Raw genomic sequence first — 230,686 nt, forward strand, 5'->3', positions numbered from 1 at the left:
TTTTTTTTGGCAATCCGAATCATATCACTCATGGCTTCCGTATACAAAGAGCCATAATAGGAATCTCCAAATGCAACGGTCTGTCCGTTAGGAAACAGGTATTGTGGGAGCATTTTAACCGCCTTGGGCATTACCGGTGTGTAGGGCAAAAGATTATGATCGAACGTGTTGTCAAAATCCCTAATGAAATTGGTCAGGTCTTTGGTAACCCCTTGTGAGTATCCTGGACATTCTGCCCAAACCCCATTATTTTCATCATAACCGTACTCTATAAATTTAGTAAGTGACCATTGTCTTGCCGAAGTAACGTTCAAAATATAATCGATATAGTACTCCCGACCTTTTCCATCCGCATAATCATCATTGTCACGTAGTACCATGGCCGCTTTTAGTATGACCTTGGCTTGATGCAGGTTCCAATTGTTTTGGGGCACACCGTTTTTAATAATTTGGTCCGTCCACCTTTTAATGGTGTTGTCGTACATTTCGATTTCATCATTATGTTTCGCTTCAATGTACGAATGCAGAAAATCATAAAGCTCTGCATTGTCCCGAAGAACACCTTCATGGATCACTTGAAAATTTGTAAACCCAACCAGAGTTTGGATATGTCCGTTCAATAAATCGATAGGTTCGCTACGATACGACATGCCTTCCATATAGGTATGGAATATATCATATGAAAATTTAGCAAAACGTTCGTCATTCTCTAACCAATAGACAAAGGCTGCATCTCTAGCCAAACCTATGATTTCCTCATTTATAGAATAGATAATACGCCCTGTTTTGGAAATTTCGACCCACTCAAAGGGATGCCCTTCCTTACTTTTGTTCGGCAAATACAATCCACGAGGGTCATCCATATAGGGCAAGACATCCTCTAGTTTGGGTTTACCATAGGGCGTTGTATAATCCCTTGAACCCACAAAGCGAACGGTAGGTACGGGTGCTTCCCCATCGGCATGGGAATAATTTATACCATTCACATAAATATTGGTCGACTTGGTCTTCCAATACATCTGTAAACGGGATACGATCCATTCCGGGTCGTCGACATGTCGCTCCACATACGCATCAATGCGCTTATGTATTCCGACTAAGACTTCTTGGGCCCAAGCTTCCTTTTTTATCGTTTTTTGCAGGGCTTTTTCACCATCTTGGGTAATATACAATCGAGGATACCCTTCCTCCTGATTTTCAGGAAGCGGAATATGGCTTTCAGATTGTGCTATGGTGAAAAAACCTGTTAGACAAAACAGTAGTAGTACTAGTCCATTTATGTTTTTTATATTCCCTTGCATTCTACCACTATTTTTGTTTTAACGCCTCTTTTATCGCCTCCTTCACCAAAGGTTCCATAACCGCATAACCATCTAGATTTGGATGCACCGTATCTCTACCATATTCCTTTTTCAATCCTTTTTCTTCATTGACCATGGGTGAATAATAATCTAAATACACTATTTGGTTCTTTTTGGCGTATGCTTTAATCAGTGCATTCAGCTCATTGATTTTTTCTATGGGTTCTATGGAAGGGCTCCATGAATAACTACTCGCGGGAAGCACGGAAGCCAAAACCACTTTTATATTATTCGCTTTGGCCAATTCCGCCATTGAAAAAATATTATCTGCAATCTCGGGAACGGTAATAGGGCCTCTATTTCCTGCAATATCATTGGTACCTGCGTGAATAACGACAGCTTCCGGGTTCAAATTGACCACATCGGGTTTAAACCTCACTAACATTTGTGACGAAGTTTGCCCACTGATTCCTCGACCGATATAATTGTTTTCAGTAAAAAATTCGCCATGGAACATCACCCATTTTTCGGTGATGGAGTTTCCCATAAAAACCACCCTATTTTCTTTCTTTCCAGGTGCTTTTAGTTCTTTATTCGCTTTTTTGTACCGTTTAAGATTGGCCCAATCTTCATTGGGCATCAATTGGATTTTAACAACTGAAACCTGAGCATCAGGGGCTTTCTCAGGTAATAAAACCGTTAATTCACCATCGATTAATCTTATTTTTATTTTCTTATCCGGCTCTGTAAGCAACCTTGCCTCCCTTGGTCTAATCGCCCTGTCTATAACCAATTTGCCATCTTCTGGCCACTTAACGACATGTGCCAATAAAAATCCTTCTTCTCCCTCCGTATACGCTCCCCATTCAGGTTTTTCATAAGGTATTGTTTGGGAAAACCCAATACCAATATTTAAAATGCAAACAATTGTAAAAATGACCAGTTTCCTAAAAACATTCATCTTTTTCCGTGGTTATAAATTATTTTGATATAAACGGACAAACAATTCAAAGACCGTCTGTCCGTTCATTCCTTTTATTAATTTGCCAATTCGATTTTTACAACGGAAACTGTAGCGTCCGGGGCCAACACGGGCACGTCAACCAATACTTCCCTTGATGTTGCCAAGGTCCCCAATTCGTTATTGGGATCCGTCAATAAAGTCGCCTTTTTGACCTTTATATCTTTGTGTAGTTTTAAAGTCCCTGTTTCAGGCCAATCGAAAACATGGGCATAAATAACATTTCCTTTTTTGGTATAACGGCCCCACTTTGGTTTTTCATACGGACTGGCAGAGGCCCCGTAAATAGCTTCCCCATTTTTTTTCGTCCACTCTCCCATAGCCTTTAAACGACGAATACTTTCTGAAGGGAACCTTCCAAAACCATCAGGACCGATGTTCAAAAGGAAATTGCCTCCTTTAGATACGATATCAACCAACTTTTCAATTAAATCCTCACTACTTTTCCATTTGTTATCGGATGGTTTGTACCCCCAAGAACCGTTCATGGTCATACATGCCTCCCAGTCAGAATCGATGCCCGTATCGGGTATTTCCTGTTCCGGGGTGCCAAAATCGCCTGCAAACTCCCCTTCCTTATCCATACCTTCCATTCCATTCCTACCCTTATCAACCCTATTGTTCACAATAGTGTTCGGTTGGATTTTACGAATAAATTTATAAAGGTCTTTCCCCATTTCCGTAGTATAATCCGAAATCCAATCGCCATCAAACCAAACGACACCAACATCCCCATAATTCGTCAACAACTCTTCTATTTGGGGTTTCATATAGTTTTTATAATATTTAGGGAATTCCGGGTTTACGACCGATGGATCATCATGCTGTGAAATATTGTAGTTAGGATACAAATTCCCCTGTGCCTGTGGATGGTGCCAATCAACGATAGAATAGTAAAAACAAAACTTAATGCCTTGTTTTTTACATGCTTCCGATAATTCTTTAATTATATCGCGCTTAAAAGGGGATTTATCCATTACATCATAATCGGACACTTTGGAATCCCACAAACCAAAACCTTCGTGGTGTTTTGAGGTAATTACGATATACTTCATTCCCGCATCCTTGGCCATGGTTACCCATGCATCCGCATCGAACATTACAGGATTGAACATTTCAGGAAACTTCTCGTATTCCTCAATGGTATAATCCAGTTTATCCATGGCCCACTCGGCACCTCCACCGGCGATTTTCGTACCACGTTCCCCCCCGATTATGGAGTATGCCCCCCAATGGATGAACATACCGAATTTGGAGTCTCGCCACCATTCCATACGCTGATCGTCATTTAATTTTAAATCCTTTTTCCCTTGGGAATAAACGTTACCAAATGTCAGCAGGGCAACAATTGCATACAATACCGGTTTAATTATTATTTTCATAGTTTCTTGTTTTGGTTATTTTGTATTTACAGATAATTTATGTTCCACTTGATTTCTCATTACAACAAGATCCAACTTGTCTTTTTCTTTGTTCTTTACGGCAATCGCAAAAAAGTCCTTGATATCCCGGACCTTTTCACCATCGGCCATTAGGATTACATCCCCTTTTTTCAATCCATTGTTCTTCACAGCCGGACTATGGTTCCAAACCGTAAGGACAATAACCCCTTGAGGACTGGTCAACCCATAGGCAGACTGTTCTTCCTGTGAGGAAACACTCTTGAGTTTATTGCGTAGCCAAGCTACAACCGGTTCCAGTGACTTACTATTCTTTTTGGGCTCATTGATTTTGGGTACTTCGGGAATTTTTGCAATGGCCTTTAGTTCGTGTTTTTGAACCCCGAATTTGTCCATTGGAAAATTCTCAAAACCGATTTTTAACGCAGGGGAATCCTCGGCAACCTTAAAATCAAAAATCGAGGGGTCTATAAATTTCGGATTACCATAGAGGCTATTAAGGTCCATATCATAAATCTGCGATTTCATCATTGTTTCCTCATTGGGGAATAAATTATAATCCAGTTGTTTTCCCCAACCTTTTAGACCTACATCTTGATACCCTAAAGCCACGATATTATATCTAAAAACATCTTCACTGTTCTGAAACCAAACATGGGGATGTAAAGAGTTGTTGACCATGATATTATTTTCCGCAACCCTATTGAACCCTTCTCGCAATTTAAGTCCATTGTTCAACAACAGATTATTGTAGATATAATAGTTGGAAGACCCATCATCCAGGTCAATATCCCACCCATGGTCACAACGAAAACGATTATTTCGGATAATGGTCGTATGCACAGCATCCCACTGCCACATTTTCGGATTCGCCGTGGTAAGGCTATCCATAATTTTGCGGTTCGGATGCCAAAAACGATCCCTACCCCATGAATTGAACGATCCATGGTCACTGGTTTCCAATACGGTATTGAATACGTCATTGTATTCAAGAACGTGACCTCCCCAGGTACCGTCCCCGATGTTTATGCCTGCCCTGGGTACATCATAAATACTGTTATGGCGTACCGTAATATCCATGGCCATGGAGATTTGCACTCCGGCCGTTTGTTTTTCCAATCGACCTATTCTGTGGATCAAATTATTTTCGACCAAACATTCCCTGGGGTACAATTCATTTTTGGGTCCGGTTACCGTATCCATTTCCGTCATTGGCACGAACTCCCTATAATTAAAAGAAGGTGACCGTACCGCTGAAGGATCTCCGATAAATGAAATGGCACTGGCCCCACAGTCGTGAATATGGTTTCCCTTGATTTGAAGGCCTTTATTGTATTTACTGACCATAATTACATTACCCCCTAAATTCGTGAATTCACTATCCGATACACTACAGTTTTCGGTACCTTCAAAGAAAAGGGCCCCACCGCGGTAAATGGTCCAGTCACTTCTTAAAAGAGGCTCGTATTTGTCCATAAACGTACGTTTTGAGCTTTCGAACCGTATTCCACTAATGGAAATGTTCTTAACCGGATTTTCCAAAGTACCGACTACCTGCACTAAATTTTTCAGGGCCGCCACCTCAACTTTAGAGGTATTGGGGGTTCCTTCTTGGGTTGGCCAATAATATAGTTTGTTTCCTTTCTTATCGAGATACCACTCTCCAGGGTTATCGAGCTCTTCAAAGACATTCTCTACCATTCGGAATTCATCGTGGGGTTCAGAAGGCCTATTGTTTTGATGCCCTCCTTTTAGAATTGGGGTTCCGTCATCTTCCACACCTGTGACTTCAAAGTGAAAACCTCCCCATCTACCCTTATGCAAGGCATGAAAATAGGTCCCCTCGGGTTGTTTCCAGGAAGCTATGCGCTCTTTTGACAAAGCATCCGCGGCATATCCCTGCCAATAATGGGCATTTTCATCATAGTTTGGATAACGTGCCAAAACTTGGGGTACTCCATCGACCATCAACTGATCGAAATCGGAATTTTCAGGAACGTGTGCTACATAGATATCCTGATTGTATTTTTCCCATTGCAACGATAAGGGTTTCGAACCTTTTATAATGACGTCCGATGCCTTGCTCCCTTTTATTACCAGGCCACTTAAATGTGGGGAAAGCAGGATCGGTTCCGATAAATAATATTCCCCGGGAAGTAGTTGGATCACCACCTCGGTATTAAAATCCTTTTGTTTTAATCGACTTGCTTTTTGTATGGCCTCCGATATCGTCGCCAATGGCTCTTCTTTGGTTCCTACCCCCCCTGTCTGCACACTTTGGGAGACAAAAAGTGTTACCCTTTCTTCTTTTGGGGAACAGGATAACATAAGTACCATACTGAATATTAAAACAACTCTTATCTTCATTTTAAATCATATTACAAGGTGGGTTTCCCTTTTAAATAACCTATAGACCGTAAAAAGGCGTCAGCTTCCAACGTTGTTTCCACATAATATTTATCACCTTTTTGTTTCCCTCTATTAAAAAATCCGTGTTCCTGGTTTTCATAAATAAAAACATCACACCTACTCCCTACGGCTTCCATCTTTGCTTTGTAATCATAAGCCGTTGAAACCGGTATATATTTGTCTTTGTCCCCCAGGAAAAAAATAGTGGGTGGAGCTCCTTTTTTTATGTTGTGTAAGGGCGAAAACCCTAAATAACGGTCTCCGATCCTTTCGTAACCATAACCTTTTTCACTGTTGTCTATTACCGGATTATATAACACCAGGGCACTGGCCTTTGGGCTTATCGACAAATCATCGGTTTCTTCATTGATTCCGGGAAGCAAGGATGTTGCGGCAGCCAAATGCCCCCCTGCCGAACCGCCAGAAGCAACGATTTTATCGGTATCGATACCATATTCATCAGCTTTGGTCTTTAAGAAGCGCATCGCGGATTTGGCATCTTTTACAGCTTCAAAAGGGGTAGTGCCATGTTCATTCTTTACCCTATAATCCACCAAAACGGAAATCATGCCCCTTGACGCAAAATATAAGGCTTGGTCCTTAAATTGGTAAATGGAACCTCCATTCCAACCGCCCCCAAAAAAGAACACTATGGTCGGATATTTTTTGTTGGCCCTAAAATCAGTTGGATTGTAAATTTGAAGCTTCAAAGTATCCTCGTTGACTACTTTATAAACAAGTTCATGCGCATATTCATCAATAACCTCCTTTTTCTTTTGGCCATTGACCATACCCACGACAAGCAATAAAAGTATTATATGGATTTTCGTTTTCATTATACTATTGTGCTATTATTACTTTATCATAGTTTTTTTCCAGCTTAAAATATTGCAGATTCGAATTGTTCCTATTCAATACCGCATTCTTCGTAGCGACTGTCCTTCCGTCTTCGTATATCGAAATCGTAGCACGCTTATCCCCTTGCTTATAAGGTAAATTAATGGTAACGGGTTTATTGTTCTGAACCTCATATCCTTCCCCCACCTTTTCAATGGATAAGGTAAAGGGGTCCCCGGAAGCTATGATGGTCCAGTCTTTGTAATCCATTTTGCTTACTCCGGACAAAAACATGAATTCCAATGTTCCATCGTTTTTTGATGTCCTAATGATCGATAATAATCCTTTTTGATACATCCCGTCAGTTTTGGCTATATCTAGTTCCGATGCATTTACAACAATTCTATCTGAAGTTATTTTATCCGATAATGAAACATCTATGATCTGTGTATGTGGATAATCCTTTAAAGCCGAAAATGATACGTTTTCAACCGTATTTGCTTCCCCTTCGACATAGGGGTTAAAAACCACGGAAAATGGGTTGGTCCAAGCGGCTTCATCCCTTTTTACGATTAAGGTTTGCAACGAATCCTGTAAGATGGACTTTGGTGCAGTCCCTTCGCTTAATGCGTTGGAGTTAGGTGATTTTACCTTGTAAATGGTTTGGTTTTCACTTCCCTTAATCCATAACTTCATCACATTATTCGGTTTATCGTCCTCTTTTAACGTAAATACCGCGTTCACATCTTTTGAAGTACTTGCTTTCCTTTTATCCGAAAAGAAATCATAACCCTTTAAATCGCCATGTTCTGAGCTTAAGTCATTTGTTTTTTGAAATTCCAAACCATTGGAACCAATATCTTGAACATCCAATGTTTGCCCTATATTTCGATAAATATATTCATGCTTTTGCTTTCCGCCATTTTGTTTCCGAGACCTGAAAACATCCACCACATAAGCTTTATCGGCATTCGTTTTTATTATGGCGGAAAAACGCTGCTGATCGGATACCGTTTCGGGTTCCACAAACGATACTTTTGAAAAGGTCACCTTATCAAAAACAGTGGACTCACCCGATTTTGGAAAACTATCATCCAACGAAAATGGATGATAGGTACGCATGTTGTTATAATCGGATTTGCCATCCACGATTACCGTATTATGGGCCGGCATCCTCGCATAGTAATTTTTGAACGTCGGGTGCCAGTAACTTGGGCCTTTACCTGAATCTGGACCCAACACATAATTGTTGGCGAACAGTTCTATCGAAATACCATTGGCGTGTGCATGATTCCCATATGAACCTATAGTGGATAGCATGACCGCATTATCGCCTTGGCCCATTCTTTGGTTGAACATACTGATGTTCGGTGCATAAAATGTTGGCGTCGTTAGGGCCTCCAAATCGGCCTTACTATCGACGATAGTATCTACATAAAAGAATAAATTGAAAAAATCCTTAGCTTTTCTTTCATATAATCCAGCAGACATAAACTCGGATAAGAACCCGGAGATCAACGTTTCTTTTTCTTTTTGGTGGTACTTTCTATAATTGGCTATTAAAAGTTCGAAATTTTCCGGAGGCAAAATCTTATGTCCACCATCACCTGCCCCTATCATATAACCCGAAGGGAACAAGTATTGGAATGATGATAATACCGCTTTTTCCAAAATAGGGTATTTCGATATTTCATTCCGGTTGGTACCATGATCCAACAAGGTGAATATTTTCAATAGCGTTGTGATAACATGCACAGAATACGTGGGGCATTCGGGCCAAATGCCGGTTTCCTGATCGTAGACGTTCAAAGATTCACTTACGGCTATTTGCCTATCGGTTGAAATCGTAAAAGTATAATCTAAATAATACTCACGTCCTTTTCCGTTTTCGTAAGTCGCATTACTTTCCAAAACCAATGCGATATAAGTTAAAAATCGGGCTTGAAACAAATTCCAGTTATTATCGGGAATACCATTTTTAATGATTTGATCGCCCCACTTTTGGAAAACCGCCGCTGCAGTTGATAAGTCCCTGTTTTCAGCTTTAAAATACGCATACAGAAAATCGTAAGTGGTTACCAGCGGAATAACGACCCCTTCATGGATGACCTCAAAAGTGGCCAACCCTGAAATTTTTTGTTGGGTGGAATTTTCTAAATCGATGGGCGCATCCCTGTGATACATACCATCGATGTACTTAAAAAATACGGGGGCCGCGAATTCCGCATATTTACGCTCCCCTGTAAACCAATATAAGAAAGCAGCATCGGCAACCAAGCCCATAATCTCGTCATTGATTTTTTCAATGGCGAACCCTGCTTTGGATGGATGGATCCACTCCTTTTTCCCCGTATCCTTATGTTCTAAGTAAAGGCCTCGGGGGTCATCAAAATAAGGTTCAACATCTTCCAGTTTTGGCCTTTTATAATCGGTTGCCCAATCCCTAGTCCCGGAATATCTAACGGTAGGCACAGGTGCCGAACCTTCGGAATGTGAAAAATCACCCCCCTTTAAATACACCTTATCATGCTTGGTCTTCCAGTTCATTTGCAGTCTGGATACCATCCATTCCGGATCTTTTTCCCAATATTGGACATATTTTTCCAACCGTTTTTTCTTATTATCAATCAGCTCTTTTTTCCATTCAACGGTCTTTACGGCCTTTACAAAAGCTTCTTTTTCCTCATTGGTAACATAGACCCTAGGATGCCCCAGCTCCTGCCCAAATAATGATTTTGAGCCCATTAAAAGACAAACCGTCAGTAGTAGTATTTTTGTTATCCCTCTCATTTTGTCTATTTGATTTCCAAGTTATATCCTGCCGGATATTCTTTAGCCCCTTTTTTGTTGATTTGAATGAAAAGCGGCTTGTCCGATGAATAATAGTACTTACCGTCTTCGATTCGCAATGCTGCTGAAACCGCTTCATTGACCGCCTCTATCTTATACTTGCCGTTTTGAAGCAATTTTCCCTTGCCTAAGTATAAATAGTCAAACTTTCCGTTTTTTTCCGAAGCCACCCCTAAAGTCCCTTTGAACTTTAAATTTTTTGCTGGTTTATATACCGTGTTGCCATCAATCGAATTACAGATGACCTGAGTGCTGTGTGTCGACGTGACCTTTAAACTTACCATATCCCCAAAATCTCCGACTTTCGTAATCTTTTCAATTGATTTTTCACCTGTCGCATACGGCTCAAATACCGAAACAAACGGATGTGCTTGTGCATTTAATCCATTCTGACGTACGATTAAGGTTGGCGTTGTTTCCGGACTTTTATTGATTTGCTTTGGTGTAATATCTTCCCGTAAGGTTGTTGGTGGAGCATCTACCACATACAATTCCCGGTTATCCTGGCCCATCATCCACATATTTACGTGTAAGGCTTGAGATACCGAATTGATATCCCAAGTGGCATTGAAATCGCCGTCATACTCCACTTTGCGTTGGTTTTCAAAGAAGCTGTAATGCTTATTGTGGGCCGTTCCCAAGTCATTTACCGCCATTAAAGACAACACTTGGTCGGAGGCATCTTTAAGGGTAACCGCATTCCCCAGATTATGATGTAAATAATCGTTGTCATCTTGATCGGACCTGAAGATATCGACATAATAACCAGAGGTTTCCGAAGTGCGTACCATCGCTACCACGCGACGTTTTTCTTCAGCGGACACATCGGCAAAAGACACCAGTTCCGAGGTTACTTCGGTATTGTAAAAGCCGTTATCCTCCGTTTTTGGATCCATGGCATTTACCGTGATTTCCCCTGATTTATATCCTGGAATTATGGTATTGGACCCCGTAATCCCCCTGTGATATCCAGCATCCGGAGACCAGTACGATTCGTAAGCCGATGCATCCGGAGCCAAAGCCCACCCTTTACCGTAGAATTGAAACGCCAATCCGTTTTCCGCTAAATGCGACTTTTGGCGTCCGCCATAAAGTGTGAACATCAGGCCGTTTTCTTCATCGTTTCCATTCCTTAAGATCATATGTCTATGGAATTTTGAATAGGCCGATCTGTGATACGGTAACTCACTGCCCGATTCCGGTAAGGTTTGATTCAAGATAATATCCCGCCATTGGGATCCATTCCAATCGTATTGACCGTTCTCTATATTCTTCTTGATGACCGTTGCCATGGTCTTGGCGGTTTTTGTATCACCTGTCCATGTCGAATAGGTCAATAGCGCTTCAAAAGCCGACATGTTGAATGCCCCACCGCGCATATCGCCAAAAACGACTAAATTTCCACGGGCATCCAACCAACCCAAATTTGCCAAAGCCGCTTTTTCGATAATGGGATTTCCTGCCAGCGTGTTCATGCCGGACTTATATAATAGTATGCCCATGTCCAAAACCGTCGGGATCATGCCCGAAGCGTACCCAGGGGATTCTGGCCATAAGCCTGTTTCGGTATTGTAATTGGCCATGATCTCGGGTAAACCAGCATAATGATCTCCCGATTTTTCTGTATAAAACGGAATGTAGTACTCCCGCCCTTTACCATCTTCATAAAAATCATTGGACTCCAATACCAGCATACTGCCTATGATATTCTTATACCGGTTTACATTCCAGTTTCCTTTCTTACCCCCGCGGACCAAACCGATTTCTATAAAACGTTTAAATACCTCACTGGCCACATCGACCGTTTTTTTGTTGATTTCCTTAAGATGTTCGTGCGGATGGGCATTTAAGTAATCATATAGAAAGTCATAGGTGGCCGCCATGGGAATCTGACGATCGTCGTGGATCACTTCATAATCATAGTAACCCATAATCCCCCCAGGTTCATAGCCTCCCTGTCCGCCAGTTGATTCTTCGGGATCTAAGGGCGGATTCATATAATAGGTTCCCAATATCCAAGACCAAAAAATATCGGCCGAAAACTTGGCGTATTCTTCTTTTTGGGTGATAAAATATGCAAATGCGGATTTTTCCGCCAGTTTTAAAATTTCCATATTGTTCGCCCGAATCATATGACCAGTTTCCTTATACGGGATTTTTACCGGAGTCTTATCGGCACTTGACCGACTGATCCCTAACATGTCGCCAGTTTCGTTGTACGGGATCCTATCTTCCAAGGGCACATTCACATAATCGTTCCATTTACGCATACCCGGCAGACGCACCGTGGGTACAGGGGCATTACCTTCACCATAATTCCAATCCTGGCCTTTGATATAACATTGGGTATAGCGCTCGCCGTCTTTCCAATACATGGCCAATCGTGAGACAATCCATTCCGAGTCGGTAACATGTAGGTCTACATAGGGGTTTATTTCCTCTAAAAGCATGTGCCATGAGGCTTTGGCCCATGGTTCCGTTTCGATTTTGGCCAAAACCTCCTCCCGATCGCCATCTGCCACCAACAATCGTGGATGGTCTGATGCTTTTTGTGCTTGTATAGCGATGGCGACGATCAAACTAAAGAACAAGGTTATGGGTCTTATGGCTGTCATATTGTTTCTATGGTTAAGGATTATGCGTACTTATAAGGTGTTTTTTAATGCAGGGGAACGGTTTCTATATCGGGGTTTTCCATAGCTTCAAGATATTTTCGCAATATTTCTTGATCCAACTGCGAACTATCCCCATATTGCTTACGCATTTCAACTAGCTGTTCCTTCAACTGTTTTACCACATCGGCATAAGCAGGGTCATCGACCACATTCTTCATTTCATTGGGATCCTTTTTACGATCGTAAAGTTCCCACTCATCCACATCGTAATAAAAATGGGCCAATTTGTATTCTTGGGTAATGATCGCATAATGTCTTTTAACCATATGGATTCCCGGGTATTCATAATAATGGTAATACACGGCATCCCGGGTCCACTCCCCATCATTACCAAGCAATAAAGGAATCAAGCTTTCGCCTTGCATATCCGAAGGAGCTTCAATATGGGCCGCTTCCAAAATGGTTTGGGCAAAATCAAGATTTTGGACCATTTCGGTATTGGTCGTACCCGGTGTAATAACGTTCGGCCATTTGATCAACAGCGGTGTTTTGAATGACTCGTCATAAACAAAACGCTTGTCGAACCAACCATGCTCCCCTAAATAAAAGCCTTGGTCCGAAGTATACACGATGATCGTATTTTCGTCCAAACCGGTTTCCTCCAAATAATCCAATAATCGACCCACATTTTCGTCGACGGAGGCAATACAACCTAAATAATCCTGCATATAACGTTGATACCGCCATTTCATTAAAGCCGTGTCATCCATGGTTGGATATTTTGTCTTAAAATCTTCCATCATGGGTTTATAGACCGAGTCCCAAACGGCGCGTTGCTCGGGGTTCATACGCCCCACTTCACGTTCAAAAGCTTCAAGATCCCAGCCCGATTTATCCTTTATGCCCAATTCGGCCATCATTTCAGGATACAATTTGGAATCGCCTGCCCAGTTCATGTGCTCCAAAAGGTTCATTTCGGCTGTTTTTGCGGCCGTACCACGACCTTCGTAATCATCGAACAATGTTTCTGGTTCCACAAACGTCTTCTTGGTATATTCCTTAAAATGGCGCGGTGCCGGCAACCATTCCCTATGGGGTGCTTTTTGTAAGGAGAACAACATGAAAGGCTTTTCCGCATCCCTTCTGTTTTCCAACCAATCCAACGTCATATCCATGATGATGTCGGTGACATAACCTTCCACCGTAATTTGACCTTCATTGGTATTAAATTCGGGATTGTAATACTGCCCTTGTCCCGGCAGGATTTTGAACTCATCGATTCCTTTTGGGTTATTCCCAAAATGTAATTTTCCGAACATCGCGGTTTGATAACCGGCCTCTTGCATGAGCTGCGGAAAGGTGGTTTGCGATTCATCGAACGGAAAAACATTATCCACTTTTCCGTGAATATGACAATGCTTACCGGTTAATATCGTGGCCCTTGAAGGCGCACAGATCGAGTTGGTTACCGTGGCATTGGTAAATAAAATCCCTTCATCCGCAATACGATCGATATTAGGCGTTTCGATTAAATGATCGCTATAGGCACTAATGGCCTGATAGGCATGATCATCGGACATCATAAAGATGATATTGGGCCGTTTGGCAGGCAATTCTTTTTTCTCCGCTTTTTCTGCGGTTTTCTGCTCGCCTTTTGATTTACAAGAAACCATTCCCAGTACAAGGAAAACGGACAACATTCTTAATAGATTTGATTTATTCATCTGTTCAATTTGAATTATAGTTTAGTGATCTGCATGGCAAAACCATTATTGCTTTTCACATCGAAATTTAATTTTGACTCGTTTGTTACTTCCATCTCCTCGATTCTGACCTGAGTTCTGGTTTTAACAGTCTCATCATCGGTATATACCTTGGCCATATATTTAGCGCCAGGCTCCAGAAATGAAAAATCAACCAATACTTTACGCTCCATGGGACCGTTGATGCCTCCAATAAACCAATCGTTGCCTTTTCTGCGGGCAATAACCCCCAGTGCTCCAATTTCTGCTTGCAACACTTTGGTCTCATCCCATGTGGTTGGAACATTATTGAAAAATTCCAACTCAGGCTCATTTCCAATGGTATTGGTGTTGCCCCAAAGTGCATCGTCTTTTATGGGGGCTGCCGGAGCTTTGTCGTACCAGTATAAAAACTGTAATGGACTGAAAATGCAAACCGTTTTCGCCAATTGAGAGGCATGGGAACCCATTTTATCCACTCTTTTGTTGTAATAACACACCGTATTATCGGCGGCGCCTGCCAACATCCTCGTGAACATGGTGATCAAAGTATGTTCGTTCGGCACGGTTTCCTCATCGCCACGAATACCTTCTTGTGTCAATAAATTAGGGTAAGTTCTAGAAAAGCCCGTAGGCCGGTATTCATCGTGCACATCTACAACCATTTTGTATTCAGCGGCTTTTTTTATGGCTTCATGCATCCAGGTAGTGGCATCTTGGTCCCCAACCCGTACAAAACCATATTTAATTCCGGAAACGCCCCATTCTTTAAATAATGGCAATATCTCGTCCAACTGTTTTTCCAAAGCCCTACGGTTAACGTACAGCATGACCTTAATGCCTTTTTCTTTGGCATACGCGCAAATGGCCTCAATATCAAAAGGACCTTTAGAGCGTTTGGGATCTAAGGTAACCGTAGTAGCATCGGAGGCATCGTCCATTTCGTTGCCATACCAACCGGCATCAAAATGCACATATTGCATATTATGGCTCGCTACAAAATCGATGGCCGCGAATCCACCTTGAGTTGTTAAGGTGCCTTCACGAAGCACCTTTCCAGGGGTTATCCAAGATTCATCTTCAATTTCCGAAGGAGGATTTAAATTTTGAACAATGTAATTGTTCTCTAGTAATTCGCCATAACTACTTCCCATCATGACCACACGCCATGGGGATTGGAAAGGTAGCTTTTTGTGCACCTTGGTCCCTTCAATTTTACTATCGGCTATTACAGCTCCGGTAATGGTGTCTTGTTTTTGCCGGCTTGTTTTACCATCAAGGGAGGACACTATACTGTATTTCGATGAATTACCTTTGTTGAAACCCAATCGGGCATAATCGACCAATCGTGCTTCCGCCAAGGCAATTTTAACACTATCACCCATCTCAATCAGCAGTGGACGTTCTGCTCCTTCCTGTAACTCGGTCATAGGGATTTTCCGGTATTCCCCTTGTGCGGTAAGTACTCCTTTTTCACGTTTCGGGGTAGACCAAACGGGATAATCCTCCGAAAAATTATAATGGATATTTTCACTTATACCTATTTCCTTTATCGTATTTTGCTCAGGGATTTCATAGGCAAAAGCAACCCCTTCATTATAAGCCCTTGCAATGATATTCAGTTTCGCCTCGCCCTGCTTTAAAAATATTTTTGTTTGATTGTAATGGTCTGGTATGGTACTCAACTCATTGAACCTGGAATTCCAAGTCGTATTTTCCGAGGTATTTTCCATACCTATGACGGAAATTTTCCCGGAAAAATCAAGGTCTTCCGAAAGCAATTCCAAAACTGAGGTTTGAATGACCTTCTTATTATCATAATACACCGAAAAAGTAACGCTGTTCGTATTTTCATCATCCAAAAACACGATTTTTTTGGATGCGTCCGGTGATTTTATTTCCACTACTTCATGACCAGTGCACCCCAATATTATCGCAAAAAGCGTGCACAGTACTATGGTTTTATTAACAACATTTATATTCACCAATGTTTTCATTTTAATGATTTTTTCAAGTATTTCCATATCCTATCTACTTCAAATCTTACTGATTACGAACCCAAATATGGCTATCCTCCAATAATTCCTTATATCGTATTTCAAACTCTTTCTTCATACTTTCAAAAACCGTAGCCTCCTTTACCGACAAATTTTCTGATTCGTTGATATCTTCCTTCAGATTGAATAAGACAAAGTCGGTAAGCTTGGCACTTTTCACAAGGGCCTCATTCCCATCGTATAAATTATGGATATGGGGTAAGGTGTTATTGTCGACTTCCAAGCGCCCCATGATTTTCCAATCCCCTTTTCGCATGGCTACCCTACGTTCATTGATCGCATCGTAAAAAGCCCAGATCAAAGGTGTACTGCGTGCAAACTCCCCGGTATCCAAAAGGGATTTAAAGGATTCGCCATCCAATTCCCTATTGGGCAAATTGGCCCCTGATAATTCTGCAAATGTTGGTAAAAAATCTAAGGCCGATACTACGGCATCCTTTGTTCCGGAAACCTTGTTTTCCCCTACCCAACTTATAATTCCCGGCACCCTGAATCCGGCTTCATTCGTCCATAATTTCATTCCCTTCAACTCACCGGGAGATCCGTAAGAATGTTTGGCTTTTTCACCATATCGTAATAGGGTTTCCGGACCATTGTCCGAACTAAAGACAATCAGCGTATTACCACTATGGTTTTTTTCCAAATAAGCTATCAATCGGCCTACGGCCCTATCTACATTTTCAACGTTCGCAAAATATTCCGCCTGTTCCCGGGTTTCGGCATAGGGCATATATTTTTCCACCAATTCCTCGGGTGATGCAATGGGTTCATGGGGCTCATGAAAGGCAACTTCCAGAAAAAACGGGTTGTCCCCATCTTTCTTATCTAACCATTGAATAGCTTCATTGACCACAATTTGACTACTGAACCCTTCAATCTCACCCACCTCTTGCCCATTACGAACAAAATTTTTAGGGTTTTTATGACTGGGAGCTGCATTGTTATGTGTAGCCATCCAATGGTCAAAGCCAAAATCGTTGGGTTGTGGCTGTTGGTCGGAATTGAACCTAGAAGAACAATGCCATTTACCCACTAAACACGTCGAGTATCCCACAGTTTTCAACATGGCCGGAATCGTTTCCTCATAAGCTTGAAGATGTACCAAATCCCTATTATCCTCACTTTTCTTAAGTCCGGGAATAAAATCATAGACTCCAGCTTTATTTGGACTCCTTCCCGTAAGCATTCCGACACGTGAGGGGGAACAAACCGGTGCGGTGGAATAAAAATTCGTAAGCCTGATCCCCGATGCGGCCAATTTATCCAAATTCTCGGTTTTAATAATTGGGTGGCCAAAAGACGACAGATCGCCATACCCCAAATCGTCGCATAACAATACTACGATGTTCGGTTGCTTTGCAATCGTTTCCTTTTTGGATTGTTCCTCTTTTTTTGAAGATGCACCATTTGGTTTACAAGATACACTCGCAATAACCGTCAGTAGTAAAAAAAAACTAATCAATCTGGGTTTCATATGTATTCGCTTTAAAAAAATCATTGAAAAATAACATTTGATACTTGATGGAATTTCTCCAATATGCCTTGGTATGCCCTCCTGGGCGTTCTATATAATCGTGTGGAATATTCCGTTCCACCAATTTTTCATGTAATCCTTTGTTGGCATCGTAGAAAAAATCATCGACACCACAATCGAATAGGAATTTCAAATTTTTACCGTCCAATAAATGCACCAGATTCATTACGGTATTGCTTTCCCAATTACCAGGGTTTTCGGCATATGTACCCAATCTTTTAGAAATCTCCCATCGTAAGGGAAATGGTCGGATGTCGACCCCTCCGCTCATACTGCCCGCAACACCCCAAATATCGTGATGTTTAAAAGCTAAATAGAGTGCCCCATGGCCACCCATACTCAATCCTGTTATAGCCCTATTTTCCTTATTGGACTTGGTATTGTACGAAGTATCCATTGCTGAAATGAGCTCTTTTGAAATATAGGTCTCATATTGCATTGTAGGATCGACCGGACTATCAAAATACCAGCTTGTTTTATATCCATCGGGACAAACGATGATCACATCGTAGAAATCAGCATAGGTTTTTATTTCCGGGGCTTTCTTCAGCCAATCCTTATGGTCCCCACCTGCACCATGTAAGAGGTAGATTACCGAAAAGGCTTTCCCTTTTTCCGAATAGGAATCGGGGGTAATCACCACATTCTTTATGTCCTTGTCCATCACCGAACTATGGACCACAAGGGTGTCGATTCGTGAGGCATAAGAAAATGTCGATATACTTAAAAAAAAGATTAAGCCAATTGTTATCCTGATTTTCATTTTAAACCGTTCCGATTATTTTTTCGTTAAGATTATCTTTTCCAATTCCTCTAAGGTCTTCCCTTTGGTTTCCGGCATCATAAAGGCTACAAACAATAATTGCAACACCATCATAATGGCAAAACACAGGAATACGACTCCGGCCCCTATCATAGGGTGGTTGAATAAAAATGGAATCAAAGAGGGAATGAGAGCAGCTAAAATCCAATGGGTAGAACTACCGAAAGACTGTCCTGAAGCCCTTAAATGATTGGGGAATATTTCTGAAATAAATACCCAGATTACCGCACCTTGACCAACGGCATGTGCCGCTATGAACAAAAACAAAAAGATGGGAACGGCCATTCCTGACCAACCTAAAAAGAATGCCGCCGATACTAAACTTAGTGATATGATATAACCTACCGAACCTATATACATCAAAGTTTTCCTCCCTAGTTTATCAATAAGAAAAACCCCTAACAAGGTAAAAACAAGATTGGTTACCCCAATACCCACACTACTTAACAAGGCCGTACTTTCCCCTAGGCCAGCTTCTTCAAAGATTCTTGGGGCGTAATATAAAAATGCATTGATCCCTGAAAATTGATTGAAAAATGCGATTAAAAAAGCTAATGTTAGGGGGAACCTATACTTTTTCATGAAAATGGTCTCCGTAGTATCCGTTTCATCACTATCACTATGAAAAGCCTTTAATTGCTCCTCTACAGGAATATCCGGATTGATTACCGCCAATACTTTTTTTGCTTCTTCAATTTTGTGCTTAGCGTACAACCATCGTGGACTTTTAGGTACTCTCAAAGCAAAAAGAATATAGAGTACTGCTGGTATGGCTTCGACACCTACCATCCAACGCCAGTCATTTTCCCCAATACCACTTAAAAGGTAATTGGACAAAAATGCGATCAAAATTCCAAAAACGATATTGAATTGGTACATCGCTACCAATCGGCCCCTATTTTTCGCCGGGGCTATTTCAGAGATATACGCCGGTGCCGCTATGGTCGATGCACCTACACCGATACCACCTATAAAACGGAATATTGCAAATACCCAAGGACCACTTGCCAGTCCAGAGCCCAAGGCCGAAATAGCAAATAAAATACCAATGACGATCAACGTGTTCTTTCGCCCGAACTTATTTGTTGGTATACCACCGAAAATGGCACCTATTACCGTACCCCAAAGTGCCATACCCATGACCACCCAACCGTGAAATGCGTCCGATGACTCCCATAAGGCCTGCAATTTTTTATCCGCTCCGGAAATAACAACTACATCAAATCCGAATAAAAATCCTGCCAGTGCTGCGGTAATGGACCATAAAATTATTTTCTTGTTCATTTTTATTTTGATCTTTATTGGTTTATAAGTGATTAAAGTTATTCTATTGTAATGGAACTACCATATTCCAAGTTTTTGTACCGTTACCAAAACCTCCAGGGCCATCCATGGTAGCAAAAAATATGTGGGTTGGCTTCCCTTTTTCAACCAAGACAAATGGGCGTTCCAATTGTCCTTGACGTATGGTATCACCATTATCCCACTGAATTGTTTTCGTATATGCTTTCGGGTTTTTGTCTATAACCCAATCGATACCGTTTTTGGAATGTGCCAAAAGTCCATCGCCCTGCCCCCCGGTTATTTTACCCCGTTGGTCTTTTGCGATCATATGATACCCCGAATCATCGCTCCAAAGATGTGGATCCTCGATTTCCCCAAAACGTTCCATTGAGAACAAGGGTTCGTTTTTTACAACCGAATACATTCCATCATATCTGGGGGCCGTTGCCACACCAATGGCCATATCACTGTGTTTTATACCATCTTCCTGATAGCTTCTTCCCTTAAAGAGTAAAACCACCGAGCCATCTTCCTTGATCAAGGGAGACGGATTTGAAGTTAAAAAACTATAAAACGTATTCGGACCAACATCCAATATAGGGGCATCCAAACGTTTCCATGGGCCGTACGGGCTATCGGAAGTAGCCATTCCAACACGCTTTCCCCATCGGCCTGCAATACACCATTTACTGTTTAAATCGAATTCATCGATATTATCTTTTGTAAGATCTTCAAAAGGATGCGTAGACCCCATATAATAAAGAATATAGACCCCTTTATATTTTACGATTTTAGGGTTATGGCAAGACCTGCCGTCCCAATATTGTGCTCCTCTCGCCCCTAGGGCCATATCTTGGAATTTATAAGGTCCTTCAGGAACATCCGAGGTGGCATGAACAATCTCTGAAGCGACCATCCAACCCGGATGAAAAGGCAACCATTTTGGCCAACGGGAGGCGTACATATGGTAGATACCGTCGTCCCCTTTAATCACAGAACTCCCCCAAACCCAATAATCTTCCATTTGGAAGCCACCATTTATGGGGGCTTCTTTCAGATTAGCTTTAATAGGGTTTTGAGCCAAACATGATGATGTAAATGCTATGAGCACGGCAAAAATCATATGTTTAAAATATTCCCCCATTTTTATCTTATTAACTCTTTTTAAATTCTCTGACCGTTTTTAATATAAAACCACCCTATTCTTTTTTAGAAATACTTATTTCGAGCTTGGATCGTCTATAACCCCTTCTACCACTACTTTAACTACAGTTGCTAATTGATCTGGTGCTGAATTGGGTAACTTTATTACCAGTCCGTTATCTAAAGAATGGGTTTTTATTTGTTTTCCAGAAGCCAACAAGCTGGATTTCATTACTTTATTATGTACCTCGGGAACAATCAACTCACCATTTTCAGGCCAGTTGAATACTGAAAAATACAATATAGTATTTCCATTTTCTTTCTTTTGGGTACAACGACCCCAAACGAATTTTTCGAATGGACTAAAGGTCGTTCCGTAAATGGCCTCGCCATTCACTTTGATCCAATCCCCAACCACTTTCAATCTCTCTACAGATTCAGTGGGAATAACACCTTCTCCCGTAGGACCTACATTCAGTAAAAAATTACCTCCTTTACTGGCAATGTCGATTAAATGGTGTACTAACTCTTCCCCTGTCCGCCAATTGTCATCGGCCTTGTTATACCCCCAATGGTTATTCATAGTCATACAACTTTCCCAAGGTTTTATAGATATTCCTTCGGGTACTTCCTGCTCATTGACCGTATAATCCCCCAAACAAGGACCGACCCTACTATTGATGATACATTTGGGTTGCAATTCCCTAATTATATCCACTATTTTCTGCCCTTGCTGTTTACTTACCAACTCATAGGTATCGAACCACATGACCCCGATATCGCCATAATTGGTCAACAGTTCCTTAATTTGGGGAATGGCTTTCCTATCTAGGTATCGCTGTAATTTCTTGTCTTTTTCAATCGGATAATCAATAAGGTTGCTTCGCCAGGCAATGTTGCCCGCATACCCCGTAGGACAATCCGGATCCTCCCAATCCCGACCTAATGAATAGTACACACAAAAACGCAAACCTTGCTTTTTGCACTCCTCCGCCAGTTCTTTAAGTGGATCCCGATGAAAGGAGGAACCCTTTATGATGTTATGATCGTTTACTTGGGAATTATACATGGCAAAACCATCATGGTGTTTTGAAGTGACCACAATGTATTTCATTCCAGCATTTTTTGCGATAGACACCCATTCTTTGGCATCAAATTTTACGGGATCAAAGGTTTTTGCATATTCCTTATACTCTTGAAGGGGGATTTTAGCCGTAAACTGCAACCACTCCGCATGATTCGTTTCCCCCTTCCACTCACCGCCAGCTTTGGAATACACGCCCCAATGTATGAACATCCCGAAACGCGCATCTTGCCACCATTCCATTCGCTGTTCTTGAGTAATATCAGTGCTATCGGAAGTGTTTTGTGCTTTTACGGGCCCAAATACTAAAACAAAAAGCAATATAAAGTTCTTCAATTTCTCCATTTGATTAATTTCAATACTCTAATTAGTAATGGCCCATTCCTTTAAGTATCCATCAAAAAACCTTAAAAGCGATAGATTTAGACGAACCCATAGAACAAAAAGACATCTGGGCTTCTGTAGGTTATCCTCGAACCCGATGCTCAATAATCTCTTTGGCATCATTGGGACTTGTTTTTTGTTTCCCGGTCAATAAGTAAATCACCATTCCTGCATCCGAAGGATCAAATTCCCCTTTTTTAATACAGGTCAATTGACGTTGGTATAACCAATCCAATTGTTTTTCCTTTTGGGAGGAATCTTTTCGCACTGGCGATGTCTTGATCCAATCGAACATCTCGCGTGGTGCTTTCATGCCCTCGTAGTCCTTACCACCATTCTGATCCACTATACGATCTAAAACCAAACCCATGGGTTCGAATTTGTCTTTGATACCATCCCATGTCCACCCTGTATGTTGCTCCCAATCATAAGGTTTGTTGGCATGGTCATTATTCCAATTGGAATGTGATATAAGCCGCACAAATTTCAACTTGGAAGGATCTGCCTTTTCAATGGCACTGCCAACCACATGCATTGGTCCGGCCGCAATAATATATAAAGGGCTATTTTGGTTCGATTTATTGATTTCATCGGTAATCGCGCGAATTGCCTTTTTAGGATGCTCCACTGCTTCGATAAAACTTGAATTCTCAAAGTTGAATACTTTTTTTCCTTCAAGGGCACTGATCAACATCTCTTCCTTTCCATTTGTCTTTTCATGGTTGCTGCCCCATATATGATCACTGAAAGTGTAAACGGTAAGACTATCCTGTAGTCCTTTAGCTGCAATGAGTGCCAAGGAGAAAGGTGTTGCTGCCCAATCATCATGATCGTGCTCATTACCGTCCGAACTGATAACGATCCTACCTTGTGTATACGGTATCGTCTGTGCTTTGCCAATAAAACAGAACATCCCTAGCAGTATAAGAATAAGATTATTATATGTTAGGTTCATATTCATATATAGTTATGATTTAGCTACAGCCTTACTTTCTTGAGTTTCGTTCAACTTTTTTAAACGCAATAAGGCTTCCATATAGTAATAATCTGCATAAACTATAGGAATGTCAATCTCCGAGTTTTTAGGATAATGCCCAGTGGAATGCAATAAAAGAGCTTGATTGGCATCTCCACTATAATACTTATCAGAAGATAATATAGTAACTAATTTCGTCGCTGCATCTATATATTTATTCTTTAACCCTTTATCTTCGACAAGGCCAGATAATTCGAGTAACCCACAAGCGGCGACTGCAGCGGCAGAAGCATCTTTCGGCGCATTTGGTATTTTTGGATCATCAAAATCCCAATAAGGTATTCCATCTTCGGGTAAACGGTTTAGGAAATGGTCGGCGACCTTTATCGAAGTATCGAGAAAATCTTTTCTACCTGTTTCCCTATATGCAACGGCAAAACCATAAATTCCCCACGTTTGCCCCCTAGCCCACATAGATTCATCTGCATAACCTTGATGTGTTTTACCTTCAATGAATTCACCTGTGACCTCATCAAAAGACCCGACATGGTAAATGGCACTGTCTGGTCTAACCAAATTTTTCATGGTTACATTGGCATGACTTTCCGCAATATCATATAAATCTTGACTACCACCGTTTTTGGCCGCCCAAAAAAGCAACTCCAAGTTCATCATATTATCTATAATCGTGTTATGCCTAAATTTCTTTACTTGGGAAGGCCATGAAAGTATACTCCCTACATTAGGATTGTAAAGCGTGGCCAAAGTATCGGCGGCTGACAATAGTACCTCTTTATATTCAGGGTTACCGGTTAACCTATAACCATTGCCATAACTAAGATATACCATAAATCCTATATCATGGTTTTTTGCAGGGCTGTAGGCTATGGTCTTTAACGGGGCCGTAAATTTCTCAGCCTCTTCCTTTACATACTCATCACCGGAAGCTTCGAAGGCATACCACAAAACACCGGGCCAAAACCCACTGCACCAATCCTGTACATCAACAGTTGCCCAAGTCGTTTGTCCGTTCGGGATATTTCTCGGAAATTGATCAACATCCCCAAGGGCTTTCTCCGTTGTTTTAATCTTTAACACATTTTCCTGTAAAACTTTATTAGGAGAAAAACCTAAGTCCTCCTTTTTTTCAGAGGCACATGAAAAAATCAATAACGAAACAAATAAAATTAGTGGTAGCCTTATTCTCATCTGAAATATTTTTCGAACCCTTGTGGATTCATTAAAATCTATTAGTAATTAAAAAAGAAAATCATTAAAACCTCGAGAGCAATTTGAAGCACCCTTAACAAAAAAATTTATGCTGAAATTCTTGAATACAAGTTTACCGAGATTAGCCTACAGGTGAGATAAAATATCATTCATATCCTATAAAATATCATCCCACTTTATAAGATTTGTGATTTAAAAGAACTTTGGAACAATGCAAAAGAATTATTGATGGATTCTAGTCAAAAAAATGGAATTGAACCAAAGAACCTTGATAAAATATCATTTTACAACTACATAAACCAGACAAAGGAACAACACCCTTTCAACAAGAAAAAATACCGGATGAAATGAATTAAAACAAAGCATAACACGAGAACTAAAAACCATTTAATATACTGTTTATCTGGTTATTAGATTCATTTTTACGTAATAAGCAATAAGAACTATAGATATATGCCCAGGATGATAAAAAGCCATCGGATTCAATATTGAAAATAAAAAAAGTCGGTGTATTTTAATGTTTTTTGACAAAGTAATCCCAAAAGTCCCAAAAGTCTCTTTAACTATAATTTATTACCCGTTTTTATAAAAGAGATTATAATTTATACCCATTGAATGATAATTTATAGACCTTTCCCTTATTTCTAATTAACATTGCCTTAACAATTGTCAAATCAACAGTTCTAGAGCTGTTTTTTTTACAGTAAACTAACTTTATGAACCTTTAAATGAATAATTCTATGATTAAACTAATCTATCAAACAAAACTGAAGCTTTTCACAAAGTTATGCTTCATTGTAGGTTTTTTGGTTTTCGGGACGCACCAAATGCAAGCGGAAACTTTATTTTCCAATTTGGAGAATTCGGTCTTAACAAATGACGAACTACAAGAAACAAATGTAACAGGTACAATTATAAGTAGTGATGACGGAACGCCCTTACCAGGTGTCGCCGTAGTTGTAAAAGGTACCACCACGGGTACCGTAACGGATTTTGACGGTAATTATGCCTTAACCGTGCCCTCTTCCAATGCTATTTTGGTTTTCTCTTATTTGGGATATGTTACCCAAGAAATACAAGTGGGAACAAAAAGCCTGATTAATGTGAACCTAGCCCCTGATACTACTGCTTTGGACGAAGTTGTCGTTGTAGGTTACGGTACTGCAAAAAAAGAGACCTTAACCGGTTCAGTTGAACAGGTCAAGGCTGAAGCTTTTGAAGATATAGCAACAGGTAGTCCTGCCCTTGCACTGCAAGGCAGAACACCGGGTTTAGTCGTAACTAGGGGGTCATCTAGACCTGGTAATGAGGATATTAATTTCCTAATCAGGGGAGCTTCTTCTGTAAATGGTATAGACCCACTAATTGTAATTGATGGAGTACCAACTATAAATTCATCTTCATTCAATGAAATGAATCCGAATGACATAGAAAGTATTAGTGTACTAAAAGGAGGATCAGCATCTGTATACGGATCCCGTGCAGCAGGAGGTGTTATTTTAGTAACCACAAAAAAAGGTAAAGGAGACGTTAAGGTTGAATTAAGTACCATTACACGTATGGGTACTATCGGCATTCGCCCACCAACACCAACAATGACAGAATATGGAGATATTTATCTTGCGGCAGTGGATTCTGATTTAGCCGCCGGTAAAAGTCCTAACTATTTCTTTTGGAATAACCATGAAACCTTAGAAAGAATTGCTGCTGGAGAAGAAGGATATTATGATTTACCTATTAATGGAAGGGTTTGGTTGGCTGAAGGAAATAGGTTTGATGACCTTTTCGGTAATTCGTATTCGACCCAACATAATGTCAGTGTTTCTGGAGGTACAGAAAAAAGTAATTTCCGTATTTCCGCTGGATATGATGAAAACGTAGGTGGACTAAAAGTTGCAGATGATTCTTCGAAAAGGTATAATTTTAGTTTAAACTATAATGTTGATATTTCCGACAGATTAAGTTTAAATACGAATGTCTCTTATTTTCATAGACATATTTCAGGACCGACAGGAGGTTTAGAGAGAGATGCTGCCGCATATGATGCACCATTATTTCCAGCATATAATGAACAAGGGCAATATTATTCTGTTTTTGGCGGTGTAGATATAGCAGGAGCTAGAAATGCCGTGGCACAAGTCATAGATGGGGGTCGTCAAAATTATATAGATGAACAAATGAAAATTTTTGCTCAAGCGACTTATAAAATAACAGACGATTTAAATATAACCGGTTCTTATTCTATAAGTAGGCAACAGAGTGAAGATCAAGAATACGCATTGTCAGTTCCTCTATATAGTTGGCAAGGAGATTTCGCTACGTATATCAACGCTCCTAGTAAGACATATATTGAAGAAGAAACTAGTAACATCACCTATAAAAATTATAAATCCACATTAAATTACAGCAAAGGTTTTGGGGATCACAATATAACTGGTTTACTAGCTATAGAAGCTGAGAGAAATGAAAATAATGGACTTAGAGCTAAAAGATTTGGTTTTGTAGATTATGGAGTATATGATTTAAACCTCGGTGCCACAGATCAGAACATAGAAACAGAAGGTGGAGGAAACACCTGGGGTTCTTTTGGTTATATAGCACGTTTTAATTATGATTTTAAACAAAAATATCTATTAGAAGTTCAAGGTAGACGCGATGGCTCCTCCAGGTTTGCTGAAGGAAAAAAATGGTCTAACTACTTTAGTGCATCTGGTGGTTGGGTGATTAGTGCCGAAGATTTTCTAAAAGATAGTAATACCATCTCTTTCTTAAAATTACGTGGCGGTTATGGTGAGTTAGGAAGTACATCCGGTTTCGGAAACTTTGGCTACTTATCAACTGTTGGCTTTGGAACCACTGTATTTGGACAAACTAATGCCGGGCAACAAGTTACAACAAGAGCCAGCAGTTTGTTTAGTGATACAACAACTTGGGAACGTATCGTAACCAAGGAAATTGGTCTGGATTTTAGATTATTCAACAATAAAGTATTCGGTTCAATAGATTTATATCAGAAAGACAATAATGATATGCTAGTAAGCCTTGTTTATCCAGATGTTCTTGGAACAGGTGCTCCACTTACCAATTCAGGAACTTTGGAGACAAAAGGATGGGAAGTTCAATTAGGATGGAATGGTAATATAGGTGATTTGGATATAAGCGTGGGTGCCAATATGAGCGACTCAAGAAATAAAATTACGGAATATGATGGTGCCGAGTCTATCCAAGCTGGTTTAAATGATGTGGACGATGATGAAAATATTCTAGGAAAACCCATTAACTCCTTTTATTTGTATGATACTGATGGTTATTTTGCCAATCAGGCAGAAGTTGATGAATACTATGCAAATTACTCTGGAGGTCTTCTTAAGGATCAAGGAACTGCCGCCGGTTTGGTTCCAGGTGACACAAGAATCGTAGATTCCAATGGTGATGGAACCATTGACACTGAAGACCTTACCTACCATGGAGATTCTTCTCCACATTATGTATATGGTTTTAATTTGGATTTAAAATATAAAAACTGGGATTTAAGTACATTCTTTCAAGGTGCATTGCAACAATATATTGTAAGAACAGGTTATTTTTCGGCACCTTTTCAAGCTGTATGGCAAAACCAGTCCGCAACATGGTTAGGAAGAACTTGGACCGAAGAAGACCCTAATTCGGAATTTCCTAGATTATCTACACAAGGTGGTGCAGCAAGTTGGAATTATGTAAATAAAGATTTCATGAGACAGAACAACCAATATTTAAGGTTAAAATCTTTAATAATAGGATATAATTTTAAAGGATTACAAATTGGCAATACACCAATTGATAACTTGCGCTTATACTTCTCTGGGAATGATTTATTTGAATTTACGAAAGTAAAAGATGGATATGACCCAGAGTCTATAGCGGGTGCAAATAGCGCTACCTACCCATTTATGCGTACATGGGCATTAGGTGTAAAAGTATCTCTATAAGTATTAAGATATTTAATATAAAATTTAAAAACATTCAAATGAAAAAAATAATTTATATAATAGTACCATGTATCATGGTATTCTTTACCTCATGTGAAGATGAATTTATAGACTTAACACCACCAGCGTCTATCACTGACGATGTGTATTACACAGAAGCCGAACACTTTTTAACGGGATCTAATAGGTTTTATCCGTACTTGATGGGATGGAAAGATGATCAAGGAATATTTTCCGATCACGGTTCCGATTTAGTTGGTTATTACGAAGGGGGTGACATGCAAGAATATGGTAGAGGTGAGACCCTAGCTCCCGTAGATGATGATTATTATACCGACACCTATGAATATATCCGGGACATGAACCTTTTATTGGAGCGGGCAGAGACTTATGAGGGGGAAGAAAGTATCGCGGAATATATAGCTGCTACAAAAATGCATAGAGCCTGGCAGTATTTCTTTTTAGTACAACGTTTTGGAGGTGTGCCATTAATAACTACATCTATAGATGTAGATTCTGAAGAATTATATGCTCCGCGCAATAGTAGATATGAAGTTGTTGCCCAAATTATAGCTGATTTGGACGATGCCATTGCAGGGTTGCCCAATGAAGCAAATATAGGTTCTGAGGACAAAGGTAAATTTAGTAAGGAAGCTGCTATGGGCTTTAAGGCAGACGTTTTATTACATGAAGCTACATGGATGAAGTATGTGGGAACTACCACTGATGGTGACGGTACTAGTACCGGAGCCGGTAGTGCAGGATATGATGCTTCGAACATAATACCTTATTTACAGGAAGTGGTTTCCCTTACGCAATCTGTGATGAATTCAGGCACCTTTGAATTATGGAATTACAACGATGTTCTTGATAATTTGAGCTCCAATTTCTTGTTTAATTTAGAAGATAGTGGATCCAACCCAGCTGGTTTAGACAAGGCCACGAATAAAGAATTCATTCTTTATGGCAAATACGATTTCATTTATAGACAAGCTGGTGATTTGGTAAGCCATGTATACGAAGGAAGGTTAAAGCCAAGCAGAAAAATGATGGATCTGTTTTTATGTGACGATGGTTTGCCCATAGACCAATCTGAAAAATTCCAAGGCTATGCGAATACACCCGATGAGTACCAAAACAGGGATTATAGAATGAGGGCATATTTTACGTATCATAAAAATCTAGGTGAAATTCCACAGAATGAAGATGTAGAATTAGACGGGTCAAATAATAACGGTTATTTCAATTCAAAGTTCATGAGTTGGAAATGGAATACAGAAGATGCTTATAGAGCAACAAAGACCGAATCTTACGACATTCCTCTATTACGTTTAGCTGAAGTTTATTTAATGTACGCTGAAGCACTATATGAATTAAATGGTGGTTTAACTGATGCCGAAATGGATGCGTCGATAAACCTGATTAAGGCCAGGGCCGGATTACCTCCTATCTCCAACGCCTTTTTAACCGAACATAATATGGACATCAAAACGGAAATCAGAAGGGAACGCGCTATCGAACTTTATGCTGAGAGCGCATCAAGATATTCCGACTTAAGACGTTGGGGAATCGCCGAGGAAGAATTAGGTGAAGGCGTATATGGAGCCGTTATAGAAGGTACTATATATGAAGATAACAGTGAACTATACACCCCTGAATCCTATAATTACCTCGCTGAATCGACTACAACAGGAGTAGGTGAAAGGGTTTGTCTTACGATACAACCTGCATCCATACGTAATTTCTCTAGGGATAATTATTTATTCCCATTACCTACCTCTCAGCTAGGTTTAAATGATAATCTATTACAAAACCCAGGGTATTAAATATGAAAAAATAATAGTAGTGTTAGTTTGAGTTAGTCTAGTTAATGAGGTGGCTGTAGTACATACAGCCACCTTTTTTATTGGCCATATGTACTCTTTTTACAATTACACCTTAAATTACCTTCATTTTACCTTTATATTTTTTTCCTATTCATCACTCCTAACTTAGATTAAGAAACAAATAGCTTATTCATGATAAAATATACCCGTGAATCTTACCAAATGAAGCTTCATTGGCCTAGTTATACATTACTTTACCAAAGGAATAGGTATTACCTGTAGCTATTTGAATTCCGCATCGGAAAACCCTTCTAAATCAAGGGATTTGTACTTCGCTTAGTCCGCTTTGATGGTACCTTTCTTTTCCTCGATGAATTCTGTTGGTGTAACCCCGAACAGTTCTCGAAATGTCTTACTGAAATATGCGGTAGAATTAAAACCTGACATATGGGTAACCTCTTTGATTGAATACGAGTTTTTGAGAAGTAATTCGGAAGCATAACGCAAACGTATGGTACGAATAAAATGACTTGGATTTTTACCGGTCAAGGAGTTTATTTTTCTATAGAACTGTGATCTTCCTACCCCTATTTCCTTGATAATATCTTCTTGCCTAAAATCTGCATTATCGATATTATCCATTACGACTTTTGTAGCCTTGTCCAAAAATGCCTCATCTATATTATTCGATGTTACCTCACTTGAAGGGAATATTCCACCGATTTCAGAAAACCTTTTTCTAAGTCTTTTTTTAGCTTCGATCAAATTTTTAATTCTCGACCTTAAAACCCGTGTTACAAAAGGTTTGGATAAATAACCATCTGCTCCATTGTCGTAACCCTCAATACGGTCAACTTCAAGACTTCTTGCGGTCAACATGATTATGGGTATATGGCAGGTTTCAAAATCCGTTTTGATCATTTTGCACATTTCAAATCCATCCATAACGGGCATCATGACATCACTTATCACCAAATCGGGAAAATGTTTTTTAACCATTGCCAGGCCTTCTTCCCCATTTTTAGCCTGTAATACCTTGTATTTATCCTCCAAATCATTCTTGAGGTGCAATCTAAGCTCCTTGTTATCCTCAACAAGTAAAATTGTTGGTTTATCTACCTCACTAACTTCTTGTTCAACGGACTGGGCAATAACTTCATCGTCGGCGATATACATATCATATTCAACCGACTTCATTGAATTGATCAAAAATTCATTTTTTATATTCTCCACTTCAACCGGCGCAGCGTCACTGTTCATCGGTAGCCTTACGATGAATTTACTACCTAGATCGGGCTGGCTCTCAACAAAAATTTCGCCCCCATGCAACTCGACCAAAGCTTTGGTGAAGTTAAGCCCGATCCCCGTTCCAGATTTTGTAACATCAATATGGTAAAATCTGGAAAAGATATTTTTCAATTGTTCTTTGTTCAAACCTACCCCGGAATCTTTTACAACGATTTCTACAAAATCACCTAATTTGTTCTTTTTCATTAGACTACGTGGTGAAGTGTCACCACCTTCCATGAGCTTTTCTATTGAGACCGAAATCTCCCCTCCGGAGTTGGTAAACTTAAGCGCATTCGATATTAGATTGGTAATTATTTTCTCCACCTTATCAAAATCGAAAAGCATGGGAATTTTATCGGATGGTGCTATAAACCTATAATCGATATCCTTTTTTGTGGCCAGACCAACGAACAAGGAATAGATATCCTCACTAAATTGCACTATGTCACCCTTCTCTAGCTGCAATGGAGCCATACCGACATCCATTTTCCTATAATCCAACAATTGGTTTACCAAGTGCAGTAACCTACGGGCACTTCTTTGAATGGATATCGCCGATTTTTTAACGATTTCAGGATTAGTATCAAGGTTTGATAATATTTTATCGACCGGGTTCAATATAAGTGTTAAAGGTGTTCGGAATTCATGGGATACGTTTATGAAAAACTGGAGTTTCATTTGATCCAGTTCGTGTTGTTGTGTTTCTTGTACCTTTAATGCATAATACCTCATAATACCCCAAATGACAAAAAGACCAAAAGCCAAATAAAGCGCATAGGCCCACCAAGTTTTCCAAGGTGGTGAAAGAATCCGGAACTGAACACTGGCAACCTCAGCTTGCTCCCAATTACCATCTACAGAGGCTTTGACCTCAAGGGTATAATCCCCTGGTTGTAAATTTGAATGGTTAACGACCCTGTTATTGCCCATATCCACGAATTCATTATCCAGTCCTTGCATTTTATAGGCATAATGCACTTGTTCCGGATTATCATAATAAAGGGCCACGAATTCAAAAGAAATATAATTCTCGTTATACTTTAACCTTAGTTTCTCTCCAGAATCCAACGGCTCTTTTATCAATACCCTGCCATTAACAGAGTCGCCTTGCACCACCCTTTTGTTATTGAGTTTAAAGCTGGTTATCTGCGGATGTAGCTTTACCTCTGTTGGAAATTTTATATCGTCTGGATCAAAAATATTGAATCCATTGATCCCACCGACTATTATACGGCCATCACTTGTTTTTTCAATAGATTTACTTTGATATTCAGGACCTTGAAGACCATCATGGATATTAAAATTATTCAATTGCCCGGTTTTGGGGTTCAAAAGAGTAAGTCCACTTTTCGTTGTTATCCAAAAATTATAATTATCATCTTCTATTAATCCCACGACAAGATTGTTCGGAAGTCCATCCTTGGAAGAATACGATTTTACCAAATTCAATTCAGGATCCAATTTATAGACTCCGGTATCGGTACCCAGCCAAATATTTCCCAAATGATCTTCTATGATATCGTTTATCAGGTTGTCCTCAATACCTTTTTCCTTTATCTCGGAAAAGACAATGTCTTCAGGTATTTTATCTTCATATAGGTTTAGGTCAATATAATTCAGACCTAATGAAGTACCTACCAATAATCGATTTTTAGAATCTATAAACAGGAAAAACACGAAATTACTGGCCAGACCATCCGCTTCTCCCGTTATGTTCTTATAATTATGGAATTTCCTACTAACGGGATCATATAGACTTAATCCCTCCGTTCGTAATCCCAACCAAAGTCTGTTGTTCTTGTCTTCTACCCCGGACCAAACCGAATTTTGCCCAAGGGAATAGGGATCTGAAGGGCGATGAAGAAAGCGTTTTACTTGGTGTGTAATGGGATCGAACTTATTTAAACCACCATCCAAGGTACAGACCCAGATGTTCCCATCTTCGGACTCGAAAGTATATAAAATCTTATTTGAACTTATGCTGTTCGCTTTAAAAGGATCGTGGCTGAAATGCTCAAACGAATTTTTTTCCTCATCCAAAAGGTTCAACCCTCCGTTATAGGCACTGATCCATATTTGCCCATGGGAATCTTGCAAAACCGATTGAACCGTCTTCTCATTAAGACCATCCGGAGTATCGGGTTGATAATAATAATGTCCGAACGCATTCTGCGATAAGTCTAATTTACTCACCCCTTTATCGTAACTCCCTATCCAAAAAATACCGTCGCTACCTTTATATATTTCAGAAGGTTTATTGTTGGGTAAAGAAAATGGATCTGAAAAATTATTCACAAAATTCTGTTCCACTTTCACCAAATCCTTATTCAATAAAAATAGCCCATAACCATCGGTTGATGCCCAAATGACCCCATTCCCATCTAGATAAAAATCCCTCACCGGTACATGGTCCTCAGTAAACGATTTGTGTATGAAACTATTATCCTTTCTGTTCCAAAGAATCATGTTAGAGAGGTCGTTCCCGATCCAAAAATCATTATCGGCATCTATAAATATGTTTTTGGGAATGTGGTTCAGCTCATAGGTTCCATCATTCTTTATAAGAATTCTTTCAAAATTATCATGAATGGGATCGTAGCGGTTTAAATGTGCTCCATTGGTACCTACCCATATCACGTTCCCTTTGTCTTTTAGGATAACGTTGACCACATTATTATCCAAGGAATTTATGTTGGATGCATCATTGATGTAATAGGAAAATTTAAGGGTATCAACATCACCTTCGAAGTCTTTCAGCAGGATCTTAATGACCCCGTTGTTCGTGGCTACCCATAAGGCATCACTTTTCGTATCGTACATGAGGCCATTAATGAATTTCCTTGGGTTGTTGGCCAAAGACAACTGTTTGTAAAGATCTATACGTATAAAACTATTCTTCTCTTTATTAAAAAGATTGAGCCCATTATTGGTTCCCACCCATAAATTGCCCTTGACATCCTCGGCTATGGCATTGATCCTGTTGTTACTTATTGAGGTGGAATCATTAAGAATGGCTTTATATACCTCGAATTCGTACCCATTGTATTTATTAAGTCCGTCTATGGTCCCAAACCATAGGAAGCCTTCAGAATCCTGGAAAATGGTTAAACAAGTACTGCTCGAAAGACCATCGACCGTATCTAAATTTTCAAATTTGAAGTTGTTGAATTGCCCATGACATAGAAAGTTCGCCAAAAAAAAGAAGACAACTATATAAAATCTCACGCCCATTTATCGTTTGGTTATTGATTTATCAGAATAATCAGTTTTATACTATTATGATCAAAACCCTTAAAACCTTAAAATAGCAAAAATTGACTTAAGAAATTGTAGGAAGCATAATAAAATTCAATTCTCCCCCTTAATTTCGAAATGAAACGACTATTCTTTGGTTTATTGCCATGATATATGTGGTTTCAACTATCTATAAATATTGTTTCATTAATAAGGCGGCACCAAGTGCACTGGCATTTCTTACGTTAGGAAATTTAATCTTTTGTTCAGGTAACATTTGGGAAAGACACTCAACGAAAATATCGTTTTTGTTAAAACCACCAGTAATATAAATACTTCTAAGATTACTGTCCGAATCCAAAATGAGCTGTATACCTTCAAATACTAAATAGCTTATTTCATAAACCAGTTGATGGTATGCCTTTTCAAAACTATCATAGCGCTTCAGTTGACCTAAATCGGCCATATAATCTTCTGGGACCTTATTTGGAAAAAATACCTGCCTACCCTCCCTTATGATGTCTTCACATAGTTTTTTGTTCAACCCGACATTCAGAAAGTAATTTTCAGGAAGATCATAATAATCGCAAAATGCCTTGGTATTTAGTTCATGTACATGTCCTAAAAATTGCATTGATGATTTTACTTGTTTCTTCAATGGGGTCATAAAACACAAGCAATTGTTCTTTAACTGATGTGCGGTCAAGGTTTCTTTACTGAACGGGTTCATCGCAATGATCCACGTTCCTGTCGAAAGTAAAACAAAATCATCATCCCCATTGCTTTCCAATATCGGAATCAAAGACGATGAACTATCATGTAAACCAGAGCCTATCGCAATAGGTTCTCCATTGACCTCTGCTTTTATGGCCACTTTACCATTACAAGGTTCAGGTAACGAAATACCTTCATCTTTCAACCATTTGTGGTATTGCATATGGTCAAAATCCCATATGGCCGTATGGGCCCCTATAGAGGTATAATCCGCTGTAATTTCTTTGGTGAACAGGTAGCTTAAATACTGGGGGTAATGCAAAATGTATTTCACATTCTTCCAAACATCGGGCTTTTTATTCTTTAGCCATATCATCTGCATACCAGCGTTCAACATACCATAAGCAGGTGAGGCCGTTTGTCTGGAAAATTCCCCAACACCTCCATTTGTATCATAAATAAAGGAATAATCGGCCAACTCCAAAGGTTTTAAATAATTATATAAGGGCGTTAACCTTTCACCCTTTTCATTTAAATAAACCAACGAAGCCCCATGTGTAGAGAAGTTAATGGCCTTGATCTTATAGTTCCCTTCTGATTGAATCCTTCTTATTTCGCTTAAAATCCATTCTTCAATAGCATCCAGGTCATCGCAAGGAAAACCGTCATCGTCCTTAACCTCATTAAATTGCCTGTAGTTTTGGGAAACCACATTAAAGGAATCATCGAATAAAAATATTTTTTTATTCGTTTTACCTATATCTACGACCGCTATTACCTTTTTCACGTTTTTAATACTTATTGATGAAAAGCCCCCCTTTAACCACTTTTGTGACCAAAGGGGAAAGCTTTGTCATCGCTTATAGAATAATCCCGGTACTTAAAAACTAATTCAAACTAACAACTCAACAACGTACCTAGATTATCCCAAAACTTTTCATTCTTTAAAACCATATAATGGCCCGTAATTCTCGCAAGCCCTATAATCTGCCCCTTCAAGGTTTTCACCGAAAGCAGACCATGCACTAGGCCTAAAAACATCATTTTCATCTACATTGTGCATATTTACGGGTATTCTCAACATAGCTGCCAATGAAATTAAATCGGCCCCTATATGCCCATGGGAAATGGCACCATGGTTTGCACCCCATTTGGCCATTACAGTATATACATCTTTGAAGAAGCCTTTTCCCGTAGTTCTTGGAACGAACCAAGTCGTAGGCCATGTAGGGTCAGTTCTTTCATTTAAAACGGTATGGATATCCTCAGGTAATTCCACACTCCATCCTTCAACCAATTGTAAAACCGGTCCGATTCCTTTTATTAGGTTAACGCGACACATGGTCAACGGCATGGTGCCCTTGGTCAAAAACTGGGATGAAAACCCACCTCCCCTAAAATATTCGGTAGTAGCGGGTGGCCATTCGGTATTATCCAAACATCTTTGAACATCATCTTCCGTAATATCCCAAAAAGCTTTCATGGTCGGGTTGCCTTCAGCATCCAATTGTTGGGCCGTAGCATCCAAGGTTGTGGAGCCAGAGTTAATCAAATGAATAATACCATTTTCAGCAAGACCCGTTAATTTTTTCCCTGTTACACGTTCAACAGATTCCGGACTCCAATAAGTACGTACATCGGAGAACAACTGTGCTTTATTCGTCAATAAATGACCGAACAACATGGATATTGCGTTTAGACAATCGTTTTCCGTTGCGAATACATAGGCCTGACGAATACCGTTCCAGTCAAAAGATGAGTTTAAAATAGACTCGGTAAAATCGGCATTGGGCTGGTAATCCGTCCATTGTCGTTGTCCTTGAAAACCGCCCATAATGGCGTTTCGTCCTTTGGATTCTTCACCGAACCCCATCTCTTTCAACTTGGGGTTGCCGTTCATTAAATCTTTACAGATCAAAGTCATTTTCACGACTTTCTCCCACTCTTCATCTTTTTGTTCACGCGATTTCTGACTTTCAGGACTATTTCTATCTTCGCCTTCTTTACAATTTTCTTTGGTCCAAGCAAGTGCTTTTGCATACTCTTCCTGATCGAAAATATTATTTTCCATACGTCGCAAAAGCTCAACAGATTCAACGAACTCTGCTCGAACCCCGAGGTAATCCTGTAAAAAATTCACATCGACCATAGAACCCGCAATTCCCATAGAACTATAACCAATGGACAAATACGATTTCCCTTTCATTTGGGCAACCGCTAAAGCTCCCTTCACGAAACGAATGATTTTTTCCGAAACATCTTGGGGAATGGTTTTATCGCCACCGTCTTGAACTTCTTTTCCATATATTCCGAAGGCCGGCAAGCCTTTTTGGGAATATCCTGCCAATGCAGCTGCCAAATAAACAGCCCCCGGTCTTTCGGTACCATTGAAGCCCCAAACCGCTTTCGGTATTAAGGGGTCGGTATCCATAACTTCGGTACCATAGCACCAACATGGTGTTACGGTCAATGATACCTCTACTCCTTCCCTTTTGAATTTGTCCGCACAAGCTGCTGCATCTGCAACACCACCGATAGTAGTATCCGCAATAACACATTCTATTTTTTCCCCACTGGGAAAACGCAATGTATCCTGTATTAATTTTGCGGCCGCTTTGGCCATATCCATACATTGAACCTCTAAAGATTCCCTAACTCCTAATTCACGTCCGTCAATTACAGGACGAATCCCTACTTTTGGCAATCTGCCTATTAGTCTACTCATATTCGGATAAGTTTTATGTTTTTTAGGTGAATTGTTCCAATTCAACCAATTGTTCGTTCGATAGTCCTGCTGGTTTAAAACCGGCCGCCCAACACATCATCAACAATTTTGCCCCTTTGTTGGCCACATCCAATAAATCCCAAGCTTTCATGACATCGGGAGCAGTAGCCGTAGCGCCATGCTTTTCCCAAAGTGATATATTCCTTGTTTTAAAAGCTTCTATGGTCACTTTTGCCAATGCCGCTGTGCTAGACAATGCATAAGGGGTACAGTGAATGCCTTTGGGAACGAATACTTTTACCTCAGGACACATCATCCAGATTTGCCTATTCAACTCTTCCTCATCATTGAACAACTCGTGGTGGCTCATACAAATCAATTCCAAAGGATGCGTATGCACTACCGCTAAGTTTTCCGGATGGTGCTGTGAATTGAACAGATGAATACTAGCATGTGAAATCAATTCGCAAGTAGGTCCAAAATTATCCTGTTTTCCACCCCATATTATCGAATAAGCCGTTGCATCTTCATTGATATAAAGAATACAGGACACTTCATCAAGTTTATCGACCAAATCGCGTAGATAACATCCGGTACCCGTTATGTAAATAACAAACTCCGCTGCTTCTTTCGGAAAATCGAATGCCACTTCGGTACCGATACCCTGAACTTCTTCTTTCGTAAAAAAAGAGGTCAGATTCATAGATATATTACCGGCATTACGTTCTGCCCATTCGCGCTGCCATAAATAGCCGGCTACTTCTGACACTTTACTTAATTCTGCTTTTACCTGTTTTGGGAGATTCAAGGTTTTCATAATATATATTTAAACTATACACGAACAAAAATACCTTGACACTATCCTTCTTGAAATATGTAAAACACGTATTTTTGTATCTAATTTAAACATTGGCCAAATGAAACTCGTTAGGGACATTAAATTAGGGGATCCATCGCCCAACAAGCAAAATTTCATCGGTCTTAAGTTGAATCTGTTATGCTGCAGATATTGGTTGTTGGATTTATGGGACTGCCATGATATGGTGTTTCCTTTTTGGAGACTCTATTGGAACAAAAATGAGGGTGGTGAATTAATTCACCAAAATAAGGTGTACACCATGACACCCAACTATATCTATATTATTCCCCCATTTACATCATTCTCATCCCGGTTTACCAAAAACCATATGTACAATGAAGGAATACATGTTTCCGGAAAACACCTTACGACCAATTACAATGAGAAGGATTATGTGGACAAACATTTGTTTCACTTCTTTGTCCATTTTAACCTAGGGGTGCCTTTCGACAACGTATACCCAGGTGTTTTTAAGATAGAATTAACCGATTATCTTAGAGATAGACTATTGTATTTGACTGAAAGGTTGAAAGTTGAAAATTCTGATTTCAAACTGACCTTTAATATGAAATTGCAGGCTTTTATCAAGGAATCCTTAACCAATATCGGGCCTGAATTATGGAAAGCCATTAACATAGATGAACGGGTTTTAAAGGTTATTCGGTACATCGAAATCAATATTGATAAAAAATTGAGCAACCCCAAAATAGCTGAAATAGCAAATATGGCCCCAAACTCCTTCGCCCGATTATTTAAGGAAGAAATGAACATAACCATCCAAAATTTCATCCAGAACAGAAAAATCGCCAAAGCCTGCGATTTATTTGAGCAAACAAACGACTCTATCGAAGAAGTTTCTTTTAAACTAGGCTTTTCAGACAGATATCATTTCTCAAGGGTATTCAAGACGGTAATAGGCCTAACACCGGCCACTTATAGATCGGGAAGGTATACCTAACCCTGGTCTTTTTTACCTTTTCTTTGATTTTAAATTTGTCCGGAACATCCCATCCTAAAGTCAAATAAAAAGATTTTTTGAGACGAAAGACCATGAAATGAAATCGGCTTAAATCAAGCTCTTTTCAATATCAATGTTTAAATTATTCATATTATTGATTAATATAGATAAACACTCCCTTTATGTGATAAATTAAATTTGTTAAGACTTTTATTATCAAATATTTCAATATCCTCTATTTTATTGAAAATAACTATATCCAGAGATATTTGACAGATCTTTCCTAGAACCTGGTCATTAATTTTAAAACTTAACAAATGAAAGAATTCAAACAATTTATAAACGGAAAATTCGTAAAATCAACTTCAACAGAAACCATAGAGATATTAAATCCGTGTACTGAAGAGGTATTGTCCCTTATGCCCGTGGGTTCGGTAGCAGATGCTAACGAAGCTCTTGATGCAGCTCAGGGCGCACAACACAATTGGAAGTCCCTTACGGCCGTAGAAAGGGCCGGTTATTTACATAAAATGGCAGATGTCATTAGAGAAAACAGAGTGTCCTTGGCCAAAACATTGGCGTCGGAGCAAGCCAAGGTAATTGGCTTGGCACAAGTAGAAATTGACGTTACCGCAGATTACTTTGATTATAATGCGGGTTGGGCCAGAAGAATTGAAGGCGAGATCATTCAAAGCGACCGTAAAAAAGAACACATATTTCTTCATAAAGCACCCATTGGTGTCGCGGTTGGCATATTACCATGGAACTTCCCGTTTTTTGTTATGGCCCGTAAAATTGCCCCTTCATTGGTAACGGGCAATACATGTATAATAAACCCTAGCTCGGTAGCACCGAATACGGTTATGGAATTTGCCGAATTAATAAAAAATATCGGAGTTCCTGCCGGAGTATTGAACTTTGTCTGCGGTAAAGGCAGTATTGTCGGTAATGCCCTTTCAAAAAGCCCGATAACGGGTATTATCAGTTTAACCGGTAGTGTTGGTGCAGGTCAAAAGGTTATGGAAGCCGCGTCAGAAAACATTACTAAGGTTTCTTTGGAATTAGGGGGTAAAGCTCCCGCAATTGTTTGTGCAGATGCTGATTTGGATTTAGCCGTAAACGCTGTTGTTTCCTCCAGGGTCATATTCAGCGGACAAGTATGTAACTGTGCCGAACGGGCTTACGTTGAGGATAGTATCTATGATGAATTCATGGAAAAAGTAACTAAAAAAATGGCCGAACTTAAGGTCGAGGACGCTTTTGCCACGAATGATCCCGATATGAGCAGTATGGTTTCCAAGGATCAAATTGAAAAGGTCGCAGAAATGGTGGAATTTGCTAAAAAAGAAGGCGCGGAAGTTGTGGTCGGAGGCACTCGGTCAGATAAATTCGACAAAGGTTATTTCTATCAACCAACGTTACTTGCCAATGTTAAGCAAGACATGCAAATTATTCAAGAAGAAGTTTTCGGACCGGTATTACCTGTAATGAAATTCACTACCTTAGATGAGGCAATAGCTTTATCAAATGATTGTGAATACGGCCTAACGTCTTCGATATTTTCTGAGAATTTCAATAAGGTTATGCATGCCTGCGAACAATTGGAATTCGGGGAAACCTACGTAAACCGTGAACATTTTGAAGCAATTCAAGGTTTTCATGCTGGATGGAAAAAATCGGGTCTAGGCGGTGCTGATGGCAAACATGGAATGGAAGAATACCTACAGACCAAAGTCATATACGCACAATATAGATAAAAAGCATACCACCAAGCTAAGAAACAAAAAGCACTTGTTAAATTAGAGACCCCCCAATCTACTTTAAAGACAGTGCTTTTTGTCTTTTTGTTTTAGACCTAAATTTAAACCAATTTTAGAATGACCGATACCAATAAAATCCCTGTAGTATCCAAAGAGGTACTTTTGCCTTTTATCATCATTACCTCATTATTTGCTTTATGGGGATTTGCCAATGATATTACCAACCCTATGGTCGCTGCTTTTGGGACCGTGATGGAAATTTCGACCGCAAAAGCCGCATTGGTGCAGTTCGCCTTCTACGGAGGTTACGCTACAATGGCAATACCAGCTGCCCTATTTGTTCGGAAATACAGCTATAAAAAAGGAATAATATTGGGACTAATACTCTATGCAACAGGAGCTTTGTTATTTTATCCTGCCGCCAAATTCGAGGTTTTCGGATACTTTTTGGTTTCCTTATATATCTTAACCTTCGGATTGGCCTTTTTAGAGACTACCGCAAACCCTTTTATCCTTTCAATGGGAGATGAGCGGACAGCAACAAGAAGATTGAACCTTGCACAGGCCTTTAATCCAATTGGATCTCTTTTCGGCATGTTCGTAGCTTCGAAATTTATTTTGACCGCATTGGATTCCGACAAAAGAAACGCAGCAGGTGAATTGATTTTCAATACCTTGGATTCTGTTGAAAAAGCTGCCATACGAACCCATGATTTGGCGATCATTAGAGACCCATACGTTATCCTAGGTTTTGTGGTTATTGGCATGTTGGTCATTATTTCTATTACCAAAATGCCAAAAAGAGCCCATAAAGAAAACCAAACAAGTGCCATTTCCTCTTTTAAAAGGTTATTTAAAAACGGTAAATACAAAGAAGGGGTCATAGCCCAATTGTTCTATGTGGCCGCTCAAATCATGTGTTGGACGTTCATCATCCAATATGCAGGAAATCTGGGTATTCCAAAAGCTGAAGCCCAAAACTACAATATCGTTGCCATGAGTATATTTCTAATGAGCCGTTTCATAAGCACGTTTCTTATGAAATATGTGAACTCAAGAAAATTACTCATGATATTTGCCCTATGCGCCATGTGTACCATTACCGGTGTTATATTGATAGAAGGCATCCTGGGCTTGTATCTTTTAGTCGCCACTTCGGCTTTTATGTCTTTGATGTTCCCTACGATTTATGGTATTGCACTCAATGGCCTAAAGGAAGAAGATACGGCCTTAGGTGCCGCAGGGCTGGTAATGGCAATCGTAGGTGGTGCATTAATGCCCATTCTACAGGGAACTCTTATAGACATGGGAACCATAGGACCGTTTTCGGGTGTTAATTTTTCGTTCATACTACCCTTTTTGTGTTTTGCCTTTATTGCAATTTATGGGTATAGAACTTTCAAGGTGCATGATTAATCGCTAATTATCCAATATGAAAAAATATTGTTTGGCTTTAGATTTAAAAGATGACCCTGTATTGATCGATCAATACAAGGCACATCATAAAAAAGTTTGGCCAGAGATCACACAGAGTATTATTGATTCAGGAATCGAAAATGCTGAAATCTATTGTGTCGGTAATCGACTGTTCATGATTTTGGAAGTAAACGATTCATTCTCATTTGAACAAAAGGAACAAATGGACAATGCCAATAGAAAGGTTCAGGAGTGGGAAGAGCTCATGTGGAAATATCAGCAAAAAATGCCTTGGGCCAAAGAAAATGAAAAATGGGTATTAATGGATAAGATTTACGAATTAAAAGATTGAAAATCAAATGAGAGTAGGCCTGTTCATACCATGTTATATTAACCAATTGTACCCTCAGGTGGGTATAGCCACGCTGGAAGTACTGGAAAAATTAGGAGTGGATGTTTATTATCCTTCCGGTCAAACCTGCTGTGGACAACCATTGGGCAATTCGGGTTACGAGGAAGATGCAAAAGGGGCCTGTCAGGTGTTCGTTGAAAATTTCAAGGAATACGATTATATCGTTGGCCCGTCCGGAAGTTGTATCTATCACGTTAAAAAACATTTCGATATCATAGAACAAACCCCAGATGTCATCAATGTAAGAAATAATGCTTTTGAACTATGTGAGTTTATCGTTAAGATATTGGGGATAACCGATTTAGGTGCCTCATTCCCATACAAAGTGGGTTTACATAAGAGCTGTCACGGTTTAAGGGGGCTTCACTTGGGATCTTGTTCCGAAAGAATGGACGCCCATTATTCAACAGAAGAAGATTTATTGGCCCATGTTCAGGGGCTCGAGTTAATGTCACTGACCCGAAAAGATGAATGTTGTGGTTTCGGAGGAACCTTTGCGGTTTTCGAAGAGGCTATATCAGTAAAAATGGGAAAAGACCGCATTCAAGATCATTTGAACAATGATGTAGAAGTTATCACCGGTGCCGATCATTCCTGTTTAATGCATTTAGAAGGATTGATCAATAGAAACAAGCAACCAATAAGGGTAATGCATATTGCTGAAATTTTAAATAGCAGTATTTAATTATGAACCACGCACAAAAGGCCGAAATATTCAATAAGAACGAAGCTAAAGTAAATTGGCACGACAAAGCTTTGTGGTATGTTAGGGAAAAAAGGGACAATGCCGCACATGGTGTCAAAGGCTGGGAACAGTTAAGGGATTTGGCATCCGGAGTCAAAGCCCATGTCCTATCTAACCTAGACGAACTTTTAATTGAATTTGAAACGAACGCACAAAAAAACGGTATTACCGTACATTGGGCGTCAAATGCCGAAGAACATAATAAGATCATCAATAAGATTCTGACCGAAAAGAATGCAAAAAAGGTGGTTAAGAGCAAGTCAATGCTTACTGAGGAATGCCATTTAAATCCGTATTTGGAATCGAAAGGCTTTGAAGTTGTTGATACTGATTTGGGGGAATATATTGTGCAAATAGCAAAAGAAACACCAAGTCACATCGTTCTACCGGCCATTCACAAAACCAAAGAGGAAGTCGACACCTTGTTCCAAGAACATCTGGGCACAAAACCTAGTGATGGAAATCCGGAATACTTGACCAATGAAGCCCGAAAACACCTACGTACAAAATTCTTAACGGCCGATGTCGCCATTACAGGTGTCAATTTTGCCATAGCCGAAACAGGAGGTTTTGTGGTATGTACCAATGAAGGCAATGCTGATATGGGAGCCCATTTGGCAAAAACCCATATAGCATGTATGGGTATTGAAAAGCTTATACCAAAAGAAGCACATCTAGGTATATTTTTGCGTTTATTGGCCAGAAGTGCCACAGGACAGCCCATTACGACCTATTCTTCCCATTTCAACAAACCTACCGAAGGTTCCGAAATGCACATCGTAATTGTGGATAATGGCAGAACGGAACAATTGAGCCGTGAAGATTTCCGATCTTCATTACATTGTATACGTTGTGGGGCCTGTATGAACACCTGCCCTATTTACAGGCGTAGTGGCGGCCATAGTTATGATGCTACCATCCCCGGTCCCATTGGGTCTATATTATCCCCAGGGAAAGATTTGACCAAACATAGCTCTTTGCCTTTTGCATCAACTTTATGTGGATCATGTTCCAATGTTTGTCCCGTAAAAATCAATATACATGAACAACTGTACAAATGGAGACAGATAATCACTAAAGACGTAGAACAACCTGTTGTCAAGAAAACGATTTTAAAGATGACCGGCAAGGTTTTTTCAAAACCCAAGTTTTATGGTCTCGCTGGTCGGTCTGTTCGGTTTATGCTCAAATATGCCCCTAGGTTTTTGGTTTATTCCAAATTGAATGCTTGGGGTAAGGCACGTGAACTCCCCCAAATAAAAAATGGGAATTTTGATCAATGGTATAAAGAAAAAAGAAGTAAATAATGGGCAGGGAAGAAATATTAAATTCGGTACGAAAAAACAAACCGGAATTGTTGCCATTACCAGAGATCAATGCTGATCTCTTTAATGAGGATATAGACCTTCTTAGCGGTTTTAAGGAAAAAGTGCCCCTTGTAGGGGGCACGATCAAGCAATTGACCTCTCCAAAGGATATTGATAATGAGATAACGATGATGTACCCTAATGCCACGAACATTGTAAATCGTACACAAGTGTCGTCTTTAGGAACGGTTTCCATTTCAGATAAAACACAACCCAAGGATTTGGAGGATGTTGATTTGGCAATACTTCGCGGTACGTTCGGTGTAGCGGAAAACGGAGCCATTTGGATATCGGAAGAACAGTTTTACATTCGGGCCTTACCTTTTATAACCAATGATCTGTTGATTATTTTGGATAAAAAAGACATTTGCCAAAATTTACATGAGGCCTATGAGCTTATTTCCAAAAGAAAACGCACTTTCGGTTTATTCATTTCCGGACCGTCAAAGACAGCCGACATAGAACAATGTTTGGTTATTGGTGCCCAAGGAGCGTTAAGTTTAACCGTCTTGTTAATTTAGGAGATAAATTATCATTTCACAGAAAGAAACCCCCAACGTTTTATTATAAAATTAGAACCCAATTACTTTATGTAGTGTTTAGGAACAAATAGGTTGTTTTTATAATATCGGCACATTAATTTCCTCTTAATTTATCTACTATAGCGTTCGCGTTTTTGGCAATATGTCTATCATAATCCTGGGTATATAGCGTGGCTATGGTACTATATTCCTCGGCAAGCTTATTATAGTTTTTCCAAGCCTTATCATACGCTTTGATCCACTTTTTAACTTCTTTACCATTGGCTTCGGCATGTTGCATATAAACAAGGGTTCTATAAATGGTGTACAATCTTAATCCGTACTCAGCCGATCCAATGGCATGGTTTTTCGTAGCCTCATTTTCCCAATCAATCGATTTGGCCAGCTTAACTATTTCTTTCCATTTGGCTACAGATTCGTCTTTTTGCGCCAAGTTCCTTTTTTGTTGTAATTCCCCTTTTATTACCATTGGCCAGGCAATGCCTTGATCTCTTGTCCACCAAGGGTTCATGTCCCTGAACGTACTGTTCCTCCCCCTTACTACTGCTTCGGCAGAAAGCAAGGCCAATTTCCTGAATTTAGAGATATCATCACCCTTAAGGTGTAACCGTTCCGTCGCATATCTATTAAAAATAAATTCCTCACTTTTATCGGTATGTAAGGCCCATTGTGCCATTACCCAAGAATTCAAATCGCACCACATTTCATCTTTGATGTAAGGACCATTCCATCCGCCACCCCTAGACCATGTCCAGATACCGGCATATAATCCAGGTTTTGTTTCAACAAACTCCTTAATACTATTGATTTGCCCTTCGGGCATTCTTGCATGCTCTTCAAAACCTTCAATAACCCCATTGGCGATATAGTTGGGGTAGGCCCCTTTTCCTTCGTATTCGCGAGCGGATTGTACTTCTATGATTTGGGGATGGCGCCCTTGACCGATTACCTTACTGAACGCATTGGATCTATGAAAATCACCTTCACAGTGCTTAACACTGATAATCAAATTTTTATGGGGGGCTATGGCATCACTTACTTTTAGGTAATCTTCCAAATTCACATCGAACGCACCCCAAGTCCTAAAGATCAACTGCTTGTTCCTTTTTTCACAAATTTCTTCCTTAAGGATCTGCATTAAGGGAATGATCGTTTTTTCTGGGCTTTTTTTATTATCTATAGCGCCTAAATGATAGGGGGCATCATGCAAATACGTTTCACCGATACGCACTACCAAGCCGTCCAGATCCGGAAATTGATCGAACATTTCATTAATTTGCGCTCGTATCAACTTTTCGGTCAAAGGATCATTCGGGTTCCCAAAGGTTTCCTCGATACCGTATTTTGCTATTAATCGCTTCGGAAACAAAACCAAATCGGACATTGCAAAAATCTTCATATCCTGCGCTTTACAGGCCTTATGCATTTGCTTTATCTGTTTCGCCTTTGCATCTACCCATTTCCTATCTTCCGAACCTTTGGGTAAAATATCTAGATCTACCGATTCCCAATCAATGGCCAAGGCAGGGGATTCGAAAAGGAAATATACTTTCCCATTATAACTCATTTCCTTGATTACTTTTGGGTCGTTATAAATGGACTGATATGGGGCCTCTCCCGGGTTATGGTGTACCATATCCAAGACTAAAGGGGCTGAAATGGTATTCGTATCCTGACCCATTACTTTAGTACCAAAAACAGCTAAGAACACTAAAACCGATATTCCTATTTTTTTAATTTTCATATTTAATAATTTTAACAACTTATTTTCATTTCAGGTATAAAAGCATCATATCCCAACTTACGCATTTTCAACATCATTCTATTTCCAAGGTGTATTCAATTGGGACTATAGTCCCATCTTCTCGAAATGACATTTTTTCAAAACATGCAGATCTACGATGAAATGAACCTTCATTTACATCCCCACGATGGTAAAACAAATACCAGTCGCCTTTAAATTCTATCGCTGAAGTATGATTCGGTGCTTTCGGGGCATCTGGAGCTAATTCACCTTTTAATGTAGCATATTTTGGTAATGGCGTTTCTGCCATCCAATACTTCGTAACAGGGCCAACCCTAGCGCTAAAATAATATATCCCGTTTCTTTTAAAAACATGCACTGCTTCACTCACTGTTTCTTCAGAAAGTCGAATCCAATCACCATCTAATTCAATCATATTATCTTTAAGCTTAGCTCCCATTATATGAGCCCCTGGATCTCCTATATTGACTTTATGATCATTGCCATAAATGTAAGCTTGCCCATCATCATCAACAAAAACGGTAGGGTCAAATATGGTTGTTATTTCCTTTGTAACAGCTTCTTCCCAAGGGCCAACCGGCGTTCGACTCTTTGCCACACCAATATGTGTTTTATCATATGGAAAGTAAAAATAATACCAACCCTCCCAGTAGGCCACATCCGGTGCATTCATTTGTCCATGAGCCCAGACATATTCCCGTGGTTTTAGTACCACACCGTGATTTTTCCAAGTTTTCATATCAGAAGACTCCAATATCGCATAATCTTGCATCGTACTAAATGAAACAGCACCCTCTACATCCCTGGAACAATACACATAAACTTTACCATTATAGACTTCGGCGGCTGGATCTGCTGCATAGATAAACCCAGCATCTTCCTTGTTTAAAATCGGATTTTGGGCGTTTAAAGCACATATTACTACTAAAAACAATGGGAGAATCATCGATTTCATTGACTAACTATTATATATTTTGTTCATTTCGATAATTTCTAATGTCCTGTAACTTCTGAATTAATGGACTGTAGTTCTTCCCCCTGTAAACCATACCATGCATTTATTACCCTTGGGTTATCACTAGGCCTGTATTTAATAACTATGGGGTACCAACCCGATTTCAAGGCAACCTTTCCATACCGTTTTCTTGGACCGTGCCATCCACTATTGTCCACGACCAAAGTATCCCCGATATATAAATGATCACCACCATCCGATCGGGTTTCAAACTCATAAATACCATTCTCCTCGGCATGGAAATACCCGGAAAATACCATATTGAACCTTTTCCCTTCCTTATAGTCGGCCAAATCGATACTATCTACCTTTTGCCAAGCCTGACCCTTATTTAATTCTAAATCAGCAACTTTCTTGTATTTCCCTTTAAGGATGAATCTTTTCAATCCCTTTTCTGTTGGCGTTACCCCGACAGGATCCAAATACGATTTTTGGATCACTTTCGTTTTCTTGATGTCGTTATAAATATCCCCTTTATAGGCCCTTGCTTTGATTTCCACGGTATCGGTTACCACGAATGGCCCAGAATATCGCAATGACCCTTTTGAGGGTACAGACCCGTCAGTGGTATAATAAATCTCTACGCCTTCCAACGGATAGGCAAGATCCAACTTAACCTTTGTACTGTCTACCATGGCCAATTCCTTATCCAATCCCTTTACGATAGGGATGTAATAATAAACCCCCATTTCTTCCAATCTAGGGTATTGTTTTTCCACTCTAGTGTTAAATGCCATAAAGTCCTTGCTCTTCTTCGGAGCCCAAGCATTTTCCGCCACTGCGATCATTCTGGGAAAAGCTTGGTATTGCAACCTCTTAAAACTAGGTATCCATTCGGACCAAAGGTTGGCCTGTATACCTAGGACATTAGCTTCCTCCTTTTCTGTAAAACTTTTTGGGACGGGTTCATAGTTATAGATCTTTTCCAATGGATTCCCTTCGTTCAAATAATCGAAATAATAGGCATCGGTTGTAGTGATTATAACATCATTACCTTGCTCTGCTGCTTTCTTAGGCGCTTCCGGGCGCCACCCTCTCCACCACATCACTGTAGCGTCTTTTGTTAAACCACCTTCCACGATTTCGTCCCAACCCAATAATTTCTTCCCTTTGGAATGCAGAAATCGTTCTATATCCCTATTAAAAAAAGATTGTAGTTCATGCTCGTCTTTCAATCCATTATCTGCAATAACTTTTTGACAGTGTGGGCATACTTCCCATGATTTGATGTTGACCTCATCCCCTCCTATATGAATGTATTCCGTAGGAAATAATTCTACAACCTCACTCAAAACGTTCTTCATGAATTCGTAAGTAGTTTCTTTTCCCAAACAAGTTGGATAAGTAAATACGGTATCCCATCCGGATTCTTCATTACATGATAAAAACGGATAATTATCTATGGCCGATTTAAAGTGTCCAGGCATATCAACCTCTGGAATTACGGTAATACACCTATCATCTGCGTAAGAAATAATTTCCTTTATTTGTTCTTGGGTGAAAAATCCGCCATACTTGCGTTCACCATCCACTTCCTTGAATTTTGCCGGATCAATGGTGTACAGATCGTTTTCCACTGCCCTGGTATTGCAAATCGTATCCTGATTATTGGGAATTCTCCACGCCCCTTTTTCGGTCAATAGTGGATACTTTTTTATCTCCATACGCCAACCTTGATCATCGGTAAGGTGCATATGGTAGGTGTTCATTTTATAAAGCGCCAAATAATCCAAGAATTGCTTCACTTCATCCACATCAAAGAAATGGCGGCTTAAATCGTTATGCATACCGCGCCATTCAAACCTAGGTTCGTCCTGTATGTCGACACTGGGAACATACCAATCCGTATCAACTACCCTATTTTGCTCAATTTCCTTTGGCAAGAGTTGCCTTATGGTTTGTACCGCATTGAAAAAACCCGATGCTTCTGTCGCTTCAATGGTGATTTTGTCCGGATTCACATGTAAACCATATCCGCCTTTTTTAAAACCTTCCTTGGTAAAGAAAACGATTCCTTTTTCCAGGTTTCCCGAACTTTTTTCCAGTGTAAAACCAGCTGCTTTCCCCAAAAGTCCGTTGAGAAAACCTACGGCCTTATCCGAAATACCGTCCGATTGTGCCAATGGTGTTTTCACACTTATTTCAAAGGAACCCTCACCTAAGGTAAAATTCAATGGCTTGGGAATAATGGCAATGTCATCTTCCGTATAACCCGGGTTTGGGGTGTTACAGGAAATTATAAGGATCGTTACCCATAGGGGAAGTAACCTTTGCGCCATTCTTACTGTTGAAGTGATTGATTTTTTCATTTGCTCTAGTTATCGCTGTATATTAAGTTTTAAGTTCTTTTCCACGGAAGCATCAAAAGCCTCCTTTATGGCTTGAGGTATATTTTCCTTGTAAACGCTTGCCTAACAGCTTATTATCTGGTTTCTATTTTATAAATGGTATCTATACGGTCGGCATCCAATGCACCAGTATATAGAAAAAGTCCTTCTGTTACCTGCTTGAACCTGATTTTGATCCCCCCATCGAAACTGGTCACCGATTTAACCTTCTCCTTGAGCTCGGGAATAAAAACATAGGGTTCGGTAGGGGCATCCAGCACGTGTACATACAAGGTCTTGTCCTTTTTGGTAATGGTACCCCATTCCTGTGAGTTGATGACCCCTCCTCTGGTGCCATAGATACTTTCACCATAAGTACCGGTCCATTCCCCGATTTCACTTAAGGTATCAACAAATTCCGGTTGTATTTTACCGTTTGGCATGGGACCTACGTTCAACAGTAAGTTGCCGTTTTTACCCGCCGCATTGACCAGAAAGTGGATCAATTTTTTCGTACTCTTGAACTTTTTGTCATAAATGCTATACCCCCATTTCCCGGCCATGGTAGCACAAGATTCCAAGGGCAATCGGCTAACCTGTACCCCATCACTGTAACCGCCGTGGTTTTCCCCTGGAAGATCACGTTCAAAGGTCTGTACATCTTCCCCGGCAATGGGTTGTATATGGTGGTTGTTGGCGATAAGGGTATTCGGACTCAGCTCGTGGATCAAACTATAGATTTCGTTATACTTCCAATCTGCTTGCTTTTGGTCCCAATGTCCATCAAACCAAATCATTCCTATTTCTCCATAATTTGTAAGTAACTCCGTTAGTTGCTTTTTCATAAAGCTAACATACTTTTCCCAAGCTTCTTTATCTCCTTTTTTACCTACTTTGTAATCTTCCCTTTTCCAATCGAGTAGCGAATAATAGAAATTCAGCTTGATACCTTCCTTTTTACAGGCCTCTGCCAATGCTTTTAACGGGTCTTTTCCGTAAGGCGTAGCATCTACAATGTTAAAATCGCTCGCATCGGTATCGAACATACTAAAGCTATCATGGTGTCTAGTGGTAATCGTAATATATTTCATCCCGGCGGCCTTGGCCAACTTTACCCATTCTTCGGGATCATAATCCTGCGGATTGAAAAAATCAGCCAAACGCTCATAGTTATCCGCTTGGATCTTTTTTATGAACATAACCCATTCACCATCTGCCAAAACGCTGTACACGCCCCAGTGGATGAACATCCCGAACTTCATGTCCTGAAATTCCTTTCGGGCCTGTAAATTACCTTCGGTGGGGGTATATTCCGGCATTGGGAAATCATAGTGTTTTTGGGCATTACTGGTAAATGTAAGTAAACCTAATAGGCAAATAATGGCTATCTTATTCATATTGATTTGTTTTTTTTCTTAATTAATAACTGGGCTTGGACCCATTTCAAATTCCAAAACACCACCTTTGGTGATTTCTTCGTGAGAAATCCAAAAGCGATCCAATGGTTTTCCATTCAATTTGATTGTTTGTATATAAATATTTTCCTTTGAATTGTTATGGGCGATAATCCTGAATGTTTTTCCTGAATAATAGTTGCTGTCCAATTTAATTTCGACATCATTGAAAACCGGACTCGTGATTTGGTATTTATTATCCCCCGGATTTATGGGATGAATACCAATGGAAGCCAACACATACCACGCAGACATTTGACCTACATCCTCATTACCGCATAATCCGTAAGCATCGATACCGTAAGCCTTATCACAAATTTTACGGGTATATTTTTGGGTCAAGTGCGGTACACCGGCTTCATTGAACATAAACGGTACATGATGCACAGGTTCATTGGCATGATTGTAATAATTATTCCAAAGAAAGTCTTCGGGGGTGTTTTCAAAAAAAGTGATCAATTCATTTTTAAAAGCTTCTTCACCACCCATCAAGGTCTTTAACCCATCGATATCGTGGGGTACAAACCAACCTTGTTGAAACGGATTGCTTTCAATACACCCTTGGCCATGAACGGTTTTCCCTTTCCATTCCAACCAAGTTCCGGTGCTATCCTTAGCCCTAAACCAGTTGACTTCATCGTTCCAAATATTCTTATAATTTTTACTTTTTTCGAAATAAGTTTCGGCAATCCCATTTTTGCCCAACGCTTGTGCAAAGGTTGCCAACGCCCAATCGGAATAGGCATATTCCAAGGTTTTGGAAATGTGCTTGTGTGAATACCCTAGCTCACCATTTCCTGTGTTGTTAACCGTGTTCAATGAGTACTCAAAGGCTTTTTCCACATCGTAGTTACGAATTCCTTTTTGGTAAGCATCGTTAATTACCGAAACTGCCGGATTCCCTAACATTACGCCCGAATAGGAATTCAGCATTTCCCAGCGCGGTAAATATTCGCGACCACTTAACGCTGCCATTTGTAATAGGGAATTGATTTCATCATCGACCAATGTAGGATTGATAATGGTTTGCAACGGAAATTGTGAACGAAACACGTCCCAACCACTGAAAATAGTACGGTAAGTAAAATTATCGGTTTGGTGTACTTGTTTATCGGCCCCTATATAGTTTCCGTTAACGTCTGAAAAAGCCCGAGGATCGATTAAGGTATGATAAAGTGCGGTGTAAAAAATGGTTTTTTCCCTATCGGATGCACCGGATACCGCTATGTTTGAAATGGCCGTACTCCATAAGTCACGTGCTTCTTGCCTGGTTTTATCGAAATCCCAATGATCGATATCGTGCTCGAGATTTTCCTTGGCACCTGCGATACTCACGAAAGAAATGCCGCTTTTCACCAACACCTGTTCTCCTTCTTTTGTGCTGAAATCGGTATAAAACCCTAAATGCTTGCCTTGCATTTCATTTCTACCTTTAAAAATTTCTGCATTTTTAACTGCATCCTGATAATTATCCCTTCTAATAAAACGCATCTTTCTAGGCACGTCAGGAATATCGGCACTCCAAATTCCGTAGTCTTTTAACGGCTTGCTAAATTGGCAATGGAAATACACCACGTAATCGGCGTTACCGGCCCCAGCGCCCCAGCCACCACCTTCCGGAGGACATTTCATCCAGCCTTCAATCGTGTTTTCATCAACTACCCTGATGTATTGTTCCGTTGATGTACCTCCAACGCGACGTGATAAATCGATTTGAATTCGTGAACTGTCATTTTCCGGATAAGTGAATCTGATTATTCCTGCCCTTGGTGCCGCCGTCAATTCTGCCTTTACTCTATAATCGGTTAAAGTCACTGCGTAATAGCCTGCTTGGGTTACTTCGGTATCATGTGAAAACCGAGATCGGTAACCATCTTCCGGGTTTTCAGGAACACCTCTATTCGTATGTAATTTGCCGGTTGTGGGCGTCACTAAAAAGTTGCCCAAATCGCCAAACCAACCTACACCGCTCATATGTGTAAAACTGAAACCTTCGAGTGTTGGATGCTCGTACGAATAGCCCGAACCATTATCACCACCCGTAAAAGTATCCGGACTTAATTGTACCAAGCCAAAAGGGGTTGCGGCACCCGGAAATGTTTTTCCAAAACCATGGGCATCTTTGGATTTTTTCCCATAGGTAATGGCCCCAATAATAGGGTCTATATAATCTACCGGTTGCTTTTCCCCTTCTACGACTATTGCCGCCACTGTATCATCTTTATCCGTTTTTGAGGATGAGCAGGATACAGCAACTATCATACTTAGTATAAAGCAGAAATAAAGCAGCGATTTTCTTTTTTGGATTCCCATATATGCGTTGTGTTCTTTTAGGAACTTAATGTGCTCCCGATTTTTCGGCAACTCCCGACTTATAAATATCGACAGGAACGTCATTCTGTTGTAACTCCCCAGAGGTAGTTCTTCCGTTTTCAACAATTCGTTCTAATTCTTCCGTTAGCCTTTTAACTATTTTAGGATGCTTTTTATATACATTGGTGGTTTCCTCCCAATCCTTTTTCATGTTATACAGCTGTATCTGGGGCAAACCTTCCATTATGGCTTTTTTATCTGTTGGGGCACTCCATCCTCCGGAACCTGGAGTCAATTCCAATTTCCATTTTTTATTTCTAATGGAGAATTTCCCATTAATGGAATGGTGCACCACCAATTTATAATCCGTTTTGGCCTTATTGTTTTTCAATAGCGGAAGAATACTATACGAATCTACGCCATCATCGGCATCCAATTCCACACCGGTGATCCCTGCACAGGTTGCCATTAAACTCGTCTGACAGATAAGTTGGCTATTGGTTGTATTGGGTTTGATCTTCCCGGGCCATTTGACCATAAACGGGATCCGATGGGCACCTTCCCAAATATCGGATTTGTATCCCCTAAAATCCGCACTGGGGTAATGACCGAATTCTTTTTCCAATTTCCCTGCTTTGGCAACAGGGGCCGAACAGCCATTATCACTGGTAAAGAAAACCAGTGTGTTTTTTTCCAACCCGTTTTCTTTTAGTGACTTTAATACTTTGCCTACCACGAAATCTGTTTCCATTACAAAATCCGCATAACTTCCCATGCCACTTTTTCCTTGCCATTCCTCTGAAGGTACAACGGGGCTATGAGGGGAATTCAGAGCCAAATACAAGAAAAACGGTTCTTTTTTCTTTGTACTTTCCTTGATATAATCTTTGGCATGTTCACCCAAAAACTGGAGCATTTTTATTGGGGCCATATGATCTATAACCTTGTCATCTTTTATAACCGTATTCATTGAGGCGGAGTGATGAAAACCTATATAACCATCAAAACCCCTACTCACCGGCCCATTGGGCACATTAGCTCCGATTGGCGCATTAACCAACTTTTTACCACTATACATGTCATAAGGTTTACCATCATTATCCAAAAAACTAAATCCCAAATGCCATTTACCCATGGCCATGGTAGTATAGCCCGCTTTTTTTAATAAACCGGGCACTGTTGTCAATTCTTTGTCTATCAAAGGTTCAAACTCATTACCGCCTCGTAATACGCCATTTTGTAGTTTTGATCTCCAAGAATATCTACCCGTTAATAAGGAATATCTAGATGGGGTACAAACCGCAGAAGCAGAATGCGCATCTGTAAAAGTCATACCCTCTTTGGCAAAAGCATCAATTGCCGGTGTTAGAATTTTTCCCTTTTCAGGGTTTAAGGCCTGTACATCCCCATACCCTAAATCATCACAAATGATATATACGATATTTGGTTTTTCTTGTGCCTTTAACAGTTGCACGCTTAATAACAACATTAAAATCAACCTACATGTATTCATAACTACAATTTTATTTCAATCTTAATTCTAAAATTTTTCCTTTTTGTTCCCCTTTGTCATTGAACAAGGCGGCTTTAAGTAGGCTTTTGGGTTCTGCCCTAAACGCCTTGGTATATACCGCACTATTAATATCAGGTTCCGAGCCATCCAAAGTGTATCTTATCCTATACCCCACGCTCTCCGTTTGCAGGTATACAATTGCTTCTCCATGCAATTGGTCTATAGCATAGGAAGGATATACACTGTACAAACTTTTAGAAACGTTAATACCTTTACGCTCCAATTTGTCAAAATGGTAATCTTCCAAAGCGGTTTGAAAACGTTCCCAATTCTTGGTTTCGGGCAAACTCCATGAAACCTCAGCACTGGCTATTGCCCTAGGGTATAGCATATACTCGCAATGTTCTTGGGTAGGTGTAAACTCCCCCCATAAACTAGCTTGGTTACCCAGTACCAATTCTTTTTGGGCTTCAGTAAGTTCGGCTGCTACCGGCTCATGACCATAAACCTTTGAAAGCGGTAAAACCACCTTTGGCCCTTCCGGTTCTGTAATGGTAGGTCCCTGCACCTGACTTATATATGAATATTTATAGGATGTCATTATCGTGGGATAGCCTTCTTGGGGGGCGGTTATTTGCGGGTTATACTTCCCCCTTCTCCAAGCCATGATCGTAGCTCCCGGGGCTCCATTTCCACTTAAAATCTCATCCCAACCGATCATGGTCTTCTTTTGCTTTTTTACCAATTTGTGAATACGCTGGATAAAATAACTTTGTAATTCTTCCTCATCCTCCAATCCGTTATCCGATTTTGCTTTTTGGCAATACGGACACTTTTTCCAGTTCTTTTTATTGCACTCATCACCTCCGATATGCAAATATTCGGAAGGGAACAATGCAGCGACTTCCTTAATGACGTCGTTTAGGAATCCATAGGAATAATCTTTACCTGGACAAACCGTATTATCAGGGGCTTTACCGCCAACGGCCACTTCAAAATCTACTTCTGGATCATCATAGCAAAACAGTTCAGGATACGATGCCACAAGCGCTTTACTATGGCCGGGAACATCTATTTCAGGAATGACTTCCACATTCCTTACCTTGGCATAGGCGATAACTTCCTTGATTTCCTCTTGGGTATAAAACCCTCCAACGGTTTTGGGCTCTTCCGCTGTGGCTTTTTCCCTTTCCCACCATGCAACGCCACTTCTATCCGCTCTCCAAGCTCCTTTTTCCGTTAGCTTGGGATACTTTTTGATTTCGAGACGCCACCCTTGGTCATCTGTTAAATGCCAGTGGAATTTGTTCACCTTATACGAAGAAAGAACGTCTATTTGTTTTAGGATAAATTCCTTGGGTTGAAAATGTCTGGAAACATCCAACATGATTCCGCGCCATTGAAACCTGGGGTTGTCCTTAACCTCCATAGCGGGTATACGGACTTCCCCGGTATTTTCCAATGGGAACGTTTGCCGTAAGGTCTGAAAGCCATTGAATAGTCCGGCATAGTCTTTTGCCATGACCACAATCGATTCAGGTGTTATTTCAAGTAGATAGCCTTCTTCTTTTAACGAAGCCCTTTTTTCCAGTTTAAATAGAATGTGTTTTTCCCCTTTATCGGGCCCATTATAGGAATACACAAGGTTGAGACCTAGATCGGAATGTATCTTTTCAGCGACATAAGGTATGAGTTGTCCCCTGAATTTTTTGGGAACAAATACCTTAGTGGTTTGGTCGAGAACAAACACACCATCGGAAAACTGAACGGATTCGGGCTGTGGTATGAAATTCGGGGAATTCTTTTGTGCTTCACCGGTTATGGAAATAAGAAATAATGATATAATGAGTACTATTCTGTTCATGATTACAAGTTTTCAGCAATAATTTTCGCAACTTCTTTCCCCTGTTCTTTTTTGCCTAAATCGTTATAATGTACGTTACGGGGTTTAATAAACCAGTCCTTGGCATTGGGTTTGGTAAAGCTGTACAAATCGTTGATGGCAATTGATGGATAATCTGCCAAAACCTCCAAAGCCGCTTTGTTGTACTTTACACTATCGCCTGCAACCCTGCCATTGGCACCTTCATCAGGAACTGCGGTGGTCGTAGCAAAAATCAATTTTGCTTTTGGATATTCCTTCATCAGATATTCACAAATCCCATGTAGGTTTTCCTTATACTTTTCAATGGTGTTTACCTGCTTTCCGTTTTCTAAATCGAGCTTACCGTTTTTTACATATTTTAAATCGTGCAACCCGACATTAAAATGAATAACATCCCAATCGAAATCCCAACCACCTTTCAAGTAAGGCTGAAACATGGTCGTTTTCATTTTTTCCATAAAAGGGATGAACTTATTACTTGATTGTCCGTTTTTATGAAACCTAAACACATTGGCTTTTCCTTCCAATTCGGTTCTTACTGTTGGGGTATAGCCTATTGAAATGGAATCGCCATAAATAAACACATTGGGAAGTTTCTTATCCGGATTTACATATGCAAAGGCTTCACCCTTGTTCGCAAGTTTGCCCCATGCTTCCCTACATACCCCTTCATCGTACTTCCTTCTAAAAAAACCTGTCGATGCGCAGGAAGAAACCCCAATATAAATGGAGGTGGCCCCTACATACTTTAAAAATTTCCTTCTTTCCAATTTAATTCCGTTATGTGTTTATTCCTTACTACTTAATTTTAAAAATGCCTCTTCGGTCGCCAGAGGCAACATATTCGTTTTTCTAGCTCCTTTCGGCCCACCGCAACAATTCAATTTTTCAATAGGAACATTGTATAGGCTATCCACTGTTTTCGTATAAACAGGCTGTGTATCCCGATCAGGAAGACCATTCAATATACCTTCGAATTTTTCGAGTACCTGGGCCGATGCCCCTTCTCCAATCAGATTATGGGTTTCATAAGGGTCTGACTGTAAATCGAACATCCTTACTATGCGTTTTAAAGTATCGGTATACACCTTATATCGCCTATCGCGAAGCACACGATCCCTAAATCGGAACCAATTTTCCATTCGATCGTCCTCACCTATTTTTGCCGATAGTCCGCCCATAGCCAATATCCAATCCCGCTTACCGATTACACGCTCCCCTTCCAAGACATCCGCAAATGAGTAGCCACTCGTTTCGGCCTTATTCCCGACATTCGCCAAATCAAGTAATGTCGGGTATATGTCGGTAAAGTCAATAAGGGCATCGGTCGTGAAATGCATCTTATCTGGGGTCAAGACCAAAAAGGGCGCATTGATTCCATTTTCGGTTAAAAACGATTTCCCTCCCCTAACATATACCTCATCCCTTTTTCCTATGATGCCATTGGAGGTACCATTATCGGTGGTGAATATGAGGTATGTATTATCCAGCATACCATTATCTTCCAATGACTTCACTATTTTCCCGATAATGAAATCGGTATAACGTACCATCGCCTGATGCTTTTGGTATTTGGTTTTTGCCTCAGGTTCGTGGGGTGTATGCACAAAAGGGGCATGTGTTAAAACCATTGGATAATAAACACAAAGGGGCTTATCCTTGTTCTTTGACATAAAGTCGATGATAAAATCCGAAAAAATATCAGGCCCAAATTCACCTTCATAGGTCTTGCTGCCATTTTTCGTGAAGATATAAGGGTCCCAATACCGATTTTCACTGGGTTTATTACCCGACTCGTACCCCGTCCACATACAATATTCCTGAAAACCCGCATTTTCCATGGCTTTGGGTTCGATCCTAAAATCATTGATCTGCCACTTTCCCGCTATACAGGTGGCATATCCGTCATTTTTCAAGGCTTTGGCAAAACTTGGATTTTTATCGGCATCAAAATTCACCCCATGCCCCCAACGGGGTACATCATAATGGTTTATCCACCCATTGGCAAACGGATATTGTCCTGTAATCAAGGCCACCCGACTGGGTGTACACTGTGGCATGGAGTAGGCATTGTCGAATGTAATTCCCGTTTCTGCCAACTTATTGATGTTAGGGGTTTCGATTTCCGTTGCCCCATACGATTCTATCCATTCTTTCCCCAGATCATCGACCATGATAAATACAAAATTGGGCCTTTGAGGTACCTCCATCTGCTTACACCCTATCATTAGGGGAAGGAGCATTACCACCAACAACTTATATATCTTATTCATGATCGAACTATAATCTTTACCCTTTTGATTTACACCCCATAAAATGAGTGCACCCCAAATACATTCATAACCCTTTAATTTCCATTTAAAGCTTTAGCGTATTAAATCGAAACCACCAAGGTGTTGAACGATTTACCCTCAATGGCTGCCTTTACGACTTCCTCCCCTATGGTAACATTGAGTTCTTGTCTTTCATCCGTATCGTTATACGTCAAAACGACTACGGTTTTATCGGCTTCATTGTAAAAAGCAATGGTATTTGCGACATCCCCGGCAGCCAATAACTTTACGGAGCCTGGAGCCACATAAGCGCTCAAATGTTTCATTAAGTAGAATTCAGGATTGTACACGATGGCCTTGGTCTTACTGTCGATAGAGATCATTGAATTTTGTTTCCAACCCCATTGGCTTTTGCCTGTTTCATCCAATACCATATTCCAATACATGTACGAATTCGCGCCGTTTTCAAAATAATGCTTCATTAAACCGAAGGTATGTTCAGCCGCCTTCCAATCGTTGGACCCATCACCGCATTCGGTTTCGGTCTGCATCAATCGCATTTCGGGATAAGTGGCATGAACCGCTTTTATCGCCCCTTTACCGGCCCACTGAAAACCGATTCCATCTACATACTCTTTTGCATTCTTATACTCAATAACATCGGTTACCCTTTCCAATTGTGGACGCTCGACGGTACCCAACCAAATCTCCGTATCCAAGTTCTCAGATTTGAATTTAGGCCCTAGATAATCAGCAATGAATATTCCTAAATCTTGAGGTTTCCAGACACAAGACGGGAAATTTTGAGCTGAATTGGGTTCATTCTGTACGTGTACCGCACTAATATCGATACCTGCTTCTTCGTAAGCTTTTACAAATTTTGCAAAGTATAATGCATACGCTTCAAAATATTCCGGTTCTGTAATAAAACGGGACACCAACTCTTCGGTTGAGCTCCATTCTTCCGGTAGATCGTTAAACTCGGGGTTCGACTTGCAGGCATAATGCTTACTGTGCTTCATCCAAGAAGGTGGACACCATGGGGAGGCCCAAACTTCTACTTCAGGATTTATTTTTTGCGCTTCCTTGATGTATGGGATCAAACGTTCCTTATCCCTATCGATAGAGAAATTTTCCATGGCGAAATCCCCATCGGTTTCGTTATGGCTATACCAGTTAACCGCATAGTCATTGGCCCCTATCGGCATTCTACAAATGTTGAATTTGCATCCTGAATCAGTGTCAAAGAAATCATTTAGGATCTGTTGTTTTTCTTCCGGGGTTACCATATTTAAAGCTTCCCATCCCAATTCATTGAAACAACCTCCGAAACCATCTATAGTCTGTTGCTTTTTACTTAAATCTAAATTGATCGTAATTTTAGCCAACTCCCCTTCACTTGTTCCGGTATAGACTTTGGTCTCCCAAAGGTCATCGTTTGTAGAACTTACCCAATCTACCTTTATTTCAGGCTCTTGTTTACATGAATAACTGGCCAATAGAACAAAAATAACTGCGATTTTAAATACTTTCATAACTTATTATTTTACGTTTAATATACCTCTTAGGCGAATATCCTTTGATGATGCCCCGATCATAATCCTAAAGTTCCCGGATTCCACTACCCAGTTCAAATCTTTATCCAGCATGGATAATTTTTCCGAATCCAGCTCAAATGTGACTTGCTTTTTCTCCCCCGTTTTCAATGAAATACGTTGAAACCCTTTCAATTCCTTTATCGGTCTTGACACTGAAGCCAATTCATCCCTGATATACAGTTGAACCACTTCATCCCCATCAAATTGACCGGTATTCTCCACTGTACAGGAAACTTGGACGGTATCATTCTTGGCGATATTGTTTTTACTAAACTCAAGGTCGCTATATTCAAAGGACGAATAGCTCAACCCATAACCGAAAGGAAACAAAGGTTGCCCCGTAAGATTATGGTAGTTATCACCCCTTCCCGTGGGTTTATTGTTATAATACAGCGGACATTGGGCCGCATCAACAGGAAAGGTAATGGGTAAACGCCCGGCAGGACTTTCATCCCCGAACAACACATCGGCCAAGCCGTTACCCCCATTTTCACCCGGATACCAAGCCATCAGTATTCCATCGACATTGGACTTCCAATCGGCCATGGTAATGGCACTACCCCCAACGAGAACAACTACTGTAGGTTTACCTGTTTTAGCAACGGCGTTAATTAACTTTTCTTGATTTTCCGGTAAATCCAATAGGGCCCTGTCCCTAAATTCGCCCTCATGTATACCGGCAACCACTACAGCCACTTCACTTTTTTTTGCTGCTGAAACTGCATCTGAAATTTGTTTGTCCAAATCATCCACTACGCCATGATCCCATATCATCTTGAACTTGGCATTCCCTGCGGATTCAAAATACTCCAATTTTATATCATATTCCTTACCTGCTTGGAACCTGAACGGTTTTACCACGGTGTTATAGGATTGTTTCTGCCAATTGTCAATAATCAATTCCCCGTCCAAGTAAAATCGATACCCGTCATTTCCTTCAATACCGATATGGACCAAACCTGATTTGGGCGCCTTTAATTTCCCTGTCCATCGTGCAGAAAACCAATCGTAGGGTAAATCCTCATGCGGGGAAAAGAGGGTCCATCCAAATTGGATCTTTTTATCGATTCGCTCCACTTTTGGCGTACCGCTAAGTTTGATATTATCAAAATACGATGCACTCAGGCCGGTCTTTTCTTCTCCATCCTCAACGGTAGAAAGGAATTCTGAGGCAACCACTTTATAGGATTCTTCTTTAAAGGTAACTCCTTCTGCACAGGAAACATTGGCCTCCCCAATTTTATTGACAACCCCATCATATATGGATACTTTGTCGTTACCGGGACCGCTATACCCCCCTAAACGGGCAGCCTTGGCATCATACCCGATAAGGGCCACTTTGGCCGCCTTTTTCAACGGCAACACTTGATCTTGATTCTTTAACAATACCATGGATTTTGCCGCTGCTGTCCGAGCCAACTCCCTATGGTCTTTGTGACCGTTCCAAAGTGCAGCTTCCTCAACATCTACATATGGATCCTCGAACAATCCCAATTCGAATTTTGCTTTTAGGATACGACTTACCGCTTCGTCTATGGCGGCTAAGTCAACCATCCCTTTTTCATAGGCTTCCCAGAAAAGTGGATAGTGATTGTAATTGGTTTGAAACATGACATCCAATCCCGCTTCAACGGCGTCTTCGGTGGATTCTGCGTAGTTTGCCGCAGTAAAATGCAACACATTGGCCCCTCCCGTTGCTCCCGCATCAGAAATCACAAACCCGTCAAAGCCCCATTCTTCTTTCAACTTTTTTCGAAGCAACCATTCGTTTGAGGTAGACGGACTACCATCAACAGAATTATAGGCCGTCATTACAGACCTTGCCCCGGTTTTTTGAAATACGGTTTTAAATGCCGGAAAATAGATTTCCTCCAACAGGCGTTCGTTAAAACTAATAGGGTAACTGTCCCTACCTCCTGCGCCCACATTGGCCACAAAATGTTTTGGCGTGGTAATGACATCCTCACGTTCAAAGGCCCCTATAAAAGCAGATGCCATTTGTGTGGTTAAAAAGGGATCCTCCCCATAGGTCTCTTCAACACGTCCCCAACGTACATCCCTGGCGATATTCAGAACAGGTGAAAGTATTTGTCTAATACCCCTGGTTTTGGTTTCTTTTGTTATCGCTTTGGCCACATTCCCCACTAAAGTGGTATCCCAGGTGGCGGCCAAAGCTATAGCCTGTGGATAAGCAGTGGCTCCATCCCGGGCCAAACCATGCAAAGCTTCATTAAACGGGATGATAGGAATGCCCAAACGCGACTCCTCTATAAAGTAACGCTGTATCTCATTGATTTCCTCCGCCATTTGTTTGGCACTTCCCGTTGAACCGTAATCCATAATCTGTTCAGCAGCATTGTCATTCTTTCCTTTGGATGAAATCTGAAACCCGAAAATACCATGTTTCAATTTATCTTTTCCAATGCTTAAATCCCCAGGGATCATGAACATTTGCCAGAACTTTTCTTCCAACGTCATTCGACCCAATAAATCTTCAACACGTTCATCGACTGATAGGTTGGGATTCTTGTAAGCCGGATTTTCATCGTCCCGATTTTGTGAACATGACCAAATACAAATTCCAAAAAGGGCAATCAGTGTTATATTAAGTAAGTATTTCAACTTGTTCTCTTTTAAATTAATATGGACTTTATTTTATGTGCTCCAACTGTGGCCAATCCTCAACGGTGTCATTCATTTGTTTTTCCCCCTCGGTACTTCTACCGTTATTGATGATTTGCAGTAAATCGGTCCTATATTCGGTGATCACTTCCGGAAATTCGGCTTGGAGGTTGTTTTGTTCCGCCATATCCTCTTTTACATTATAGAGCTGCACTTTGGGTAGAGTGTCCAAAACCGCTTTCTTTACATTCTTACTTGGGTAGCTCCAACCACCGGAACCGAAACAAAAATTGACTTTATAGTCTCCTTTTCTATAGGCGAACTCCCCATCAACGGAATGGTGTACAATACTTTTCCTTAAAGGTTTTTGTGATTTTATGTTCGTTACCGCAAGGTGACTATAGCTATCAACAGCTACGTCATCAGCATAATCGGCCCCTATTAAATCGGCTACGGTTGCAAATAAATCCGTAGTACAAACCAACTGATTCGATTTGGTGGGTTCAATGGTTCCTTTCCAACTCATGATATACGGTACGCGATGGCCTCCTTCATAAATATCGGATTTAAAACCCCTAAATACATAACTTGGATTATGCCCTTTGGTCTTTAGTTGTTTATAATTGGCAGCAGGGGAACAACCGTTATCACTAGTGAAAACGATCAATGTGTTTTCGGAAATCCCATTTTGTTCCAATGCCTTTGTGACTTCACCAACCACCCAATCAACCATTAAAACAAAATCCCCATATGGGTTATCCAAACCACTTTTCCCTTGAAACTCCTTGGTGGGAAGAATAGGGGTATGCGGTGCCGGTAATGGCATATAAATGAAAAACGGTTTGTCCTTATTTGCATTTTCAGCAATAAAATTCACCGTGCGTTCCGTAATCTCCGGCAGGGCCTCTTCATGGGAAAAATCTTTGGATGTCGGTCCTTTTCTCCAGGTTGCCTGACCTTTTTTGCCCTTGGTGGTATCTGTCGGCACCTTAGTAGGCATGCCATTTTCAACCCATACATAAGGAGGCATATCCAAAGAACCACAAAAGCCATAACTATAATCGAATCCGTGGGTATTAGGTCCGTTTTTAACCGGTATGGTATAATCTACCTGGGGACGGGCCTTTAGATGGTCTATACCCAATGAGTCGGTATTTTCCAAGGTCCAATCCCACCCTAAGTGCCATTTGCCGATATATGCCGTAGCATACCCATTTTCATTCAAAAAATCGGCAACCGTGGTTTCCTCTTGTTGTATGAGTGATTTGGAATACCCGCTTAACACCCCTTTTTTAAGGGTGGTACGCCAATTATAACGTCCTGTCAAAACACCATAACGGGTGGGGGTACAAACCGAAGAACTGGTATGTGCATCGGTGAACATGACGCCTTCTGATGCCAGGTTATCGATGTACTGTGTCTTTATCTTGGAATTCTCATTATACGATGAAACATCGCCATACCCCAGATCATCGGCCAATATATAAATGATATTGGGTTGTACTGGCTCCTTTTTTGACTTGCACGAACATAGTACAATACTGAGTACCGCTATTTTCAGGATCGATTGTATTGACATTATTTCTTTAATAAATGTTCCTTATTCCTTTTGTTCCCTTGTAGCTCCTTATCAAACCCTTCCATCATTTTTTGCAATTTTTCAACGATTTTAGGATGTTCGGAGGCTATATTCCTACTTTCCGAAATGTCTTCCTTCAGGTTATATAAAGCGACCCCGTCTGTGGTAACCCTTAATTTCCAATCGCCTTTTCGCACGGCTTCCAAGGTTGATTCCTTATAGTAATAAAACCCTTCCTTGTAATGGGGTGATTTACTTTTCTTACCGGACAACAATTTCCAGATATTCTTGCCATCGATAGGTTTTTCGGGTAAATCACTATGGGTCAAATAGGCTAATGTAGGTAAGATATCAATCGTTGAAGCAAGCTCGTTGCAAACGGTATTCGCAGGTATTTTCCCCTTATATTGTGCGATCATGGGTTCACGCATGCCGCCTTCGTAGGTGTCGAACTTATAACCCCGCAATGGATAGGCGCTACCGCCATGTCCGTTCTTTAAATCCCACGGTCCGTTATCCGAAGTAAAGATCACCAAAGTATTGTCGTCCAAGCCTAAAGTGTCCAGAGTTTTTAAAATTTCACCCACACTCCAATCAATTTCCTCGATTACGTCCCCATACAGACCTCGTTTACTCTTTCCCTTAAATGCTTCTGAGGCATGTAAAGGAATATGGGGCATTGAGTGTGCCAGGTATAAAAAGAAAGGGCCTTCTTTATGCTCTTTAATAAACTCCACTGCCTTTTTGGTATAGCGCTGGGTCAATGTGTTTTGATCTACGGGATATTCGATGATTTCGTTTTGCTCGGTTAACGGAACTTTACCTTTCCTCCATTTCTTTTGCCTAAGGCTATCCATGGTCATCCCTTCCCTGAATAAAATGTGTTTTGAGACCTTTGCTTCTGGATAAACCGACATATCGTTGCTATATGGAATACCATAATACATATCGAACCCTTGAGCGGTCGGCATATATTGATCCCTATCCCCTAAATGCCATTTCCCGATACATGCAGTGGCATACTCTTGGGTTTTAAGCATATCGGCTATCGTATACTCCTCATTCGACAATCCCCCGGGTATGTTGGGCCATAGCACTTCTGGCACTCCGATACGGGGAGGGTATGCCCCTGTTAACAACGCCGCCCTCGAGGGTGAACATACTGAGGATGCAGAATAAAAATCGGTAAACTTCATCCCGTTTGATGCCATCGTATCCAGGTTTGGCGTACTGATCAAAGGCGACCCAAAAACCCCGACATCCTGATAGCCCTGATCGTCGGTGAAAATCAGTATCACGTTGGGTTTTTCTGTTTTCTTCTGGGCCAAGACCAAATGGCTCCAACCAAAAACAAGGGTCAAAAGGATTGCTAATTTTTTCATGTCTGCTTTTTTATAATGATTGTAATGTGCCATCAAAAGAATATGTTCCGCCCTTTTCGGTTTCCAATTCCATTTGCTTATCCCCATATACCAAAATACACTTACCCCCAGCTTTCGATAATACCTTGACGCCGGTCAGCCGCGAATCTTCCCAAGTGAAATCCAACTCAAAACCACCTCGGGCGCAAACGCCGGAAATACTTCCTTGTGGTAGTGCCTGCGGTAAAGCCGGTAGTAGTTCTATCTTCCCCAATTGACTTTGGATAAGCATTTCCAAGATACCCGAAGCCCCTCCGAAATTACCGTCGATTTGAAACGGTGGATGTGCATCGAACAAATTGGAATACGAGCCACCCCCGACTTTACCATCCGGTTTTTCGGCAGGACTCAGTAGTTTATGCAATAGTTCATAAGCATGATCCCCATCTTTAAACCTGGACCAGAAATTGATTTTCCAAGCCAAACTCCATCCCGTGCCATTGTCCCCTCTGAATCTTAAGGATTGTTTTGCCGCCTCCATGAATTCGGGGGTATCCTCATAGTTGATTTCATTCCAAGGGTGAACCCCCCATAAATGGGATACATGCCTATGATGCACCTCGGGATCGTCCTTATCTTCCAACCACTCTTGTAACTGCCCATGTTTACCGATCTGGTTTGGCGCTATTTGTGGAATAAGGGTTTTTAATTCCGCTGCAAAATCGGTATCCTCACCTAAAATAGCAGCTGCCTCAATAGTGATATCGAACAATGCCCTTATAATCTGATGGTCCATGGTCGGCCCGGCAACCAAACCTCCTATTTCCGGGGAATTGGATGGGGAACTTATTAAATATCCTGTTTGTGGGTCTTTGTATAAATATTGGGAATAGAACAAGGCCGCCTCCCGAATAAGCGGATATCTTTCTTTTAAAAACCCTTTGTCCTGTGTAAACAGATAGTGCTCCCAAATATGGGTACTTAGCCAACCTGCCCCTCCCAACCAAATACCATGGTGTGAAGCATTTACCGGGGCCGCACCACGCCAGATATCCACATTATGGTGTGCGATCCAACCGTCGGCATTGTAATGCGCCTTAGCAACCTTTGCCCCCGTAATCGATAGGTCTTCAATTAAATCGAACAAGGGTTCGTGGCATTCACTTAAATTATACATTTCTACCGGCCAGTAGTTCATTTCCAAATTAATATTCGTGGTGTAACTACTAAACCAAGGGGGAGTTAATTGATCATTCCAAATACCCTGAAGTGTAGCTGGTTTTGTTCCCGGACGACTACTGGCAATGGTCAAATAGCGTGCGTATTCCACATACAAGGCCACCAATTGCGGATCATTGGGATCTTTCCAGAAATCGTAAATCCTTTGGTTGGTCGGATTTGCCGATTTACCGTTATCCCCAAAACTGATCTCAAAACGGTTGAATAACGTTTGATAATCCGCAATGTGTTTCGACTTAACGGCTTCGTAATCGGTATTCGAAACCTTGGCCAAGGTTTCCGGAACTATTTTTTCAGGGTTACCCGACACATCTTCAAAATCGATATAATTCGTTGCAGCGGTCAAATAGACCGTCGCTTTTGAAGCTTCGGTTATTTGAAGTTTCCCTTCGGTGTTTTCAATATTCCCGTCGGTTATTATCTTTAAGGTTGAAACACCTCTTAAAACACCATCCTTCACCTTTACCACCAAGGTTTGCGAATCGTTTGTCGTCATTACGGATTTGTCTTCATGGATGGCATCCAACCACAAGTCGAAATTAAGGGCTTTGGCTTTACTCGCCGTTAAGTGTATGGCAATAACTTGATCAGGAAAACTGGAGAATACCTCCCGCTTATAATCCACATCGTTAACCGTATATGATACCGAACCAACGGCATTATTTAAATTTAGTTCGCGTTTATAGTTTTTGAAGTTGTCGTGATCTTTAAAATCGATATAAATATCGCCAAACGGCTGATAATGAATTTGTTTTATGGGATCGCTCATAAAATGGTCCTGAGCCAATTTTTGAGCTTCAAGCTGTTTACCCTCAGTTAATAATTCCCTGATTCCCCCGAGATATTTGCCTGCACCTTCGTGGGCATAATCGTGGGGCTGTCCACGCCAAAGGGTTTCTTCATTAAACTGGATATGTTCCTGGGCCACACCTCCATAAATCATGGCGCCTAAACTGCCATTTCCAATAGGTAATGCTTCCGTCCATTTTTCAGCTGCTTCAATGTACTGAAGATCAAGATTTTCTTTTTGTTTTTCCCTTTCCTTGGGTTTTGCACAAAAAGTCAACGTAACACATAAAAACAGTACTGGAAGCTTCTTAATCATATCGTTAATTTCAGTTTTCATTGCTTGAACCCTATTAGTTATCAACCATTTATTTCAACATAAAATGGATAGTAGAATTTTAATTCCCCTTCTTTCTCTACATACATTTTCGGCATAATGGTTATTTCACCTTTATTCAATTTCACATTCGGAAATTTTAAGCTGGTTTGTCCTTCACCCTTAAATTCGATGGTTTTGGTCTCATCCCCAATAATCAATTCCAATTTGCCATTCGTATCCATCTCACGATCTAAATGAACCGTAATATCAAAAGATTTAGAGGCATCGATGACTACATCCCAATACATCAATTGCTTTTTTGAACCTTCTTGTTTTTTAAAATGTGCATCGTTTTGATTTAACATTACGGGATTCTCGTACGCCGTACCTATGATAGGCTTAGGGGAATTTAGTATATGCTCGGAAGACTCCATGGAATCGAGCCATTTGTCCATTTCCGATTTTAGTTCGGTCACCATCCCACTATTGTTTTCAGAAATATCATTTTGTTCAAAGGGATCTTTGACCAAATCGAACAATTCGAACTTATCATTACCCTCATCGTCCTTGCCAACACCTACAAGTTTTAGATCTCCTTTTCTGGTAGATACGTTTCGGTACCTTACCGGAGCTGCCCTCGCCCAATACCTACTGATATACCGTTCTGGAAGATCTGTGTTAGACTTGGTCAATAAAGGCATTAGACTCCTTCCTTCTATAGCCAAATCGGTCGGTATCTTGGCACCGGTCAATTCTGCTATGGTTGGCAAAATATCGTAATGGGCGGCAGGGGTCTTTATGTCCCTAGCTTCTTTAAAAGCCTTTGGATAATACCAAAAACTCGGTACCCGTACCCCACCTTGGAACACTGATCCTTTTCTACCACGCATACCGGCGATATATCTTGGGTGCTGTGGACCATTGTCCGTCATAAAAATGACCAACGTATTCTCCTCTAGACCCAAGGTTTCCAATTTATTGAAGAGCAAACGTAGGTTGTCATCGATATTGGTAACCATACCGTAAACCTTCCTGGCATTTTCACGACTTTGCTCCGTTACTTTTGGATATGGCATGCCCTGGTCTATCAACCCCGCATCGGGATCCGTATCCTTATACATGTCATAGTACTTTTGTGGTAATTGTAACGGTCCGTGAGGAGCGTTGAACGATAGATAAAGAAAAAAAGGATTCTCTTTGTTATCCTCAACAAAATCCATGGCAGCTTCCGTAAAAACGTCTGAGCAATACCCCTTTGTCTGTACCTGCTTCCCATTTTTCCAAAGAACGGGATCAAAGTAGCTGCTATCCCTTTTTAAGGTATTGGGCCAATCCCCGTACTGGCCTATGCCTCCTGACAAATGGTTCAAAGTATATTCGAACCCTTGATCCTGGGGGCGCATGGGATAATTGTCCCCTAAATGCCATTTGCCGATCATACCTGTTTTATAGTCAGCTTCTTTTAGTAACTCGGCAATCGTAACTTCTGAAGGTGCCATCATGGCCCCACCCATATAGGTGTCATGCACCCCAGTACTCATACAGTATTTACCGGTCATAATCGCCGAGCGGGTCGGGGCACAAACCGGATTTACCAAAAACTCATCAAAACGTACACTACGCTCTGCCAAACTATCCAAAACAGGGGTTTTGATATTGGGGTTCCCGTAATATCCCAAATCCCCAAAACCTTGATCATCGGTAATGATCAATATAACATTGGGTTTCGTTGGTGCTTCCTCTTTTTTGGCCTCGGAACAACTTCCAAAAGCCAACAGTAACGCCAAAAGGCATGCGTAAATAATCTGCTTCATGATTAATTATTTTTTGGTGGATATATATACATCTTCAGTCCAAGCTTTTAATTTTTCCAGCATTGTTCCAACCCTTTCAGGATGTTGCCCCGCTACATTATCATTTTCCCCGATATCTTCCTTTAGGTTGTACAATAAAGGCTCGGCATCCTTTTTTTGTAAAATGAGTTTCCAGTCGCCTTGTCGTATGGCTTTTCTACCGGCATACCCCCAAAATAAATCCCGTTGTGGCAAGGCTTCCCCTACAAGGAGGTTATTCTTGACACTAAGACCATCCAATCCTTTTGGAATTTCAGCTCCGACCAAATCCATAATGGTGGGCAAAAGATCCATGGTTAAAATAGTTTCATCATTAACCTGATTTGGGGCGATTTTACCCGGATACCATGCCATGGCGGATACCCGATGTCCCCCTTCCCATAAGGTGGATTTGTAGCCTCTTAAACCGCCATTGCTGCCAACTTTTCTTGAAGCACCGTTATCCGAACAAAAGAACACCAAAGTGTTTTTATCAAGCTTCAGTTTTTTTAAGGTTTCCATAACCTCACCAATGCCTTCATCCATAACTTCGACCATTTCTTTATAAATGGCGTTAAGTTCTTCTTCGGATACTTTCTTTTTCTGTTTGGCTCCGTCTTTCCAACCTACATAGCGTTCAGCTTCCGATTTACGCCCTTGAAACGGTCCGTGAGGTGCTTCATGCGGAATGTAGAGTAAAAAAGGTTCGTCTTTATGGCGTTCAATAAAATCCACGGAATGTTTCGTGATCAAATCTGTTGAATACCCTTTTTCATTTTTTATGGTATCCCCTACCCACCAATCTTCGTATCCTTCCTGATCAATATGGGAATGATAGTCCACATTACCCGAAACATAACCGATATACTCATCGAAGCCTTGCTGTATGGGGTTGAATTTGGTTTGATACCCAACATGCCATTTCCCGAACATGCCCGTAACATACCCTGCTTCTTTTATGGCTTCAGCAAACGTTTTTTCACTGGGATCCAAACCTTTGTCACGATCATGTTTGGCCGTTACGACTCCATCTATACCAACACGTTGTTGATATTTCCCTGTCAAAAGGGCCGCCCGTGTAGGACTACAAACGGATCCGTTGGCATGAAAGTCGGTAAACCTGATTCCTTCAGCCGCTAAATTATCCAAGTTGGGTGTATTGATCAATGTACTCCCGTAACATGATAAATCGCCATACCCCATATCATCGGCCATAATAATGATGATATTCGGTTTTTCCTGTCTTTGTGCCGTACAATGGGTCATTGCCAAGGCAAAAAGGAAAAGGATGGGAAGTTTGATAAGTTTATCGATCATAACGGTTTTAGAAAATAGTTCGGATTAAATCAATCGTTCCAATGTTTTTCAACAATCGCCAATATTTCCGGATTATCAAGATCCGTATCGCCCAAGTTTTCACGTTGTTGTAAAATCTCGGTTTTCATTTCGGCAATGATGTCTTTGTATTTTGGGTCGTTATAGGCGTTATGCAACTCATGGGGATCTTCTTGTAAATCATAGAAATCCCAGAATTGGTCTTGTGCGGCCCCCTTAAATCCGTTGCCATAAAAGAATGCCAATTTGTAACGCTGACCACGGATACCGAAATGCCCCGGTCTGTCTTTCGAATGGTCCCAGTAGCGGTAATAGCCATAATCCCTCCAATCGTCTGGAGTATTTCCTTTTAAATTCTCACGGAAGCTGCGTCCTTGCATGGTCTTTGGATAATCAATCTGCGCATAATCGGCAAACAGGGCCGAAAAATCGACATTTTCAATAAGGTCCTTATTTCTGGCACCGGCCCTAACTTCTTTTGGGTATCGGATCACAAATGGCATATGAATGGATTCTTCAAAAATCAGGCGCTTATCAAACCAGCCATGTTCCCCCAAGAAATAGCCTTGGTCCGCGGTGTAGATGACCACGGTATTTTCTGCCAGTCCGGATGCTTCCAAATAATCCAAAAGCTTACCGATATTATCATCCACGGCCGCACCCGAACGCATAAAGTCCTTCACCATTTTTTGATACGTCTTATACCTCGCTTCTTCTTGGGTCAATCCTTCCACGGAAAATGGTAACCCCGGATAATTCATGAAATCTTTTCTTAAGGAAGTGTCTGCCGTAGCTTTTAAATATCGTTTCTTAAGGTTATCCATAGACTGACCTAAAAAAGAACGCCCTGTAGTAGATGCCCCATTATCATAAAAAGATTCGGGAGCAGGAATTTCCTGATCTTTGTACAAATGCGCAAAACGTTCCGGATAATCATAGGGTTCGTGTGTGGCCTTAAAATGGCACATGGCCATAAAAGGCTTTTCCTTATCCCGGTTTTCAATCCAATCAATGGTCATATCCGCAATGATATCGGTGCTATAGCCTTTGTATTGTTTACCACCCCCATAATAATCTTCCCAATTCTCCTTTGTTTTCAAAATAGGATCGTGGTACTCCCCTTGACCCGGAAGCACACAGTAGTAATCGAAACCGGCCGGCTCTTGCTTTAGGTGCCACTTGCCGATGATAGAGGTTTGATACCCCCCTTTTTGCATTTCCTTGGCAATATTGTTATACTGTGGAGATAAGCCCGCATCCAATATCCTGACCCCATTTACATGGCTGTATTGGCCGGTAAGTATGGTGGCCCTACTAGGGGTACAAATGGAATTTGAAACCAAGCAATTATTCAAAACGGTGCCTTCGTCGGCGAGACGATGAAGGTTCGGCGTATGTACATAATCCTCCAAAATACCCCCATATATCCCCCATGCCTGTGAGGTATGATCATCGGCCATGATGAATAGGATATTAGGTCTTTCTTGTTCTTGTTTTTTTGATTCACCTTCTGTTTTGCTTTTACAACTAGTTGCCGAAAAAGAAACCAAAAGCACTAAAGTATAAAGCCTTACCAATGTTTTCATTATTTATTATAAATTTATTCCGTTACTTCCAATTTAACTGTCTCAAAGTTGTCCGATGCCGCACCGATACCGATTTCAAATATTCCTGGCTCAACTACTTTTTCATGTTTTACCGTATCAAAAAAGGATAAATCCTCTGGGGTGATCTCAAAACTTACGATAGTCGACTTTTTAGGCTTTAAGGAGATTCTTTTGATGCCCCTCAAGCTTTTCAAGGGTCTTTTCACCGAACTTACAACATCCTTGATATAAAGCTGAACTACTTCATCCCCCTTGTATTTGCCCACATTGGTTACTTTAACCGATACTGTGGTCGAACCTGTTGCAGTAATTTTATCTTTTGCCAATTTTAATGTGCCATAACTGAAATCGGTGTAGCTTAATCCGTATCCAAAAGGATAAAGAGCCTCCCCTTCAAAATACCTGTATGTTCTTCCTTTCATGCTATAATTGACAAACGGGGACAATTCTTTGATTGTTTTATAAAAAGTAACCGGCAACCTACCTGACGGGTTGTAATCCCCAAAAAGCACATCCGCTATTGCGGTACCTCCAAGTTCCCCAGGATACCAAGCCTCTACAATGGCAGGTAGATTTTCATTCTCCCAGTTAACCGCCAACGCACTACCGTTCAATAATACCAAAACAACGGGTTTGCCTGTTGCATGTAGTGCCTTTAAAAGTTCTTTTTGAACCTCTGGCAATTCAATATCGGTTTTATCACCACCGTCAAACCCTTTGGAGTTGACCGGCATTTGCTCACCTTCCACACCTGGCGATATCCCCCCAACAAAAACTATCACTTCGGATTTTTCAGCCAATGCAATTGCTTTTTCAAAGGAAGTTTTATCGGGTGAAGCCCATAAGAACTTCAATTTAGCAGGATACCCTTCATGGAAATACTGAATTTTAACTTGATACGGTTTCCCTTTTTCCAATTGAACGGTTTCTTTTACGACCCTTCTTTTTAAATCTTTGGTATTATCCACTATTACCTTACCATCAATGGCCAAAGTATATCCCCTACGACTTTGTAGCCCTAGGTCGTATTCCCCGGAAACATCCACTTGAAGGCTGCCTGTATATTCCACGGCAAATTTAGCTTCGTTCAATCCTTCAATGGGGTAAAGGTTCCAATTTGAATTGATACCTTGCTCCACTCTTGTGACAACTGGAGTCCCTGAAAATTCGTGATTGTTAAAATACTTGGCTTGTAATCCTTTTTTACTTTCAAAGCTTAGGTATGCGGCAGGGATCAATGACATGGCCGGCTCTTTGGAAATCAATTCCGTACCCGCTTCGTAATACACTTGTGTATTTTTGGAAACCTTATTTTGAATCCCTACCAAAGGGGTAAAATATTGTGACGGGAAACCGTTGTAGTTTCCTAATAGCACTTCAAGATCATTGGCATTGGGACCTATGACCGCAATGGATTTCAAATCTTTCTTAAGAGGTAGGGTATTATTGTCGTTCTTTAAAAGTACCATGGATTTTCGGGCGGTTTCCAAGGCTAATGCCCTGTGTTTTTCCGAACTTACCACACTCATGGGAATACTTGCATAGGGCACGGACTCGGGAGCATCGAACATTCCCAGTTTAAATCGTGCCTTGAATATCCTTTTTAAAGACACATCTATCTCATCCTCAGTAATATCTCCCCGTTCAACGGCGCTAATCAAATAAGAATAACGTGAACCACAATTTAAATCACAGCCCGCCTTAACAGCAACTGCAGCGGCTTCTTCTTTGGAATCCACATAATTGTGGTAATCATGAATATCCCTTATCGCATTGCAATCCGAAACAACAAATCCTTCAAAACCCCAATCTTTCCTTAGGATCTCATCAAGTAATTGATGGCTTGCACAGCAAGGCTTACCCATATACCTATTATAGGCCGCCATTATCGAATACGCTTTTCCTTCTACCACGGTAGCTTCAAAAGCCGGTAGATAGGTATCGTACAAATCACGTTCCGTAGTCGTGGCATCAAAAAAATGCCGCTCAGGTTCGGGACCGCTGTGTACGGCAAAATGTTTGGGTGTAGCGACCAATTTCAAATATTTTGGGTCGTTCCCTTGTAACCCTTTCACAAAATTGACCCCCATACGAGCGGTCAAATATGGATCTTCACCATAGGTTTCCTGTCCACGACCCCAACGAGGATCCCGAAAAATATTGACGTTTGGAGTCCAGTAGGTCAATCCTTCATAGCGTTCAAAAGAATTGTTTCGCAACGCTTCATGGTGCTTTGCCCTTGCTTCATCGGATATCACTACGGCCGAATTGTAAATTAGGTCGGTATCGAAAGTAGCGGTCAAACCAATAGCTTGGGGAAAAACGGTTGCTTTGCCGGCACGGGCCACCCCATGCAAGCACTCATTCCAATATTCATACGCGGGAACATTCAAACGTGGAATGGCTGGGGCATCATTCATCATCTGCCCTACTTTTTCTTCCAAAGTCATTTTGGATACGAGATCGTCGACCCTTTCCTCAATACCTAGGTTTTCATCCAAAAAAGGGTACTGCGTCTGTTGGGCATTGAGACCTAATGACCATACCGCCATTACCAAAAGACTAACTACTATCGGGGTTTTCATTTTTAAGGCTTTTTTTTACTCGAATTGAATCTTTTTGAGTTTATTAGTTTTATTTATAATTCACTGTCACCACCGAAATGGTATTTGCTGGAATATCCACAACCTGTGACTGGTCGTCTTTTAACCAAAGATCGAAGGTCTTTTCGTCATCCGAATCGTTTTTAATGAACAGGTACACGTTTTTATCATCGGCAAGGGTAATGGTATCCCCATACCAAGATGCCGATGCCACCCGTTTCATTCCTGGCCGCATAAATCTTCCAAAAAGGGCCATTGCCGCATAATCCGGATTATAGGTTACAGTTTTGTCTTGACGATCGATTTTTATTAGACTGTTTTGTTTCCAACCCCATCCACTCGAGGAATCTTCATTTAAGATCATATTCCAGTAACAGAAGTTGGGCACGCCATGATTAATGTAGGAAGCAACTTCATTAAATCGGGAAAATGCCTGGTCGATACTGTTTTTTCCACCATAACAATTGCCTTCGGTATGTAAGAATTTGATTTCCGGATAAATTGCCTGCATATTCTCAATCTGTCTTGAATTTATATACTGGACACCAATACCATCAACGGCTTCCCTCCAACTTTTGTTGGCTACGAACTCCAATCCATCCAGTCGTTTGGCGGTACGGAAAGAACCTGCCCAAATTTCGGCCGGTGAATTGTCTTTTTCAAATTGGGGACGCAAAAAATCGATTACGAATTCACCCATTTGTTTTGGGGGCATGTTACAAGAAGGGTATTTAGTGGATATGTCCTGCTCGTTTTGAATGACGATTCTATTGACCGATATACCTTCTTTAGCATAAGCCTCAACATATTTTGAAAAATATTGTGCATAGGCCTTATAGATTTTAGGGTCGTCTTTCAAGACATTCTTCTCCGGGAATTCTTCCCCCCTATCCATTAAACCGGATTCTTTCATCCAACCTGGAGGACTCCAAGGGGAAGCAAACAATTCCATATAAGGGTTATACTTATAGGCCATTTTAATGTAAGGGATCACGCTTGTTCTTTCCCTCTCAATGGAAAACCCCTTCATTTCAAAATCATTCGGCACTTCGCTGTAACTATAGGCATCAATTCCAAAGTCGCTGGCCCCTATTGCCGTTCTACAAACCGTGAAATTGGCACCGTTTTTATCGAACAGGTTTTTCATGACATCGTTTTGTTGATCTTCACTTAACGACATCAATGCTTCCCCTCCGATTTCATTGAACGCCCCACCGATACCTTCAATGGTTTGAAACGAAATATCAGGATACATACGAACTGAAATACCTTTTCCTTCAGACCTGGCCTCCATCTCCTTTATGGGGTTGGCAGCTATGTCCTGCCCCTCAATAAGCTCAACATAATAAACCTTAGCCTTGTTTTGGGCGTTGATTGAAAGTGATATTATAAAAACCGTTATTACCGTAAAAACAAATTTTCCCATATCCCCGTATTTAATTTTTGAATTTCGCCTTTAATACCACTGGATAACTGTCACCATTTACGGCCGGCATGGTAATGGCCAAACCTTCATTGGTTTGCTTAAACTCTATTTTCCTGCCATTGTATAATTGGGTTAAACCTTTTAAAGTCCCCGGACTGACTTCGCTGGATTTTGCAAAAGAAGGAATCACAAACTCACCTCCTTTAGGGTTCATTACGATAATGTAAAAATCGTCGCCTTTAGTGGTGTAGCGAACTTCATCATGGGCAAAAGCCGGTGTGGCCGTGGTTCGTTGGTTAAAATGTTCGCCTTTCTTTTGGGCTGCTACGGCATTCCTAAGTTCCCCTTCAACGGTTTCCACTTGCTCTCCCCTAACACTTTTCCCGTCACCGAAAACCTTCCATGGGCGTGTGCCATAAATGGCTTCCCCATTGATTTTCAACCAATCGCCAACAATTTTAACGCTCTTTTCAATTTCGTGGGGAATGGTTCCATCAGGATTTAACTCCATACTCAAAAGCAAGTTTCCGTTTTTACTGACGGCTTCAATGAGCATTTCCAAAATGGTGCGTGCATTGTGTGTTAGATGGCGGTCTTTTTTATAAAACCAATCGGTAAACGTAATTTCAGACTGCCATGGGTCTTCCCTTAGGGTATTACTACCTCCCGATTCCACTTCATTGACCGTACCTTTTTCTTTTCTCTTTAGAAGCATTACGGCATCTATGGTTCCGTTTTCTTCTAGACTATTGTTGTATAATTCCCGCGCTACTTCTTTCCCATATTCCCCATAGGTGAAGTTAAATCCATCATTATACAATAAATCGGGTTTGTAATTCGTAACCAATTCAATATGGCGTTCCAACCAGTTTTTCTTGATATCCTCAATCATTTCGGGAGTGCGGTCTTCCGGTGCCGGACCATATAAATCTTTCGGGTCCAAGCCTTCCCACCATTTGCCTTTACCGTCTTCCTTGGTCAACCGCCCGTCATAAGGTACACCTGCTTTGTCCCCATCCTTATCCGAACCGAATGCCGGTTTCCACCAATTCAAAAAACGATCATCGTGACTGGTAACCCCGAATTTTAAACCGGCTTTTCGTGTTGCTGATTCAAATTCGCCAATGATATCTTTTTTAGGGCCCACATCCACGGAATTCCATGGATGGTGCGAAGAATCGAACAAATCGAAATGGTCATGGTGGTTCGCCAAAGCAACAATATATTTTGCCCCGTTTTCTTTTGAAAAATCGATTAAGGCTTGTGCATCGAAATTTTCGGCTTTCCATTCATTGATTACATCCTTAAAGCCAAATTCCGACGGATGCCCGTAAGTTTGCAAGTGATAAGGATAAGCCATTTTCCCGAACTTTTGGCGGCCTACGTCCTGCATGTACATATGGCGGGCATACCAACCGCCCCCTTGTTCGGGAACGGCTTGCGGTCCCCAATGGAACCAAATACCGAATTTGGCATCCCTGAACCATTCCGGGCATTCATATTGCTCTGCCAGTTCATCCCATGGCAATTCTTTTTGTTGTGCCATGACAGAACCTGATACGGCCATAAAAAAAAGAAAACCAAAAAACTTAATTCGACTCATAAGTTATAGTTTACTCTTTTGACTTTTTCTTGAAATTGTAATCTTCCGGACTATCGAACAACCCGAATTCGTTTTTATCCAATTGGGCAGGATCACCTGTTTCCTTAATAAGAACCTCCAATTCTTTCAACAAATCTTCCTTGACCGATGCATATTCTTCATTTTCAATTAAATTGACCAACTCCCACGGGTCATTTTTCAAATTGAACAATTGATAAGTGAAAACTTCATGTTTTGCACTAACTATTAATTTGTAATCACCCTTTCGAACGGCTCTATGTCCGCCCCAGTTATTTATTTTAGGTTTAAAATTTTCTCCAGGCCAAGAATTATAGGCATATAACATACTGCTTCTCACTTCTTTTGCATTCCCTTCGATTATGGGGGTCAAATCTTCTGTCTCAACAGATTCTGGTATTTCGAGCCCTGTTAATCCGCAAAGTGTTGGAAAAACGTCATGTAAATAGGCAAAAGCACTTGTTTTTACGTTTTCAGGAATATTTGGCCCACAAAAAATCAATGGCACGCTAACACTGTGCTCGTATACGTTCTGTTTACCCAATAATCCGTGCTGCCCTAAGGCCAAACCGTTATCACCTGCAAAAACAATAATGGTATTGTCCGCTTTACCAGAAGCTTCCAGGGCTTTTAAAATCCTGCCGATTTGGGCATCGGTTGCAGTAATCATTCCATAATAATCGGAAATTTCCTTTTGAACCGCTTCATGAGTTCTTGGGAAGGGCAATAACACTTCATCCCTAATTCTTTCATCCGCAATCTCAAAAGGGTGTTCTGGCATAAAGTTTTTAGGCAACTCTATATTTTCATTAGGATACATGTCCTTATATTCACTAGGAGGAGTACGTGGATCATGAGGTGCCGTAAAAGCAACATACATTAAAAAAGGATTTTCTTTTTGGTATGTATTTAAAAAGTCGACCGCGGCATCGGCAAATACCTCACTACTGAATTTTTCTTTCTGCTGATAAGGTTCTGACCAACCTGATTCAGGATTATAGTCCTTTACTTTGGTTCCGAAGTGTGTTGTCATACCTCCTAAAAAGGCAGATTTAATTTGATTAAAACCACGTTCTAACCAAATTTCACCATTATGTTGTTTTCCTGTCGCAAAAGTTTCATACCCGTTTTTTTTAAAGTATTCGGGAAAGGTTATTTTGTTACTCTTTCCCCTTTCCTCTTTTGGGAATGCGAATTGCGCATATACATTTGGTTCTATATTAAAATAGTGGCGCCCGGTCATTAACATGGCCCTACTTGGGGAACATACGGCCGCCGTCGTAGCCCCTAAAATATATGAATTCGTAAAAGAAGTACCCCTTTGGACCAAAGCATCCATATTAGGAGTCTCAACATCATATTTATCCATAGCCCCGATGGTTCCACCACGCTGGTCATCGGTAAAAAGGAACAGGATGTTGGGCTTTTCCGCCTCCTTTTTTAGTACTGCCTTTTCTTTACATCCAAAAGACAGTACCACTACCAATGCAGCTACGATCTTAATGGAATACTTAAACAAATTCCCCATTTTTATTTCCCGATTTTTAAATTGCTAATCTTATTTAGAATTTTCCTCCCTGATCATCTTACCCACTTCCAATAAAATCTTTGCCGATTCCTCAGGTACGACCCCATTACCGTCGGGCCCTACGTTGAGCAGGAAATTGCCACCTTTTCCGTTGATGTCCTTTAATTTTCCATAGACTTCTTCAGGGGATTTCCATAATGTGTCTTTCTTTTTAAAGCCCCAGGAATCATTCATGGTATAACAGGCTTCCCAATTATATTTTACAATGGAATCTAGATGGAATTGCTCTGGGGTCCCAAAATCTTTTTTAAAGAGTTTTCTTTTTGAAACACGGTTATTGATAATGATACTGGGTTTTAATTCCCTTATATATTGGTATAGATCGTTTCCGTCTTCAACGGTCCACCAATCAACCCAATCACCATCAAACCAAAGGATATTCGTATCATAGTTTTCTATTAATTCCTTGATTTGGTTTTTCATGTAGGCTACGTATTTCTCTTTTTGGCCCTCATGCATTTTCATCATACCCCAACCTTTTCCTTCTTCTACGTATTGAGAACCTTCATGCCAATCGGTAATACTATAATACGTACCAAAAACGATTCCTTCTTTTTTGCAGGCATCTGCCAATTCCTGTACAAAATCCCTACCTTTCATTGGGGTGCTCGCTATGTCGAAGTCGGTGTAGTTGGAATCGTACAAACAAAAACCTTCATGGTGCTTGGTTGTTATCACCAAATATTTCATTTGAGCATCTTTGGCCAATTTTACGATTTTATCGGCATCAAAATTTTCCGGCTTCCAAGTGTCCAATAACTTTATATATTCTTCGGACGGGATATTCTGGTTCCCCTGGATCCATTCTGCATAACGGCCTTCGTCATTTCCTTTATAAATTCCTCCCAACTGGCTATAAAGTCCAAAATGGATGAACATGCCATATTTGGCATCATTGAACCATTGCATACGTTTTTGAAAGCCCTCTTCGGATTCTTCCAGGTAATTTACTTTTTCTATTTTGGATATAGTTTTTTCTTGCTTACAACTACCCAATATCAACACCGTTAGCATAACCAACAGCACGGAGAAAACTCCTTTTATTATATTCATTATCAGAAATTTACATATTATGATTAGGACTATTTGCTCAAACCTTTGGCTTTTAAGAAACGATTTAAGTTCTCTTGGTCCATTGCATCGCTATCCCCATATTTTGAGCGCATAACCTTTAATTGGTCATGCATTTCTTTCCTTACCGCGGTATACGCCGGATCGTTGTAGACGTTATGCATTTCGGAAGGGTCTTCTTCCAAATCATACAGCTCCCATTCATCTATATCGTAGTAAAAATGAATCAATTTATACCTATCCGTTCTAACCCCATAGTGGCGTTTTACACGATGTTCCCCAGGAAACTCATAAAACGTGTAGTACAGGGCGTCCCTCCACTCACTGGCATCGCCTTTCACTAATTTCCTTAAAGACTCCCCTTGTATACTTTCTTCAATATCAACCCCTGCATAATCCAAGAACGTTGGGGCAAAATCTATATTCTGAACCAACTCATCAACGACCGTTCCCGGCTTGATCTCTTTAGGGTATTTCATCAAGATAGGCGTTCTAAAAGACTCTTCGTACATAAAACGTTTATCGAACCAACCATGTTCCCCTAAATAAAATCCTTGATCCGAGGTATACACGACAATCGTATTCTCCTCCAAACCATTTTCCTTTAAATAATCGAGTATTTGTCCAACACCGTCATCCACGGACTGGATGGTACGAAGGTAATCTTGCATATATCTATTATACTTCCATAGTGCCAAATCTTTCCCCTGTGGGTTTTCGGCTTTGAATTCTTTAATGATAGGGTCATAATAAGCGTCCCAAGCTGCTTTTTGCTCCTCGGTCATCCTATCATACTGTCTTTGGAACATGCCCCTGTACTTGGTCTTGATTTCTTTTTCCTTATCAAGCATTTTCAGGTCATATACCACGTCCATATCTTTATAAACCCCCATTTCTTGCGCTGCGGCAGCTGGCCTACCTTGGTAATCGTCAAAGAAATTAGCTGGAGGGGTAAACGTTTTATCATCAAACAATGTGAAGTATTTTTCTTCCGGCATCCATGTTCTATGGGGTGCTTTTTGATGGTAAAGCAATAGGAAGGGTTTATCTTTTTCCCTTTTATTATCCAACCAATTCAACGCAATATCAGTGGTAACATGGGTTACATATCCCGGATATGTCTTTTGTACCCCGTTTTCTATAAAATCCGGAGCATAATATTGCCCTTGACCGGGAAGCACATTGGAATAATCAAAACCTTGGGGTAAACCGTCTAAATGAATTTTACCGACCAATGCTGTTTGGTAACCGTTTCTTTGTAAGGCTTTAGCGAAATTTTCTTGGTTCCAATCATAGGCCCGCACATTATCTACCTTGCCATTGACAAAACTATGCTTACCCGTGAGCATTGCCGCACGGCTTGGTGCACAAATGGAATTGTTAACGAACCCTTTATTGAAAATAACCCCCTCATTACCTATCCTATCGATATTAGGGGTATTATTCAACCCATGTCCATAAGCACTAATGGCCTGGTAAGCATGGTCATCGCTCATGATAAAAACAATATTCGGTTTTATCGGCTTTTCTTCGGCTACATCGTTACAGCTTGCCATGATCGCCATAAACAAGAATAACACGTAATATTTAAAATCAGGGCTTGAAATATGAAACTTATTAAGTCGTTTTATTATACTCATTCTCAACTTTATTAAAGCTTAACATTTATGATACTCGGAACTATGTCCTTTAACAAAAACAACTACCCTTAAACTTCTTAAGAATTTTCAAAGAAATGAAGTTTGTTCGACCAACAACTGATTTGAAAAGATGTTGGGTAGTGGATTCTGATAATGGCTCGGTATTTTATCCCATTAATTCAAATGGCTAAAAAATGATTGAAATTTCTTTATTTAGGCTAAGTTAAAAAGGGAGGATTAACCTCCCTTTATGGAAATCAAAAAAAAACTAACAAAAAACTTTCTATTGACCGGTCACTTATCAATATTACCAGCCTGGGTTTTGACTGATATTCGGATTAAGTGACAATTCATCTAAAGGTATCGGTTGTAAATAAGCCTTACTTTCGTCAAAATTATAATCTCCTGTACTTGCAAATGGTAATATATAACCATCAGCGTCCAAACTGGCATCAGCGGCATCCAATGTGGTGTTTACAATACCATCTTCCAGGTAAGCACCCCTAGGTTGATCACCATCGAACAAGCTATGGGCCCTCCATCTATATAAATCATCAGCTCTGAATCCTTCTGCCATTAACTCCACGGAGCGCTCCCTACGTACCTCATACAAGATGTCAGTTAATGTATAGCCATAATTTGGCCATTCGAGATCAGTTGTAATAGCGCCCAAAGTCATATGTGGCATACCTACCCTATCTCTTAATAAATTAATGGATCTGTCCAAATCGGATTGTGTTATTGTACCTAATTCTGCTTTTGCTTCAGCAAAGATCAATAAAGCCTCAGCATATCTGAAGATGATCCTGGACGTATCTTCAGTGAAATCGCCGTAATCAGCATTATATTGAGCATTTCTGTATTTTTCAGATTCATAACCGGTTAATCCAGTGTTCGTTGAACTGAAATCGGGATACGACCAATAATTTTCAATACCATCAGCATCTATTTCAACCAAATCACCAGGAACCATTATCGTAGCGGCCAATCTGGGGTCTCTATTGATTTCAATAGTTGATAAATCTTTGTTGCCCATATAATTTGTACTAACAGAAATTGGATCCCCATCTGTACATAAATAGCTATCTACCGCAAATAAAGTATAACCACATCTGTTGGGCCATTGTTGTTGTATAACGTTGGCAATATTCAATGTAATGGAGTTATAATCCCTCCATAACATTACCTCGCTATTACCACTATAACCCACTTGATTAAATAACGTTTGGTAATCACTATATAAAGAGAATACACCACCGTTCATTACATCTTCGGCTGCTTCGGCAGCAATTTGCAAGAAAGCGGTACCATCAGAACCATCAACACCAAAATCGGTTCCTCTATGATACCTTTCCCAAGTACCTTCATACAAGGCAACCCTCGCTTTAAACAATTGGGCGACTTCTTTACTTATTCTCGGGTGACCGGAAATATCGGGGAAAGACTGTAATAATGAAATAGCCGTATCTAGATCTGAAATCATAAAATCTACAACTTCATTTCTTGAATCCCTTGCAGCATAGATATAATCTTCATCGGTATTATCGAAATATTCTGGAAAAATAGGTAAATCACCATATTTTTTCAATAATTCAAAATAGTAATAGGCCCTAAAAAAATAAGCCTCACCTGTATATTGCCCAATTAGGGTTTCATCACCTTCAGCCTGGTCAACATGGTCCAATAGCCAGTTAGCTTCCCTTACTTCGTCCCAACTCCAAACAGAACCCGAGGCGGAAGTAGGAACTTCATAACTCAATCCACTTAACCTATTACTTGGTTCCTGCGCAGTTCCCATATCGGAATACATATCCGGAAGAATATTGAATCCAATTGAAAGGGCCGACCAACCTGGTAAGTCATTGTAAAAGCCATTTACGCCAGCTTGCAAATCTGAAGGAGTACTATAAAAAGTAACTTCAGAAACTGAATCTAAGGGTGTTCTATCCAAATAATCTTCACATGAAGTTGAAAATAGAATAGTACCTAGAATAAGTATTTTATATATATTTTTCATGATTATTTAATTTTTAGTTAGAATGATAGATTTACCCCTAAAGAAAGTATTCTTGATAACGGATAGGATTGCGCACTACCGGTTAGACCTGATGTATTCGTTTCAGGATCAAAGAACATTAAATCGGTAAAGGTGAATAGGTTTTCCCCTGTGGCATAAATCCTTAATTTGTCTACATGGAACCTACTCGTAACATCATTCGGAAGGGTAAAACCAATTTGAAGGCTTTTTAGCCTAGTATAGGCTGCATTTTGCAATAACCTATCGGTATTATAACTGTAATTCTTGTTATTTCTACCACCACCGTTCAGATAAGGTGTTGGGAAATAACCATCTGTGTTCGGACCCAATGGACTTGTGGTGTCCTCAGGTCTAAAATAATCCAAGTGACCTTCCCAAACAAAAGCGTGGAACGGACCATTAGCCGGACCTCTAAAACGTTGTTGGCTTCCAAAAGCCAGATCACGCTTACCAACACCTTGAATCAATGCATTAAAATCCCAATTTTTATAATTCATACCAAGGTTTACCGAATATTGGTATCGTGGTGTGGAATTACCGATTACGCCAAAATCACCTGTATCACCATAAACATATTCTCCTCTATCGATTACATTATCCCCGTTTACATCTTTGTATTCGATATCTCCGGCAACACGTGCCCAACCGGTAATAAATGAATAATCAATATTTGAAGTCACCTCTGTTGCGGCTTCGTCCGTTAAGAACAAGCCTTCAGTCTGGAAGCCCCATATATCTCCTAAATCCTGACCTGCAAAATAGTTTGTCAAGGCTTTTGTGTCGTTAGGGTATTCTACGATAGACCTTTTGTAATCACTTAAAACGGCCCTTACACTATAGCCAAAATCCCCTAATTTTTGTCTCCAGGTGGTTTCAACTTCCCATCCTTGTACCCTGGATGTGCCTATATTGGTCAAAGGGGCATTGGTACCTAATTGAGCAGGTAAATCAGCTCCCTGGGCAGCCATACCTTCTATGTCGGTTCGGTACCAAGAAAAACCTAAATCAAGTTTACTATTAAAAGCACTTAAATCAAACCCAATATCTGTTGTTTTAACTTTTTCCCAAGTTAAATTCTCACTAGAAATATCTGGTGTTTGCGAAAAAGTCAATCGTTCCCCATCAAACAAATAAGAGGTTCCTCCCGTATTCAACTCTATGGTTGAAAGGTATAGGTAATTATCAACATTTTGGTTTCCAAGCGTACCATATGAACCCCTTAGTTTAAAAGTGTTAATGGCATCAATAGGCCAAAATTCCTCTTTAGCTATATTATATCCTGCGGAGAAACTTGGGAACCCTGCCCATCGGTTATCCGGTTCAAATCTTGAAGAACCATCCCTACGGTAACTGAATTCAAACAGGTATTTTTCTTTGTAATTATATCTAAACCTACTAAAAAGACCTACTGTTGACCAATGTGATATGGCCTCGGTCACTGTTTGATCATCATCCAAAGATGCGTTAAGCGAAATGATGTTATTACTGATCAAGTAATCAGATGAGGCACCAAGTGCATAATAATTATTGACCTCACTTTGAAAACCGACCGTAGCATGAAGATTATGGTCCTTAATCGATTTATCATAGGTCGCAAAAATATTAGGGGAAAAATACTCATTGATCGATACAGTGGGACTGTATGAAGTCGATGCTTGTGAAACCTTGTCAACTAGTCCGTTGGGTACAACGGTTTGACTGGCCAAGATACTTATCTCTTGGAAGTTATTGTCCCTTTTGTAATTGAAATTGGCATTTATCTTAAGTCCTTCGAAAGGCTCGATAATAATTCTTGGCGAAAGAACAATTTGATTGTTTTCCGTTTTAACCCTTTGATCATCCCAAAACGGGTAGTAGGTATGTTGTAATAATTCCATTCCATAAATTGGGTCGTACTGTGGTAAGGTTGGCTTTATTTTCGTAATTAAATCCAACACCCTTGATTTGTTCCAAAATGTAGTGTTACTGTTAGCTTCCGTTGGAAAATCAGTATAGCTTTTCCTGTATTTACTTAACAACTCCAAGGTTAACCAATCATTTACTTTGCTGGAAATCTTGGCATCTAAATTATACCTTTGATAAGATTCATCCCCAACCTTGAGCAACCCTTCTTCATCATAAAGACCAGCGGATAAATAAAAATTCATTTTTTCATTTCCGCCAGTAATATTTACGCTATGTTTTACTCTTTGCGCCCATTTTTTCATGATGATATCATCCCAATCAGTAGCGGCTGTACCTTCGATACCAATTGTTCCATAATCCCAGCCATTTCCTGAGGCGTTGGAGACAATTGTCGGTGCACTACCTGGATTTTCCATATTGGCCATGATATTTGCTAAATCCGTTTCGTCATAATAAGCCCCTTGATTATTATTTGTTCGGGCATCGTTGATGGTATATGCAAAGTTTATAGGACTGGCACTTTCAGGCCAAATAGAAGGTTGGGTAATGGAATAGCTACTATTGTAATTTACTTTAATCTGCCCTTGCGAATTTTGACCACTTCTAGTGGTTACGATTACCGCACCGGCTGCGGCTTGAGAACCATAAATAGAAGCTGCCGCAGCATCTTTAAGAATGGAAACCGATTCAATATCCTCAGGATCAATATCATTTAGGCTCATTTCTATACCATCGATAAGTACCAATGGCTCAGCATCGCCGATATCTCCCGTGCCGCCACTTGTGACGAAACCACGAATATTTATATCTGAAGAAGCACCTGGCTCACCACCTGAAGAAGAGTTGGATATTACAAGACCGGGGGTCGTACCTTGTAACGATCTAAAAGCATTTGCAGTAGGTCTATTTTCAAAAACCTCTGAACCAACTTGTGATACTGCTGCTGTTAAGTTTATTTTTTTCTGCGTACCATAACCAACAACTACAACTTCTTCCAAAGCTGCTGCGTTTTCTTTCAATACTATTTGCAGATCCGTATTACCTGCAACAACGATCTCTTTTGTCGTATACCCAAGATAGGATACTTGTAAAATAGCGGCATCATTTACAACTTGTATGATGAATTTACCATCAAAATCTGCGATTACTCCATTTTTAGTACCTTTTTCGACTATAGTCGCCCCTGCTAACAGGTTGCCATTTTCATCCATGACAACACCTGAAACTTGAAGCTTTTGATCGCTTTGTTCTTTGATTACAGGTAGCGGTTTTGGTTTCGGTGGCTTCTTCGTAGAGGTCTTCAGGACTATATGCCTATCAACGATCGTATACTCAAGATTACTGTTAGAGAAAATTTGATTTAGGATAAATTCAATTTTCTTATTTTCAACCTTTAAAGTGATTTCATTATCATTATTTAAATCACTTTTGCGGTAAAAAAAGCTAAATTCTGAAATGGATTCGATTTCATGGATAATCTCCAAAAATGAGGCTTTCTCCACATTTAATGAAAGTTTCTTTTTTTGGGCATACCCCATGTTTGCCTGAAGCTGAAAAAGGGCAGTGAATAAAAAGAGTAATGAAAGCTTCATTTTTAAATTAAGTTTTGGAAAGATATACGTATTCGTACATCTTTCCCTAGAGTTCTCTAGTTTTTTCATAATTTTGGAATGGTTTTAGTTAGTTACTACTGGAATCATTAATACGCCGGAAAGTGCTGCAACACTTTTCGGTTTTTTTGTGACCTTTTTTATGTCATACGCTAAATATTTATTTCATTTATTATTGGTAACCTAGAATTCAATTTTATTTAAACACTAGGTTTTATATTCACAATTATAATTTTACCATCCTCTTTATAAAATTCGAATGGTGTATGTTCTTGGCAGACTTCCAAAATCTTTTCCAAAGATTCATTTTCAAACGTGCCCGTGAATTTTTTCAACCCCAGCTCTTGGTATTCATTTTCAATCTCGACATTAAAATGGCGTTCTAATTCTTTCAACATCAAATCAAAACTATCATCAACGAACAATAATTTATTATCCTTCCAAGCTATATACTTATTTATATTGGCCTTTTCTACCAATATCGCCTCTTCATTATATATTGCACGCTGTCCCGGCTTTATCTTAATGGGCTTACCGGCTTCCCCGTTATTTGATTTGTATACACTTACACTACCCTCGACCAATACCGTGGAGGTATTGTTTTCATCCTTGTAACTAGACATATTGAATTCTGTGCCATACACTCGAGTATTCATATCGTCAGTAATAACCGTAAAAGGGCGGGACTCATCTTTTTCAACCGAAAAATAGGCCTCCCCATCTAAATAAACATTCCGCGGTGCATCCTTTAAAAAATTGATTGGATAGCGTAATTTTGTACCTGAATTTAAGTAAACCTCAGAACCATCAGATAATACGATTCCGAACTTCTTTCCATAGGGTACGGTAAGTACATTGTATTCCAAAGACCCTGATTCTTTATTTGCCTTATCATACTGCAACTTGTTTTTTTCTTGACTCACCACTTTCTTTCCCGAAGCGTCAGTAACAACCTTTGAAGAGGTCTCATCCAAGACAGCTACCGTGCCATCTTCGAGCTCAAGTGTTATTTGCGGTTGTACCACGACTGATTCAACAGGTGCCGCATCAAAAACACCTTGTGTATAGCTCACTATTCCTAAAGCAACCAACCCTACAAAAACAGCGGCTACCTTTAAGAAAACCCTGGATTTTGATTTTTGTGTTAACCGTATTTCTTTTTGTATATCATTTCTTTTTTCGATAATATGTCTCCACATACCATCAAAATCTTTTTCAGAAAGCTTATCATTGTCAAAATCCATCAACAATACCAACCTTCTTGCTTTTTCAACCAATTCCCTTTTATTCGGATGGTCAGCCAACCAATTCTCCCAAAAACCATTGGTCATGGCATCACTGTCCAGCACCCATTTCTGGAAGTATTCATCCTTCACAAAATCTTCCAAAATGTAATTGACATATTTCATTATTACCCAGAAAAAAAATGATAAACTTTATTGTTATCTAACAAGAGGGAAAAAAAGTATTATTACTTAAAAAAATTTAATTTTTTTTTAACAATACATCTAAAATAATTAGTTTTTAGCTATTAATATCTTTATCAATAACCGAGGACAAAATATAGGAAGGTGTTCTTGCTTTAAGAAAAAAATGAAGCTTGTATCGGGGATATTTTACTTGGAAAATAGATTTAATTGGTTTTTAAGAAGCTTTAGGGTATGCGCCATTAAATTGTAAATTCCTTTTTTATCAAGTGCCATGATTTCAGATATTTCATCATAACTTAAGCGACAATAATACTTTAAATGAATTATTTCCCTTTGCTTACCACTTAACTTTTGTAACTCCTTTGACAATGCTGCCCTTTCATTATCAAACCGTTGTTTTTCTATAAGGCTTTTTTCTATTGAAGCCGTTGTTTCCACGACTTTCTCCAATTCAGTAGAACAATTGGTTTTTCTTTTTTTGGAAACTTGTGAAAGTAACTTTCTTCGTATAGATTTATATAGGTAAGATTTTATAGATCTGACCAGACCTAACTTGTGTTTAGTATCCCATAATTCTATAAAAAGATCCTGAATACAATCTTTTACCAATTCATGGTCCCTAACAAGTTTCAATCCATAACTATACAATTTTTCAACATGCAGTTCATATATAGTTGAAAAAGCAAGCTCACTACCTGCTTGAAATTCTTGCCATAATTGTATATCGGAAACTTCGCCTCTTTTTTCTAAGGGCCTAGATTCAAATACGCTATTAACCTTATCTTCAATATCATTCGTCTTATGCAGGTGGCTATTCGAAGGCAAAACAAAAAGGTTTATATGGTTGGTTTACGATCTAAAGATACATAAATATTTTTTTCAGTCATTTTTATAGATTGATAAAATGATAAAAATAACACCAAATATTGAAAATAATATATTTTAAAGGCCATAATTTGCGAATTGATAATTTTTTTGGAAAGAAATTTGAACTCGGAAAGATGTTTTGGCCTGCGTTTAATATACAATCACCTAACTATTCATGGGTGCCATTAGTTTAGAAAATCATTTTACTCACGATTCAAGCTAAAATAATAGAAAACAAATACTCGATTCTCGATAATCTTTAACGTGCCAACTAAAAAATCAACATTCTTCAACATAAGATTTCACCTACAAAATAAGTCGCTTCACAACAATAATTAACAAATTGTTCTGCAATTAGGTAGATTTGAAAAAACAAACATTTATAAACCAATTTTTTATGAAAAATTCCCTTTTTGCTCTTAGTTTATTGCTTACGGTTGTAAGCGTTAAAGCACAGAGAGCCCCCCAAAAAACAATAACCTTTGATAATAAAGTTACCGATTTAGTGATTGTACCGGTTAACGGTATAGCAGTGATTTCTGAAGGTGAAAAAATACATGGCTACAGCCCAATAGATGAAAGCCTCATTTGGTCAGTAGAAGCCCCTAAAAAATCGGATGTAAACAAAGCGGCCCAGGTATTAACTACCGGTAACTTGAACGCTTCAGCCGATTTTACAGTAATAGAAGACACGCCTTTTGTTCAAAAATTCATCGATGACCAATTGTATGTTTTCAATAGTATAACTGGAGAAGCGATATTCAATTCAAAAGATAAAGAACGTTATTTTCAAGCAGAATACTTATTCAATGAAAATGCTTTATTACTAAGAGGTATAGACGATAAAAATCTAATTATTGCGAAGTATTCGTTGACTAAGAAAGAAATGGATTGGAAAACGACCGTATCAACTACCTATGGTGCTTTTTTACAATCTATGGCAAAGTTAAGCGGTAACGATACAGCCGGCCTACGCGATGTTATGGACTATTCCGATGACAAAATATTTGTTTTGGTAAAATCAAAATTTTACGTATTAAATAAAGCTAACGGTAACCTGTTGTGGAAAGAAGAAGATGCGACAGTTGCAGATTTTAAAGTGACCAATGACGCAAAAAAACTGATTACTGTTCAGACAAAAGGTCTTTTAAGCCAAAAAAGCTTAATCAATTTACACGATGCAAATACAGGTGCAAAAATTTGGGATGACCCATTAACAACGAAGTACCTTGTCCTTTTCGAAGACTGGCAGGACAAGATGTTATTAGCTCACTATAAAGGATTCAATTTTTACAACTATGAAACAGGAGAAAAAACCTGGGCTAAAGATCCTAAAGGAAAAGGAATAAAATCAGTAATTCCAATTGGATCCGACTTCTTATATGTTTACGATGATGAAATGATGTTGTTAGATAAAAACGGAGAAAAAGCATGGAAAAAAGATGTTAGTATAAGTGATGACGAGGAAGATCCCATTTACTTCCTTGAACAAACAAACAACAATCGTATTCTTTATGTAACAGCTACTTATGCCAATATGGTAGACTACAAAACTGGTCAAAAAATCTGGAAAGGCAATCTAAAACTAAACGAGAAGAGACCTACATTTGCGAAGTATGACGAGACCAGAGGAGACTTCGTGATTTTCAACGATGAAGAATTATATCGATTTAATCAAACTACTGATGAAAAACCAAAACCGTATGCAAAGCTTAAATTGAAAAACGAAAAACTTATAAATAGCTTAGAAATATTTGAAAACAATGTTTCCATCTCAGGTGACAGCGAAGTTGTTGGAGTAGATAGTTCCGGTAATGTGATTTTTCATAACAAATATGTACAACCTGGTGAGGCAGGCCGACGCTTAATGAAAACAGCTTTAATTGCAGGTCAAGTAGCTGGGTCAGTAGCTACTACTAACGTAACGGTTACCACTACCTATAGAGATAGCGAAGGCAATGTAACATCAAACTCCAATTCTTATGATGTATTTGGTAAAAAAGCAGCAGCCATAGGGGAAGCAGGATACTATTCAGGCAAGTTCGGACAGCAGTTTGTAAAAAGTAGATTCAGAGCAATGCAAGAAACGGATAACTACAGTATTATTTTTGCTAAAGGTGATAATGGCGAAAAATTACTTATTAAAGTAGATAAAGAATCAGGTGCTGAAATCGATAAGATCATCATGGAAAACAATAAACCTATTTATGATGTAGATTATGTTTCTGATGACATTTACTACAGTAATAATAAAGAAGTACAAATTTTTATGGCCGCTGAATAGTTGTTATAAGATTAATATAATCAAAAGGGCCGCTTACTTTATGTATGCGGCCCTTTTGATTTAATCACTCAACACCATGCGTATTCCAAAATTGATCTATTATATTTTGATATAGATTTAAATTAAAGATATTATGATAAACAAGTAAAGATAAAAGAAAATCATTCTTCAATATAGTACCTAAAAATAAGAGAAGGTCAATAATTACAGCTCAAACAAAGGATATTCCCATTTATCACTACCTATCGAATATGGTCGAAATGATGGAAACTTGTTCGCAATATGTCCAAAAAAAATAAAGGAATCACCCCTAGCGGATATAGAAGTAAATTTACCCAAAACAACAAACTTGAAGAGTACACTTTAACCAAGGAATAATCTAAAATCATCAACAAAGGACTGTTGTTTTTAAAAAATGAATTAGAAACGAAAACATTTTATTTCATATAGGGTATAAAACCTTCTATAATTAAAACCGATATTTATGTGGAGGTAAACCCGAAAGATATTTCGACCCAAGTTATTTAAAACATAAAATCCGACCATTTACATGATCGGATTCTCATTAGTCGGGGTGGCAGCATTAAAACCCTTGGCTTTTACCCTTTGAAAAACAGCATATTCCCGCTATTACGGCACATAAGTCTTGTGTTTTAATACTTTCATAGCGTTATCAAATCGACCCAAATAAGGTTATAGGTAAAGTCTGTATTTATGATAAAAAATATCAGCTAGAAAATCCGGAAACATTTGAAATAAAATGGAATGCAACTTTCTAATGCTCCCTATCATCCAATATATATTTACCAATCCATTTACCGAGCTGGCTGGATATTTTGATTTACCCTGAAGAAATTCTCCGGATCGTATTGTTTCTTTATGGTCGTAAGTCGTTCATAATTGCTTTTATAACTTGCCTTGATTCGTTCTTGACCTTCATCCATTATAAAGTTAAGATAGGCCCCACCGGTCGAATAAGGATGAAGTGCTTTCCAATAGTCCTTGCACCAATCTTTAATTTTCTCTGCATTGGACGGATCGGGATCAACCCCAACGATAACCCCAGCATATTTTGCATCTCTGTTGGCCCAAGGTGTCTCTTCCTTTCCAACTCGGCTAGCGGCACCACTGATAGGATATAAATGCATTTGCGAAAGTGGCGTCGGAATTTTAGACCCAAACTCCAAATGTTTGGCCCTTACTTCCGAACCTAGGTCGTCGAAGTAGTCTGCCCTCCAGTACCATTGTAGACCAGGGGGCAACATTTCATCGAACATGGTCTGAATAGCAGGATAAGGCATTTCCCCGACATGATGAAAGATGGGTTTCATTTCTAGGACAGGTCTGAAAACTTCTTCTTGTTTCTCAGGTCCTCCCAAATAAGACCAAACTATACCGCAGAACATTTTATTATGCAACTCTTCGGGAAAGGGCGCACCAGGGATAACCATGGTAGCTATAAAACCGTTAAGATCATCCGGGGCATCATTGATAAAGGTATGATACCATTCCATAACCTCCTCGATTCTTTCAATGGGCCACAACGATGGGCCCCCTATGATATTCTTGACTGGATGCCCCTGAAATTTAAAGGAGGTTACAATCCCAAAATTTCCGCCACCTCCTCGGATAGCCCAGAATAAATCAGTGTTCTGTTTCGCGCTTACGGTCACAAAGGACCCATCTGCCAAGACCATATCCGCCTCCAGTAAATTGTCTATCGTTAGGCCATACTTTCTAGAAAGATAACCAACTCCACCCCCTAAGGTAAGACCACCCACTCCCGTGGTTGAAATAATACCGGCTGGAACGGCAAGTCCAAATGGATGTGTGGCATGATCTACCTCACCCCATAAATTTCCACCACCAACCCTGACCGTACTATGCTCCACATCTATATGAACGAATTTTATTCCGGAAAGATCGATGACCATTCCATCATCACAAAGTCCGAGGCCACCCCCATTATGACCACCTCCCCTAACGGCAACCAAAAGGTTGTTCTCCCTACCAAAATTTACAGCGGATATTACGTCTGCTACGTCGGTGCACATGACGAACATTGCAGGGCGCTTATCTATCATTGCATTGTAAATTTTGCGCGTTTCGTTATAATTTGGGTCTTTAGGGAAAATGACTTTTCCCCTAATCTGAGCGGTAAAAGCATCTAAAACAGAGGCTTCCAATTCCTTAATCTTACCTTTTGTTGACATGATTGTTTTGTTTAATTAATGATGATTTGATTGTTGTTATTACTTCTATTTTTTGAGAAGTGTTTATTTCTCAATGTGCATTGGACTTCATCGTATCGATTACAAAATCCAGTGCAGTATTCCAAGCTTCCATAGTTTTTAACGTCTTGTACTCTCCCAATACTTCATCAATGGTTTCGATCATCGCTTGTTTCACCACAGGGTAGTATTCGGCCTTTACACCATATTGGATATGACTTTTACCCAATTTTGCCAGCCCTTTTTTGAGATGTTCCGGTCTAGATAGGGAATAGACGATGCCACCTAACATATGGGTAAGTAACCGCCCCTGATCGGTCATGTTATTACTAAATAACGCCCTGACAAAAGGGGCTATTTCAAATACTTTATCATAGAATGTTTTGGCGAATTTATCCTCGTCCTCCAACATAATGTTCATTGAAGCCTGTAATTCAAGTTGAAGATCCATCCCTTTAAATCCTTTCAATTCAAATAAATTCAAAGGATCTTCCTTCCCTGCTAATTTGTTGCAGAACTTGCGCCCAATTATCACTGTTTCTTTATTTACATTGTCCAAGATCGTTTCCGATATTAGAATATCCGTATTCGTTACCTTGGTTTCATTTTGGATACGACTAGCCACGTTTACTGGGTCTCCAATGACCGAGAATTGTTTATGGGTAGGATGTCCAAGATGACCTAAAAAGGCGGTCCCGAAATTGAGACCAATTCCTGATTTCAGTTTAATCTCTATGTCCTTTAAATCAGACTTGTTGAGGGAATCAAGGGCATATTGCATTCCTAATGCAGCACGTATTGCATCTTCACAATTCTTCTCGGCTGTACCACCGGTGGCACCAAATACACCGACAATCTCGTCTCCAACATATTGGTAGATAACACCATTGTTCATCAATATGGGCTCCCCTAATGCGGTATAGAACTTATTGAGCATATAGGCTATGTCATAATTGAGGTTTTTGGAAGAGAGGTTCGTGAAATTTCTTAAGTCACAGAAAAGAATGGCAATCGGTCTTTCTTCTGCCCTGCCCGTGGGGACTAATTCTTTTTGTAGATTGTTGACTTCTCCACTTGACCAAATCAGGCGTTGTAGTGTTACATCACCTTTAGGTCTTGCCTGACAGGCCAGTCTTATAGATGGATCCCACTTTCGGGCCTGGCTACTGGACTTCTCGAATTCTGTTTTGGGACTAAGATTCCTTACCCCATCTAGGACCCTTACCCTGCAGGTGGTACAGATACCATTTCCACCACACTCATGCAAATGGGGAATTCTGTTCGCTATTGATAGGTCAAGTAGTGTATTGGTATTCGATTTGAACGTTACCTGTCGATTGATTGCCGAGTATGTTAAGGTTTTGACCATTTGATTTTGTTTTAATATGGTTGATTGGATAACTATTTGGCATTGGTCAAAATTAAATTTGAAGATTGATTTTTTTTACACCCTATTCTATGATTTATAAAAATCACACTTAAGCTAGAGACACTATCACACAATTGTGTGATACTGATAATCATTGTTTTAGGTGTTGGAATACACGTAGAATTGGATAACTTTGACACAATGTAATCTTTGGTTGGGTAAATCCGAATAAACCATTGGAATCATTGGAAGTTTGATTTTTGTATCACGAAAATTATTGACATGCTGGGTAAAAAGCTATTCTTTTTATTTATTATAATCGGTTTCAAGTTCGCGACGGGACAACCTAACGAGTTGGATAGTCTGAAGACGGTAGTAAACCTGATGTCAGAGGATTCTTTGAAATGCGAGACCTACTTACGCATTGCCTATCTGCTATATTCAGGTGAGGAATCTGAATGGTATGGCAACAAGGCATTGAGGCTTTCCAAGAATTTGAATAGCCCTAAACTTATCGGTAGATCATATCATAGACTGGCTTGGTGTCATGGTCTGGATGAGATGGATAAGAAAACCGCCTATTTAGACAGTGCTACAATCCGGTTTACTTCGATAGCCGATAATTACGGTCTCGGAAGTGTATACGATACTAAAGGTACAATTCTAATGGCCTATGGTTCAATCAGCGAGGCTTTGAAGGCCTATCAACAAGCCTATGATTTCTATTCAAAAATAACTGACTCTGAACGACAGGCAGGTGTACTGAATAATTGGGCGATTGCAGAATATACTGGCGGAAACACAAAAGAGGCACTTTATAAATTTCAAAAGGCTCTGGACTATAGAATAACTGAGAAACCGATCTCGCATATCGATATCGCACGCCTCTATCAAGGCTTGGGGGAGTGCCATAGAATAAATGGGGATTTGGAAATGGCGGCAACAAATTATCTCAAAGGATATGAGCACAGGAACGCCGTAGAAAATATTGGTGTGGTAGAATCGATGCTCAGCTTGGCTTCCCTGATTTATGAGGCCGCCGAAAAAAAAATGGATACATTGGCTATTGTAGGGCTCGTGAATGATTATGGGTTTGTTAGCTCGCTACACCTTATAGAAAGTGCAGAAAAGACAAGGGGAATAGCGGATAGAATTGGAATGAAAAACGCTATCATGGATGTGAGACGTCAACGTAATATATTGAATAAAGATTTTAAGGCTGCATACGAAATTCTGCTGAAACAGAAACAACTACAAGAGGAGTATAAGCTCAGTGAAAGTAGTTTGGAGGCTATGGCCGATATGAAGGTCAAATTCGAAAAAGACCAATTAAAGATCAAACTACTTGAGGAAGAGGTAGTCAATCAAAAAAGCCAAGATCGCATGACTATGTTATTATTTTCCCTCGGGGCGTTGTTATTAATCGCTATAATAGGGCTGCTCTATTACCAAAATCGTGTAAAGACGGGTCAACTCAAACTTAATGAAGCTCATAGGGAACAACAGATCGTCTCTATGCGTTCTATGTTGGAAGGACAGGAAAAGGAACGTTCGCGTATTGCCCGCGATCTTCATGACGGTCTTGGAAATTTATTGTCGACCCTGAAGGTGAACATAGGTAGCCTTCAAATCAATTTCGATGATAAGAATTCAAAAAAGATTTATGGTTCGGCCAGCCAAATGATCGATGAAGCCTGTATTGAGGTACGAAAGATCGCCCATGAGATGATGCCACAGGCGCTCAAGAAATTAGGACTCCGAAAAGCTTTGGAAGATCTTGTTTTAAAAATGGACGCCATACATGAATTCGATGCGGAATTCCATGTTCATGGAAAGGAAAGAATTTTTGATGACAGCACCAATGTGATGCTCTTCCGAATCGTACAGGAGGCATTGAACAACATTGTAAGGTATGCCAAAGCGAAAGAAGTCTCAGTGCAGATAACCTATAGTGAGGATTGGTTTGACCTCACCATTGAAGATGATGGAATAGGTTTCGACCCCAATGCATTGGATACCGACAAAGGAATGGGCTTAAAGAGTATCGCCTTCAGGACCGAATTCATTAAGGGCACCTATGACCTTACCAGTCGCCCCGGTGTGGGAACCTTGGTAACAATAAACATACCCTTGAACAATATTCCAGAAGCCTAATATAATCAATCGAATATGACATGGAGATGATAAAAGTATTATTAGCCGATGACCATCAGATAATGCTCGATGGATTAAAAGCAATTATAGCCAAAGACAGATCGCTCAAAGTAGTTGGTACGGCTTGCAATGGACTGGAAGTACTGGAGTATCTTAAGAAAGAACCTGTTGATGTGCTGTTACTTGACCTACAGATGCCCGGCATGGATGGACTTGAGACCACTTTGCATGTTAAGAAGTCCTTCCCGAATGTAAAAGTAGTCATGCTTACTACAAATGACGAAGGAAGTATCATTATGTCCTTGTTCAAGGTGGGTGCCACTGGATATCTATTGAAGAATGCCTCAAAGGAATACCTTATTCAAGGGATCAAGGATGCACATGCAGGGAAAAGAGTTCTCAGTTCGCATCTTACGGAAAAGATGATCGAAAGCCTTACCGAAGAGCCGAAAATCAAAGAAGGAACCATACCCAAGATTACCAAACGCGAGATTGAGGTGATAAAATTGATCGCGCAGGAATACACCACGCAAGAGATTGCAGATACACTATTCGTTAGCACCAATACTGTGGCTACCCATAAACGGAACCTATTTGTTAAAATGGAGGTAAAGAACTCCGTAGGTATGGTCAAAAAGGCTTTGGAATGGGGACTATTAGATCAGCGTTAGAAATTTGTTGACCCAGACACCCTTTCTTAAAGGTTTCTTTATAGGGAATATAAAGAAGTCCCTAAATGATATTCTAACGAGATTATCCACACAATTTTGCAAGACAGATTATGGGTTCAATTGCGGGTATTTAAAGCTACCATAGGCATGGTAAATCATTTTATCAAAAATCTACAAATGCATTTTAAATTTTGAATTCTAAATAAATACCTAAATTTAATATAACAACGATAGTTAAAATCGGTAAAAAAGCCTAGGTGCTCGTGCGCTTTTAATCCCTTATTTCCAGTAGCATATAAAAGTAAGCTTCCATATTAGGAAATAAAAAAGCCAGAAATCTAAAGATTTCTGGCTTTCATTTGTCGGGGTGGCAGGGCTTGAACCCAACCACATAAAACTTTACATACCAACAAGTTACATTCCAAAAAAACTTAACTGTTAGCCGATTTGTTGACGATACTTAAATGAACTTAAAGCAAAATGCCTTACTTCTGACGTTGCGAATATAAAATATGTTAATTATTAAAACAATCAATTTAGCAGCAAATCTTATAATAATCCATGTGTTTTATATTGTAAATCAACACAATACTTCTTTTAATGAGACAATAAATTTTCCATGCTTCTCAGGATTGGCATATTTGAGTTTAACAAGATTCCGTAGTTTCCATTGAACGGCGGGAAAACGTTTAAAATCATAGATAGCCCAATTGGGAGTCCCCTCTCCAAAACTTAATAAGAACTCTTTGTCTTTATCTGTTAGATTTTGATAGATTGTTTTTATCAATTCCTTTCTGTTTTTTTCAAAGTCCTCATAGGTAAAGGGTTCTGGACCCATACCGTCAAACTGGTTAATCAAGGTTTCTCTTTGGTCAATAAAATAGGGATGCAACATTTCGTGTAGGGGCCTGTTGCTGCTCAAAAGGAACAATATGAAACCTTTTTTGATTTCTTCGGTGAATCCTTCATTTTCCAACAGGTATTTTACATCAAACATATCCCTAGGATGCTGACGGTCCAATGCTGCGCAGATTTTTCCGCCATACAATTGCCCTAAAGGAACCACAGGAACAACACAGAAAGCATCAAACTCCTCTTAGGTCTTTTCACATAGTGGCCATGTTAATGTTTTATCCATGACCTTCTGTTGATTTGGTTCACTTCCAATTTTATCTGTGCGTTTGAGGTCGTGATTTGAAGTTTCAATTTGTCCCTTTTTAAGGTAATTGAAGCTACTAATAACATTTTTTAGAGTTGTGTTTTTATACGGTCAAGACCATCAATAATATTCTTAAAGGATGTCTTTCTGTCCTCTATGGGAATATAGGTCAAATCAATATCCACGGACAATCTGGGCATGTCCCATACAAAGAGGTTGATAGCCGTACCCCCATCCAGTGGGAAAATCGGTTCCTTTGCCACTTCTGGCAATACCTGTAACAATAGGGAAACCTGTTGCTTATAATTACTCATAATTTTCCAATGCTTTAGGAACAGTAATTTGATATTTGGATATATAAACACCGTCCTTTAACAAAGAACGTTTTCCTTTTCCAAGGTATATATTTTCCAAACTCATATATTTAAACCAATCGTGCCCTACCTTTTCTGCCATATACAGGAAAAGTCTTTTCACTTTTACCGAGGTACAAGCTTCCAAAAGTCCTTGTACCTGTTTCGGCCTAAGGTTGTTCAATCCCTCCATGATTTCGTAGCACTCGACCAGTTCTTGCTTTTTGGGCGATAGGTACAGACATTCCATTAAAGCTCTTGCCGAGTTGGACACCAACAAACTGAAAGCTCCTTGTTCCAAAGTTTGTAGTCCTATATTGGGTGGCAGAAAAGAGGAACTAAAGTAGTTTATTTTTACCTCCCAACTGTATTTTGAAAACCAAGCGGGTAATTTTTCTTCGCTTCCCCCAAACAACGTTACCTGCTTTGTGGATAGCTCCAGATAATGGGTCTTTCCCAATAAGGATAAGGCCGTTTTACCTCCTGGATGGACACTTAAGTTAGCTTGTTCTTGCAATGCATACAATGCTCCTTGATAGTTTGGCTTATCTCCCATTCGCATCCAAGCCCCTGGTCCTATGGAATATATCCAACTGCTCTTTTTATATCGATTAAGCAATTGTGTTGAGAACCCATTTTTCGTTAACCATGAACTCAAATAGACAACTCCCGGAGGCTGTGAATTAAGAAGATGGTTTATTTTTTGCTCTTTTTCCAAACTGATAGCTTCTATTATTAACTTTTTTTAAACCACAAAAAACCTTGCGGTTTATTTTATCTCAAATACACAAACTATTAGTTTGTTTATTTATATTTTAATAAACTTTAATATTCCACAAAATTCAGCTTTATTTAAGCCTAATTTGACATAATCACTATTCGACACAATTAATTTTATATTTTGGATAATTTGAAAGTGCTTTTCCTATTTTGAGAACTATTGATTTAGAAGAAATAAAAAGAATTCCTGAATACGCCCCTAGCGTGAAAAAAACAGTAATAGTATACTACCCACGCCGGATGAAAGAGAACCACTGAAAAATCGATTCTATTTGTAAAGAGCCAAAGGTCTTTTTTTTGTTAAAAAGATAATGGCCAACAAACAAAAAGACATGCGAAAAGTAAAACAGATATTCAAGTTGTACAGTGAGGGCGTGAGCAAGCGCCGGATAAGTTCACGGTTGGGACTTTCCCGCAATACCTTTTTTAAGCGTGGACTTTCAACAAAAAAGTAGACCATTAGATCAGCCAACATGTTCTTTTCTTAATATCAATTCAAATGTAGTAAGTCCAGATCATTACATAAATAATGTACTTAAAATTAAACATATTTTCACCTTGAATTCTCTATCTTTAATCTGTCCATATTAACCAGAAGACGTCAATAATTCTATATTCAACAAATTAGACTTTTTAATGAAATTTTTTCATGTAACGTTATTAATACTGTCAAGCTTTTTTTTATCCGCTCAAGAGCTTATCAAATTTCAAGTTGAAACGGGTAAATATGACCGTATGGATTGCCCTATAACAGTACGTATTTCACAAGAGTCAATTCTTAAAGGAAACTACAATCTACAGCTAATTGAACATGAAACCGATGATAAAACTCCCTTGGCTGCCCAACTTGATAAAAAAGCAGGTAAATTATATTTTGTTTTAAAGGGTTTTACCCCGAAAAATACCACTAGAAAATTTTCCTTAATCCATAGCAAAATAGAATTTAGTTTTCCTGAAGTTGATATGTTATGTAGCGAAGGATCATTACAATTATCCTATAAAAACCATCCTATTTTGAACTATCAATATGATCTTGTTTATCCTCCAAAGGGCATAGATTCAATATATAAAAAATCAGGATTTATCCATCCATTGTGGTCACCAGGTGGGGAAGTTTTGACAAGAATACAACCATCCGATCACTTTCACCACTACGGAGTTTGGGGGCCATGGACAAAAACTAAAATTGAGAATCGTCATGTAGATTTTTGGAATTTGGGAAAGGGGGAAGGGACCGTGTTATTTAAAAAATTCATCTCTAAAAAAGTTGGTCGTGTTTTTTCCGAATTCACCACCCTACAAGAACATATGGATTTGGTGGGCAAAAAGGAAAATAGAGTGGCTATTAACGAATACCTTGAAATACGAGCTTGGAATTTAGGTGACGAAAAACCTTGGTTAATTGATTATTCTTCCAAAATCAATAGCCCTCTTAAAGATGGTATTCTTTTAGACACATATCATTATGGTGGAGGAATAGCGTTTAGAGCAACAGAATTATGGCAAAAAAACAATATTTCAATACTAACTTCAGAAAATAAAAACCGATCCAATGCAGATGGAAGCTCTGCAAAATGGGTCCTTATTGAGGGAACAACCCATACAAAATCCGGTAAAGGCGGTATATTGTTTATGAGTCATAAAGAAAATAAACATTTTCCGGAACCTATGCGTCTTTGGCCTTCTGATGCTAATGGAGGTAAAGGTGATCTACTTTTCGAATTTTGTCCCATCCGTAACCAATCATGGAAACTTGATAGTAATAAAAACTACGAATTAAAGTACAGAATGCTTGTTTACGAAGGTATTATAAATGCCGAGCATGCAGAAATAGCATGGCAAGGTTTTGTCAATCCTCCAACTGTTTTTATAGAAACCAAGTGATATACCCAATCTTGATTCAATTGAATTTTGATTCTTTCCCCACATACTTTACAAACCTTTCAAAATTATTGACATCGGCTTCTTTTGCATTGGCTGAAGTTATCCAGCTTTCAATTCGTTTAGTAGGTTTGGAAATAAGTAAATATTCATCTTCTTTATCGATTTTTTTAATGAAATTATTAGGATCGAATATTATTGCCGCTCCTATCTCTATTTTTTCCAAGGCCACATCCTCGGGATGTAAACCCCACGTAATGAAATAATTAGATTCTTTTTTTACTTTTTGATTTGGATGATGATTAATTCCGGTTACGAATTGCACCGGTTTCGAAGTAAGTGCAAATGCTTCCACCTTGGCTTTACGGAGACCAGTATAAACTGTTACTCTAACCAATATATCGACATTAATATTTTTATAGGGCACTCCTTCTGAAAGCATTTCCATATAAGAGGTAGTTCCTTCCTTTACCACTCGTGCGGACCTTTTACTTACGGGGTTTAATGGTACTACTTTTTCTCCATCCCACAAGCGTATACCCCCAAGTCCAACCGTGTTTCCTGCTTTATAATAATCCGCTCCCCATCCATTTTTTTGTTGTTCCGCATTTGGGTACCATTTCACTTTGCCCAACTCTAATCCCTTATTCGTTTTAGAGTAAATATCAATCGCGGCCAATTTATTGAAATAAATTCTAAAACCCAGCCACTCATTTTCTATGGCAGGCCCATGATGACCTAATTCATTAAACAAATCACCTTCATTTGAGCTGACCTCATTAAGGAATTTGGTACTATCCTTTTTAAAAAAAAGACTTACATCGGTATTATTCTGTGTACGACCAACATAGTTGAAAAACACCATGATCATAACTGTTATTAGACGCATATTCAATTGTTTTTATATTCTTTTTATTTATATCAGGAACTATCTGATTACATAGGCCCCTGTTAATTGACGGTTATTATCTAAAGGCGTATAACTGTGCCATCATACCCATTCCCATTTGGGCAATTACCCGATAGTCACTTTGCTGCAATCCAATTCCACCCCTATTATCCTGGGCCACTCCCTTGAGGAAGCCATCTGGCGTAATGTAGTCCTGCAGACCCATCCAGCATTTTTCAGCAGCTTTATTATATGATGGATTCAGAATACCGTTTTCCACTCCTGTTACGATTGCTGCAGAAATGCCCGCGGAACCTGAGGTATCGGGTGCAACATCTTGATCCATAAAGCAATTCCACAGACCATCCTTTTGTTGCATCGATATTGCTATATCAACCCCTTCCCTAAATTTTCCTGTAATTTCTTCATCCATGAACTCTTCCTTCAATTCAGAAATCGTCCTAACAAAGCCCAGTAAGAACCAAGCTGCACCTCGTGCCCAATTCCGAAACGTTTTTTCCCGCTCATTATAGCGCAAATAAAAATTACCACCTTCAATCAATACCAACCTATGACGGAGTTGGTCCATAGCTTTGTGCATTAAATCTTTTCGTTTCCATAACCTCCCAACAACTGCCATCGGGTAGGCCACTGTATAACAACCTTCTGCAGTCCGGGTCATACCATCGGTTACCATCCCGTTTTCCATGGTATATGTATCCCAAGCCTTGACTACCGTCTTTAAAATCGGATGGTTGGCATCTATCCGCGCTAACGTCGCAAATGGAATGGTTGATTCAATTCCGTCCATCTGATTCAATTTGGGAATACTCCGTGCATTTTCATAAATCAGGTTTTTATTTTCATCGAAAAACAATTTAAAATGCTTTTTGATGACTTCCAATGCCTTTTTCTCCCCCTTTTGCGAATATAGCTGCCACAGACCATCAAGGACGGTTCCTTCACGCCAGCCAAACGCCTGAATGGAGTTGACCGACATAAAACGGTCCAAGAAATCCTGAACGGAACCATGCTCCTCTGTAGTAGCAAGAAAGTGTGGACATAAAGAGCCATTATCCATATCCCTTGATTGCTGATCAAAAATCCAAAGTGGTTCGGAGGCCTCCAATAAAAGCTTCAGACCATGTTCTTTGATGGACCGTGCATGTTTTTTATCAATTTCCAGTTCATAGGGAACCAGTACGGAAGAACTCCTTATATCAATTATTCCTAATGTAGTATCCTTACCTGCTATTTTAACATGCACCAATTTTTTATCCCAAGTTTCCTGTGCCGTTGAGATTCGTAAAAAGAGGTTTGTTTCCGGAAAATCTTTTTCTGGTTTTAAAACTATTGAATCATCAGGCCTAATTCCAATTGCAGGCCACCCAAAAGCCACTCTTTTTCCTTGAGCAATATTGATCGGATTTGAAGAAATAATTCTTAAATCAACTCGCTGTGTTCCTTTATAGTTGCCATTCGAAAACAAATTGCATGCAGTTGAGGTCCAAAGGCCAAGCCCAACACCCACTATCGGTAGTGTTTCTAAAAATGTTCTTCGCTTCATATTTGAATAATTTTGTTTAATCGGTTTTCTTTAAAAAAACAATGTGATGGTTTTAATAAATATCACAGTGAAGGACCTAACTTTTTTTTGCTATTCTTCTTAAAAAGCGAGCAGTTTTTTTGGACATTTCATCCGGTTTATATCTTATTTTCTTTGGCGATTTTCCAAACAACTCTTTAAACCAAACACTTCCAGCAAGGTAGCAGCCGTTTATATTGGCATGATACCGATCATTCAAACTCCAAAGATCAAGACCTTTCCTTTTCTTGAAAGAACGATCAAAGGCATCACCTGAATGCAAAATGACTGAATTATATCTTTGGGAAAGGGTTATATAATTTTTTTTCAACCTTTCGTACATTTGATTCGATGTAATCCCAAACCCATCTAAACGGGGACAATCCGGTGCGTATGCCCAGGTTTCATGAATATAAATTTTGGCCTGCGGTGCATATTTACTTACATAATCCCTGATTTTATCAGCATAAGGCTGAAATGATTCGGTTTTAAAGCTAAGAGTACTTACCTGTTGAATGGTAACTATATCCCAATCATCAGTTAACAGCCATTCTTTTAATGACTTACCACTGTACGGTTTAATTGTGGAATCCAATTCACTTTGCTTTATAAGTTCTGCATGTTTTTCCAAATTGCATCCTCCAATATTGGCTTTGCCAATAATAATTTCGCACCCCCTCACCGATTCGGAAATTTGTTTCAAATATTTGCTGGCATTATCCGCAAAGCTATTACCTATGGTCAAAATGCGAATTGTATCCGATGCCTTATTATGTATACTGTTCGTAAACGCTTTCGCCGGAAGCGTAAAAAGTAGAATTAATAGTAAACCATAAAAATTGATTGTTAGTTTTTTCATAAAATAGTTCATTTAAATTTTTATTCAATTAATATTACAACTCCGATACTATCAGGTAACATGATGGATGCCCCCGTGGTGTTCCTCTTATATTGATCAAAGACTACATTAACGGGGGGGGGGGGGGTGGCATCTAGGTTTTTAAGTTTCGGTTTTCGGTAACGTATCGTAACCCCTGGATTCCGGTATATCTTATTAGGGGGAGCTAATTTCTCCCCAAGGTGGGTTATGAGGGAATCTCTTTGGCTTTGTTTGGCCGTAATTTGAACGGTACCAAAAAAAGCATTTCCAAAATAAATAAAGTAATGGCCTTCATTTATTTCAACAATGTTTTTAGGCTGAAAAAAAGAGTTTTTTAAATCTGGTTTTTTCGCCTTGTGCTGTCCTTTACTATTTGCAACATTAAATAGAAGAGTGTTTTTCATTATATTAGGAATACTTGTAGAAAGAAGGGGCCTTGATGATTTCATTATTATACATAGCATCCAGTCCCATTTGAATACATTTAGCAGTGTTGGCACCAGTGGCGATTCCTGAAATGGGTGTTTTGTTTGCAATTACATTATCCCTAAAATCAATTAGAGCCTGTAGGCTTGGCTCCTTGTGTTCAATTTCTATTGGGAACCCCAAATTCTTGTTCCACTTGGTAGTTGCACCGGAAACACCATCAACAACACCTAATTCTTTTTTCCCTCCTTCTGGATAAAACCAAGCTTTTGTGTAATTTAAAACGATGGTACCTTTGTCTCCCATAACTTTTATTTGGTAGCCATCTTTGGCATTGGAAGTTAGACACGTGAATTTAGCTTTCACTCCTCTGGCATAATTATATATTAAGTGGATATTGTCGTAAGTTTCACGTCCGTCTTTCCAATAGTCCACTCCTCCTGTTCCCATAACCTGTGTTGGGGTTTCACCGAGCACCCAATTGACAAAATCAATTTGGTGCGAGCAAAGTTCGGCTGCAAGACCTCCCGAAAATTCACGGTATATGCGCCAATTGATCAATTTTTCCAATTCCGGATTTGGCACCGGTCTTCTCCAATTACCATGACGGTTCCATTGGCATTCAAAAGCTGCAATTTTTCCTATTTTACCTTCTTGAATGAGATTTACGACGTGGGTATACAATCTAGAACTATGGTATTGATGTCCGGTTTGAAAGGTGAGATTACTGTATTGTTTCGCCATTTCCGCTAAATTGTCTATGGCGGCGTAACCTTTTGCCATGGTTTTCTCACAATAGACATGTTTCCCGGCATCAAGGGCTTCCATGGCCACTTTAGAGTGCATATTAAAAGGAGTTGTGACCAGAATAGCATCAATGTCCTTATTGTCCAATAGACTTCTATAGTCTTTATATCCTTTTGCTTTACCGTCCACGGTTTTTAAACCATTTTCCAATCGAAATGGCAAAACATCACAGCATGCGATAACATTAAAATTATCAATTGTATTTATATTATGGGTAAGACCGGTACCTCTATCTCCAGTACCGATAACTCCGATGTTCAAAGTTTCATTTGCATTTTTAAAATCAAAAGCCTTGCCCATGGCAAATGCCGATGTTAAAATTGTAGCAGTCGTCATAGAGCCTTTGATTATAAACTCTCTTCGTTTCATGTTTTAATCTTTGGGTTTCAGGCAGAAAATCACGGTTCATTAAAAAAAGAGACTAAACAGGTTTTATCTCCCAGCCTGGTTCATAGGTCCTTGACCATAACTTCATGGCTTCCCTATTAAAAATACGGCCTGTATTCTCATCAACTTCAAATGACTGGTCTATTCTGGAAGCAATATTGGCATAATGTGTCAGCATTTGGCTTATCGCACCTTGTTCAATAGGGGAGGTTAGTTCGGCCTTTCCTCTTATAGTGTCAAAAAAGTTAAGGGTATGAGCTACCGTAAGACCACCACCACCGCCTAAGGTATTTCCATTTTCAAGTCCGGAAATTACATTTTCTTTTATCAATTCCCCCTTTAGGTTATATAATTTATAGCCGTCCCTGTCTATAAAAACAGAACCTTCGGAACCATAAATCAACGTTCCTCTACCGAAGCCATATTTATCGTAACCGTTCCTACTTCGTCCGTCCCATTGAATGGTCCTATTGTTGGCAAAACGGAAGGTAGCCTCCATAGTGTCATACATTTCCCAACCATCATCTTTATAATGGAATTTTCCGGATTTCACTTCTACATGTTCAGGGTATTTTACGTCTAGGGCCCAACGGGCAATATCCAATTCATGGGTGGCATTGTTTCCCATTTCTGCGGTACCATAATCCCATCCGTACCAATGCCAGTTGTAGTCCCAAGTATTGTCCGTATAAGGTCTTCTGGGGGCGGGACCTTGAAATAATTCCCAATCCAGACCCTCAGGTGGGTTTGTTCGTACTTGGTGTGGCACACGGCCCCTTTTATTAGTGTAGAAAGCTATCGCATTGTATACGTCCCCAATAATACCATTGTGGATTTCCTTGATGATTTTTTGTGACTGTAATGACGAACGCTGTTGGTTACCCATTTGCACAACTTTATCGTATTTCTTTTGGTAGGCGATAAGTAATTCCCCTTCTTCAAGATTGTGGCTACATGGTTTTTCCAGATACACATGTTTTCCTGCCTGCATGGCCATACAGGCACCTGGTGCATGCCAATGGTCCGGTGTGGCCATAAAAATGGCATCAACTTTTTTGTCATCAAGGATTTTTCTGATATCGTTTTCCAATGCAGGTTTATGATGGCTGTTTTGTGAAACGAATGTTGCAGCCTTATCGCGTTGGCTTTTCATGACATCACATAAATAGCTTAATTCTATATTGTTTTTTTTATCTATTATGGGATTCATGTAGGAGCCATAACGCCTACCTAAACCTTGTATGGCAACGTTTATCCTATCGTTGGCACCGATTATTTTATCATAACTTTTGGCTGACATAGCATTGGCACTATTGGATACAAATGTGGCACCTACTGCACCCATGGCGGTTTTTTTTATAAAATCTCTTCTGTTTGAACTCATTGCGTATGGTCTTTATGGTTATTTAAGGGGGCGGACTTTTATGTTCTTAAAGGAAACCAGATTTCCGTGGTCTTGTAATAATATTTGTCCTTTTTCCAATTCACCGAAATTAGGCCATTTTACATATTTACTTTCGGAAACCAGTTTTTTGTAAGCATCGCTTTTTCGTTCATATTCCAAAACCTTCATACCGTTCAACCAGTGTTCTACGTGGTTGTTTTTTGAAATGATATGTGCCGTGTTCCATTCACCAATAGGGTTAACGGGTTTGTTTGTATCGGCTTTTATCAAATCATACAGGGAACTAACTGTTCGGCTGCCTTCATGATTACCCAATTTAGCATCCGGGTGCAGATCATCATCCAATATTTGATATTCCAAACCAATGGAAGAACCAGCTCCCTTGTTCAACTCTGTATCCACATAGTATTTTACTCCACTATTGGCACCGGGAGTTAATTTAAAATCGACCATGAATTCGAAATCACCAAACAGCTCGTTGGTTACAATATCGCCACCTGCTCTGGATTCCGCACCTCCGGATGCTAACACACTAAGCACACCATCTTCTATAACCCAGCCTTTTTCAGGGAAACCTTCTAATTTGGCACCACGCCAACCGTTCGTTGTCTTGCCATCCCATAGTAATTTCCATCCATTTTTCTTTTCACCAATGGTCAACTGGTTTTTCGTGATGATTGGCTTAATGGGGGTCTTTTTGGAATATTGTGATAGACTATCAGTTAGTATATTTATGTTTTTCCAGATAATTTCCGTTCCGGCCTCTTTATCATCATGGATGCTATGGACTTGTAAACAAATAAAACCGCTGTCGGTTTTATCGTCGATCAAATGGGCGGCTGGTACATCGTTCACCCATGTTTTAATGGTATCCCCAATGGCCTCAATTCGATAATGGTTCCATTCGTTCTGTTTAAATGCTTTTTGGGCTTCCGGATTACCGTCCATGGTATTCAACCAGCCACGTCTGGCCTCATCATAAATACCACCGCTCCAAGCCCTATCGGAAGGGTCGATTTCAATTTGATAACCATGAACGCGTCCGTTCTTATAATAAGGAAAACTATTACTTCGAATCTGTATGCCCGAATTCATGCTCGAATCCACTTTAAAATCAACCTCAAGGATAAAGTCGGAATACATACCGTTTGTTGTTAAAAAAGAATTTGGAGTGTCGTGTACGGTACTGCCTATTATCATACCTTCTTTAACGGTATAATTGGCCTTGCCACCTTTTTGGCTCCAACCGTTTAGATTTTCACCATTGAACAATGGTTTCCATGGCGTGTTGTCTTTTTCTGCTTGGCTGCAACTGAGGAATAAGCCTACGATTGCCACTAGCAACATTTTACTGTAAAGTCCAGAATTTTTCATGTTTGTTTTTTTATATACTTTCCATTTTAAATAAAATTATCCTTCCGACCCCTTTCCAATTCATTCAGGTAAAAAAGTCGTGAATATTAACTACTCCAATTCAATGATTAATGTGTTTTCACCTTTAATATTTGAATCGATTTTATAATCATCAATCTGTCGACCATTCAACATAAATGATTTGATTTTATTTCCATTACCCAATAAAGTTATATTAAGCGTCGAATTACGATAAACAACATCATTCAACTGCAAATAATGAATATTCTCGGGTAAATAAGGAGCGAAAACAATCCCATTGTTTTCCGGTCTCATTCCGGCCAAACCAAAATATATCATATCAATATAGGCTGTAGCTGACCAACTTTGTATACTTACAGAGTCCCACTGATGGTCACATTGCCATCCGCCATCGGGTGCTCCTGTATAAGGATTAAATATTTCCCTGAAGTTATAATTGCCTTTATCTTCATCCAATACTAAATGTGTTAAGGCATTCAACTCAAAATCAAAATTTGTATTACTTCCGGCGATTATTGATGCTTTTGCAAAAAAACCATTTACCATCGGCCAAATAATATTATTATGTCTACCTGGTTTTTCCGCTGAATATCTAGGGAAATCAGGATAAATTGAAGTTATACCGTATTTAGAAACGTGTGCATTTCGAATTACATATGATGCTTGACTTTTATTTAGAATTCCAAATATTGTTGCAAATGATATTCCTAAACCCTCTTGGTATTTGTGAACCTTACCCAATTGATCAATTAAATAATACAACGCATGTTCTTCTTCAGAATAAAAATACTTTAGAATATTGGTTTTCAATTTTTTCGATTTCTCACTATAATCCTTAATCACTGAACTATTTACGTTCAAGATTTGGCCCATTTCAATTAAGGATTGGTATGAGCCATAATAAACACTATTCGTACTTAAACATTTTATTTTAGAAGAGTTTTTAAACTTCAAAATATTAGAAGCTTTGTTCGATGGTTCAAAAATAGGTTCGGGGTATCCGGCTATACCATCATTAAATACGGAGGGACCGGTAAATAACCCATAATCTGAATCAAAAGCTATATCTTCTAATTGGTTCATTGTATTAGCGGAATATTTATAGGCCTTCCTTAAAAATTCAAGATCACCGGTTACCTTATAATGGTTTAAAACTGCAATTGACCAAAGCATTTTGTCCCAATATTGGTGTCCAATCGTTTTATCTTTGAGGGTTACGCTCCACAATGATTTCTCCGCAACTTCTGGCCTTAAAAGGCTTACACCATTCCATGAATTTATCGCAATATCCCGTGTCCATTCACCTCCATAACCCCCGCCTGCCGCAAGAATTCCACTACGCGTGTTTATGTCAACAGTAGATATGGCAAGCTGATATGCTTCAACAATCGACTGATTATCACAACTAATTTTTTGTGCTAATAAACCATTAGCTACTAATAAGAAATAAACAAATATTATTTTCATACACTTTATACTTTTTAAAGATTAGGATAAAATTGAATGTCTCGCCCTTTGATTTTAAAGGACTATCTTGCTCTTTACCCTCTTCAGTCTTGTTTCGATTTTAAAATTTTCAAGATATGTTTTTGTAAGATATGACTGGCCGGCCATGCCATCGTTCCGTGGTCGAAACCGGGCATCTCATAGAGGCTTGTCTCTTTATGTCCCATAACTTTCATCATCCTGTACATATAGGCATTTTCTTCATAGCGGCCCAACATCTCAATCTCTCGGTCGCCGGTTATTAGAACCAATGGCGGGGCATCGGCACGCACATGAAACAAAGGTGCATATTTATCGACCACGGGTTGCTTGTTGCCTACACCATTTTCCTTCCGTACGGTCATATGGGTAATGGTATGCCCACTAAAAGGAATCAGTCCTGCAATTGAATTCGCGTCGATACCGAACTTGGCCAAATAACTCTTGTCAAGGCCTACCATACTGGCCAAATAGCCTCCAGCCGAATGCCCTGAAACAAAAATCTTATTGAGGTTGCCACCGTATTTTTCAATATTTTTAAAAACCCAGGCAACGGAAGCTGCAGCATCCTCTATATAGACTGGGCATTTCACTTTGGGGTGCAACCGATAATTAACAGCAACTACTGCATTGCCTTTATTTTTCAAATCATTGGGAATGGATTTCTCCCCTCCTGTCAAACCGCCACCATGGAACCAAACTACCGTTGCATAATTTTTTTGGTTTTCGGGATAATAGATATCCAGTTTGCAACGCTCTTTCATATAATCGTCCTTTTCTCCCTCGTAGACGTCGGCATAGGACAGATTTTCAATCAATTTATAGGTGATGGTTTTTTTCTGTGAGAAACCAGAAGAAACCATAACTAAATGCAAAACAACAAGAAGAATCTTTTTTTTCATACTATCCTTTTTAATTAATTTTCAATTAAACTCACCTTAAAAGCGCTGTAGCACACCAGAGTAAAGGGGCTTGACCGTGCAGGTCACCCACAATACGCGGACGGTTCATATAATGGTCTCGGCTGTTCATAATGTTGGTCCCGGCACAGACTTCAGTCAATTCGTCATTAGTATTAATGTATTCTATTAAGGCCAACCAGCCCTTTCGTGCCGCGGAGCCGTAGGTTTTTTTATTCAGCCAGCCTTCTTTTACACCGGTAATCATGGCATACGTAAACATGGCTGTTGCCGAAGTCTCTTTCCAAGCTTCTTCATCATCTATAATCTGCCGCCACATACCATCATTCTCCTGATATTTGAGTAAGGCCGACATCATTTTTTGGTAGCCCGCCATGATTCGTGTCCGATCGGAATTATCCTTTGGTAGTATTCGAAGAATTTCGGCCATACCTACTGCCATCCATCCATTTCCTCTGCCCCAACTGTAATGTGCTTCGGGTGAATGATAAAAAAGTCCGTTACCCAACTGTATCTCATCGAGATACAAGACCATTTCCTTTGCCGCTCGGTCCACGTATTCACGATTCTTGGTGGCCCTATAGGCCTGTGCCTGTATTGCGGTAATCATGAACATATCATCAATCCAAATACGGGTTTGCCATGAATATCCTTTATCTGCCCATTGTTTTTGTTCGACCTTAGCATTCTCAGGTGAAATCCATTGGCTGTCAGCATATTTCAACCCCATATCAAGGTATTTTTTCTGCCCTGTTTTGAGATACAATTCCAGAGGGACTGCCCCGAAAACATTATTATCAACATGGTTGGGCTTTGGAAGTAGCTTCATATCATCACTAAACAATGGCTGAAAACGATTCTCAAAACGATTAAAAAGAATATCATTTTTGGTTGCTTCCGCAAACCACATACCGCCTAGCCATGTACATACATCTGGATAGGTAATTTGTGTTGGCGGTTTTGGTGGATTCGTATTTCCATACTGGGAATGGGAAGTTTTCAAAAACTTTTCCGCAATACGTAAGCCAATTTCCTGTGGTGTTTTTCCTTCCGGAAATCGTTTTAAATTATAACTACGCTGACTCGATACTGAAAGTGTAATCAAAAGAGAAAATAAAATGGTTAATGTTTTTTTATTCATATTGAAGATTTTTATAATATATAAATCAATTAATTCTTAGAATTTTACTGGATACCGTAACAGGTCTGGAATCTGAAATTGAGGCAAAGCAAAAAAATGCACCCCCCGCCTCCTCTCTGGGTATTATTACTTCAAACCAACCATTGTTCAAATTTTCGGCATCGACCGAATCCCAAATCTTTTTAGGCCAAGCATTACCATCTTGACTAACGCTAACAGTTGGCTTTTCAACTGGTAATATGCTATTTACTTTAAACCGAACTTTAATCTTGCCTTTTTTTAATTTCGTAGTCTTAATCTTTGTAATCTTCGGGAGTGGTTTCCCAATGCCTTTCAAGTAATATTCAAAATATACCCTCTCCATTGCTAACCAACCGGGCTCTTCAGGTATTTTGCCCTGCGTACCTCCTGGAAGTTCTATTTTATGTGAATTATTAGGGGCAAATAAATGATTTGTATTCCCTTTGATTGAGTTAAGGGTTTGGGACACTGCTGGGGGATAGAACCAATTATCATTCGCTGCTGCCGCAATAAAAAATGGAGTTTTAATATTCTTGGTTACCCTACCGGCATCCAAGTACTGCAGCCATAATGAACGATCTTCAGAACTCATCGAATCAAGATATTTTAAGAAAGTAGATCCCTCATCGTAAAAACCACTTCCGAAAACTGAAAAAGAAGCAGTAACAGTCGAATTTGCCAATCCGGAAATAAAAGTAGTCAGATAACCTCCCCAAGAAACACCGGTTATCCCGATTTTATCTTTAATAACATCTGATTGGGAATTCAATAAATACAGCCCCTGAACCGAAGCGAGAACAGCAGAAAACAGGGTGCTGGATTTTAGATCTGGCTTAACTACAAATCGATTTTCACCGTATTTATAATTTTCCCATGGGCCATGGGACATTGGTATTTTATCAGGATCGGCAACCCCTGGTTCATCCAAAACAACAACAATATAACCTAAAGCCGCCCATTTTTTGGCCCTATCAATTTCTGCATACCCAGCGCCACCGTGCAAAGCAAGTAGACCAGGGTATTTACCATCTTTCGCTGGACGGGCAATAGCAGCGAAAATCTCGGCGTTTTTTTTCTTCCCTTTGTCATTATAGAAGTACGAATGAAAAATCACTTTTCTAAGTTTTACTCCATTTTCATTTTCTTCTCCCAAATCCTTTATAATCTCAGGAGGCTCCATGGTAAGATATTGCCCAAAAAGGTCAGAAGGTTGACCTAACCCATTTGTTTGTGAATAACCGATCAATACCTGAATTAAAAGTAACCATAAACTAAATTTGAGCTTCATATTTAAGTACTGTATTTATTGGTTTAAGTTATCTGTTCTAAAAAGGCTGGCTGGTAAATTTTCATTGTTGAACATTGGTACGCTGTTCTATTATTTTCACCGTCTCATCAAAATGATCGGCCAATTCTGGGTCAAATCTTGCCAATTCCTTCCACTCATAGGATCCATATACACCAGCTTTTGTATAATCGAAAGGCTTAAAACCAATCTTTCGCATAACGACTTTGTTCCGAATTCTGAAATCAAAGTTTTGTGGGTCGACAAAATCAGGATCGGCAATGATCGAGTTGCGATCTTTCCCGCTTGCCTGCCATTCTTTAAACCCTAGTTTACCAAAGCGTATGTATTTGGTTCTAGTATCCCAATAGCAATTTTTATCGGTGTGTATATTGAATTTGCCCCACCGGCTACTCAACAAGGTTCCGCTATTAAACCATACAATATTGTTGATAAAACTAAATGAAAGGTGTTCCTCAACACGGGTAGCCTCCAACTGGGCTCTTAAATTAGCTGCGAAAATATTATTCTTGATGGTGTTTTCTTTGCCGAAGTGCTGATGGAACGCCGAGTTTTTACACGCATAAACCAGGTTGCTCTCCATCATGATACCGGTTGACCCTTCATCAGTGTATAAACCCCAACCGCCATAATCATATGAATATACGTGATGTATAACATTATTGCTAACAGATGTTCCCTCGGATTTCCCCAGACAATATACACCTCCCATATCGCTCAAATCGCCCCATCCCAAATGATGAATATGATTGTATTCAATGGTATTTCGTTTGCTAGGACTTTCGGAATAACCATAAACCCATCCGACGGAAATTCCAGAATACCGGAAATCGGCGATCTCGTTATGAGAGATTTTAGAATCGCTGGCATGAAAAATAGTGACACCCACGGCACATGGAAAAACATACCCTCCGGATCGGATGATATTATTGTCGATCGTGATATTCCGGGTTAAATCGTCTGGATTGTCAGGAATTTGACGATCTCCTATTTTTATGCCCCCAGCCCCCAGATCGTTTAGGTAACAGTGAGTAACGGAACTATTGGCACAGGCCTTCCTAAACCAAAAAGCATTGGTTCCCGTATGGCTGATCCTGCAATTGCTAAAATTGATTTCTTGTGCATAATCCAACATAACTACCGCTTCTATAGGGGCGGCCGCTTGAGCGGCTTCGTTTCCCCATAACGGCGTGCGATACCCGGCCACCTCAAAACGTAGGTTTTCAAACCGAAGATTCCGTACTACTTTTTCCTCAGATCCTTTTATTACCAAAAATTGTTCGATTAAAGGTGCGTATACTTTAACATCAGCCATATTTTCCCCAGGCCTGGGCATATAAAACAAATCCCCATTTCGCTGTAGATACCATTCCCCGTGGGTATCCAACGCAGCTTCATAGTTTTCAATCGTAAACCGTGTGGTACTGTCCAATTTATTCCAAGGTTTCATTCCTGTGCCCACGATACAAACGGCTGAACTGTCGGCACTAAAGGAAGTTACCCGTTTGCGCGTATTGTCCCATTTATGATAAAAAGTGACCAGGGCATCGTGGTAATCATTTTTGGAGAATGTAGAAAAATCTGAGGCTGCCGGCGGAGAAAGCTTTAGATTTTGTACGGCCATGGCAGGAATACGGTCCTTACCTTGATCTATGACCGTTTCTTCAACTTCCTTCAAATAATAAAATCCTTCATTGGGAGATTTTGCCCGAACCGCACGGTTCCCGTTCACATACAACTGTTCAAAGTACAATCCATAGCGGCTTACTTCTGGCACCTTGGCCTTCCATAGTTCATCTGTTACCTTCTCCCAATTTTCGATTTGTATGCCTCCCACAAAAACCGGTTCTTCACTATTGGCAGCTATAAAGACAACGGGGAAATCATCACTCCCCGAATCAATCCCCGTCAATTCCAAAGGCTCATTCATAAAGTAAGTTCCCCCAGAAATAATAACTCGAATTTCTTCCTTCAGGTTGTTGCTTTCCCTTAACTGTCTTATAAGGTCTCGAGCGCCATATAAACTTGCCAAGGGCTGGTCCTTAGTACCTGGTGCAGCATCGTTTCCATCTACAGAAACATAGAGGTCCTTCCCTGAAAGATTTACACCCAGTAGAATTGTCACTATCAGCACGAAAAATCGTTTCGTATTCATTTAATATTATTTATTTAGATTCGGCCAGTATCACCTCACCCAATTATTTATTTCAAATGGATGGTCATCTCCCCCGAGTGTAACGAGAACAAAATTATTTAAAGGTTCACCTAACCCTTTTGCTTGTGAATTACCAACCAGAACCTGAATTAAAAGTATCCAAAAACTAAATTTAAGTTTCATTTTTAAGTCCTGTATTTATTGGTTTAAGTTATCTGTTCTAAAAGGGCTGGCTGGTAAATTTTCATTGTTATACAAATTGGTTTCAGGATTATTTCCCCAAGCATATCTAATAAATAAAGGCCGTACAACCTGATCACTTTCAACGATCACCTTATTTTTTACAATTTTAGCCCTTGCCCAGACAAACTTCTTATCTGCACCCGCAATGGCAAAACCTTTTACTAGTGATGAACTATCAATCGTCTTTAAGCCAATCTTTGAATGATCAAATGAAACTATTACTTTGCTACCCCTAAATTTTACCGATTTTAAAGTTGGTCCGGAGTAAACTAGATGTTTCCTCCCATAATCTTTGTTCAAGGCAATCAATGCCAAGCGTAAACCTACATCCTGTTTGTTCTTTGGATGGATATCATCCGCTTCTCCCACATCGATAATTACGGCTTCCCCAGTTTTCGGGAGTGCCAACGCTGCGGTTTGAGCCTCCCGGAGTTCTGCCCATGCACTTCTTTTAGGCTTTTCATCGGTTTTCATATAGTTGGGGAGCTGAACCCAATAGAAAGGAAGGTCTTCTCCCCATTTTTTGCGCCAGTCCTTAATCATATTGGAGAACAGTGTGCGATACTGCCGTGATCTGCCAACATTGTGTTCTCCTTGGTACCAGAGTATCCCTTTTATCTTAAATCGCAGTAATGGATTTATCATGGCATTATAAAGGAGTCCGGGATATAAATTCCGGGCATTGGGCTCATAGTTGAACATATCACTTGTAATCCCTTTTCTATAAGTCCAATCGCCCGCCAAGGAATACTTTTTATTATCAAGTTGCAGGAATAGGTCTTCTGCCTTGCCCGCAAAGCCTCCGTTTCCACCATTGTCGTCGAGCCTTACTGCTATGGTGTTGTTGCCTTCCTGCAGAATACCTTTAGGAATTTTATAGCTGCGTTCCTCCATGTAGGTCTCCGACCCCCCTACGCTTTTTCCATTGATCCAAACCATGTCCTTTTGGTCTATAGGCCCTAAGTTGAGGATGCCAATGTTTGGAACGGCCGTACCAGGCAGATCGATCGAGGTATAAAACCACACGACCCCATCAATGTTCTTTAGCTCAGACCGGTCCCATCGTAGTGGCATTTTACACGTTTTAAATTCGGAAGTTTTGCGTGGGAGAAAATATTGCTCATCCTTGCTGTCCTCCATAATTCGCTTCGCTTCGTAAAATGATTTTTGTGCTTTTTCCTGAGAGGCGATAAACCTAACTGAATCCTTACCAAAAACACCATCTTGATAGTGTTCCCAATATTCTGCGGGTAATTTTTTATAAGCTTTCGTATCGGTCCAAGTTTCAATTTGAGTACCTCCCCATGAGGTATTGATAAGCGCAATGGGGATTCCTGTCTCCTCATGGACCTTTCGCGCAAAGAAATATCCCACTGCTGAATACTGCCCCACGGTCTCGGGATTGCATTCCGTCCAATCGCCCTCCAAGCCTTCCAATGGATAATAGGCCATATTCCGCTTTACCGTAAATGATCGTATTTCAGGATAATTTGCCTTTGCCATCTCGGTTTTAGCATCTTTAACGTATTTAACAGGAAATTCCATGTTGGACTGCCCACTGCATATCCATACGTCCCCAATCAAAATATTTTGGAGAACAATTGTATTCTCACCTTTAACGATTAGCGAATATGGGCCGCCATAAGCCATGGGTTTTAAGGTTACCTCCCATTTCCCACTTGAATCAGCCTCAGTTTTAAGTAGCTGCCCATTAAAAGCAACCTCAATTTTTTCTGCAGCATCTGCCTTACCCCAAATTTCTACCGGTTTATCCCTTTGAAGCACCATATTATCATTGAATATATTGGGAAGAGCTACTTCTGCCCTTACAAAAAAGGTAAATCCAAAGGCAATCAGAATAAGTACAATATTTTTCATTTTACTTTTTATTAGAAATGCGATTAATTTTTATTGATAACTGGGATGCTACCCTGCCAATTGACCGTAATCTTTGTGTCACCATCAATTATTTTAAGAGTACTGTCTCCCATATTTATAGAGGGACTTTCAATCATGGGCCACTTCCGATACCCTATGTCCTTCTTGTTTTTTATCTTTACCAAAGGGATTGATTCGGCCAGCCCAATAATACCTTTTCTCGTCAAGTGCTCGGGCATTTCATTTTCGTGAGCAATGGGCAGACCTTCCTGATATTGAATTTGCAGTTTCTCCTTTTGAGAGTCAACATAGGTAACGCTCATGGTTTCCCAATTGATGGAAAGTCGGTTCTTCTTTATGGTACGTCGGAAACGCTTGAAGCTGTCTGATTCCTTTTTACTGCCAAGCTCAAAGACAAAACCAGTCTGGGCGTGATCACTCTTAACGATATTAAAACCGTCCAACCCCTTCCCGTCCAAATCGGTCTGTTCATAATAACTTTTTAAGGGTCTTATCCCGATATAGGTATCTCCTTCCCGAAGAAAGATCCAGCCGTTTTCCTCCACTTTTTCGTCTATTGATTTTGGATAGCGAAACATTCCCCTTTTTATCAGATTGTCGGCATGTCCATCGCGCCAGGCCCATTTGGACGCACTAGGCGTATTGACCCACGGATCCTTTTCAGGAACGTTGAATAAGGTGATTACTGTATTCTTGGAATGGGCGGTCTGTTGAAAGGGGGAGTTGGTCCCTTTGTACCAGGTATCCGCGGTGCGGTCCTTTTCGTCACCGTCGCTATACCAGTAGGGGTGAAAGCAATTGATATAATTGAAGCGGTCAGGGCTCTGATACACAATATTGAACCCATTGGCATCGTGGTCGGCATAATCCCCACCAGGCACCCAGCGAAAATTCCCGGTACCGATGGCATAAGTCTTGTTGCGGAATACCTTGCGCATCATCTGATGTGGAACCCCTGAACCATGGTGTCCAAAAGAAGCGGCCGAGGTTTTCAATTCAAATGGACCGGAATCATTACCGGCTATGCGAAAAAAGACGCTTGGCGGCTCTACGCCTGACAAGGCCGTGAAAATGGTATAGCTCGCTTCCTGAAAATCTTCAAACTGGTTCATCTTCACATTCGCTGTTGCAGGACCCCAGCCCCACATCAACCAATTGTAATAGGAAGTGGCCGAAATATAACTCTCATCGGAAAGATGGTCCTGCTGTGTATTCATACGTGCATAGGGGGCCATGATGGTCCCATCGAAATTGTTCAAGGACAATAAAGACCATTTGTAGAGCATAAAGGCTTCGGCTATGGCCTTGACTTCAGGATCCTCTGCATACTCCAATAAGATTTCCACCGGGAAGTTCATTACCACTTCATAAGTAGTTGACAAGTATTCTGTATAACCATGATCATAAACGTTTTTAAAGGTCTTTCGCAAACGCTCCTTCATATCGGCCATCAGTTCCTCACTACTCATACCATTGGCCCAACGGGCATCGGGAAACAACTGCCCAAAAAGGTAGGCACTGGACCACATCATTGTGGCATGGTTCTCAGTACCGTGACCTAAGAAGCCTTCCCCTCCCTGTTTGTCTGATTTAGCCAACTTTTCCAGATCTCTTTTAATCTTTTTTAACTGTTTTTCATTAAAGCTGTCCCAGTATCGACAAAGCGCCAAGGCCATCCCAGGAAAGTCGAACATGCTTTGATGCCTATTGTCAAGATCATTGGTTATATAGGTCAATGCCCCTTCGTCCTGCGGATTGGATTCGAGACGTGCAATGGCTTTGGGAAGACCATGTTTTCCCCTTTCGACAAGTGTAACATCTTTTAGTGAACCAATAACCTGACTTTTACGTTCTTTATAAGATGTTTGATCTTGGGCAAAAAGTGTAGTCGAAAAAAGGACAAGAAATAAAGTAAGATTTTTCATGATAGCATGGCGATATGCCATAATAGTCTTAGGCCTCATAGTATACGGGCTTTATAGGTTTTGTCTAGAAGTTCTTATTGTTTATAAATCAAAATCCCCTAGACAAAAAATTGTGTGTCTAGGTAAATTATAAGAAAGAAAAGAATCGGTACACATATGTACCGATTCTTATGAAAATACTATTCATCCGAGGGTTGGACTACTATGTTTATTTCTTTGACCACAGCTTCCTCTCCATAAACATTGCTCGCCTTCCCGACAAACGTTACCTTATATTCTCCCGCGGTATTGAACTGATATTCGTAATCGGGCATTGATGCCGCCATATTCTTAACCAATATTCCTACATCTGAGGTAACATGGGTCAAATCAATGGGTCCGGATATACACCAAGCCTCTGCGTCAGATGCCGTTCCTTCATCAGTGGAGCCCGTAATCACAAAATTAGTGGAACTCACGGCCCAATTATAGGAATTGACAATATTTCGGCTAATCCATCCTGGACTTGTCGTGGAGGAAATCCCATAATTATTAATCGTTGATGTACCATGATTCGCAATGATATACGAGGTACTATCCGGTAGATTGTTTCTTACGGCTAATGATGAAATGGTCCATTTGTTTTGAACGGATCCCGGATACCCCCTATACTTAAAAGCCAAATAAACGGGTTTATCGGAAAAATCGGTCAAATCAATGTCTCCCGATGCTTTACTTTCTCCACTATTGGCCCACGCTGCCCGATCGGTAATATCTGACCAAGTGGCTGTTGTAATTCCCTGGGCCACAGCTGCACTATCCCTTATGCCCTCAATGGAGAGATCTTGGGACACCAATAATTGAAGGGAGGACTCTTGGGTCCCATTTGCCAACGCCGATTTGAAACTCAAGATTGAGGTTCCTTTTTCGGAAGTACGCTCGAAGTATTCATATCGGTTTCCCACTTCCCCTGAAAAAAAAGTAACAAAGTCCGCATTACCCGTCAATTGAAATTGGGCAAGCTCACCTTCCAAATACTCCGTTTTATCCACAGAAACATTTAGAGTAGGAATGTCTACACTATCATCTTGGCAGGCGGTAAAAAAAACACTTGCCAGTACTATAATCGAATATATATTTTTCATTTCTATTTAATCTTTAAATTAAAATTACCAGCCTGGGTTTTGTGTCAATAATGGATCAAGCGAAATTTCCCGTACTGGAATAGGTAGGTAATAATCCCTTTCCGAAATATTTACCCCTGCCCGATTGAAAGTAATATGAGTCAATCCGTTGGCCCTATTAAAATCAACCATTTCACTCATTTCCTCCACCAAAATGCCCCATCGAATTAGATCCATTCTACGAAAACCTTCAAAACACAATTCGGTATACCGCTCATCTTGAATAATTTCTAGAAACTCATCCTTCGATGTAATATTTTCTATTTCAGAAATTTGAGCCCTGTTCCGCACTCGATTAAGATATTGATGCGCTTTGGGCGTTGGGCCATTCAACTCATTTTCGGCTTCGGCGGCCATTAATAATACATCTGAAAAACGTAATACCGGGTTGTTGGTTGAGTTATAATTTTTGATTTTATCCTCTTCCAGTTCATATTCCCTTCTAAATTTACCGATTCGCCTATATACTAATTTGTTCGGGTCTTCATAAGCCTCGCCTTGTTCATCGATCCAATATTCCTTTTCAGGTGGATTGGAATTACGGACAAACAGGTAATCGGCTATGCACCAATCCCTGCGCGTATCCTGATATTCCTCATTGTACTCAAATGTCTTGAACAATTTAGGGTGTAATCTATATCGTGCCCCAGAATATCCATATTGCGTAAGTTGTTGGGGAATACCATTATGATTCCCCAAATCCCCAATTTCTGATGACCCAAAGACTCCTGCTGCACCGTCGGTAAAATGACCGATTTCGAAGATACTTTCTTTTGTATCATACTTATCCTGTATTAGATTGATAAACACTTGGGCATAATCAGGGTTGAGGTCATGCAACCCTGAATTAATTACTTTCTCTGCCCAAAACAGTGCATTGGTATAGTATTCCCTTATTTGATCTTCTGATTTATCTTTTCTATTCAGGAATCCGGCCCTATATAAACTTACCCTTGCCAAAATTCCCTGAACTGCCGATTTTGTAACACGCTCTGCATAGGAATAATCGGTAATCGGGTTCACTAAAGATTCCGCTTCTACCATTTCGGCATAGATGAAATCATAAACTTCAGAGGCATTGGTTCGTGCAAAACTCACGTCATTAGCCGACTCCGTAGGCTCAGTTTTCAACGGCACGGCACCATAATTTTGGACCAACATAAAGTAATAAAACGCCCTAAGGAATTTTGCTTCACCAATAGTTACCATTTTTTGATCTTCATCCATTTCGGCATCATTAATATTTTTTAGCAAAATATTGGCCCTTTCAATTCCTGTATACAAATCCCTCCATATGATACTTACACGAACATCGGATGCTGTATAATCATATACTGCAATTGAAGGGCTTGTACTTCCCCAAAACTGATCGGTAGCGTCAAATATAGTTGAGAGGCAATCACCTCCACCAAATATATAATTGGAACCAATTTTATCATACACACCATTAAGTGCATATTCAATTTCTGTGTCATTGCTAAAATAGGTAAGTGAGGATGCCATGTCCGTGGGCTCCGTATCTAGTTTGACACATGAGGTCATGAACCCCACAAGAAGTATATAAATGGAGTATATATATTTTTTCATAATATTAAACTTAGTTTGATTTAACTTAAAATTTTATGTTAATTCCAGTGATCAGGGTCCTTTGTCTTGGATAAGGAGAGTAATCAAAGCCAGGAGTCAAGGCTGAATTCCGAGTAGATACCTCGGGATCAACACCAGAATAGTTGGTCCATGTAATTAAATTTTGCGCAGAAACGTACGTCCTAAAACTTCGAATTCCCAATTCTTTCAAAAATTGTGATGGGATTGTATACCCTAATGAAACAGTCTTCAACCTAAGAAAAGATCCATCTTCAATTATTCTACTTGAAAAGAGTTGAGGTTCTCCTTTTGCCCTAGGAATATTTGATGTTTGATTTTCTTCGGTCCAACGATCCGTATAACTCTGATATTGGTTTCTACCTGTTAAGAAGGTACCTTCAAAAACCGACCGATTGGCATTCATTACCTCATTACCGTAAGAGAATTGGAAAAAGATACTCAAGTCAAGGTTTTTATAGTTGAAGGAATTGTTTAAGCCACCTACGAAATCTGGATTTGGATTACCCATAACGGTATAGTCATTCAAACTAATATTTCCATCCCCATCAATATCCTTGTACTTTGCATATCCTGGCAATATATTACTTCGTGTACTTCCGTTGGCAGGAATTTCCTCCTTTAAAACATAATTCCCGTTAGTTAACTGGTCGAAGTCCTCATATTGATATACTCCTTCATACAAAACCCCATAGAACATGGCAACCGGCCCACCGATTTTGGCTATATAACTTGGATTACTGTTATAAACCGCACGTGTAGTAGAAGTCAATGAGGACTGATTATCGGTCAATGCCAATACTTTGCTACGATTAAATGAAATATTAAAATCTGACTTCCACGTAAAATTATCATTGTCTATGTTTACCGTGTTTAAGGCTAATTCAACTCCTTCGTTGGACACAGAACCTATGTTTTTATAGGCCGTTGAAAAACCTGTTGCATAAGGCAATTGGGCATTTAGTAATAGATCCTTTGTTTCCTTATAGTAGTAATCACCTGTGAACGAAATCCTGTTCTCAAAAAAACCAAGATCAAGTCCAAAATTCAATTGAGAAGTGGATTCCCATTTAAGAGCGGCATTATCCAATCCGGACACATAGGTACCACGGCCTGGATTTTCATCCCCAAAAGAATACCCTGAATAGTTTGTTGTTCCTATTCCCGATAAATAGGCGAAATCGCTAACTCTATTATTACCAGTCACCCCATATCCAATTCTGACTTTAGCATTAGAAACAAATTCGATAGGTTTCATGAAACTCTCTTGACTCAGGCGATATGCCAATGCAGCCGAGGGAAAATACCCCCATCTGTTTTTTGGTGAAAATTTAGATGAGCCATCCGCCCGAATCGTAGCGGTAAAAATGTACTTGGATTTATAATCATAATTTAAGCGAGCAAAATAAGATTGTAATGCCCAATTGGAGGAAGAAGCCCATAAATAGGTAGGCGTACCTACATCCAGACCGCTCAAACCCAATTCTTCGTCGGTAATCTGAACCGATTCACCACCAAATAAAGAACTATTATTCTTTTGTTGTGAATACCCTGCCATAACAGTCAATGAATGAACCTTATTAAAGGTATTCCTATAGGTTAGGAGATTTTCATTTGAAAAGGTCGTACTACGATAAAACCTTTGTGAACCGTTTGGTCCGCGAGATTGTGGATGATAGGGGCCACCGTATCGTGTCTTTGAATTATAAAATGAATTGATTTCACGTAAATTATCACTAGCTCCACCTGTAATCCGAAATTTCAATCCTTTTATAATAGCCCATTCCAGTGAAGCATTACCCAATAAACTTCGAGAGATATTCTCACGTAATACATTTTCAGCTTCGATAACGGGGTTTACCCGGTAATCCGTTGCTGGATTAACTTCAGGATCCACCAATTCCTCTTCTAGATTCACATCAACCCCTGTGGTAACCGGACGATAACTCCAGATACTGTACATTAAACTGGCACTGGTTGACCCCCCATTGTCAGTAGCAACGACTCCATAATTTTTGCTCTTACTATAGTTCACATTGACCTTTGCTTTCAATTTTCTAGTAAGTTCTTGATCAAGGGAAATTCTACCCTGATATCGTTCAAACCCAGTGTTTATAAATATTCCCTCTTGTTCTAAATAAGAACCGGACATATAATACTTTGTTTTCTCGTTTCCTCCTGAAATTGACAAATTATTACTCTGCATAGTACCGGTTCGCAGCACCTTATCATACCAATCAATCTTTTCGTACGTTTTATAATCCTCCAATGTTCTACCTGGTTTTTCCAAGTAAACATAAGGTGAGTTCACTGGATCAATCTCCATCTGTAAAACAGCGAAGTCATAAGGATCCATTGTTTCTATCCTCTTCAAATCATTCTGCAATCCGAAATACCTGTCAAAGCTTATAGTCGGCATACCTTCTTTACCACTTTTAGTAGTAATCATTATTACACCATTAGCACCACGTGCCCCATAAATTGCCGTTGCAGAAGCATCTTTTAATATGTCTATTGATTCTATGTCTGACGTATTGATAGAATTGTTGTCATTATCTTCAAGCGCAAAACCATCAACAACATACAAAGGAGAATTGTTTTGTGTAAGAGAGTTTCCTCCTCTTATCACTATTTCAGGAAGACTTCCAGGCTGGCCATCTCCTGAAACGACAGAAACTCCAGATATGCGACCCGCTAAGGCTTCGTCAAATGACGCAACCGGGGTTTTTTCCAATTCACCAATTTTCACACTTCCTACACTCCCAGTTAAATCACTCTTTTTTACTGTTCCATAACCAATAACCACCACCTCATCAAGGTCAGATACACTTTCCTTTAATTTAACTGTAATATTGGTCCGCCCGTTAACGGGTACCTCCCTTTTCGCAAAACCAACATAGGAAATCTCTAAAATGGCGTTCTCGTTAGCCGTGGAAATATAAAAATTGCCATCAAAATCGGCCGTAACCCCATTGGTTGTGCCCTTTTCTACAATACTGGCCCCAGGCAAAGGAACACCTCCCATATCCGTCACGGTACCACTTACCCGGTATTGCATATTTTGATCTACTACTATCGTCAACTCACTAATAGTGGAATCTACCTGCTTTTTTTTAACGACTATGGTTCCTCCATCCGTAAAGTTATACGTAAAGCTTATGGGTGACAAGCATTTTTCCAAAAGCTCCCCAGCCTTAATGACCCCCTTTTTTAAATCGATATTTGGGGCCTTTTTTATAAGGTCATGCCTATAGATAAACTTGTAATCAGTTTGTTTATTGATCAGCCGAAATGCTTGCCTTATTGTCAAGGACATATCCGTGTCAATAATGATCTCAGCATCTTGGGCCTTTCCATTTAGGGGACTTAGTGCAAATGAAATCGAACAGAACATGAAAATAATGGATTTCATAAAAAGGTGTAAAAGAACTTTGCCCGATTGGCAAGGTGGTCGTTTGGTTAATTTTATTTTCATAAATTTGTACTGGTTTAGTTAAACATCGTTTTAATTGAATTACTTGGAGAAAGGCTATTGCTGTGGAAGGTGCTGGCCTTTTCCTTTTTTTATTTAATAATAATTGTATTATCATTGATTTCAAATTGCAGTTGACCCTCGCTTGTGGCTTCTATAAGCTTAAGAATGTCATCTACCGCCTCTGTTCTTTCCAATATTCCCGTAAAAACAAATTGCTTTTGTTTGGCATTGGCAAATATCACTTCGGTATCATACCATCTAGAGAGGACAGTCATTATTTCCTCCAAAGGTTTCTCATTGAACGAAAACAAACCGTTTACCCATGAGATTTCCTGGGACACGTCTATTTCCTGTACAACTATTTTATCACTTTCATGAGTAATTTTCGCTTGTTGATTAGGCTTTAGGATTTCATTTACTTCTCCTTTTTTAATTCTAATTTTTCCTTCAACCAAGGTAGTGGCAATTATCTGGTCATCACTATAGGCCTTGATATTAAATTCAGTACCCAACACATCTATTTCTTGAGATTTTGTAAGCACATGAAATGCTGCTCCCTTGTGAGCTGTACTTGGCGATACTTTAAAATAAGCCTCTCCGTAGAGTAGTTCCACATTGCGGGTAAGACCTTCTATGAAGGTCACTGGATATTTTAATTTGGTTTCAGAATTTAACCAAACTTCTGTACCATCAGATAGTTGAACATAAAACTGGCCTCCCCTTGGAATGGTCAAGTAATTATAAGACTGCTCCTTTTCAACCGCATCACTTTGCTCCTTATCGGCATATACCAATTCTTCGCCATTACTTCTAACTTTTCCAGTTTCAAACTTTTTCCCTTTTTCCAAAGCCACCTCATCCCCGTTTTCCAGGGTAAGAATAGCCTTGTCGGTACCGGCCTCAATCACAATGGGTTGTTTTTCAAATTCAGGTGTACCAACCTTATCAATATTGTAAAACTGGTAAAAGGTAGTACCGAGTATCAGCACTAGCGAAGCAGCAACGGCCATTCGCTTAAATAGATTCGTCTTATTTTTCCATCGAACAACCTTAAGCTTATTCCTTATTTCCTTTTTTGCTTTATCAACATCGTATTTTGTCATGGAAAGTGTGCTTAGATAATGTATTTTAACAAAATTATTGAAGATACGTGTCCCATTCTCATTTTTGATCCATTCTTCCAGCATTTCCAGCTCGGAACTATCTGCCTCTCGGTTCAAGTACTTAATGATTATTTTTTCTATTTCGGTCATTCCTTGTTCAACATCTATATTACCAATACGTTTAATAATTACAAACCCCTTTACTTTTTATGCTTTTTTTTAAAAAATTACGAATATAAGCCCTCCCCATTAAGAATAACCTATTTGTCACAGTGAATCAAAGAAAATATTTTGGGCATAGATATTAATTTAAAATGATTTTAAGACCTATAACATTTTTCTGTCCCTACTATCAAAATTACGATAATGTCCAATCGTTAAGTTATGACAATAGGTTAATAGAATTCGGATAAACAGTTTGTTTTAAACACTTAACTCTTTATACAAAACTAAACTCTATTACGTACCATCATTGGAGGGGTACCGATAAAGCATCAGTTATTACCAATCTTGATAGGGTCGAAACTTCGAATGTAATTCCATTTTGGTATTTAAATCAAAGATCTAACTAGCCAAAAGGGTATAAATCTGAATCATGCTACAACTAAATAGTAAAAAAAACCATAATCTTATTTATGCCAAATAAATTAGAGCTCCATTTTACATTCAGTGCCCATAATTTTCTATTGTTCAATAGTCACAAAAAGTCAGTCTCTTAACTCTAAGAATAATTAAAACATAGATGGTCGTGGTCTTGTAAGATGAATTTGAAAACTTAATTTAAAAGTAAAGCACGGTTTCCCATGCTTTACCAAACTAAACTAAACTAACTCAAAACTATTACATTACTATTGAAATTACACTTATGGTTGTTGCTCTAAAATATTTTAAATAAAAAATCATATTTTAAATTCATTAGGAACATTCAACAAATTTTTATTGTTCTAGGATTAATTTATATACCTTAAAATATTGTGTTTTCGGGTTTAAATGAACTTTTCAGAAAAGATAATTCCAAAAGCATGAAAATTAATGTTAAATAGAGAATATGCACGAAAATCCATCACAGCAATTAAGGGAGTACAGCATTAACAATCCGAATACTCCCATTCCCTTTTTCACTCGTACCTATAGTATTATTTAGTAACACACTATTAGGAGTATCCTAAACTATTAAGGTTGGAATTTTAATACCCATACATGTTCACTTTTAGGTCTTCTCTGCAATCCTGCAGGAATTTCAACTATAAAACCTGCTCCATTAAGCTCCCAATTTAAGGGTTTGTCATGTCCTAACAAAAACACCTGACTTCCTTTTTCGGGTTGCATCGACGAAATAGATATCTTGGCTGGCATTTTAGTTTCATCTTCTTTAGGAAGATAAAAGGCATAAACAGCATCAGCTTTTTGAGTAAATACCAGTTTGGTTTCATGATAGGGTGATATTGGTTTTGTTCCATATATAGCTTCGCTATTTATTTGCATCCAGTCACCAATCCCCTTTAACCGTTCATATGCCGTTGAATCAAAATCACCATTGGGCCCAGGTCCAACATTCAACAAAAAGTTTCCCCCTCTCGAAACGATTTTAACCAATAATTGAACCAATTCATAAACCGATTTGTATTCATCCCCTGGTTTATACGACCATGATTTACCCATAGTCATACAGGTTTCCCATGGATAGTCCAACGCTTGATCCGGCACCTGTTGTTCAGGAGTTCTATAGTTTTCGTATTTAGTATAGGTATGGCGAGCCACCATCAGTGCTTGGGGCTGATTCGTATGGATCACTTTTTCAAAACGGGCCCAATCTACCTTTTTATCTTTTGATACATCGCACAGATCGAACCACAACATACCCAATTTTCCATAGTTACTAGTCAATTCATCCAGTTGATTGTAAATAAAGTCATTAAATCCCTGCCATTTTTCTGGGTATTTTTCTGGAGAATAGTTAATGTGGCGGTCAAATGGGGGAAAATAATCCCACCAAAAATCGTTATGATGCCAATCAGAAATAGAATAATATGCACCGGCCATAAAATCCTTAGAACGAAAAGCATCAAATATTTCCTTTGTTACATCAGCTCTTGGGTTTGAACTGAAAGGGGTCTTAGGACTAGTGATCTTATAGTCAGATTCTTGAGTGTCATACATATTGAAACCATCATGATGTTTGGTTGTGAATACCATATATTTCATCCCCGCATATTTAGCTGCTTCCGCCCATTTTTCCGGATTAAAATTTACTGGGTTAAATGTGGTCTGAAGTTTTTCGTATTCCTTGACGTAGTCATAATAGCTTTTTCCTACTGGACGTACTGATGTAAAACTTCTATCTTCTGGGCATAGGGACCACGATTCAACAATACCCCACTGACTATAGGTCCCCCAATGCAGGAAAAGCCCAAATTTCAAGTCTTGCCATTCTCCAAGGGTTTCCATTTTCATTTGCTCCTTCGGATATTGATACGGAGTGCGTTTGTCCTGGGCGTATGCCAAAACCGTAAAAAGCAAAAAGGTCAAAAGCACATTTCTTAATTTAAGATTCATAATTGGTATTAAATAATTTATGTTTATTTCTTTGATTCCAAGATGGATATCACTTATAAAATAACTGATTTCCGGTAGTTTGTAATATTGCGTCTATTAATGGCTTTTCTGTTACTCTGTGAATCGTATATTTTCAAAAGGTTCCAAGTGATATGTTGAAAATCTTAATTATCATATTTTCTATTTTTAGTTATATATTTAAAACTAATACGTTTTAAATTTGAATACCCCTTTATTTCTGATACTTTTTTTTGATATTTGCAAATACTAACCCTCCATGTTAAGAATACCATATTATTTATGAAGAATAATAAAAATCAATTTTTGACCCAAAGATTAGTATCTGGGGATTCCAAAGCCTATGATATTTTAATGGATTCCTATTACCAAAGATTATGTTGTTATGCCCAATCATTATGCAACGACCCTAACCTTGCAGAGGATATAGTGCAAAATGTATTTGTCGCTATTTGGACAAATAGAAAAAATATAAAACCCAATTTCCCTATCAAGAGTTATTTATACAAATCAGTGTATAATGAATTCATCAATCAATACAGAAAAAACAAGCCTGTAATACATTTGGAGAAAAAATATATCGAAGCCATTGATTTAGTTGCCGAAATAGAACAGGATGAAATTGACAGACTCATAAAGTTAATGAACTCCGAAATCGAAAATTTGCCCTCAAAATGTAAAGAAATTTTCTTATTGAACAAAAAAGAAGGTCTTACCCATACAGAAATCTCCGAATATCTTAATATTTCCATAAAAACAGTGGAAGGCCATATTACTCGTGCATTTAAAATTCTGACCGAAAAACTTGGGGCTAAAGCCGAAGCTATATTCTTCTTACTATTTGGTATCAACAAACAAGTGATAAATGACCTTTCCCTTTTAACCAGGAGATTTGAAAATAGATTATATTAACTTTGTTTATGCTTTAGATAGGAAGATATTTCGGTGGGGCAAAATTAATTAAATTTCAAAAAGTGGCTTTGTAAACAACACTTTATACTTTACTCATCGGATAATTATTTCCTACCAACTTCCTTGGCCCAATCCCCTCTGAAAATTATCTTTTGATCGTGGATCTTATAGATGAACTTGCCATATTGGACGGAAATTCCAGCAGAAGCATTTACTACCCAAGAATTATCGGGGATGTTAAAGAAATTCTCAGCTGTATTTATCTTTTGATCCAATTGGTCGGTTATAGAAACCGTTGTTTGTGCCTAACATCCCATCCAAGGTGGGTATTGTTACTTTGTTTTATATCACCCACTAATTCAAAATTACCATTGGTTTCTATTTTTGTTTTAATTCGTCCTATACTTCCTCCATTTAAATCTTTGTCAGGAGTTACCTCCATCGTACTGAAAGCTTAATTTTTCAAAAGGAAAATCCTCTTTTGATAAAATTTTGGTAGATACTTTCTGATAAACTAGCTTTTTAATTCGTTTGTCAAACAACTTAGATGTAATACCTTTGATTCTTCCAAGACTTTAAGGAGAACTTATGGCGGGCAATTTTTAGTTATTGGTTAGTGTTTGAAATCCCCCATAGGTAAAGGGCTCCTTATTAGGGAGCCCTTTTTCTTTAAAACATCCTTCCAAATTTATTGTTCAACATGTATCAATCCTAAGACGATGGTTTCGCGGGTAAATCGCACCTGGATTAATAATGGTTTCAGCTCCTATTTTAAAACCATCCCCTATCAGAGATAGTCCCCTCTCTAAATGGATAGATAAGAACTTTAGGGTTCAGGGCAAATATATGTTTGGTTTAAATAGGAAAAGGCAATTGTTTCATACTAAACGCCAAATTTTTGTTCAATTGGGGAATGATTGAAAAAATGATTTGTTACGCGATTAAAACTCCCCTCCAAAATGGCCATTTAAATGAGTTACTATGCTATACCCAGCACTTACCTAACCGCCATTTACCCATAAATCAAATTCTGCCAGCCTTGAACCAACCTAATGATTACCCAAGGAAATCACCTACCCCTGACAATCCCACTGACTACGCCACAATTACAAAAATACTTACCCTTCATACCCTAAAACACCATGATATATATGAAAATAATATCTGTATCATAGACAAAAAAAGGAGAGAAAATTACTTCCCTCCCTTTTCTCAAAACTAACTCAAACTAACAAAATCCTTAAAAAATGGATTTCTCAAATATCATTTACTACCAAAGAATAAATCAGAAACCAATTTTGAATCCATATCAAATCTTTTTGCGCTAATACCGGACTTATCGATTAATAGGTCCACTCGTGATTCGTGGTCCACTACCATAATAGGAAAATTGTTGCGGCCCTGGCTCCGAGGAATCACTGAATAGGAATGTTTATGTCCACATACCATCAAATCAATATCCACTTTATTTAAAATAGGCATGAATTTTTTCCTAACCTCCAAATCGCCATGCCACTCATTTCCTTCTTTTTTACTAAAAGGAGGAATATGCATGAATACAATCTTTTGCTCCGCATTCTTGAATGCATCAGATGCCACCACCTCAGATAACCATTGAGCCTGATTACTACGGTATAAATCAAAATCTGCCATACCACTATACTCCATATCCGAATCGGGTTTATCCTCTCCAGAATCCAACACAATAAAGAAAGTCGTTCCTGATGAAAATGTATAATAATATTCCTTTTGTGGGAAATTAAAGTACGTACCCAATTCACGTGCTGCGGCTCCCCTTGTTTCATGATTTCCGCGTACAATATAGAGCGGTTTTTCCTTTGCGAATATATCCACACAAGTATCCAACACACTGTATATCGCCTCTTCGCCCGTAGCATTGTTCACAAAATCACCATTCAGCAATACAAAATCCGTTTTGTTCCATTCCACATTATTCAAGAGTAGCCCCACTTTAGGTCCGTTTTCGTGCATATCGCTTAAAACAACACATGATGTTTGCTCCTTTTCCCGATCTAGTGTCGTAAAATAAAGGGGTTGTTTCTTATATACCCGTGTCGCCGCTATTTTACCTAAATCACCCTCTTCTGTCACTGCCTGCGAATAAATGCGATAGGCATATTTTGTTCGTGGTTTAAGGCCATTTATGGTAACCGAATGCCGTTTACCTATATTTTTTAATCCGCCGGTTGCACTAAACACTTTTAACCTTTCTTTTTGGTAAAAATTAGAGCCATCTTCCTCATAATATTCTACCCAGGAAACGCAATCAACGGAAGCGCTCCAATTGACCACCACACTATTGTCCGTTAAATATTGAATAAACGGGCCGTGTGTAATGGCGATATCTTGACCATATGTGAATTTCACAGCGCATACCAATACAACTATTATGTGAAGAAGACTCGATTTCCTGTTTTGCTTTTTTATCATTCTTTGTTTTTTAAGACATTTGTTTTTACTATTTATAACCAGACCTGACCATAAAAAAAGTGCCGCCCATCTCATCATTCAGGGCGGCACTTAAAAAATATTATTGGAAACGTACATCTACCAAAATGGGGAAATGGTCGGAGATATATTTATTTCCCCTTTGACCATCAACGGTATGGTGTTTCAAAATAGTCACATCCCCACTACTGAAGATGTAATCTATTCGCTCCCTTTCCTCATCGGGTTCCAACGCAAACCCGTTAAAGGTGTACGAAGGACCATAAACCTTTTTTGCCCGTGCCTTGCTATCCAAGATCTTTACGTTGGCTTCTTTCTCATCAACAAGTTCGGAATAAGGTGCTGCCGAAGGCGGAAAGTTAAAATCCCCACTGATCAAGAACGGTTCCGCTTTAGCTATCTTTTGAACCATTTTCTTTAAAAGCTTTGCACTTTCCAAGCGAGCGGTCTCCCCTTTATGATCAAAATGGACATTAAAAAAGTAAAACTCCTTTCCTTTACCCAAATGTTTCAACTTTACCCATGTTACAATACGAGGCAAAGCGGCGTCCCAGCCTTTTGAATTCACCTTTGTTGGTGTTTCCGACAACCAAAACGTACCATTATCCAATAGGTCGAAGGTTGTTTTCTTATAAAAAACAGGGCAAAATTCGCCTTCATCTCCCCCATTCCTGCCTATGCCCACATGATCATATTCAGGTAACCTTGTTACCATATCATCCAACTGACTTTTTATAACTTCCTGTGCACCAAAAACATCCACATCAAAAAAACCGATGCTGCTGCAAAGCCAGTCGCGCCTATTCTCCCATATGTTGATACCGTCATTCGGACTGGCATATCGAATGTTAAAGGTCATTGCTTTTATGTCGGAAGAATCCTGTGCAAATGTGTTCTGAGAACCCACTATAAAAAACAAGATAAAAAGTCTATAAATCATCTTTTTTTCCATTTTATTATTCGAATTATTCCCAACCTGGGTTTTGGGTTAAATTTGGATTCAATTGTAATTCTACCCTAGGAATTGGATATAGATAATCCCTTTCTTCATTAAAAGATCTGACATTGAAATCTGGTTGGGGATTGATCAGGTTTTTTTCGTCAAAATAGATATCAGAACCAATTTTGATATATTGAACACCTGTCATTTGTCCGGAAGGCTCATCCCCTTCAAATAAAACCACATCAACGTTTCCATCTGAATCCATATCATATTCACCAGTTCCCGGAAAATACAATCCTCTCAAAGGTTGGGTCAATGTTTGTCCGGATTTCCATCGAACAATATCATTCCACCTATGGTTTTCCATATAAAGTTCGATCCTACGCTCTCTTCTAATCTCAAGAATTACACCTTTATTTGTGCCTTCGACCGTAGGATATTGATCTTCCAAAAATGGATCTGGATCACTATTGGCATCGTTTAGGCTCAAGGCAGGCATGCCTACCCTCTCACGTAACAATTGTATGGAGGCGTCCAAATCGGATTGATCCAATGTTCCCAATTCCGCCTTGGCTTCCGCATAGTTCAACAAAACTTCGCCGAACCTTAATAGAGGTAAATCACCTATAGACTCATCATAGGTATCATAAACCGGTTCGGTCACATATTTTGTTAATTGATAACCCGTCATTGTTGCACCTAGATTAGGAACCAACTCCATACTTTCTCCCTTTCTTGTGTAACCGGGAGTTCTTATGGTCTGTGCTAACCGGGGATCCCTCCCCTGAACCTCTTCAGTAAAAAACAGCTCATCATATCCGGCATTATCGGTAAACCTCGACCCATCGTCCATCAAATAACTGTTCACCAAATCCTTGGGCATTCCCGGTCTCCCATAGGAAGACGTGGTGGTGTAGTAATTTACATTGTGGTCCACGGCCACTGTTTGTGTAAACTGCCTACTTAAAATAACCTCGGCGATCTGTGCATCGTGTGAATTGAACAGGTTCATGTAATCCGCTTCGATACTTCCCGTACTATAAACGGAATAAGGAGAGTCCTCCATCAAATCCAAGGAAGCCTCCATAGCGACATTGAGGTATACTTCATAACCCGTAATACCCCGATACTTCTCATAGGTTCCCTCATAAAGGCCCACCCTAGACTTTAGCGCAAGAGCACTGTACTTCGTAATGCGATACGCCTGAACCTCTTCGTTCAAATTACTTACCGCCTTGTCCAAATCTTCCAAGATCTTGTTTGCTATGAACTGCCTACTTTCTCTCGGAGCTTGAAGACTTTCTAAGTCATCTGCCTCAATAGTACCTTCATAGTAAGGAACTTCGCCAAACCTTTTCAGTTTTTCGAAATAAAAATAAGCCCTGAAAAAATAGGCTACCCCACTGTAGTGTAATTTAGCGGCTTCATCTTCACATTTCTCATAATTTTCAAGAAAGTAATTAATATCCCTAAGGTATTCCCAATCCCATCCACCTCCAGTGGTCGGTATGGTTCTGGCACCACGCATTTCTTCACTCAACGTAGTTGCAACTATATTATCAGCCGTTTCGTCACCGTCATATATAGAGGTACTGGGAAACATTCTATAGAATCCGTTGGTATAGAGTAGTAAATCACTGGATTTTAAGAAGAAATTCTCAGGAGTCACATCTGAAAGTGGTTCCTTGTCTAAAAACTCATCACTACATCCCGACAATAATAGGATACAGATCAATAATAAATAATTAAATTTCATAATGCGTGTTTTTAAAATTGTATTGAAATACCCATTGAATAAATCTTTGAAAAAGGCACTGTTTGTGCCGTACTCCTATTTGCGGAAGTAGAAGGTGAATTAAGGTTCACTGAGTTACCAGCGGCTTCCGGATCAATATAATCAGTCAGCTTGGTAAATGTCAACAGATTCTCACCACTGAAATAAACCCTCAGCTTGTTGAAAGGTAAGCGGTCTATTATCTTGGAAGGAAGTGTATACCCCAAGGTTATGTTCTTCATTCTGAGGTAAGATATATCCTGTAAATATCTATTGTTAACGGCACCAAGGGCATCACTTTCGGAAAGAGCTATATACCCGAACATCCTAGGGAAGTATGCATCCGTGTTTTCAGGAGTCCAAATATCATTGGCCAAATCTTTTCGTATGAACGAATCATAAGGTCGGTTGTACATGGCCCAAAACAATCTTGAGTCACGATCTGGATACCAATCCTGTTTTCCAACCCCTTGAAAAAAGGCGGATATATCAAAACCTTTATAATCCGCATTTATCTTAAAGCTATACAGGTATTGTGGTGCTGTATTCCCTATAATCCTGCGGTCACCCGAATTATCCAATGTATTTTCCCCTTCATCGATTACCCCGTCATTATTCAAGTCCATATACTTGACATCCCCAGGTTGGAGTCCTCCTGCAGCAACAATTCTATTGGAGACCCTTGTCTGGTCCGCATGTGCCGCAACTTCGTCCGCTGTTTGAAAAAGGCCATCAATGTGATATCCCCATAACTCACCAATGGTCATACCTTCATAATAATCCAATAAACTATTGGTAGGGTTATCAAACTTCGTAATCTTGGTTTTTGAGTTGGATAAGGAACCAACAATTGAAAAATTGAACGTATCGTTACCCAATTCAAAAGAATCATTATACCCTAAAGACCATTCGAAACCTCTAGTCTGTAGATCTGCTGCGTTTTCCTGGGGAGAAGCTGCCCCCAATACACTTGGCAAAGTGGCTCCTTGAGTAAGCATGCCTTCCGTATCCCTTTGAAACCAATCAAAATTAGTCGTCAACCTATTTTGAAAAAAAGAAAGGTCAATTCCTAGGTTTAAGGTTTTTACCTCTTCCCAAGTAATTTCATTTGGATTCAAGCTTGGTGACTCAATATAATCCAAGGTGCCCCCGTCGATAGCGTAACCGGTATCAATATCCTTGTTCAAGGTAGGTATATAGGCATAATCATCAATGTTCTGATTTCCTAAAGACCCGTAAGAAGCCCTCAATTTAAATTGATTTATTGTATTGCTTTCTTTTAGGAATTCTTCGTTGGAAACAATCCATCCTGCAGAAACAGATGGGAAAAAGCCCCATCGATAATCAGATGGAAACCTTGAAGAACCATCGTATCGCCCATTAAGCTCCAATAGATATTTCTTTTTGTAATCATAAGAAAGTCTATAGAAAAGACCTTGTAATCCCCAAGCTGAAGCACTACCATTGGCTTCTGCATTGGAAGTAGCCAAGCCTAATGAATTTAGGTCGTCCGATATACTGTTCAGTTTACTCGCCTCAATATTCTTAACATCATAAGACTCCTGATTGAAACCTACCATAGCACTTATAAAATGATCTGATAGCTGTTTTCGATACTCCCCATACACGTTAAAAGCATTGTAACTTGATTGGCTGTTGTATTCGGTCAACCTATCGCTTCCCATAATACCGACTTCATCAGTAAATATCGAATACGGTATTCTCGTAGATCTTTGATATCTATTGTACGTCATTTTTCGCAGGGCATAACTTGTTGTTATTTCCATACCCTCAAAAGGCGTAATGATGGCTGTTGCGATATTCGAAAACTCTTGATTATCAGTTTCCTGTTTTGATTTACCATGCAGAAGTGCGGCATAAATCCCATCCCCTACCGTATAGTTATTCAATTCGGTCCTCCAAAGGGCATTACCATCCGGATTGACCGGTACATAAGCCGGTAAGGCATGTACCCATATCAAGCTGCTCCAAGGATTCGAATAATTACCGTATTGACTACCCCCATGTTGTATATCATTAGAGCGATTGTACTGCATATTATTACTAAAGGTCAACCAATCTTTTGCATCAACCTCCAATTTCCCCCTAAGGTTATATTGCTTGAAAATATCATCCTGTACTTTTAGTATTCCAGTAGATTGATAGTTTCTGTATGAGAAAAAGGTCCTCACTTTTTCCGATCCTCCAGAGAGTGAAACATTCGTAATATTGGATGGTGAATTTTTCCTGAAGAACGTATTCCACCAATCGGTTGCCCCATAATGTACGTATTGCTCCCTACCGTTGCGTATATCGGTTATAACCCTTGCCTTTGATGGATCTTGGGAAACCTCAAGAAGTGCAGCGTAATCTTGTTCGGTATACCCCGTATACGATCTTCCTACGGCCGTCCTAAAGGCTTCGTCGACCAACATTGTGGACTTATAGGGGTCCGTTAAGAAATCCGTATTCATCGTGGGCGAACTAAAGGCCGTCGTATGATTCACATTAATCGTAAAGTCTCCTTTCTTGGCTTTTTTAGTAGTTACCAATACCACCCCAAACGCTCCTCTGGCTCCATAAACCGCAGATGCCCCAGCATCCTTTAAAACACTTATGGCCTCAATATCATCTGGATTCAAGTTGTTGATATCCCCTTCAACCCCATCTACCATGACCAATGGCGAACCACCGTTTATTGTGGTAAATCCACGAATGTTAATCCTTGGTGCGTCTCCTGGTTTTCCACTGGTCTGAACAATATTAAGCCCAGGACTCGCTCCTTGCAACGCATTTGCGGCATTGGATAATGGTCGATTTTCAATAGTTGCGATATCTACCTTGTTGACGGCGTCGATTAGTTTCTCCTTACTTTTCTTTCCATAACCAACTACAACAACCTCATCCAAAGTATTGGAACCCGATTTTAATTCAATGACGATATTTGAACCTACTGTTTCCGTAATCTCCTGCATTTCAAAACCTATGTAGGTTATCTGGATTGTTGCCGAAGCACCAGAGATTTTAAGGGAAAAATTGCCGTCAAAATCAGTAGTGGTACCATTATTGGTTCCTTTTTCCATAATAGTGGCTCCTGGCAATGGATTCCCATCACTATCAACTACCAACCCTTCAATAGTGCCTTGCTGTTCTGCACTTCCTGTTTTAGGGCTTTCTGCAACCAATACATGGTTTTTATCGATTCTATAAATGAAATTGGCCTTTTTTGATAAACTTTCCAGTACTTTTTCCAATGTACTATTTTCTTGGACAACTGAATATTTTATTTCATTCTTCAGTACAAATTGACCATAACTAAATTCATAATCGGTTTTTTGTTCCAACTCGGAAAAAATCTGAACAAGCCTAGCATCTTTAAGTTTAATACTTATATTTGGCTCATTTGAACTGCCGGAAGCATAGACCCCTATAAAGCATAGGAATGCCAATATTGACAGTTTAGGTTTAAAATAATTAAAATCTATTTTCATATTAAGTGTTGTTTATATTTTGACATTCGACGCTTATAATTGAGGGGTCTGTAGCAGCAGACCCTTCTCCGTTTCTATTGGTTTTTAAAATTGGCTTCTATTTCATTGGTTTGGATTTTGGTTAGTTTTAATTCACTGATATAATTGATCGTATTCAATATGTCCTCCAAAGATTCTTCTTGGGCAATGGTCAAGGTCATTTGAACATTTTTTGTCCTTTCCTTTATAAACGTGATATTCACACCAAATCTAGATTCTAAATATTTGGCTAAATCAACCATTCTAACTTCATTAAACTCAGCCTTATTCTTATACCAGGATGTGTACAGATTGTGATCTATTTCGGTAGTTTTAAAAGATTTTGACATTGAGCTGTATTCAACCCTCTGGTTAGGTTTTAATTTTACGGCATTGACACCATTGGAAACTTGAACGAGACCTGTAGCTACCGTAACATCAATAACAGAATCGGTTTCCTTTATATTAAAACTAGTTCCCAAAACCTTTGTACTTATTGATCCTGTCGTAATGATGAAAGGCTTTTGTTCATCCCTTGCTATTTCAAAAAAGGCTTCACCATCCAACTCTGCAAGTCGTACTCCCTTATGATTATTGTCAAAACGTAATGAACTGTTTGCGTTGAGCGTAATTAGGCTTCCGTCTTCAAGTTTGGTGGTTTTAAAGGTTTCGGAATTGTTCGTAATCACTATGGCATTCGAAATATCCATATTGTAAAAAAATGTTCCTATACCTATTAGGATTACTATCGAGGCCGCTATCCTCATCCATGTTCCTGTAGAAACTTTTTTGTTTATATGACCTTCAATGTTACCAAAGACTTCTTCTTCGATCCTTTTCTTATTGTCATCGTTTTTAAAAACACTTGCTGTTGAATGTGAAATTGCGAAGTCTTGGAAATCATTTAGTATTTTTTCCTCTTTCGGCGAAGTTTTTCCTTGCAGATATTTATCTAGAAGCTCTTTGAATTGTTTTTCGGTCATGTCTAATGTTCTAATACTATATACCAGAACATCACCGTCACACGTAAAAAAAATTGATTATTTTAAAAAAAGGGAAACATAGGGTTTGGCACCTATATGGTAAGTTCCCGCTTTATACGGACTATAGCATTGGAAATATGGGTTTCCACGGTCCTTTGGGAGATATTCAACATCTTCGAAATTTCAGCGTTTGCCAAACCTTCTTTTCTACTTAGGAGAAATACCTGATTGCATTTTTTCGGAAGCTTTTCCACGGCTTTATGGATCTTGGACTCTGTTTCCTTAACATATATTTTTTCCAAAGTCCCATCAGCATCAGAAGTACTCAATCCTTCCAAAAATTCCTCTGGAACGATATTCATCTTTGTATCCCTCAAAACTTTGAAAACCTTAAATCTTGTTGCCTTAATGATGTAAGCTTCTATGTTCTGATTAAGAATCTTATTTCTTCTTTCCCAGAGATCTATCCAAATCTCTTGGACAATATCCTTAGAAACAGCTTCGTCATGTAGCATACTAAAAGCCAACACATACATACATTCCCAAAGCCTACCATATAGGATTCGGAGAGCCAATTGATCGGAATTCTTAATTCTCTCCATCAAATCGAAGGAAGAAATACGGTTAATCTTATGTTCCTGCATGGACACAAATAAATCAAATATTTAAGTCAGGAACATTAACTAAAAGTAAAGCTTAGATTAAAGAACTGTCTCATGATGAAGGGGTATTATAATGAAAAATCCTTTTATCATAATGAATGCCCGACACCATAAATAAGGTCTTACATAAACAGTTCCAAATAAAAAATGGGTAACCGAAATTGGCTCAAAACAAGGTTTGTTTTTTTATGTTGGCTGTGTGAAATTTTGAACTATTCTAAGATGGAATCCTAAGATTCGGATTCCAGATAAAGTCCTAAAAAACATTAATCCTTTAAATAATTCTGTTAGTTATACAAAACATATAAATTTGAAAATGTTCTAATAATCAGCGTATACGCTACCGAATACGATTTTATGTAAAAAAGTTTGAAAAGGACCTGAAATAAGAGTTTGACTTATCAATAATCATGCGGTCTTTCCAAGAACCTCCCATTCTTGTTCTCCTTTTGTAGTTTGGTTGATTGACGTTTTATGGAATCGAAAAAAAAGAGTCTCCTTAAATCCAAACCTACATTATAATAGTTTAGTTCGCTTTAAAACCCGTCAGAAAGAATATTCAGTTTTTATGATCCGTTCAGCACGTTGCCTTTCATCATATTCCAGGCAAAGAGCTTCACTAAATAAGTCTTGGACCTAATCCCCTTTTTGGCTTTCCACTTCACTACCCCTCCCCCCTTTGCCGGGAAGTAATACTTCGCCCCCTAGCCAAAACGTGGAATCAAGTCCATTTGTAATCGGGAAGTCTAAGGAAGTTTTAATGGAGAAAGCAAACACCCATTAAAATTCATTTGTGTTTAAATAAAAATGATGATCATTACGTAGCTAATACCATATTTACCATATAACAATAATTCCTTAAGCCCTTTCATTACCGAAAAGACATTTGATAACCATTACGAAAAACACCATGAAGCCGATGTAAACAATCTGACAGGTTCAGTAAAGTGTACGCCAATAGAATAGAGCCGTATCGAAATCATTATTTAGAAAGGGCTTATTGACAATAATTATGCGTTATACAACAATACTGCCCAAAATTCCAATCACAGTTTCTTCTTGCATTGTCTTTCGCCTGAGGTAGAAAGAAATTGGAGAATTGACAACACGTGATTTTGGCTGATATCATCAATTCAAAGAACAGTTTCCATTTCAGTCGTTAAGTTGTTCGGCTATGGATGGGCTTGATTGCCCCTGGATGAATACAAAAATCTTGAAATTATTCCAATCGAAGATTCCCATACCCCACTTACGGAAATCAAAAAACCAATTCTCACTCCTGATTTGAGGGAACACTACTATATTATTGACTATCGAAAAGCCCGACCAAAAATCGAAGAAGGTTTCTGCGAAATTATACTGTGAATTTGCAAACAAAAATATGAAATAAAAATAAGTGATATCTGTATAAACCCCATCGTAAGATATTGGCCAAGGATAACCGTCCCCATATAATAATCTTAGCCAAATATTAAAACCTTTATTATTTCCATCTACACAACATTTAATCCCCTATTCACATCTTTTATTGCGGTGAAAAATGATGTTCATATACCTTGCTGATGATTTAACCCCAAAGATTACCACGAATGAAATTGAGAAGTATAATTGTAGACGATTCATACATACAGCGGATGGCCGTGGCCAAATTAGTTGACAACCACCCAAACCTGGAAATGGTAGCGGAGTACAGCAATGCTATTGAGGCAAAGAACGGGATAAACAACAATGATATCGACCTTATTTTCTTGGATGTGGAAATGCCGATCATCAATGGTTTTGATCTTTTAGAATCCTTGGTGAACCCGCCACAGGTAATCTTGATTACCGGCAAACCGGATTATGCACTTCGGGCCTTTGATTATGACGTAACGGATTACCTGCACAAACCGATTACCCTCACCCGTTTCAATAATGCCGTAAAAAGGGCAATGGCCAATTATGGGAAGATGCACAAGGTTGACGGGGATGCTGAATATATCTTCGTGAAAAGTAATTTGAAAAAGCGTAAGGTTGTCCTGAACAATATAAAATGGGTCGAGGCGCTAGGGGATTATGTCAAACTGGTAACGGATGAGGCCAATATCGTAATACTCTCTACCATGAAATCCTTTGAACAACAGTTGCCAGAGGATAAATTCCTGAGAATCCACAAATCCTATATTGTAAATCTGGAAAAGGTCGAAAAGTTCAATAGTAAAAAAGTTGAAGTTGCTGGAAGACTGATACCATTGAGCCGAAACAAAAAAACGGAATTGATGGAGGCACTTAATGGCGTTTAGGTATTTCTCGAGTGTTTACAATGAAGTGACCATGCCAATACAATTTGTCGTTTTAGCCATGGCATGATTTGATGGGGTCTTCTGTAGGATATTCTATAAGTGCTGATTTATGGAATAAAAACAGACGGGAATCCATCCAATAAAAACGTTGGCTTTATCCCAAAAATAGGATGGAGTTTCCGGATGGGCATGAAAAGAAATGATAAGCAAAGGTTTAATCAACATTGCAGCCTTACCCTTTTGGGAAAACCCAATTTCAACGATTTTTTGTTACTATTGTTCGTTTTAGGGAAGAATACTTCCCCGAAAAGGTTTCTGTATTCCCTAGGAAGTATTCGCTTGGTGCTTCCCATCGGAAGGTTCTTGAACTTTTTTGACATTTCGTTATCTAACATAGGTTCATCCAGACTTAAATCGGCATTCATCCGATCATGCTTGCTGTTTTCCTCCTCGAATTCCTTCTACCGTTTCATGTAGGCCACTATACCACCTTATTTCTTGTGCCATTGGTAAATAGAACCCTCGTCGATTCCCAGTTCACATGCAATTTCGGACACTCCATGTCCCTATTCAATTTCTTTGAGGATATTAATGCTCTGGCACTCGCTAAACGTACTTTTATTTGGGAGTTAAAATCTAAAATAAATTCGAATTCCATACTGTCCGATGTATCGGAAGAGGGACAGGATATCCTAGAAAATTACTTTTGGACCTATAAGATCAAATTACATCTCCCTGATTATTGTAGGGCTTCACGTACTTTCCTTAACCCAAATGTTGTTCGGTCCCAATTCCCCCCCCTTTTGACGAAAAAATCATTCGCTATTTCAATAACCACACAACCTTTGTAACAAAACAAACCCCTGTTATATGAAAACAATTTTACTTTTTAAAGTTATCTATTTAGAGACATTCAAGAACATTCAAAATTACGTCGTAAGGCACTATCTCAAAGCTTTTACCTGGTTTACCTTGGCCATGTTCGCCATGGTGCTCTATGTCTTTTTATACAGACTATTTACAGACTTCCAATTCTCTAACCTTTAAACATGTATAGAGAAGGACGGGATGGGAAAGTGTTGATTATTTCCGGCGCCTTATTTCTTGGCGCTATACTCCTATTGGTCATTATCATGACCTTTGGAATATAAAGGAATTCCTTTATTAATCAGTCAGTGCTACACTTAAATGCAAAAACACCATAATTGTACATATAGTCGTCGATGGTTACCCATTACCCCTTTAAAAATGATAGGATCTTATTAAAGGATTTAATTGGTCACCCCAGTAATATGTGATAAATTTGACGAGATATCAAGCATCAATATTACTACAGAAATATTTCCCATAAAGAATTTTAATAATTTGATTTTAATACCTGATTATATTTTACAAGTATCAACTAAAGGTATGACCTGATTCACTTAATGGAGTAGTAATTCCTTTATTATAACAATAAATTTATGGTAGCTTTTTTTTAGTTAATGGTTAGTGTTTAAATGCTCCATAATTTAAGGGCTCCATTTTATGGAGCCCTTTTTTCAATAATTACAATTCAACTTGTTCCATATGTGTCAATCTAGGGACAATGGTTATCCTTGGTAAAATCGAATCTGGATTAAAATTGTATTCAACTCCTATTTTAGGACCATCCCCAATCAGGGATGGTCTCCTCCTAGATTATAATAATTTGGTTTGCTTTAAAAGCCGCCAGGAAGAACAATCCGTTTTCATGATCCGTTAAGCACGTTCCCTTTCATCATATTCCAGGCAAAGAGCTTCACTAAAAAAGTCTTGGACACAATCCCCAATTTCAGCTGTCCATTTCGTTGACCCTTCCCGATACTCTGGGAAGGAACACTTCATTACCGAGACAAAATTGTGAATTAAGTCCGCTTTTCATCGGAATGTCATCACTTCGATTTTCCTAACCGAATTTTCGGCGAAGTCTTCTTGAGCCATCACTCGAAAATTCTTAAAAACCGAACCGCTGCCTTACACATTTTAAGGGGTTTATAATGGATAAAGCCACTATTGTTTTTCGGGGCGTCGAAAAACAGGCACGACATAACCGATTCTAATTTAATCACAGCTGCTTATTTCGCTTAACTGTCGGTACGCTCAAACGCAACTGCGTTTAAAAGAATTGCTAATGCCCTTATGGAACTTGTCAAGACTGTACAAGTTTTAGTGAAAAATAAGGTATCTACTTCCTTGAAAATGCGAGCATTTTACTACGTCGCAAACACACCTGATTTATTCCATAAAAGTCTTGACAAAACCCACTCTATCCATTGTGCGATGCACAAAAGAAAAGAACAAACACCCCTTAAAATTCAATCTGGATTGAAAAGGGAATTATTAATCTTTTAAATTTTTTAGTTATGAGTACTATTAGAAACCACGTACAGTTAATTGGAAATGTTGGACAAGAGCCAACCATTACGAACCTTGAAAGCGGTAAGAAAGTAGCCCGATTGTCATTGGCTACCAATGAAAACTACAAAGACAATAAAGGCGAAAAGCAAACGGACACCAATTGGCACACCGTTGTCGCTTGGGGTAAGAATGCCGAAATTATCGAAAAGTATGCCGATAAAGGCAAGGAAATCGGTGTGGTGGGAAAATTAAAGACACGCACCTTCACCGCAAATGACGGCAACCAACGCTATGTTACCGAAGTGGTAGCCCATGAAATCCTGTTGATGGGCAGTAAGTAAAAAGATAAAGAGGGTGTGCCTTGGACAGGAACGCCCTCTTTCATCATTAATTAATCCTAAAAAGACGTAATAATGAAAGCACAAGTTAACGAAATACTAGAGGGATTGCAACATTTTCACGGTTCTGAAATGTTCTATCAAATCCCATTGATACAAACCCGGTTTACAAACGGATTGAATTATTTGGCCCAGGTGGCGGAATGCTTTTGGTTGATTACGGATACTTCCGTAATCGCCAAAAGTTTAATGAACAAAAGCCATTTCATCACGATAGATTTTAAAAGGCTATCGAAAGAAAAACAGGATTCAACAGGTTATGAAGCCGAAATGATTTACAGCGATGGAAACGGTAATATATTGGAAACGCATCGATACCACCTTACCGATTTCCCTTTGGATGAACTGCGTTTATTTTTTGTAAATGATACGCTCATGCTACCGAGTGAATATTAAAGTGGAAGACTTATGAAATCCATACAATTATAACTATGTTTTCCTTATCCAAATAACAAAACACACCAAACGGGCCCTTTTATTATGAAGGGCTTTTTTGATGCCCAATCCCCTAATTTCCATATCTTTATAGCCTTAGAAAAGCATTGATTTTCTAGTGGCCATCACCTTGATTTTAATTTGACTTTCCTTGATGGCCAAATTCGAGAAATATGATATGGGCAACCCACGATAGTGAGGTTGTTCGGAAATTTTTGGTCCCCTTGGGACGAAAAATGGAGAAGCAAGAGGGTAACACGCTGCGCGCTGTTACATGGGTTTATACATGCATAATATTCTGATATACAGCACTTTAAATTTATTTACAAAAGCGATGGCCTGGGGCTTTTACAGCAAATGATGCCAGAACGCCCGTAAACAGTTGAAATTTTACAGTAAAAATGAAGGATCCGTATCAAAAATATCGTTTTTCGGCCATTAATATCAAAAAGGATGTTGCCATGCGCTTTCGGAACTTTTCCCGATTGGTATCGGATTCGCATACCCATACCTTGGAGAGGGTCATGGATTTTTTTGAATGGAATGACCTCTCTCCAAACGATGACCTGGGCATCAACAACAACAGGACCAACAAGCGGATCAATGCCGTTATCGCCATCCTTAAAAATATTGAAAAGCACCAGACCCTACCGACAAAGGCGATGTTGGATACCCTCTTCCAAGTAATTTCCAACATGGAAAATACGGAGGAAAAGGAGGAAGATTTTGATTTTGGATCGCCCGAACCGCTTTCCCGGGACAACGAACTGGACCACTACCGAAACCGCTATGAAGAAATGCAACAACAACTTGGCAATTATAAAAAACGGATGCTGCATCTCCTAGAGCAAATGACCTTCGTGAAGGGAACCTTTGGCAAAGGGCATTATAAACTGGATATGGACAAAAACGAATTTGAAGAATTAAAAAAAGGACTTTAACATGTACATCACCATTACCGCACAAAAGGTCAAAGGTAATTATGCCCAAAGCGCCAGTGCCTTTGTGGACTATCTCGAAAAGGAAAACGAGGGGAAACCCATAAACGAACTGGAGCATTTCTTTGACCAAGACAGGGAAGAAATATCAGCGATGGAGGTCATCAATAAAATAGATGGGAACACGGCCAAACTCAAAAAGGTGGAGCCCAAGTTCTATTCCATCACCCTGAACCCAAGTAGGCGCGAACTTCAGGCCATAGGGAATTCCCCTAAAACCCTTAAATGCTATACCCGCGAAGTAATGAAAGCGTATGCGAAGGCATTTAACAGGGAAATCAATGGTAGACCCGTGACCGTAGACGATATTCAATACTATGCCAAAGTGGAACACCAACGCACTTATAAAGGAAACGATGCACAAATTATCGAAAACCAACCCTATGCCACAAAAATCCTAATCCTGAAACAAGAAATCCGTCGTATCGAAAATGGGGAACTTATAGGGAATATCAAAAAACTGCAAAGGGATATGGTGCGCCTGGAAAGGGAAGCCCCCCACCAACTGAACGGCAAGCGCATCGTCAGGGGAATACCCAAGCCGGGTCCACAGAGCCATATCCATATCATTGTCAGCCGCAAGGATGTCTCTACCCGGTACAGCCTCTCTCCCGGAAGCAAGTACAAGGCCTCCGATGTTGAGATGAACGGTAAGACCGTGAAACGGGGCTTTGACAGGGACACCTTTTATAAAAATGCGGAGAAGACCTTTGATGGGCTATTCGGTTATAACCGAAACTACGTAGAGACCTATACGGCAAGGAAGACCTTTCTAAAGAATCCGAAGCTTTATTTTTCCATAATCACGAAACTGCCGACCAATGAAAAGGCCTTGGCGTTTAAACTCCTGGAAAAAGCTGGGGTCAGTACCGCCTTGTTGCACATTCCGACCAGTAAACTCCAGTTGACCCTCAAAGCGATCAATCTATTGAAAAAAGGGATTGGCAAGGCCATCGAATCAGGCTCCATTGGTATATGAGCTGGCAGGCCGAACATATCATCTTTTATATCGTTCTACCACTGTTATTCGTGGGTACGGTACTCTATGCCCTTCTGTTCGGGGAAGTGCATGAACGGACGGATAAAAAATATAAGGTACGATTCAAGTTAAGGTTCGGCAGCTTCACCACGGATAATATCCGCAGGGGAACTTCGGTCATCGGTTCAGCGGGAAGTGGCAAGACGGAAAGCGTCGTCTATAATTTTTTGCAACATTTCAGTGCAAACGGCTTCTGTGGGGTAATCCATGATTATAAGGACTTTGATCTGACCGAGATCGCCTATCCCTTGTTCAGGGACAACAACATACCTTTTTATACCGTTGCCTTTGACGATATCCATTACCGGGTCAATCCCATCGCCCCTAAATATCTGCCCAATGAGGAAAGTATCAATGAGCTCTCCAGGGTACTGATGGAAAACTTGTTGGAACAGGACCTTACCCAGAACCAAGGGAGCAATAAATTTTTCTCCGATGCCGTAGAGGGACTTTTAAGCGGGATGGTATGGAAAATGAAAACCGCCTATCCGGAGTATTGCACCCTCCCCCATATCATCGCCCTCTTCCATTCGGCAAGTACCAAAAAACTGGTGGCCTTACTTAAATCGGACCTGACCTCCCGAAGTATGGCCAGTGCCTTTATCCATGGTATCGAATCCGAAAAGCAGACCGCAGGAATTAAAAGTACCCTCTCCAACGCCTTTAAAAAAATAAGTTCCAAAAAAGTGTTCTACGTGCTTTCCAGGGATGAGTTATCCTTGGACATCAACAACCCGGACCATCCGGCCGTGGTATCGCTGGTCAACAATCCTAAATACGATGCGGCCTACTCCCCTATCATTGCCATGGTCATGCATACCCTAGTCAAACAGATGAGTGTCCGTGGTATGAAACCTTCCTTTCTCTTGATGGAAGAGGCACCGACCATCAAACTACCCAATATGCACCGGATTCCCGCTACCTTGAGGAGTTTCGATATTTGTACCGTCTATGTCATGCAGGATAAGGTGCAGAACGATCTGCTATATGGGGACATGGCAAGCAAGGCCATTTTAAGCAACCTGTCCTATCAGTTCTTTGGTAAGGTCAATGACCCCGATACCGCCAAATATTACGAACGTTTTTTTGAAATCATTAAAAAGCCCACACGTAGTATCAGTAAGAACAGTGGACTTAGCTTTGAAAGCCGTATTACCAAAGGGGAAAAGGAGGTTTCCAAACGTAGGGCGGATATTTTTTTTCGATTGAAACAGGGTGAGTTCATCGCCTTTGCAGATGGTAAGGATAAAAAAGTACAATTCAAATTACAACCTATTCGAAGAGAAATGCCTGATAAAAGAAAGCAGTGCTCCAACATGGATATCCAATTGAACTTTGAACGGATTCACAGGGAGGCCAAAACCATTTAAAAGGAGAAGTATAGCACGTATGTGCCTAATTTTATTTACTCAAAATCCCCAGGCTTCCATTCAAACTCAAAATCGAACAGTTCTTTTGGGTGGACCCCGAGACCTTTCGAAAGTTCCAATACTGTAGACATTTGAATATTTCTATTACCTTTCTCGATTTTACCAATATCACTGTAATCAATATTACAACGTGTAGCCATTTGTCGTAAACTTAGATTTTGAGAATTTCTTAACCTTTTCATGTTGCGACCAAAAAGTAATAAAAACTTTGTACCATCCATATCAATCTCCATATAATCACTTGGATGTACAATGTCTTCAGTTTTCAATAAAAAAACGTGGGTATTATTACCCACTATTGATTTTTTTATTATATTTACTTATAGTTACATAAATTTGCGATTCTTCGTATAGAACATATTTGAAGCTTTCGCTTAGAGTCTCTGTTAGAAAACTGGTAATTTTTGCACCTGAGATGATAAGTAGATAGGCTCACGACCCGGGCGTGGGCTCTCTTATCGGTGCAAGGTATACCAGTACCACTAACAGATAAGTTGAGTTTCACGCCCAACTATTCTTAGCGCTTTTTGAAGATTTGTTTTTATTGGTTTCGCTAAACCATCAAGGTTGAAATGGAAAATAAATTGATTGTGCTGTTTTTTAGATTAGGGGCTATACTACTGTTCCCGTCCAGATATGGGAATGAAGAAACCGTATTTGATCTCCTCTTCAAGAAAAAGCCCAAAAATCCAATTTAATCCTTGCTAATAGTTATGGGTTTTCTACCACACTGAATTCCGGTTGACGACATTACTTTTGCCCATAGCTGACGATAACGAATACTTCATGGTAGCCGGCCATAAAACGCATTAAAATTCATTTTAACATGTTCCCTTTCCAAGTCTTAACAATACTTGGACCGGACAACCTGTGCTTGTTATCAAAAGGAAATGCCTTGTCATGACCTTAAGCCCAGGGTTCCGAAAGGGAAATCAGTTCCGTCAATTCCCTTTTACGGGACATTGCTGGACTCCAATACCAATGTCTAACGAAACAACTTGAATGATGAATAAAAAAAAACGATTAACGAACGGCCTGAGTTTACTTCTTACCGTGTATGCTTTGCTCTCCCCCCTATTTAGCCTTAAACTCGAGGCCAAGTATACCACCTCCATAAAAAGTATTACGAATCAAAACCACCTACAGACCACTATTACGGGATTAATTACCGATACCCATGGACAACCCATCGGGGGGGTGACCATACTCGTGGAACAATCGGACAAAGGGACCATATCAAAAATGGACGGTACATACAACATTCGTGCAGCAGGCAATGGCCAACTTATCTTTTCCGCAATAGGTTTTAAGACCCTAACGATTCCAATCAATGGTAGAAAAAAAATCGACGTAACCCTTCAGGAGGACATCACCCAGTTGGACGAGGTTGTCCTTAATGCGGGGTATTACACCGTCACAGAGAAAGAACGCACTGGTAGTATCTCTACGATCAAGGCGATAACCATGGAACAACAGCCAGTGGGCAATCCTCTGGCCGCCATGCAAGGGCATTTGTCGGGTGTGAACATCATCCAATCGTCAGGGGTACCAGGGGGTGGTTTTAATGTAGAAATACGCGGTCGGAATTTTATCGATGGAGCTTCCGACCCCTTTTACCTTGTTGATGGTGTACCGTACAACGCCCAGTCCCTCGGTTCATCGAATGTTTCCGGTCAAATCCTTGGGGGAAACATCAGTCCCTTAAATGCCCTCAACCTAAATGATATTGAAAGCATCGAGGTATTAAAGGATGCCGATGCCACCGCAATTTACGGTTCCAGGGCGGCCAATGGTGTGGTGCTCATTACCACTAAAAAGGGAAAAACGGGAAAAACACGGTTCAATGCCCATTTAAGTACTTCCCTGGGGAGGGTATCCAATTTCTTGGAGCTTATGAACACGGAACAGTATCTGGAAGTACGAAGGGAAGGAATTACGAACGATGGTTTTGGTCCGTTTTTGGAAGATCCAGCATTCGATTTTATTTGGCCGGATATTAAATCTTGGGACAACGACCGTTATACGGATTGGCAAAAAAAGCTTATCGGAGGCACCGCCTATAGAAACAGTGCCCAACTCTCCGTCTCCGGAGGGTCGTCGGATACGCAGTTTCTGGTCAGTGGGGCCTACAACAAGGAGACCACCGTATTCCTTGGGGATGCCAATTATAAAAAAGCGACCCTTCACAGCAACCTGAACCACAAATCCAGTAATCATCGGTTCAAGTTCAATCTTTCTACCAGCTACACCAATGAGAAAAATAGGATGCCTAGGACCGACTTTACCAGTAAGGCCTACACATTGGAGCCCAATGGCCCTGAACTTTATGATGCTGAAGGTAATATCAATTGGGAAAACAATACCTGGGACAATCCTTTGGCCTCCTTAGAAGAAACATTCGAGGTGACCACAAATACCCTCATCGCCAATGCATTGGTGTCTTATGAAATCATACCCAACTTAGAGTTCAAATCCAGTCTGGGTTTTAACAGCTATCGACTGGATTCCTATAGGACCTTACCAAGTTCGGCAAGAAATCCCAATCTGGGTTTAACACCCCAAAATTATGCCTCGTTGACCACCAATGGTTCCAAAAGGAACTCATGGATCGTGGAACCACAGTTGCATTGGAGGAAACAATGGCAAGAGCTCAAGTTGGATTTCCTGGTCGGAACGACGTTCCAAGAGGAAAACACCGAACAGTTCATTCAAAAGGGAACAGGTTTTCCCAATGACGAACTCCTGCGGAACCTGACGGCCGCCAACACCTTGGAAGTGCTTCAGTATGCTGATAGCGAATACAAGTACAATGCCTTATTCGGTCGCTTGAACCTGAAATTTCGGGATAGATATATCGTGAATTTCACAGGCCGCAGGGACGGGTCCTCCCGATTCGGACCCGGAAAACAGTTCGGGAATTTTGGTGCGGTAGGCATGGCATGGCTGTTTTCGGAAGAAAATAGCCTTCAAGGAAACCCCCTATTAAGCTATGGAAAGCTACGGGGTAGTTTTGGTACCACCGGTAGTGATAACATTGGGGACTATAAGTTTCTGGACACCTATAACGTCAGTGGATTCGACTATAATGGGATCGTCCTTTTGGAGCCAACGGGCATATTCAATCCCCTATTTGGCTGGGAGGCGAACAAAAAACTGGAGGCGGCCCTGGAACTCGGTTTTTTTAAAGACCGGATCTTGATCAACAGCTCCTGGTACCGAAACCGTTCATCGAACCAACTTATCGGAATTCCATTGGCCGCAACGACCGGCTTTTCCGAACTGACTGGAAATTTTGATGCCACCGTGGAAAACTCAGGATTCGAGGTGGATATCCGAACTGTAAATTTTAAAAAAAAGAATTTTACTTGGTCGACCACATTCAATTTGACGATACCCAAAAATAAACTGGTGGCCTTTGAAGGCTTGGAAACGTCCACGTTCGCCAACCACCTGATCATAGGGGAACCCTTGACCATCGTAAAATTGTACAATGCCTTGGGCGTGAATCCGGAAACAGGTAGCTATCAATTCGAGGATTATAACGGGGATGGGACTATCGGCAGTTTGGAGGACAAGCAATGGGTGGAAGACTTCGGGCCCAAGTTTTATGGGGGTCTGGGTAATACCATCACCTTTAACCATGTGACCTTAGACTTTTTCCTTCAGTTTAAAAATCAAAAGGCATTCAATGAAATTGCTTTTGGAGCCACCCCGGGATATAGGGGTAATTCAAGCACGGCCCTTTTGGATAGATGGCAACAGCCCGGGGACATGAATCCCATCCAAAGGGCTTCCGGTGGTCTGGCATTCGGAGAGGATACCGGTGCCCTTCAGAAAAGCAGCAATGCGGCCGTCTCCGATGCCTCCTTTATTCGATTGCGGAATATTTCGATCAATTATAAAGTACCCGATTTAGGGAATGGGCTGGACCTGAACGTATATGTGCAAGGGCAAAACCTCTTGACCCTAACCAACTACAAGGGGCCAGATCCCGAACAACCTTCCAATACCCGATTACCACAGTTGAGACAGATTACCCTCGGACTTCAATTAGGCTTTTAACCATAATCATGATACTATGCAATACAGAAAAAAAATAACAATCAGTAGAAACCTCGATACGAAACACTTATTCAAGCAGACAGTTAGGATGCCTCGAATTACCCTGCTCCTACTAGCACTGGGACTTTTCAGTTGCTCGGACTTTGTCGAAGTGGGACCCCCAGAAAATATTTTGGTTTCCGAAACGGTCTTCAATGATGCGGCGACAGTGGAGTCCGCCTTGGCTAATATCTATTATAAGATGCGGGAACAGGGCATGGTTTCCGGTAATTTCGGTCTGACCACGGGGTTGGGCATCTACAGCGACGAATTGGATTATTATGGGTTCGATACCGGATATTCACAATTGAACCTTCATAACGTTTTGCCTGGCAATGACGTTATCACGGGTTGGTGGAGCCAAGGCTATTACCTCATATACAGCGCCAATGATGTAATCAAGGGTGTCGAGAATTCAAATAAGCTGACCGCAATGGAACAAGATCAATTCAAGGGACAGGCGTTATTTGTTAGATGTTATATGCACAGCCTCCTGGTGGCCCTATACGGAGATATCCCTTACATCACCACTACGGACTATTTGGACAACAACATTGTGGTCCGCAACACCGAGACAACGGTAATGGATAACATCCTATCCGACCTCACTTTGGCCGTGGACCTCTTGGAGGGTGTCGATGTTTCTTCGAATGAACGGGCGCTACCGGATCAATGGGCCGCCAAGGCCTTGTTGGCGCGGATGAACCTATATGCAGAAAACTGGGAACGGGCAGCATCGATCGCAACGGAACTCATCGACAATTTTATGTTGGAAACGGACCTGGAGAATGTTTTCCTAAAGGAATCCCCCGAAACGATATGGCAGCTCAAAGACGGCGAGAACCCAAAGAATACGCAAGTGGCCAACCAACTGGTCATCCGATTCATTCCCGGTCAGACCTACAGTTTGACCGATGACTTATTTTCGGCCTTTGAAACAGGTGATCTGCGAAAGACGCATTGGACCGATAGCCTATCCGATACAGACAACACCATTACCCTACGGTTTGCCCATAAATACAAGGCCACCTTGATCGAAACGGAATCCTTGGAATATTCCATTGTGTTTCGATTGGCGGAACAACACCTGATCCGCGCGGAAGCAAGGGCACGATCGGGGGATAATCCGGGAGCACTAGAGGACCTCAATTCCATCAGAAATAGGGCGGGGTTACCCGATACCATTGTAGGTACGACAGGTGACCTGTTGGACGCCATTTTACAAGAACGGCGTGTCGAACTTTTTACCGAGCAAGGATTACGTTGGTTCGACCTTAAAAGGACGGGGACGGCTGAAGAAGCCCTAGGGGACTTGAAGACGAACTGGAAACCGACCGATATACTGCTTCCCATTCCTGAAACGGAACTGGAAATCAATCCGAATCTTTTACCACAAAACCCCGGGTATTAAAAATACCCGATATCATGCATCATATACTTTACGCTATGGCCTAAAAAAGGTCAACACCCTTTAAATATGCAACACCATGAAAAAAAATATAATCATTCAATTTTTGTTCCTATTGATCTTTTGGTATCCATCCCATTCCAGAACAAGGACTATAGACAACTTAGCCGATGCAAAGCCCATTAAAAGCATTTTTTTAAGCTCTTTTATAGAGGGAGACCAACTCTATTTGAATATTCCTGAACCTATATTGGACAAGCCAATGCTGTTCGTTCGATACGAAGAAAATTACAGACGCAAATACATGCAGGTGGTCTGGTCAAGGCATCAGGATAAAATAGTACTCAAGCCCCAAAGCATAAAATCCACGGCAGGAATCATCATTCCCTTTAAACGAAAAGTTCCTCTAATGGAAAATATCCTCGCCATATTCCCAGTAGTAAACAAAAAAGGTGACCCGGATAGCTATTGTATCAACATCACTGATCTTGTATTGCATCTTGATATAGAATGGCCTCAATTCCCTGGAGGATTTTCTGGAAATACGATTCCCCAGATTTCCATGCTACTTGGAGCCAAGGATCTTGACGATCAGGTATTGATCAAAACCAGTCATGGTATCCTAAAAGATGGATCAAAGGTCTCCTTCCCTATTTTCTTAAGTTTCTGCGCATTGGGGGAACCGATGAAAGCCAGACGCCATGATTACCGAATGGGGTATTATAACGAGGAAGTTTTCGGTATTGGTTACGGAATCGATACCGAAGGTACCCAAAACGATATTGCCAATATTAGTCGATGGCGCCTTGAAAAGAAATATAAGAACCAAAAAATAAGTGTCCCGGTCAAACCCATCACTTTTTTGTTAGCTCCCGAAATTCCAAAAGTATGGAGACCTTATATCATAGCAGGAATCAGGGAGTGGCTCCCGGCTTTCGAGGCCGCAGGATTTAAAGATGCCATTGTGGTCAAGGAAACCGATCGTTTAAGTGAATGGGACAGGCATAACATCCATAACAACATTGTATACTGGTCACCCAAAAAATATTTTAGGGGTAACGAAAAAGAGGATGATGCAGGTAAGGCTTCCTTTATCAAGGATTACAGAACCGGGGAAATCCTGAGGAGCGATATTATCTTAGGTGCCGCCCGTCATACTTTCGAGAACTTCTACTTTACCAGAGCCGCACCATTGGATAAAAGAGCACAAAAACTGCCGTTTCCCGACAGCCTATTAGGAGAGCTGTTCCAACAACTGACCGCACACGAAACGGGACATGCCCTAGGGATAATGGACAATAACTATGGGGAGGCCCAGTATCCCGTAAAGAAGATGAACGATATCGACTGGCTGAAAACTATGGGATTTACCCCAAGTGTCATGAACTCTACCAGGGCCAACAACATTCCCCAACCCGAGGATAGTATACCTCCTGACTTCCTAATATCAAAAGTGGGACCAACGGATGTTTACACGATTCAATGGGGCTACTCGGAATTTGCCGAAGGAATGGACGAGAAAGCCGCTTTGGAGCGCATCGTCAGACTTCAGGATTCCATTCCATGGTATCGCTACAATACCAGTCCTCTCGAAGTGGTCGGTCCTGCTAACACCAATGAAGTTGTGGAAACCAATGACCCGGTTAGAAGTACCCAATTGGCAATGAAAAATTTAAAAAGGACCATTGCACTATTACCCCAAGCATGCTCCAACACAAAGGACAATGTGAGACTGGAAGTCCTCTACAAAAAATGTATGGAATTATGGTATTTACAGATGCGCCAAGTAGTTTCCTTGATTGGTGGTTATGACATCCAGTACAAATCCTTGGATCAACCTGGAAAAATATACACCCCATTGGCTCTAAAATCTCAGGAAGAGGCCCTTGCCTATATCCTGACCAATGCTTTCGACCCCCCAGAATGGTTAACGAATCCCGCTTTCAGCACCAGAATCAACTATAGTAGCCATCCAGATTATATAGTATCGTACCAGCAAAAATTACTGTACGAACTCTTAAGGCCCCAAAGGCTGAAGCGTTTCGAATATTTAGAAACCATAGTTGGTTATCAGAAAACCCTGAGCAACTATCTGACAGCATTGCAATCAGGGATATTTATTGAAATACAGAAAGATCTGGTGCCTATTGGACGCAGAAAGCAGGAAATTCAAATGACCTATTTGGATAAGATGAAGGCTATACTGGAACAAGAACGAATAAACGTTGATCCTGACAGGAAAGCCATGGACTATACCGATTATTCCAAGGGACTACTGCTACAACAATTGGTTTCCTTAAGGAAGGATATCGAAAATCACATAAAAAAAAGTGATAATGCCCTTTCCTCCGGTCATTGGAAATTAAGCTTGAAAAAAATAAAGGACATGTTGTAACTAAAATGCCAGGTCTTCCCCTGGACTATGAAAAGTATCCATGGATTCAGAAACAAAATATTTTCTGACATGGTAGTTTGTTATTTTGAATTAGTTAAAAAAGGTGCCTTATACAAGGCACCTTTCTTTTGACATCTGTGTCAAACCAAGGCTCAGTCTTTACGTAATTCATTGTTCAACGCGGGTTCCGCATACAATTGATGACCGTTGAACTTACAGGCAATTGCATTACCTGTTCCACATTCATTCTCAACCATAGTGGACTGCACCCCAAGGATGGGATGGTCGTAATAGGCAATTCGACTTTCTGTTTCGGCTTCCGATGCAAAGGCAAAGCCAAGGGCCATAACGATGGCCAATGCAGGTAATACGAACTTAAAAAATTTAGTTTTCATACGATTATATTTAAAAATTAATGCCTACTCTTTTTTACAGGTTTTCGGCTTATCCTGTCCCTACGTAGTATTTTTTTTTTATTCTGATGCCATGTTTTTGGAATAAAAGATTCCAAGTGCTGCAAGTGCCAGTAAGGCAATATTGAATAGGATGTGATCCGTCCATCCCAAAGCGGGAATGACTCCGACACAGGAACAGGGTACAACATCGCTAAAATTCAAGATCAATAGGATATAGGTGGTAAAGAGGACTATCAAACCGAAACTGGCAAAAAGGGCCTGAAGCCTGAATGATTTAAAAAAAAGTAAGACCGAGACCACAAGTTCGGCTACCGGAACCATCCAGGCCACGATATCCGTGTAACCCCTTAATATAGAAGCTTGGGCCAATTGTAAACTGAATTCCCGATAATTCAAAAGCTTGGTCGTAGCTGCAAATAAAAACAGGGTAGCCAATACCATGCTGATACTATAAGCAATGGTTTGCTTGATCTTCTCTATGTGAATCATATCGTTTATATTGATATGATAAAAATAGCGGGTCCTATTTACTCGTAAGGGAGCGTTTAATATCCGTTGGGTAGTAATTGGAATATTTTACAGATCAAGGATCTTTTCTTGATATTTTCCGCAATTCACTTGGGGCATAACCATACGTTTTCTTGTAGACCCTTGAAAAATGGGGAATGCTCTTGAACCCCGTTTTATAGGCAATCGTCTTTATGGTGAAGTCAGTATACTGAATCAACATTTTGGCTTTTCGCAGTCGCTCCTGTAACAAAAACCGATAGACACTGGTTCCAAAAAGCTCCTTAAAACCATACTTGAGCTTGAATTCATTGGTCCCTAATTGAAGTGCAAAATCGCGTAGCGAGGGCAGATCTTTCTCTAGATTGTTGAGGATAAGATTTCTTCCCTCCCTGATTTTTCGAATATCCTCAAAACTCAATTTGGGACGGTTCTTTGTGGTCTTCAGATCATTGCCTGAACCTGTGGTCTTCTTCTCTTTGTAGGATATGATATCTTGCCTTTGAAGCTCGTCCCTTTCTTTCCGGTCCTTGGAAAAAAGTACGACAGTGACCCAAATCCCATTGTCCTGGGTGTGCTGGCCTTCACAGGAACCAATGTGACAGGTATGCGGCAGCAATAGGCCTTCCTTCGAAACAAACGTAAGTTCCATTGAAGTTTCATAAAAACCTTTCTTACCTATTTTTTTGAGATATTTGGTCCATCTTTTTTTGGACTTTGTATTGAGCAATGCATCAAAACGTTTCTTGAGCAAATCTTCATGCAGGTAGGACAAGGTCAAACACGTGCTTTTATTCACCCCTTTAATGATGCCTTGCATATCCAACAGAAAATTCAATTGAATCAAATGCTTAACGATACCATTCAAATTTGCATATCCTTGGTGTATCAGGATTTCTTGGATTTCTTCGGCCAACATATTCAAAACAAGGATAATGGACTCCAAGTTGTCATGGTTGCCAGTACGCTCCAATCTATAGAAAAAATTGCCGCTGGCCATTTCCATCAACATCTTGTTGATCTTGTTCAGGTCCATTTTTCGCAATTTATCCATGATCGGTTTTCTGTTTTCAATGAAATGTTCACCTTCCTAAACCCCTTAGTTTACCTTGTCATTTTGTAAGAAGAAATAGCTTGGCAGCTTCAATATCAGAAAAGACCCTTGAAGGTATGGGTGGATTACTGATTCGTAAATAAAACGCTGATAGCGCTTTTGAAATCGTAGGTTCAATAACATACGCTACAACGGTTACCAGGATAGACCCTTCAATGGCCAAATAGTCCCTAGCTGGTTTATCCATTTCATAGATACCCCTTACATCACATAGGACTTTATAGGCCAAGCCTTCCTGTAACCTAAGGCGATCTTCAACAATACGAATTGCGGCTTGTAAATCGATAGAAACCTCCGACTTATATACGATATACAAGATACTATCTTGAATATGGTATGTTGCATATTCATTTTCTTTAAAAAAAGACATTGTAATAGAAAACTGGTTAATACCATAAAGTTAGTAAATCGACAACTCTTAAATTGACCATAGTTTTAATATTCATTGACTAATAAAGAAAGAAATCTTATTTGTCAAGGATAAACACTTATCCATAAAGGATTTTAAAATATCAAAAAAGGATATTTTCCTACAAATACTATTACATTTTACTCCACTTTAAAACGCAACAGTATGGCAAAGATCAAACATCATAATTTCTTGAATACGGTTCACGAGGTATTTACGGATGCCAAACAAGAAGGCGTCCTGCATTTGTATGCGGAAGGCAATTCCTTTTCCGGAAGGAAGATAAAGGTCAAGAATCGAAATCTATTCCATTTTGGGACTACGGGATATCTAGGTCTTGAACAGGATCAACGGCTCAAAAAAGCCGCTATTCGGGCCATCGAAAATTATGGCACACAGTTTCCGTTATCAAAATCCTACATCTCAAATCCCTTATATAAAGAACTTGAAGAGCTTATAACGCAAATGTATCAAGCACCGATCATCATCACCAAAAACAGCACCCTTGGTCACATCGGGGTAATACCAAGTGCCGTCGATGATGATGATGTCATCATTTTGGACCATCAAGTACATTGGAGCGTACAGAATGCTGCCAAGATGTTAAAGACACGTAGTGTTCCTATCGAAATGATTCGGCATAACAACCTGGAAATGCTTGAGGATAAACTGAAAAAATACACCCACTCCAAAAAGCACATATGGTACATGGCCGATGGGATTTATTCCATGTACGGGGACTTCGCCCCGGTAAACAATTTAATGGAACTGGGCAAACAATATCCACAATTACGATTCTACTTCGATGATGTCCATGGCATGAGTTGGGTCGGAAAAAATGGAACGGGCTATGTGTTGAGCCAACTAGGCGAGTTGCCGTCCAATGTACTTCTTTTTGGAACCTTGAGCAAAACGTTTGGGGCTAGCGGTGCCCTATTGGCATGTTCCGATATAGAACTATACAAAAAGATCAAGACCTTTGGTGGGCCCTTGACGTTTTCGGCCCAATTGGAACCGGCATCTGTAGCTGCTGCAATCGCATCGGCCAAAATCCATTTGTCCAAGGATATATACGGCCTGCAAGATGAGCTGAAGGAGCGAATCGATTGTTTCAACGAATTTCTGGCAAAGACCGATCTACCACTGATAGACCATAATGAATCCCCTGTATTCTACATTGGAACAGGAATGCCAAAAACGGGATACAATTTTGTCAACCGTTTGATGAAGGAAGGATTCTATGTGAACCTAGGGATTTTCCCAGCTGTGCCTGTAAAGAATACGGGTGTCCGAATAACCATATCCAGACATAATCAAAAGGAAGAAATCAAAGCATTGGTAGCTGCAATGGAGTATCATTATCCTAAAGCACTAGCTGAAACCAGAACGACTCCGGAACGTGTTTTCCACGCTTTTAATCTTCAACCAAAAGTCCTAAGTGAAAAGGTTTTGAACGTTGACCTTCAAATTGAAATAAAGGAAACTATTGGGGCAGTCGATAAAAAGCTATGGAATAACCTAATGAAGGGTCAAGGGGTCTACGACTGGGATGGATTAAATTTTCTAGAAAATGTATTCCAAGATAATAATAGAAAGGAATACAATTGGGCCTTTCGCTATGTGTTCATCAAAGATGAAAATGAAAAAATCATCTTGGCAACCTTCTTGACCCATGCCCTGTGGAAAGATGATATGTTGGCCAAAGAAAAGGTTTCACTGGCAATAGAAGTGGAACGGAATGAAGACCCGTATCATTTGACTTCCATGGTAGTCTCGATGGGTTCCTTATTTACAGAAGGAGACCACCTTTATTGGGATGGGAAACATCCCAAGGCCAAAGGCGCTATGAATACATTGATCCGCCTACTGGAAGACCTACAGCTAGATCTTGACGCAAAGATGATAGTGCTCCGTGATTTTGAAAGGGAAACTCCCTGGCATCGAAATCTTCAGGGGAATGGCTTTATACGGGTTCAAATGCCCGATACCTGTATGGTGGACTTGAAGGGTGTCGTAAATCTCCAAGACTTCCTTTCCAAATTATCCAGTCGAAACCGAAAGCATTATCGCAAGGACATTAGACCCTATCTGGAAAAGGTTAATGTAAAGTTAGTAAAGAAGGCTACATCCTCAGAAATAGTACAAATCAAAAAATTATACGGCAACGTGCACGATAATAACCAAGGACTAAATACATTTTCTTTTCCTGAAAAACTCTTTGATCATATGAACCAACATTCTCTTTGGGAGTTCATTATGGTACGTCCTTCTGAACAACTTGAAACCTTAATTGGAGTAATGCTTTGTTATAAGAATTCAGGACAAGTCTACGTCCCTGCATTTATTGGAATGGACTACGCCTATCGAAATGATTTCAGTACCTACAGACTATTGTTATTAATGACCATTGAACGGGCCATTGCGTTAGGGTTCTCAAAAATAGACATGGGGATGACCGCATCTTTCGAGAAAAAGAAATTGGGGGCCCAGGTAATCAAAAAATATGCTTACCTGCAGACCGCTGACAATTATACCCTGGAACTACTTGGAATAATGGAAGGTCAGTGAGAAATCCAACATCACATGAAATACCAAAAATTGCTAACCGAATTCGAGGCCCAACTGGATAAGTTGGAAAATGGCCAAGGGGATATTCTATTTAAGGCTGAAAAAGGCATTGTATTGGTAGAAAAATACATTAGGAAACTACATATTGAGTTTGAGAAAAAATCCTTCACCACACAAGGGGATGAGATCCATTTCTTCAAACATGTAAAGCCCCAAATTTTTAGCAAACTTATTTATTACGGAAAGCTTTTTACCATTGAAAGCAAAAGACCAAGAGGCAATAACACCTCCCAAATCAAGTATTTGAGGTATCAAATAGATAAGCTACAGACATTTTTTAATGATAACCTGGAATTCTATAATTACTATAGACGCGGTGCCATGTCAATGGACGAGCATTATTTTGTTCGAGGCAACCGCGACCTAAGACTTCCTTCGGATTCCTTTCATTTTTTTATCGATGACCATTTCTCAACATGTCAAGATGGTACGGTCGCGACCATTATGGCTTACGATATGCTTATCGTATACCTACAGCGGGAAGTGGATCATTTGGACAAAATCATTGAAATACCTGTAAATACGCCGATGCAAAAACCTTCAAAACTTTTTTGGACCGGGAGCAAGACCGATTTAATTGAATTGCTTTATGCGCTCCATGCCAGTAATTCCATCAATAGTGGAACTGCGGACATCAAGGAACTGGCCTCCCATTTCGAACATTTCTACAATGTTGATCTGGGAAATTATTACCACACCTTTATTGAAATAAGGTCAAGAAAAATGAGTAGGACAAAGTTCATGGACAAACTAACTGAAATGTTGAACCAACGCATGGAATCTTTGGATGAATAAGCATACTATCCATACCCAACTATGACCCAAGATGGGATATTCTGAATTGGCCCCTACCCGATCAGAAAATAATGGAATGGTCAAAACTGACCATATGAATTACGGGCAAACATCCTTAAATTAAATGACGAAAAAAACTACCCACCTCTGTCATAGCTTTGGAAGAAGTTCTTAAAAACCGAAGCAGTTTTGTAGAACGAAAGTCAAATCATTGCAAAGCCGTCATCTAAAAGCGATAACCCTGACGGCTTTGTTTTTAAACTTATTTCATATGGCAACAAATATTATCACTACAGACGATCTACGCAATTTTAAAATGGAATTGCTCGACGACATTAAAAACCTTCTTGCCACACAGGCTTCGGGAAGAATTAAAAAATACATGAAATCATCAGAGGTCATGGATTTGCTCCAAGTAAGCCCAGGCACCCTTCAAAACCTCCGTATCAATGGAACACTACCTTATACTAAAGTGGGCGGTATCATCTATTACGATACCGATGAAATCCAAAAAGTGATGGATGCCAACCACGTACACCATGGCTTAAATTCCTAAGCTATGAACTATATAAAGCTACTGAATACAGCTTTTGAAAAATTTTATTTTGATGATCGTTTAAACCCTACCCACATCAGCTTGTATATGGCACTGTTCCAAGAATGGAACAGCTGCCGTTTTCTAGATGAATTCTACGTAAACCGTAGGGAACTGATGCGTGTGGCCAAAATTGGTTCAAAATCTACCTACCATAGATGTATTGTCGAATTGGATAATTGGCAATACTTATCTTATTTTCCCTCCAATAATCCCTATAAAGGCAGTAAGATTAAGATGTCCATTATCGGGACAAGTGATGAACTGGTTACGGGACAGTACAGTCCCATATTGGAACAACTTGCGGAACAGTACCATCCCATTCGTGAACCAGTAGTCTACCAACACCGTCCCACTAATGGACAAGCATTGGTATCTACTATAAACAATACCAAACAAGTAAACAATACTAAACAGCCAAAGGGCAGGCAGGCTGTTATTATTTTTTTCAATAAAAAAGGATTTGATGCTGATGAAGCAAAAAAATTCTTCGACCATTACGAAGCTAGCAATTGGAAAACGAGTGACGGAAAAGCAATCCGTGATTGGCAGGCATTGGCCATCAACTGGATGGATAGAACCGAGTCGTTTGACCAAGAAAACAAACCAGATAAAAAACAAGCATCCCAAATGAAGGACAACTTGCGAACCGCTAAAAACAAGGATTATGGACAACCCCTCTAAAATAACCGAAGGTGGCGTGGAATATTCGCTTGGGGAGTTTGATGGTAAAAGTGTGCTATACGATTTCCCGAAAATCTTGATTTATTTGAATGCCAAGGGAAAACTACTTTTTGGGGAAAAATTCAGGATTTATGACGAGGATAAGGATATTCTGCTCAAGCTCTGCTCATATTTCATCAAGGATGAGGAGAATTGCAAGACTTATGGCATTGATATCGATAAGGGGATTCTGCTATCCGGTCCCGTAGGCTGCGGCAAGACCAGTTTGATGAAACTATTGCGACACATAGTGCCGCTACAACGCCCATATGAGGTAATACCTTGCAGAAACGTGACCTTCAGTTTTAACCATCTTGGTTTTAAAACCATTGAAGAATATGGCAACACCAAATTTCTCTGTTTTGATGATTTAGGCATTGAACCCCCTGGACGGTTTTATGGGAAGGATTTGAACGTAATGGGTGAAGTGCTGTTATCCCGCTATGAACTTTACCAGCAGACCAAACATAAAATTAAAACCCACGCCACCACCAACCTTAATGCCGAAGAATTGGAAGAACGTTATGGAAACCGTGTCCGTAGCCGGATGCGGGAACTCTTTAATTTGGTTGCTTTTGATAAAAGGGCTGGGGAGAAAAGAAAGTAATGGAATTGATTGATAATTAACGAGATTTATTTAGTCGAATTCAACTTAAATATCTAAATTGAATGCCAAATTAACATTTTAAATTACTTTCGATTATTGAATTTTACTTCTTCCAACATAGGCCCAAGAGACTATAAAGTATCTGATATTAAACGGTTATTCGCTTTATCTAAAAATCAATGTTCTAAACCGGGATGTAACGGTCACTTAATTGCCGAAGACGGCATTACGGTTATTGGGAAGATTTGTCATATTGAAGCTGCTAATAAAAAAGGACCAAGATTTAATGACGATATGACTAATGACGAGAGGAGATCATTTAATAATTTGATATTACTATGTGATGAGCATCATCAGATTATTGATAATAAAATAAATGAATCGAAATATCAAAAGGAAATTCTTCAAGATTGGAAAAAGAATCATACTTCAGGCAAAATAGAAAGTGATTTTATTTTTGACGAAGAATTTATAACTAGGTTTATTGTTGAAACAAAAAAGTATTATCATAAAATTGATAGTCTAGATGGCCCCTACAAGCCACAAGGATCTGAACGTTATATAGAAAGAGGCATTGAATCTGAATTAATAAAAATTTTATACGAAAAAAAAGTTCTCTTGTTAACTGGGGTTTCGTTTTGTGGTAAGTCTGAAATTGCAAAACAAATTGCGGATTATTTCTTTACCAAGGATTATTTGTACAAAAGAGTATTGAACACTAGGGAAGCTTCTACTTTTTTAGAATCGATTGGCACCAATAGAGTTTGCATTTTAGAGGACCCTTTCGGACATACAATTGAAAATGAAAACCGTTCAGAGCTTAGACTTATTAGGGATTTATTTAACAATATTCCTAAAAACAATTTGCTTATAATTACTTCTAGAAAGGAAATTATCCATTCTATTTTCAATGAACCCAATTTGGATGACTGCAAAATTAACAATAATAAATGGCATGATTTAACTACGAACGAGGTAGTATTCCTTAAAACACTTTGGAAAAAGCAAACAAAGGACTTATCGATTCGTAAGGAAAATATTGACAAAGTACTACGCATCATAGAAAGTGGAAAAACAATTCAGGCAGGCCAACTATGCCATATTGCCAAACTTGAAAAACTGACTTCTAAGATATTAACAGATGAAGAACTCTACCAATTAGCTCAGGTTGATATTGACGATATATGCAATGACATCATTCAAAAAGGAGGCTCTCTTTGGAAGACACTCGCAATACTTGGATTCGGTTCAAATACAAAAGATGGACTCAGCTATGAGGACCTTGATTACATATCACAAGATTCTTTAGAGTATTTATCATTAGAAATTCAATCCTCCAGGTTTACGTCCAAGAGCTTTGGAGGTCAAGACCGGAAAGAGTTCAAACTTCCAACATATGAAGAAAATTACAACAACATCTCTGAAATTCAAGATGACCTAGACTTTCTTGAACAGCGGGGATACATTAAATTCACTAATGATATATTTACTTATTCGCATCCGCACTACCTAGAAATAAGTAAAACTCTATTAAGAAAAATCACTGTAGCAAAAAAGCAAAAGTTAATACCTCAGATATGTAATACCTTATCTTGTACAAATTCAGATATTGCATTTAACTGTTCTAAGAATTTAGAATATCTACTTAACACCTTTGAGGAAAAAATACAGAAAGACCTTGTCACTATTGCATACAACGTAAGTGACCGAAGTTTTTATCCAAAAGTGGCAGACCAGTGCGCACTCTTTCTGACCAAAATTTATAAAAGTCATCTAGTAAATGATTATAAATCAGATATCATTTTTAAACTACAATCTAAATCCGAGGAATATGGTATAATGTTTCTTGAAGAAGAACCAGTGAGATGGAATCAAGCGGATTTCTTGGATAGATTGTTTGGTTTGAATAAACAAGAATTTTTAAAACTAACGACGAACTTGTCTAATGATAAGTTTTTAACAACCGAGGCCGTTTGGAAAGGGTTATTAGCCATTAAGAATGCCACAGCTGATGTTGATATAAATCTATTGGAATATGCCTCGAAAAGCAATGAGGTTTTTGTGAGAAATTTGTGTTCCTATTTGTACTTTTTAAATGTACAAAAACTCAATGATTCATTTCTAAAAGATAAACTCTTAACAGACGAACATCCAAGTGTACTTTTTCACGGTCTTCAAGGTTTTTTTCAAGGCATTCCAAATAACAGTAAATATTTGAATAAGGAATTAACAGAAAGGTTTTATTACTTTTTCAAGAACGATGAAATTTTTTGTATCCGAGCAAGTATTTTAATGTCAAATTTTGCTACCGACTACGCCACTGATAGTATAAAATGGAAGAAAATAACTGATAATAAAAGGAAATGGCTATGGAAAGTTTGGGCAAAATTCTTCATTCAGTTTTTAAAGGTCTTCCCCCCTGATGTTAGGTTTGCTCATACTCCTCGTTTTTCTGGAATGATGCAGGAAGCAAAAAATATAATCTACCCTTATCAAGGAGTTGGCATAGCCAAAGAGATGTTAAAAAGGCTGAAGGAGATTGCAAAATCAAGGCTTATAGACAACTTTGAGATGCACTTGATTGATTTTTTGATAGAATCGACCTCGGACGAACGTGATTTACGAAAAAGTTTGATTAAAAATTTCTTTGACGCTAAGCTGCCAACTTATTTTGTTGGGCATAACATTGTTTGGACGTTTGGTCAATGGAACAACCTATTAGATTATGAAAAACAGATTGTTTATAATGTCTTAAAAAGTGATAGAGAGGATTCAAGATGGTTAAAAGCGATAGTTTTAAATAACCGGTTTTTGCCACCAGAATTGATTCAGGAAGCAATTTTTGACAATAGTAAGTTTATGCAAAACAACCTAGAATGGTTGATTAAAAATATTGACGAGTCACTTTTGATAGATACTATAACAGTTCATATAGGCAACGATAGCGCATTACAGGAAAGTGGTTTACCAGGCTCAAGTAAATGGGTAAGAGATTTAATTTACTATATCGCCAGAAACAATTTGCCCATAACATATGAGAGATGTATAAGTTTATTTATAGTTCATTTTATCAATAGTGTACCTAAAGATGAACTAAATTTTTATAAAAAAGCATGGAAAGAGATATATACCAATTCCAATGATAAAAATTCTATTTTGAATATTGTATTAAAGAAGGTTGGCTCATCTTCATTTTGTATTTATGAAACTTCCTTTTTGTTTGAAATAATTATAAAGTACCATATGGAAAATAATAATATAAAATTACTATCATCCAAGTTAGCGGAAAATTTTGAAGCACTTTCTTATTTTACGAGTGAAAGGGACGTATTTAGAGTTCTTAATTCAGAGAGATTTATTGAAGAACATCTTTTTCCTGAAATGCCTATTCAATGGCAAATTCTCAATCTTTTGCTTAGCTTAGAAAAGGAAAATCTTACGAAAGAGGAAAATGAAATATATGTTGGCGAAATTATTAGGCTTAGTAATCTAGAAGATATAAAACTACAAAGGGCATTCAACATAATTACGAGTTTAAAAGTTGCCAAGTCCATTGATGAAGTACAAATAAAGAAGCTTCAAAAAATACCAAATAAAATAAAAGGAAAACAGGAGAAATTTCATAAATCAACTAAAAGAGATAGGCTTAATAATTTTAAATACTTCGTTCAGGAATGATTCACAATCAATTTTGAAAATACATCTACCAGAGTAATTTGAAGAAAGACCTAAAATATTACGGTGAAGTATGGCTCGCGGATAATCCTGAGCAAAAGCAGTTTTGCATAATGTCATTTATAGACGATGACCTTATTCTAGAAACTAATCTTCACTCTCTTGAAAAAGTTTATAAAGAGCCTCAAATTCTAGGTACTTTTACAGGTTTGGGTTATTTAACCTTTATCGATTGTAGAATAAAGCATTGGGGCTTTGGTATTACAGAGTCTAGAATTTATAGCCCGAAATATACTTTCACAAGTGGTTCTCATGTAATTGATGCTGTTAATCTGAAATTCAAGGAGTTTTTTGTTGTTAATGAAGCAATAGTTCAATGGGTGAATTATATGACTTGGTATGATAACTTGAATAATAAACTGATTAAAAAAGAGTTTAGCGATTCTTATGACATAAGCGCTGTACGCCTTAAAATTAGTATTGAGCATTACCTTCAGTATCACTCATCAGAACGAACTAAATTAATAATATCTAACCGTGGTTTAATAAAATTTGAACTTGAAGAACCCGTATCGGTTTTATATGCAATAGAGCTGTACGATCAATTCCAAAAAACACTTCAATTGGTTTTTGGTCGTTCTTCAAAATTCAGCAAGTTTAGTTTTAAATGTATGGGATGTGGTGAATGGAAAGAGCTATACTATAATGATAAGAAACTGTCGAAATCGAAAAGTGTTTTTGTCCATACCGAATATGAAAAAACAAGAACGAGTTTACCTAAAATATTGAATGCAGTCTATTCAAATAAAGACTTTCGCTTTTGTCTTGATAAGTTGATGGAAAACTTTATAGGTAATCAACCAAGTCATAACAAAAGGTTTACAAATAGTATTGCAACTTATGAGGCGTTCTGTAAATTATTTTCAGAAGATTCTAAGAGAAATTTGAACAAACAAATTCTTAGATATAAGGATGTTTTTAAACTAATTGGTAAAATTAGTGAAGAAGAATGGAAAAAGTTTCCAAGTAAAGTTGTTCGTTCACGCGACTATCATGTTCATAGTAATACAGGTAATAGAGATGTTTTTTCAGAATTCGATTTACTTTATGTCAGTTTTCTATTTGATTTTGTTATTGCCTACTTAATGCTATCCGAATTGAAAGTCGAACAAGAATTATTAGATAAGTATATCCAGCATGGCAATAGTGTTTTTGTTGATTTGAAAAGAACTAATACAATATTAGGGACAAATCCACTTAGCTAAAACCACCAATAACTTAGGAGCGCAATTATATTAAAAACATCACCTATTTAAACAAGCTAATGTCAAAATAATCTCCCTTATGTTTTTCACTACCACAATAAATAATTCTCTCATAATTAAATGGATAAACAGTTATACAATCCCTTTAAATTGGCCAAGGCCATTACTCTGATATTTTTAGATTTTAAAAAATAATTAGCCTCATCATTATTACTCAAAAACCCCAATTCCAACAGTACCGAAGGCATATCATTGATTGTTTCCCGAAGCACCTGAAAATCAGCAAACTTCACACCCCTACTTTCAAAACCTAATTGCTTTTTAAACTGGTTCTGCAATTGATAGGCAAACCAAACAGACTCCTTTGAATTTTCAGATTCGTTTTTGCCAACATATACCTCAATCCCTCTGGCCTTTGGATTATCCGAATGGTTACAATGTAATGAGATAAACAAATCAACATTCAGTGCCTTGGACAGTTTAGTCCTATCCGATAATGAAATAAGCGTGTCGCTATAACGGGTCAAGTAAATATCCATTGGTGTATTTGACTTTTCGTTAAGCCTTAAAATTTCCAAAGCAATATCCAATACCACTTCCTTTTCTTGAACGCCATTTATGCCGATGGCACCGGAATCTTTTCCACCGTGTCCCACATCGATCAAGATTTTTTTTTTGAGCTGCTGTTTCGTGTCCAAAAATGATGCACATTTTCAGAAGCAAAATCACAAAACTGACGTTTTTGAGCACTTTTTTCATTCTCAATTTTTGGGTTATCAACAACTTCGTTGCAAAATTCCATAGCATTTGACATCAAATAATAGCAACGGAATTCAAACAGAATCAAATAATATTTTATTCACAAATAATTGATTATCAATTATTTATAAGCAAATATATGTAAATTTCGAATAACGAAAATGAATCAAAATTTTAAACTTTTCCGTTATGAAAAAATCAATCTATTTAGCCACTTTTCTTTTACTGGTTTCATCTCCGTTATTTGCTCAAATTGGAGGTATTGAAGATTCCGTTAACGATGTTTCTGACACCATAAGAACCATTTTCCCGATCATACTCGGGGTTATCTTCCTGATCGGTTTCCTCTTTAACGCAGGACATTTCTTTGGCGAAAATGCAGACCTTAAAAAAGGAATAACCCGTGTATTGGTCTTTGTACTTATTGCCGGAGCGGTCGTTGGCATCTTTACCTATCTCATAGGCATTGTAGTATAATCATTATGAAAAAATTCGAAGTTTATAAGAACATTAGAAAGCGGGCAATGATTTTTGGGTTACCGATATCATTGTTCGCCCTCATGATGGTATCCATAGTAGCCTCTCTGCTGGTCATTATCTTTTCATTTGGCCTGGGCATCATACTAGGTGCCTTTATATTGAACTGCTGTCTGTATATCGTACTTATCCGATTGGCCAAAAATCCACAACCGATCCAGCTTACACATCCCTTTCCCAAAATTATCACCAACAAAAAAGCAACGCTATTCGACTATGAGGAAGATTAATCTAGCATCGAACCATCCTATTGCAGACATTCGAAAAAACATATTCTTTGCCAACAATGGCAATGTGGTGCTTTGCTACAAAGTGAACTTGCCCGAAATCTATTCCCTTTCAGAAAAGGATTTTGAGGATCTTCATGGTATCTGGTTTCAGGCCATTAAATCACTACCTGTCGGTACCGTCATTCACAAACAGGATATCTATCTAAAAAAATCATATACCTCTAAACAACTTCCCTCCTGTACTTTCTTGGCAAAAGCAACCTCCGAATATTTCAAAGGGAGGGCATATGTAGAACATCAATGTCACCTGTTCTTTATCCTGACCAAGAATAAAGCACTAAACAATCCTAAATATGTCAATCCGTTTAAGAAAGTTCCTAATTCCTTCCCGAAGGGACTGGATGATAACCTAAACCGATTCCTTGGCGCTATAAACGATTCTGTTTCTTTTATAAACAATAGCCGAAAAATTCAACTTACCCCTCTCCTATCCAATGAAATACTTAGGCTTACGCATGTATATTTCAATGGTTTCAATGATGGTTTTGATACCGACATTCTGCTAGATAAAGGTCAAATCAATATCGGTGAAAACCATTTTGATATTCTGGCCGTCAATAGTGAATCATGTTTTGGCAAAAATGTACTCAGCAGTAAAACGAATGAAAGTTTTACTTCCGACGATTTTGTTTTCCATCAGGGATTTATCGACGGACTCGGTCTGAGCTTGAACGAAAACCATATCGTCAACCAAATTCTATATCTGGATGACAAACAGAAATGGCGTAAACTGCTAGACAATAAAATTGAGGAACTTAAAAAGAGCTCCAACTTCGGTTCCCAAAACAAAGTAATACTAGGGAAAATCCAGCACATTCTTGATAATATCAATGCTGATGATAACTCGCGGGTCATACGCGGTCAGCTCAATATCATCTATTGGCATAAAGAACCTAAAAAATTAGAGGGCATTACTTCCCAAATCAAGGCGGAGTTCAAAGATCTGGATATCATTCCTTACTACCCTAGGGGGCAAGAACGGTTAAATTATTTTTTAAACAGCTTTTGTGCCTTCTCCTCTCATTTTTCCAACGAGGATTTATATGTCACAGACTTGAAACATGCCCTATGCCTGCTTATCAATAATACCAACTATAAATCAGACGAAACAGGCATTATCTTTAACGATAGGCTATACAATATACCGGTTTTAAAAGATGTTTGGGATGAGCAAAAGAAACGTATCAAGGCTAGGAACTTTGCTATTTTTGCACCTACGGGCGAAGGAAAGTCCTTTTTGGCCAACAACGTCCTACGTCAATATTTCGAGAGTGGTGTACGTCTGGTCATTATCGACCTTGGGGGATCCTACACCAAGTTCGCCAAACTTTATCCTGAAAAATACACCGTACTCCGATATGAAAGCGGCCAGAATTTAGGTATCAATCCGTTCTTTATCAGTGATAAAAATGACCTAACGCCAGAACGGTTCGAAGACTTATCGGTTTTCCTTTTAGAGCTCTTCGGTTCGGACCTGGACGTAACCAAGGCACAATCGGTTTCCATCAAAAAAATCCTACGCTACTATTACAAACAATCCGCAATTGGTCATTCGCTCAGTAGTTTTTACTATTTCATAGAAGAACATAAGGAAATACTTCTCAAAACCCTTAAAATCCATCCCGATTACTTCAACATCACCAACTTCCTGCACATCATGTCCGAGTATGTTGGCGATGGTCTATATAGCTTTCTTTTTGACGTTAGCGAAGACCAGACCTATAAAATCGAGGACAAGCGACTTATCATCTTTGAACTCGATGAAGTAAAGGATAACAAGGAAATCCTTTCCGTGATGTTGAAGCTTATAAAAACGGCCATTCAACGGACTATTTGGAAGAATAGGGCCGAGAAGGGCATTATCCTCTTCGACGAGTTTGCCAAGCAACTGAAGTTCGACAATGTACTGGAGAGTGTGGAATTTTATTATCAGGCCATCCGGAAACAAAACGGTACCATCGGCATCATTCTGCAATCCATCAATCAGTTACCAAACAATTCGACTTCGGCAAGCATTCTTGAAAACACACAGGTCATATACAGCCTAAACAACGAAAAAGGATATGACGAAATCGTGAAACGCTTGAATCTTTCCAGCCACGATCTGAATCAATTAAAATCCATTAAGAACAATCTGACCGGAACACGGAAATACACCGAAATGTTCATTAAGATAGGTAAAGAAAGTAACATTTTTAGATTGGAGGTACCGCCCGAAGTATATGCGGCCTACCTAACGGACGGAAAAGAAAACGACGCCATAATGACGCTTTATAAAAAGACGGGCTCCATGGAAGAGGCCATCAAGGAATTTATCAAGTAGTTCTAGACGGCATTTAATATTAACAACCAAACATCAAAAAAATGAAACACATCATTAAAAAAACAATGTTATCCGTATTATTTGCCATGGTAATGAATGGCCACGCTATGGCCCAAGGGATGCCTGTATATGATAATACCAATTTTATCAGTATGACCAAATCCCTTATTGAAACTGCAAAACAGACCTCGCAACTTTTAAAGACTGTAGATTTTCTAAAACAACAAAAAGAGAACATTGACAAGGTAAACAATGTCATCAAACAATTGAAAGCGATAAGGGAACTCACCAAGAACAACCAACGGCTATACGAAGTTGTTCAAAATGATTTAAGGCAAATCTTGAATTCCCCTTTTATAAAACCTGATGAAGTTACCCGTATATCGGATTCTTTCGATGCCATCCTTCAAAACTCTATAGAGGGTATGGAATATATCGACCAAATATTGTCCAGTGATAATTTGAAGATGACCGATGCGGAGCGTGCCGAAGTCCTTAAAAAAAAGGAATTGCAATCCAAGGAAATGGTAGCGGAAATCGAGGCAAAGACCAGACGCTATCGAGAGATAATTGCATTTCGAGAGATGCAGCACACAATCAATAATAGAGAAACCAATTACTAATAGACATGATTCTTTTGGGTATAGGACTGGAATATGTGGACACCGTTTTTCAAACGATAAAAAACAGTGATTTCTCGCAGTACACCATTGCCGGCATGAAAACGCTGGCAGTATTGTTCTTTTTGATCAATATCCTAAAAAAATATAATGAGGGTGTTGCCAATAACGAGGGCTATACTTGGGGGCTTACACCATCGGAGCTTGCCAAGAACTTTGCAATCGTACTATTGGTTATTTTCTCCACACAGGTTTTGGGTGTTTTCGATGCCTTGCTCGTGGCCATCGAGGGTCAATACCGAGACACGGCACCCGCACTCCTCCCCTTGCAGATGATGGATATCGACATCGAACAGGATGTAGGTGCTCTAGAAGCAACAAAAAAAGCGATAGCGATGCTCTATGAGGCCCTCGTTACCCCTTTGTATGGCCTGAAGATACTCTCCTTTATCATTGGGGTCATCCTGTGGTTATTGGATTTGTTTATCTACCCCTTGTTTCTAGCGGAACGCTTTTTCCTTTTGGGCGTTATGCAGGCCTTTTTTCCGTTGGTCATCAGCTTGGCCGTCTTTGAAAAATTCAGATCATTGGCCTATACATTTTTCAAACTCTATGCAGGGGTCTATATGTTGGTACCTGCTTTTTTTCTGGTCAATGTATTCGTGAACAATCTCTATACCGAAATCAACACCAATTTTTGGAGCGACCTTTTTGGTACGGATTGGGGGGGCGGTTTATTCGCTCCACTTTTACAATTGGGATCCATCGGATTTATCGTGCTGTTGAAATTCAAACTGTACAAACGGGCAATTTCATTCACTTTTAAACTCTTTACAGGCTGAATGCCCAAGGCTCATTAAGTAACAATATCGCTACATGAATATGAAAACACCCTATAAAAATATTTACATCATCTTAAAACAAAATCGCTTTATCGTATTGACGGTCGTTATCGGAGCTGTCCTTACATGTATCGTTTCCGTACTAATGGTCATAATACTATATAAAGAAACAGCCAACAATGCCTTTGTAGTCAATTCAGACGGTAGTGTAATTCCCTTGAAATTAGTGTCCCAACAAGAAAATTTAAAAGTTGAGGCATTAGCCAATCTAGAACTTTTCCACACGTATTTCTATAACATTGATGCCAGCAATTATGAAAAGAATTTGGAAAAGGCCCTATGGTTGGGTAATAGTTCCGTAGATGCTTTGTACCGACAGAAAAAAGCTGATGGAGTTTATAACCGCTTACTGCAATATTCCCTGGTCCAGAAAGTACTGCTTATAGAATCAAAAGTAGATATACAAAATGAACCCTACGGATTTGAAACGAAAACCATTTTTGAAATCAATCGGGGTACAGTTACCGACACTTATGAATTAACTACTACGGGAAAGTTGATTCACGTCGATAGAAACTTTCCAAAGAATACCCATGGATTGTTGATTACCGATTTTTTTGAAAACACCTTAAAGAAATTAAATGATGAAAGCCCATAATGGGCAACAAAAAAAACAACAGTATGAAAATAGAAAAGAACAAATTAGTTTTTTCCATGGTACTGGCCTGTATTCTACTTTTTCTAGTAGGCTATGCAATGCTGGTATGGGGAGAGGATAAGGAACCTACTACAGACAATAACCAGATTCCCGTACCGGAACTGGAGGATAACCTAAAGGAATACGACTCTAAATTAGATGCCCTTAATGACCTTAAAGAGGTTAAGCATACCAATGCCCCAAGTATCTATGATGAACGACTGTTGGACTCCACAGGGGTTTATGATGCCCAATTATTGGACAAGGAAAAGATGAGGGTGGTCGACAGCATCTACCAGCATGGTCAAATTCGATATTCAAGTAAATCGTATGAAAATATCAACCCAAAAGACAATACTACCCAATCCATAAAGGGAATGGCAAAAGACACCGTAAAAATTGATGATAAGGAATCGGGAATCACTTCCAAGGAACTGTCCTTGGAGCATCAACTCTTTTTTGCTTCCCATCCCATAGCAAATGAAGCTTTGAATGCAAAAAACACTGATGAATCCATCTATGTGCGCGTAGATGGAACGCAGACCGTGAAAGCTAATTATCGCTTACAGATGCGATTAACAAACGATGCTACCATATATGGAAAACGAATACCCAAAAACACACTTATCTATGGCTTTATCAGCTTTAAGCCCAATCGCACAATCATAGACATTGAGCATATAAATCATCAAGCAGTAAAACTGAAGGCTTACGATTACCAAGACGGTAAGGAAGGATTTTATGTCGAGAATAGTTTCCAGGCAGAAGCCACGAGAGAAGTGCTGGATGATGTCATCAGCGATTTCAATATTCCTAGTGTCCCACAAGTGGGTGGACTTACACAAGTACTTCGGCGTTCTAACCGAAGAGTAAAAGTAACCGTACTGAACAATTATGAACTTATTCTAAAACCAAAATTATGAGAACAATAATCCTAATATTGATTGTGTCTATTTCTACTTTTACTAAAGCGCAAACAAACATAGTCCTTGATACCATTTATGCCAACGACACCAAGAACGTAGCGCTATTTTTTCCAGAACCTATTCGACAGGGCATCACAGGAGCCTCTAATTTTGTATTCACATACAACCGTGAAAAAGAACAATATTTTGGGTTATTACAGGCAAAGCCAGGAAAGGAAAGTAATTTACTGGTCATCAATAAAGATGGTTCGGTTTTCTCCTATATTTTAAAATATAAGGAGCGGATATCAAAACTGAATTATTTTATCCCGATTTATAGTAATATTGGGAATGAAAAACCAATTGAAACTGATTCGGTTCTGGTTAAAACTTCTGAAAAGGATATTGGTATCAGCACCTATTACTATCAAAAATACTGCGCATATCTTCTTGACGGAAAGCAACGTATTGGTAGAATTATGAAGCAAAACGAAGACATTGTTCTGAGTGTGGAGAATATTGTTTTTGATAGAGAAGAACTCTACTTCGTTATCCAGCTTGAGAATAATTCTACGTTGGATTATGATTTGAGTTTCTTGAATCTTTCAATCGAGACTCGACAAAAAGGAAAAAAGAAGTCTTTACAAACTTTGTATCAAAAACCCATATACATACACAAGCTACCGTCCAAAATCGCAAAGGGAAAGATGATGCGATTCGTTTATGTGATGCCCAAATTTTCATTGTCTAAGGACCATAGGGTAATTTTGGAATTAAACGAGAAGGATGGCGAACGAAATTTAAAACTAAATATATCACGTAGGTATATCAATAACCCAAATTAATAATATTATGAAAAAAATCACTTCTTATTTCCATTGTTTTTTCACCTGAACGGAACCGAAAGAACCTTCCTTTATTGAAACTGCATAAATAGTTGCCAAAACTTGTTGTACAAAAAATTACAACATCTTAAAAATACCATAAAACACCCCAAGGTTTTGACAGAATGATGAACACACAGAATTTTGTGTCGGATGGAAATTCAAAGGAATCCGATTTCAAGGTTTTAAATAAAAAACCGGATAGCGAGATTGCCTAGGTAAAATTCATTGCTTCTTATGACACCAAACCCGTAACGCTTAAGATTAACCTCTTCTTTTATAAAATTGCTGAATACCCCTCCAAAATGGAAACATTTCAATACTACCAGATTTAACTTTTTTTTAAATCCTTTAGAGGAAAAATCACTTTTAGGATTCAAGGCGTCATTTTTCGAAAATTCATCAAATTACCTTATTATATTACTCTAAAGGCCCCAGCCATCAATTCTATTTCCGTATTTTTTATTCCTATTTCCTTGGCTATGGTTTTCCAGTCCTGAACTGCGAAAAGAACTTCATCCAGAATAGCCTGCATTTCATCTTCGCTCAATCGAAAGTATTCGCCCACGCTTTTTGCCAGATCATAGTCCAGGGAATTATCATCCATATCGATATTCAGGGAAAGTCCATCCTTTTCGATGGATGGGTTTAAATCATAGGCAGGCGATAAAATCCATCCTTTTTCAGTTAATATAAATCCGTGGTTTCGTAAGTGGTCATCTGTATTGGAAATTGCTATATTAAATACGATACGCCGCCAAAGTTGATGCAAATTAGCTTCAACCTCCGCACCATAATTTTCTATGAATTCGACAATTTCAAGGTAGCTTGGCGAGATATCTCTAATTGAATCTTCAGTATTACCGGTCATTGTCATTGCCGAGGCAAAGTGTATCCGTTTATTATTTTCCCTATCGAATCGCTTGGTAAGAAAGGTATGGTATTGCCCACTAATTTTTTTAACCTCGGATTCTGCCATTTCTATTCCTGAAGCTATAGCCAATCGATAAGCCAAAAACTCCCAGAGGGCTTTGTCAATGGTATCGGTTTTCGATGGAAACTTGGCAATCCACAAATTCTTTTGTGTGTCGAAAACATTGGCTTTGGGCCTGGCACCACCCAAAGATGAACCAGGTGCAATTAAAACGGCGATCCATTTCCTGATAGTTTCACTTTGGTCATCACTTTCCAGTTGTTCAGCTGCTTCCTGCAAATCCCCTAACGATGACCAAGGTGGTGTAGGGGTTTGGGCATCGTTGTCTAAAAAAGGCCCATCCAAATCCGTTTTAAAACGCAAGGCTCCCATACGGCTCTCGTCGAACACGCCTAGTAGATAATCAATCTCATAAAGGATCTTCGGTTTTTCTTTATTTGCCCTTGCATCTTGTACTGCCCTACGCTTCATCAAGGTTTTGCCCCAAGTGTCCGGCATACTGTCAAGGAAAATTCCGAAATTCTCTTTGTTGGCAGGATATTGTGGACCAGAATAAAAATCGATATCTGGGTCTAACAATCGTTGCGCATCGGTTTTTAACCAATTTTTGTCATATTCAAAACTGAAGGCCTTCTTACCCTTGGCAAAATGAGCGGATAGCGTACCTATGAGGGTCGGATTTTCCAAGCCTGCCCAGTCTGCGAAAACATATATGTCAAATTTCCCCTCTGCCATCATTTACAATAAATCTAAGTCTTGTAATTTTCTTCCGAATGCATCGTCATTGGCCAACTTCAAAAAATCATCCTGAAGATTCATTACCCTGAGCACATTAAAATATAGCCCAATGGCCACCCCCGGGTCGCCTTTTTCTATACGGTAAAGGGTAGCTCTGTGAATGCCCGCACGTTCTGATACCTGCTCAGTCGTTAGCTTTCTTCTCTTTCGTGCCAGTTTGATATTTTCACCTATTTGATCAAAAAACTTTTGATATTTCGGAAGTAGTATAGCTTTCTTAGAGTTCATAATGTTGCTCTTTTACGACAAATATACAATTTTTGTTGCAAATTAGCGACATTGTGGTTTTTGCAGTTAGGTATAACATACTTAATCAGGACCATGAATCGACCATAAAAATGGGAATTCCCAATAAGAATACCTTGAGTGGGCTCAAAAAAAATATATTTGGTTTTCACATAGGGATTCCCTGATTGATAAATTGGATTCTTATCCAGAATTTGTAAAACTTACAGACAATCCCACCGGGCTGAAATTACTTTATGACACCATATTGAAAAGCCTCCTAGACCCAAAGGTGAAAAACTATTCCGATGGGATTATTACCCTAGAAGGCCTCTCCAAAATTGTCCCTACTAAAGTAAGACCTTTCATTTCAAGCTTTGGTATTGCTTGCTTAACTCCGACATCATTTTTCCCCCTGAAAATTATGGTTTTGGCTTTTATTATAGATAGTTCCATTGTTTGCCCTTTAAAATAGGTTATACATTGTGATGGGTTTTGGAGGTTGGCTCACTTTCCAATTGATTGAAGTGGGTTCTCAACCTTTGCATATCGTCACTTACCTTTCGTTCAATGACCTTGGCATAAATCTGGGTGGTCGATATTTTAGAATGGCCCAACAATTTTGAAACCGTTTCAATTGGCATTCCATTGCTCAAAGTAACGGTAGTAGCAAATGTGTGCCTAGCTATATGGAACGTTAAGTTCTTTTTAATGCCGCAGACATCGGCAATTTCCTTCAAATAGGAATTGAGCTTTTGGTTGGATATTTTAGGGAACAACCTACCCTGGGAAACGGCTTTCTGATTACCCTTGTAACTTTCGATAATAGCCAAAGCCTTTGGCAATAACGGTATGCGTATGGGTTTGGTCGTTTTTTCACGTCTGTAATAAATCCATAGTTCACCATCAATACCGGTACGGATATTATCCTCGCTCAAATGGATAACATCGATATAACTTAAACTTGTATAACAACTAAAAACGAACAAATCCCTTACCTGTCGTAGTCTCGCAATGTTCAGTTGCTTGTTTTCGATTTCCAGAAGTTCATCCAAACTTAAAAAGCCACGTTCCTTTTTTATGAGTTTTGATCTGAAATTGATAAATGGGTCACGCTCTATCCACCCCAACTTATGTGATAAGTTAATCAGTTTCCTAAATCGTTCAATGTGCTTCATCACGGTATTGTTGCCCATCGGTTTTTGATGGTCCTCCGGAATATAGTTCCGTAAATACTTCTCGAACTTTATAATGAAGTCATAATCGAGTTCCTGTAAATACTTATCGCTAGTCCTATATGTTTTTTGAAGAAATTTGGAAATATAACGTTGTGTGGTAAAGTAGTTCTTCTGGGTACCCCATTTCAGCTTGCCTTCCATATCCTCATTGTGGTAGTTGACAATATCCATAATGGAACGGTTATCATCATCTTCACCAAAGTACCTCGCTTTGACAGCTTGTGCCGTAATCAATTTTCGTTCTGCTTTTAATTCCCGATAGCACTCGAATAGAAAAGTATAGGATTCATCCAAATAGCTGTTGAGTACCCGGGATTTTTGACTGTTCCCACGAGCTCTATTTCGATGGGCATCCCAATCAGAGATTAAAACCTTTCGTTTTAGACTGATGGTAGATCGTTTTCCGTTTACGGTTATTCTAGCATAGAGTGATGCTTGATTGTCATTTGCCCTAGCGAAGTCCGCCCAGAACAAAATACTGAAGGTTGAGGATGTTTTCATTTGTTTCGTCTTTTAGTTAACAACTGTTTTGTTATCAGACGAAAGCCAAATCACTTATAAAGATACATTTTATTACCGAACCGAAAAGGCGATTTTAACAATTAGGTCAACACAAATGTTAAATCCGTTTTGTTATCCGATTTGTTGACTTTTGTTGACGGATTAAATCATTTCATTTGATTCCTTAAAAAACGAAAAAACCTGATAATCATACGATTAACAGGTTTTTAGTAACAATTGATATGTTAAATTGTCGGGGTGGCAGGATTCGAACCTGCGACCTCCGCGTCCCAAACGCGGCGCGATAACCGGGCTACGCTACACCCCGATATGGTTATCTTTTCAAAAAAATTGCGGAGAGAATGGGACTCGAACCCATGCGACACTTGCGCGTCGACAGATTAGCAATCTGCTCCGTTACCACTCCGGCACCTCTCCTGAATATTTTTTAATGAACTTTGCTTTAAAGCGGTTGCAAATGTACATTTTTCCAATACTAAAAAGCAACTATTTTACTACTTTTTTTCAATCAATTTTATAATTGCCTTATTCTGGGTATTCTACCCTCAAATGATAGATGTTGGTCAACCTATGTTTAAAGATTTTCTTTATGGTCTCTATCTCCCTAAAGGTAATGTTCGCATTCAAAAACTGATTGGCCGCCATTTGCCCACCGATAATTTTATCAACAAACTCATCCAATACCATAAATGTCGGGTTCTTTAAGCTTTTAGAGGCCGCCTCTACTGAATCTGCCATCATTAGTATGGCCGTTTCCCTTGAAAAAGGTGTAGGACCGGGATATTTAAAGTCTTCTTGCTTTACCTCACCTCCCAATTCCTTTTGTTTTTTATAAAAATAATAGACTAAGGTCGTACCATGGTGCGAACGTATAAAATCTATGACCCGATCGGGTAAATTGTTTTTTCTTGCGATTTCAATTCCTTCGATCACATGATTGATAATAATACGGGCACTATCGCGCGGTTCCAAATCATCATGAGGATTCGCATTCGTAATTTGATTCTCCGTAAAATATGTGGGGTTGCTTAATTTACCTATATCATGATAAAGGGCCCCAACACGCACCAACATCGCATTTGCCCCTATCTCATTGGCAGCCGCTTCCGCAAGATTTGCGACTTGTAGCGAATGATTGAACGTACCTGGCGCCCTGTTCGATAGTTCTTTCAATAATTTTGAATTGGTATCTGACAATTCCAACAGGGATACATCGGAAACCAACCCGAAAATCTTTTCATAAATATATATCAAGGGCTGCACAAAAAGTGTAATCATTCCATTCAATAAAAACAGACCCAATGTCAACCAAATGATATTATCCAAATTTCCTTCGTGAATTATATGGAATGCCAAATAACCGACGATATAAATTAAGGTGATCTGCCCTACGGAAATAAAAAGATTGGCCCTTTTGTACAACTCGGACACCGTAAGTATGGTTACAATACCGGCTATGATCTGAATAAAGATATATTCAAAACTATTCGGCACCACAAAACCTAAGATCAATACGGTAAGAACATGAACGAACAAGCCCAACCTGGCATCAAAAAAAGTTTTTAAGATAAGAGGCAGAATACATAAGGGAACAACAAACACAAAGGCTTCATTGTATTTGACCACTAAGGTGGTCACGAACACCATAATAAGTATGTTTATAAAAATAAACGTGACCTTAGTCCCGTTTTCAAAGATTTCGTTCCTGTACTTTTTCAAGAACAGAAAAAGCATCATCAATACCAATGCAACAAGCACTGTATAACCCGCAAGAATGTAATAGTAGTTGTTAGAGGCCCAGAGTTCCGATTCAAATTCACCTTTTAAGGACTCCAATATCATATAATTATCAGACTCTACCACTTCGCCTTTTGCGATGATCAATTTACCTTCATCAATGGTACCCCTGGTTAAGGACAACTTGGAAAGCTCTTCTTCCAAGGCCATTTTCGAAAGATTTTCATCATACTCGACATTTGGCTTAATTAAATTGAAAAAGACCGATTGAAATGCATTGGTATAGGACCCAAGCCGTTTCTTTTCCAATATTCTTTGCATAAGTCCTTCAACATCACGAACCCTATAAAGATCGTCATAGTTGATTTGGTATGCTTCATTCTGTTTTATAAGATAAACCTGTTTACCTATTTCGTTAGAATTTGATTTTTGCAAGATTCCATTTTCATATATCCTATCTAGAATATCTTGGCCGGTTTTCTTCAACATGGCCAATTCTGCAGTACTATGTTCTTCGGGTTTGAATGTTTTTACAAATTCGGTATCATATTCATCGAATACTTCTTTTGCCGTTGCCTCATTAAATCTATAATAGTTCAACTGCCCATCTATGACCTTTTGTTTTTCAGCCGATATCTCCTCTTGGGTCTTCTTTACTGAAAAATCAAACGGGGCATAAAGATTCTCATATTGCCATGGTTTTCCTTTTTGGAATTCATATTTGAACTTACCCCCTTTCGGGAAAAAGAACACAATACAAAAGATGGATACTACGTAAAGGAAGTATTTATATAGAAGGGATTGGTTTTTGTAAAGTCTGTCCAACAATAGTGTTTCAAATTCTTAACTACCATCAAAAATAGAAAATATAATAGACCTTTTGTTACATCACCCCTATTGATTGCACTTTAATTTATTAATTTCGCAAGAATAAAAACATTTAAATATGCATGATGTTGTCATCGTTTCCGCTGTTAGAACGCCAATAGGAAGTTTTATGGGTGGCTTATCCACAATTCCTGCACCCAAATTGGGAGCCATAGCCATTAAAGGGGCTTTGGAGAAAATCAACCTGAACCCCAACTTGGTTGATGAAGTTTTAATGGGCAATGTAGTACAAGCAGGTACCGGTCAGGCACCGGCAAGGCAAGCTGCCATTTATGCGGGTATCCCCAACACTGTACCATGTACCACGGTGAACAAAGTCTGTGCATCCGGAATGAAGTCCGTAATGCAGGCTGCGCAAGCTATTGCTTTGGGTGACATATCAATTGCAGTTGCAGGTGGTATGGAAAACATGAGCCTTATACCACACTATGCAAATCTTAGAACCGGGGTAAAATTCGGACCAACTACTTTTGTAGATGGCATGCAAAAAGACGGTCTGGTAGATGCTTATGACCAAAATGCCATGGGCGTTAGTGCAGATGCCTGTGCAACTGAATATGGGTTCTCCCGTGAAGATCAGGACAACTTTGCATTAAAGTCTTACCAAAGATCGGCAGAAGCTTGGAAAGCCGGTAAATTCTCAAAAGAGGTTATCCCTGTAGAAGTTCCCCAAAGAAGAGGCGAGCCCGTTATAGTTTCCGAAGATGAGGAATTCAAGAATGTGAAAATAGAAAAAATACCCAGTCTACGTCCTGCTTTCACCAAGGACGGAACGGTTACCGCTGCCAATGCCTCTACCATAAACGATGGAGCTGCTGCCTTGGTTCTTATGAGTCTGGAAAAAGCCAATGAATTGAATATTACCCCATTGGCAACTATAAAAAGTTATGCCGATGCCGCACAAGCACCGGAATGGTTCACCACAGCCCCAGCTAAGGCTTTACCTAAAGCTCTGGATAAAGCAAGTATAAGTCTGGATGATGTCGATTTTTTTGAATTCAACGAAGCTTTTTCCGTCGTAGGGTTGGCTAATATGAAATTACTGGGATTAAGTGATTCTAAAGTAAACATTAATGGCGGTGCGGTATCTTTGGGACATCCACTTGGGTGTTCGGGAGCCCGAATACTAATAACCCTTTTAAATATATTGGAACAGAATAATGCTAAAATCGGTGCTGCCGCCATTTGCAATGGAGGTGGTGGAGCTTCGGCCATGATTTTAGAGCGAATTTAAATTATCACTGCTATAATACTATGCAATACGGTATTTGTCATTTAAGCATCGTTCCTATTCGATCCAGTGCAGAAGAATCAGCGGAGATGGTTTCCCAATTATTATATGGTGAACATTATAAGGTTCTTGAACAGCGCAAACATTGGAGTAAAATTCGTGCGGCTTTTGACAAATGTGAAGGTTGGATTCAAAATTTACAACTTACCTTGATCGATGAACCCCTATATAATGAATTGGATTGCGATCAACATCCAAAGTACACCACGGATTTGGTTTCTTATATAGAGATGGACAAAAACAATCTTTTACCCGTTGTACTTGGTTCTGTCTTCAACGATAGCTCTAACCATGTTCATGAAGGTGGACTAACCAGCCTGATGCAAGAAAAACCAAACTTGGTAAATAGTGCCCTCCAATATTTGAACACTCCATATTTATGGGGTGGTAAAACCCCCTTTGGAATAGATGCTTCCGGTTTTACACAAATGGTGTACAAAATAAACGGTCACAAACTACTCAGAAGTGCAACCCAACAGGCCACCCAAGGCAATGCTTTAAGCTTTATTGAGGAAAGTGAAGCTGGGGACCTAGCTTTTTTTGACAATAATGAAGGGATTATCGATCATGTAGGCATAATCATGGACAACAACTATATTATCCATGTTCACGGGAAGGTACGAATAGACCGTTTGGACCATACTGGAATTTTCAATAACGATTCCAAAACCTATACCCACAAGCTCAGGGTAATAAAACAGATCGTATAAAAAAAGTCCTGATTATCAAATCAGGACTTTTTCATATAATCTGCGGATAAATTACTACTCACCCAAAAGTTTTTTCAATCTCATGAAATTTTCATTGTCTCCCATTGCACCATAGATATTCTTCAATTGTGTTAAGATACCTTGGTTGTCAGGATTTGTTTTTAGAGCTTCTTCCAAAACGTCTGCACCTTCTTGGAACAAATCGTCTTTTTTCTTCTTCAACTCATCATACCTTGCAATATCAGCCCTAGAATTACCCAAACTATTCATTTCATCGATCAAACCATTACCTTCATTTACATAAGTTGTGGAAAGGTTCAATTGAGCGTTGGTGTATCCTGGGTTAATCTCAAGTGCTTTTCTATATGATTCCCTAGCTTCTTCCAAATTACCTTGCTCCATATTGATCACACCGATATTGTAGTGCAAATCTGGATTGTCAGGAGCCACACTTGCAGCTTCAGCCATTAATTCTTTGAACTTTTCCTTATCACCTAATTTATAGTGCAAATTCGCCTCGTTCAAAATCAAATTAACATCCTTAGGATTGTTTATACGAGCTTCTTTGTAAGCATCCAATGCCTTATCATCTTGTCCCAATTGGGTGTAGATCAAAGCTACATTCTTAACGATTTCTGCTTTTTTAGAAGGAGATTTTTCATCAACAGGATCTTTATAAGTACCTGATTTTACCATCAAATCCCTCTGAACCTTGTCCATCACCTCTTGTTCACCTGTAGCAACGTTGGTTGCTTTGTACTCAATGGTACCACCATCGTATCCTAAATCCTTAAGTTCGTTATAATACGTTAAGGCTTGCTCATATTCACCTCCGTTTACCGCGCTACTTGCAGCATAATAAAGATACACCGTATCCTTAGGGCTAAGCTTATAGCTCATATATAGCTTTTCGCCTGCTTCTTTGAACTTTTTGTTATTGTTATCCTCAACGGCCGAATTCACCATATCACCCGCAAGGGATGCCAATTCTTGCTCGATCATCTTACCATATTTGGCCTTACCACTGGTAGTTTCTACCTCATCAGCTTTTTTATAGGAAGTTATAGCTGTTTCAAATGCACTGTTGTCACCTTTTTTCGCTAAATCAGCATAAATTTTACCCCGCAGGTAATAATAATGCGCCTGGGTTTTGGCATCTGCCCCGGAAATTGTACCGGCCGCAGCCTCCAAACTGGTTTTGGCCCCTGCAGAATCACCACCCTTCAAGGCTTTCTCTGCGGCTTTGATCTCATTTTTTTGCGCAAACCCCACCATTGTAAAGGACATCGCCGCAAGTATAAAAATTTTAGTCTTCATTACGATTTAATTAAAATATTAGTGTTTATTGATTATTCTTTATTATCATCAGTACTCTCATTATCAAGAGCCGTGCCATCTTCGGTTTTTACCTCAATATCCATGATGTCGGTATCATCTACGGCATCTTCATCTTTCATAACCTTAGCTACGGCAGCAATACTATCATTGCCCTTGATATTGATCAATTTCACACCTTGGGTGGCTCTACCCATTACACGTAGATCTTCTACGCTCATACGAATGGCTATACCGGATTTGTTGATGATCATAAGATCATCGGAATCACATACATTTTTAATGGCAACAAGACCTCCTGTCTTCTCGGTAATGGATATGGTCTTTACCCCCTTACCTCCTCGATTGGTAATCCTATAATCATCAATACTGGAACGTTTACCATAACCATTTTCAGATACTACAAGTATTTCTTCTTCCAAATCGTGTACCGATACCATTCCTATAACCTCATCTGTTTCATCGGCCAAGCGTATTCCCCTAACACCGGATGCATTACGACCCATTGGTCTGGTCTTACCTTCTTCAAACCTAATGGCCTTACCTGACTTTAATCCCAAGAAAATCTGACTGGTACCGGTGGTCAATTTTGCTTCTAGCAGTTCATCATCATCTTTTATACTAATGGCATTGATCCCGTTCTGACGCGGTCTGGAATATTGCTCCAATGAAGTTTTCTTCACCGTTCCTTTTTTAGTGGCCATAATGACATAATGGTTGTTCACATACTCTTCATCCTTCAGATCCTGAGTACATATGAACGCCTTTACTTTATCATCTTGTTCAATATTGATCAAGTTTTGTATAGCCCTTCCTTTCGAGGTTCTACTTCCTTCTGGGATTTCATAGACACGCATCCAGAAACACTTCCCTTTTTGGGTAAAGAACAGCATATATTGGTGATTGGTACCAACGAACAAATGCTCTAAGAAATCCTCATTCCTGGTAGACGAAGCTTTTTGACCGACTCCACCCCTATTTTGTGTCTTATATTCAGATAACGGGGTTCTTTTAATATAACCGGCATGGGAGATGGTTATGACCACCTGCTCATCAGGAATCATATCCTCTATGCTTAAATCGCCCCCGGCAAAGTTGATTTCGGAACGTCTTTCATCGCCATATTTCTCCTTAACTTCCAACAGCTCATCCTTAATGATCTGCATTCTACGCTCTTTACGCTCCAAGATATCTTTTAAATCGGCTATGGTCTTGATGATTTCATCGTATTCCGAACGTAATTTATCCTGTTCCAGACCAGTAAGTTGACGCAATCTCATTTCTACGATCGCCTTGGCCTGAATCTCAGTCAATTTAAACCGTTCCATCAAGTTCTCCCTAGCTTCATCGGCATTGGAAGATGCCCTGATAATGGCAATGACCTCATCTATATTGTCAGAGGCTATGATTAACCCTTCAAGTATATGTGCCCGATCCTCCGCTTTTTTCAGCTCAAACTTGGTTCTTCTTACCACAACCTCATGTCTATGCTCCACGAAATAGTGGATCATCTCCTTGACATTCAACATTTGTGGTCGCCCATTGACCAATGCGATGTTATTAACACTGAACGATGATTGTAATGGTGTATATTTATACAACATATTCAATACGATGTTCGGTATAGCATCCCTCTTAAGTATGTATACGATACGCATCCCCTTTCTATCCGATTCATCCCGGATAGTGGAAATACCTTCAATTTTTTTATCATTGACCAAATCGGCAGTCTTTTTGATCATATCTGCCTTATTGACCTGATAAGGAATTTCGGTAACGATAATACACTCACGCCCCTGAACTTCCTCTATTCTTGCCTTGGCACGTATTTTAACCCTACCACGACCTGTATGAAAAGCTTCCTTTACACCATCATAACCATAAATGACACCTCCCGTAGGGAAATCCGGTGCTTTGATATGGGTGATGAGTTCATCGATTTCGATGTCATTATTATCTATATAGGCAACGGTACCATCAACAACCTCGGAAAGATTGTGTGGGGCCATATTCGTGGCCATACCTACGGCAATACCGGAAGCTCCGTTTACCAATAAATTGGGGATACGCGTGGGCAAAACGGTTGGCTCCTGAAGGGAATCATCAAAATTCAACTGATGATCTACAGTATCCTTATCGATATCTATCAACATATCGTCCGCGATCTTACGCATCCTGGCTTCAGTATACCGCATGGCCGCAGGGCTGTCCCCATCTATAGAGCCAAAGTTACCTTGACCATCGACCAACATATATCGCAAACTCCATTCTTGTGCCATACGCACCATGGTATCGTATACCGAGGTATCACCATGAGGGTGGTACTTACCCAAAACCTCACCCACGATACGAGCCGATTTTTTATGGGAACTATTGGAACGAACACCTAGCTCATGCATACCATACAGCACCCTTCTATGAACAGGTTTCAGACCATCCCTGACATCTGGCAAGGCACGTGACACAATGACCGACATTGAATAATCAATGTAAGCAGACTTCATTTCGTCTTCAATGTTGATAGGAATCAATTTTTCTCCTTCTGCCATCCTAATTTTTATCTATTTAACTTGGTTAAAAAAGCATGGCAATATACGTATTTTGATAGGTTTCAGCATACATATCACAATCTTTATCCAAGAATTTATTAACACTCTTACCCCCCTTTTTAGTTGATAATTTGATTGTTAATTATTTTGTAATTAGAGGGTTTTTTCGACATTATGGCTATGTTTATCGATTATTAGGTATGGTAATTGGTCTAGATTAGTCTAGATTTACTAATTTTATTGTTGAAAGGATAATATATGGATGATAATTTTTCACCTCGGGTAAAGGATGTAATTGCGTACAGCAAGGAAGAGGCATTAAGATTGGGACATGATTTCATTGGTACCGAGCATTTAATGTTGGGCTTGTTACGTGATGGAAACGGGAAGGCGATAAGTATCTTGGATGCTTTGGATGTTGATTTGGACCACTTACGAAGAAAGGTCGAAATCCTAAGCCCATCCAACCCAAACCCAAACGGGGTACAGAAGGACAAAAAGAACCTTCATTTGACAAGACAGGCGGAACGCGCTTTGAAAACAACATTTCTTGAAGCGAAACTATTTCAGAGTTCCTCTATCAATACTGCTCACTTATTATTGTGCATTCTCAGAAATGAAAATGACCCAACCACCAAATTACTTCATAAACTAAAGGTAGATTATGATGGTGTTAAAGAACAATTCAAATTTATGATCACAAGTGACGATGATATTGTGGATTCCCCAACCTCAGAATCCTTCCCCAGTGACTCGGATGAAACGGGCAGTGGTAAAGAAGGTTCATATGGAGCCACATCGAACCAAAAAGGAAACAAAAAATCCAAGACTCCCGTTTTGGATAATTTCGGCAGGGATTTGACCCAAATGGCCGAAGAAAACAAACTGGACCCCGTTGTGGGCCGTGAGAAAGAAATCGAAAGGGTTTCTCAAATATTAAGTAGACGTAAAAAGAACAACCCGTTATTGATCGGGGAACCAGGTGTAGGTAAAAGTGCCATTGCAGAAGGTTTGGCCCTACGCATCATCAACAAAAAGGTTTCCAGGATCCTTTACAACAAAAGGGTTGTAACACTGGATCTTGCCTCACTTGTTGCAGGCACCAAATACCGTGGGCAATTCGAAGAACGAATGAAAGCGGTCATGAACGAGCTTGAAAAAAATGACGACGTTATTCTTTTCATTGATGAAATACATACTATTGTCGGGGCCGGTGGGGCTACAGGTAGCCTAGATGCCTCCAACATGTTCAAACCTGCATTGGCAAGGGGTGAAATCCAATGTATAGGAGCCACTACTTTGGATGAGTACAGACAGTATATTGAAAAGGACGGTGCATTGGAACGTAGGTTCCAAAAAGTAATTGTTGAACCTACTTCTGTAGACGAAACCATTGAGATTCTACAGAATATCAAAGGAAAATACGAGGACCACCATAATGTATCCTATACAGATGAAGCCATTGTCGCTTGTGTTAAATTGACCAATAGATATATGACCGACCGGTTTTTACCAGACAAGGCCATAGACGCCTTGGATGAAGCCGGCTCAAGGGTGCATATCGTAAATATGGATGTTCCCAAACAAATTCTTGAACTTGAAAAACAGTTGGATGATGTGAGGGACCTAAAGAACAGTGTAGTCAAAAAACAAAAATACGAGGAAGCTGCAAAATTACGCGACGACGAAAAAAGACTGGAAAAGGAACTAGCCGCAGCCCAAGAAAAATGGGAAGATGATAGCAAGCTCCATAAAGAAACGGTCACTGAGGACAATGTTGCCGATGTAGTTTCAATGATGAGCGGTATACCCGTGAACAGGATCGCCCAGACCGAAAGCAATAAACTGGCCGAATTGCCAGAACTTATCAAGTCGAACGTCATTGGACAAGATGATGCCGTGGCGAAAGTTGCCAAAGCCATTCAAAGAAATAGAGCCGGACTTAAAGACCCTAACAAACCCATTGGTTCATTTATATTTTTAGGTCAAACCGGGGTTGGTAAAACACAGTTGGCCAAAGTATTGGCCAAGGAACTTTTCGATTCGGAAGACGCCTTGATACGTATAGACATGAGTGAATACATGGAGAAATTCGCCATTTCCAGATTGGTAGGGGCACCTCCAGGATATGTCGGTTACGAAGAAGGTGGTCAGTTGACCGAAAAGGTAAGACGCAAACCTTATTCCGTAATACTTTTGGATGAAGTGGAAAAAGCGCATCCAGATGTATTCAATATGTTATTACAGGTATTGGATGATGGTTTCTTGACCGATAGTTTGGGTAGGAAAATCGATTTCAGGAACACTATCATCATAATGACCTCGAATATCGGTGCCAGACAATTGAAAGATTTTGGACAAGGTGTAGGTTTCGGTACCGCCGCAAAAAAATCACAAGCGGACACCCACCAAAAAAGCGTTATCGAAAATGCTTTGAAAAAGGCATTTGCCCCTGAATTCCTAAACAGAATTGATGATGTAATCGTTTTCAATGCTTTGGAAAGGGACGATATCCACAAAATCATAGATATAGAATTAGCGAAGCTTTATGCAAGAATCAAGGATATCGGTTATCATTTAAACCTAACCGACAAAGCCAAAGATTACATTGCCGAAAAAGGTTTTGACAAGCAATACGGCGCACGACCTTTAAAAAGGGCTATCCAGAAATACATTGAGGATGCCTTGGCAGAGGAAATCGTAAACTCGAAACTTGAGGAAGGGGATAGTATTTTCATGGATTTAGATAAGAAAAATGAAATTTTAACCATAGAAATCAAAAAGGCTGAAAAATCTTCAAAATAGTTGATTTTTGAATAGCCGAAATAATCAAAGGGACCCATTTACCAAATGGCTCCCTTTTCTTTTTTACACTCTTTTAATAAACGAAAAACAACCACAAATACACTTTTCATAGCCATATATAAGATATTTGAGCCTTTGGTCTATTTTTTTATATATTCCATTTACTTAAATCTACATTCGTTTCGGACACTATAAATTACATGAAATGAATGTGGGATCTAAAAAGACCATAATTGTACGAGAATACAATTTAGAGGTTGGCGTAGTTCAAGTTTACGACAATTATATGGTAGCAAAATTTGAGGAAGGAGCTACCTTAACCATGGAAAGGGTATACCAGATTATAGGGATCTCGGAAATACATTTTAAAGAAAAGCCTTTTGGTTACATAAGTCTTCGAAAGAATTCCTATGCGATCGACCCAACCGTTTACACCTATTTACGGGAATTGGACAATATGAAAGCTTTTGCTATTGTTTCTGTCAAGGAAATAGACATGCACAACTTTAAAATCGAAAAACTTTTCTATAAAAAACCTATGAAATTCTTTATCGAATACGACAATGCCTTGGCATGGGTCAAAAAAAGAATAAGGACGGCCAAATAAAATTTTTATTCAGATGCCCAATCTTCATTAGGATTGGGCTTCATTCGATTCTTCTTGCGGAACCGGTTCCTCCGGCATTTTAAACAAATCTATAAAGGCCAAGCCTATAGCTTCGATGATTTTGGAAGCGGTCAATGCTTGGTAACCTGTTTGTTCCAGGGCAATATCGCCTGCCCTACCGTGAAGATAAACCCCAAAAACGGCAGCATCCAAAGGTTCGTATCCTTGAGCCAACAAACCAGTAATAACCCCTGTCAGAACGTCACCACTTCCCGCTGTGGCCATTCCCGGGTTACCCGTATTGTTTACATAACCATGGTTTTCATAGACCGTTATGGTATGCGCACCTTTTAAAACAAGGATAACATCGTATTTTTTTGAAAATGCCTTGGCTTTTTTCAATTTATCAAAATCATCTTTCCATTCACCTATCAACCGTTTCAGTTCTTTCGGGTGTGGTGTTAGAATGGTTTTAGGCGTTAGTTTCTTGAGCAGATCCTTCTTTTTCGAAAGCAGGTTCAATCCGTCAGCATCAATAACCAATGGTGATTTTACAGAATCCAGAAAACTAGAAAAGGCTTCGGACGTTTCTTGGGCTACACCCATTCCTACACCAAGACCAATTACGGTTGGCGCAATATCGAATGTTATATCCTGAATATGGTTTTCATCCTTATCGGTAATGACCATCACCTCTGGTAATGCTGTTTGAATTGGCACATATCCACATTTTGGGACATAAGCGGTGACCAACCCACTACCTATGGCCATAGCTGCTTTTGACGCCAATGATACAGCCCCTATTTTACCATAACTCCCTCCAATTATCAATGCATGTCCGTAATTTCCCTTATGCGAAAACTTTTCACGAGGTATATAAACGGGAAGTAATTCATTTTTACCAATCAACTCAAATTCGGTTTCAAGACCCGCAAGATGTTCTGGATCCAATCCAATGTCCAATACCTCCCACTGATTACTGTAAATACCCGTTTCCGGCAAGAAAAAAATCAATTTTGGTGCTTGAAAACTTAAAACGTGGTTCGCCTTTATGACCGCTTGTGTATTCTCTATGGCCTTATCCATAAAAACACCGGAGGGCAAGTCAACAGATAAAATAAATGCACCGGAATCATTTAAATGCTGTATAAGTTTAGTAACCCATGAATCAGGTGTTCTATTCAAACCGATTCCGAAAATCGCATCTACGATAATGTCATCCCTTCCGATTTCTTCAAACTCACAATCCCTTTCCAGAAAGTTAGGCCAAATCTTTCGGTCCTTAAGTCGGTCAAGGTTTATTAAAAAATCCTTGGACCGCTTTTCACTGTAATTGACCACATTTACCGTTATATTATAACCATGTTCTTTCAAATGCCTTGCCAAGGCCATACCATCACCACCATTGTTTCCTATACCACAGAAAAGATGTATTTTCACTTGGGCACCCTGCATACGAAGGTGAAGCCAGTTGAATATTTGCACAGCGGCACGCTCCATGAGTTCATTGCTGGAAATTTGCTGTTTTTTTATTGTGAATTTATCAGCAGCATAGATCTGCTCGGCATTAAAAAATTTCATTCAGTAAGAATTTTTGGTAATTATTGACAATTCCGTAAAAATATGTCGAAACGTTTGATTAGCAGCCCAAAAATACTACTTTTGGAACTTAGAACGAACTATGCCTTTGAACATTTCGAACATAGCTACCTTATTTTCTCCATTCACTAATGGATGCAATACCACGATTTTGCGTACGACCCCTTTGGGGTAACATGCTACATATAATCAATCCGTCCGTTATTGCGATTTTTCGCCAAAAATACTTCAGTACCAGTTAATCAATATACATAATGAAAGTTTTAAAATTCGGGGGCACCTCGGTTGCCAATGCCCAAAATATTGCGTTAGTAAAAAATATTGTATCAAATTCCGAAAGCGACAAGAATATCGTCGTGGTCTCAGCCTTAGGAGGCGTAACGGATTTACTATTGAATACGGCAACCCTTGCTGCTTTACAGGACGATTCATACAAAGCATTCGTAAAGGAAATCGAGGACCGGCATATTGAAACGATCAAAACGCTCATACCCATTGCATCACAAAGCAGTGTCTTGAGTATGGTAAAAAGTGAACTCAATACTTTAGAGACACTTTTGGAAGGAGCTTTTTTAATCGGGGAGATTACTCCTAAACTATCCGACAAAATAGTGAGCTACGGTGAATTGCTATCATCATACATCATTAGTGAATACTTTAAGGAAGAAGGTCTGGACGTTGTGCATGCCGATAGCAGAAAGCTCATAAAAACCAATACCGTAAACGGGAAAACCGTTGTTAATTTCGAAGCAACCAATACCCTCTGCAGTAACTTCTTTTCGGTAACACCACTAAAAGTAGTTGTAATGGCCGGGTTCATCGCTTCGGCAGAAAATGGCGACTCAACTACTTTGGGAAGAGGTGGTTCCGATTATACTGCTGCCATTGTTGCTGCTGCCGTAAATGCTGAATTATTGGAAATATGGACCGATGTAAGTGGTATGTACACCGCCAACCCAAAATTGGTGAAACAAGCCAAGGCCATTCCACATATCTCCTACCAGGAAGCCATGGAACTTTCTCATTTCGGAGCAAAGGTATTGTACCCACCAACTATTCAGCCTGTTTTGGCAAAAGGAATCTCAATTCAAATAAAGAACACTTTCGATCCTGAAAATGAAGGCACCATAATTACCAAAAACAAAAATGAAAAGGGGAAAACCGTTCGCGGTATTACCCACGTTGAGAATATTGCCTTATTATCCCTTGAAGGACCAGGAATGGTGGGTATACCAGGAATATCAAAGCGTTTTTTCGAGGTGCTTTTCCAAGCTAACATAAGTGTGGTACTTATTACTCAAGCCTCATCAGAACATTCAATCTGTGTAGGAATATCGGCCGATGACGTAGCACTGGCAGAACAAGCCGTTAACGATGCCTTTGAATTTGAAATGGGTAGTGGAAAAATAAACCCTGTAGTGGTAGAAAAAAATCTAGCCATAATCGCTTTGGTGGGTGATAATATGAAAAGCCATCAAGGATTAAGCGGTAAAATGTTCAGTACCCTAGGAAAAAACAACGTAAATATCAGGGCCATTGCCCAAGGTGCCTCTGAGCGAAATATTTCCGCCGTAATCAATAAGGATGATGTAAAAAAAGCTTTGAACGCCCTTCATGAAGAATTTTTTGAGGAAAACATTAAGCAATTGAACCTTTTTGTAATGGGTGTTGGTAATGTTGGCGGTAAATTCCTCAACCAAATCAATCAACAGAAAAAATACCTCAAGGAGAACCTTAAACTTAATGTAAGGGTAATCGGTATTTCCAACTCAAGAACCATGGCTTTTGATGAAGATGGCATCCCTTTAAAAAATTGGGAGTCCGTTTTAAGTAATGGTGAAAAGGCAGATAAGGCCAAATTCTTCGAGACGGTGAACAAACTGAATTATCGTAACAGTATTTTTGTCGATAATACAGCAAGTGCCGAAGTTTCGGATACTTACAGTTCTTATTTAGGCAATAGTATATCGGTAGTAACCTGTAACAAAATCGCTTGTTCCTCTAACTACTCAAACTACCTAAACCTTAAGCAATTAGCAAGAACATACAATGCTCCTTTCCTATTTGAGACCAATGTCGGTGCAGGACTACCGATCATAGACACTTTAAAACATTTGATAGCCTCAGGGGACAAGGTCCAAAAAATACAGGCCGTACTTTCCGGTAGCCTAAATTTTGTCTTCAATAATTTCAACGACAAGACCACTTTTCACGATGTTGTAAAACAAGCCCAAGAAGAAGGTTACACCGAACCAGACCCAAAAATAGATTTAAGTGGGATCGACGTTATGCGTAAAATACTCATTCTGGCAAGGGAAAGTGGCAACCAATTGGAAATCGACGATATTCAAAATAATCCGTTCTTACCTCAAGAAAGTTTGGATACTACCAATAACGAAGATTTCTTCGCTACTTTAACCAAGAATGAATCTTCTTTCCAGGAATTATATAAAAAGGCCGTGGACCAAGACAGTAAATTAAAGTATGTTGCCCAATTTGAAGACGGTAAAGCAAGCGTAGGCCTGCAAGAGATTCCTAAAGGACATGATTTCTATAATCTAGAAGGTAGTGACAATATTGTTTTGTTCTACACCGAGCGCTATCCTAACCAACCTATGATCATCAAAGGTGCGGGAGCAGGTGCAGATGTAACAGCTTCCGGTATCTTTGCCGATATAATAAGAATCGGAAATTTTTAAAGATGGAGGAACTAAGAGTATTCTGTCCGGCCACTATCGCCAACATTTCCTGTGGATTTGATGTACTTGGGGTCGCTTTGGATTCTGTGGGTGACGAGATGGTCATTAGAAAAACACCAAAAAAAGGTATTTTCATTACAAAACTCGAAGGTCAGGACTTGCCAATGGAAACCGAAAGAAATGTGGCCGGTGTTGCAGGATTGGCCTTGTTAAATGAAAGTGATTACGACGGAGGATTTGAAATTGAAATTTATAAAAATATCAAAGCCGGAAGTGGTATCGGCAGCAGTGCCGCTAGTTCAACCGGTGCTGTGTGGGCCATGAACCAATTATTGGGCAAGCCGTTCACAACTTCCAAATTGGTTGAGTTTGCTATGGAAGGGGAACGCTTGGCCAGTGGGGTCGCCCACGCCGACAATGTAGCCCCTGCCCTATTCGGAGGATTCACCTTGGTTCGCAGTTATGAACCGTTGGATATTATACCGATCAATAGTCCGTCAGAATTATTTGCAACGGTAATACATCCGCAGATAGAAATCAAAACTTCAGATTCCAGGAAAATATTGAAAACCCATATCACCCTGAAAGAAGGCATAAAACAATGGGGAAACTTAGGAGGATTGATAGCCGGACTATTTACCGAGGATTATGATTTGATAGGACGTTCCTTGGAAGACCATATCGTGGAGCCGATCCGATCCATATTAATACCCGGTTTCAATGATGTGAAAAAAGGAGCCTTGGCTTCAGGAGCATTAGGTTGTGGTATTTCCGGTTCGGGACCATCGATTTTTGCCTTTAGTAAAGGTGAGGCCACAGCCAAAAAAGTTGCCCTTTCGATGAAAGAAGTGTACGAGAAAATCGGAATTGACCACGATGTGCATATATCAAAAATCAATACCGAAGGAATCAAAGAAATCTAAATAGAACAAAAAAGATGTTCTCCCTTTAAAGAGGGAAGAACCATATAACAACCATGAATTTTTATAGCCTAAACAATAAAGCCCCGAATGTTTCTTTCAAAGAAGCTGTCATCAAGGGAATCGCTCCCGATAAAGGACTCTACTTTCCTGAAAGTATTACCCCTTTACCTAAAAGTTTTTTTGAGAATATTGAAAAATTATCGAACGAAGAAATAGCATTTACGGCCATTCAACAGTTCGTAAGTAGCGATATTCCCGAAAATGAACTTCGAAAAATCATCAAGAATGTTCTTGACTTTGATTTTCCCGTTGTTGAAATCGAGGAAAATGTGGCAACACTGGAACTTTTTCACGGCCCTACAATGGCCTTTAAAGATGTAGGCGCGAGATTCATGGCGCAATGCTTGGGCTATTTTTCTGAAAGCACGAGCAACGAGGTTACCGTATTGGTAGCAACTTCAGGCGATACGGGAGGGGCCGTAGCCAATGGTTTTCTAGGTGTCGATGGTGTAAAAGTGGTTATCCTTTACCCAAGCGGCAAGGTCAGTGACATACAAGAAAGACAACTAACGACTTTAGGACAGAATATTACCGCTCTAGAAGTTGACGGCACTTTTGATGATTGCCAAAAAATGGTAAAAACTGCCTTTTTGGATGATGCCCTTTTACAGAAAATGCAATTGACCTCGGCAAACTCGATAAATGTGGCTCGCTGGTTACCACAACTGTTCTATTTTCTTTTTACCTATAAGCAATTAAAGTCAAAAGGTAAGGAATTGGTATTCTCTGTTCCTAGTGGAAATTTTGGAAATATTTGTGCCGGTATGGTCGCCCAAAGATTGGGTATGCCCGTAAAACATTTTATCGCTGCCACAAATGTGAACGATACGGTTCCCGAATTTATGGAAACCGGGGAATACAAACCCAAGCCTTCATCTGCAACCATTTCTAACGCTATGGACGTGGGCGACCCCAGTAATTTTATCCGAATTAGACATTTACATAATGACGATTTCGAGGCATTAAAGGCTAATTTAAGTTCTTATCCTTTCACGGATGAAGAAACCAAAAAAGCGATGTTGCATATCTATAAGACATCAGATTATATCGCCGACCCACATGGGGCAGTGGGTTACCTTGGTATACAAAAATACCGAAAAGACCATCCTGAAACCTTTGGGGTTTTTCTAGAAACGGCACATCCCGTGAAATTTTTGGATGTAGTTGAAGAAACCCTTGGTCATACTTTGGAGCTTCCTGCCCAAATTAAAAATGTAATGGGCAAAGAAAAAACGTCTATCAAAATAGGCAAGTATGAGGAACTGAAAAGTTATTTGCTAAAACGCTGATCAAACAATATCCGAAACTTTACAAAAAAGCCCTTATGAAAATAAGGGCTTTTTCTATATTTTAACGGTTATTCATGAGTAACTTTCAAAGCACTGATACCTACCAACCCAAACGAAGCTGCGTCATATGTGGCTTCCTTTACCGATTGTAGATAATTTCCGACTTTAAAATAACTGGTATCCCCAGAAGTATTCAAAGTTCGTTCAAAAACCATTTCCCCATTCACAAAGACAGTTATAACTCCATTTTCCATAACCAGTTTAAAATCATAAACGGTATCCAAATTATAACCGGACAAACTAATTGAACCACCTTGTTCTTCTGTAATGTACCCACTTATCTTTAGATCTACCTCGCCCTCTTCTTGGTTGGGCTTCCCACGAAATTGCAGTCGTATAGTGTCATCTACATCCACACCATCATCATTGAAACCTTGACTATCGCTTGGCCCATGTATTTGTCCAAAACAAAGCACCCCATCAGTTCCACTTGTACTTTTAGGTAATTGATCCACACGTACCGTCCATTCCATAATATGCCTACCGGAATCCCCATCCCAATAATGGGTTTCACCGTCTTTCATCTCCCTAAGCTCTACTCTTGGATTATTTGAGTTTTTTGACCCGCCCAAACCACGATAACATTTGAAATACGTGAAACCGTCAAGCGCATAAAAATAATTATCATCAACATAATCATCGAATGATTTACCCAAGGCCTTTAACAAATCATCTTCATAGACCGCATCCGCCCCCGTACCAATAAAACCGTTCAACTTCCAATCAGAAGTTGATAGCCCCAATACTTGACCTGGGATATCCGAGTTGGTCTCTTCCTCGGTTTCGGTCTCTTCCTCGGTTTCGGTCTCTTCCTCCGTTTCTGTTTCCTCTTCAGTTTCAGTTTCCTCTTCGGTTTCAGTTTCAACAACCTCACTATCGGGAACAATAGTGTCAGAATCCGCACCATTATCTGAACAACTATAAATAAAAAATAAGGCAAATAGTATTTTGAAATAGGTATGTAATCTCCAAAATCTTAATCCTTTCTGCATATGCAAGTACTGTTAAACGTATGAATATTAAATTGGTTAACCAATTTAGCAAGACTACTCCATTTTCTACTACAAACAATGTTAAAATCGATGAAAGATGAGGTTTTCTGCACAAATATCCTTTTTACACCATCAATATGCCTTATGAACTTGTGTAGTTTGTTCTGATGAATATATTCTCTTTACAAATTCATTCCGGCAAATCGAAAGCATCTCCTTTTCTATCCTTAAATTATTCAATAGCTTTGCCTCACAAAATTAAGAATGATGAAAGATACGGCCCTTACCAAAACCCATGAAGCACTAGGTGCAAAAATGGTACCTTTTGCAGGATACAATATGCCAGTTTCCTACGAAGGCGTGAATATTGAACATGAAACTGTCAGAGAAGGAGTTGGGGTTTTTGATGTCTCACATATGGGGGAATTTCTCATTGAAGGTCCTAATGCCCTAGAATTAATACAGAAAGTCACTTCTAATGACGCCTCGAAATTAACCATAGGTAAAGCACAATATAGTTGCCTTCCTAATGAAACGGGAGGAATTGTTGACGATTTAATCGTTTACCGCATTAAAGAAGAAACCTATCTTTTAGTGGTAAATGCCTCCAATATTGAAAAAGATTGGAACCATATCTCAATATACAATAAAGGCATAAAGGCTGAAATGAAAGACCTTTCCGAACAGTATTCACTTTTGGCCATTCAAGGACCAAAAGCGGTTGAGGCCATGCAAAGTTTAACTTCAGTTGATTTAAGCAGCATCAAATTCTACAATTTTGTCGTTGGTGATTTTGCGGGAATTGAACACGTTATCATTTCAGCAACCGGATACACAGGTTCTGGCGGTTTTGAAATATATTGCAAGAACAGTGAAGTAAAACAAGTATGGGACAAGGTTTTCGAGGCCGGTGCAGATTTTGGAATAAAACCGGTTGGACTGGCAGCGAGGGATACCCTTCGTTTAGAAATGGGCTATTGCCTTTATGGAAATGACATTACCGATGAAACCTCCCCTTTTGAGGCTGGTTTAAGCTGGATTACAAAATTTACAAAGGATTTCGTCAATAGCGGGGCCTTAGCTAAGGAAAAAGCACATGGGCCCGAAAGAAAATTGGTAGGTTTTGAATTGGACGAACGCGGTATTCCCCGACATGGGTATGATATCGTGGACTCACAAGGAAAAACGATAGGGGAAGTAACCTCTGGCACCATGTCCCCTTCTTTAGGAAAAGGAATTGGCCTAGGTTACGTACCGACCATATTTTCTGAAACCGGTAGTAAGATCAGCATTCAAATTCGAAAAAAGGCAATACCGGCAACTGTAGTCAAATTACCTTTTTATAAAAATTAATGCCGAACTATCAAGACATAATAGAAGCGATTGCTTCCGAATTAAATAATGTAAAGGAAAAAGGTACTGTAGCCTCTTATATTCCCGAATTATCGAAAATAGACCCCAACAAATTTGGGATCCATTTGGTAGATTCCCAAATGAACCATTATTCTGCGGGAGACGCTGACGAATTGTTTTCGATACAAAGTATCTCTAAAGTCTTAAGCCTATCAAAATGTTTTGCTTTGGTCGGTGATTCAATTTGGGAACGCGTGGATGTTGAACCCTCGGGTGATCCATTTAACCACTTATCCCTTTTGGAATTCGAAAATGGTATTCCTAGAAATCCGTTGATAAATGCAGGGGCTATTGTGGTTGCCGATATTCTTGTTTCCAACCTAGAAAACCCCAAAGATGAGTTCCTGTATTTTATTCGTCAAATAACAAACGACGATAGCATCACCTACAATGAAAAAGTAGCGGAATCTGAAAAAAATACAGGATTCAAGAATATTGCCGCGGCAAATCTCCTTAAATCTTACGGTAATCTTGAAAACGATGTTGACGAAGTCCTTGATTTTTATTTCCACCAGTGCTCCATCGAAATGAGCTGTAAACAATTGGCAAATGCATTTTACATGTTCATGAACCATGGCAAGTGCCAGAGAGGTAAAACACATCTGAACATTAACCAAGTGAAACGTATTAATGCCTTAATGCTTACTTGCGGGTTTTATGATGAGGCAGGTGAATTTGCCTTTGAAGTGGGGCTACCCGGTAAAAGTGGCGTTGGAGGTGGAATTGCCGCCGTGTTCCCTGACAAATTTTCCGTAGTCACTTGGTCTCCCGGCTTGAACCAAAAAGGTAATTCAAAACTTGGCATGCAAGCCCTTGAAAAGCTTACTACAAAAACCTCTCAATCAATTTTTTGAAATTGGACTCAAAAAAGATTCTAATACTGGGCGCAAGCGGCTTTATCGGTAATGCAATTTATCGAGAGCTTCGCTCCTATTTCAATACTTATGGTACGTATAATTCTGCCAGAAGGTCTTTTGAGGGCAACCAGCAGTTTTTAAAATACGATTTAGCGTCTGATGATATCTTCCAGGTTTTGGAGAAAATTCGTCCACAAATCATAATTTCAGCAGTGCGCGGAAACTTTGCTTCTCAAATACAAGCGCACCAACATCTGGTAGAATATGTATCGGAAAACGATTGTAGGTTGATTTTTATCTCATCGGCCAATGTATTCGATGCTTATAGTAAGTACCCGTCATACGAAAACGACAAAACCCTTTCAGAAAGTGTTTACGGAAGGCTTAAGATCAAAATCGAGAATATGATGATGCGCTTACCGAGCCACAAAATGGCTATCCTTAGGGTACCCATGGTATTTGGCAACTCATCACCAAGAATCAAGGAAATTAGAAACCTTATATGGAACAATAAACCCATTGAGGTTTTCCCTAATTTGATCATGAACGTAACACATGATGATAAGCTAACGCAACAAATACACTTTATCATTAATCAAGATAAAACAGGTATTTTCCATTTAGGCAGTAAGGACTTGGTGCACCATGAAGATTTCATAAAGGAAGTTGTGGAGCGTATTGGGAAATTCAACCCCATTTATAAAAGGGTCTATACAACGAATGACGATCGTTATTTGGCCGTACTTGCGAAAACCAACAAGCTTCCCAATAACCTCCAGACCACTTATCAAGAAATCATTGACCATCATCTTTTAATGGATTAAGTTCCTGAAAGTCATTTGCTTTTATATTTTTGATAAAAAAATGAGGTTATGGCAAAACTAGATGAAATCGAAATTCAGGAACGTCTTAAAAATTTGGAAGGTTGGGAATACATTGACGACGCTTTGCAAACTACTTTTGAATTCAAGGATTTTAAAGAAACCTTTTCCATTATGACCCGCATTGCCTTTGAATGCGAGGCCCAAAACCATCACCCCGAATGGAGCAATGTATACAATACCCTGACGATACGTTTGAACACCCATGATGCCAATGGGGTAACCTTAAAAGATTTTAAATTGGCCCAAAGCATAGAGGATATTATTGAAAGTGATTGAACCCGATCTTTTACAATACTTTGGAAATCGTAGGAACAAAAACCTTTTTAGATTGATAAATGCCCTAAAACCAAAATCTTAGGAACTCCTTTGCAAATGGCAGTTTCCCTTGAACCTTATCGTATTCAATCCTTTGAATTTATACTTCGCCGAAGGTTTATGATACTGTCTAAATTTTCTTAAATTTACAGCCGTTAGAATAATACATACATCACATTATGGGAAGAGCTTTTGAATTTAGAAAGGCACGTAAAATGAAAAGATGGTCTGCAATGTCCAAAGCGTTTACGCGTATTGGAAAAGACATTGTTATGGCCGTAAAAGAAGGTGGCCCAGACCCTGATTCCAATTCAAGGCTTAGAGCGGTAATACAGAATGCCAAATCTGTAAACATGCCCAAAGACAATATCGAAAGGGCCATAAAAAGGGCCACTGATAAAAGTCTAGGTGATTTCAAAGAGGTATTATACGAAGGGTACGCCCCACACGGTATCGCTATTTTAATAGAAACCGCAACGGACAACAACACAAGGACCGTAGCGAATGTTCGTAGTTACTTCAACAAATGCAATGGTAGTTTAGGTACATCAGGTTCGGTAGAATTCATGTTCGACCACACTTGTAATTTCAGGATCAATGCAGAAGGAATAGATGCGGAAGAACTTGAACTCGAAATGATCGATTTTGGTGCTGAGGAAGTTTTTGTCGATGATGACGGAATATTGATTTACGCCCCTTTCGAAAGTTTCGGTGCCATCCAAAAAGAATTGGAGCACAGGGAAATCGAGATTCTTTCTTCCGGCTTTGAACGCATTCCACAGGTAACCAAAAAATTGACCGAGGAAGAAGCGGCCGATGTTGAAAAATTATTGGAAAAAATCGAAGAGGATGATGACGTTCAGAACGTTTATCATACGATGCAGGAATAGGTTATGATAATTCGGGTTTCTTTCCCGTAACACCCTTAAAAAATTCCCTGTAGAGCTTAAAATCAGCCTCTATATCTTTCGAAGGAGAGTAAGGCTTCGAAAATTTTATCTGTTTACCTCCATAATCAAAGGCAACCAAAACAATAGGTACTTGGGCGGCTTTGGCAATGTAATAGAATCCTGTTTTCCATTTTTCAACCTTCTTACGGGTTCCTTCCGGTGACAGGGCCAGCCTAAAAACTTTCTTTTCGTCAAAAATACCGGCAATAGCAGTTACGGTGTCATTGCTTTTTGAGCGATCAATGGGTGCACCGCCCATCCATCTGAAATACCACCCGAACGGAGGTTTAAAAAGACTCTTCTTTGCTATGAAATTCATGTCCTTATTGATGACCCTTCGAATAAGTAGTCCCAAAAAGAAGTCTACCCAGCTGGTATGTGGCACAACCACCAATAAACATTTATCAATATCGGGAAACTCTCCAATGATCTTCCAACCGAGTAATTTGAAATAAATAAATTTTGCAAGTGTATGCATATAGGCTTAGATCTTTTCGTAGATCGATTTTAATTTAGCTGGCGTAATGGTTTTTCTCCATTCCTTTCCCAATGCATTTTCCCATAAAGGTTCCATTCCCATTGCGACAGAGATCATGGTTTCGAACTCATCTTCAGATAAGTTGGCACATATACCTTTTGGAAGCTCAATTTGATGTTTTTCTTGCATAATCTTGAACAAGGCCACTCCTTCGGGATAAAACTCCTCTAAATATTGAAAAACAAGACAATTACCAATCCCATGCTTCACCCCTAAAAGATAAGAAAGTCCGTAGCTCATGGCATGCGCGACACCGACTTGGGAATAGGCAATACTCATACCACCATGCCACGAAGCCATCATTAATTTGTCCCGCGATTCTGTTTCACCCAACCCATCAAGGAACACTTCCTTACACAGTTCATATGCCTTTTCACCATAACTCTGACTAAAGGCGTTTAGATAAGTCCCATTGAGCGACTCCACACAATGGATAAAACAATCCATGCCCGTATAAAACCATTGTTCTTTGGAAACCCCTTTAGTTAAATCGGGATCAAGAACAACTTGATCAAAGGTCGTGTAATCGGAGTTTATACCTAATTTCCTTTCAGGCCCCAATAGTACCGTTGTTCGCGAAACCTCTGCCCCTGTTCCGCTAATTGTGGGTATACCTACATGGTATATGGATGGTTTTTTCACTAGATCCCAACCTTGGTATTCATAAGAGCTCCCTTCATTATTCATCATTATGGACACGGCCTTTGCCAAATCCATTATCGTACCCCCTCCTATACCTACAATACCGGATGGAATCTCTGAAAAATCATCCCTTATTTTTTGTACCAAAACATCAACCTGATTGGTCTTGGGTTCTTCATCGGCCGAAATAAATACAATACGGTCATTGAACATGGTCGGTATACGATACGGTAATTCCTTTCCTTCAAAAACATCATCAACCAAGAAAATAAATGGAGCTTCGGAATTTTTCCTTTTGGCCATTAATATAGTACCTAGTTGATCAAAGCTTCCGTTCCCAAAAACCACACGTGGCACCATTGGGAAATTTTTATATTCCACTTTCTTTTTGGTAGGATCGTTTTTCAATATACTTGTGTTCTTTACCTCCATAATACTATTTCAAATAGCCTAGAACATCTTCTAACCTATTTAATTTCAAATATTTGTAATCATTTTCCTCAATAGACACCTGCTCATGTTGCCAAGTCGTATGAAAAGGAACATGAACTGCTTTTGCCCCAATATTAAGTAAGGGCAAAACATCTGACTTCAATGAATTCCCTATCATTAAAAATTCATCAACCCCTATTTCAAGATGTTCCAATAGGTTTTTGTAATTCAGTTCTTTCTTATCGCTCAGCACCTCTACATGATGAAAATACTCTGATAGTCCCGATCTTTCGAGCTTTCGTTCCTGATCCAACAAATCGCCTTTGGTCAAAACGATCAATCGATATTTATTTTTCAATGCCAGTAAGACTTCTTTGACCCCATCCAACAATTCAACTGGGTGACTAATCATATCTTTACCTAGATTCAAAATTTTCATAATCGTTGCTTGGGAAACCCTATTATTTGAAAGTTCCAAGGCCGACTCGATCATAGAGAGCATAAAACCCTTAATTCCATACCCATACAGTTCCAGATTGTCCATCTCTTTTTTGAACAACTCTTGATCTATTTTGTTTTTAGTTTCGAAGCCTTCGAGTAAATCGGCGAACAATTCCTCGGTATCCCGAAAATACGTTTCGTTCACCCATAGGGTATCATCGGCATCAAAGCCTATAACTTTTATGTTACTGAAATCTATTTCCATGCTGCTTGGGCCTTTTTTAGATCTTCAGGCGTATCTATTTCGATACCTGTTACTTTCGTCTCTACCATTTTAATTTTTTTACCATACTCAAGATATCGAATGGCCTCTATTTTTTCCTTAGCTTCCAAAGGCAACATGGGCAAACGGTGAAAATCCATCAAAGCACTTTTCCGAAAAGCGTAGATGCCTTTGTGTTTATAATAGATATCCTCAATGGCCGTGTCTCGTGGAAATGGTATTGGCGATCGGGAAAAATAAAGGGCAAAATTACGATTATCGATAATGACCTTTACCGTATTCGGGTTGTTAATTTCATCCCAATCGTTAATCCTTACCATTAAAGAAGCCAGGTCTATTTCTTTGACAACATCTTCCTCAAAAACCTTCAATACACTTGCCAAGCTTTCACGATCGGTAAAAGGTTCGTCACCTTGCACGTTGACAATGATATCAACATCCATGTCGGCAACGGCTTCCGCAATACGATCACTGCCACAATCATGCTCCTTAATACTCATTATCGCCTGCCCTCCAGCGTCTGTAATGGTATCAAAAATAATTTTACTGTCCGTAACAACATAAACCTCATCGAAAAGTTCGGTTTTTATCGCCGCTTCATAAGTACGCACAATAACGGGTTTGCCCGATAGGTCCTGCATTAATTTGGCAGGAAATCTTGAAGCCGCATATCGTGCGGGTATCATTGCTATAATTTTCACTTTATTCGCTTTAAGTTGTTGATTAAGATTTTGTCCTTGGCCTTAGTTTACGATAAATCGTAAAGACGAACACCAAAATGGCGATGACCAAAATAGCCGCCAGGATCGGGGCAAAAATAGATGCGGCCGAAACCACCACCGCAGCCCCCGTTTCAACTGTTGAAACCAGTGGATTTGCCAAGCCTCCCGTAGTTGCTGTCGATGTTAATCGGGTCGAGGCTCCCGCCCCTTTTATTGCAGTTGCCGTACCTCCCCCAGCAATTATGGCCAATGACCATGTAACCACTGGATCGAGATTCGCTACCGTTGACACCATAACCGCTGTACCTGCAATAGCTGCCAAAGGTATGGCAATACTGTCCAATAAATTATCTACCCAAGGAATAAAATATCCGAAAATTTCAGCTAAAGTAGCCACCCCTAGGGTTATCAATGCAGCAACACTCCCTATCCATTGCCAATTATCGTTCAATTCCCAAACCCCAAAATATGAAGCCAGGCTAAGTGCGAAAAGGGGCAGGAAAACACGAAAACCCACTGACGCCGCTAGACCAACACCCAAAAATATACTGATTATCGTTTCCGAGTTCATTTTTTATACTTTGTACTAAATTAGGTTATTCCGAATCAAGAAAAAAATCGGACTTAAAGCCTATAAGATACAATTTTTCCTTTGCCCTAGTAACCGCCGTGTACAACCACCTAAGATATTCTTTATCGATACCATTGGGTAAGTAAGGCTGCTCAACAAATACGGTATTCCACTGGCCACCTTGTGATTTATGACAGGTTATGGCATATGAGAACTTGACCTGTAACGCATTGAAATACTTATTGTTCTTTACACCAAGGAACTTTTTATATTTTGAAGTTTCATGTTCGTAATCTTTCATTACCTCCTGGTATAAACGATTACCATCTTCGTAAGACAAGGAAGGGGTTACTGCCATAATGGTATCTAACAACAGGACCGTTTCAAAAGGTGGTTGATTCGGATAGTCGACCATTTGCACCTTCACCTCAGCAAATTTGAACCCGTACAATTCCTTTATCGCAAAAATCTCGAGCACCTCGATAATATCACCATTGGCTATAAATCCGGCTTCAGAGGTGGGTTTTAACCAAAAATAATTATTCTTGACCACCATCATAAAATCCCCTGTGGCGATATCATTTTCCAAATAAAGGATTCTTTGGCGTATATTTTCATTGTAGAGGTTGGCCCTTTTGTTCGACCTCACAATTATGGTAGTTTCTTCTTTTCCGTTCTCTGAATAAGATGAATCAATTGCCTCTAGTATTTCATGACCATCTATGAGTCTAACAATATCAGTGAAAGGATTCACATCAAACTGAAATCCTTCGAAAAATGTCCCGGCCAATTGCTCCCTGAGCAATGTGGCATTGACCAAAATACCGGAATCCTCTGATTGCCGAACCACCTCATCCAACTCGAGCTTTGTAACCTCTTTGTTATAATTGAGACCTAATTTGCCTTCATCCAAAGCCGGACTCAAATCGAGATGAACCGGAGGTAACTGGGCCGTATCCCCGATCAAAATCAACTTACAGTTGTGTCCGGAATAAACGAACATCATAAGATCGTCTAACAACGAGCCGTTTTCGAAAAGTTTGGAATCTGCAGGGGTATCCGGAATCATTGAGGCCTCATCAACGATAAATATGGTATTCCTATGCTTATTAGGCGCCAGAACAAATTGTACCCCACCTCCTGATTGCTTTTTGGGAAAATAGATTTTACGATGTATGGTGAACGCCTGTGTATTTGAGTAATTTGACATTACTTTAGCCGCTCTTCCCGTTGGCGCCATCAACACCGCCTTCATAGTCGTACGCCATAAATTACTAACCAAGGTACCAACAATCGTAGTTTTTCCAGTACCGGCATATCCCTTCAACAAGAACAATCGTTCTTTTTCATCAGAAAGCACATAATCCGACAATTGTTGCAATGCCACCGACTGCATAGGTGTAGGCTCATGTGGAAACTTTTCCTTAAGGATAGAAAAAAAAGAGGATGCAGTAAGGACCTTCATAGTTTTCAAAGATAATCATGATTATCGGCCCAAAAACCATTTACTATATTATTCTACTGAAATATCATATAAAATTGGACTAAAACACACACTATCCATTACGTTTCAAACGGTTATGATATGCACCTCATTTAATCATAGAACGACCGTCTTTATAGGCGAAGCGATAAATTTGATAAACCTTAATAATTACCGCAATAAAATATTAGGCAGTTTGTAAAAAAATTGTAGATTTGTGTTAACCACTAAATCAAAAAAATAACACGTAAGAAATGAAGACCATAATACAAATTGTACTTTGGATTGCTTGTATCGGATTAGCATACCTTATTTATAGCTCAGTAACCGGACCTATAGAATTCAAGAAAGTAAAACAAGAGCGTTTTGCCAAAGTCGTATCCAAATTAAAGGACATTCGTAATGCCCAGGAAGCCTATAAAACGGCTAATGGAAAATATGCAAATGATTTTAAAAGTCTGATAAGTTTCGTAGATACTGGTAAATATACAATTACCCAGCAAAGGGATTCTTCTTATATGGAGATGGACAAAACATATGGTATTGAACTTCTGAAAGAAATCAAAATCATTGACACCTTAGGATTTGTATCGGTGAAAGATTCATTGTTCAAAAATGACGATCGTTATAAAAGCTTAATGGATGTTCCTTACGCTCCAGGCGGGGAAAAATTTGAAATGAAATCAGCGATTATTGACAAAGGTGGCTATAAAGCTCCTGTATTTGAAGCCAAAGTCAAAAAGAGCGTAGTATTATTTGACCAACCTAAAGACTTATTGACTCGCGAAAATGCACAAATAAGTGTTGAAGAGGTAAATGGCGATGTTATTAAAGTTGGTTCTCTTGATCAGGTGAGTACTAGTGGTAACTGGCCTCCTATTTATGACAAAAAAGAAGATCTTTAAAACGGACGATATTCCATTGGAAAAATTTAACAAACTGTCCATTCAAGTTAGCTTGAATGGACTTTCTTTTTGTGTACTTGATACAATTTCCAACACCATTACCAATTCTGAACGACAGGTTTTCGATAAAATCCTAAACCCCTTTGAACTTCAAAATAACCTAAGAACATTACTGGAAAAACATCAAATACACAAAACCTCTTTTTCCGAAGTCATTGTTGTTCACAGTAACGGACTTTTCAGTTTTGTGCCAAAATCTTTATTTGATGAAAATGAACTGGCCAATTACTTGAAACTTAATGCCAAAATCCTGGCCAATGACCATTTGGCTTACGACGCCTTGGAGAATTATGATATGGTCAACGTTTACGTGCCTTTTGTAAACATCAATAATTATATTTTCGAACTTTTCGGAGAATTTGAATACAAACATAACGGCACTGTTTTGGTTGAGGCATTATTGAATAATTCCGGCGCCAATAAAGAGCCCATTTGCTATGTTCATGTTGACGGCCAACAAATGAGCATCACCGTAATATCACAAAAGAAATTACAACTCCACAATAGCTTTACCTTTACCTCCAAAGAGGATTTCATTTATTATTTGCTCTTTACCATGGAGCAATTGAACTTAGAGACCGAAACCACAAAGTTGAAACTATTCGGTTCTATAGAAGAAGACGATGAAATCTATAAACTTTGCTATTCCTATATTAAGGACATAACCATTTTTATCCCCTCCATTACATCTTATCCAATGGCCGATACTGATAAAAACAACATAGATTTCACCTTAATCAGCGCCCTGTAATGCGAATAATTTCCGGAAAACATAAAAGCAAAAGAATAACGGCCCCAAAAAAATTACCGGTTCGCCCTACTACCGATATGGCGAAAGAAGCCCTTTTCAACATCCTCAATAATTCATACTATTTTGAGGAAATAAGTTTCCTAGACCTATTTGCCGGTACCGGAAACATAAGTTTTGAATTTGCCTCTAGGGGAACGACTGATATTACGGCTATTGATGTCGATTTTGGGTGCATAAAATTCATTGACAAAATCTCAACGGAATTAAGTTTTGGTATCTCTGCCATTAAAAGTGATGTTTTTCAATTTTTGGAAAAAACAGTCATTAAGGCCGATATCATTTTTGCTGACCCACCTTACGATTTTCCTGTAGAGGAATTTGCCAAAATACCGGAATTGGTATTTAAAAACAACCTCCTTAATGATGATGGGGTACTGATCATTGAACACTCAAAACATACCGATCTTTCGCAGTTGGAACATTATTCCAAAAACAGAAGGTATGGGGGAAGTGTATTCAGCTTTTTTGAAAAATAGCCAACACTTTCCTTTAATATGATATTACATTTCATCTTATAGCCCCATAAAAGCATATATTAGGGTATTTCACCAAGCACTTGGGTAAAGTAAATACGGTGATCACCGTTGAATGTAAAAGAAATCAGGGATAATTCGACAACACATTTTCCTTTGGAAATGCTATTTTATTAAAAAAGCAGGTCATAAGCCGGATTCTGTTCATCCTGAAAAATTCAGAATGCCCTTATCATTTATCTGGACCTTTGGTTGCCCAAAGGCTCTAACCGCCTACCCTTCAGCTCGGACGTGCCGCCCTCGAACACTGATTTACATGACGTTTCACCGTATAGAGTTTACCTGGTTTCACTACAGCCTTACCTGTACATACTTTCTGCTGCACTTGTCCTCCCTGACAGTAACTATCAGGTGACGGGCGTTACCCGCTATACTGCACTATGGTGTCCGGACTTTCCTATCTGACGTTTAAAGCCAAATCGATAAGGAGACCTGCTAAGGTGCAAATTTACTTCAATTGTTGATAAAAAAGTGTTTAATCCATCTTAAATAAAGCGCTATAAACCCCGCTATTTTTATATTTGTAAAATAGCCTCGGCAAACAGAATACCTTAAAAACACAAACGATTTGGAGCCATTTATTGTATCAGCACGTAAATATAGACCACAGACATTCAAAGATGTCGTTGGCCAACAGGCGATAACCAATACATTGCTCAATGCCATTGAGAACAATCATTTGGCCCAAGCCCTATTATTCTGCGGACCAAGAGGGGTAGGAAAGACTACTTGCGCCCGTATTTTGGCCAAACAGATCAATCAAGATGGCACGGAACGGGAAGATGAGGATTTTGCTTTCAATATATTTGAGTTGGATGCTGCTTCGAACAATTCAGTCGACGATATCAGGAACTTGATCGATCAAGTCCGTATTCCTCCCCAAGTAGGGAAGTACAAAGTATATATTATAGATGAGGTACATATGCTATCGCAATCGGCCTTCAATGCCTTCTTAAAGACTTTGGAAGAGCCCCCAAAACATGCGATTTTCATTTTGGCCACTACGGAAAAACATAAAATCATCCCCACTATACTTTCTCGTTGCCAAATTTTTGATTTTAAACGCATTACGGTCAAAGATGCTGCTTCATACTTAAAATATATCGCTGAAAACCAAGGAATTGAAGCCGATGATGATGCCCTGCATATCATAGCACAAAAAGCCGATGGTGCAATGCGGGATGCCCTATCTATCTTTGATAGGGTCGTTAGCTTTTCGGGAACCAACCTAACCCGTAAAGCGGTTACCGAAAATTTGAACGTCTTGGATTATGATACGTATTTCTCGGCTACCGACCTAATTTTAAAACACGATATTCCCGGTTTATTACTCCTATTCAATAAAACCCTGTCTTTGGGTTTCGACGGCAACCATTTTATATCGGGACTCGCTTCCCACTTTAGGGATCTTATGGTTTGTAAACATGAACAGACCATTGAGTTATTGGAAGTAGGTGAGACCGCCAAAAAAAATTATTTGGAACAGTCCAGACTTACATCAAACGATTTTCTATTGCAAGCCTTGAATATTGCAAACGACTGTGACCTCAAATATAAAACCAGTAAAAACCAACGGCTCTTAGTAGAGCTTTCATTGATGAAATTGGCGTCCATTAACTTTGGAGCTGAAAAAAAAAATCCTGAATCAGTCGCATTAGCCAATACTACTATTGAATTTATTGCCCCTGCGGCGTTTTACAGGAACATCATTAAACCCCCTACCAAAGCCCCTGAAAAAGAAGAAGCCAGCAAAAGTGATGCATTCGACCCAAGCACAACTACTGGAATAGAGCAAAAAAGGACGGAAACACCCCCTACTACTACCAACACGGTAAACGAAGTGGTTGTGCAGGAAAATACCGTACAGCCTGCAGTCGAAGAACCCAAGGCAACCATTAAGCCAATATCAATAAAGGGCAATACGAAAAGGGTATCCGGACTTTCAATTTCAAGTTTAAAGGCAAAAAAACAACATGAGATAAATAAAATAGATGTTGTAATCGATGAAAATGACCTGCCCAAAGAGAATTTCAGCGAAGAAGACATGCAAAAACATTGGAATGATTTTGTGAAAAAAATCGACAATGATGGTAGAAAATTATTGGCATCCAGTTTAAGTACCGACATTCCTAAAATGGCCAATGCTACCACCATTTGGATCGAACTTCCCAATGACACCATGAAAAAAGAGGTGGAACGTGAAAAATTCGACCTAATGGAGTATTTACGTACCAACCTAAACAACCATTTCATTACCCTTAAAATTACGGTCAATGAACAAGTGGCCAAAAAATTCGCTTTTACCCCTGAAGAAAAATATGAGAAGCTTCGGGAAAAGAACCCGGCCATAGACATTCTACGCAAAACATTCGACCTAGACCTTTAGCCTATTCCGCACCCGAATACGAATAGAGATAACAAGCATTACTATTGCGATAATCAAAAGACCGAAAGCTTCCCTGCCTTCTTCAATATTTTTAATATCACCCTGACCAATTGTAAATCCTTCGAACTTAATGGGAAAATGATATAAGAAACCTAAAAAACCGAATATCGAAGCGGTCAAAGGAACTATAAACTTTATTTTATCAAACAAAAAACCAAGGGTTACCAAGGCGGCCACACCATATACCACAATCCATAAAATAGGATCGGGGTCATTATATTGCAATAATGCCGACCATAAGAACAGAAGTACAAAGAGCCATCCAAAAAACTTGAAAAAAGTATTCATTTTATAAATATAAGCACCTTATTTTGAATCGGATGTTGAACCTACTATTTTTGAAAGATCTTAAAACTTAAAATATGCTTGGCCTTAAACTACCCACAGACCCAAGATGGGTCAATATTGTAGAAAAGAACATTGATGAAATTCTAACCGACCATGCCTATTGTGAGCAAAAGGCGGCAAGTACTGCCATTTCTTTGATTGTTTCCTTCCCGGAATATACGGATCTTACCCAAGAAATGATCGCCTTATCCAGAGAGGAGATGGGCCACTTTAAAATGGTTCACGATCGCATCATCGCAAGAGGACAAACTTTAGGGCGTGACCGTAAAGACCTTTATGTAGTTGAATTGATGAAATTTTTTCCCAAAGGAGGCAGCAGAACCAATCAATTGGTGCATCGGTTACTTTATGCCGCCCTGATAGAAGCCAGAAGTTGTGAACGTTTTCGCTTGCTATCCGAAGAATTACAGGACAAGGAATTAGCTGAGTTTTACCATAAACTCATGGTCAGTGAAGCCGGTCATTACACCATGTTCTTGAAATTCGCCCGCAAATATGGCAATCTTGAAGAGGTAAATCAAAAATGGCAGGATCTTTTGGACTATGAGGCCAAGATCATGAAAAATTTAGGCAAGAACGAAACCGTGCACGGCTAACTAATTGGAATTATACATAATTAAGACGCCGAAAAATATAGGCTTTTAATGATTCCGTCTGACAAACCGATTTTAGGAACGAATATTTTTTTGGCACCGCTCCATTTGGTAGCCATTAAGAAAATTCGTGTGGCAGGAATTATAACATCTGCACGATCCGTATTCAGGCCCAACTCTGATATTCGATCCTCATAAGTAAGGCTGTTCAAAAAATTATATTGGGCATTTAACCAGACATAAGATAGGTGTTGGCCTTCCTTTCTACCCGACATCTTATGTAACTTATTTATATTACCACCGGAACCTATGATAGAAATGCGTTCTAGGTCAGCCGTATGTTGTTTTATCCAATCCTCCAATTTTTTCCAGGTGGCGTCCCCTACCATATTGTTCAATAGCCTTACCGTCCCCAATTTAAAGGATTTCGAAACTTTTATAACCCCCTCATTAAAAAGCGTGAATTCGGTGCTACCACCACCCACGTCTATATAAAGATAGGCCTGATCTTTCTGTATCAATTGCTTCAAATCTGTGGAAGCGATGATCTCGGCTTCTCGTTTACCATCGATTAAATCGATTTTAATACCTGCTTCACGCTGCACCTTTTCTATGATCTCCATACCATTATTTGCCTCACGCATAGCGGAAGTTGCGCAAGCCATATATTTTTCAACCCGGTTTACATCCATCAAAAGTCGAAAGGCCTTCATGGATTTTATGATACGCTCTTCATTATCTTCGGATATCTCCCCAACGGTAAAAGAATCTTCTCCTAAACGAACGGGTACACGTACCAACTCGCTTTTTGTAAATACGGTCTTTTTGCCTTTCTCCTCAATAACATTGTTTACCAGCAACCTAATAGCATTTGACCCTATGTCTATTGCAGCGAATTTTCTAACTTTCAAATTGTATGGATTTAAGAATTCAATTTGTTTTTATAATAATCATACAGAGCAAATTGGGAACGTACCTTGGGCTTGTGGTTCTTTTTATAAGCATTGTCCTGTTTGGCAGAAAAAAGACGGGCCTTTACATTATCGCTCCAGCAAATCTCAAACGTATCAATCAACTCCTGCTTAACATCCTCATCATAGATCCTACAACCCACTTCTACCCTATTGTCCAAATTTCGGGTCATCCAATCTGCTGAAGAAATATAAACCTTCGCATCATCATCATTACAAAAGATAAATGCCCTAGGGTGCTCCAAGAACTTGTCTACCACGCTTATGGCCTCTATATTCTCGCTCATACCCTCAACACCGGGAATAAGACAACAAATACCACGTATGATCAATTGGACTTTCACACCTGCATTACTCGCTTCATACAATTTATCGACCATTTTATAGGACGTTAAACTGTTCATCTTTATTTTGATATAAGCATTTTTACCAGCTCTGGCATTTTTTATTTCTTTATCGATCAAAGAAATGAAATAACTTTTGGTATAATGCGGGGATACCACCAAATGTTTGTATTTATTTATTTTATATGTTGTCGTAAAGAAATCGAACACCTTGTTCAGCTCTTTTAATATGGGTACATGGGCGGTGAAGAGTGTATAATCCGTATATATTCTAGCAGTAGATTCGTTGAAATTACCGGTACTGATAAAACCGTACCGTTTTATTTTCTCGCCCTCTTCCCGCTCAATAACACATATTTTACTGTGTACCTTTAAACCTGGAACACCGAAAATGAGTTTTACTCCCTCAGCCTGTAATTGTTCAGCGTATTCTATATTCGCCTGTTCATCAAAACGGGCCCTCAATTCTATTTGCATCGTAACCTGTTTCCCATTTTTTACGGCATTGACCAACGATGCGGCTACTTGCGAATTTGCTGCAAGTCGGTACACCGTAATTTTTATACTTCGTACCTTGGGATCTAAAGCGGCCTCCCTTAAAAATTTAATAACATAGGAAAATGTGTGGTACGGTGTGTATTGTAGATAATCTTTTTCAGCGATTTTCTCCAAAATACTCCCTTCCAAACTTAGCCCCTTTATCGGTAAAGGCTCTATGGTATCATACATTAAATCGTTTCTACCCAGACTTGGGAACCCCATATAGTCCCTGCGGTTATGATATCGACCACCAGGAATTACACTATCGGTTTCCTCTACATTCATTTTTTCTTTGAGAAATTGAAGGGTATCTTGGGCAATGTGCTTGTCGTATACAAAACGTACGGGGTCACTTATTTTTCTTCCTTCGACACTTTTGGACAGTTTCTCAATAAAACTTTTACTCAGATCGCTATCTATATCTAACTCGGCATCACGGGTGATCTTGATCATATGTGCCGTTATGGACTCATAGGAGAACATGGTAAAGATGTTACGCAGACAATAACGAATCATATCATCTAACATGATGATATAATCCTTGCCATCGATTTTGGGCAATACAATAAACCTATCTATGCCTTTAGGTATCTCAATAAGTGCATATTTTACGTTTTTTTTGCCCTTGGGAGCCCCTTCCTCAGGAATCAATACCATTTTTACCGCAAGATATGCTGCCGTGTCCTTTAAAGTAGGAAACTCCGTGAGGTCATTAAGAATAATGGTCATTAAGACCGGACTTACCTTTTTAGTGAAATATGATTTGATGAATTCTTCATGATCTTCACTTATTTTCGTCTCATCGATCAAGAAGATATTATGCGTATTGAGTTCTTTGGTTATCTGTCTTAAAATAGAAAGGCTTTTCGCCTGTTGCTTTATTACGATGCTGGTAATCTCTGCCAATAAATCCTTTGCCGTTTCCCCACCCAATTCACTTTTACCGGTTTTACCAGCATGCACAATACGTTTTACGGTCGCATAGCGCACTTTGAAAAATTCATCAAGATTATTCGAAAAAATACCCAAAAAACGAAGTCGCTCGATCAATGGCACGTTTTTATCGGCACTTTCCTGTAGCACCCTTTCATTAAAACTTAACCAACTAATCTCTCTATTTATATATTGATTTTTTGCTTTCACCATTATTTTAAGGATTTAGGAAAAATTGTATACGATGTTGAGCCCTTTCCTATGGCACTCCAATCGTTGGTATTAAAATTCAGGTGAACCAATCCACTGGTCGGTACATTGTCTATATATTCACTGCCCAAACTATTCGCAATATGGGTAAAGGCGTGGTTGTGCCCAAAAATCATTACGGTTTCAAGGCCATTATCCAACTCCTTTACAAATTGTAGAACATCATCACCGGAGAAGTCATAGAGCGCATTTGTAATTTGAAAATCAGCATACGCAAAATCCATACTTCTCAAAAAAATCATACAAGTATGCAATGCCCTGTTGGCCGGACTTGAAAAAACGGCATCGGGCCGTATTTTCTTTTTCTTAAAGGCCCCAACCACCAAATGACCATCATTGATTCCTCTTTGCAACAGCGGCCTGTCCTTATCATTAACGGAATATTCCCATGAGGATTTACCATGTCGCACCAGAATAAGTTCCTTCATTTTACCTCTTCGATTTAATTCAAACTAATAAAATTAATCAATCGACCAAAGTATACCGAAAAAAGTTGATGCAATCTTTGAACTAGGGGGCCAATCGTTCTATTTTCCAATCAAAATCTTCCTGTAAACTAAATCGGATCCTATCGTGTAAACGATTTGGACGCCCTTGCCAAAATTCCATTGAAACGGGCCTCACCAAATAACCACCCCAATAATGGGGACGTGGAATTTCTTTGCCCTTATATTGATCTTCCAACGATTTTAGACCGTTTTCCAATACAGACCTTGATGGGATGACCTCACTTTGATTGGAGACTATGGCCCCCAACTTGCTGCCATCTGGCCGGGATTCGAAATAACCATCGGACAGGTTTTCCGAGATTTTTTCAGCAGTACCCTTAATAATTACCTGACGCTCCATCGAATGCCAAAAAAATGAAAGGCATACCTTCGGATTTGCAGCAATGGCCTTTCCTTTTTCACTCTCATAATTGGTATAAAAAATGAAACCCTCATAGGTGTACCTTTTCAATAGGACCACACGGTTCTTGGGGAAACCATCCAAACCTATGGTAGAAACATTCATTGAATTGGCCTCGTCAACGGTATTCGATGCTTCTACTTCATAAAACCATTTCTGAAACAACTCCATTGGGTTGTCTGAAATGGCATCTTCCATGAGTGCGCTTTTTTCGTAGGATTTCCTATAATTGCTTAAATCTTTTTCCATTGTATCGTAATCTTGAACAAGATATACAAAGTTCACCAAAAGAACGGAAAACAGGAAGGCTTCCTCCGTTTTTATTGAAGACTTTTCTTATTACGGCAACAAAAAGAAATTAAGGACAATTGTGGTTTAAGGGTTTTGCCTTATATAACTGATTTCGGCAGCAACGGGTGCATCCGCAGGATAAGATATGTAATACAAGGTCAACTTTTCATCAACGATTTTGAACCTACTGCCATATGCTTCAACATTCAAGTCAATAGTTTCAGGGTTTGGTTGGAAAACTTTATCCCAAGAGGTGTTGATCATTGCTTTTATAAAGACACTATCCCCTTCTACCCTATATGTGCCTGTATTCTCCGAAGAGCCTATTATTTCCTCAGGATCATCATCTTCAAATCCATAAAAATCGATGGTATAGGAATATGAATAATCACTAAGAAACCGATATGTAGCCACCATATCAAAATATCGATAATCCCCTTCAGAGCCACCACTGGGAATTACATCGGTCCTACTCCAAGAACCCAATAAGACTGCCCCATATTCATCGACCGGTACTGAATCATCCGTTTCACAGGAGTAAAAAAGAAATGAGATGAAAAAAATCAAAATAAGCTTTATTCGCATTACAGGTTTTCTAAAAAGATACCTTTTTGAATAATGGTTGCGTGGTAATGTTCAGTTACAACTCGAACACTTTACCATCTTCTCCCAACTCCACATTGGGAAAAATCTCCATCGCTTCATCCTTAAACATTTCAATGGATTTATAACGGGTAGAATAGTGACCTAAAATCAATGTACCTACTTCTGCTTTTAAGGCTATTGTAGCCGCTTCTTTTGCAGTGGCATGCTTGGTTTTGGTTGTCAAATGCGCTTCAGAATCCAAAAATGTTGACTCATGATATAAGGTATGTACCTTTTGTATTTGCCCTATGATTTGCGGTAAATAACTCGTATCGCTGCAAAAGGCATAGCTTTTGGGTGTTGCGGGATCAAAGGTCAGAACCTCATTTTGGATCAATTCGCCATTATCCAAAGTAATATTCTTGCCATTCTTGATATTTTGATAATAGCACTTGTCTATCTTATATTTCGCTACAGCTTCGATATTCAATTTTCGTTCCCCTAATTTCTCCCTAAAAAGATAACCATTGGTATACACCCGATGGTTCAAGGGTATCGTTTCTACTGTAATTTTTTCGTCCTCAAAGACAAGTTCAGGTTCTTTCGACGTTAATTCATGAAAGAGAAGTGGATAATTGGTCCATGAATCACCTAATTTAAGCATTAGGGTAATCACCTCCTTTATCCCTTTCGGTCCGTAAATATGTAACTCCTTATCGCGACCTAAAAGCCGGAAAGTTGAAATTAGTCCAGGTAAACCAAAAAAGTGATCACCGTGAAGGTGCGAAATAAAAATATGGTTGATCCTGGAAAACTTGACCTTATGTTTTCGCAGTTGCACTTGCGTACCTTCACCACAATCTATCAATATCATATGGTTCTTTATTTCCAACACCTGTGCGGTCGGGTTGGTCAAAGTACGTGGTGTAGCTGCATAGCAACCAAGAATATGTAATTTCATAAAAATTTAAAAAATGAAAGTTAAAGGTTTAAAAAGGAACTATTACCAATTATTACCTAATAATAGTTAAAGCTCCAAATCGCGCTCTATTTCCTCCATTTCAATGATGTCTTTTGCTTCTTGTATGGTCGGCACCACACATAACTCCTCTGGAACTTCGTCAAAAGAAACCTTTTCGGTAGCCAATACAAAAGATTTTCCCGACTCCCTATGTAAGTTGGAAATAGGTAAAAATTCCAAAATATCACTTGAGGTAAGTTTTGAGAAAGAAAACAGGTTAAGGATTATATTGTCGTTCTTAAGCTTTGGATATCCTTTTTCAAGATTTTTTAAAAACTCCTTAATGGAAATATTTTCTTGGAATACGATGGTAGTGGTACCGTCCTTATCAAAAATCATATGCTTTTATTTTATTTTGGAAGCCAAGAGATAAATAACTGCCATGCGTATGGCAACGCCATTTTCAACCTGGTTCAAGATAATAGATTGTTTTGAATCCGCAACATCACTTGTAATTTCGACCCCTCTATTTATCGGACCTGGGTGCATGATTACGATTTCTTTGTCCAATGAATCCAAAAAAGCTTTATTTACCCCAAATTGTTGGGTGTACTCCCTTGTTGTCGGGAAATAACTAATATCCAATCGTTCATTTTGTATTCGGAGCATATTCGCAACATCGCACCAGTTCAAGGCTTTCCTCAAATCGGTCTCAACCTCTACCCCCAATGATTCTATATGTTTGGGCATCAATGTCTTAGGTCCGCAGACTTTTACCTGTGCCCCCTGTAATTTTAAAGCGAAAATATTGGATAGGGCAACTCTGGAATGGAGTATATCACCTACGATCACAACTTTCTTACCGGCTACATCACCGAATTTCTCTCGGATTGAAAATGAATCCAGCAATGCCTGGGTAGGATGCTCATGTGCGCCATCACCGGCATTTACTATGGCCGCTTTCACATGTTTGGAAAGGAATATGCCTGCTCCTGGATTGGGGTGTCTCATGACCACCATATCCACTTTCATCGATAATATATTGTTCACCGTATCGATCAAGGTTTCCCCTTTCTTTACGGAAGACTGGCCCGCAGAGAAATTAATGACATCAGCAGAAAGTCGCTTTTCTGCCAACTCGAACGATAATTTTGTTCTTGTACTATTTTCAAAGAATATATTGGCTATAGTGATATCACGTAAAGAAGGTACCTTTTTTATAGAACGGTTAATGACTTCCTTAAAATGATCGGCGGTTTCAAAAATGAGCTGAATATCTTTCTCGTTGATATATTTAATACCCAGTAAGTGATTTACACTCAGTTCGCTCATTGTTTATTTATTTATCAGATATATTTGATCTTTACCGTCATTCTCCTCCCACATTACAACAACCTTTTCATTATTAATAGCATCTACTTGGCGCCCCCTATAAGTTGGTTGTATGGGTAAATGCCTACTGAAACGGCGATCTATCAGGGTCAACAGTTCTATTTCCGAAGGTCTTCCAAAAGATTGTATGGCGGTCAAAGCAGCTCGTATACTTCTTCCTGTATAAAGAACATCGTCGATTAATACCACTTTTTTATCCTCCACCAAAAAGTCGATTTTGGTCTGATTGGCCTCAAGTGGTTTATCTCCGCGCCTAAAGTCATCACGATAGAAAGTAATGTCCAAAAAGCCAACGTCTATCTTCTTAACCTTATATTCTTCCTTAAGTATCTTTGTAAGTCTTTCCGCTACGAACGTTCCCCGTGGCTGAATACCGATCAATACGGTTTCTGAAAAATCGAGATGATTTTCCAACAATTGACAAGCCAATCTATGTAAGATGATATTAATTTCTTTTGAAGAGAGTAGTACTTTTTGACTCATAGTAGGCCAGCAACACTTTTGTTAGACAAAAATAGGGAATTCTTGTAAATATTCGTTTATCAAAAGACAAACAAAAAAGCCCTGACAAATTTGTCAGGGCTTTTAATTTCCCGATTACACAGGAAGTTCTATTAAACAGGAGCTTATTACTTTTTAGAATTAGCTTCCATTTTATCTTTCAACGCTTGTAATGCTTCGTTAGCATCCCCTAAAGTAGGTTTAGCCTCATCAGCACTGGCGGCTTGTCTTTTGACCGCTGCCTTGACATTACGTTGTTCTTCTTCTCTAAAGATCGCGGTATGACTTGCAACAACTCGCTTAAAGTCTTTATTGAATTCAATGATCTTGAATTCAGCTTCTTCGCCTTTACCAACTTTCTTACCATCTTCTTTTTCCAAGTGACGTTGTGGAACAAATGCCGTGATATCCTCGTTAAAGTCTATCGTTGCACCTTTATCAACGATATCTGTAATGGCCGCTTTATGAACGGTACCAACTGCAAATTCGCTTTCGTATTTGTCCCATGGGTTCTCGGTAGTCTGTTTGTGACCTAAACTTAGTTTACGTCCTTCAACATCCAATTCCAATACTTCCACTTCCAATGTATCACCAACAGTTACAAATTCTGATGGGTGTTTGATTTTCTTGGTCCAAGAAAGATCAGAGATATAGATCAAACCGTCGATACCTTCTTCCAATTCCAAGAATACTCCGAAATTGGTAAAGTTTCTAACGATTCCTTTATGTCTAGATCCAACAGGGTATTTTGTAGTAATATCAGTCCATGGATCTGGTGTCAATTGCTTAATACCAAGTGACATTTTACGATCTTCACGATCCAAGGTCAATACTACAGCTTCAACCTCATCACCAACTTTTACGAAGTCTTGGGCTGAACGTAAGTGGGTAGACCATGACATTTCAGAAACGTGGATCAATCCTTCTACACCTTCAACAACCTCGATAAATGCACCGTAATCAGCTATAACTACAACTTTACCTTTTACTTTGT

At 39.4% G+C, this 230,686-nt stretch carries 169 protein-coding genes, 2 tRNA genes and 1 other RNA gene (2 of these 172 only partly in view); 58 read left to right on the forward strand and 114 right to left on the reverse strand.

Going from position 1 to position 230,686, the window contains the following annotated elements; all coding sequences use genetic code 11:
* From GJ691_RS14215 to GJ691_RS14290, 16 genes are all read right to left on the reverse strand, one after another.
* Positions 1-1,301, reverse strand: partial view of an endo-acting ulvan lysase-like protein gene (locus GJ691_RS14215; RefSeq protein ID WP_154368035.1) — the 5' end (the start) only. Its footprint begins 1,453 nt before the window's first position; 1,301 of the gene's 2,754 nt are visible here — the first part of the coding sequence; the start codon lies at positions 1,299-1,301; the stop codon falls past the left edge of the window.
* 7 nt (positions 1,302-1,308) lie between these two features.
* On the reverse strand, positions 1,309-2,262 hold the full coding sequence (locus GJ691_RS14220) for an SGNH/GDSL hydrolase family protein (protein WP_246200191.1): 954 nt from the start codon (positions 2,260-2,262) through the stop codon (positions 1,309-1,311).
* 77 nt (positions 2,263-2,339) lie between these two features.
* Positions 2,340-3,704: an alpha-L-fucosidase gene (locus tag GJ691_RS14225; RefSeq protein WP_154368038.1), complete on the reverse strand. Its 1,365-nt coding sequence runs from the start codon at positions 3,702-3,704 to the stop codon at positions 2,340-2,342.
* 15 nt (positions 3,705-3,719) lie between these two features.
* Positions 3,720-6,089: a PDZ domain-containing protein gene (locus GJ691_RS14230; protein ID WP_154368040.1), complete on the reverse strand. Its 2,370-nt coding sequence runs from the start codon at positions 6,087-6,089 to the stop codon at positions 3,720-3,722.
* An 11-nt stretch (positions 6,090-6,100) separates the two neighbouring features.
* Positions 6,101-6,967: an alpha/beta hydrolase gene (locus GJ691_RS14235; RefSeq protein ID WP_154368042.1), complete on the reverse strand. Its 867-nt coding sequence runs from the start codon at positions 6,965-6,967 to the stop codon at positions 6,101-6,103.
* Between the two features lie 4 nt (positions 6,968-6,971).
* Positions 6,972-9,758: a heparinase II/III domain-containing protein gene (locus GJ691_RS14240; protein ID WP_218944455.1), complete on the reverse strand. Its 2,787-nt coding sequence runs from the start codon at positions 9,756-9,758 to the stop codon at positions 6,972-6,974.
* A 5-nt stretch (positions 9,759-9,763) separates the two neighbouring features.
* Positions 9,764-12,433, reverse strand: a complete 2,670-nt coding sequence (locus GJ691_RS14245) for an endo-acting ulvan lysase-like protein (RefSeq protein WP_154368044.1) — start codon at positions 12,431-12,433, stop codon at positions 9,764-9,766.
* Between the two features lie 44 nt (positions 12,434-12,477).
* A complete protein-coding gene (locus tag GJ691_RS14250; protein WP_246200192.1) occupies positions 12,478-14,157 on the reverse strand; it encodes a sulfatase family protein in 1,680 nt (559 codons plus the stop codon).
* Between the two features lie 14 nt (positions 14,158-14,171).
* Positions 14,172-16,172, reverse strand: a complete 2,001-nt coding sequence (locus GJ691_RS14255) for a glycoside hydrolase family 97 protein (protein ID WP_179955131.1) — start codon at positions 16,170-16,172, stop codon at positions 14,172-14,174.
* 46 nt (positions 16,173-16,218) lie between these two features.
* Positions 16,219-17,706, reverse strand: coding sequence for a sulfatase family protein (locus tag GJ691_RS14260; RefSeq protein WP_154368048.1), 1,488 nt, complete (start codon positions 17,704-17,706; stop codon positions 16,219-16,221).
* Entirely contained in the window at positions 17,687-18,529 is an 843-nt protein-coding gene (locus GJ691_RS14265) for an alpha/beta hydrolase (protein WP_154368050.1), read from the reverse strand. The genes GJ691_RS14260 and GJ691_RS14265 overlap by 20 nt, the downstream gene beginning before the upstream one ends.
* A gap of 15 nt (positions 18,530-18,544) precedes the next feature.
* Positions 18,545-19,873 (reverse strand): sugar porter family MFS transporter, encoded by a 1,329-nt coding sequence (locus GJ691_RS14270; RefSeq protein ID WP_154368051.1) that lies wholly within the window; start codon positions 19,871-19,873, stop codon positions 18,545-18,547.
* 43 nt (positions 19,874-19,916) lie between these two features.
* Entirely contained in the window at positions 19,917-21,017 is a 1,101-nt protein-coding gene (locus GJ691_RS14275; RefSeq protein WP_154368053.1) for a glycoside hydrolase family protein, read from the reverse strand.
* A 75-nt stretch (positions 21,018-21,092) separates the two neighbouring features.
* The gene (locus tag GJ691_RS14280; RefSeq protein ID WP_154368056.1) at positions 21,093-22,445 is read right to left on the reverse strand and encodes an alpha-L-fucosidase; all 1,353 of its coding nucleotides are present in this window, start codon (positions 22,443-22,445) and stop codon (positions 21,093-21,095) included.
* Between the two features lie 121 nt (positions 22,446-22,566).
* Positions 22,567-23,445, reverse strand: a complete 879-nt coding sequence (locus tag GJ691_RS14285; protein ID WP_154368058.1) for a hypothetical protein — start codon at positions 23,443-23,445, stop codon at positions 22,567-22,569.
* 6 nt (positions 23,446-23,451) lie between these two features.
* Positions 23,452-24,669, reverse strand: a complete 1,218-nt coding sequence (locus GJ691_RS14290) for a glycoside hydrolase family 88 protein (RefSeq protein ID WP_154368060.1) — start codon at positions 24,667-24,669, stop codon at positions 23,452-23,454.
* A gap of 761 nt (positions 24,670-25,430) precedes the next feature.
* Between GJ691_RS14290 and GJ691_RS14295 the strand changes: the two genes are divergently transcribed.
* Entirely contained in the window at positions 25,431-28,658 is a 3,228-nt protein-coding gene (locus tag GJ691_RS14295; RefSeq protein WP_179955132.1) for a SusC/RagA family TonB-linked outer membrane protein, read from the forward strand.
* A 38-nt stretch (positions 28,659-28,696) separates the two neighbouring features.
* Entirely contained in the window at positions 28,697-30,484 is a 1,788-nt protein-coding gene (locus GJ691_RS14300) for a RagB/SusD family nutrient uptake outer membrane protein (RefSeq protein ID WP_179955133.1), read from the forward strand.
* A 336-nt stretch (positions 30,485-30,820) separates the two neighbouring features.
* On the opposite strand, the gene GJ691_RS14305 is transcribed toward GJ691_RS14300, so the two are convergent.
* The 4 genes from GJ691_RS14305 to rhaD all read right to left on the reverse strand — a co-directional run bounded on the left by GJ691_RS14305 (position 30,821) and on the right by rhaD (position 39,264).
* Complete coding sequence (locus GJ691_RS14305; RefSeq protein ID WP_154368066.1) at positions 30,821-35,005, reverse strand: hybrid sensor histidine kinase/response regulator transcription factor; 4,185 nt, start codon at positions 35,003-35,005, stop codon at positions 30,821-30,823.
* A 193-nt stretch (positions 35,006-35,198) separates the two neighbouring features.
* Positions 35,199-36,509: an FGGY family carbohydrate kinase gene (locus GJ691_RS19870; RefSeq protein ID WP_154368068.1), complete on the reverse strand. Its 1,311-nt coding sequence runs from the start codon at positions 36,507-36,509 to the stop codon at positions 35,199-35,201.
* 150 nt (positions 36,510-36,659) lie between these two features.
* Positions 36,660-38,447, reverse strand: a complete 1,788-nt coding sequence (locus GJ691_RS14315; RefSeq protein WP_154368070.1) for an L-fucose isomerase — start codon at positions 38,445-38,447, stop codon at positions 36,660-36,662.
* A 22-nt stretch (positions 38,448-38,469) separates the two neighbouring features.
* Positions 38,470-39,264, reverse strand: a complete 795-nt coding sequence (rhaD, locus tag GJ691_RS14320) for a rhamnulose-1-phosphate aldolase (protein ID WP_154368072.1) — start codon at positions 39,262-39,264, stop codon at positions 38,470-38,472.
* Positions 39,265-39,364: 100 nt separating this feature from the next.
* Between rhaD and GJ691_RS14325 the strand changes: the two genes are divergently transcribed.
* From GJ691_RS14325 to GJ691_RS14355, 7 genes are all read left to right on the forward strand, one after another.
* The gene (locus GJ691_RS14325) at positions 39,365-40,264 is read left to right on the forward strand and encodes a helix-turn-helix domain-containing protein (RefSeq protein ID WP_154368074.1); all 900 of its coding nucleotides are present in this window, start codon (positions 39,365-39,367) and stop codon (positions 40,262-40,264) included.
* A 317-nt stretch (positions 40,265-40,581) separates the two neighbouring features.
* Complete coding sequence (gene aldA, locus GJ691_RS14330) at positions 40,582-42,021, forward strand: aldehyde dehydrogenase (RefSeq protein ID WP_154368076.1); 1,440 nt, start codon at positions 40,582-40,584, stop codon at positions 42,019-42,021.
* Between the two features lie 120 nt (positions 42,022-42,141).
* A complete protein-coding gene (gene fucP, locus GJ691_RS14335; protein ID WP_154368080.1) occupies positions 42,142-43,440 on the forward strand; it encodes an L-fucose:H+ symporter permease in 1,299 nt (432 codons plus the stop codon).
* Between the two features lie 16 nt (positions 43,441-43,456).
* Positions 43,457-43,792: an L-rhamnose mutarotase gene (locus tag GJ691_RS14340; RefSeq protein ID WP_154368082.1), complete on the forward strand. Its 336-nt coding sequence runs from the start codon at positions 43,457-43,459 to the stop codon at positions 43,790-43,792.
* A gap of 7 nt (positions 43,793-43,799) precedes the next feature.
* Complete coding sequence (locus GJ691_RS14345; RefSeq protein WP_154368084.1) at positions 43,800-44,537, forward strand: (Fe-S)-binding protein; 738 nt, start codon at positions 43,800-43,802, stop codon at positions 44,535-44,537.
* 2 nt (positions 44,538-44,539) lie between these two features.
* Positions 44,540-45,904 carry a lactate utilization protein B gene (locus GJ691_RS14350; protein ID WP_154368087.1) on the forward strand — a complete coding sequence of 455 codons (1,365 nt, stop codon included), beginning with the start codon at positions 44,540-44,542 and terminating at the stop codon, positions 45,902-45,904.
* Positions 45,904-46,485: a LutC/YkgG family protein gene (locus GJ691_RS14355; RefSeq protein WP_154368089.1), complete on the forward strand. Its 582-nt coding sequence runs from the start codon at positions 45,904-45,906 to the stop codon at positions 46,483-46,485. Before GJ691_RS14350 ends, GJ691_RS14355 begins: the two co-directional genes overlap by 1 nt.
* A gap of 115 nt (positions 46,486-46,600) precedes the next feature.
* Here the strand turns inward: GJ691_RS14355 and GJ691_RS14360 are convergent, their stop codons facing one another.
* The 27 genes from GJ691_RS14360 to GJ691_RS14490 all read right to left on the reverse strand — a co-directional run bounded on the left by GJ691_RS14360 (position 46,601) and on the right by GJ691_RS14490 (position 93,086).
* Positions 46,601-48,250, reverse strand: a complete 1,650-nt coding sequence (locus GJ691_RS14360; RefSeq protein ID WP_218944456.1) for a hypothetical protein — start codon at positions 48,248-48,250, stop codon at positions 46,601-46,603.
* A 73-nt stretch (positions 48,251-48,323) separates the two neighbouring features.
* Positions 48,324-49,226: a family 43 glycosylhydrolase gene (locus GJ691_RS14365; protein WP_154368091.1), complete on the reverse strand. Its 903-nt coding sequence runs from the start codon at positions 49,224-49,226 to the stop codon at positions 48,324-48,326.
* 38 nt (positions 49,227-49,264) lie between these two features.
* A complete protein-coding gene (locus GJ691_RS14370) occupies positions 49,265-51,595 on the reverse strand; it encodes a family 20 glycosylhydrolase (protein ID WP_154368093.1) in 2,331 nt (776 codons plus the stop codon).
* A gap of 113 nt (positions 51,596-51,708) precedes the next feature.
* The gene (locus GJ691_RS14375) at positions 51,709-53,010 is read right to left on the reverse strand and encodes an alpha-L-fucosidase (RefSeq protein WP_218944457.1); all 1,302 of its coding nucleotides are present in this window, start codon (positions 53,008-53,010) and stop codon (positions 51,709-51,711) included.
* 18 nt (positions 53,011-53,028) lie between these two features.
* The gene (locus GJ691_RS14380; protein ID WP_154368096.1) at positions 53,029-55,329 is read right to left on the reverse strand and encodes a GH92 family glycosyl hydrolase; all 2,301 of its coding nucleotides are present in this window, start codon (positions 55,327-55,329) and stop codon (positions 53,029-53,031) included.
* A 76-nt stretch (positions 55,330-55,405) separates the two neighbouring features.
* The gene (locus GJ691_RS14385; protein ID WP_154368098.1) at positions 55,406-56,893 is read right to left on the reverse strand and encodes a sulfatase family protein; all 1,488 of its coding nucleotides are present in this window, start codon (positions 56,891-56,893) and stop codon (positions 55,406-55,408) included.
* Between the two features lie 10 nt (positions 56,894-56,903).
* Entirely contained in the window at positions 56,904-58,757 is a 1,854-nt protein-coding gene (locus GJ691_RS14390) for a beta-N-acetylhexosaminidase (protein ID WP_154368100.1), read from the reverse strand.
* A 2-nt stretch (positions 58,758-58,759) separates the two neighbouring features.
* Positions 58,760-59,548, reverse strand: a complete 789-nt coding sequence (locus GJ691_RS14395; RefSeq protein ID WP_154368102.1) for an SGNH/GDSL hydrolase family protein — start codon at positions 59,546-59,548, stop codon at positions 58,760-58,762.
* A gap of 18 nt (positions 59,549-59,566) precedes the next feature.
* Entirely contained in the window at positions 59,567-61,051 is a 1,485-nt protein-coding gene (locus GJ691_RS14400) for a sulfatase family protein (RefSeq protein WP_154368104.1), read from the reverse strand.
* 101 nt (positions 61,052-61,152) lie between these two features.
* A complete protein-coding gene (locus GJ691_RS14405; protein WP_154368106.1) occupies positions 61,153-62,586 on the reverse strand; it encodes a glycoside hydrolase family 30 protein in 1,434 nt (477 codons plus the stop codon).
* A 6-nt stretch (positions 62,587-62,592) separates the two neighbouring features.
* Positions 62,593-65,271: a glycoside hydrolase family 3 protein gene (locus GJ691_RS14410; protein WP_246200193.1), complete on the reverse strand. Its 2,679-nt coding sequence runs from the start codon at positions 65,269-65,271 to the stop codon at positions 62,593-62,595.
* A gap of 28 nt (positions 65,272-65,299) precedes the next feature.
* Positions 65,300-66,850 carry a sulfatase family protein gene (locus tag GJ691_RS14415; protein WP_154368108.1) on the reverse strand — a complete coding sequence of 517 codons (1,551 nt, stop codon included), beginning with the start codon at positions 66,848-66,850 and terminating at the stop codon, positions 65,300-65,302.
* A complete protein-coding gene (locus tag GJ691_RS14420; RefSeq protein ID WP_154368110.1) occupies positions 66,850-68,232 on the reverse strand; it encodes a sulfatase family protein in 1,383 nt (460 codons plus the stop codon). The genes GJ691_RS14415 and GJ691_RS14420 overlap by 1 nt, the downstream gene beginning before the upstream one ends.
* A gap of 10 nt (positions 68,233-68,242) precedes the next feature.
* Positions 68,243-70,576, reverse strand: a complete 2,334-nt coding sequence (locus tag GJ691_RS14425; RefSeq protein WP_218944458.1) for a glycoside hydrolase family 95 protein — start codon at positions 70,574-70,576, stop codon at positions 68,243-68,245.
* A 20-nt stretch (positions 70,577-70,596) separates the two neighbouring features.
* Complete coding sequence (locus GJ691_RS14430; protein ID WP_154368111.1) at positions 70,597-72,369, reverse strand: arylsulfatase; 1,773 nt, start codon at positions 72,367-72,369, stop codon at positions 70,597-70,599.
* Between the two features lie 6 nt (positions 72,370-72,375).
* On the reverse strand, positions 72,376-73,704 hold the full coding sequence (locus tag GJ691_RS14435) for a sulfatase (protein ID WP_154368113.1): 1,329 nt from the start codon (positions 73,702-73,704) through the stop codon (positions 72,376-72,378).
* Between the two features lie 29 nt (positions 73,705-73,733).
* On the reverse strand, positions 73,734-75,308 hold the full coding sequence (locus tag GJ691_RS14440; protein ID WP_154368115.1) for a sulfatase family protein: 1,575 nt from the start codon (positions 75,306-75,308) through the stop codon (positions 73,734-73,736).
* A gap of 14 nt (positions 75,309-75,322) precedes the next feature.
* Positions 75,323-77,914 carry a glycoside hydrolase family 3 C-terminal domain-containing protein gene (locus tag GJ691_RS14445; protein ID WP_154368117.1) on the reverse strand — a complete coding sequence of 864 codons (2,592 nt, stop codon included), beginning with the start codon at positions 77,912-77,914 and terminating at the stop codon, positions 75,323-75,325.
* Positions 77,915-77,963: 49 nt separating this feature from the next.
* On the reverse strand, positions 77,964-79,358 hold the full coding sequence (locus tag GJ691_RS14450) for a glycoside hydrolase family 30 protein (protein ID WP_154368119.1): 1,395 nt from the start codon (positions 79,356-79,358) through the stop codon (positions 77,964-77,966).
* 10 nt (positions 79,359-79,368) lie between these two features.
* Complete coding sequence (locus tag GJ691_RS14455; protein ID WP_154368121.1) at positions 79,369-80,961, reverse strand: alpha-L-fucosidase; 1,593 nt, start codon at positions 80,959-80,961, stop codon at positions 79,369-79,371.
* Between the two features lie 10 nt (positions 80,962-80,971).
* Positions 80,972-82,507 (reverse strand): sulfatase family protein, encoded by a 1,536-nt coding sequence (locus GJ691_RS14460; protein ID WP_154368122.1) that lies wholly within the window; start codon positions 82,505-82,507, stop codon positions 80,972-80,974.
* 30 nt (positions 82,508-82,537) lie between these two features.
* A complete protein-coding gene (locus tag GJ691_RS14465; RefSeq protein WP_154368124.1) occupies positions 82,538-83,620 on the reverse strand; it encodes an alpha-L-fucosidase in 1,083 nt (360 codons plus the stop codon).
* 29 nt (positions 83,621-83,649) lie between these two features.
* The gene (locus GJ691_RS14470) at positions 83,650-85,278 is read right to left on the reverse strand and encodes a sulfatase family protein (RefSeq protein WP_246200194.1); all 1,629 of its coding nucleotides are present in this window, start codon (positions 85,276-85,278) and stop codon (positions 83,650-83,652) included.
* Between the two features lie 307 nt (positions 85,279-85,585).
* Positions 85,586-87,295, reverse strand: coding sequence for a RagB/SusD family nutrient uptake outer membrane protein (locus GJ691_RS14475; RefSeq protein WP_154368126.1), 1,710 nt, complete (start codon positions 87,293-87,295; stop codon positions 85,586-85,588).
* A 17-nt stretch (positions 87,296-87,312) separates the two neighbouring features.
* A complete protein-coding gene (locus GJ691_RS14480; protein ID WP_154368128.1) occupies positions 87,313-90,882 on the reverse strand; it encodes a TonB-dependent receptor in 3,570 nt (1,189 codons plus the stop codon).
* 149 nt (positions 90,883-91,031) lie between these two features.
* Positions 91,032-92,240, reverse strand: coding sequence for a FecR family protein (locus GJ691_RS14485; RefSeq protein ID WP_154368130.1), 1,209 nt, complete (start codon positions 92,238-92,240; stop codon positions 91,032-91,034).
* Positions 92,241-92,447: 207 nt separating this feature from the next.
* The gene (locus tag GJ691_RS14490) at positions 92,448-93,086 is read right to left on the reverse strand and encodes an RNA polymerase sigma factor (protein ID WP_154368132.1); all 639 of its coding nucleotides are present in this window, start codon (positions 93,084-93,086) and stop codon (positions 92,448-92,450) included.
* Positions 93,087-93,525: 439 nt separating this feature from the next.
* Between GJ691_RS14490 and GJ691_RS14495 the strand changes: the two genes are divergently transcribed.
* Positions 93,526-95,412 carry an outer membrane protein assembly factor BamB family protein gene (locus tag GJ691_RS14495; RefSeq protein WP_154368133.1) on the forward strand — a complete coding sequence of 629 codons (1,887 nt, stop codon included), beginning with the start codon at positions 93,526-93,528 and terminating at the stop codon, positions 95,410-95,412.
* Positions 95,413-96,227: 815 nt separating this feature from the next.
* On the opposite strand, the gene GJ691_RS14500 is transcribed toward GJ691_RS14495, so the two are convergent.
* Together GJ691_RS14500 and GJ691_RS14505 are read right to left on the reverse strand one after the other, a co-directional pair.
* Entirely contained in the window at positions 96,228-97,625 is a 1,398-nt protein-coding gene (locus tag GJ691_RS14500) for an FAD-binding oxidoreductase (RefSeq protein ID WP_154368134.1), read from the reverse strand.
* Between the two features lie 70 nt (positions 97,626-97,695).
* Positions 97,696-99,012: an adenylate/guanylate cyclase domain-containing protein gene (locus GJ691_RS14505; RefSeq protein WP_154368135.1), complete on the reverse strand. Its 1,317-nt coding sequence runs from the start codon at positions 99,010-99,012 to the stop codon at positions 97,696-97,698.
* A gap of 282 nt (positions 99,013-99,294) precedes the next feature.
* Between GJ691_RS14505 and GJ691_RS14510 the strand changes: the two genes are divergently transcribed.
* Entirely contained in the window at positions 99,295-101,166 is a 1,872-nt protein-coding gene (locus GJ691_RS14510; RefSeq protein WP_154368137.1) for a tetratricopeptide repeat-containing sensor histidine kinase, read from the forward strand.
* 20 nt (positions 101,167-101,186) lie between these two features.
* The gene (locus GJ691_RS14515; RefSeq protein ID WP_109653766.1) at positions 101,187-101,837 is read left to right on the forward strand and encodes a response regulator; all 651 of its coding nucleotides are present in this window, start codon (positions 101,187-101,189) and stop codon (positions 101,835-101,837) included.
* A gap of 580 nt (positions 101,838-102,417) precedes the next feature.
* Here GJ691_RS14515 and GJ691_RS19650 read toward each other — a convergent pair.
* The 3 genes from GJ691_RS19650 to GJ691_RS14525 form a co-directional block, all read right to left on the reverse strand.
* Positions 102,418-102,903, reverse strand: coding sequence for a nucleotidyl transferase AbiEii/AbiGii toxin family protein (locus GJ691_RS19650; RefSeq protein ID WP_218944459.1), 486 nt, complete (start codon positions 102,901-102,903; stop codon positions 102,418-102,420).
* A 182-nt stretch (positions 102,904-103,085) separates the two neighbouring features.
* Positions 103,086-103,310, reverse strand: a complete 225-nt coding sequence (locus tag GJ691_RS19655; protein ID WP_218944460.1) for a nucleotidyl transferase AbiEii/AbiGii toxin family protein — start codon at positions 103,308-103,310, stop codon at positions 103,086-103,088.
* Positions 103,303-104,067, reverse strand: coding sequence for a type IV toxin-antitoxin system AbiEi family antitoxin (locus tag GJ691_RS14525; protein WP_154368139.1), 765 nt, complete (start codon positions 104,065-104,067; stop codon positions 103,303-103,305). The genes GJ691_RS19655 and GJ691_RS14525 overlap by 8 nt, the downstream gene beginning before the upstream one ends.
* A 698-nt stretch (positions 104,068-104,765) precedes the next feature.
* On the opposite strand from GJ691_RS14525, the gene GJ691_RS14530 reads away from it, so the two are divergent.
* Positions 104,766-106,013, forward strand: coding sequence for a DUF6807 domain-containing protein (locus GJ691_RS14530; protein WP_154368141.1), 1,248 nt, complete (start codon positions 104,766-104,768; stop codon positions 106,011-106,013).
* 16 nt (positions 106,014-106,029) lie between these two features.
* Here GJ691_RS14530 and GJ691_RS14535 read toward each other — a convergent pair whose 3' ends face one another.
* The 19 genes from GJ691_RS14535 to GJ691_RS14625 form a co-directional block, all read right to left on the reverse strand.
* Positions 106,030-106,899, reverse strand: a complete 870-nt coding sequence (locus tag GJ691_RS14535; protein WP_154368143.1) for a DUF4861 family protein — start codon at positions 106,897-106,899, stop codon at positions 106,030-106,032.
* 76 nt (positions 106,900-106,975) lie between these two features.
* Positions 106,976-108,466: a glycoside hydrolase family 88 protein gene (locus tag GJ691_RS14540; RefSeq protein ID WP_154368145.1), complete on the reverse strand. Its 1,491-nt coding sequence runs from the start codon at positions 108,464-108,466 to the stop codon at positions 106,976-106,978.
* Between the two features lie 76 nt (positions 108,467-108,542).
* Complete coding sequence (locus GJ691_RS14545; protein ID WP_179955134.1) at positions 108,543-109,343, reverse strand: DUF4886 domain-containing protein; 801 nt, start codon at positions 109,341-109,343, stop codon at positions 108,543-108,545.
* Between the two features lie 20 nt (positions 109,344-109,363).
* Positions 109,364-109,768, reverse strand: coding sequence for a hypothetical protein (locus GJ691_RS14550; RefSeq protein ID WP_154368149.1), 405 nt, complete (start codon positions 109,766-109,768; stop codon positions 109,364-109,366).
* Between the two features lie 4 nt (positions 109,769-109,772).
* A complete protein-coding gene (locus tag GJ691_RS14555; protein ID WP_154368151.1) occupies positions 109,773-110,966 on the reverse strand; it encodes a Gfo/Idh/MocA family protein in 1,194 nt (397 codons plus the stop codon).
* 52 nt (positions 110,967-111,018) lie between these two features.
* Entirely contained in the window at positions 111,019-112,368 is a 1,350-nt protein-coding gene (locus GJ691_RS14560) for a Gfo/Idh/MocA family protein (RefSeq protein WP_154368153.1), read from the reverse strand.
* 18 nt (positions 112,369-112,386) lie between these two features.
* Complete coding sequence (locus tag GJ691_RS14565) at positions 112,387-113,763, reverse strand: 3-keto-disaccharide hydrolase (RefSeq protein ID WP_154368155.1); 1,377 nt, start codon at positions 113,761-113,763, stop codon at positions 112,387-112,389.
* Positions 113,764-113,853: 90 nt separating this feature from the next.
* Positions 113,854-115,251 carry an MGH1-like glycoside hydrolase domain-containing protein gene (locus GJ691_RS14570; protein WP_154368157.1) on the reverse strand — a complete coding sequence of 466 codons (1,398 nt, stop codon included), beginning with the start codon at positions 115,249-115,251 and terminating at the stop codon, positions 113,854-113,856.
* Positions 115,252-115,334: 83 nt separating this feature from the next.
* Positions 115,335-116,171, reverse strand: a complete 837-nt coding sequence (locus tag GJ691_RS14575; RefSeq protein WP_154368158.1) for an alpha/beta hydrolase — start codon at positions 116,169-116,171, stop codon at positions 115,335-115,337.
* A 31-nt stretch (positions 116,172-116,202) separates the two neighbouring features.
* Positions 116,203-117,330 carry a glycoside hydrolase family 88/105 protein gene (locus tag GJ691_RS14580; protein ID WP_154368160.1) on the reverse strand — a complete coding sequence of 376 codons (1,128 nt, stop codon included), beginning with the start codon at positions 117,328-117,330 and terminating at the stop codon, positions 116,203-116,205.
* Between the two features lie 25 nt (positions 117,331-117,355).
* Complete coding sequence (locus GJ691_RS14585) at positions 117,356-118,639, reverse strand: alpha/beta hydrolase family protein (protein WP_154368162.1); 1,284 nt, start codon at positions 118,637-118,639, stop codon at positions 117,356-117,358.
* Positions 118,640-118,700: 61 nt separating this feature from the next.
* On the reverse strand, positions 118,701-120,812 hold the full coding sequence (locus tag GJ691_RS14590) for a right-handed parallel beta-helix repeat-containing protein (protein ID WP_154368164.1): 2,112 nt from the start codon (positions 120,810-120,812) through the stop codon (positions 118,701-118,703).
* A 198-nt stretch (positions 120,813-121,010) separates the two neighbouring features.
* Positions 121,011-122,933: a sialate O-acetylesterase gene (locus GJ691_RS14595; protein ID WP_154368166.1), complete on the reverse strand. Its 1,923-nt coding sequence runs from the start codon at positions 122,931-122,933 to the stop codon at positions 121,011-121,013.
* Between the two features lie 23 nt (positions 122,934-122,956).
* Positions 122,957-124,918, reverse strand: a complete 1,962-nt coding sequence (locus tag GJ691_RS14600) for a hypothetical protein (protein WP_154368168.1) — start codon at positions 124,916-124,918, stop codon at positions 122,957-122,959.
* 140 nt (positions 124,919-125,058) lie between these two features.
* A complete protein-coding gene (locus GJ691_RS14605) occupies positions 125,059-126,003 on the reverse strand; it encodes a DUF5017 domain-containing protein (protein ID WP_154368170.1) in 945 nt (314 codons plus the stop codon).
* 24 nt (positions 126,004-126,027) lie between these two features.
* Positions 126,028-127,629: a RagB/SusD family nutrient uptake outer membrane protein gene (locus tag GJ691_RS14610; RefSeq protein WP_154368172.1), complete on the reverse strand. Its 1,602-nt coding sequence runs from the start codon at positions 127,627-127,629 to the stop codon at positions 126,028-126,030.
* 25 nt (positions 127,630-127,654) lie between these two features.
* Complete coding sequence (locus GJ691_RS14615) at positions 127,655-131,122, reverse strand: SusC/RagA family TonB-linked outer membrane protein (protein ID WP_218944461.1); 3,468 nt, start codon at positions 131,120-131,122, stop codon at positions 127,655-127,657.
* 89 nt (positions 131,123-131,211) lie between these two features.
* Positions 131,212-132,375 carry a FecR family protein gene (locus tag GJ691_RS14620; RefSeq protein WP_154368174.1) on the reverse strand — a complete coding sequence of 388 codons (1,164 nt, stop codon included), beginning with the start codon at positions 132,373-132,375 and terminating at the stop codon, positions 131,212-131,214.
* 1,023 nt (positions 132,376-133,398) lie between these two features.
* Positions 133,399-134,781, reverse strand: a complete 1,383-nt coding sequence (locus GJ691_RS14625; RefSeq protein ID WP_154368176.1) for an alpha-L-fucosidase — start codon at positions 134,779-134,781, stop codon at positions 133,399-133,401.
* A gap of 300 nt (positions 134,782-135,081) precedes the next feature.
* Here GJ691_RS14625 and GJ691_RS14630 point away from each other — a divergent pair, with 300 nt between their 5' ends.
* Complete coding sequence (locus tag GJ691_RS14630) at positions 135,082-135,711, forward strand: RNA polymerase sigma factor (protein ID WP_154368178.1); 630 nt, start codon at positions 135,082-135,084, stop codon at positions 135,709-135,711.
* Positions 135,712-135,815: 104 nt separating this feature from the next.
* Here GJ691_RS14630 and GJ691_RS14635 read toward each other — a convergent pair whose 3' ends face one another.
* The 8 genes from GJ691_RS14635 to GJ691_RS14670 all read right to left on the reverse strand — a co-directional run bounded on the left by GJ691_RS14635 (position 135,816) and on the right by GJ691_RS14670 (position 146,033).
* A complete protein-coding gene (locus GJ691_RS14635; protein ID WP_154368180.1) occupies positions 135,816-135,986 on the reverse strand; it encodes a hypothetical protein in 171 nt (56 codons plus the stop codon).
* A gap of 8 nt (positions 135,987-135,994) precedes the next feature.
* Positions 135,995-136,153 carry a hypothetical protein gene (locus GJ691_RS14640; protein WP_154368182.1) on the reverse strand — a complete coding sequence of 53 codons (159 nt, stop codon included), beginning with the start codon at positions 136,151-136,153 and terminating at the stop codon, positions 135,995-135,997.
* Between the two features lie 821 nt (positions 136,154-136,974).
* The gene (locus tag GJ691_RS14645; protein WP_179955135.1) at positions 136,975-138,162 is read right to left on the reverse strand and encodes a purple acid phosphatase family protein; all 1,188 of its coding nucleotides are present in this window, start codon (positions 138,160-138,162) and stop codon (positions 136,975-136,977) included.
* 100 nt (positions 138,163-138,262) lie between these two features.
* On the reverse strand, positions 138,263-139,120 hold the full coding sequence (locus GJ691_RS14650; protein WP_179955136.1) for an endonuclease/exonuclease/phosphatase family protein: 858 nt from the start codon (positions 139,118-139,120) through the stop codon (positions 138,263-138,265).
* Positions 139,121-139,145: 25 nt separating this feature from the next.
* Positions 139,146-140,879 carry a RagB/SusD family nutrient uptake outer membrane protein gene (locus GJ691_RS14655; RefSeq protein WP_154368188.1) on the reverse strand — a complete coding sequence of 578 codons (1,734 nt, stop codon included), beginning with the start codon at positions 140,877-140,879 and terminating at the stop codon, positions 139,146-139,148.
* Between the two features lie 11 nt (positions 140,880-140,890).
* Entirely contained in the window at positions 140,891-144,388 is a 3,498-nt protein-coding gene (locus GJ691_RS14660) for a SusC/RagA family TonB-linked outer membrane protein (RefSeq protein WP_154368190.1), read from the reverse strand.
* A 74-nt stretch (positions 144,389-144,462) separates the two neighbouring features.
* Complete coding sequence (locus GJ691_RS14665) at positions 144,463-145,389, reverse strand: FecR family protein (RefSeq protein ID WP_154368192.1); 927 nt, start codon at positions 145,387-145,389, stop codon at positions 144,463-144,465.
* A 92-nt stretch (positions 145,390-145,481) separates the two neighbouring features.
* On the reverse strand, positions 145,482-146,033 hold the full coding sequence (locus GJ691_RS14670; RefSeq protein ID WP_154368194.1) for an RNA polymerase sigma factor: 552 nt from the start codon (positions 146,031-146,033) through the stop codon (positions 145,482-145,484).
* Between the two features lie 888 nt (positions 146,034-146,921).
* On the opposite strand from GJ691_RS14670, the gene GJ691_RS19760 reads away from it, so the two are divergent.
* The 3 genes from GJ691_RS19760 to GJ691_RS14680 all read left to right on the forward strand — a co-directional run bounded on the left by GJ691_RS19760 (position 146,922) and on the right by GJ691_RS14680 (position 148,333).
* Positions 146,922-147,017, forward strand: coding sequence for a hypothetical protein (locus GJ691_RS19760; RefSeq protein ID WP_343033490.1), 96 nt, complete (start codon positions 146,922-146,924; stop codon positions 147,015-147,017).
* A gap of 222 nt (positions 147,018-147,239) precedes the next feature.
* Complete coding sequence (locus GJ691_RS19765; protein ID WP_246200195.1) at positions 147,240-147,416, forward strand: Fe-Mn family superoxide dismutase; 177 nt, start codon at positions 147,240-147,242, stop codon at positions 147,414-147,416.
* Between the two features lie 224 nt (positions 147,417-147,640).
* On the forward strand, positions 147,641-148,333 hold the full coding sequence (locus tag GJ691_RS14680) for a LytR/AlgR family response regulator transcription factor (protein ID WP_109650025.1): 693 nt from the start codon (positions 147,641-147,643) through the stop codon (positions 148,331-148,333).
* 218 nt (positions 148,334-148,551) lie between these two features.
* On the opposite strand, the gene GJ691_RS14685 is transcribed toward GJ691_RS14680, so the two are convergent.
* Positions 148,552-148,758, reverse strand: a complete 207-nt coding sequence (locus GJ691_RS14685; RefSeq protein WP_154368196.1) for a hypothetical protein — start codon at positions 148,756-148,758, stop codon at positions 148,552-148,554.
* 445 nt (positions 148,759-149,203) lie between these two features.
* Between GJ691_RS14685 and GJ691_RS19570 the strand changes: the two genes are divergently transcribed.
* From GJ691_RS19570 to GJ691_RS14715, 6 genes are all read left to right on the forward strand, one after another.
* Positions 149,204-149,380, forward strand: a complete 177-nt coding sequence (locus GJ691_RS19570) for a DUF6747 family protein (protein WP_170117818.1) — start codon at positions 149,204-149,206, stop codon at positions 149,378-149,380.
* A 1,337-nt stretch (positions 149,381-150,717) separates the two neighbouring features.
* Positions 150,718-151,053: a single-stranded DNA-binding protein gene (locus tag GJ691_RS14695; protein WP_154368200.1), complete on the forward strand. Its 336-nt coding sequence runs from the start codon at positions 150,718-150,720 to the stop codon at positions 151,051-151,053.
* Positions 151,054-151,125: 72 nt separating this feature from the next.
* Complete coding sequence (locus tag GJ691_RS14700; RefSeq protein ID WP_109650020.1) at positions 151,126-151,506, forward strand: DUF6876 family protein; 381 nt, start codon at positions 151,126-151,128, stop codon at positions 151,504-151,506.
* Positions 151,507-151,946: 440 nt separating this feature from the next.
* Positions 151,947-152,486, forward strand: a complete 540-nt coding sequence (locus GJ691_RS14705) for a BfmA/BtgA family mobilization protein (RefSeq protein WP_154368203.1) — start codon at positions 151,947-151,949, stop codon at positions 152,484-152,486.
* 1 nt (position 152,487) lies between these two features.
* Positions 152,488-153,522 (forward strand): MobB family relaxase, encoded by a 1,035-nt coding sequence (gene mobB / locus GJ691_RS14710; RefSeq protein WP_154368205.1) that lies wholly within the window; start codon positions 152,488-152,490, stop codon positions 153,520-153,522.
* Positions 153,519-154,952, forward strand: coding sequence for a type IV secretory system conjugative DNA transfer family protein (locus GJ691_RS14715; protein ID WP_154368207.1), 1,434 nt, complete (start codon positions 153,519-153,521; stop codon positions 154,950-154,952). Before mobB ends, GJ691_RS14715 begins: the two co-directional genes overlap by 4 nt.
* 35 nt (positions 154,953-154,987) lie before the next feature.
* Here the strand turns inward: GJ691_RS14715 and GJ691_RS19770 are convergent, their stop codons facing one another.
* Positions 154,988-155,245 carry a helix-turn-helix domain-containing protein gene (locus tag GJ691_RS19770; protein WP_109650116.1) on the reverse strand — a complete coding sequence of 86 codons (258 nt, stop codon included), beginning with the start codon at positions 155,243-155,245 and terminating at the stop codon, positions 154,988-154,990.
* 769 nt (positions 155,246-156,014) lie between these two features.
* Here GJ691_RS19770 and GJ691_RS14725 point away from each other — a divergent pair.
* The 3 genes from GJ691_RS14725 to GJ691_RS14735 all read left to right on the forward strand — a co-directional run bounded on the left by GJ691_RS14725 (position 156,015) and on the right by GJ691_RS14735 (position 162,916).
* A complete protein-coding gene (locus tag GJ691_RS14725; protein ID WP_246200197.1) occupies positions 156,015-159,074 on the forward strand; it encodes a SusC/RagA family TonB-linked outer membrane protein in 3,060 nt (1,019 codons plus the stop codon).
* 16 nt (positions 159,075-159,090) lie between these two features.
* On the forward strand, positions 159,091-160,524 hold the full coding sequence (locus tag GJ691_RS14730) for a RagB/SusD family nutrient uptake outer membrane protein (protein ID WP_154368209.1): 1,434 nt from the start codon (positions 159,091-159,093) through the stop codon (positions 160,522-160,524).
* Positions 160,525-160,600: 76 nt separating this feature from the next.
* The gene (locus GJ691_RS14735; RefSeq protein ID WP_154368210.1) at positions 160,601-162,916 is read left to right on the forward strand and encodes a zinc-dependent metalloprotease; all 2,316 of its coding nucleotides are present in this window, start codon (positions 160,601-160,603) and stop codon (positions 162,914-162,916) included.
* A gap of 152 nt (positions 162,917-163,068) precedes the next feature.
* Here GJ691_RS14735 and GJ691_RS14740 read toward each other — a convergent pair whose 3' ends face one another.
* The 4 genes from GJ691_RS14740 to GJ691_RS14755 form a co-directional block, all read right to left on the reverse strand.
* Positions 163,069-163,311: a DUF6520 family protein gene (locus GJ691_RS14740; protein ID WP_154368212.1), complete on the reverse strand. Its 243-nt coding sequence runs from the start codon at positions 163,309-163,311 to the stop codon at positions 163,069-163,071.
* A gap of 78 nt (positions 163,312-163,389) precedes the next feature.
* Complete coding sequence (locus GJ691_RS14745; protein ID WP_154368214.1) at positions 163,390-163,821, reverse strand: MauE/DoxX family redox-associated membrane protein; 432 nt, start codon at positions 163,819-163,821, stop codon at positions 163,390-163,392.
* A gap of 94 nt (positions 163,822-163,915) precedes the next feature.
* Positions 163,916-164,893 (reverse strand): helix-turn-helix domain-containing protein, encoded by a 978-nt coding sequence (locus GJ691_RS14750; protein WP_154368216.1) that lies wholly within the window; start codon positions 164,891-164,893, stop codon positions 163,916-163,918.
* A 58-nt stretch (positions 164,894-164,951) separates the two neighbouring features.
* Positions 164,952-165,323, reverse strand: a complete 372-nt coding sequence (locus GJ691_RS14755; RefSeq protein ID WP_154368218.1) for a DUF7793 family protein — start codon at positions 165,321-165,323, stop codon at positions 164,952-164,954.
* A gap of 204 nt (positions 165,324-165,527) precedes the next feature.
* Here GJ691_RS14755 and GJ691_RS14760 point away from each other — a divergent pair, with 204 nt between their 5' ends.
* From GJ691_RS14760 to GJ691_RS14790, 7 genes are all read left to right on the forward strand, one after another.
* Entirely contained in the window at positions 165,528-167,930 is a 2,403-nt protein-coding gene (locus tag GJ691_RS14760; protein WP_154368219.1) for a bifunctional aminotransferase class I/II-fold pyridoxal phosphate-dependent enzyme/GNAT family N-acetyltransferase, read from the forward strand.
* Between the two features lie 15 nt (positions 167,931-167,945).
* The gene (locus GJ691_RS14765; protein ID WP_154368220.1) at positions 167,946-168,785 is read left to right on the forward strand and encodes an RteC domain-containing protein; all 840 of its coding nucleotides are present in this window, start codon (positions 167,946-167,948) and stop codon (positions 168,783-168,785) included.
* Between the two features lie 271 nt (positions 168,786-169,056).
* The gene (locus GJ691_RS14770) at positions 169,057-169,341 is read left to right on the forward strand and encodes a helix-turn-helix domain-containing protein (RefSeq protein ID WP_154368221.1); all 285 of its coding nucleotides are present in this window, start codon (positions 169,057-169,059) and stop codon (positions 169,339-169,341) included.
* A 3-nt stretch (positions 169,342-169,344) separates the two neighbouring features.
* Positions 169,345-170,064: a hypothetical protein gene (locus tag GJ691_RS14775; RefSeq protein WP_154368222.1), complete on the forward strand. Its 720-nt coding sequence runs from the start codon at positions 169,345-169,347 to the stop codon at positions 170,062-170,064.
* A complete protein-coding gene (locus GJ691_RS14780; protein WP_154368223.1) occupies positions 170,048-170,710 on the forward strand; it encodes a P-loop NTPase family protein in 663 nt (220 codons plus the stop codon). Before GJ691_RS14775 ends, GJ691_RS14780 begins: the two co-directional genes overlap by 17 nt.
* A 96-nt stretch (positions 170,711-170,806) precedes the next feature.
* Positions 170,807-174,388, forward strand: a complete 3,582-nt coding sequence (locus tag GJ691_RS14785; RefSeq protein WP_154368225.1) for an nSTAND3 domain-containing NTPase — start codon at positions 170,807-170,809, stop codon at positions 174,386-174,388.
* Between the two features lie 38 nt (positions 174,389-174,426).
* On the forward strand, positions 174,427-175,650 hold the full coding sequence (locus GJ691_RS14790; RefSeq protein WP_154368227.1) for an ApeA N-terminal domain 1-containing protein: 1,224 nt from the start codon (positions 174,427-174,429) through the stop codon (positions 175,648-175,650).
* A gap of 116 nt (positions 175,651-175,766) precedes the next feature.
* Here GJ691_RS14790 and GJ691_RS14795 read toward each other — a convergent pair whose 3' ends face one another.
* Entirely contained in the window at positions 175,767-176,348 is a 582-nt protein-coding gene (locus GJ691_RS14795) for an N-acetylmuramoyl-L-alanine amidase family protein (RefSeq protein ID WP_246200198.1), read from the reverse strand.
* A gap of 250 nt (positions 176,349-176,598) precedes the next feature.
* Between GJ691_RS14795 and GJ691_RS14800 the strand changes: the two genes are divergently transcribed.
* Genes GJ691_RS14800 through GJ691_RS14835 form a run of 8 tightly spaced genes read left to right on the forward strand, consistent with a single transcriptional unit; the run spans position 176,599 to position 183,468 of the window.
* Positions 176,599-176,886, forward strand: coding sequence for a hypothetical protein (locus GJ691_RS14800; protein WP_154368229.1), 288 nt, complete (start codon positions 176,599-176,601; stop codon positions 176,884-176,886).
* Between the two features lie 5 nt (positions 176,887-176,891).
* Positions 176,892-177,176, forward strand: a complete 285-nt coding sequence (locus GJ691_RS14805) for a hypothetical protein (RefSeq protein WP_154368231.1) — start codon at positions 176,892-176,894, stop codon at positions 177,174-177,176.
* Complete coding sequence (locus GJ691_RS14810) at positions 177,163-179,559, forward strand: TraG family conjugative transposon ATPase (protein ID WP_154368233.1); 2,397 nt, start codon at positions 177,163-177,165, stop codon at positions 179,557-179,559. Before GJ691_RS14805 ends, GJ691_RS14810 begins: the two co-directional genes overlap by 14 nt.
* Positions 179,560-179,600: 41 nt before the next feature.
* Positions 179,601-180,182: a TrbJ/VirB5 family protein gene (locus tag GJ691_RS14815; protein WP_154368235.1), complete on the forward strand. Its 582-nt coding sequence runs from the start codon at positions 179,601-179,603 to the stop codon at positions 180,180-180,182.
* Positions 180,183-180,187: 5 nt separating this feature from the next.
* Positions 180,188-181,021: a hypothetical protein gene (locus GJ691_RS14820; protein ID WP_154368237.1), complete on the forward strand. Its 834-nt coding sequence runs from the start codon at positions 180,188-180,190 to the stop codon at positions 181,019-181,021.
* A gap of 40 nt (positions 181,022-181,061) precedes the next feature.
* Positions 181,062-181,679, forward strand: a complete 618-nt coding sequence (locus GJ691_RS14825; protein WP_154368611.1) for a conjugal transfer protein TraK — start codon at positions 181,062-181,064, stop codon at positions 181,677-181,679.
* 23 nt (positions 181,680-181,702) lie between these two features.
* Complete coding sequence (gene traM, locus GJ691_RS14830; RefSeq protein ID WP_154368239.1) at positions 181,703-182,641, forward strand: conjugative transposon protein TraM; 939 nt, start codon at positions 181,703-181,705, stop codon at positions 182,639-182,641.
* Complete coding sequence (locus GJ691_RS14835; RefSeq protein WP_154368241.1) at positions 182,638-183,468, forward strand: DUF4138 domain-containing protein; 831 nt, start codon at positions 182,638-182,640, stop codon at positions 183,466-183,468. The genes traM and GJ691_RS14835 overlap by 4 nt, the downstream gene beginning before the upstream one ends.
* 454 nt (positions 183,469-183,922) lie before the next feature.
* Here the strand turns inward: GJ691_RS14835 and GJ691_RS14840 are convergent, their stop codons facing one another.
* From GJ691_RS14840 to GJ691_RS14865, 6 genes are all read right to left on the reverse strand, one after another.
* Positions 183,923-185,179: a type II toxin-antitoxin system HipA family toxin gene (locus GJ691_RS14840; RefSeq protein ID WP_425481746.1), complete on the reverse strand. Its 1,257-nt coding sequence runs from the start codon at positions 185,177-185,179 to the stop codon at positions 183,923-183,925.
* Complete coding sequence (locus GJ691_RS14845) at positions 185,180-185,467, reverse strand: helix-turn-helix domain-containing protein (protein WP_109649997.1); 288 nt, start codon at positions 185,465-185,467, stop codon at positions 185,180-185,182.
* A gap of 473 nt (positions 185,468-185,940) precedes the next feature.
* Positions 185,941-187,203 carry a site-specific integrase gene (locus GJ691_RS14850; RefSeq protein WP_154368243.1) on the reverse strand — a complete coding sequence of 421 codons (1,263 nt, stop codon included), beginning with the start codon at positions 187,201-187,203 and terminating at the stop codon, positions 185,941-185,943.
* 253 nt (positions 187,204-187,456) lie between these two features.
* Positions 187,457-187,531, reverse strand: a tRNA-Pro gene (locus tag GJ691_RS14855).
* Between the two features lie 26 nt (positions 187,532-187,557).
* Positions 187,558-187,641 (reverse strand) — tRNA-Ser (locus tag GJ691_RS14860).
* A gap of 108 nt (positions 187,642-187,749) precedes the next feature.
* A complete protein-coding gene (locus tag GJ691_RS14865; protein WP_154368245.1) occupies positions 187,750-189,786 on the reverse strand; it encodes an HD family phosphohydrolase in 2,037 nt (678 codons plus the stop codon).
* A gap of 121 nt (positions 189,787-189,907) precedes the next feature.
* Here GJ691_RS14865 and GJ691_RS14870 point away from each other — a divergent pair, with 121 nt between their 5' ends.
* A complete protein-coding gene (locus tag GJ691_RS14870) occupies positions 189,908-191,083 on the forward strand; it encodes an acetyl-CoA C-acyltransferase (protein ID WP_154368246.1) in 1,176 nt (391 codons plus the stop codon).
* A 20-nt stretch (positions 191,084-191,103) separates the two neighbouring features.
* Positions 191,104-191,850: a C40 family peptidase gene (locus GJ691_RS14875; protein ID WP_154368249.1), complete on the forward strand. Its 747-nt coding sequence runs from the start codon at positions 191,104-191,106 to the stop codon at positions 191,848-191,850.
* Between the two features lie 54 nt (positions 191,851-191,904).
* Here the strand turns inward: GJ691_RS14875 and GJ691_RS14880 are convergent, their stop codons facing one another.
* Positions 191,905-193,167 carry a tetratricopeptide repeat protein gene (locus GJ691_RS14880; RefSeq protein ID WP_154368251.1) on the reverse strand — a complete coding sequence of 421 codons (1,263 nt, stop codon included), beginning with the start codon at positions 193,165-193,167 and terminating at the stop codon, positions 191,905-191,907.
* 32 nt (positions 193,168-193,199) lie between these two features.
* Complete coding sequence (gene gyrA, locus GJ691_RS14885; RefSeq protein ID WP_154368252.1) at positions 193,200-195,734, reverse strand: DNA gyrase subunit A; 2,535 nt, start codon at positions 195,732-195,734, stop codon at positions 193,200-193,202.
* A 258-nt stretch (positions 195,735-195,992) separates the two neighbouring features.
* On the opposite strand from gyrA, the gene GJ691_RS14890 reads away from it, so the two are divergent.
* Positions 195,993-198,539, forward strand: a complete 2,547-nt coding sequence (locus GJ691_RS14890) for an ATP-dependent Clp protease ATP-binding subunit (RefSeq protein ID WP_154368254.1) — start codon at positions 195,993-195,995, stop codon at positions 198,537-198,539.
* 205 nt (positions 198,540-198,744) lie between these two features.
* Positions 198,745-199,146, forward strand: a complete 402-nt coding sequence (locus GJ691_RS14895; protein ID WP_154368256.1) for an STAS/SEC14 domain-containing protein — start codon at positions 198,745-198,747, stop codon at positions 199,144-199,146.
* A gap of 27 nt (positions 199,147-199,173) precedes the next feature.
* Here the strand turns inward: GJ691_RS14895 and GJ691_RS14900 are convergent, their stop codons facing one another.
* The gene (locus GJ691_RS14900) at positions 199,174-200,727 is read right to left on the reverse strand and encodes an NAD(P)H-hydrate dehydratase (protein ID WP_154368258.1); all 1,554 of its coding nucleotides are present in this window, start codon (positions 200,725-200,727) and stop codon (positions 199,174-199,176) included.
* A 272-nt stretch (positions 200,728-200,999) separates the two neighbouring features.
* On the opposite strand from GJ691_RS14900, the gene thrA reads away from it, so the two are divergent.
* The 3 genes from thrA to thrC are packed head-to-tail and all read left to right on the forward strand — an operon-like array spanning position 201,000 to position 205,716.
* Complete coding sequence (gene thrA / locus GJ691_RS14905; RefSeq protein WP_154368260.1) at positions 201,000-203,444, forward strand: bifunctional aspartate kinase/homoserine dehydrogenase I; 2,445 nt, start codon at positions 201,000-201,002, stop codon at positions 203,442-203,444.
* A gap of 2 nt (positions 203,445-203,446) precedes the next feature.
* Complete coding sequence (locus GJ691_RS14910) at positions 203,447-204,367, forward strand: homoserine kinase (RefSeq protein WP_154368262.1); 921 nt, start codon at positions 203,447-203,449, stop codon at positions 204,365-204,367.
* A 53-nt stretch (positions 204,368-204,420) separates the two neighbouring features.
* Positions 204,421-205,716: a threonine synthase gene (gene thrC / locus GJ691_RS14915; protein WP_154368264.1), complete on the forward strand. Its 1,296-nt coding sequence runs from the start codon at positions 204,421-204,423 to the stop codon at positions 205,714-205,716.
* 68 nt (positions 205,717-205,784) lie between these two features.
* On the opposite strand, the gene GJ691_RS14920 is transcribed toward thrC, so the two are convergent.
* On the reverse strand, positions 205,785-206,768 hold the full coding sequence (locus GJ691_RS14920) for a polysaccharide lyase family 7 protein (RefSeq protein ID WP_154368266.1): 984 nt from the start codon (positions 206,766-206,768) through the stop codon (positions 205,785-205,787).
* Positions 206,769-207,035: 267 nt separating this feature from the next.
* On the opposite strand from GJ691_RS14920, the gene gcvT reads away from it, so the two are divergent.
* The 5 genes from gcvT (at position 207,036) to GJ691_RS14945 (ending at position 211,127) form a co-directional block, all read left to right on the forward strand.
* Positions 207,036-208,121, forward strand: a complete 1,086-nt coding sequence (gene gcvT / locus GJ691_RS14925; RefSeq protein ID WP_154368615.1) for a glycine cleavage system aminomethyltransferase GcvT — start codon at positions 207,036-207,038, stop codon at positions 208,119-208,121.
* The gene (locus tag GJ691_RS14930) at positions 208,121-209,035 is read left to right on the forward strand and encodes a glutaminase (RefSeq protein WP_154368268.1); all 915 of its coding nucleotides are present in this window, start codon (positions 208,121-208,123) and stop codon (positions 209,033-209,035) included. The genes gcvT and GJ691_RS14930 overlap by 1 nt, the downstream gene beginning before the upstream one ends.
* A gap of 2 nt (positions 209,036-209,037) precedes the next feature.
* Positions 209,038-209,862, forward strand: a complete 825-nt coding sequence (locus GJ691_RS14935) for a sugar nucleotide-binding protein (protein WP_411556605.1) — start codon at positions 209,038-209,040, stop codon at positions 209,860-209,862.
* A gap of 48 nt (positions 209,863-209,910) precedes the next feature.
* Positions 209,911-210,198, forward strand: coding sequence for a 4a-hydroxytetrahydrobiopterin dehydratase (locus GJ691_RS14940; protein ID WP_154368272.1), 288 nt, complete (start codon positions 209,911-209,913; stop codon positions 210,196-210,198).
* Positions 210,199-210,416: 218 nt separating this feature from the next.
* Entirely contained in the window at positions 210,417-211,127 is a 711-nt protein-coding gene (locus GJ691_RS14945) for a YebC/PmpR family DNA-binding transcriptional regulator (RefSeq protein WP_154368274.1), read from the forward strand.
* Between the two features lies 1 nt (position 211,128).
* Here GJ691_RS14945 and GJ691_RS14950 read toward each other — a convergent pair whose 3' ends face one another.
* From GJ691_RS14950 to GJ691_RS14975, 6 genes are read right to left on the reverse strand one after another with little or no spacing between them, the layout of a single operon-like run.
* The gene (locus tag GJ691_RS14950; RefSeq protein WP_154368276.1) at positions 211,129-211,665 is read right to left on the reverse strand and encodes a 1-acyl-sn-glycerol-3-phosphate acyltransferase; all 537 of its coding nucleotides are present in this window, start codon (positions 211,663-211,665) and stop codon (positions 211,129-211,131) included.
* 6 nt (positions 211,666-211,671) lie between these two features.
* Entirely contained in the window at positions 211,672-212,799 is a 1,128-nt protein-coding gene (locus GJ691_RS14955; RefSeq protein ID WP_154368278.1) for an iron-containing alcohol dehydrogenase family protein, read from the reverse strand.
* A 4-nt stretch (positions 212,800-212,803) separates the two neighbouring features.
* Positions 212,804-213,505, reverse strand: a complete 702-nt coding sequence (locus GJ691_RS14960; RefSeq protein ID WP_154368280.1) for an HAD family hydrolase — start codon at positions 213,503-213,505, stop codon at positions 212,804-212,806.
* Entirely contained in the window at positions 213,496-214,209 is a 714-nt protein-coding gene (kdsB, locus tag GJ691_RS14965) for a 3-deoxy-manno-octulosonate cytidylyltransferase (RefSeq protein ID WP_154368617.1), read from the reverse strand. Before kdsB ends, GJ691_RS14960 begins: the two co-directional genes overlap by 10 nt.
* Positions 214,210-214,246: 37 nt before the next feature.
* Positions 214,247-214,816 (reverse strand): DUF4126 domain-containing protein, encoded by a 570-nt coding sequence (locus GJ691_RS14970; protein ID WP_154368282.1) that lies wholly within the window; start codon positions 214,814-214,816, stop codon positions 214,247-214,249.
* A gap of 25 nt (positions 214,817-214,841) precedes the next feature.
* Positions 214,842-216,281 (reverse strand): ATP-dependent DNA helicase, encoded by a 1,440-nt coding sequence (locus tag GJ691_RS14975; RefSeq protein ID WP_154368284.1) that lies wholly within the window; start codon positions 216,279-216,281, stop codon positions 214,842-214,844.
* Between the two features lie 272 nt (positions 216,282-216,553).
* Here GJ691_RS14975 and GJ691_RS14980 point away from each other — a divergent pair, with 272 nt between their 5' ends.
* The 3 genes from GJ691_RS14980 to GJ691_RS14990 are packed head-to-tail and all read left to right on the forward strand — an operon-like array spanning position 216,554 to position 218,551.
* Positions 216,554-217,204: a hypothetical protein gene (locus tag GJ691_RS14980; RefSeq protein WP_154368286.1), complete on the forward strand. Its 651-nt coding sequence runs from the start codon at positions 216,554-216,556 to the stop codon at positions 217,202-217,204.
* Positions 217,182-218,015: a DUF3822 family protein gene (locus GJ691_RS14985; protein ID WP_154368287.1), complete on the forward strand. Its 834-nt coding sequence runs from the start codon at positions 217,182-217,184 to the stop codon at positions 218,013-218,015. Before GJ691_RS14980 ends, GJ691_RS14985 begins: the two co-directional genes overlap by 23 nt.
* Positions 218,015-218,551, forward strand: a complete 537-nt coding sequence (locus GJ691_RS14990) for an RsmD family RNA methyltransferase (RefSeq protein WP_154368288.1) — start codon at positions 218,015-218,017, stop codon at positions 218,549-218,551. The genes GJ691_RS14985 and GJ691_RS14990 overlap by 1 nt, the downstream gene beginning before the upstream one ends.
* A 171-nt stretch (positions 218,552-218,722) precedes the next feature.
* On the opposite strand, the gene rnpB is transcribed toward GJ691_RS14990, so the two are convergent.
* An RNA gene (gene rnpB / locus GJ691_RS14995) (RNase P RNA component class A) lies at positions 218,723-219,047 on the reverse strand.
* A gap of 129 nt (positions 219,048-219,176) precedes the next feature.
* Between rnpB and GJ691_RS15000 the strand changes: the two genes are divergently transcribed.
* Positions 219,177-220,994, forward strand: a complete 1,818-nt coding sequence (locus GJ691_RS15000; RefSeq protein ID WP_154368289.1) for a DNA polymerase III subunit gamma/tau — start codon at positions 219,177-219,179, stop codon at positions 220,992-220,994.
* Here the strand turns inward: GJ691_RS15000 and GJ691_RS15005 are convergent.
* Positions 220,983-221,342 (reverse strand): transmembrane 220 family protein, encoded by a 360-nt coding sequence (locus GJ691_RS15005; RefSeq protein WP_154368290.1) that lies wholly within the window; start codon positions 221,340-221,342, stop codon positions 220,983-220,985. The genes GJ691_RS15000 and GJ691_RS15005 overlap by 12 nt on opposite strands.
* Positions 221,343-221,416: 74 nt before the next feature.
* Here GJ691_RS15005 and GJ691_RS15010 point away from each other — a divergent pair, with 74 nt between their 5' ends.
* A complete protein-coding gene (locus GJ691_RS15010) occupies positions 221,417-221,998 on the forward strand; it encodes a MiaE family protein (RefSeq protein WP_154368291.1) in 582 nt (193 codons plus the stop codon).
* A 20-nt stretch (positions 221,999-222,018) separates the two neighbouring features.
* On the opposite strand, the gene GJ691_RS15015 is transcribed toward GJ691_RS15010, so the two are convergent.
* The 10 genes from GJ691_RS15015 to rpsA all read right to left on the reverse strand — a co-directional run.
* The gene (locus GJ691_RS15015) at positions 222,019-222,906 is read right to left on the reverse strand and encodes a Ppx/GppA phosphatase family protein (protein WP_154368292.1); all 888 of its coding nucleotides are present in this window, start codon (positions 222,904-222,906) and stop codon (positions 222,019-222,021) included.
* An 11-nt stretch (positions 222,907-222,917) separates the two neighbouring features.
* Complete coding sequence (gene ppk1, locus GJ691_RS15020) at positions 222,918-224,996, reverse strand: polyphosphate kinase 1 (RefSeq protein ID WP_154368300.1); 2,079 nt, start codon at positions 224,994-224,996, stop codon at positions 222,918-222,920.
* Complete coding sequence (locus GJ691_RS15025) at positions 224,996-225,481, reverse strand: SixA phosphatase family protein (RefSeq protein WP_154368302.1); 486 nt, start codon at positions 225,479-225,481, stop codon at positions 224,996-224,998. The genes ppk1 and GJ691_RS15025 overlap by 1 nt, the downstream gene beginning before the upstream one ends.
* Before the next feature lie 82 nt (positions 225,482-225,563).
* Positions 225,564-226,211: a pyridoxamine 5'-phosphate oxidase gene (pdxH, locus tag GJ691_RS15030; RefSeq protein ID WP_154368304.1), complete on the reverse strand. Its 648-nt coding sequence runs from the start codon at positions 226,209-226,211 to the stop codon at positions 225,564-225,566.
* A gap of 126 nt (positions 226,212-226,337) precedes the next feature.
* On the reverse strand, positions 226,338-226,838 hold the full coding sequence (locus GJ691_RS15035) for a hypothetical protein (RefSeq protein WP_154368306.1): 501 nt from the start codon (positions 226,836-226,838) through the stop codon (positions 226,338-226,340).
* Positions 226,839-226,893: 55 nt separating this feature from the next.
* Positions 226,894-227,799: a ribonuclease Z gene (locus GJ691_RS15040; protein ID WP_154368308.1), complete on the reverse strand. Its 906-nt coding sequence runs from the start codon at positions 227,797-227,799 to the stop codon at positions 226,894-226,896.
* Between the two features lie 66 nt (positions 227,800-227,865).
* Positions 227,866-228,198 carry a ribonuclease Z gene (locus tag GJ691_RS15045; RefSeq protein ID WP_154368310.1) on the reverse strand — a complete coding sequence of 111 codons (333 nt, stop codon included), beginning with the start codon at positions 228,196-228,198 and terminating at the stop codon, positions 227,866-227,868.
* Between the two features lie 6 nt (positions 228,199-228,204).
* A complete protein-coding gene (locus GJ691_RS15050; protein ID WP_154368311.1) occupies positions 228,205-229,131 on the reverse strand; it encodes an aspartate carbamoyltransferase catalytic subunit in 927 nt (308 codons plus the stop codon).
* Positions 229,132-229,134: 3 nt separating this feature from the next.
* Positions 229,135-229,674, reverse strand: coding sequence for a bifunctional pyr operon transcriptional regulator/uracil phosphoribosyltransferase PyrR (gene pyrR, locus GJ691_RS15055; protein WP_154368313.1), 540 nt, complete (start codon positions 229,672-229,674; stop codon positions 229,135-229,137).
* 146 nt (positions 229,675-229,820) lie between these two features.
* A protein-coding gene (gene rpsA / locus GJ691_RS15060; RefSeq protein WP_154368315.1) for a 30S ribosomal protein S1 crosses the window boundary here: on the reverse strand, positions 229,821-230,686 show its 3' end. Its footprint extends 970 nt past the window's final position; 866 of the gene's 1,836 nt are visible here — the last part of the coding sequence; the start codon falls outside the window, past its right edge; its stop codon occupies positions 229,821-229,823.

Source organism: Maribacter luteus, assembly GCF_009674825.1.
GTDB lineage: Bacteria > Bacteroidota > Bacteroidia > Flavobacteriales > Flavobacteriaceae > Maribacter_A > Maribacter_A luteus.

What these genes read in the sequence shown, in the direction of transcription:
- GJ691_RS14460 (WP_154368122.1), bottom strand. Translation starts at nt 82,507, where the DNA reads ATGGGGAATTTGTTTAAGTATTCCATTAAGATCGTAGCTGCATTGGTA.
- GJ691_RS14350 (WP_154368087.1), top strand. Translation starts at nt 44,540, where the DNA reads ATGAACCACGCACAAAAGGCCGAAATATTCAATAAGAACGAAGCTAAA.
- GJ691_RS14900 (WP_154368258.1), bottom strand. Translation starts at nt 200,727, where the DNA reads ATGAAATTTTTTAATGCCGAGCAGATCTATGCTGCTGATAAATTCACA.
- GJ691_RS14820 (WP_154368237.1), top strand. Translation starts at nt 180,188, where the DNA reads ATGATTCTTTTGGGTATAGGACTGGAATATGTGGACACCGTTTTTCAA.
- GJ691_RS14430 (WP_154368111.1), bottom strand. Translation starts at nt 72,369, where the DNA reads ATGAAGCAGATTATTTACGCATGCCTTTTGGCGTTACTGTTGGCTTTT.
- pdxH (WP_154368304.1), bottom strand. Translation starts at nt 226,211, where the DNA reads ATGGAAAAAGATTTAAGCAATTATAGGAAATCCTACGAAAAAAGCGCA.
- GJ691_RS14510 (WP_154368137.1), top strand. Translation starts at nt 99,295, where the DNA reads ATGCTGGGTAAAAAGCTATTCTTTTTATTTATTATAATCGGTTTCAAG.
- GJ691_RS19655 (WP_218944460.1), bottom strand. Translation starts at nt 103,310, where the DNA reads ATGAGTAATTATAAGCAACAGGTTTCCCTATTGTTACAGGTATTGCCA.
- GJ691_RS14235 (WP_154368042.1), bottom strand. Translation starts at nt 6,967, where the DNA reads ATGAAAACGAAAATCCATATAATACTTTTATTGCTTGTCGTGGGTATG.
- mobB (WP_154368205.1), top strand. Translation starts at nt 152,488, where the DNA reads ATGTACATCACCATTACCGCACAAAAGGTCAAAGGTAATTATGCCCAA.
- GJ691_RS14910 (WP_154368262.1), top strand. Translation starts at nt 203,447, where the DNA reads ATGGAGGAACTAAGAGTATTCTGTCCGGCCACTATCGCCAACATTTCC.
- GJ691_RS14535 (WP_154368143.1), bottom strand. Translation starts at nt 106,899, where the DNA reads ATGCGTCTAATAACAGTTATGATCATGGTGTTTTTCAACTATGTTGGT.
- GJ691_RS14835 (WP_154368241.1), top strand. Translation starts at nt 182,638, where the DNA reads ATGAGAACAATAATCCTAATATTGATTGTGTCTATTTCTACTTTTACT.
- GJ691_RS14365 (WP_154368091.1), bottom strand. Translation starts at nt 49,226, where the DNA reads ATGAAATCGATGATTCTCCCATTGTTTTTAGTAGTAATATGTGCTTTA.
- GJ691_RS14415 (WP_154368108.1), bottom strand. Translation starts at nt 66,850, where the DNA reads ATGTCAATACAATCGATCCTGAAAATAGCGGTACTCAGTATTGTACTA.
- GJ691_RS14390 (WP_154368100.1), bottom strand. Translation starts at nt 58,757, where the DNA reads ATGAACAGAATAGTACTCATTATATCATTATTTCTTATTTCCATAACC.
- GJ691_RS14735 (WP_154368210.1), top strand. Translation starts at nt 160,601, where the DNA reads ATGAAAAAAAATATAATCATTCAATTTTTGTTCCTATTGATCTTTTGG.
- GJ691_RS14255 (WP_179955131.1), bottom strand. Translation starts at nt 16,172, where the DNA reads ATGAAAACATTGGTGAATATAAATGTTGTTAATAAAACCATAGTACTG.
- GJ691_RS14600 (WP_154368168.1), bottom strand. Translation starts at nt 124,918, where the DNA reads ATGAGGCCTAAGACTATTATGGCATATCGCCATGCTATCATGAAAAAT.
- GJ691_RS14380 (WP_154368096.1), bottom strand. Translation starts at nt 55,329, where the DNA reads ATGATAGTTGCTGTATCCTGCTCATCCTCAAAAACGGATAAAGATGAT.
- GJ691_RS14570 (WP_154368157.1), bottom strand. Translation starts at nt 115,251, where the DNA reads ATGAAAATAATATTTGTTTATTTCTTATTAGTAGCTAATGGTTTATTA.
- GJ691_RS14705 (WP_154368203.1), top strand. Translation starts at nt 151,947, where the DNA reads ATGAAGGATCCGTATCAAAAATATCGTTTTTCGGCCATTAATATCAAA.
- GJ691_RS14435 (WP_154368113.1), bottom strand. Translation starts at nt 73,704, where the DNA reads ATGATCGATAAACTTATCAAACTTCCCATCCTTTTCCTTTTTGCCTTG.
- GJ691_RS14370 (WP_154368093.1), bottom strand. Translation starts at nt 51,595, where the DNA reads ATGAAAAAATCAATCACTTCAACAGTAAGAATGGCGCAAAGGTTACTT.
- GJ691_RS14700 (WP_109650020.1), top strand. Translation starts at nt 151,126, where the DNA reads ATGAAAGCACAAGTTAACGAAATACTAGAGGGATTGCAACATTTTCAC.
- GJ691_RS14485 (WP_154368130.1), bottom strand. Translation starts at nt 92,240, where the DNA reads ATGAAATATGTCAATTACATTTTGGAAGATTTTGTGAAGGATGAATAC.
- GJ691_RS14825 (WP_154368611.1), top strand. Translation starts at nt 181,062, where the DNA reads ATGAAAACACCCTATAAAAATATTTACATCATCTTAAAACAAAATCGC.
- GJ691_RS14300 (WP_179955133.1), top strand. Translation starts at nt 28,697, where the DNA reads ATGAAAAAAATAATTTATATAATAGTACCATGTATCATGGTATTCTTT.
- GJ691_RS14810 (WP_154368233.1), top strand. Translation starts at nt 177,163, where the DNA reads ATGAGGAAGATTAATCTAGCATCGAACCATCCTATTGCAGACATTCGA.
- GJ691_RS14385 (WP_154368098.1), bottom strand. Translation starts at nt 56,893, where the DNA reads ATGAATACATGTAGGTTGATTTTAATGTTGTTATTAAGCGTGCAACTG.
- GJ691_RS14985 (WP_154368287.1), top strand. Translation starts at nt 217,182, where the DNA reads ATGACAAAAAAGAAGATCTTTAAAACGGACGATATTCCATTGGAAAAA.
- GJ691_RS14975 (WP_154368284.1), bottom strand. Translation starts at nt 216,281, where the DNA reads ATGAAGGTCCTTACTGCATCCTCTTTTTTTTCTATCCTTAAGGAAAAG.
- GJ691_RS14540 (WP_154368145.1), bottom strand. Translation starts at nt 108,466, where the DNA reads ATGAAGCGAAGAACATTTTTAGAAACACTACCGATAGTGGGTGTTGGG.
- GJ691_RS14420 (WP_154368110.1), bottom strand. Translation starts at nt 68,232, where the DNA reads ATGAAAAAATTAGCAATCCTTTTGACCCTTGTTTTTGGTTGGAGCCAT.
- GJ691_RS14505 (WP_154368135.1), bottom strand. Translation starts at nt 99,012, where the DNA reads ATGGTCAAAACCTTAACATACTCGGCAATCAATCGACAGGTAACGTTC.
- GJ691_RS14780 (WP_154368223.1), top strand. Translation starts at nt 170,048, where the DNA reads ATGGACAACCCCTCTAAAATAACCGAAGGTGGCGTGGAATATTCGCTT.
- GJ691_RS14845 (WP_109649997.1), bottom strand. Translation starts at nt 185,467, where the DNA reads ATGAACTCTAAGAAAGCTATACTACTTCCGAAATATCAAAAGTTTTTT.
- GJ691_RS14895 (WP_154368256.1), top strand. Translation starts at nt 198,745, where the DNA reads ATGAATGTGGGATCTAAAAAGACCATAATTGTACGAGAATACAATTTA.
- GJ691_RS14545 (WP_179955134.1), bottom strand. Translation starts at nt 109,343, where the DNA reads ATGAAAAAACTAACAATCAATTTTTATGGTTTACTATTAATTCTACTT.
- GJ691_RS14305 (WP_154368066.1), bottom strand. Translation starts at nt 35,005, where the DNA reads ATGGGCGTGAGATTTTATATAGTTGTCTTCTTTTTTTTGGCGAACTTT.
- GJ691_RS14730 (WP_154368209.1), top strand. Translation starts at nt 159,091, where the DNA reads ATGCAATACAGAAAAAAAATAACAATCAGTAGAAACCTCGATACGAAA.
- GJ691_RS14870 (WP_154368246.1), top strand. Translation starts at nt 189,908, where the DNA reads ATGCATGATGTTGTCATCGTTTCCGCTGTTAGAACGCCAATAGGAAGT.
- GJ691_RS14440 (WP_154368115.1), bottom strand. Translation starts at nt 75,308, where the DNA reads ATGAAAACATTGGTAAGGCTTTATACTTTAGTGCTTTTGGTTTCTTTT.
- GJ691_RS14650 (WP_179955136.1), bottom strand. Translation starts at nt 139,120, where the DNA reads ATGATTTATAGACTTTTTATCTTGTTTTTTATAGTGGGTTCTCAGAAC.
- GJ691_RS14400 (WP_154368104.1), bottom strand. Translation starts at nt 61,051, where the DNA reads ATGAATAAGATATATAAGTTGTTGGTGGTAATGCTCCTTCCCCTAATG.
- GJ691_RS14980 (WP_154368286.1), top strand. Translation starts at nt 216,554, where the DNA reads ATGAAGACCATAATACAAATTGTACTTTGGATTGCTTGTATCGGATTA.
- GJ691_RS14745 (WP_154368214.1), bottom strand. Translation starts at nt 163,821, where the DNA reads ATGATTCACATAGAGAAGATCAAGCAAACCATTGCTTATAGTATCAGC.
- GJ691_RS14550 (WP_154368149.1), bottom strand. Translation starts at nt 109,768, where the DNA reads ATGAAAAACACTCTTCTATTTAATGTTGCAAATAGTAAAGGACAGCAC.
- GJ691_RS14620 (WP_154368174.1), bottom strand. Translation starts at nt 132,375, where the DNA reads ATGACCGAAATAGAAAAAATAATCATTAAGTACTTGAACCGAGAGGCA.
- GJ691_RS14270 (WP_154368051.1), bottom strand. Translation starts at nt 19,873, where the DNA reads ATGAACAAGAAAATAATTTTATGGTCCATTACCGCAGCACTGGCAGGA.
- kdsB (WP_154368617.1), bottom strand. Translation starts at nt 214,209, where the DNA reads ATGATACCCGCACGATATGCGGCTTCAAGATTTCCTGCCAAATTAATG.
- GJ691_RS14875 (WP_154368249.1), top strand. Translation starts at nt 191,104, where the DNA reads ATGCAATACGGTATTTGTCATTTAAGCATCGTTCCTATTCGATCCAGT.
- thrA (WP_154368260.1), top strand. Translation starts at nt 201,000, where the DNA reads ATGAAAGTTTTAAAATTCGGGGGCACCTCGGTTGCCAATGCCCAAAAT.
- GJ691_RS14990 (WP_154368288.1), top strand. Translation starts at nt 218,015, where the DNA reads ATGCGAATAATTTCCGGAAAACATAAAAGCAAAAGAATAACGGCCCCA.
- GJ691_RS14260 (WP_154368048.1), bottom strand. Translation starts at nt 17,706, where the DNA reads ATGAAACCCAGATTGATTAGTTTTTTTTTACTACTGACGGTTATTGCG.
- GJ691_RS14455 (WP_154368121.1), bottom strand. Translation starts at nt 80,961, where the DNA reads ATGAGTCGAATTAAGTTTTTTGGTTTTCTTTTTTTTATGGCCGTATCA.
- GJ691_RS14680 (WP_109650025.1), top strand. Translation starts at nt 147,641, where the DNA reads ATGAAATTGAGAAGTATAATTGTAGACGATTCATACATACAGCGGATG.
- GJ691_RS14930 (WP_154368268.1), top strand. Translation starts at nt 208,121, where the DNA reads ATGCCGAACTATCAAGACATAATAGAAGCGATTGCTTCCGAATTAAAT.
- GJ691_RS14740 (WP_154368212.1), bottom strand. Translation starts at nt 163,311, where the DNA reads ATGAAAACTAAATTTTTTAAGTTCGTATTACCTGCATTGGCCATCGTT.
- GJ691_RS14750 (WP_154368216.1), bottom strand. Translation starts at nt 164,893, where the DNA reads ATGGATAAATTGCGAAAAATGGACCTGAACAAGATCAACAAGATGTTG.
- GJ691_RS14555 (WP_154368151.1), bottom strand. Translation starts at nt 110,966, where the DNA reads ATGAAACGAAGAGAGTTTATAATCAAAGGCTCTATGACGACTGCTACA.
- GJ691_RS14470 (WP_246200194.1), bottom strand. Translation starts at nt 85,278, where the DNA reads ATGAGTATAATAAAACGACTTAATAAGTTTCATATTTCAAGCCCTGAT.
- traM (WP_154368239.1), top strand. Translation starts at nt 181,703, where the DNA reads ATGAAAATAGAAAAGAACAAATTAGTTTTTTCCATGGTACTGGCCTGT.
- GJ691_RS14945 (WP_154368274.1), top strand. Translation starts at nt 210,417, where the DNA reads ATGGGAAGAGCTTTTGAATTTAGAAAGGCACGTAAAATGAAAAGATGG.
- GJ691_RS15040 (WP_154368308.1), bottom strand. Translation starts at nt 227,799, where the DNA reads ATGAAATTACATATTCTTGGTTGCTATGCAGCTACACCACGTACTTTG.
- GJ691_RS14450 (WP_154368119.1), bottom strand. Translation starts at nt 79,358, where the DNA reads ATGGGAAAATTTGTTTTTACGGTAATAACGGTTTTTATAATATCACTT.
- GJ691_RS14715 (WP_154368207.1), top strand. Translation starts at nt 153,519, where the DNA reads ATGAGCTGGCAGGCCGAACATATCATCTTTTATATCGTTCTACCACTG.
- GJ691_RS14325 (WP_154368074.1), top strand. Translation starts at nt 39,365, where the DNA reads ATGAAACTCGTTAGGGACATTAAATTAGGGGATCCATCGCCCAACAAG.
- GJ691_RS14625 (WP_154368176.1), bottom strand. Translation starts at nt 134,781, where the DNA reads ATGAATCTTAAATTAAGAAATGTGCTTTTGACCTTTTTGCTTTTTACG.
- GJ691_RS14850 (WP_154368243.1), bottom strand. Translation starts at nt 187,203, where the DNA reads ATGAAAACATCCTCAACCTTCAGTATTTTGTTCTGGGCGGACTTCGCT.
- GJ691_RS14285 (WP_154368058.1), bottom strand. Translation starts at nt 23,445, where the DNA reads ATGAATATGAACCTAACATATAATAATCTTATTCTTATACTGCTAGGG.
- GJ691_RS14290 (WP_154368060.1), bottom strand. Translation starts at nt 24,669, where the DNA reads ATGAGAATAAGGCTACCACTAATTTTATTTGTTTCGTTATTGATTTTT.
- GJ691_RS14960 (WP_154368280.1), bottom strand. Translation starts at nt 213,505, where the DNA reads ATGGAAATAGATTTCAGTAACATAAAAGTTATAGGCTTTGATGCCGAT.
- GJ691_RS14590 (WP_154368164.1), bottom strand. Translation starts at nt 120,812, where the DNA reads ATGAATACGAAACGATTTTTCGTGCTGATAGTGACAATTCTACTGGGT.
- GJ691_RS14265 (WP_154368050.1), bottom strand. Translation starts at nt 18,529, where the DNA reads ATGAAAATCAGGATAACAATTGGCTTAATCTTTTTTTTAAGTATATCG.
- GJ691_RS14805 (WP_154368231.1), top strand. Translation starts at nt 176,892, where the DNA reads ATGAAAAAATTCGAAGTTTATAAGAACATTAGAAAGCGGGCAATGATT.
- GJ691_RS14955 (WP_154368278.1), bottom strand. Translation starts at nt 212,799, where the DNA reads ATGGAGGTAAAGAACACAAGTATATTGAAAAACGATCCTACCAAAAAG.
- GJ691_RS14580 (WP_154368160.1), bottom strand. Translation starts at nt 117,330, where the DNA reads ATGAATAAAAAAACATTAACCATTTTATTTTCTCTTTTGATTACACTT.
- GJ691_RS14595 (WP_154368166.1), bottom strand. Translation starts at nt 122,933, where the DNA reads ATGAAAAATATTGTACTTATTCTGATTGCCTTTGGATTTACCTTTTTT.
- GJ691_RS14800 (WP_154368229.1), top strand. Translation starts at nt 176,599, where the DNA reads ATGAAAAAATCAATCTATTTAGCCACTTTTCTTTTACTGGTTTCATCT.
- GJ691_RS14565 (WP_154368155.1), bottom strand. Translation starts at nt 113,763, where the DNA reads ATGAAAAATTCTGGACTTTACAGTAAAATGTTGCTAGTGGCAATCGTA.
- GJ691_RS14670 (WP_154368194.1), bottom strand. Translation starts at nt 146,033, where the DNA reads ATGCAGGAACATAAGATTAACCGTATTTCTTCCTTCGATTTGATGGAG.
- GJ691_RS15025 (WP_154368302.1), bottom strand. Translation starts at nt 225,481, where the DNA reads ATGAAGGAACTTATTCTGGTGCGACATGGTAAATCCTCATGGGAATAT.
- GJ691_RS14645 (WP_179955135.1), bottom strand. Translation starts at nt 138,162, where the DNA reads ATGATAAAAAAGCAAAACAGGAAATCGAGTCTTCTTCACATAATAGTT.
- GJ691_RS14615 (WP_218944461.1), bottom strand. Translation starts at nt 131,122, where the DNA reads ATGAAAATAAAATTAACCAAACGACCACCTTGCCAATCGGGCAAAGTT.
- GJ691_RS14770 (WP_154368221.1), top strand. Translation starts at nt 169,057, where the DNA reads ATGGCAACAAATATTATCACTACAGACGATCTACGCAATTTTAAAATG.
- GJ691_RS14660 (WP_154368190.1), bottom strand. Translation starts at nt 144,388, where the DNA reads ATGAAAATAGATTTTAATTATTTTAAACCTAAACTGTCAATATTGGCA.
- GJ691_RS14230 (WP_154368040.1), bottom strand. Translation starts at nt 6,089, where the DNA reads ATGAAGATAAGAGTTGTTTTAATATTCAGTATGGTACTTATGTTATCC.
- GJ691_RS14465 (WP_154368124.1), bottom strand. Translation starts at nt 83,620, where the DNA reads ATGAATATAATAAAAGGAGTTTTCTCCGTGCTGTTGGTTATGCTAACG.
- GJ691_RS14275 (WP_154368053.1), bottom strand. Translation starts at nt 21,017, where the DNA reads ATGGGGGAATATTTTAAACATATGATTTTTGCCGTGCTCATAGCATTT.
- GJ691_RS14375 (WP_218944457.1), bottom strand. Translation starts at nt 53,010, where the DNA reads ATGAATAAGATAGCCATTATTTGCCTATTAGGTTTACTTACATTTACC.
- GJ691_RS14890 (WP_154368254.1), top strand. Translation starts at nt 195,993, where the DNA reads ATGGATGATAATTTTTCACCTCGGGTAAAGGATGTAATTGCGTACAGC.
- GJ691_RS15045 (WP_154368310.1), bottom strand. Translation starts at nt 228,198, where the DNA reads ATGATTTTTGATAAGGACGGTACCACTACCATCGTATTCCAAGAAAAT.
- GJ691_RS14480 (WP_154368128.1), bottom strand. Translation starts at nt 90,882, where the DNA reads ATGAAAAAACTAGAGAACTCTAGGGAAAGATGTACGAATACGTATATC.
- gcvT (WP_154368615.1), top strand. Translation starts at nt 207,036, where the DNA reads ATGAAAGATACGGCCCTTACCAAAACCCATGAAGCACTAGGTGCAAAA.
- GJ691_RS14665 (WP_154368192.1), bottom strand. Translation starts at nt 145,389, where the DNA reads ATGACCGAAAAACAATTCAAAGAGCTTCTAGATAAATATCTGCAAGGA.
- GJ691_RS14495 (WP_154368133.1), top strand. Translation starts at nt 93,526, where the DNA reads ATGAAAAATTCCCTTTTTGCTCTTAGTTTATTGCTTACGGTTGTAAGC.
- pyrR (WP_154368313.1), bottom strand. Translation starts at nt 229,674, where the DNA reads ATGAGTCAAAAAGTACTACTCTCTTCAAAAGAAATTAATATCATCTTA.
- GJ691_RS14445 (WP_154368117.1), bottom strand. Translation starts at nt 77,914, where the DNA reads ATGAAAACCCCGATAGTAGTTAGTCTTTTGGTAATGGCGGTATGGTCA.
- GJ691_RS14765 (WP_154368220.1), top strand. Translation starts at nt 167,946, where the DNA reads ATGAAATACCAAAAATTGCTAACCGAATTCGAGGCCCAACTGGATAAG.
- GJ691_RS14240 (WP_218944455.1), bottom strand. Translation starts at nt 9,758, where the DNA reads ATGAGAGGGATAACAAAAATACTACTACTGACGGTTTGTCTTTTAATG.
- GJ691_RS14760 (WP_154368219.1), top strand. Translation starts at nt 165,528, where the DNA reads ATGGCAAAGATCAAACATCATAATTTCTTGAATACGGTTCACGAGGTA.
- aldA (WP_154368076.1), top strand. Translation starts at nt 40,582, where the DNA reads ATGAAAGAATTCAAACAATTTATAAACGGAAAATTCGTAAAATCAACT.
- GJ691_RS14585 (WP_154368162.1), bottom strand. Translation starts at nt 118,639, where the DNA reads ATGAAGCTCAAATTTAGTTTATGGTTACTTTTAATTCAGGTATTGATC.
- GJ691_RS14425 (WP_218944458.1), bottom strand. Translation starts at nt 70,576, where the DNA reads ATGAAAACTGAAATTAACGATATGATTAAGAAGCTTCCAGTACTGTTT.
- GJ691_RS14225 (WP_154368038.1), bottom strand. Translation starts at nt 3,704, where the DNA reads ATGAAAATAATAATTAAACCGGTATTGTATGCAATTGTTGCCCTGCTG.
- GJ691_RS15005 (WP_154368290.1), bottom strand. Translation starts at nt 221,342, where the DNA reads ATGAATACTTTTTTCAAGTTTTTTGGATGGCTCTTTGTACTTCTGTTC.
- GJ691_RS14695 (WP_154368200.1), top strand. Translation starts at nt 150,718, where the DNA reads ATGAGTACTATTAGAAACCACGTACAGTTAATTGGAAATGTTGGACAA.
- GJ691_RS14220 (WP_246200191.1), bottom strand. Translation starts at nt 2,262, where the DNA reads ATGAATGTTTTTAGGAAACTGGTCATTTTTACAATTGTTTGCATTTTA.
- GJ691_RS14970 (WP_154368282.1), bottom strand. Translation starts at nt 214,816, where the DNA reads ATGAACTCGGAAACGATAATCAGTATATTTTTGGGTGTTGGTCTAGCG.
- GJ691_RS14950 (WP_154368276.1), bottom strand. Translation starts at nt 211,665, where the DNA reads ATGCATACACTTGCAAAATTTATTTATTTCAAATTACTCGGTTGGAAG.
- GJ691_RS14560 (WP_154368153.1), bottom strand. Translation starts at nt 112,368, where the DNA reads ATGAGTTCAAACAGAAGAGATTTTATAAAAAAAACCGCCATGGGTGCA.
- GJ691_RS19770 (WP_109650116.1), bottom strand. Translation starts at nt 155,245, where the DNA reads ATGGAGATTGATATGGATGGTACAAAGTTTTTATTACTTTTTGGTCGC.
- GJ691_RS14575 (WP_154368158.1), bottom strand. Translation starts at nt 116,171, where the DNA reads ATGAAAAAAAAGATTCTTCTTGTTGTTTTGCATTTAGTTATGGTTTCT.
- GJ691_RS14295 (WP_179955132.1), top strand. Translation starts at nt 25,431, where the DNA reads ATGATTAAACTAATCTATCAAACAAAACTGAAGCTTTTCACAAAGTTA.
- GJ691_RS14340 (WP_154368082.1), top strand. Translation starts at nt 43,457, where the DNA reads ATGAAAAAATATTGTTTGGCTTTAGATTTAAAAGATGACCCTGTATTG.
- GJ691_RS14345 (WP_154368084.1), top strand. Translation starts at nt 43,800, where the DNA reads ATGAGAGTAGGCCTGTTCATACCATGTTATATTAACCAATTGTACCCT.
- ppk1 (WP_154368300.1), bottom strand. Translation starts at nt 224,996, where the DNA reads ATGGTGAAAGCAAAAAATCAATATATAAATAGAGAGATTAGTTGGTTA.
- GJ691_RS14940 (WP_154368272.1), top strand. Translation starts at nt 209,911, where the DNA reads ATGGCAAAACTAGATGAAATCGAAATTCAGGAACGTCTTAAAAATTTG.
- GJ691_RS14405 (WP_154368106.1), bottom strand. Translation starts at nt 62,586, where the DNA reads ATGAAAGTATTTAAAATCGCAGTTATTTTTGTTCTATTGGCCAGTTAT.
- GJ691_RS19570 (WP_170117818.1), top strand. Translation starts at nt 149,204, where the DNA reads ATGAAAACAATTTTACTTTTTAAAGTTATCTATTTAGAGACATTCAAG.
- thrC (WP_154368264.1), top strand. Translation starts at nt 204,421, where the DNA reads ATGAATTTTTATAGCCTAAACAATAAAGCCCCGAATGTTTCTTTCAAA.
- GJ691_RS14360 (WP_218944456.1), bottom strand. Translation starts at nt 48,250, where the DNA reads ATGAAAATTAAAAAAATAGGAATATCGGTTTTAGTGTTCTTAGCTGTT.
- GJ691_RS14250 (WP_246200192.1), bottom strand. Translation starts at nt 14,157, where the DNA reads ATGAATAAATCAAATCTATTAAGAATGTTGTCCGTTTTCCTTGTACTG.
- GJ691_RS14475 (WP_154368126.1), bottom strand. Translation starts at nt 87,295, where the DNA reads ATGAAAAATATATATAAAATACTTATTCTAGGTACTATTCTATTTTCA.
- GJ691_RS14815 (WP_154368235.1), top strand. Translation starts at nt 179,601, where the DNA reads ATGAAACACATCATTAAAAAAACAATGTTATCCGTATTATTTGCCATG.
- GJ691_RS14880 (WP_154368251.1), bottom strand. Translation starts at nt 193,167, where the DNA reads ATGAAGACTAAAATTTTTATACTTGCGGCGATGTCCTTTACAATGGTG.
- GJ691_RS14610 (WP_154368172.1), bottom strand. Translation starts at nt 127,629, where the DNA reads ATGAAAAAATATATATACTCCATTTATATACTTCTTGTGGGGTTCATG.
- GJ691_RS14355 (WP_154368089.1), top strand. Translation starts at nt 45,904, where the DNA reads ATGGGCAGGGAAGAAATATTAAATTCGGTACGAAAAAACAAACCGGAA.
- GJ691_RS14245 (WP_154368044.1), bottom strand. Translation starts at nt 12,433, where the DNA reads ATGACAGCCATAAGACCCATAACCTTGTTCTTTAGTTTGATCGTCGCC.
- GJ691_RS14655 (WP_154368188.1), bottom strand. Translation starts at nt 140,879, where the DNA reads ATGAAATTTAATTATTTATTATTGATCTGTATCCTATTATTGTCGGGA.
- rhaD (WP_154368072.1), bottom strand. Translation starts at nt 39,264, where the DNA reads ATGAAAACCTTGAATCTCCCAAAACAGGTAAAAGCAGAATTAAGTAAA.
- GJ691_RS14840 (WP_425481746.1), bottom strand. Translation starts at nt 185,179, where the DNA reads ATGATGGCAGAGGGGAAATTTGACATATATGTTTTCGCAGACTGGGCA.
- GJ691_RS14315 (WP_154368070.1), bottom strand. Translation starts at nt 38,447, where the DNA reads ATGAGTAGACTAATAGGCAGATTGCCAAAAGTAGGGATTCGTCCTGTA.
- GJ691_RS14725 (WP_246200197.1), top strand. Translation starts at nt 156,015, where the DNA reads ATGATGAATAAAAAAAAACGATTAACGAACGGCCTGAGTTTACTTCTT.
- GJ691_RS15050 (WP_154368311.1), bottom strand. Translation starts at nt 229,131, where the DNA reads ATGAGCGAACTGAGTGTAAATCACTTACTGGGTATTAAATATATCAAC.
- GJ691_RS14685 (WP_154368196.1), bottom strand. Translation starts at nt 148,758, where the DNA reads ATGAATGCCGATTTAAGTCTGGATGAACCTATGTTAGATAACGAAATG.
- GJ691_RS14920 (WP_154368266.1), bottom strand. Translation starts at nt 206,768, where the DNA reads ATGCAGAAAGGATTAAGATTTTGGAGATTACATACCTATTTCAAAATA.
- GJ691_RS14280 (WP_154368056.1), bottom strand. Translation starts at nt 22,445, where the DNA reads ATGGAGAAATTGAAGAACTTTATATTGCTTTTTGTTTTAGTATTTGGG.
- GJ691_RS15035 (WP_154368306.1), bottom strand. Translation starts at nt 226,838, where the DNA reads ATGCGAATAAAGCTTATTTTGATTTTTTTCATCTCATTTCTTTTTTAC.
- GJ691_RS15010 (WP_154368291.1), top strand. Translation starts at nt 221,417, where the DNA reads ATGCTTGGCCTTAAACTACCCACAGACCCAAGATGGGTCAATATTGTA.
- GJ691_RS14605 (WP_154368170.1), bottom strand. Translation starts at nt 126,003, where the DNA reads ATGAAAAATATATATTCGATTATAGTACTGGCAAGTGTTTTTTTTACC.
- GJ691_RS14640 (WP_154368182.1), bottom strand. Translation starts at nt 136,153, where the DNA reads ATGGAGGTAACTCCTGACAAAGATTTAAATGGAGGAAGTATAGGACGA.
- fucP (WP_154368080.1), top strand. Translation starts at nt 42,142, where the DNA reads ATGACCGATACCAATAAAATCCCTGTAGTATCCAAAGAGGTACTTTTG.
- gyrA (WP_154368252.1), bottom strand. Translation starts at nt 195,734, where the DNA reads ATGGCAGAAGGAGAAAAATTGATTCCTATCAACATTGAAGACGAAATG.
- GJ691_RS14530 (WP_154368141.1), top strand. Translation starts at nt 104,766, where the DNA reads ATGAAATTTTTTCATGTAACGTTATTAATACTGTCAAGCTTTTTTTTA.
- GJ691_RS14630 (WP_154368178.1), top strand. Translation starts at nt 135,082, where the DNA reads ATGAAGAATAATAAAAATCAATTTTTGACCCAAAGATTAGTATCTGGG.
- GJ691_RS14775 (WP_154368222.1), top strand. Translation starts at nt 169,345, where the DNA reads ATGAACTATATAAAGCTACTGAATACAGCTTTTGAAAAATTTTATTTT.
- GJ691_RS14500 (WP_154368134.1), bottom strand. Translation starts at nt 97,625, where the DNA reads ATGTCAACAAAAGGTAAGATTAAGGAATTGGAAGCCTCTGTTTTAGAT.
- GJ691_RS14755 (WP_154368218.1), bottom strand. Translation starts at nt 165,323, where the DNA reads ATGTCTTTTTTTAAAGAAAATGAATATGCAACATACCATATTCAAGAT.
- GJ691_RS14515 (WP_109653766.1), top strand. Translation starts at nt 101,187, where the DNA reads ATGGAGATGATAAAAGTATTATTAGCCGATGACCATCAGATAATGCTC.